Here is a 226,726-nt window from a genome sequence, read left to right as displayed (position 1 = left end):
GAGGCCTGCGCGTCATAGCCCAGGTCGATCAGCGTGCCGCGCAGGCTGACCGTGGCGAGCGTCGCGGCATCATCGCCGTCGACCACCATCGCGGCCCCGCGCGCGCGGATCGTCTCGCCCACCAGACGACGGAACAGGCGCGCGGGCTTTTCGACCCAGAAGGCCTCTTGCAGATAGGCGAGTTCCGTGTCGCTCACCGCCACCGGCACGCGCAGCACATCGAGCTTGGCCGGGGTGTCGATCCCCAGCACCGCGATCACCGGGCGGTCGGCCCCGCTCACGCCCGGCCCTGCAGGGGCGCGCGTTTCGGGGCTCAGGGTGAGCAGGCTTTCAGGCGGTTCGCCGCCGAGGCTGATGCAGCCCGCCAGCGCGAGCAGCAGCGGGGCGACGAGGATCGGCCGGTATTTCAGTGTCATGCGATCCGTCCCCTATTCAGGCTTGTAATCGGGCAGCGACTTGCCGCCAACGAGCGCGCCCGCGCCTTCGCTTTCGAGCTTTTCGGTGACCGCACGCAGCGCGCGGCTGGTGGCGCGCAGGTCTTCGAGCGTCGCCTCGGCGGCGGGCAGCGTGGTGGTGCGCAGCTGGCGCGCGGCGGGCCGCGTGTCCTCGAGCGTCGCCGAAAGCGAGGCGAGCGCGGCATTGGCGCTTTCGAGCGTCCCGCGCAGCTCCTTCGCCAGCGGCTCGCCTTCCTTGTTCAGCAGGCCTTCGGTGGTAGCGGCGAGCTTTTCATAGGCATTGAGCGCCTTGTTGAATTCCTGCATCGTGGTGCGGAATTCCTTGAGATTGGCGGTCAGTTCGGGCGTTGCATCCGCCAGCCCGTCGGTCAGGCGGTTGGAGTTGCGCAGGATCCCTGCCAGCTCTTCCTGATTGTCCGGGCCGAGGATGATGTTCAGCTGTTCGGTCAGGGTCGCAAGCCGTTCCAGCAGCAGCGGCGCGTTGGCGACGATCTCGCCAAAGCCGCCGCGCCCCGGAGGGATCACCGGGCGCCCTTCGGGGCAGGCGGTGGTCTCGCAGGTGATCGGCGGCGCATCCTTGCGCGCGCCGTCGAGCAGGATGGTCGAAACCCCCGTAAAGCTCGCCTGAATGGTCGCCTGGGTGCCGACGAGGATCGGCACGTCGCTCTTCACCTTGATCCGCACGCGGACGAATTCCGGGTTGCCATCGGCGAGGTCGATCTCGGTCACCTGCCCCACCGGCACCCCGGCGAAACTCACCTGACTGCCATTGGCAAGGCCCGAGACGGACTGGCCGTAGAAGATGTCATACTCGTCTTGCGCGCCTTCGCCCAGCCGGGCGATCCAGACGATGAAGGCCGCGAGCGCCGCCAGTAGCACCAGCGTGACCGCGCCGACCCACAGATGATTGGCTCTGGTTTCCATATGCCTGTCCCTATGAAGCCAGCCGGGCGGGTGTGTCCAACATAATCCCGCTCATTCCTTGCCCCTGAGGTGCGAAGCCTCGGCCGCGCGCCCGCGGGGGCCGTTGAAATATTCCTCGATCCACGGGTGGCCGGTGGCGATCAGTTCAGGGATCGTGCCGACCGCGATGACCTTCTGGTCGGCCAGCACGGCCACGCGGTCGCAAATCTCGTAAAGCGTATCGAGATCGTGGGTGATCAGGAACACGGTCAGCCCCAGCGTTTCCTTCAGCTCGCGGGTCAGCCGGTCGAAATTGGCCGCGCCGATCGGGTCGAGCCCGGCGGTGGGTTCATCGAGAAACAGCAGTTCGGGATCAAGCGCCAGCGCGCGCGCTAGCCCGGCGCGCTTCTTCATCCCGCCCGAGAGTTCGGAGGGGAATTTCGCCACAGCGTCTTCCGGCAGGCCGGTCAGGATCACCTTGTAGCGAGCAATCTCGGCGCGCAGTTCGGGACGCAGGTCGGGGTAATACTTGCGCAGCGGCACCTCGACATTCTCGCCCACCGTCAGGGTCGAAAACAGCGCCCCGCCCTGAAACAGCACCCCCCAGCGGCGACGCACGCCGATGCCCTGATCGAGATCGGCTTCGGTGATGCAGCGCCCCAGCACGTCGATCCGCCCCGCGTCGGGCCGCTGGAGGCCGATGATCGAGCGCATCAGCACCGATTTACCGGTGCCCGATCCGCCGACCACGCCGAGGATCTCGCCGCGCCGCACCGTGAGGTCGAGCCCGTCGTGGACCGCGACATCGCCGAAGCGGTTGACCAGCCCCTCGATCACGATCGGGGGCGCGTCGTCGCCTTCATGCCGGTTGATCCGCATCGCTCAGCCCCACCCGATCTCGGTAAAGAACACCGCGAAGAAGGCGTCGAGCACGATCACCGCAAAGATCGCCGAGACCACGGCCATGGTGGTGCGCCGCCCGACCTCTTCCGAATTGCCGCGCACTTGCAGCCCGTGATAGCAACCCGCCAGCGCCACGATCAGCCCGAACACCGGAGCCTTGATCAGGCCGACCCACAGGTCATGTTCGGGCACGACTTCCTGAATGCGCGCAAGGAAGGTCCAGAACGGGATGCCCAGCGTGAGGTCGCCCACCACAGCCCCGCCGATGATCGCCATCAGCGATGCGTAAAAGCCCAGCAGCACCATCATGAAGGTCGCCGCGACAATGCGCGGGATCACCAGCACTTCGACCGGCGAAATGCCGATGGTGCGCATCGCGTCGATCTCCTCGGTCAGCCGCATCGTGCCCAGCTGCGCGGCAAAGGCGCTGCCTGATCGGCCCGCGACCATGATCGCGGTCATCAGCACGCCCAACTCGCGCAGAGTGATGCGCCCGACGAGGTTAACGGTGAGCGATTCCGCCCCGAATTGCTCCAGCTGCACCGAGCCCTGCTGGGCGATGACGATCCCGATCAGGAAGCTCATCAGCCCGATGATCGGCAGCGCGGTGACGCCGACCAGCTCCATCTGGTGCACCAGCGCCTTGATCGGGAAGCGTCGCGGGTGCCGGATCAGGCTGCCTGCGCCAATCAGGATCTGCCCGAAGAAGGCGACCACCCCATAAATGCCCGAGCGGGCGCCGAAGACCTTGTCGCCCACCGCCAGCGGCACACGCTCCCACACCGGCGGGCGCGGCGGGCGCATCGGGCCATCGACATCAATGTCCTGCACTGAGGCGAGAAGGCGCAAGGCTTCGGGACTGGCGCCGGTGATCTCGCTCGAAAGCCGGTGCGCGGCGCGGCACACCACCCATGCGCCGACGGTGTCGATTTCCTCGACCCCGGCCAGATCGATGGCGTGGATCGGGCCGTCGATGGCCTTCACCGCGCGGTCGAAGGGGCCGATGCTGGCCAGCGTCAGGTGCCCCGACAGCACCAGCCGGGTGCCGTCCGCGCCGTGATCGTCCAGCGAATATTCCGCGCCCTGCTGCATCGGGATGAGGCTATGGGGAGATTTTCCGCCACGGGCAAGGCTCTCGCGGCAGGTCGCAGGCGTCTGGTGCATTGCATCGCAGCATCGCTGCTGGCATGGCGCGGGGCATCATGCCAAACCCGACCGACACCACCTTGCCCACCACTTTCGACCCCGCCGATATCGAGGCGCGCTGGTATTCCCACTGGGAAGCGAACGGGTTGTTCCGCCCGGAACGGCCCGATGCGGAGGCCTTCACCATCGTCAATCCGCCGCCGAATGTGACGGGGAGCCTCCACATCGGCCACGCGCTCGACAACACCTTGCAGGACGTGGTGACGCGCTATGAGCGGCTGCGCGGCAAGGACGCCTTGTGGGTGGTCGGCATGGATCACGCCGGGATCGCCACGCAGATGGTGGTCGAGCGCCAGATGGAGGCGCGGCAGGACAAGCGCACCAACTACTCGCGCGAGGCCTTCGTCGAGAAGGTGTGGGAGTGGAAGGCGGAAAGCGGCGGCAGCATTGTCGGCCAGCTGCGCCGTCTCGGCTGCTCGATGGACTGGAGCCGCGAGCAGTTCACGATGGACCCGCACTTCACCCGCGCGGTGATCAAGACCTTCGTAGACCTCTACAACGACGGGCTGATCTACCGCGACAAGCGGCTGGTGAACTGGGACCCGAAGCTCAAGACCGCGATCAGCGATCTTGAGGTGGAGACCCAGACCATCGCGGGCAGTTTCTGGCACTTCAAATATCCGCTCGCCGACGGCGCGACCCTGCCCGATGGCCGCGACTATCTCGAAGTCGCCACCACCCGTCCCGAGACGATGCTCGCCGACATGGCGGTGGCGGTGAACCCAGCGGACGAACGCTATGCCAGTGTCGTCGGCAAACACGTGATCCTGCCGCTGACCGGTCGCCGCATCCCGGTGATCGCGGACGAACACGCCGACCCCGAGCTGGGGAGCGGCTGCGTGAAGATCACGCCCGGCCACGATTTCAACGACTTCGAGGTCGGCAAGCGCGCCGGGTTCGCGGCGTCCGAGATGCTCAACATGCTCGATGCCGAGGCCAACGTCTGCCAGACCGCCGACGGGCTGGTGCCGGAGGAATTCCTCGGCCTCCACCGCTTCAAGCGCGACGGTGTCGATGGCGCGCGCGAGCTGGTCGTCGCGCGCATGAAGGAGCAGGGCTACCTCATCCCGCACATCACCAGGAACAAGGACGGCGAGGACGTGGCGCACGACGCCGAACCGCGCCAGATCGCGACGCCCTTCGGCGACCGCGGCGGCGTGGTGATCGAGCCGTGGCTGACCGACCAATGGTATGTGAACGCGGCGGAACTCGCCAGGAAGCCGATCGCGGCGGTGAAGTCCGGCGAGATCCAGATCGTGCCCAAGACGTGGGAGAAGACCTTCTTCAACTGGATGGAGAACATCCAGCCGTGGTGCGTCTCGCGCCAGCTGTGGTGGGGGCACCGGATCCCGGCGTGGTTCGCCGATGATGGCCGCTGCTTCGTCGCCGAAGACGAGGCCGCCGCGCAGGCGCTCGCGGGTGATGGCGTGGCGCTGACGCAGGATGAGGACGTGCTCGACACGTGGTTCTCCTCGGCGCTGTGGCCCTTCGCCACGCTCGGCTGGCCCGAGAGTGACAGCCCGCTCGTCCAGAAGCACTTCCCCAACAGCCTCCTCATCTCGGGCTTCGACATCCTGTTCTTCTGGGATGCGCGGATGATGATGATGGGCTTTTACAACATGCGGCAGAAGCCCTGGGACACGCTTTACCTCCACGGCCTCGTGCGCGCGGCGGACGGCGCGAAGATGTCGAAGTCCAAGGGCAATGTCGTCGATCCGCTCGGCCTTATCGACCAGTATGGCGCGGACGCGCTGCGCTTCTTCATGGCGGCGATGGAAAGCCAGGGCCGCGACATCAAGATGGATGAAAAGCGGGTCGAGGGGTATCGCAACTTCGCCACCAAGCTGTGGAACGCGGCGCGCTTCTGCCAGTCCAATGGCATCGGCGCCTCGGACACGATCAAGGCCCCGCCCGCGCGCCTCGCCGCCAACCAATGGATCATCGGCGAGGTGCAGGCCTGCGTCGGCGAAATCGAGCGCGCGATGGCCGACCTGCGCTTCGACGCGGCGGCTAATGCGATCTACCAGTTCACGTGGAGCAAGTTCTGCGACTGGTATCTCGAGCTGATCAAGCCGGTCTTCGCCGGCGATGCCGACAGCCCGCCCGCGGTCGAAACCCGCGCGGTCGCCGGGTGGGCGCTCGACCAGATCCTCGTCATGCTGCACCCCTTCATGCCCTTCATCACCGAAGAGCTGTGGCACAAGCTGGGCGAGCGGCCTTACGAGCTGATCGTTGCGCAGTGGCCCAAGCCGGAAGCCGAGGTGAGCAAGGAAGCGACCGACGCGATCGACTGGGTGATCGACCTCACCACCAGCACCCGCTCCGCCAAGAACGAGCTCGGCATCGCCCCCGGCGCCAAGCTGGCGGCGTGGCTGGCGGCGCCCTCGGACGTGGCGGCGCGCACCATCGAGCGTTCCTCTGCCGCGATCGAACGCCTTGCGCGCCTTACCCCTGTGACCATCGGCGAGCCCCCCGCAGGCCCCGCGATGCAGGTGACTGCGGGCGAGGACGTGTTCGTCATCCCGCTCGAAGGCATCGTCGACATCGCGGCGGAAAAGGCGCGGCTCGAAAAGGCGCTGGCGGCTTCGGAGAAGGAAGCAAAGTCGCTCGGCGGCCGCCTCTCGAACCCCGCTTTCGCCGAGAAAGCCAAGCCCGAAGCCGTCGAAAAGGCCCGCGCCGATCTTGCCCACCACACAGGCGAGGTGGAACGGCTGACGGCGGCGCTGGCGCGGCTGGGTTAGGTTTACACCGCTCCGCTAACTCGCCTTGCGCAATGTCCGCTTTCGGGCCACGCCGGGCGACTGCGCGATGACTGCTTGTGGGTGGGGAGCTGCCAAACCAAGACTCGTCGCCCCGTGCCTGACACGGGGCTTGGCTTTTCTTTCTTCTGCCTTGGCGCGATACCTGACGCATGGAGAAGGGTGGCTGGGTCTACATAATGGCGAACCGCTATCGCGGCGGGATGTATGTCGGCGTGACCGCGGATGCGCTCGCTCGCGTTTATCGGCACCGCGAGGGCACGGGTTCGCGTCATGTCGCTGATTTCGCAAAGACGCGGCTTGTTTATGTTGAACGCCACGACACCATCGAAGGCGCTATCGCCCGCGAAAAGCTCGTCAAGAAATGGCTGCGCGAATGGAAGTTCGCGCTGATCGAGGCAAGCAATCCCGATTGGGACGATCTGTGGGAGCAATGGTTCGCACCCGAGGCTGGACAGAAGTAGCCAAGCCCCGTGTCAAGCACGGGGCGACGAACTTGGGAACGTCCGCAAAGGGGTCGATAGCCGAACGGCAGCTTTTTCCGCCAGACCCACGAAAGCTGCCATTGCCGGGCGAGGCGCAAGGGAAATTTCCTACTCCTGCAAATCGTGGCATAGGCCAGACATGTCCTGTCGCCCCGCCCTCGATTTCGCGCGCGAAACCCCTGTCCGTCCGCGTGATGTGTTTGCCATCAAGCCATTGATTATGAGAGGTTTTTTGAAATGTTGGGAAAGTGACACGGTGTCACCTTTGTCACCTTCCCAACAGGCTGGCCAATGAACCTCACTCTCGCCACCGACGACACCGGCGGGCCGGAGATTTTCGCCTCGTTGCAGGGCGAAGGGCCGAGCATGGGCGTGCCGGTCGCCTTCGTGCGGCTCAGCCGCTGCAACCTTGCCTGCACGTGGTGCGACACGGCCTATACGTGGCACTTCGAGGGCGACAACCGCCCGCACCGCGACGGCGTGGCCTATGACCGCAAGGCCAATCAGGTGACGCTCTCGCCTGCCGAAACGGCTGAGCGGATCGCGGCGCTGGGCCAGAAACGCCTCGTCATCACCGGGGGCGAACCACTGTTGCAAGCCTCCGCGCTGGCGGAGATGCTCGCGCACCTGCCGGACATCACGGTGGAGATCGAGACCAACGGCACCGTCGCCCCGCCCGCAAGGCTCGATGTTCGGGTCGATCAATACAATGTCAGCCCCAAGCTGTCTCACAGCGGCAATCCGGCGGAGCTGGCGCTGCTCCCCGAACGCCTCGACGCCTGGGCGAGCGAGCCGCGCGCCTTCCTCAAGTTCGTGGTCGCTTCACCCGCGGATGTCGACGAGGTGCTCGCGCTGCAAGAGCGCTACCGCTTCCGCCCCGAGCGCGTGTTCCTGATGGCCGAGGGCACCGACAGCGCGACCCTGCGCGCGCGGCAGGCGTGGCTGAGCGATCTCTGCCTTCAACACGGCTTCCGAATGAGCGACCGGATGCATATTCACCTCTATGGGGATACGCGCGGGACGTAGCTTGGTTGCGACCCCGCCTCCGCGGGGTCATCCTCGGTGCGTTTCAAGCCTTGCAGGCTTGAGCACCTGCGGGCGGCCGGTCGGCCTTCCGAACCCTGCGGGTCCGGAACCAGAGTTGGAAGGAGACATCGAAATGCGGCCATTCGTGATCCTCGGCGCAGTCGTCACGCTGCTGACCGGCGCGCCCGCCGCCGCCCAATCGCGCCCGCCGCCGCCCAATCGCCCCCGCCGCTCCCGCCCAGCGACGCTACGGACGTGGTGGTCGACGCACGGCTCTTCGTCGAGCGGCTCTACGCGGTCTATGCCACCGACGACGTGCCCGATCTGTTCGGCAAGCCCGATCAGACCTTCGACCCCGATCTCGCCGCGGCGATCACCACTCTGGCAAAGCGGATGGAACAGGGCGGTGACATGCCCGCAAGCTTCGGGGCCGATCCGGTGTGCAATTGCCAAGATTATGGCGATGTCAGCTTCCGGATCGATTACGTCGGCCTGATGGGCGAGCGGGCAACGGCGAGGGTGTCCTTCTCGAACTTCGGCGCAGTCGACACGCGCCGCGTCGATCTGGTCATGACGCCGCAGGGATGGCGCGTGTTCGATATCGACGGGACGTTCCGCAGCAGCGTGATGGCCGATCTGGCGGCGCTTCAACCTTAACCCTGCGATCTCCAGCGCATCACCACGCGTTCGACCAGCTCTTCCTCGCCGCCGTCCTGGCTCCACAGGTCGACGAAGCTCGGGTCTTCGGAGGCCGGGCGCTTGTGTTCCTCGAGGTTGTCGAAGGCAACGCGGATCGGGATTGCGACACCCTCGCCGCAGATGATGCATTCGCGGTTGCGCAGGGCGGGGATCGAATCGAGGAACCCGCGCGCACCTTCGGGCATCGCCGCGCGCACGAAGGCCTGGTCGCGGTCGTTGTTGAGGCGCATCGAGATGATCGTGCCGCACTGCGACAGCACGCCTTCGGCAAGGTCGGAGGGGCGCTGGGTGATGAGACCCAGCGAAATCCCGTATTTGCGCCCTTCCTTGGCGATCCGGCTGAGGATCTTGCCGACCGACGAGCCATCGGCGTTCTTCTCGTTGGGGACGTAACGGTGCGCTTCCTCGCACACCAGCAGCACGGGCCGGGTCTTTTCCTCGCGGCCCCAGATCGCGAAATCGAAGACAAGGCGGCTGAGCACCGCGACCACGGTCGAGGTGATGTCGGACGGCACGCCCGACACGTCGATGATCGAGATCGGCTTGCCGCCGCCGGGCATGCGGAAAATCTTGCCGATGAACTCGACCATCGTGTCGCCCACCAGCATGCCGGAGAACATGAACTGGTAGCGCGGATCGGCCTTGAGCTCGTCCAGCTTGGTCTTGATCCGCATGTAGGGCGCGGTCGAGGTCGCCTTGTCGAGGCGGCCCATCTCGTCCTGCAGGATGTTGCCGAAATCGGACAGCAGATAGGGGATCGGCGAATCCACCGTGATCTTGCCCATGGTCTGCGCCAGCCGGTTCTTCGACCGCGCGGCGAGCAGCACCTTGCCGAGAATGTCGGCGTCCATCTGCCTTTCGTTGCCGCTGCTGGAGAGCAGAACTTCGGCGTGCTCTTCGAAATTCATCAGCCAGTAGGGCATCTGCAGGTTCGACACGTCGAGGATCTGGCCGATCTGGCGGAACGCGGCTGAATATTCGCCATGCGGGTCGATCATGACGATGTGACCCTTGGGCGCGGCTTCGCAGATGCGGTGCAGGATCAGCGCAGCGCTGGTCGACTTGCCGGTGCCGGTCGAGCCGAGCAGCGCGAAGTGCTTGCCCAGCATCGCATCGACATAGAGCCCGGCGCGGATATCCTTTGTGGGGAAGACCTTGCCGATGGTGATGCTGGCGCGGCCATCGCTGGCGTAAATCTGTTCGAGATCCTTGGTGGTGCAGGGATAGATCATCGCACCGGGAATCGGATAGCGGGTGACCCCGCGCCGGAAACCGTGGATGCGCCCGGTCAGCTTTTCCTCGCCGCCTTCGCCGAGGAAGTCGATATTGGCGATGATCCCGCCATCGGTGCGGCGGTCCTTGCGCTGGTCGCGCACGTTGGCGAGCAGCCAGCTGTCGCCGACGCGGATCTTGATCTGGCTGCCGACCTGCCCGGCCATCGCGATCGAGGCATCGGCATCGCCCATGCATTCGTTGATGCGCTGCAGATCAAGCGCGATCTGCGAGCCCGAGCCCGAAATCTCCAGCACCACTCCGATCGGCAGGCGCGCGTTGTCGGGCCCCTGCGCCGGCGCGGCGGCATGGGCGGCGGCCCGCTCTTCCTCGCCCGCCGGATTGGGGCCGGTGAAGCGTTCAAAATCCTGCCTGCCGTGATCGGTCATTGGCGCCTTTTCCCTGCGCGGTGTTGCCATCCGCGAGCGAGGAATAGGGTGGGCAGGGTTAAAATCGCGTCAACAAAGCGCCTTGGCAGCGCGCGGCGCCAAGCGGGGGCGACGGACGCTTAGCCGCGCGCGAACAGGCGCCCGGCGATCCAGCCCATCATCAGCGACAGCCCGATCGCGCCCAGCCCGTAGAGGAACGACCAGCGCTGCGCGGCGGTGACGACCTGCCCTTCCAGTCCCGCCTTGACCACCTCGATCCGCGCGGTCGCGCTCGCCAGCACGCGGCCGCGCGCGATGGCGAAGGTTTCGGCGGTGTAGCGTCCGGTGGTCACGTTGGAGGGCAGGTTGATGCGCGCCTGATAGAGCACCTTTTCGGCGATGCGCACCCCGCCGGGGTCTTCCTGATACAGCCCCTGGCGTTGGCGCAGCTCGACCAGGCCCTTGGCAAAGCGGGCCTGTTCCTCGGGGTCGATCTCGCCGCTCGGGCTGAGCTGGATGAACTCGGTGCCGAGTTCGTAGATCGCGGCGGTGCGTTCATCGACGATCTCGCTGACGGGCCGCGAGGATGCGACTGCGAAGAACGCCGGGGCCGAGCGGAAATCGCTCGATTCGGCATTGGCCCAGATCCCGGCGATACGTTCCTTCTCGCGGATGCGCACTGCTTCGGACGGGCCCTTGAGCACGACGACGATGTCGTAATCCTCGCCCCGGCTGCCTGCGCCCGCCGGATCGATCACCGCGCCATAGAGCAGCAGCCGCGCGCCAGTGAAGCCCTGACGCACCTCGATCCGCGACTGGCTGACGGCGGGCACCAGCACCGGCTCGCGCTGGGCGAGCGCGGGGGTTGCGGTCAGGCCTTCCCAGACAAGCACGGCGAGGATCAGGCGCGCCGGCCACCTCACGGCCACCCCCTCAAAGCGGCACCACGGTGTAGATCTCGTCAGGCTGCACGCCGAGGCCGTAGAGCATCCGCAGGGCGATCAGCAGCACCAGCGCCGCGAGCGCGAGGCGCAGATATTCGGGCTTGGCCTTCAGCGCGATCTGCGTGCCGAACTGCGCGCCCAGCACCGATCCCAGCAGCAGCAGCGCGGCCAGCACCAGATCGACCGCCTTGGTCGTCAGCGCATGGGTCATGGTGGTGACCATCGTCACGAACAGGATCTGGAACAGCGAGGTGCCGACCACGACATTGCCGCTCATGCCGAGGATGTAGAGCATTGCCGGCACCAGCAGGAACCCGCCGCCCACGCCCATCAGCATGGTCAGGATCCCGACCAGCATCCCGAGGATCGCCGGAGCCAGCGGCGAGATATACAGGCCCGAGGCATAGAACCGCCAGCGATAGGGCAGACTGGCGACCAGCGGGTGGTGGCGGCGTTTCTTCACCTGCGCCCCGCCCTTGCCGAGCATCCCGGGGCGGATCGCGCTCACCGCCTCGCGCAGCATCAGCGTCCCGATCGAACCGAGCATCAGCACGTAGAGAATGCTGATCACAACGTCGATCTGGCCGAGCGATTGCAGCGCGCTGAACAGCACCGCCCCGATCAGCGCGCCGATGATCCCCCCGCCGACCATCACCCCGCCCATCCGGTAATCCACCCCCTTGCGGCGCGAATGGGCGAGCACGCCCGAGACGCTCGCGCCGGTCACCTGCGTCGCTGCCGACGCCGCCGCGACCGTGGGGGGGATGCCGTAGAAGATCAGCAGCGGGGTCGTCAGAAACCCGCCGCCCACGCCGAACAGGCCCGACAGGATGCCCGTCAGCCCGCCCAGCAGGACGATATAGAGCCCGTTGACCGAGAGATTCGCGATGGGCAGGTAAACGTCCATGCCGCTGACGCTAGCCGAGGCGGCGGGGGGTTGGAAGGCGTGGCGCGCACTTGTTCTACGATCGCGCTGACGCGCGATGCAGACCTCCCGCCCCGCGTTCTTGTTCTTTGGCCCAACCCGGCCGCCGATAGTACCACCAGGTCACGGTGGCCGGGTGGGGCGGCGGGGCGGCCAAAGAACGAGAGCGTCTGCGCCACCGAAAGGTGGCCCAAAAGCCAAAAACCGTCAAAACCCCGTCGCCAGCGTCACCGCCATGCCCGATCGCGGCGCGGCGTCGCCCGCAACCTGCTCGCGCCAGTCGACCGAAATGCGCGCGGGCACCTCACCGATCCGCAGGTCGAACCGCAGCGTCGGGCCGATATCGAGGCGCTGCGCATCCTCCTGCGCCCCGCCCCACGCCGCCGCACCGAGGCTGAGACGCAGGCGATCGCCCGAAAGGCGTGCAAGCGCGGGCAGCTCGCGCGTGAGGCTCGCCTGCCCGTCGGCAAAGGGGGTCGGCTGCGGCCCGCCGACCCAGCCAGCCTGTCCATAGGCTTCCAGCCGGGTCCCGAGCGGCAGGTGCAGCGGCGGAATCTCGGTGACGGCATAGGCCGCCGGGCGCCAGCTGTTGCTGAAGGCGGCATCGGTGTAGCGCACCTCGCCCGCCACGCGCAGCGGCACACGGGGGAGCGGGCGGGCCGAAGCGCCCAGCGCCAGCTCGCTCTCCCCCCGCCGCACCAGCGCGCGGTAGGCGCGGGCATAGAGCCGCGGGTCATGCGGCGAGGACGGGGCGAGGCGATATTGCAGCACCGCGCCCGCCTGACTCGCGCCATAGACCGGCACCCGCCCCTGGCTGACCGGCGCGGCGCTCGACCCCTGCCGCCAGAAGGCCCAGCCATCGAGAGACCAGCGCTTCGGCTGCGCGCGGTCGGGGGCAAATGCGGGCGCAGGCAGGAACGGGGCGAAGGGCGGCGCTTGCGGCTCAACAGGCGCGGCGGAAGGAGCAGCGCGCGGCGCGGGACTGATAATGGTGCGCGGATCGCTCCCGCCGGGTGGACGGGCCACCGGGCTCGCACCCGCGGCTAGGCGCATAGCGGGGAGAACGGGGCGGCGTCGCTTGGGCAGCCACCCCGGCGCGGCGAGCAGTAGTGCGTCGGTCGCGCGTTCCGTCGCCGCGAAAGCGGCAGGCGGCGAGGGCTTTGTCGGAACGCCAGCCGTGGCAAACGGCCCCGCGTCAGCCTCTGCAACGGCGGACGCGAAAGGATCGTCCCACCACACCGTGCGCGCCGTCGCCCAGCCTGCCAGCACCAGCGCCAGCATCACCAGCGGACCTCCCCGCAGCCTCGCGCCCGCAGCCGCATGGGCTGACCCGCCTGTCACGCGGGCCCGGCCTTGATCGCGTCGCCGGACGCCGGGTGCGTGTCATGCTCGGTCTTGTCCCACACCACCGCCCGCCCGCCGAGATTGCGGGCATAGGCGAACACCGCACGCCGCCCCGCAATGATCGCGACGACATTGGCGAGCGGCAGGCGCAGCACCGCCCACAGGCCTTCGCGCAGGCCATATTCGCGGGCGGTGAAGGCAAAGCGCATGACGATCCGCCAGGCAAAGGCGAGCGCGTTGGCGATCAGCACCGCCGCCAGCAGCGGGGTGAGCGGCGCAGGCTCGGCCACGCCCGCCACCACCGCCGCGCCCAGCAGCCCGGTCAGCAGCACCAGCGCATAGCCTGCCAGCAGCACCAGCGCGGTGAGCGGCCCGCGCCGGTCGCGCGCACGCATCCAGAACTCCGATGCGCCCCCGGCCCAGCCGACCCGGTCCCAGCCCTGCAAGGCGATGCCCAGCACCCAGCGGCTCTTCTGGCGGATCACCGTGTCGAAGCGGTGCGGAAAGAAGGCGCGGGTGGCGATCAGCCGCCCGTCCCCGCCGCGCGCCCGGACAAAGCGGCAGCGCCCGCCCGCCGCGGCGATGGCGAGGCCGAGCTCGTAATCCTCGGTCAGCGAATCGCTGGCGAAGGGCAGGCCGCCGCCGCCCTGTGCCTGATGCCGCGCGATCAGCCGGTCGATCGCCCGGCGCGAGGCGGCACAGCCCACGCCCGCCCCCGGCAGGCCCGCCCCAAGCGCATCGCGCACCACCATCGCCTTGCCATGTGCCTCGGCAAATTCCTCGCAATAATGGCTGCCGATCTGCCGCGCGAGCCAGCCGCGATGGCGCACCACCAGCGGCTCAACCGGAAGCTGCACGAAATCCGCCCCTTGCGCGATGGCTTCGTCCAGCAGGCCAAGCGCGGCGGGATCGACCATGTCCTCGGCATCGTGGAAGAGGATCGCGGTAAAGCGCCGCCCGGCGCGTTCCTCGTCGAGCAGCAGCGCGGCGAATAGGCGGTTGAGGCAATCGGCCTTGGTGGTCGGCCCCTCGCGGTCGTGGATCACCAGCCGCAGCCGCGTATCACCCGCCGCCGCGGCTATCCCCGCGCCGAGCGTCGCCGGATCGTTGCGATAGCAGCCGACATAGAGCCGGAGCTCGGCCTGCGGCCAGCTGGCGAGCAGGTGGCGGATGGTCTGGCCGATCACCGCGGCTTCCTGCCAGGCCGGGATCAGCACCGCGACCGGCCCGGACAGCTTCCGCCCGCGCAGCGCCAGCCGGCTGCGCCGCTGCGTCACCGCGCGCCCCGTGGCCTTGAGCCACAGCCACAGCGCATCGACCGCAAGATCGTCGAGCGCGCCAATCAGGAAGAACACACCGGCAAACAGCAGCAATTCACGCTGTAGCAGGGCAAGCCACTGCCACAGGTCGGGCTCCGTAATGGACAAGGCGACCCCCCTCCCCAAGCAAGTCGTCAAATTACATGACTTGCGGGGGCCGCGCAACCATCCCTGATTTTTTAATGGTTTACACCGGGTATATTGCCCCGAGCACGCAGAACAAGCGGATTACCAGCTGCCAGTATTGGGCATGCTGACCCACGGTTCGGCCGGTTCGAGATGGCCTTCCTGCAACAACTCGACCGAGATCCCATCGGGGGATTTGACGAAGGCCATGTGCCCGTCGCGCGGGGGGCGGTGGATGATGTGGCCTGCATCGGCAAGGCGCTGACACGTCTCGTAGACATCCTCCACCCGGTAGGCGAGGTGCCCGAAATTGCGTCCGCCACTATAGTCCTCTGCGGGGCTGCCGTCTTCGGGAGGCCAGTTATAGGTCAGTTCGACCTCGGCCAGCCCCTCCTGCCCCGGCGCGGCGAGGAAGATCAATGTGAAGCGCCCGGCCTCGCTGTCGAACCGGCGCACTTCCTTCAGGCCGATCAGTTCGAAGAAGGCGACCGTCGCATCGGGGTCGGTGACGCGGATCATCGAGTGGAGATATTTCACCATGGCGCAATTCCATTCAAAAACGGTTCATCGACGCTGATGCACAACTCGTCGCATCAACTCTTTCAGGAGGAACATGGTATGAGCGGCGATGATGTGCAACCGGCGAATGCGACGAAGGGTGGCCTGAGTGAGCCTGCGAGCCTGCGTTGGTTCGGCACGGCGGCGATCCTCGCGGTCGGGATGGTTGCGGGCGGATACCTGCTCGGCGACGGTCTGCTGCGCGCCAAGGATGCCGAACGATCGGTCACCGTGCGCGGGCTGGCCGAACGCGAGGTGATGGCCGATCTCGCGACATGGACGATCTCCTATTCGGCGACCTCCGGCAGCCTCGCCGAGGCGCAGGACAAGGTGCGGCGCGACACGGCCAGCATCGAGAGCTTCTTCAAGGAGCTCGGCTTTCCCGCCGATGCGCTCCAGCCGACCGGCGCCAACGTGTCGAGCAACACCGATTACAACCGCGTCACCACCTACACCGTGCGCCAGCGCCTCGCGCTGCGCACCACCGACATCGCCCGCGCGCAGAAGGCGGTGGCGCGGCAGTTCGATCTGGTCGGGCGCGGGGTGTTTCTCGAGGAAGGCTCGGGCATGGCCTACACCTTCACCAAGCTGAACGATATCAAGCCCGAAATGGTCGCCGAGGCCACCAAGGACGCACGCGCCGCGGCCCAGCAATTCGCCGAGGATTCCAATTCCGGCGTCGGCAAGATCAGGGACGCGACACAGGGCTATTTCGAAATCGAGGCGCGCGATGGCCACGCAGGCGGCTGGGGATCGGCGGACAGCCCGTTCAAGAAAGTGCGGGTGGTGACCACGGTCAGCTTCACGCTCGATTAATCGCGAACGGCCAAGGATTTTTACGTGGCCGCCGGGCGACATTTTCGCACCACTGGTCGCTAGCGGCGAAGGGTGTGTTGCAGGCAGGCGTTGAGGGGCGTATGCGCCCGTCCCTGCTGGCAAAAGACAAGGCCACAAGCCCCTGCCACGCAGCCCTTCAACGGGTCGCCCAACCGGATCGTTGTTCACCTATGCTTCAGCAATTGCGCGACTTTTTCCGCCCCCCGCCGCCGCCCAAACTCGCGGCGGTTCCGGATGGCACGCGCTATTACGCGATCGGCGACATCCACGGCAGGCTCGATCTCTACAAGGCGCTGATCGACGCGATCGAAGGCGAAATCGCGGCGGCCCCGACACTGGATCACCGCATCATCGTGCTCGGCGATCTGGTCGATCGGGGGCCCGACAGCGCCGGCGTGGTCGAGCGCACGCGGGCATGGCAGCAGACCCGCAATGTGCGAGTGCTGGCGGGCAATCACGAGGAGATGTTCCTAGCCGCCTTCGAAAAGCCCGATGCGCTGCGCCACTTCCTCAAGCACGGCGGGCGCGAGACCGTGATGAGCTATGGCCTGTCCTCCCGCCAGCTGAGCGAGATGAGCCTGGAGGAAATCTTCGCAATCCTCCCGCAGATCGTATCGCAGGACACCCGCGACTATATCGCCGGGTTCGATACCATGATCCGCGCGGGCGACTATGTCTTCGTTCATGCCGGGGTCGATCCCTCCCGCCCGCTGGGCGAACAGAGGCGCAGCGACCTGCTGTGGATCCGCGACCGGTTTTTGAGCCACGAAGGCCCGCTCGAAAAGGTGGTGGTGCACGGGCATACCATCTTCGAACACGTGATGGATTGCGGCAACCGCATCGGCATTGACACTGGCGCTTTCCGTTCGGGTGTGCTTACAGCGCTCGTGCTCGAGGGCGACCAGCGGCGCATCCTCCAGGCCCGCGTCAGCGATGCTGGCCATGTCGAGGTGTTCCAGGGCGACCGGGCGCGATAGGTTTGCGCCGCGCCGGGCAGGCGCCGGGTTTTCGCGTAAAGGCAGGTCTTGCATGAAGATTGCGATGGTGGGTTCGGGCTATGTCGGGCTCGTGTCGGGGGCGTGCTTTGCCGATTTCGGGCATGACGTGGTCTGCATCGACAAGGATCAGGGCAAGATCGACCGGCTCCATGCCGGGGTGATGCCGATCTACGAGCCGGGGCTCGATGCGCTGGTCGAAACCAATGTGAAGGCCGGCCGCCTCAGCTTCACCACTGATCTGGGCGAAGGCATCGCGGGTGCGGCGGCGATCTTCATCGCGGTCGGCACCCCTTCGCGGCGCGGGGATGGCCATGCGGATCTCACCTTCGTCTACGAAGTCGCACGCGAAGTCGGCGAAAAGCTGAGCGGCGCGGCGGTGGTGGTCACCAAGTCGACCGTCCCCGTCGGCACCGGCGACGAGGTCGAGCGCATCATCCGCGAGACCGGCACGACACACCAGTTCGCGGTCGTCTCCAACCCCGAATTCCTGCGCGAAGGCGCGGCGATCGGCGATTTCAAGCGCCCCGACCGTATCGTCATCGGCGCCGAGGACGAATTCGGGCGCGAGGTGATGCGCGAGGTCTACCGCCCGCTGTTCCTCAATGAATCGCCAATCCTGTTCACCAGCCGCCGCACCAGCGAGCTGATCAAGTATGCGGCGAACGCCTTCCTCGCGACCAAGATCACCTTCATCAACGAGATGGCGGACCTGTGCGAAAAGGTCGGCGCGAATGTGCAGGACGTGAGCCGCGGGATCGGGATGGACAACCGGATCGGGTCGAAGTTCCTGCACGCGGGCCCCGGCTATGGCGGGAGCTGCTTCCCCAAGGACACGCTGGCGCTGCTCAAGACCGCAGAGGATTACGACAGCCCGACCCGGATCGTCGAAGCGGTGGTCAAGACCAACGACAGCCGCAAGCGCGCGATGGGCCGCAAGGTGGTCGATGCGCTCGGCGGACCGGAAGCCGCACGCGGCAAGAAGGCGGCGCTGCTCGGCCTCACCTTCAAGCCCAATACCGACGACATGCGCGACAGCCCGGCGATCGCCGTGGCGCAGACGCTGATGGATGCGGGCGTGGCCGTGGCCGCCTACGACCCTGAAGGCATGGAGCAGGCAAGGCCGCTGCTTCCGCAAGTCACCATGTGCGACAACGCCTACGAGGCGATCGAGGGCGCCGACGTGGTGGTGATCGTGACCGAATGGGACGCGTTCCGCGCCCTCGACCTGAAGCGGGTCAAGGAACTGGCGAACGCGCCGGTGATGGTCGACCTCAGGAACATCTACAACCCTGAGGATATGCGCGCGGCGGGCTTCGAATATGTGAGCGTGGGGCGGGCGTGAACCCTTCCCCGCCCCGGACTTGATCCGGGGCCCCGCTGTCTTGGTTTGCGAACGCGCCTCCGCGCGTTCGTCCTCGGTGCTGCTCCTTCGCTTCGCTACGGGCACCTGCGGCTCGCGCGCGTGCGCTCGCGGCCCGTCCGTTGGCGGGCCGAGCCAGCACTCCGACGCCAGATCCGGTCAGCGCGGCGTCAGGTCAATGCCGCTGTCAAACCCTGCTCGCGCGCCGCAACTTATGACATCGCTGGCCTCCACGGGCGTGTCGCCGAGGTTGCCGCTGTAGCGGAAGTGAATACGCCGCCCGTCGACCCGGAACAGCGGAATCACGGCCCCATCAATCTCGCTGACCGCGGTCCACCAGCCGGTCTTCGGATCGAACTTCGCCGCCGCCGCATTCAGATTGCACAAATGCGCATTGCCACCCACCGCATCGCCTTCGGCCGCGATGCTGCCGTCGGCATTGCCGGTCAGCGTAACGCGCTGGTAGCTCATGTCGATCAGCACCGGGAGGATGCGCTTATACAGCGCCCCGCTGCGCATCGCCTCGGGCAGCGGCATCAGGTCGCTGTGGTAGGTCACGCTCTCGCCCGGCGCGAGCGTGATCCCGGGGCCGAGCTTCCCGTAAAGGAACGCGATGCGCGCTTCGTAGCGGTCTCCGAGGCAGGTCTGATCCTCGCCGCATTCGCTGCGCGCGCGCAGCCAGCGGCGCTGATCGGCCAGATCGCCCTTCCCCGCCGCGCGCAGCCTGCCCCACACCTCGGCAAGCTCGCGGTCGAGGCGGCGCAGACCGGAGGCGTATTCGCCGCAGATTATGGTTTCGACCGGGCTTGCGGCCTTGGCGCAATCGAAGGACGCGCGGTCGTCCTTAGCGCTGGCAGCCAGCGTGCCATCGATCAGAGCGCGCGCTGCCTCAGCGCTGACCATGACGCTGACCGGTGCCGTTTCCGGATCCGGATAGGTCGGCGTGAAGTAGGTCGCCAGCCGCAACGGGCCAGTGATGCGCGCCGCGCCGAGGTTCACGAGCGAGCGCGGCGAGACGGTGGTGTTGCCCAGCACCGCACCCGTGTTCATGCTCTCGTCCCATAGCCCGAGCCCGCTGACATCCGCCCCGGTCAGATCGGCTCCGGTGAGATCGGGGCCAGCGTTGATGCACCATTCATTGACCGTGATCCCGCAGGCAAAGCTGGCACCGCTCAGCTTGGCCCCGCGAAAGCTGACGTCGCCAAAGCTCGCGCCTTGATAGGCCGAGACGAAGCGCATGTCGGTGAGGCTTGCACCGCTGAAATCGGTGCCTTCGAAGTTGGTCCCGTAGGTCGACAGCCCCGGCCACACCACCCGCGCCGCCTTTGCCTCGCGCAGTGACACGCGCACAAGCCGGAGTTGCGGGATCGCGGTGTCTTCCCAATTGCTGCCGTCGAGAATGGTGTCGACCAGGCAGGCCCCCGCCAGTTGCGGGGCCAGCGCACGCATGTCGCCCCCGCGGAATTCGCCGCGATAGATGACCGTGCGCTGGCTTGCCGGGATGCCACGCAGTTGCGCGGCCAAGGCCTCTGGCCGGGTCATCCCGCGCGCATCGATGATCGCCCATCCGGCGCGCTCGGTGAGGAAGCTATTGCGGGTCGCGGCACAATCGACGAGAACCTCGATCTCCTCATCGCCCATTGTCGGTGCAGGCGGCGGCTCGACCGGCTGGCGCGCGGCGAGGCCGAGGGTGAGGGCAACAAGTTCGGCAAGTGACACAAGCATCGGCAGCCTCCTGCCATCGGGTATCACATATCAGGGGGCCATCATAAGCCGGGTTCTGTCTCCTCAGGCTGTATCCTTGCGGACGTGCCTGCGGTGGCAGCCATTCATCTGCTCGCCGGATTGCTCCGGCGCTCTAGCAGCCAACCCGGGTCTCTCGGCGCGAAACACGCCTGCCTCTCTTGCGAGAGGCGCGAGACCCCTATTCGGCCTTGCTCCGGGTGGGGTTTGCCATGCGGTTGCCGTTGCCGGCCCCCCGGTGCGCTCTTACCGCACCCTTTCACCCTTGCCTGTGCGCCCTTTCGGGCAGCCATCGGCGGTTTGCTCTCTGTGGCACTTTCCCTTGCGCCCCCGAAGGGACGCCGGCGGGCGTTACCCGCCACCCTCGTTTCGTGGAGCCCGGACTTTCCTCGCACACGGCGCGGCTGCCTCAGGCCCCCTGACGCGGGCGGCTATAGGCGCGAGGGGGTTGCTAGGAAAGCCTTTCCCGCTAGCGCGTCCGCCCCTGATCGCGGTCGAGCAGCAATTGCCACAATATCGCGGCGATTTCGCCATCGGGCACGCCGGTGATGCGCTCGGGCCGCCAGCGGCGCTCGAAGGCCTCGACCGCCTTGGCCTGATCGGTGATGTCGTAGCCGAAGCGTTCCAGCGCGAGGAAGAACGAGCCGTCGTTGTGGAACGGATTGCCCGCTGCAAGGCAGGCCGGGCGCGGCAGGCACAGCTTGTATTCGGCGAGGCGATCCCACGGAAACAGCTCGCCCGGATCAAGCTTGCGCAACGGCGCGACGTCGGAATGGCCCACCACATTGGCGCGCGGGATATCATACTGCTTCACGATCCGCGCGAGCAGCGGAATCAGCGCTTCGATCTGCGCCTCGGCAAAGCCGCGATAGCCGAGCCCGTGGCCGGGGTGGTCGAGCTCGATCCCGATGCTCGCCGAGTTCACATCGCGCACCCCGCGCCAGTAGCTCGTCCCCGCGTGCCAGGCGCGGCGATCCTCGGGCACCAGCCGGATCACGCCGCCTTCCTCGGTGATGAGGTAATGCGCGCTGACCTTGGCTTCCGGATCGGTCAGCCGGTCCAGCGCGCTGCCGACCGGCTGCATCTCGGTATAGTGCAGCACCGCCATGGTGACGGGCAGGCTGCGGTCGTCGAAATTGGGTGAGAGGCGCTCCTCGTGAACCAGTTCGTCCTCCCCCTCCATCACCGCGTCCTCAGCCGATCATACCTTCAGGCTCGGGCAGCACCGCGCCCAGCACCAGCGCGCCATCGCCGAGCTTGTACTGCAAGCCGCCGTCCATCTCTTCGGCCAGCACGCTGATCATATGCGCGGCGGCGGTGCGGCTGGTTATCTCGGCTTCGGCGAGGTCGCCTTGCAACGCCCGCCCGATGGTCTCGTCGAAGGCGATCCGGTCGCCCCGCGCGCGGGCGACGATCTCGACTGCCCCGTCGCGCCGCTCTGCCCCGATGTCGAGCGTGCCGCCCCGCACCAGCGCATCCAGCGCGATCTGCGCAAGGTTGAGCAGCACCTTGACCGCGGGCTTGGGCAGACTGGGTTCTACGATCGCCCAGTTGACCTCGACCCGCTTGGCATCGGAGGCGAGCGCGTCGATCACGCTCTTGGCTTCCTCGATCGGGATCGCCTCGCCGAAGCCCCCGGCGGCACCAAAGGCGAGGCGGAAGAACTTGAGCTTGTCTGTGCTGATCTTGGCCGATTGCTCGAGCAACTCCATGCAGCGCGCGCGCATCTGCGGGTCCTGCTCGTCGGCGAGCAGCTCCAGCCCGTTGGCGAGCGCGCCGACCGGCGAGAGCATGTCGTGGCACAGGCGCGAACACAGCATTGCGGCAAGGTCGGTTTGCGAGATCATGACGTGGTTAAGGTTCCGCCGTGTTGGAGACACATGAGACACTGTCTAAGAGTAAAAATCCCGCCTTGCCAACCGGTGCCGGCCCCTGTCCGGGCAAATGGATGCAAAAAGGCGGCAAAACCGGTCATCACCTGCGCATTCTTACGGATCGCAGGCGCTGTACGAAAGCGGGACAAAGCCCTCGGGGTCGTCCCGCCACAGACGCACCTCGGTGCCCGCGACGATCGCCCAGACCTTGCCATCGCCTGCCGCACAGGCGCGGTCGGTGGCGGAAGGTTCCGGCGGGCCGGAGGGATGCGAGTGGAAATAGCCCAGCACCTGCGCCCCCCCGCCCCGCGCCTGCCGGTGCGCGTCGATCAGCGCCTGCGGGTCGATCTCGAAATGGGTCTGCGGCGAGGCATGGACATTGGCAGCCTCGCGTGCCGCAGTGATGCGGGTGCCGGTGCCCAGCAGGATTCCGCAAGCCTCACGCGGATGCGCAGCGGCGGCGGCGGCGCGTATCTGGCCGAGGGCTTGGCTTGTCACTTCATGCCTCATCGCGCATGGCCATATCATGTCTGCAAGCGAAATCATCACCGGCACCATTGAAAGCCCCGCCCGGCTCGACAAGGCGCTGGCCGAGGCCACCGGGCTCAGCCGCGCGCGGGTGCAGGGGTTGATCGACGAGGGCCGGGTCGATGTCGCGGGCAAGACTGCCGCCAGCGCGTCCGCCAAGGTCGCCGCCGGGATGCCGTTTCGCATCATCCTTGCCGCCGCCATGCCCGCCGCCGCGCAAGCAGAGGACATCGCGCTCACCATCGCTTACGAGGACGCACACCTGGTCGTCGTCGACAAGCCTGCGGGCATGGTCGTCCATCCGGCGGTGGGGAACATCACCGGCACGCTGGTCAACGCCCTGCTGCACCACTGCCGTGGCAACCTGTCGGGCATCAACGGCGTGGCGCGGCCGGGCATCGTCCACCGGATCGACAAGGACACCTCGGGGCTCCTTGTGGTCGCCAAGTCCGATGCCGCACATGAGGGCCTCGCCGTGCAGTTCGCCGCGCATACCGTCCACCGCCGCTATATTGCGGTCTGCGCCGGGCACCCTTCCCCGGCAGAGGGCACCATCAATGCCCGCGTCGGGCGTTCGGACGCTGACCGAAAGAAAATGACGGTGCTGCCTAACAATTCCTCGCGAGGGAAATCGGCGATTACCCATTACAAGGTCATCGAACGGCTGGATGACGCTGCCGTGATCGAATGCCGGCTGGAGACCGGGCGCACCCACCAGGTGCGCGTTCACTGTGCGTCAATCGGCCATCCGCTATTGGGAGACCCTGCCTATGGCCGTACCCCCAAATCCCTTCGCCCGGTTCTGGAGCGACTCGGCTTCGCCCGGCAGGCCCTCCACGCCGCCGAGCTTGGCTTTGTCCATCCCGTGAACGGCGAAAACATCCGTTTCCGCAGCGATCTGCCCGCCGACATGCAGGAACTGATCGACCAACTGCGGCATTGTGATCGATGAAACGCGCATACATCTGACAGATTTTCGCGTATACCCGTAACCCGTGGCCCAGTTCGCGGGATGCCCATCAGGGGTCCTGTGCAGGCGGTCGACACAGAAAGGTTAGGCAATCAATGGTGACCAAGTCCAAGACTACGGCGGTCCCGGCGCTGAGCGGTGAGCAGAGCCTCAATCGCTACCTGTCGGAAATCCGCAAGTTTCCCGTGCTGACGGCAGAGCAGGAATACATGCTCGCCAAGCGCTATCAGGAACATGAAGACCCCGAAGCTGCCGCGCAGCTTGTTTCCAGTCACCTGCGGCTCGTCGCGAAGATCGCGATGGGATACCGCGGCTATGGCCTGCCCGTTGCCGACCTGATTTCCGAAGGGAATGTCGGGCTGATGCAGGGCGTCAAGAAGTTCGAACCCGATCGCGGCTTCCGCCTCGCGACCTACGCAATGTGGTGGATCAAGGCCTCGATGCAGGAGTTCATCCTGCGCTCGTGGAGCCTCGTGAAGATGGGCACCACCGCGGCGCAGAAGAAGCTGTTCTTCAACCTTCGCCGGATGAAGAAGCAGCTCGAAGCCTATGAGGACACCGACCTCAGCCCCGAAGACGTGACCAAGATCGCGACCGACCTCGGCGTGCCCGAGCAGGAAGTGATCAACATGAACCGGCGGATGATGATGGGCGGCGACGGCTCGCTCAACACGCCGATGCGCGGGGGCGAGGAAGGCTCGGGCGAATGGCAGGACTGGCTGACAGACGATCGTCCCTTGCAGGACGAAACCGTTGCCGAGGCCGAGGAAAGCCAGATGCGGATGGAAATGCTCGCCGAGGCGATGAACAGCCTCAACGAGCGTGAACGCCACATCCTGACCGAGCGCCGGTTGACCGAAAAGCCGCAGACGCTCGAAGAGCTGTCGCAGGCCTATGACGTCAGCCGTGAACGCATCCGCCAGATTGAAGTGCGGGCGTTCGAGAAGCTGCAGAAGGCGATGCAGCGCATCGCGGGTGAGCGGCTGCTGCCGGGGATGGCTTAAACGCCGCGCGCTGCGGGGTCGTCGCGTGGTGGTTGTATATTCATTGCGCCGGCATCGCATCGGCCGGGTGCCTTTGCGAGATGGCATTGAAGGGGCGTTGCCAGCGATGGCAGCGCCCTTTTGCCGTCTGGCTCCGGCCAATGTTTCACGTGAAACATTTAGGGAACATCTAATCTTCCGACGGTTCGGAACCGGGCACAGGTTCAACCGCCCGGACGAATGTGCCCGCAAAGGGCTTCCTCAGCATCATGCGGGCGAGCGCCAACAGCTCGTCGCGGCTCTCGATCAGACAATAGCCGGTCGACCAGACATCCATGTCCTTGGCCTTGCGCATCCGCCCGGGCGGGCATTCGCGTTGCAGTACGTCGAAGCGGGCGATGGTCCCTTCCTCCTGTACCGAGGGATCGCGGGCGAGCAGGACGTAGCTGCTGCCGGGGATGAAGCCCTGCTGCAGCACCCACAGCTCGTAAGTTTTGCCCTGCGCTGATCGCCCCTCTCCGATCCGCGCGAACAGCCCGCGCGAGAATTCACCTTGTTCAAGCTCTTCGCGTTCGTCGGCCTCGTAGAGATTGGCGGCGCAATGGAACACGCCGTAGTTCTCGATCCGCGTCCAACCCTCCAGCCCGCTGTAATCGGACTGATCGGAAACGAACTGCCAGTCACCGAAAGCGACCCGGCTCGCGCAGCCGAACGACTTGTCCGGCCCGTCATCGGTGAAGCTGCGCGGCCAAAGGTCCGGCCAGGCGAAGGTATAAAGCGGGAGCGGCGCGTGGAGCAGGTCGAGCGCAATTTCGGTGTCGTCGTCCTCGCCCTCATCAGCTGCGAGCGCCGGGGCTCCGGCCAGCGCGGCCGCAAGCGCGAGCGACGCGACCAGCGCGCGCATGGCTACTTCGTCCCGGCCAGATCCAGCACCGCCGCCACCATCGCGCGGGTGCCGGTGATCACGCTCTCCCTCGGGGCGATCTGGAACAGGGGGGAGTGGTGCCCGGCAATCGGCGGCCCTCCCGCCTTGGCGGCGGCAATCCGTTCCGGCGTGGTGCCGCCAACCGCGAAATAGTAACCCGGCACGCCGGTGTCCTGCGACACGAAATAGGTGAAGTCCTCCGCGCCCATGTTCTGCTGGACGAAGGGCTCGAACGCCGCCGCGCCCAGCTCGCGCGCCATCACCGCGTTGAGGCGGCGGGCGAGTTCGGGATCGTTGTTGGTCACCGGCGTTCCCTCCAGCACCTTGACCACGACCGGCAGATTGTCGGGCAGGCCATTGGCCTTGCCGATATTGACCGCGATCCGCTCGATCGCGGCGATCACCTGCGCGCGGGTCTCCTCGTCATTGGCGCGCACGGTGACCTGCAGCTTGGCCTCGTCGGAGATGATGTTGTGCTTCGACCCGGCATGGAAGCTGCCGACGGTCACCACCACCGGCTTCAATGGAGAAACCTCGCGGCTGTCGATCGATTGCAGCGCGGTCACGATCTGCGCCGCGATATAGACCGGGTCCTTGCCCAGATGCGGCGCGGCGCCGTGGGTGCCGACGCCGGGCACGATGATGTCGATTGAATCCGAGGAGGAATACTGGATCCCCTCCGCAGCCGAGACCTTGCCCGTCTCCAGATCCGCGGCGACGTGGAAGGCCAGCGCATAGTCGGGCTTGCCGAAGCGGTCGTAGAGCCCGTCGGCCATCATCGCCTTGGCCCCGCCGACGCGTTCCTCGGCCGGCTGGACGATGAACATCAGCGTGCCTTTCCACTGGTCCTTCATCGCCGCCAGCCGCCGCGCGGTCGCCACCATCGACGTGATGTGCACATCATGCCCGCAGGCGTGCATCACGGGGTATTCCTTGCCGTCCTGCCCGGTCTGCATCGCCTTGGAGGCGTAATCGAGCCCGGTCTTCTCCTCGACCGGCAGCCCGTCCATATCGGCGCGCAGCAGGATCAGCGGGCCTTCGCCGTTCTTGAGGATGCCGACGACACCGGTGCCGCCGACGCTCTCGGTCACGGTTAGCCCCGCCGCGCGCAGCTCGGTCGCCATCTTCGCGGCGGTGCGGTTTTCGAGGTAGGAAAGCTCGGGGTTCTGGTGGAAATCGAGGAACAGCGGTTCGAGATAATTGTCATACTCCGCCTCGATCGCGGCGCGGGTGGCCGGGTCTTCGGCCAGCGCAGGCTGCGCGGCGGCAGCGGCAAGCGCGAGCGTGCTGGCGGCAAGGTGGAACAGGCGCATGATGGTATCTCCCCGTTGGATTCCCCGTCACGGTAGCCGCGCCGCGGCCCATCCTGCAAGCGCGCGCGCAGCTGCCCGCATATTTGCGCTTGCGCTGGCGCGGGGCTCGTCCATGCTGGCGCTGCGATCAACCTTCTGACCAAAGAGCGCTTCATGACTGTCAAATCGCTGCTGACCGGGCTTGCGGCCCTGCTGTGCGCGCTTGTCGCCGGCCCTGCCATGGCGCAAACGCAGTTCAACCCGCCCGCCGGGCCGTGGCTGCACGAAGCCTCAGGCGCACAATTCCCGGACAGCGTGCTCGGCTTCGAACGCGACGATGTCACCGAGTTCGATGATACGGGCGCCAATGTCGGCGTGTCCTACACGGCGCAGCGCGGCCCGCACAAACTGCTGGTCGATGTGTTCGTCTATCCGCAATATCCCGAAACCAGCTGCGCCGAGGAATTCGCAGGGGTCGAGCAGGCGATCCGGCGCTACAAGGGGCTGCAGACGCTTTCGAAAGGCATGACGCTGGCCCCCAACGGCACAGGCGATCTGACCGCACACCGCGCGCGCTATCTGATCCCCGCAGGCGCGATGCGCGAAGGCATCCCCGCGCTGGTGTCGGAAGCCTATCTGCATTGCACCGCCGACGGGGCGTGGCTGGTCAAGTATCGCGCCAGCTGGAACGGCCCGGCGGAAGACTTCCCCGACCTCGCCCCCTTCCTCAAGGCGCTGGCCCTCAGCCCGGCGCTGGGCGGGCCGAACTGACCCTTGCTGAAAATCGTCCACCCATGATCCTCAAAATCGTCCGCTTCCTCGCCAAGGCCTTTGCCGGCTTCTTCGTGCTCACGCTGGTGCTGGTGTTCGCCTTCAAGTGGCTGCCCGTGCCTGTCACTGCGACCATGCTGATGGACGGCGAAGGCATCACCAAGGACTGGGAAAGCCTCGACAATATCGACCGCAATCTGGTGAGCGCGGTGATCGCGGCGGAGGATTCGCGCTTCTGCGAGCATTACGGCTTCGATGCCGAGGCGATCGAGCAGGCGATGCGCGAAAACATGGAAGGCGGCCGGATCAGGGGCGGATCGACCATCAGCCAGCAGACCGCCAAGAACGTCTTTCTGTGGCAGGGCGGCGGCTATGTCCGAAAAGGTCTGGAGGCGTGGTTCACGCTGTGGATCGAGACCGTATGGGGCAAGCGGCGGATCATGGAGGTCTATCTCAACGTCGCCGAAACCGGGATCGGCACCTACGGCGCCGAGGCCGGGTCGCAGCGCTATTTCGGCCATTCCGCTGCGCGTCTTTCGCCCGACGAGGCCAGCCGCATGGCTGCCGCGCTGCCGAGCCCCAAGAAACGCTCGGTCAAGAACCCCGGCGGGTGGCTGGCGCGCCACGGTAACCGGATCGAACGCCGGATCGGCATCGTCAGGAGTGACGGGCTCGATGCTTGCGTCTACAACTGACGCGCGATGCACGCCAAGGCCCATCCTCATCATGATCATGACCATGCACACGGGCATGGTGGGCACGCGCATGGCCATTCGCACGGCCATTCGCACGGGCATCACCACCACGCGCCGGCCGACTTCGGCCGGGCCTTCGTTATCGGGATCGCCCTCAACTCCGGCTTCGTGCTGATCGAGGCAGCGGCGGGGCTCTGGTACGGGTCGATGGCGCTGCTGGCGGACGCGGGCCACAACCTGTCCGATGTGCTGGCGCTGGTGCTCGCCTGGGTCGCCAGCATCGCCGCCAAGCGCCCGGCGCAGGGGCGCTTCACCTATGGCTACAAGAGCTCGACCATCCTCGCAGCCCTCGCCAATGCGCTGCTGCTGGCGGTGGCGATCGGGGCGATCCTGTTCGAGACCGTGCACCGGCTGATGACCCCGCAAGCCCCGCAGGCCATTGCGATGATCGTCGTCGCCGGGATCGGGATCGCGATCAACGCGTTGACGGCCATGCTGTTCGTGAAGGGGCAAGAGGATATCAATATTCGCGGCGCCTATCTGCACATGGTGGCCGATGCGCTGGTGTCGCTGGGCGTGGTGGTGGCGGGGGTCGCGATCCTTGTCACGAGCCTCGCCTGGATCGACCCGGTGGTGAGCCTTGTGATCGTCGCGGTCATTGCGGTCGGCACATGGGGCCTTGCGCGCGACAGCCTCACCATGGGCCTGCTCGCCGCGCCCGAGGGGATCGACCCCGAGGCAGTCAGGCAGCACCTTGCCAGCTTTGATGGAGTGAGCGCGGTCCACGATCTGCACGTCTGGCCGATGTCCACCACCGAAGTCGCACTGACCGCGCATCTGGTGATGCCGGGCCGCCCCGCGCCCGACTCTTTCCTGCGCGAAGTCGCCGCCTCGCTCGAAGCGCGTTTCGGGGTGGGCCATGCGACATTGCAGGTCGAAAGCGGCGAAAACCCGTGCGGACTGGGGTGCCCCTGATGGCCGCGCGCCCCCGCCCCTCCTCCGACGAAGCGCGCGAGGCGCTGCGCGATGCGATGGCGCGGCTGGCTGCCGGCGACCAGTCCGCGCTGGAAGAAATCTATCGTGCGACGCGGGTGAAACTCTTCGGGATCACCCTGCGTATCTTGGGCGATCGAAAGGAAGCCGAGGACGCCTTGCAGGACGTCTATGTCAATCTCTGGCAGCGGGCAGACCGCTATGACCCGACCCGCGCGAGCCCGATCGCGTGGCTTTCGGCGTTTGCGCGCAACCGCGCGATCGATCGGCTGCGCACCGGCAAGGTGCGCGGCGGGGCGGTGCCGGTCGAAGAGGCCGCGCCCCTGCCCGACGAGCGCCCGCTTGCCGATGCGCTGCTGATCGACGCGCAGCAGGCCGCACAGATCCACAAGTGCCTCGGCGCGCTGGATACGCGCACGCAGGGCCACATCCGCGCCGCCTTTTTCGAGGGCAAGACCTATGCTCAGCTGGCCGAAAGCGCCGATGTCCCCTTGGGCACCATGAAAAGCTGGATCCGCCGGGGCCTGCAACGCCTGCGCGCCTGTCTCGAAGCGAGCGAGGCGTCATGAGCGGGCCCGAGAACACTCCCGATGACGGCGTGAAGCGCGACGATCCGATGATCGCCGCCGAATGGGCGCTGGGCCTGCTCGAAGGCGAGGAGCTGCTCGCCGCGCGCGGCAAGGCCGCGACCGATCCCGATTTCGCGTGGCGCAAGCAATGGTGGGACGACTGGTTCGCCCCGCTCACCGACGCGATCCCCGGCGCAGAGCCCAGCGACCACGTGTGGCAGGGCATCGCCGCGCGGGTAGCAACGCAGGCCGCAGCGCAAACCTCCGCCGCGCCCCATGCGCCTGCACCCAATGTCGTCGCCCTCAAGGCCGAGGTGCGGCGCTGGCGCTGGGTGGCGGGCCTGACCTCCGCCGCGGCCGCCGTGGCGCTGGCGCTGTTCTTCTCCGCACCGGGCCGCTCGCCCGGCGAAGCGCCCCCCGCACAGCTCGCCGCTGCCGCGCCGATGGTGGCGACCGTGCCCGTGGGCGAAAGCGGGCTCAGGCTCGACGTGACCTATATCCCGGAATCGCAGCGCATGGTGGTGGGCGCGATCGGCCTCACCGCCGACGGCGTGCACGATCACGAATTGTGGCTCGTGCCCGCAGATGGCACGCCGCTGCAATCGCTGGGCGTGGTGGCGCCGGGCGAAGTGCGCAGCATGGAACTGCCGCAGACGGTCACCGCCAAGCTTGGCGAGGGGGCCAGTCTGGTGCTCACCCGCGAGCCGATCGGCGGCAAGCCCGAAGGCAAGGATGCCGGGCCCGTGGTCGCCAAGGGCGCCTTCACGCGGATCTGAGCGAGAGGCTCGGCTCGCCGCATCACAGCGGCGATTCATCCGCATTAGCAGGCACATCCGGGTCCAAAATCCCTTCTTATGCGTAGATGCCTATGCAGGCAGGTGTCGTCTCCCCCCGTGACGCCTGCATAAGAAGGAGAACCGAAATGACCAATAAGAACACCCTCACCGCCGCCCTTGCCGCAGCGCTGGTCGCCACCACCGGCCTCGTCGCCGCGCCCGCGCTGGCCGACCATCACATGGAAAAGGCGGCTGAAGCCGACATCGTCGCCACCGCCGAAAGCACCGGCATGCACAACACGCTGGTCAGCGCGGTCAAGGCCGCCGGCCTTGCCGACACGCTGACCGCGCCGGGCCCCTTCACCGTCTTCGCGCCGACCGATGCGGCCTTCCTCGAACTGCCGGAAGGCACGCTCCAGTCGCTCGCCCAGCCCAAGAACAAGGAAAAGCTGACGAGCGTCCTCACCTATCACGCCGTGACCGGCAAGGTGACCGCCGACAGTCTGACCAAGATGATCGCCGACAATGGCGGCAAGGCCACCATCACCACCGTTCAGGGCGGCACGCTGACCGCCATGATCGAAGACGGCAACGTCGTGATCATGGATGCCAAGGGCGGCAAGGCGACCGTGACCAAGGCCGACGTCATGACCTCGAACGGCGTGATTCACGTTACCGACGGCGTGTTCATGCCCGCCTGATCCGGGTTACCCGGCTCGCGCTGCCCCTCGCATCCCCCACCCCCTCCACCTGGGGGGCAGCGCTTTTCCCAACCCCGTCCGGCCATCCCCATGGCCGGGCGGGGTTTTTGCATGGCGCTGCAAAGACTTAGATTTTTCAATTATTTATTTTTGCATCCTTGCGGTTCCAGCCGCCGTAGCTTTGCGGCAAGCGGGAGGGCTTGCAGTCCCGATAACCATTACAAGGAGCACTCTGTCATGACCCTCAAGACCACGCTTACCGCTGTCGCCGCCGCACTCGCTGTGACCACCGGCCTTGCCGCTGTCCCGGCGCTGGCCGATCACCACATGGAAAAGAAGGCCGAAGCGAACATCGTCCAGACCGCCATGAGCACCGGCGTCCACAACACGCTGGTCGCCGCGGTCAAGGCCGCTGGCCTCGTCGACACCCTGTCGAGCCCCGGCCCCTTCACCGTCTTCGCCCCCACCGACACCGCCTTCGCCAAGCTGCCCGCCGGCACGGTCGGCACGCTGGTGAAGCCTGAAAACAAGGGCACGCTGACCACCATCCTCACCTACCATGCAGTAGCCGGTAAGGTGACCGCCGCCGATCTGGTGGCGCTGATCAAGAAGCATGGCGGCAGCGCCACGCTCACCACCGTATCGGGCGGCAAGCTGACCGCGCGCCTTTCGGGCGAAACCATCATCATCACCGATGCCAAGGGCGGCGCGACTGCCGTCACGCAGGCCGACGTGATGACCTCGAACGGCGTGGTGCACGTGACCGACGGCGTGTTCCTCCCCGCCTGATTTCGCTGACAAGCTGGCGTCGTCCCTGCTTCTCCATCCCCTTTGCGGGACGGCGCTTCTCCGGCCCCGTCCGGTCTTCTTGCAAGACCGGGCGGGGTTTTTGGTTTTGGGTTCAGCCGGTTCATGTTAATCTGCTTGCCCAGTCTATGGGGGGAAGACGACATGATCCAAGGAGCAAGGGGTAGGCGCTTATCCAGTACACTAGCCGCGCTAATTGCGGCCGTGTTGCTGACGACATCCGGCCACGCGCAGACCGCAGGTCAAGGCTGGCAGGTCTCCCAAGCCGATCCCCGTCAGCCGCCGGTCGCCATCGTGCCGGGCAGCGGCTCGATCGTCGCGATGGGGCTGGCGTGCGACGGCCCGCAGGCTTTCATCCTCGTTGACCTGGTCCGTCCGCTTGGCACCGGTAGGGCGAATGGTGCGCTCACGGTTGATGGCCGCAGCTTCCCGCTCGCTTTCAACGTCACCGCCCAGCCCGCACGGTTGTTCGGCCCGGTCACCGATCCGGCGCTGATCGCCGCGCTTGCGGGTGGACGGACAGTGGCGGTCTCGGTCGGGGATCGGGCGATCGGAGCGCTGACGCTGGCCGGATCATCTCAGGCGCTGTCGAAGGCGCTGGCGGGCTGCTGGCAAAACTCCGTCACTGCCTTCCCCAAAGCCGAGGCGGACCCGGCACAGCGCCTCCCGCTCGGCGAAGGTCCAAGCCCTGTCGTGCCAGTTGCCGATCGCGCCGCGATCATGCGCGCGGCGGGTTTCACCTTGCGCAAGGGCAAGTGGGCGACCTGCGAAGGCGAAGAAACCGGCGAGATCGTCGCCTTCGAGGACATCGACGGCGACGGGACCAAGGAGGCCTTGATCGCTAGTTTCGGCACTGCCTGTCATGGCTTCGGCGGCAGTGGCTACACCCTGCTGACCCGCATCAACGGTGCGTGGTCGATCCTGATTCAGGGATCGGGAATGCCGAGCTTCTATCGCCGCGGGGACGGCGGCTGGCCAGATATCGAAATCGGCGGGCCGGGTTCGAACTGCTTCCCGCTGCTGCGCTGGGACGGCACCAAATACGTCCGCGCGGGCACTTCGCTGGAAGGCCGCGTCTGCACACTTGATCCGCCTTTTGACCGGGCACCGGCAGCAATGCCGGTCGTATCGGCCGCCGCGGCCACGGCACCGAGCGCGCAGGACGGCATCCTCGGCCGGATTCCGGTGCGGCTGGGTTATTATGTCGAGAAAAGCAGAACAACCTGCGCCGCGCCCACCTACCTCTACAAGTTTGAGCGCAACCGCCACCTCGAGATCGCCTCGGCCGGGGCGCGCGTCGAAGTGCTGCGCTACGATTATGGGAGGGTGATCGGCCAGGAAGACGGGTTCTACCGTGTCTCGCTGGCCGACCCCGGTCCGGAAGACCTTCCCGACATCGGCATCAGACCGACAGCGGCGGGCGGGATTGATCTCCTGTCTCAAGGGATCGTGTCGCTCATCCCTTGCCCGGAAGGCCAGATCCCGGCGCGCATGAAACGCTGAAGCACCTCTCCGCGCTCCGCAAGCGCAACCTACGCCGCCTCTTCCTTCTTCTTTTCCAGGCCGATCACGCGGATCGGTTCCTTCTTGCCGCCCACCACATCGGCGTCGATCACGATTTCGGTCACGCCTTCCATGTCGGGCAGGTCGAACATCGTGTCGAGCAGCAGGCCTTCGACGATGGAACGAAGCCCGCGTGCGCCGGTCTTGCGCTTGATGGCACGCTCGGCGATTGCCTGAAGCGCGTCGTCGGTGAAGGTGAGTTCAACATCTTCAAGCTCGAACAGCTTGCGATACTGCTTCACCAGCGCATTCTTGGGCTCGTTGAGGATGGTCACCAGCGCGGGCACGTCAAGATCGTGCAGCGTGGCGATCACCGGCAGACGGCCGACGAATTCGGGGATCAGGCCGAACTTGAGGAGATCCTCAGGCTCGCTCTTCTCCAGCAGCTCGCCCACGCGGCGCTTGTCCGGATCGGCGACATGCGCGCCAAAGCCAATGCTACGCTTCTGCAACCGGTCGGCGATGATCTTATCAAGACCTGCGAACGCCCCGCCGCAGATGAACAGGATGTTGGTGGTGTCGACCTGAAGGAATTCCTGTTGCGGATGCTTGCGACCGCCCTGCGGCGGCACGGAGGCGGTGGTGCCTTCCATCAGCTTGAGCAACGCCTGCTGCACGCCCTCCCCCGACACGTCGCGGGTGATCGAGGGGTTTTCGGCCTTGCGGGTGATCTTGTCGATCTCGTCGATATAGACGATCCCGTGCTGCGCCTTCTCGACATTGTAATCCGAGGCCTGGAGCAGCTTGAGGATAATGTTCTCCACGTCCTCGCCCACGTAGCCCGCTTCGGTCAGCGTGGTTGCATCGGCCATGGTGAAGGGCACATCGAAGGTGCGCGCAAGCGTCTGCGCCAGCAGCGTCTTGCCCGAACCGGTGGGGCCGACCAGCAGAATGTTCGACTTGGCGAGTTCGACTTCGCCCGATTTCCCGCTGTGCTTCAAACGCTTGTAGTGGTTGTGCACCGCGACCGAGAGAACGCGCTTCGCCCGGTCCTGACCGATCACGTAATCGTTCAGGGTGGTGAAGATGTCCATCGGCGTGGGGATCTCGCCGTCTTTCTTACCGGCGATCCCTGCCTTGGTTTCCTCGCGGATGATGTCGTTGCACAGCTCGACGCATTCATCGCAGATGAACACCGTGGGGCCGGCGATAAGCTTGCGCACCTCGTGCTGCGACTTCCCGCAGAAGCTGCAATAGAGGGTGCTCTTGCTGTCGGATCCGCTCAATTTGGTCATTCCTGTGTCCTCGAATCCGCAAGTGAGAGCGCCGGAACACCCCGGGCGGATTCGTCAAGTGTATCGCGCGTGCCAGATGAATCAACACATGGCGCGCGATTTGGTGATGTTACCATGCTGCCGCGATCGGCGAAGTGGCGGAAAAGACAGGCCGCGATGCCGCCTGTCCCACCACGGTGCACCCGCGCCGGCGAGGCTTACTCCGGCGCGCCGCCCGAGCCATCCTCGCCCCCGGTTTCCTCGTTATCGGGCCGGGTTTCGAACACCTTGTCGACGAGGCCGAAGTTCTTGGCTTCCTCGGCTTCGAGGAAGGTATCGCGGTCCATCGCCTTTTCGATTTCCTCAAGGCTGCGGCCCGTGAACTTGACGTAGAGATCGTTCATGCGGCTGCGGATGCGCAGGATTTCGCGCGCCTGAATTTCGATATCCGAGGCCATCCCGCGCGCGCCGCCCGAAGGCTGGTGGATCATGATCCGCGCATTGGGAAGTGCGATGCGCATCCCCGGCTCACCCGCCGCGAGCAGGAAGCTGCCCATGCTGGCGGCCTGCCCCATGCACACGGTCGACACGCGCGGCTTGATGTATTGCATGGTGTCGAAAATCGCGAGGCCCGCCGTCACCACGCCGCCGGGCGAGTTGATGTACATGGAGATCGGCTTCGACGGATTCTCGGATTCGAGGAACAGCAGCTGCGCAGTGATGAGCGAGGCCATGCCGTCTTCCACCTGCCCGGTGACGAAGACGATTCGTTCGCGCAGCAGGCGGCTGAAGATGTCGAAGCTGCGTTCGCCCCGGCTCGTCTGCTCGACCACCACGGGCACCAGCGCGCCGGTAAGCGGATCGCGGGTGAACTGACCTTGGGTGCCGTAGGTTTCGTGCGCGTTGCCGAACAGATCGATCATGGGGTTGCGTTGTCCTTCATGGGTTTCAAGTTGGCTATGTCGTCAGGCGCGGGGCAATTTCAAGGGCGTTTACCTTGTCCCTGTGAATTGCCGGCTGACGGCCTACTGCGTTTTGCCCCTTGAGCCTTGGCGGAACCGCGCGCAAACCAGTGCGCATGAACCATCGCTCCTTCGCCCGCCCCGCGCTCGGTCTGCTGCTTGCGACCTGCGCCGTTCCCGCCCTTTCCCAGAACGCCAGCCCGCCGCCCGAAGCCGGCGCGGCCGACCGCGCTGCGATGGCCGAGCTGCTGGCGACGGATGAGTATATCCTGCGCATTCAGGCGCTCGATGATAATGGCCCGCGGCTCAATGCCGTGATCGATTATGATCCCGCCGCCCCGGTCAAGGCGCGCCAGCTGCTCGGCACGGGCGTGCTGCGCGGGCGCACGGTGCTGGTGAAGGACAATGTCGAGACCGCCGAATGGCCCACCACCGCAGGCAGTCTCGCGCTGAAGGACAATGCCACGGGCCGCGACGCGCCGCTGATCGCGCTGATGCGCAAGAATGGCGGGGTGGTGCTGGGCAAGACCAATCTTTCCGAATGGGCCAATATCCGCTCCGACAATTCGACCAGCGGGTGGAGCGCGGTGGGCGGGCTCACGCGCAATCCCTTTGCGATTGACCGCAACACCTGCGGCTCGTCCTCGGGCAGCGGGGCGGCAATTGCAGCAGGCTTCGCCTGGGCCGCGATCGGGACGGAGACCAACGGGTCGATCACCTGTCCGGCGAGCATCAATGGCCTCGTAGGCTTCAAGCCCAGCGTCGGGATCGTCAGCCGCACCCATGTGGTGCCGATTTCCTCCACGCAGGACACCGCCGGGCCGATGGCGAAGACGGTCTATGACGCCGCGCTGCTGCTCACGGCGATCGCTGGTGAGGACGCCGCCGATCCGGTCACGCGGGAGGCCAAGCGGGTGAAGGACTACACCGAGGGGCTGGAAACCGCATCATTGAAGGGCGTGCGAATCGGTGTGCTGCGGTCCGCGGTCGGAAGCCGCCCTGACGTGAAGGCGCTGTTCGAGGCGGCGCTCGCCGATCTCACCCGCGCGGGCGCGGTGCTGGTCGATGTCGAATATGCCCCGCCGAGCGAGATGTGGGGCGCCTCGCTCCCCGTGCTGCTCTACGAGCTGCGGGTGGAGATGGACAAGTATCTCGCCGGCCGCCCGGTCAGCACCGGGCCGCGCAGCCTTGCTGAAGTGGTCGCCTTCAACAGCGCCAACGCGCGCGAGGAGCTGCGCTGGTTCGGGCAGGAGCTGTTCGAACAGGCGCTCGAGACCAACGATGCCGAGGCTTACGAAAAGAACCTCGCCACCCTGCGCCGCCTGACGCGGGCCGAGGGGATCGACAAGCTGCTGGCCGACAACAAGGTCGCCTTCCTTGTCGCGCCCACGACCGGCCCGGCGTGGACCACCGATCTCGTCAACGGCGACAATTTCGGCGGGCGAATCGGTGCAGGCTATCTGGCGGCGATTGCGGGCTATCCGCACATCACCGTGCCGATGGGCGCGGTCGAGGGGCTGCCGGTGGGGTTCAGCATCATGGGCGGCCAGTGGCAGGACCATGACGTGCTGAAGGCCGGTGCAGCCTACGAAAAGGCGCGGACAGCCGTGCTGCCCGCGCCCCGATTCCGTCCGTGGCGTCCGGCGGGGGAGTAAGCCCCCCGCCTTTTCCTGGTGCACCCCCGCGCAGGCGGGGGTCTCCCGCAGCAAAGCGCCTTCCAGCCTGAGGCCCCCGCCTGCGCGGGGGCTCACACAGATTTACTTCTTCGCAGCCGCTTTCTTGGCCGGGGCCTTCTTGGCAGCCGGCTTTTCTTCGGCAGCAACCTCGGCCTTGCTTGCGGCAGGCTTCTTGGCGGGCGCCTTCTTGGCAGCGGGCTTGGCCTCTTCCTTGGCGTCGTCGGCCTTGGCGGCAGCCTTCTTAGCCGGCGCCTTCTTGGCGGGCTTTTCTGCGGCAGCCGGGGCTTCCTCGGTCTTGGCTTCGGCCTTCTTGGCCGGGGCCTTCTTCTTGGCAGCGGCCTTCTTCGGAGCAGGCGCGGCTTCGGCGGTATCTTCCACTTCGATCGCTGCCTGCAGTTCCTCGACGGTCACTTCGCGCTCGGTGACTTCGGCCTTGTCGAACAGGAAGTCGACGACCTTGTCCTCATACAGCGGCGCGCGCAGCTGAGCGGCGGCCATCGGCTCGGACTGGATGTACTGCACGAAGCGCTCACGATCCTCGTTGCGATACTGCATCGCGGCCTGCTGGATCAGCATGCCCATTTCCTGCTGGGTCACTTCCACGCCATTGGCCTGGCCGATTTCCGAGAGCAGCAGGCCCAGACGCACGCGGCGCTCGGCGATCGAACGGTATTCGTCCTTCTCGTCTTCGATCTGCTTCAGCGCGTCAGCCGGGTTCTCGTCGTTGGCGGCTTCCTGCTGGAGCTGCGCCCAGATCTGCTGGAACTCCGCCTCGACCATCGTGCCGGGGACTTCGAAGCTGTGACCGGCAGCCAGCTGATCGAGCAACGCGCGCTTCATCTGGGTGCGGGTGAGGCCAGCGGTCTGCTGCTCAAGCTGCGCCTTCATGATTTCGCGCAGCTTCTCGAGGCTGTCGAGCCCGAGGCTCTTGGCGAAATCCTCGTCGATCTGGGTCTCGGTCTCGACCTTCACCGCCTTCACGGTGACGTCGAAAGTGGCTTCCTTGCCCGCCAGATGCTCGGCCTGATAATCGGCCGGGAAGGTGACGGTGATGGTCTTTTCCTGACCGGTCTTCACGCCCACCAGCTGGTCTTCGAAACCGGGGATGAAGGTGCCCGAACCCAGCACAAGCGCCGCATCTTCGGCCTTGCCGCCATCGAACTCGACGCCGTCGAGCTTGCCGACGAAATCGATGATCAGCTGATCGCCGTCAGCCGCCTTCTTGGTCTTGGCGGCGTCCTTGTAGCTCTTGTTCTGGCCAGCGATGTTGCCCAGCGCCTCGTCGACCTGCGCGTCGGTGACCGGAACAACCAGCTTTTCGAGCTTCAGCCCATCGATGCTCGGCGCGTCGATCGTGGGCAGCACTTCGAGGCTGACCATGATTTTCGCGTCCTTGCCCTCTTCGTAATCCTCGTTGAGGCCGATTTCGGGCTGCATCGCCGGGCGCAGCGCTTCGTCGCGCATCAGCTTGTCGACCGATTCGCGAATCGTGTCGTTGACGACCTGACCGTGCAGGGCTTCGCCATGCATCTTCTTGACGAGATTGGCGGGGACCTTGCCCGGGCGGAAGCCGGGCATCCGCACCTGCGGGGCCACCTTCTTGATCTCGGCATCGATCTTCGCCGAAAGCTCGGCGGCCGGGATCGTGATCAGATAGGCGCGCTTGAGCCCTTCGTTGACGGTCTGCTTGGTCTGCATGGTGACTGGTCTGAAGCCTTCTTGCAAAAAATTCCGAGGGTACGGGCAGGTCCGATGCGAAATATGGTGCGGGCGAAGGGACTCGAACCCCCACATCTTGCGATGCCAGAACCTAAATCTGGTGCGTCTACCAATTTCGCCACGCCCGCATGCCCGAACGAAGCCGCGCGGGGAACCGGTGAAGGCACCCCGCGCGTATCAGCCGCCGCCCTTATCCCCCTCAGCCCAAAAGGGCAAGCGCAACACGCTTGAAGCCGCGAGGATTGGCGGATAAGGGCGCGCTCATGACCGAAGAAACCCCCGAAACCGCGCCCGTCACCGCTGGCGCAGACGTTCCGCCCGATCACCTGTCGGTCAATCCGCGCAGCCCGTTCTTCGATGGCGAGAAGCTGCAGCGCGGGGTCGGCATCCGGTTCAAGGACCGCGTGCGCACCGATATCGAGGAGTATTCGATCTCCGAAGGCTGGGTGCGGGTGCAGGCGGGCAAGGCGTTGGACCGCAAGGGTCAGCCGCTGACGATCAAGCTGACCGGCCCGGTCGAAGCCTGGTACGAAGACCTCGGCGAGAACCCGCCGATCGCCAAAAAGGGCTGATACCGGCCCCGGACAAGCGGCGCGCTTGCCAAAATCGGCATTTGCGCCCACTTGGCGCGGGTTATGTCCCCCGTCAAAAAACCCGAAGTCGTCATCATCGGCCGACCCAATGTCGGCAAGTCCACGCTGTTCAACCGGCTGGTGGGCAAGAAACTCGCGCTCGTCGATGACCAGCCGGGGGTGACACGCGACCGGCGGATGGGCGATGCCAATATCGCCGGGCTGCACTTCACCATCGTCGACACCGCCGGGTGGGAGGACGAGAACGAACTCAGCCTCCCCGGCCGGATGCGAAAGCAGACCGAGGCGAGCCTTGCGGGTGCGGATGCGGCGGTGTTCGTGATCGACGCGCGCGCCGGGCTGACCCCGCTCGACGAGGAAATCGCCCGCTACCTGCGCGAACAAGAAGTCCCCGTAGTGGTCGTCGCCAACAAGGCCGAAGGCAAGGGCGGCGAGGCAGGCGCCATGGAAGCCTATGCGCTGGGCCTCGGCGAACCGCTCGCGATGTCGGCCGAGCATGGCGAGGGCATTGCCGACCTGTTCGGCGGCCTGTGGCCGATCATCGGCGCCAAGGCCGAGGAATGGGAAGAGGCCAACGACGTCGAACGCGCAGAATATGCCGCGATGGACGAGGAAGACCGCCCCTCCGGCCCCTTGAAGCTCGCCATCGTCGGGCGACCCAATGCGGGCAAGTCCACGCTGATCAACCGCCTGCTCGGCGAAGACCGCCTGCTGACCGGCCCGGAGGCCGGGATCACCCGCGATTCGATTGCGATCGACTGGGACTGGACCGATCCGAAGTCCGGCGAGACCCGCGAGATTCGCCTCATCGACACCGCGGGCATGCGCAAGAAGAAGAACGTGACCGAGAAGCTCGAAAAGCTCTCGGTCGCCGATGCGCGCCGGGCGGTGGACTTCGCCGAAGTCGTGGTGCTGCTGCTCGATGCGACGCAGGGCCTTGAGCATCAGGATCTCAAGATCGCCAGCCTCGTCCTCGAAGAAGGCCGCGCGCTGATGATCGCGATCAACAAGTGGGACGTGGCCGAGGACGCGAGCAAGCTGTTCAACGGCATTCGCGGTGCGCTCGACGACGGGCTGGCGCAGGTGCGCGGGCTGCCGCTGTTCGCCGTCAGCGCCAAGACTGGCAAGGGGCTCGACCAGATGCTCGCCGGGGCCTTCGAGATCCGCGACGCCTGGTCGAAGCGCGTCTCGACCGCCGCGCTCAACCGCTGGTTCGATGACGCGATGGAGGCCAACCCCCCGCCGGCGCCCGGCGGCAAGCGGATCAAGCTGCGCTACATCACGCAGGCCGGCACCCGTCCGCCGCGGTTCGTGATCTTCGGCAGCCGCCTCGATCTGCTCCCCACCAGTTACGAGCGCTATCTGGTGAACGGCATCCGCGCCAAGCTGGGCTTTGACGCAGTGCCGGTGCGGGTGACGCTCAAGACGAACAAGAACCCTTACGCCAAGGGCTAGCCCGCGATGCTGCTCGATATCCTCGCCGCCGCTTCCCACACCCCCTTCGCGCTCGAAATCCTCGAGCGCACCGCCTCCACCCCGCGTGTGCAGCAGGTGGTGCAACTGAGCCTTGCCCCGGCCTTCCTGCTCTCCGGCATCGGGGCGATCATGAACGTGATCATGAGCCGCATGATCTGGATCGCCAAGCGGGTCGAGACCATCGAGGACAAGATGGAAGACCACCGCACGCCCAAACAGGCGCGGGAGCTTGGCTGGCTGATGCGGCGGCGGCGGCTGATGCAGGGCGCGATCATGTTCTCGACCGCTTCCGCGGTGATGATCAGCGCCGTCATCATGCTGCTGTTCGTCTCGGCCTACATCACCGCGCAGATCGGCACCCTGATCGCGGCCATGTGGGTGCTGACGATGCTGCTGCTGGTGACGGGGCTGGGGTTCTTCCTGCTGGAAACGCGGCTCGCGGCGATCGGGGCGCAGCCGCTGAAAGAATGAGGGTTGATGATGAAATGGACATGGCTGGGCGCGCTAGGGCTGGTGGCGGTGGCGGTTCCCTTACAGGCAGCGGCGCAGGCTCCCGCTGCAATCAGCGACGAGCCTTCGGCCAGCGAGGCGGCAGCGACTGGCCCTGACCGCCCGCTTGCCGGCATGGATGAAGCGCAGATCGTCGCCTTTTTCGATCTCATGAGCGCCACCGACGAGTTAGAGGCGCTTCTGGCCCCGGCGATCGCGACGATGCTGGAACCGGGCGAAGCGGTGCCCGGCTGGCGTGAGAGCGGGGTGGATATCCTTGCGGAACTTGGTGCGCGTGATGGTGGTGTAGCGGGCAATCTGCTGCGAGATGACGACACTGCAGTGCTGTCGGTCACCGATTTTTCGGGCAATGCCGCCCCCGACTTGCCGGGATTTACCAGCGTGCGCCTGCGCGCTGCCCCGCCGGGTGGCGCAAGCCAAACCGTCTACGCCTCGTTCGAGTCCGGTGTCTGGATGGTGCTGGAAATGCAGCCCATCCGGCGCGGCAATGCCTTTTGCTACACGGGACTGAACGGCGTGACGCTCTATAGCAGGGAGCCGCTGTCCGCATGGGACGAGGGGACGACCTACCTGATGGCAGCCATGGTCGCGACATTCGACCGTGTCGCCGACCGCGAAGTATGCGTCGTCTATCAGCGCGAAGGCAATGCGTTTGCCTCACGATCATACCTGCCCGATGGCCGCAGCTTGCCTTACCTAGATGCCGAATCGACATTAGTGCGGGTCATGCCTGCAGCCGGGCTGTCAGCCTTCATTCGCGATGCCGTGCCCGCCCTGCCCACCCCGCCTGTCGAATAGGGCAGAACTCAAGCAAAAAGGGCGGCAGCCGCTGTCCGGCCCCGCCCCTCTTTTTTCAGTCAGCCTTGCGGCCAGCCGCTTACTTGTCGCCCGCGGGCTTGCTTTGCAGCTGGCAGTAATTGTGCAGCCCCATGCGCTCGATCATCTCGAACTGGGTTTCGAGGAAGTCGACGTGCTCTTCCTCGTTCTTGAGGATGTAATCGAACAGGTCGCGGCTGACATAGTCGCGCACGCTTTCGGCATATTCGATCGCGTCGCGCAGCAGCGGGATCGCCTCTTCCTCAAGCGCCAGATCGGCCTTGAGGATTTCCTCGACCGTCTCGCCGACCTTCAGCTTGTGGATCGCCTGGAAGTTGGGCAGCCCGTCAAGGAACAGGATACGCTCGGCCAGCTTGTCGGCGTGCTCCATTTCCTCGATCGATTCGTGCCGCTCGTAAGCGGCCAGCTTGGTGATGCCCCAGTGGTCGAGCACGCGGTAATGCAGCCAGTACTGGTTGATCGCGGTCAGCTCATTGGTGAGGCACTGGTTGAGATAGTCGATGATCTTGGGATCGCCCTTCATGGGAATGTCCTTTGCGAAATGTCAAAGCCGGGTTGCGGCATTGCGTGCAATCTACACGCTGCCGGGGCTTGTCCGCAAGGGGCGGGCGAGAAATATCTTTGCGAATCAGTCGCTTGCGAGACGTTCGCAATCGCGGGTCAGGCGTGTTCTACTGCGAGGAAATCGCAACGCGCGCCCGCGCGTTCGGCGTCGATGATTTCTTGCGCTTCATCAAGGCACTGGCCGCAATTGGGCCGCTTGCCGAGGCAGGCATAGGCCGCTTCTGCGTCCCCTTCGCAAGTCAGCGCGGCCTTGCGCAAATCAGTCTCACGAATGGCATTGCAGATGCAGATGTACATGAGCGTCCGAATCTTTCCTGCGAAGCGTTTGCAGGAGCGAGTATATGCGACTTAGTCTCAATAACAAGGGGTGTTGGTGGGCCGGGCGGAATTATTCTGCTTGCCCGGCAAGCGCCGCAAACTGAGCATGGGCCGGGGCGCATCCGGCGAGTGCGGCTTCGGCCCATGCTCTCACATGCTGCTCGTGCTCCGCCTCCGGCGCGGCGAGCACATCCGCATGGGTGAAAGCGAAACCGACCGGAGGCGGCGGCGCGGGGAAATCGCCTTGCGCAAGCCTCTTAAGCGCTGCCGTCGCCTCGGCATGGGCGCGGCCGAGGCGCAGCACCGTCCATAGCGAGGCGCCGTGGATCCAGAAGGATTGCCGGGCACGCCGCTCGCCCGGATCGCCGGGATGCTGCACCGCATAGGCGTCAACGGTCAAACGATGGCATCTGCCGAACAGCAGCGGGTCCTGATATTCGCGGGCGAGAACCGCCGTGTAGGCCTCCCAGCACCCGGGGCTCGATGCCATGTAGGCATGCGTCGCTGCGCCCGGGCAAGCGACGAAGGCGCCGCCGCAGGAGCCACAAATCTCCCTCATTTGCGCAGCGGAAACACCGTCCGGTAGGTCAGGCAGCGCCACAGCCATTCGAGCGGGCCGTAGCGGTAGCGGTCGAGCCAGGGCTTGCTCCATGCCAGCATCAGCACCCACGCCAGCACAACCACGATGTAAAGCTGCGGGCGGTTCAATTGGCCGAACAGCCCCAGCGCCCAGCCGTGGAAGACCAGCATCATCACCACCGAGGTGCCAAGATAATTGGTGAAGGCCGCGCGGCCCGCCGCTCGCACCCGCTCGCCCAGCCAGCCGGTCGCGGAGGGGGCATAGGCGATCAGCACCGCGGCCAGCCCCAGCACCATCCACAGGCGCGGCAGCGGGCTCATGCCGACGAAACCGGCGAGCGTGCCGTAATAGCTGAACCCGCTTGCCTTCACGACGAGCCCTATGCCGAAATGCGCCAGCCCGCCCGCGATGAGCCCGATCCAGCCCCAGCGCAGCAGCTTGCCCCGGTCGAACCCACCGCTGAAGAACCCCATGCGGTAGAGCGCCACCCCGATCAGCATCAGCGGCAGCGTCTCGAAGCCGAACAGCAGCGCATTGAGCAGCGGCTCATTCCACTGCTCGGTGATGCGGTGCGTGACCAGCGTGGCATAATCGCCCGAGGCAATCGCGGCATTGGGCACTTCGCTGTGCGCGAGCGTCTTGTCGATCTCGGCGACCATGTCTGTGCGCAGCTCGCGCAGTTCGGGCGAGCTTTCGCCGAACGGCGTGTCGACGATCAGCCAGGGCACCAGCAGCCCAAGATTGAGCAACACGCCCAGCATATAGCCGCCCAGCCCGACCCACAGCTGCGCCTTGATGCTCCAGCGCAGGCAGGCGAGCGCGACGAAACCGAACAACGCGTAGTAGAACAGGATGTCGCCGGTCCAGATGAAGAAGAAATGGACCATCCCGAACAGCATCAGGATCGTCAGCCGCCATGCCTGAAGCCGCCGGCTTGCGCCGCGCGCCCAGGCTTTTTCCATGAAGAGATACATCCCCGCGCCGAACAGCAGGGTGAAGAGCCCGCGCATCTTGCCGTCGATGAGGATGAACTGCGCAATCCACATCCACCCGCCGGGATCGGCCGGATCGGTCTGGAAGGCGGCCGGATACATATAGGCGTCCATCGGCTGACCGAAGGCGACGATATTGGCCGCGAGGATGCCCATCACCGCAAGGCCGCGGATGAAATCGAGCGTGTCGATCCGCTGCGCCGCCGCGACCGGCGCGATGGTTTGCGGCGTGTCGCCGAACACGTCTTCGGCGGCTTGCGGCGAAAGCGTTGCAGTCATGATGGCTGATCCCCCGGCCTGATGATGACCGGGGAGAGTAACGATTCGTGCGCGCTTGGGAAGGCCCGCCGGTCGATCCCGGTCAGGCCTCCGTCCGTCCTATCCTTGCCCGGCGACCACGCAGGCCTTGCCGTCGCGCTTGAGCGCCGAGCAGGCGCGCGTGGCTTCGGCCTCGCTGGCAAAGCCAGTCGCCATCAGGCGAGTGAGCTTGCCGGTCGGTATCAGCGCCTTGCGGGTGCCAGACAGCGCGGCATGGCCGCCGAGCTGGCTCCAGAGCTTGTCGGCATTGGAAGCCACCCCGAACGCGCCGAGCTGCACGCGCCAGCGGCCCTGCTGCGGGCGCTGGGCGGCAGGCACGGGGACGACCGTTGCGGGCCGCGGGGCCGGAGCCGCTGCGACCATCACCGGCGTTGCTGGCTTGGGCACAGCGGTGACGACCGGCACCGGAGCAGGAGCGGGATTCGGGGCCGCAGCGGCAGGACGCATTGCCAGTTCCACCGAAGCCATCTCGGCCGAGCGCTGAGCGCGGGCGGCCTCTTCCAGCTGGCGTGCGAGGGTCTGGGCCTGCGCGCGCTGGGCCTGCGGGACATATTGGTCCATTTGCGCCAGCGCATCGCCCGCCTGGGGCAGTCCGGCGCTGTTCGCCAGCGTCATCAGCGCATAGGCGCGCACCCAGTCGCGCGGGGCGTAATCGGCGTTGAAGTGCGACAGGCCCAGCACATATTGCGCGCGCGGATCGCCGCGATCGGCGGCAGCGCGGATCATCGGCATGGCGCGTTCCTGCTCGCCTTCCTGAAACAGCATCAGCCCGTAATTGTCGGCGGCCTTCACATGGCCGAGGCTCGCCGCCTCTTCATAGAGCTTGCGCGCACGGGCATTGTCGACATCGACCCCGCGCCCAAGGCGATAGGCCTGCGCGAGGTTGAACAGCGCATCGGGATCGCCGGCTGCTGCCGGGCCCTGCCATTCGACCACCGCGCGGTTGAAGTCGCCCGCGCTCCACGCATCGACCCCGGCCTTCACATCGGCCATCGCCGGTGCCGCCAGCAGCGCCAGCAGCGCCGCCGCTGCGCCTGCGGCTGCACCAGCCGCTCTGTTCGTCACCATGATTCGTGCCATCGCCTGTGCCTCGTCAAAAGCGGGAGAGAGACGCTGGCTTTACCGCAAACACGGTTAGCAAATCGTTGCCACACGCCCCGGCGCGCGCCGCAGCCCCCCAAGTGCCTGATGCGCCTCACCGCCCGCTTCAACGAAGGTGCGTGCCGTTAACTCTAAATTAGGGGTATCCTGCGATCCCCATGGCAGACCAGCCGTTGACAGGCGCTGCAATAGGGCAGCGACGCAGCGGTTCAATCCAGGGGGACCCAGGCGTTGCGTGTACTCGCTTTGGCATCGCAGAAAGGTGGATCGGGCAAGACCACCCTGTCCGGACATCTCGCCGTCCAGGCTCAGCGCGCAGGCGCTGGCCCGGTCGTGCTGATCGACATCGACCCGCAGGGGTCACTTGCGGACTGGTGGAACGAGCGCGAGGCGGAATATCCCGCCTTCGCCCAGACCACCGTCGCGCGTCTGGCGAACGACCTTGCCGTTCTGCGCCAGCAGGGCTTCAAGCTGGCGGTGATCGACACCCCGCCCGCGATCACCATGGCGATCCAGTCGGTGATCTCGGTCGCGGAACTGATCGTCGTGCCGACTCGCCCCTCCCCGCACGATCTGCGCGCCGTGGGCGCCACGGTCGATCTGTGCGAGCGTGCGGGCAAGCCGCTGGTGTTCGTCGTCAACGCGGCGACCCCCAAGGCCAAGATCACATCGGAAGCTGCTGTCGCGCTGTCGCAGCACGGCACCGTCGCCCCGATCACGCTTCACCACCGCACCGATTTCGCCGCTTCGATGATCGACGGGCGCACGGTGATGGAAGTCGATCCCGAAAGCCGCTCGGCCGCCGAGATCACCGCCCTGTGGCGCTATATCGCCGACCGTCTGGAAAAGAACTTCCGCCGCACCGTGTTTGCCGCAGCCCCCAATGGCGCGGGCCAGCAGATGGGCGGCGTGCCGCGTCCGGCCGGAGGCTTCGGCCGCCGCGTGGCGCAGTAAGCGGAACAAGGGGCAGGCCACGCCATGTCGGATTCCAGCTTCGCCTCGCTTGGCCCTTCGCTGCTCGCCCGCAAGGGCGGCGCGAAGCCCGCGATGCGCCCGCAGGTGGCGCCGCTGGTCGTCGACCAGGCGGCGGTGCCTGAAGAGGCGCTGGAGGATCTCGGCTGGAACGACATGGGCGATTCGGACCACGACACCGCGCTGGCCGATGGCGGCGAGGTCGTGCCGATCAACGGCGATGTGAGCGCCGACGGCCTCGGTGCCGGTATCAGTCCGGTGGTTCGCCGCCAGCAACGCCGGCTCGAAGAGCGTGTGCTTGCCGATGCCGCGATGACCGGTCCGGAAGACCTCGATTCGGAATATGACGAGCTCGGGAACGACGAGGGCGAAGACTACGAGTCAGAGGATTACGGGGCCGAAGATTACGAATCGGAAGATTACGACAACGGCCCGATCTACGGCGAAAGCTACCTCGATTCGGACGAAGACGAGGGTGAAGAGGGCATCAGCGACGCCGCTTTTGCCTCGCTCGCGCCCACGCAGGCTCCGCTTGCGGCGCCCGTCATCGTTCCCGCGCCCGCGCCGCGTCCGGCCCGCAAGCCTGCCGCCCAGTCCGGCCGCCGGGCTGCCTTCACACTCCGGCTCGATGCCGAGCGCCACCTCAAGCTGCGGCTTGCTGCCACCATGCAGCAGGTCAGCGCGCAGGCGCTCGTGACCGAGGCGCTCGACCGCCTGCTCGCCGAATATGACGATCTGGACGTGATCGCCAAGCATTTGAAACGCCACTGATTCGCAACCGACCAACCGACCACCACGTGAACCACCACGACCTACGGGGGAAATGACCATGGACCGCAGCATCAAAACCGGCAGCCGCATCGCGCCGCGCTTTGCGCTTGTCGTCACCACGGCGATTGCCGGGCTGGCGATGGCCAGCATCAGCGCTGAGGCCGCACCGCGCGCAGACAAGTCCTTCGCCGAAGCGCAGAGCGCGCTTGCCAAGGGGCAGGTCGACAAGGCGATTGCCTATGCCGAAGAGGCCGTTGCGGCCGATCCGCGCAATCCGGGGTACCGCGCGCTGCTGGGAGCTGCCTATCTCGAAGCGGGCCGTTTCCAGTCCGCCGCGACCAGCTTTAACGACGCGATGGAACTGGGCGACAGCAACCCGCGCACCGTTCTGAGCTTTGCGCTCGCCAGCATCGCGATGGGCGACAGCCGCGCTGCGGTGAATGTGCTCGATGATAACGCGCAGGCGATCGATCAGGCCGACATGGGCCTTGCCCTTGCGCTGGCCGGTCAGCCGGAACGCGGCGTGCATGTGCTCGTGAATGCCGTGCGCGGTGCCGACGAAGTCACTCCCAAGCTGCGCCAGAACCTCGCCTATGCCTATGCGCTGGCGGGCAACTGGCGCGCGGCGCGGGTGATGGCGGCAGAAGACGTGCCTGCCGATCAGCTTGAAGCGCGCATGGCGTCGTGGGCTTCGATGGCCGCGCCCGAGCTTTACCAGCAGCGCATCGCCAGCCTTCTGGGCGTGCGTGCGCGCGCCGATGGCGGCCAGCCGCAGAACTTGGCGCTGGGCAATTTCCCTGCTGCCGACACGATGATGGCCGCTGCCGAGGCTCCGATGGACGAAGCGCCGGTCGAACTCGCCGCTGCCCCGGCTCCGGCACCCGTGGCCGTTCCGGCCCCGGTCCGCGCGCCGACCTCCACCTTCGCGCAGGCTTTCGAAGCGCCCGAGACGAGCGCCCCGATGGCCCCGGTCGCTGCCCCGGTCAGCACCGGCGGCATCCGCTACGTCTCGAACCCGGTGGTGCAGGAACTGCCCGCCAGCGCCGTGTCTCGCGCGCCGACCCGTGTCGCCGCCGCCGCGCCTTCGGCGTCGGCCAAGGCCTCGCCCAAGAGCTCGCAGCGCCGCATGGTGACGGCGGTCGACATGAGCGACAAGTCGGCTAACACCCACCTGATCCAGCTCGGCTCCTACGACAGCAAGGTCGAGGCCGAGCGCGGCTGGACCGTGCTCAGGGGCAAGTTCCCGCAGCTGAAGGATCACAAGCCGGTCATCACCCAGGCGGTGGTGAACGGGCGCACCTTCTGGCGCGTGGCTGCCGACGGCTTCGGCCCCAAGAGCGCGCGGTCGATGTGCGGCGCGGTCAAGTCGGCCGGTCGCGGCTGCTTTGCCTATGCCGCCACCACGCCGCCTGCCGGCGCGGTGAAGCGCGACGTGCAGGTCGCCTCGCGCGGCCGCTGAATTATTCCGCCCTTAGCGGGCATGAGCAAACCTCGCTCCCGGACAGCCTGCGCTGTCCGGGAGTTGTTTTTATGTCATTGAGGGAATTCGCGGCCGCGCCCGTCAGAGCGCGAGCCGTACCCCGCCCTTCCACAGCCCCAGCACCCGGCCCTGCGTGCCCTGCCGGTCGAAGGGGGTGTTGTCGGCGGTCGCCTCCATCTTGCGGCGGTCGATGATCCACGGCGCGTCCGGGTCGATCAACGCGATGTCGGCCTCCAGTCCTGTCGCCAGTTCGCCTGCCGCAACGCCCAGCAGACGGGCGGGGTTTCGGGCGAGAAGGTCGAAGGCGCGGGGCGTGTCGATCACCCCGTCGCGCACCAGCCCCAGCGTCATGGCGAGCAGCGTCTCGGCCCCTGCCATCCCCGGCGCGGCATCGGCGAAGGGCAGGCGCTTGTCCTCCGGCCCGCGCGGATCGTGACCGCTGGCGATCACGTCCACCGTGCCATCGCCGATCGCGACGAGCGCCGCCTGCCGGTCGGCCTCGCAGCGCAGGGGGGGCGAGAGGCGCATGAAGGTGCGGAAATCGGCGGTGGCGAGGTCGGAGAGCATGAAGTGCGCAGGCGTGATCCCGCAGGTCACCGGCAAACCGCGCGCCTTGGCTTCGCGCACCAGATCGAAGCCGCGCGCGGTCGTCACCTGCCGGATATGCAGCCGCGCGCCTGCAAGCTCCGCCAGCGCGGTGTCACGCGCGATGGCGAGCGCCTCGGCCTCGGCGGGTGCGGCAGGCAAGCCCAGCCTTGTCGCGATTTCGCCCGCTGTCGCCGATGCCTCGCCCACCAGCCCGCCGTCTTCGGCGTGGGTGACGACCACCAGATCGAGCATCGCGGCATATTGCAGCAGCCGCAGCATCACGCCGCTGTCGGCGATCCAGCGCCGCCCGGTGGCGACCGCCTTTGCACCCGCATCGCGCATCAGCGCCAGTTCAGCCAACTCCTGCCCCTCAAGCCCGCGCGTTGCGGCGGCGAGCGGATGCACCCACAGATCGGGCTTGCCGCTCTTGGCGATGAAGCCCACCCGGCTCGGCAGATCGAGCGGCGGGGATTGATCCGGCATCAGCGCCGCACGGGTGATCCCGCCGAAATGAAACGCGGGCTTGTCGACCGCGAAGACGCCGAGATCGACCAGACCCGGCGCGATCAGCTTTCCCTTGGCGGAGAGGCGCTCGTCGCCATCCTCGGCGGCAACATCCGGCCCCAGCGCGGCGATCAGGCCGTCCACGCAGCGCAAGGCCCCCGCGATCACGCCCTCAGGCGTCACCAGCTGCGCATCGGTGATGGTGAGCGGCCGCGCCTGCTTCATGCCCAGCCCTCCACCCCGCGCGCGCCGCGCGTCAGGATTTCGAGGCAGGCCATGCGGATCGCGACACCCATCTCGACCTGCCGGGTGATCAGCGAGCGATCCGCCAGATCGGCAATCTCGCTGTCGATCTCCACGCCGCGGTTCATCGGGCCGGGGTGCATCACCAGCGCGTGCGGAGCCGCCAGCGCCAGCCGCTTCGCCGTCAGCCCGTAGAGATGGCGATATTCGCGCGGGCTAGGGATGAACTGCCCGCTCATCCGTTCGGATTGCAGGCGCAGCATCATCACCACTTCCGCCCCGGCGAGCGCGGCGTCGAAGTTGTGGAACACCTCTACCCCCATCGCCTCGACCCCTGCGGGCATCAGCGCCGGGGGCGCGCAGACGCGCACCTTCGCGCCGAGCGCGGTCAGGCACAGGATGTTCGAGCGCGCCACGCGGCTGTGCAGGATATCGCCGCAGATCGTGACAGTGAGTCCGGTAAAGTCCTCCGCCCCCTCGCCCCGCTCGGCGAGCGCATGGCGCAAGGTCAGGGCATCGAGCAGGCCTTGGGTGGGGTGTTCGTGCTGCCCGTCGCCGGCGTTCAATACCGGGCAATCGACCTTGTCCGCGATCAGCCCGGTCGCGCCCGAAGAGCCGTGCCGGATCACGATCGCATCGGCGCGCATCGCATTGAGCGTGATCGCAGTGTCGATCAGCGTCTCGCCCTTCTTCACGCTTGAGGTGGCGGCGTGCATGTTGACCACATCCGCCCCAAGCCGCTTGCCCGCGATCTCGAAGCTCAGCAGCGTGCGGGTGGAGTTCTCGAAGAAGGCGTTGATGATGGTAAGGCCCGCCAGCAGATCGGAATGCTTGGTGCGCTGGCGGTTGAGCGCGACCCATTGCTCGGCCTGGTCGAGCAGGTAGAGAATCTCGTGCCGCTCGAGCTGGCCGATGCCGGTGAGGTCGCGGTGCGGAAACGCCAGCCGTCCGCTGGGAAAGCGGCCCGATCCGGGGGAGGCGGCATCAGCTGTCATCAAGCCAAGGCCCCTAGCCCGCCCGCATCTGCCGCTCAAGCCCGCCCGTAAGGTTTCCGATAGAAGTTGCGCGGCAAAGACCCTAGACCGGCAGCGACAGCGCAAAAGGATGATCGAATGAGTTTCGCAGGCAAGGTTTGGAAGATCCTCGTGGGGATCAAGGACGGGCTTGTGCTGCTATTCATGCTGCTGTTCTTCATCGGCCTGTTCGCGATCCTCTCGGCCCGCCCCAACCCCGGGCAGGTGCGCGACGGCGCGTTGCTGATCGACCTTGCCGGGGTGGTGGTTGAAGAGAAATCCGCCGCCGATCCGATTGCCGCGCTGATCTCCGGCAGCGCCCCGGTCGCCGAATACCGCGCTCGCGACATCGTCCGCGCGCTCGATGCTGCGGCTACCGATACGCGGATCAAGGCGGTGGTGATCGATATGACCACCTTCCTCGGCGGCGGTCAGGTGCACCTCACCGAAATCGGCGAAGCGATGGAGCGGGTGCGCAAGGCCAAGAAGCCGGTGCTCACCTATGCCATGGGCTATGCCGATGATCACATGCTGCTGGCGGCCCATGCCAGCGAAGTGTGGCTTGACCCGCAAGGCGTGGCGGTGATTGCCGGGCCGGGTGGCAACCGCCTTTATTATGCCGGGCTGCTCGAAAAGCTCAGCGTCAATGCGCGGGTGTACCGGGTCGGCGAATTCAAATCGGCGGTCGAACCCTTTACCCGCTCGGACATGTCTGAGGAGGCACGCGCCAATCTCGGCGGGCTCTATGGCGCGCTGTGGGAAGAATGGCAGGCGCATGTCACCAAGGCGCGGCCCAAGCTGGCGCTGGCGCGGGTGACGGGCGATCCGGTCGCCTGGATCGAAAGCTCGGGCGGCGACATGGCGCAGGCAGCGGTCGCGGCAGGGCTGGTCGACAAGCTGGGCGACCGGGCGCAGTTCGGCGCGCGCGTGGCCGAATTGGCGGGCGCGGACCCGTGGAGCAAGGCCCCCGGCGCCTTCGCCTCGAGCGAGCTTTCGGCCTATCTCGCCGATCAGGGCACACGCAAATCGGGCAAGACGATCGGGGTGGTCACGATCGCGGGCGAAATCGTCGACGGTGATGCCGGACCGGGCGTGGCGGGCAGCAGCCGCATCGCCGGGCTGCTCGACGAAGCGCTCGACGATGATCTGGCGGGCCTTGTGGTGCGCATCGATTCGCCCGGCGGATCGGTCACCGCTTCGGAGGAAATCCGCCGCGCAATCCAGCGTTTCCGCGACCGCAAGATCCCCGTCGCGGTGTCCTTCGCCAATGTCGCGGCGAGCGGCGGCTACTGGGTGGCGATGTCAGGCGAGCGAATCTTCGCGCAGCCCGAAACGATCACCGGATCGATCGGCGTCTATGCCGTGGTGCCGACCTTCGAGGCCGCCGCAGCAAGGCTCGGGGTGACCGCCGATGGCTATCGCACCACGCCCTTGTCGGGACAGCCCGATTTTGTCGGCGGCTTCACCCCGGCGATGGAGAGCCTGCTCCAGACCTCGATCAGCGGCACCTACAAGGACTTCACCACGCTGGTCAGCACAACGCGCAAGATCCCGACCGACAAGCTCGATGCAATCGCGCAAGGGCGGGTGTGGGACGGCGGCACCGCGCGCCAGCTCGGGCTGGTCGACGAATTCGGCGGAATGGCAGAGGCGCTTGCCTGGGTCGCGGGCAAGGCCGGGGCCAAGCAGGGCGAATGGCACGCGGTCTATCTCGGCGAGAGCGCGGAGCGTTATGATTCGCTGATCCGCCAGCTGGTGTCATCGCGCACCCCGGCAGCGGCGCATAGCGGCGATCTGTTCGCTCTTGCCGCCAATCGCAGCGCCGACCTGGGCGCGCGGATCGCCGGCGATGCGGAGCGATTGCTGGGAACGCGCGGCATTCAGGCCTTCTGCCTCGAATGCCCTGCCCTACCCGCACCTGCGCCCAAGGCTCGGCCGCAGGTTGCGCGCCAGCCCGAGGGCATGCTCGCGCTACTGGGGTGGCTCGCCGGCCCGTGAGGCCTGCGCATACAAAATCGCGCCCGATCGTGCCGCAGCGCTTGCCAAGCGGGCGCACCCCCATTAAAGGCGCGCCCCTGTCCGGGCCAGATGGCCCAAGGGACGGGCGCGTAGCTCAGCGGTAGAGCACACCCTTCACACGGGTGGGGTCACAGGTTCAATCCCTGTCGCGCCCACCATCTTTTCAATGATTTGGGAAAGATGGTGCCAGTTTCCATGAAAAGACATGAAAAACGCGGTGTGAGCTAGAGACTCAAATTTCCGCTTCGGTTGCTGTCGAATGTCTCAATCAGGCTCAGCATCACCTGATTGTGCTTTTCCAACTGCCGCTTCAGATTGGCGATCAGCTCGTTGCTGCTGGAGAACGAGACGCGCGTATAGCCCAGCCCAGTCAGCCGCTGGACGAGGCCTTCTTCAAGCTGCGCTTCTGATTGGCTCATACGCTAGAACCGCAATTCGAAGACGGCTTCTTCGCCAGACTGGCGTTTGACGTAATCGATCGTCTCGCCATTCCAGTGATAGGCGTAGTGATCCCCTTGGACCGGGATTTTCACCACATCTGGCCAGAATGCTGCGAAGCATTCACCCCCAGCGCGCCTAACCGACGGGTAGACAATTCCATTACGCCCTGACTCTCTTTCCGCTCTCGCGAAGCTCTGAGGTTCAACATAGCTGTCTGGATTGAGCAGAGCGAAATTGTCGCCAGTACGTATGTCGGTGAGCTGGCGATCAATCGCTCCAACCAGCTCGCGCACCTGACTGATCCAGCCGGGTTCTTCTGGAGTGCGAGCATAATGCCTCGCCATATGGAAGGCGTGCTCGTGGATGGCCGTTTCCACGCTCTCGGCGGCATAATAAGCACCATAGGTGCCATCGGAGAAGCGCGACGGACGATCAGTCGTCACATGCGTGAACGAGGCCATGACGCAGCTTGCCCCCGGCCCACCCACCCGCCGTTCGACAGGCACGAGAGCGAGATTGCCGATCTCTTCGTAAATCCGGGGATTGGTCACCGCCTCGGCCTCGGCCAGCAGCTCCCAATCCCTCGGATCTGCAATGTCTTCGAACAGCGATATTGGCGGATATTGAGACAGGATCAAACGGTGCGTCCTCTCCCACTGGAGCTGGACCAGGGGGAATGTCACCAGCCGCCCCGCACCGAATCCAGATAGGTCCTGATCCGGCGAATATCCTCGATCCCGCCGCGCATCATGATGTCGAGCGCGCTCTGACCATCGAACAGATCATTGGGCGCACTGATCCAGCGATAACCGCGTACCGCATCGCTGTAGATGATGCGCAGTGCCTTGTGGATACCCAGCAGCAACGACATGCGGTCCGCCAGATCGCGGCCAGGGTTGCCATATTGGCCGCCCTTCCAGCGCCGGAAAGTCTTGGTGGAGATGCCGCCCATCAGGATTGCAGCCTGGGCATCAGACACGCCCCAGCGATCGAACAGCTGGATAATGGCGCGCTGCATCGCCTCCACTTGCGGCGGGGAATAGCCGCCATTTGGCGGGGCAGCGACATTCGGGCGTTCAACAAGGGTCAGCATTGGCTTTCTCCTGTCGCCACCCCTAGGACAAAAAGAGACAATTGTCTATCAATTTTGAATTCAGGGACATTTGACAGTGAACCAAGGAGCGCTCTTAACTCAATCCGGTCAGGCATTGGATGGGGCTCTCTCTTCGATTTCAGCCTCCGATTGGCTCAATCAGCTGTCCGTTTGGCGCGTTCTGGAGCTTCATATGACAATACGCAGCCGTCTGGAAATTGCCGGTAATGGGGCGGTTCCTCCGAAAGTTTGCGGGGGACTCCCCCCGCTGCCCAAGCTGACACACGTGCAAGATGCTGTCGGCAAAGGAAACCGATCCCGCAGATAATTCCCCCTCTCCATCCGATGATTTCTACTGCTTATGCAATCAATATTGAATAACAAAGGGCAAACTCGGATAAGTCTAGCGCAACATAATACATTTAATACTCCAAAAATATTGATGTGATTACGGCCATAAAGACTTAAGACTGCGCCAGTCCATTGGCGCTGATCGTCAAAATCCTCGTTATCTTTCGTTGATAATGAATTCGTTCGTTGGATAAAGATCAGTTTCTGACCAGCATAACCCGCCGGTTCTGCGCGCGGCCGGCTTCGGTGGCGTTGCTGGCGATCGGCTGGTTGCTGCCCATCCCGATCGCGCTCAAGCGCGAGCCATCCACGCCGCGCTCGATCAAGGCGTCGACGACGGCATTGGCGCGCTGGGCGGACAGGGTAAGATTGCCCGAGACGCTGCCGGTGCTGTCGGTATGGCCGACAACCTGCATGGTCAGCTGCGGCTGCGCGACCATCAGCGCGACAACCACATCCAGCTCGGCGTCTGATTCAGGGCGCAGGGTGTAGCGGCCCGTGTCGAAGAACACGCCCTTGAGGTTGACCTCGCCAGTGCGGTCGAGTTCAGCCGCCATCGCCGAGGGGTCGACGCCGACCATGTCGGCATCCATCTCTTTGGTCTGCAGCACATGGATGTTGGTTCGTCCGAAGCCGTTGCCCTCGCGGTAGACCAGGATCGAGACGTAGGCCGTCCCTTCCTGATACCGCAGCCGTCCAGTGAAATAACGCACGTCGGTGCCGTAGACCGTCATCCCGTTGGTATCGCGCACGTTGAGGATCCACTCGCGCGCGTTCGCGATCTCGTAATCGACCTGAAAGCCGCGCGCTTCGAGCGCCGAGCGATAATTGCGGATCAGTTCGAGCGTCGACCGACCCTTGGGATTATCATAGAGCAGCTTGGTCAGCGCGCCTTCAAGAACCTGGACCTCTGCCCTGCGACTGCGGTTCATGCCGATGATCCGGTTGTATTCGGTGTAGTCCTCGTAATCGCGGGTATTGAGGGTGGAACCGGGATAGGGTTCGATCAGGGTCGACGGCCCGCCCGGCGCGGCTGCTTCGCTCCCGGCCGCTTTTGCGGCAACCTGTGCCTTGCGCTCCGCACGGATGCAGCGTTTGTCGCCAAGCGCGCAACGGGTCGTGGAGCGGACTTCTTCTTCGACCTTGTCTTCCACCTCGGATGTGACTGCCCTTTCCACGCCCCGCTTGATGCGACCCAGCAGGCCTTGGGCCGACGCCTCGGTCGCGGCAGGTCCCGCCGTCAGGGTCGCTATGAGCGCCGCGGCTGCGAGCGCGCGTCGCATGGGTGACTTCCAGATCATATATGCCTCCTCTGCACCGACAGCCCCGCCGGCTCCTCTGCGAAGGCAAACGCGAATTCCGCGGAAATCCCGCCAAGACGATTACGTGGCGGAAAGCCGAGGCGAATTGCGTTGTGGGAATATGCAGCCGCAATTCGGGGGGTGAAGATGCAGCAAAGGCAAACCGGGAATCTCGCGATCATAATGGCTTGTCTCGCAGCATCAGCGGCCTGCCCGGCACTGGCGCAGGACATTCCCGATGGGGAGATGACCGATCTGGGAACTCCGGGAGAGGGCGAATTCGGCGCTGGGACTGGCGTCGCCGTTCAGGTGAGCGATGATGGAAGCACCGTCATGGGCTTCATTCGGCAGCCGGGCGGATCGGTGCGGCTGGTAATCTGGCGCAACGGCGTTCTGACGGACATCACCCCGGCGGATGGGTTCCTCAAAGATTTCTTGGTCACGAGCCCCTCGGTTCAGGGCCTGCCCATATTCCTGAGCGGCGATGGTTCGACCGTTTTGGGTGCCATGGATCGCACCGATGGCAACCTTGGTGTCCCGTTCCGGTTCCGAGACGGAACGACCATCAATATCGATCAGGCGATCATTCCTCGCGGCTTGAGCGCGGACGGCAATGTCGTGGTCGGCTCCACCTCGCTCGATATCCCGGATATGCAGGCCCGCTTTCTGGCTCGGGCCTTCCGGCTGGATGCCAACGGTTTGCAGATTCTCGATCCTCTATCGGGAGATACGTCCTCGGGCGGCTCTGCAATCAGCGCCGATGGACGGGTCACCGTCGGATTTTCTGCCACCGACAGCTCCGTCTCCGCTGTCCGGTGGGTGGGGACAAGTGTCGAAGACCTCGGGTCCGTCGGAAACCATGACCTTTCCGAAGCATTTCTGGTCAGCGCCGATGGCAGCGTGATTGCCGGGCGACTCTATTCCTTCAATCTGCCGCTTCCCAATCGCGGCTTTGTCTGGCGCGACGGGATAATGACCGATCTCGGCACGCTCGGCGGTGCGCAGACCTTCGTCGAGGCGATCAGCGCCGATGGTTCGACGATCATCGGCCGCAGCGAGCACACCAATCCCGCCGTTGATACGCCGGCACAGGGCTTTGTCTGGCGCGACGGGGTGATGCAGGAAATCGGTTACCTGCCCACGGATAACGCGCGCGGCGCCTATACCATTCCCCGCGCGGTCAGTGGCGACGGGCGCGTGATCGTCGGTGTCGCCAGAGCTCCCGTGACGCTCGAAGGCAACTTCAACGGTGTCGCCTTCCGCTGGGAGGACGGGGTGATCGAAAACCTCGGCACGCTGGGAGGCCACTCATCCTACGCGACCGACGTCAGCACCGATGGCACCACGATCGTCGGCTGGGCCGAAAACGCCGTCTTCGAGCGGCGCCCGTTCATCTATCGCACGCAGATGCAGGATTTCAGCAATCTGATTGCGTCCTTCGCGCGGCAGGCGGACGAGGCGGAGATCGTGGCGGAGCAACAGCAACTGCTGACCCGCCAGATCGGCGCGCGCACCTGCACCCCGGGCGAGGCCGGGTTCTGTCTGACGGCACGGGGCTTTGGCCTGCGGACTGCCGCCGATCAAGGCACCGGCATCGGACGCCGTTCCGCCGGTGCGATCAGCCTGCACGGCGCGGTACGCCTGTTCGAGGGTCTGGCGCTTGGCGCAGCTTGGGGCGAGGCGGACTCCGGCGTGCGCGGCGACCGGCAATCGGAGCGCACGCAGCGCGCCTGGTCGGTCTCGGCGGATCTCGGCGCAGCATCGCGCTGGGAGTCCGGGATCGGCGGCAGGCTCTGGTTTGCCCGTTCGACCAACCGGCTGGAGCTGACCCGCGGCGCGGGCTTCGAGAATGTCCAACCGCTGACTGGCACGGCGCGCCAGACCGGCAAAGCCTATGGCGCGGAAGCCCGGCTGGGGTTCGAAGCGTTCGGCGAAACGCCGCTGACGGCCCGGATCGCCGTCGCCCGCGCAACCACCAAACGCCGCGCCTATGCCGAAACCGGCGGCGATTACCCTGCCAGCTACGATGCGCTGTCGATCGATCGCACCATTGCTCAGGCGACCTTCGGCGCGGCGCAACCGCTCGGCCAGGGCACGCTGTGGTTCGAGCTGGGCGGCGAGACCGATCTGGAAAGCGATCCGGTGGTCGTCTCCGGGGCGTCAGAGATTCCGGGAATGGAGCGTTTCGCCATGCCGTCCGGTCTTGAGCGGCACAAGCTGCGCGGCACGATGATCGCAGGCTACGCGCTTCCGCTGGGGGCGCTCGATCTGGGGCTGGAGGTGTCGGCGGTCACGCCTGCCTATGGTGGCCGCTGGCAGACGGGCGTGTCGATCACCGTGGGGGCTGCGCTGTGAAGGCGGCGCGCAGATCAAGCGGGGCCGCGCGCCGCAGCGCCGTCCTCTCCTTCCGCCACGTCGGGCTCGCGCTCGGCCTGACCGCCTTGCTGTCCGGCATGGCAGCCAGCGCCGAGATTCCCGACAGCCGCGAAACTGTGCCGGTCGAACGGATCGACTGCGAGCCGCAGGAATTTGCCGAGATCACGCTCGCAGACCGGAAAATGACCATCCCCCGCGAGGCCGTCCCCGAAGGCATCGGTCGCGGGGCACCCGATGCGCCCGATTCCGATGTCGTGATCGCTTCGATGGTCGTCCCCGGCAAGGCGAAGGACGTGTCCACCCTCTACCGGTGTCTGCTGCAACAGAGCGGCTATGGCCTGGCCGCCGGCGAAAGGGGCGATACCGCGACGGTCTATTTCAACGACGGCATGGCGCTGTCCGGCCAGATCTTCGTCGGCCAGATTCTCGATGCGGCGGAAGACCTCACGCGCATCGTGATCGTGGCAAGAATCGAGCCCACAACAGGAAAGTGATCGGTCCGAAACTGCCAAGCATTGCCAATCCTTCGCGCCTCCATAAAGATGGGCGGGCAAGGATGGGGGTTTCGGATGGACAGCGAACACGATCGGGCGGAAGCCAGACCGCGCGATCTTGAACTCGATCGGGAGTTGCTGGCCGAAACCTACGATACGCTGCGGCGGATCGCATCGCGGCAGCTGGCACGCCGCGGGCCTGCGCCCTCGCTGAACACGACGCTGATCGTGCACGAAGCCTGGCTGAAACTGTCCACCGCCAGCACGCAGGGCTTTGCCGACCGGGATCACTATCTCGCCACCGCAGCGCGCGCGATGCGCCAGATCATCGTCGATCATGCACGGCGCAAGCTAGCCGACAAGCGCGGTTCAGGGGCTGTGCACATCCAGCTGGAAGATCACCTCAGGATTCCCAGCCAGCCCGACGTTGCCGTGCTCGAGGTGGAAGACGCGCTTGAAGCCCTCTCGGTGCTTGCACCCGATCTGGAAGCGGTGGTCGAATGCCGCTTCTTTGCCGGACTGACGGTGGATGAAACGGCACAGGCGCTGGGCCGTTCGGTGCGAACAGTCGAACGCCAGTGGACGCGCGCCAAAGCCTATCTGGCCGACCACTTCGCGGCCAGTTGACCGCTCGGGCCGAACTTCTGGCGGACATCGCCGCGCAAACGCGTTATTGTCCTGTGGCTCGCCGCGGGCCTGACGATGTCCCTGAAAATGCAAGTCGCGGCCTCTATGCGCGTCGCGGAGGAACGGTCTTTCCGCCATGATCCCGATCCTGAAACCCGGCAAGAATGTCACTGCGCAGCAGCTTGACCGGGCGTTCGACCGGATGCTGGACATCGCCGAGAACGAACGCGAGGCCTGGCTTGCGGACATTGCGCGCGAGCAGCCCGAACTGGCCGAGCGGCTGACCGTGTTGGCGACGCGGGAGCGCAGCAGCGCCGACCTGTTTGCGCGCCTTGGCGGCCAGCGGCTCGACATTCTCGATCAACTGGTGCCGGAAACCGGCGATATCACGCCCGATCCGCGCATAGGCAGCCGCTATGGCCCGTGGCTGGTCGAGCAGCATATCGGATCTGGCGGTCTGGCCGAGGTCTACCGCGTCGCGCGTGCCGATGGCCGTTATGAACAGCAAGCCGCGATGAAGATCCTGCGCAGCGGCCTGCTGGGAGGTCATGCGCGTGCCCTTTTCGCGCGGGAACGTCGGTTGCTCGCCAATCTCGATCATCCTGGTATCGTCCGGATCATCGATGGCGGCGAAACCGCCAGCGGCGCGCCGTGGCTGGTGATGGAACTGGCCCAAGGCGTTCCTATCGACCGCTATTGCGAGGAGTGCCGGCTGCCGCTGTCCGACCGGCTTGCACTGATGGTGCAGGCCGCCGAGGCAGTGCAGGCGGCCCACGGACGGCTGGTGCTGCACGGCGACATCAAACCTGATCACATCATCGTGCAGGGCGACGGCACCGTGCGGCTGCTCGATTTCGGTATCGCGCAGGCCCTCGACGAGAACGGCATTGGCCGTCCGGGAGATGGTTTCACGCCGCGCAGCGCCTCGCCCGAACAGCAACAGGCCGCACAGCTCACCGTGGCGAGCGATGTGTTCCAGCTCGGCATGGTGCTGAAGGACCTGTCCCTTTTGGCCCACGGCGGGCGAGGCCTTGCACCCGAGCTTTCGGCAGTGATCGCTGCCGCCACTGCGCCCGATCCCGCGGCGAGATATGCCACGGCAGGAGCCTTGGCGAATGATCTGCGCGCCGTGATCGCGGACCGGGCACCAATGGTGCGTCCGGATGCCCCGATCCCCGCGCTCCTGCGTATGGCGCGTCATCACAAACTGGTCGCGGCGCTGGCCCTCATGGTCGTGACGGGGGCCGCAGGCTGGGGGATCACCGCGTCGCTTTCTGCCGCCGCAATCGACCGGCAGCGCAGTCTGGCGGTGGCCGCAGCCGACCGGGAAAAGCGTGGCAAGGACGCGCTGCTGACCCTGTTTCGTCGGGCCGATCTGCTTGAGGCAGATAGCCTTGGCATCAAGCCCGAAGCCAGCATGGCAATGCTCGACAGCGCCCTCGCCGATGCCCGTGCGCGGCTTGGCGACGATCCGGCGATGCTCGCTGAACTTACAGGCTGGGCGGCACGCGGGCACGAACGCGCAGGCGATCTGCCCGGCGCGCTGAAACTGGCGCGGGAAGCCGAACGGCTGGCGGCCGGCGTTGCACGAAAAAGCCGGCCCGGCGGGCTCGATCATGCGGCGGCGCGCGCCTACCTTGGCCATATGCTCGCCAACTCCGGCCAAGCGAAGGCCGGTGCCGATTTGGTCGCCCGCAGCTTGGCCGATGCCAAAACCGCAGCCCCTGATGATCCGCTGCTGCTGGATCTGCTGTTATCGGCGGCATGGACCCACGAGGGCGAGTGGCAGGTGCAGCTACCGCTGTTCCGGCGTGCGCTTGAAGCCGCCGTGGCGCAGCGCAATGTCGCGGGCGAGATCGAAGCCCGTTCCGGTCTTGGCCGCGCGCTGTCGAACTTGGGCCAGGTTGAAGAGGCCCGCCGCGAACTCGTTGCCGGTCTTGATCTGACGCGCAAGCGGTTCGGCCCCGGTCATCCGCGGCTGGCACTGCCACTGTCCGACCTTGGCCGGATGGAAACGCTCGCCGGCAACCCGGCCAAGGCGGTCGACTGGCACCGGCAGGCGCTGGCGCTCAGCGAGAAGGCGCTGGGGCGCGATCATGCATCGACCCGCGCACATCGTAACAATCTCGCGATTGCGCTGGAGGCCTCGGGCGACCGCGCCGGGGCTAGCGCGGAACTTGCCAGGCTGCTGTCGGCCATTCCGGACAATCCCGAAAACGCCCTGAGCCGTGCGGAAGTCGCCCAGAACCTCGCCGCCTTGCTGGTCAAGCAGGGGCGTTATCGCGATGCCGAGGCGCCGCTCGCGCTCGCGCAGCGGACTTTTGCGGACCTGCTTCCGGCACAAAACCCGCGCCGGGCGTTTCCCTCGCTCACCCGCGCGCAGATGCGATTGGCGCAGTCGCGCTGGCAGGACGCCGCGGCCGACGCCAAGGGTGCGCTGGCCCACCTCTCGGCGACCTTGCCCAAAGGCCACTTTGCGATCGAAACGGCCCGGTGCCGCCTTGGGATGGCGCTGATCGGACAGGGGCGGCACGCTGAAGGCGGGCCGCTGGTGCGCGATGCGCTCGCCACGATGCGGGCCGCGCAAAGCCCGGTGCCGGCCGAATACCTCGCCCCCTGCGCCAAGGCCGCCACACGTCTCTGAAAGCGGCGTGGGACAGGGCCGCAATGAAAATGGCGGGTTTTCAGCCCGGTTTGCGTCTCCGGAAGTGAGCAGCGGAGCCCGTTCGGCTCGCGTTGCCAATCGAGGAGATTCGCATGGCCTTTGCAATTCAAGATGCCACATCCGCCCGTGGACTGATGATCCTGCTTGCGCCTGCCTTGTTGCTGGCGGGCTGCGACAGCGGCAGCGCATCCGCCGATGCGGGCGCATCGGGCAGTCCCGTCACAGCCAGCAAGTCTGGTGACGCGCTTGGGTCGGTCAATCTGCCGCGCCCCGATTGGCTGCCTGCGGATTTCCCATTGCCGGCGGATGCACACATCACCATCGTGTCCACCAACACCAACACGACGCCCAAAATGTTCCAGTTGCAGGCGCGCACGATGGCGGAAAAGGACGTATTCATGGCCGATGCCATGCGCTGGGCCGAAGCCCGCGGCCTGCACCCGGTCGACGAAGGCAGCAACGTCAAACTCGATAGTGCGTTCAGTATCATGTCGTTCGACGGCGTGCAGTTCAGCCCCAGCAACATGCAGGTGACCGACGAAGGCGGGAAATACCGCCGGATCATCCTCTCCGTCGTCGGGCCTCCGTGGGAATAGCCGGGGCACTTCACTGCATCCGCTCCTTTCAGAACCCTCACCGGTTGAAGGATGTGAGTCACTTCACAATTTGATCGTCGCCATTTCATCGCCGTTGCCGCCATTGCGTCCCCGGCACTGGCGCAGCGTTCGCGGCGAGATACAGCGTCCCCCTCGGTTACCCTGCGGCTCGGCTCGCCCGAGCGCCTGATCGGCCAGTATCCGCGGCAGATGCGACGCTTATTGCTGGCGGGCCCGACAGTCGGCGTGACCATTCCGGACGCTGCACATAGCATGGCGAGCGCCAAGATCGTGCTGCATGCCGTCCCGATCGAGCGGGGAGGGGTTGCGGACAGCTGTGCCTCAAGCCCCATCGCCGTTTCGGGCGGTCAGGCGCGCTTGGCAGGCGATACATTTCAGCCCCGAGGGAGTTAGATTTCGCGAGAGAATGACACGGGCCAATTCCAGCCAAATGGCGATGCTCGCCAGCGCCTTCTCGGTATCTTCGCGTACAAGGTGCCCGGTAGCTGCGCCACCTCGAGGATGGGCAGGCGGGCGCGGATCAGATCCGTGATTACGCTATGGTGCAGGGTTTAGCCTGCGCCTTCGATTGTCGCCTTAACCCGCGCCCGAACGTCACCGTCTCTGTGATCCTTCATCCCGACATAAGGACGCGCAACTGCGCGCCGCGGCGTGAGCCGGTTTGCATAGCGAGAATCCATCGCGCAGGCGGTGTTTCAACCTTCGACGAAGCGCCAGCGCCACTCCCCGCGTGACATCCGCGAAAGACGGTGCAATCTTCTGAATATGAGGGGGAAAAGCTCGCATATTCTGGCGGCGGTTGCGTTCATCGTCTTCGTTGACATGCTGGGCATCGGGCTGATCCTGCCCGTCATGCCGCGGCTGATCGGCGAGATCGCGCAGACCAGCCTTGATCGCTCCGCCGAGATCGGCGGATTGCTCACCTTTGCCTATGCCGGAATGCAGTTCCTGTGCGCGCCTTTCATCGGCGGGCTGAGCGACCGGTTCGGGCGGCGGCCGGTGCTGCTGACGACGCTGTTCCTGCTCGCGCTCGACTATGCGGTCATGGCCTGGGCGCCGACGCTGGCATGGCTGGTGGCGGGGCGGATGCTGTCAGGGATCATGGGGGCAAGCTGGGCCGCGGCCAATTCCTGCATCGCCGATTGCATCCCGGCGGAAAAGCGCGGCGGGGCCTTCGGGATGCTGGGCGGCGCGGGCGCGGCGGGCTTCGTGCTCGGCCCGGCGCTGGGCGGGATCGCGGGCGAGGTGGGCACGCGCGCGCCCTTTGTGATCGCGGCGAGCCTTGCAGCGCTCGGCGTTGTCGGGGGCCTCGTGTTCCTGCGCGAGACCCTACCGCCCGAGCGCCGCCGCGCCTTCGACCCGGCCCGCGCCAACCCGCTGGGCGCACTGATCCAGATGGCGCGCACGCCTTTCGTGCTCTCGTGCCTCGTGGTCGCCTTCTTCATGCAGATGGCAGCGCAGGCGCAGATGTCGATCTGGGCCTATTGGGGTGAGCTCGAATTCGGCTGGACGCCCACGATCAGCGGGCTGACGGTATCGCTTTACGGCGTGCTGATCGGCACGGCGCAGGCTGTGCTGACGGGCAAGAGCATCGCCCGCTTCGGCGCGGCGAACACCGCGCGCTACAGCCTGCTATTCGGCATCCCCTCCTATCTGCTTTTGGCCTTTGCCACCGGCACGCCGATGGTGATCGCCGCGATCATGGTGGGCGCGCTGACCGGCATGACCTTCCCCGCGATGCAGAGCCTCATGACGATGCGCGTGAGCGAGGACGCGCAGGGCGAATTGCAGGGCGCGATCGCGAGCACGATCAGCCTCACCTCGATCATCGGCCCGGTGATGATGACGCAGATCTTCGGCCATTTCGCCGACGACAAGGGGCTGTTCTTCCCCGGCGCGCCCTACCTCGTTTCGCTTGCGCTGCTGACGGTGGCGATCGGGCTGCTGTGGCGCTCGATGAGCGGTATCGGACAGGTGCCAGCCGCTACGGGCGTAACGGGCTGACGCCCGGGCCCCACCCCGATTATTCGTGCCGCAGCGCGTCGATCGGGTCGAGTTTCGAGGCGCGGCTCGCCGGATAGTATCCGAAAACGATCCCCATGCTCGCCGCGAACATGAAGCTGACGATGTTGATTACCGGATCGAACACGAAGGGCACGTCGATCGCCGAGGCCAGCCCGAACGAGGCGACGAAGGCGAGTGCGATCCCCGCCAGACCTCCCAGCGCGCAGAGCACTACGGCCTCGGTCAGGAATTGCAGCCGCACCTCGCGCGCGAGGGCACCGATGGCGAGGCGGATGCCGATTTCGCGGGTGCGCTCGGTGACACTGACCAGCATGATGTTCATGATCCCGATCCCGCCCACCAGCAGGCTGATCGAAGCGATAACCGCCACCATCGCGGTCAGCGCCCCGGTCGCCGCGCCCAGCGCCTGATTGACCTGCGCGGTGTCGATCACGTTGAAATCATTCGGCTCCTCGCCCTGCAACAGCCTCCGTTCGCGCAGCAGGCCGACAAGCGAATCCTGAATCACCGGGGCGGCATAGGCCGCGTCATACTTGACCACGAAGTAATCGAGATTGTCGTTGCCGCGGAAGCGGCGCTGCACGGTCTTCAATGGCATATAGACCGTATCGTCATCATCCGACCCGCCGCCGCCCTGACCGCGTTCCTCGACCAGACCGATCACCTGACACGACACATCGCCCAGCCGCATCTGCGATCCGACCGGGCTGACGGTGGGGAGGAAAATCGCCTCGCGCACCTTAGTGCCGAGCAGGCAGACATTCTTGCCCCCCGCCTCTTCGTCGGTGGAGAAGGCGCGGCCATCCTCGATGTCGATCGACTGGGCCTCGAAGAAGGCATTGTTGACGCCCTGCACCCGCGTGTCCCAGTCCTGCCCGTTGTTGAAGGCGGTGGTGCTCGCCCCGACACTGCCCGCCGCCAGCTTGACCCCGGCGATCTGCTGTTCGACCGCGCGCACATCGTCCTCGTCGAAGGGGCGGATCGTGCCGCGCGTGGTGCGCACCGGGAAAACGATGAAATTGCTCGCGCCGAGCGAGGAGATTTCCTCCTGCACCGAAGCGGTCACGCCGTTGCCCAGCGTCACCATCGTCACCACGGCGGCGACACCGATGATGATGCCGAGCGTCGTCAGGATCGAGCGCAGGATGTGCCGCCGGATTTCGCGCAGCGCGAGGAGGATCGTCGTGCCGAGCATCAGGCGAGGCTTTCCGCGGTGGCAAGCGTGCCGCGCTCGATCCGCTCGACCAGCCCGTCGCGGAAGCGCACGATGGTGCCGGCATAGGCCGCCATGTCTTCCTCGTGCGTGACCATCAGGATCGTGATCCCTTCCGCGTTGAGCTGCCGCAACAAGAGCATGATCTCGACCGAACGTTCGGAATCGAGGTTGCCGGTGGGCTCGTCGGCGAGCAGCACGTCGGGCTCTGTCACCAGCGCGCGGGCGATGGCGACGCGCTGCTGCTGGCCGCCCGAAAGTTCGGCGGGGGTGTGATCGGCCCAGGGCCCCAGCCCCACCTGATCCAGCGCCCGCATCGCCGCCTTGCGCCGCGCCGCCTTGGCCTCACCGCGATAGACCAGCGGCAATTCGACATTCTCCAGCGCGGTGGTGCGCGCCAGCAGGTTGAAGCCCTGAAACACGAAGCCGAGATAGCGCCGCCTGAGCAGGCTCCTTTGATCGCGGTCGAGCTTCTGCACCTCCACCCCGCGGAACCGGAACACGCCGCCGGTCGGCACGTCGAGGCAGCCGAGGATGTTCATCGTCGTCGACTTGCCCGATCCCGATGGCCCCATCACCGCCACGAACTCGCCGCGCGAGATGGTGAGATCGACGCCCTTCAGCGCCTGAAACGCCGCCGCCCCGGTGCCGAAGGTCTTGGTGATTCCTTCCAGCTGGATCAGCGGCCCGCCCGTCATTGCGCCCCCTTTCACTGGCTAGGCGCCTTGACCCCGGTGACGACCTTCATGCCGGGCTTCAACTCCTTCGATCGCACCACAGTGAGCCGTCCGTCGCTGCGGCCGGTGGTGACTTCGATCACCTTCAGCGTGCCGTCCGCCTGCAACACCTGCACCTGCTGACGGCTGCCTTCGCCGATGGTGGCCTGCTGCTTGCCGTCTTCCAGTCCGATCTGCGGATTGAACACCCCGCCGCCTTCCTCGGCCTTTTCGTCCGGGCGGAAGCGAAGGGCCGCGTTGGGCACCAGCAACGCGGTGCCGGTGTTCTGCGTCTCGATGGTCGCGGTCGCGGTCATGCCGGGGCGCAGCAGGCCCTCAGGGTTGCGGACATCGAGCCGCGCTTCGTAGCTGACCACCGAACTGCCCGCTGCCGCCGCGCCGGTCGCAGATCCTTCGACCGTGCCTTTGGAAGCCAGATCGACCCGTTGCAGCGTCGCCGGGAAGCGGCGGCCGGGATAGGCATCGACGGTGAAGGTCGCATCCTGCCCCGGCTTGACCTGCCCGACATCCGCCTCGTCGATCGCGACGCGCAGCTGCATTTCCGACAGGTCCTCGGCGATCACGAACAGGGTGACGGTGTTGAAGCTAGCGACCACGGTCTGCCCCGGCTCGACCCGGCGGGCCAGCACCACGCCGGTGACAGGCGCGCGGATCACCGCACGGCTGCGGGTGGTGAGATTGGCCTTGAGCGAGGCTTCGGCGGCCTCGATATTGGCGCGCGCCGAGGCGAGCGACGCGCGGTCGCGCTGCACGGCGGCTTCGGCCTGTTCCAGCTCGATCTGCGAGGGCACCCGCCCGCCGGACAGCCGCCGCACTTCCTCGAGCCGTTTCAGCTGCACCGTGTCGATATCGAAGGTCGCCTTCGCCTGACCCAGCGCGGCCCGCGCCGCATTCACGTTGGCGCGCGACTGGGCGATCTGCTGGTCGATGATCTCGGTGTTGATGACCGCGATCACCTGTCCCTTGGTCACGCGGTCGTTCACGTCGACCAGCACGGAATCGAGCGGCCCGGTCACTTCTGCGCCCACTTCGACCTGATTGGTCGGGCGCAGGTTGCCCGTCGCCGTCACCGACAGCGCGAGCGAGGCCTGAGTCACGGGTTCGGTGATGTAATCGGGCCCCGGCGGATCGGCGGTGCAGCGCGAAATGAGCAGCACCAGCACGATCAGGATCAGCGCGGGCAGCCAGTATTTCATCCACCGCCGCCAGCGCGGGCGCGGCTTGGTGCCGAGGAATTCGTCCATTTCCGGTGCCTCGTCCGGTTTGCTCATGTCGATCAAGTGCCGGGCTCCCCTGCGGATGAATTGATGGCTGCGCCCTCGGGCACGGACCAGCCGCCGCCCATGGCCCGGGCGAGCGCGATGAAAGCCTGCGCGCGTGAACCTTGCGCGCTCACCAGCGCGGTGCGTGTGTTGAGCAGCTGGCTTTCGGCGACGAGTAGCGTCTGGAAGTCGATCAGCCCCGCCTGATACTGGCTGCGCGCCAGGATCGCGGCGTTCTGCGCGCCGTCACTCGCCTCGATCAGCGCGGCAACGCGGGTGTCGCTGGCGTCGAGATCGACCGCGGCGCTTTCGACCTCCTGAAGCGCGGTGAGAATGCTCTGCCGCCAGAAGGCGAGCGAGCCGTCGGCATTGGCGCGCGCGGCGTCGATCTGCCCGCGGGCGCGGCCACCGTCGAAAATCAGCTGCGAGAGACTGGCAAAGACATTGCCGGTGACGATGTCGAACAGATCGCCCACATTCGTGCCGCCGGTGCCGATCGTGCCGGTCAGCCGCGCGAAGGGCAGCAGCTGCGCGCGTGCGACACCGACGCGGGCGAGATCGGCGGCAAGCCGCGCCTCGGCCGCGCTCACATCCGGGCGGCGGCGCAGCGTATCGGCGGGCGCGGCGATGGTGACGCGCGCAGGCGGCACGGGAACGGCGAGGGGGTTCTCGGTCAGCGCGGCATAGACCCGGCCCGGCGGCTCGCCGATCAGGGTAGAGATCGCATTGGCGACCGCGACGAGATTGCTTTCGAGCTGCGGGATCGAGGCGGCGGTCTGCGCGCGCTGGGTGCGCGCCTGCTCGACATCGAAGCTCGCCACCAGCCCCGCCTGATTGCGCCAGCGCGCGATCTGGAGATTGTCGTCCTGCACCGCCAGCGCCTCGCGCGCGATGGCAAGCTGTTCGGCCAGCGCTCGGGCCGAGACCGTCTGGCTCGCCACCTGCGCGGTGATCACCCGTTCGAGATCGCCGAGCGAATAGCCCGCCGCTTGCAAGTCGCTGCGCGCGGCATCGCGCGTCGCGTCGATGCGGCCGAACAGATCGGCTTCCCACTGCACATCGGCGCCGAGCGAAAGCTGCACGCCGTCGCGCGCCAGATCACCGACATCGCGCTGCGCGCCGCCGCTCGCCGTGACTGAGGGGAGGAAGCCCGCCTCGGCCTGCCGCAGCCCGGCGCGCGCAGCCCTGAGCCGTGCAGCGGCCTGCGCAAGATCGAGGTTCTCGGCCTGCGCGCGTTCCACAAACTGAGCGATCAGCGGATCATCGAGCATCGCCCAATAGCGGTCGAGCGCAACCGTGGCCTCGCCCGGCGGCGCGAGCACCCACCGCTCAGGGATCGGTTGAACGCTGGCCATCGCAGGCGGCTCGGCGCGGGAGATGGCGCAGCCGCCAAGCGCAGGTGTCAGCGCAGCCAGCAGCACCGCAGCATAGAACGCTCGCGTGTTCAGCCTGCCCGATGCTCCATCCCGATGACGGTCACGATCCAAATTGCGCCCCCTTCTGTCGTCGAAGGCCGGCCCGTGCGATGCGATCCACACCCGGTCGGAACTGCGACAGCTGCCTATTGGGTAGCGGCTACCGCTCGCCCGCACAACGCGCATTCGTCGAGACAGCTTGTGCCACCGTCGATGAAGAGACTGAAATAAACGGAATGTCTGCGGGTTGATCAGGGGTCTGGCGAGGACCGCATTGCGGCCAATCGGTTGAAGCAGGCGGCACGAGACGGCTTCGCCCGCTCCGCGCGTTCAGCCTGCGCTGCTCTACTCTCCAGACGTGGAAGGATAGTGCAGCCGCGCCACCAATCCGCCTGCGCCATTGGCGAGGGTGAGCTCGGCCCCCATCGCGTCGCACAGATCGCGGGCGATCGCGAGACCCAGTCCCGACCCTGCGACCTCGGGATCGAACCGGGTGCCGACGGCAAAGGCCTGCGGGATCTGCGCTTCGGGAATGCCCGGCCCGTCATCGGCGATGGCGACCGTGCAGCCACCGGCATGGGGCTGGTCGATGCTGATCGTGACCTCGCTGCGGGCCCACTTGCCGGCATTGTCGAGCAGGATCGAAAGCACCTCGGTATAGTCGACCGGGTCGAGCGGCAGCACCGCGCGCTGATCGCTGCCCGATACGAGGGTGAAGCGCTTGCCCGGATGCAGTCGCTCCATCGCCCGCAGGATCGGCAGCACGACATCGGGCAACACCACCCCGCGCCCCGAGGGCTTCCTGCCCGCGCCCGACCGCGCACGGGCGAGCTGATATTCGATCTGCTGTTCCATCGCGCCCGCCTGATCGAGCAGCACCGCGCCTGCCGCCCGGCTGTCATCGTGCTGGGCCAGCCGCTCGGCCTCGTCAGTGATGATCGCGAGCGGGGTGCGCAGGCAATGGGCGAGATTGCCCGCCTGCACCCGCGCGCGCGCAATCATCGCCTCGTTCTGGCGGATATAGGCGTTGAGATCGGCGGCAAGCGGCGCGATTTCGGCCGGATAGCGCCCCTCCAGTTCTTCCGTCTCGCCATGGCGCAGCCGCGCAAAGGCGCGCGCGAGCCGGTCGAGCGGCCTCAGGCCGAAGGAGATGATCGCAAAGCCGGTCGCCAGCAGCAGCGCGGCGAGTGCCGCCAGCCACGCGGTCAGATCGCGGGTGAAGCTGTTGATCAGCCGGTCAAGCTCGCTCTGGTCGGTGGAGATGACGAAGTGGATGTCCTCCCCCGCCGGGCCCTTGCGGGTATAGCCATAGGTGATCGCCGGGCCGGTCGGGCCGCTGTTCAGCCGGTGCAGGATTTCGGGCGAATGGGCGATGCTCTCATCGAGCCTGCCGCGCGTCATCGATGCCGAACGCAGCGGCGCGCGCCCCTCTGCCGTGACCTGCCAGTAGAAGCCCGAAAGCGGCTCGGCATAGCGCGGATCGGACAGCGGGCGCGATAGCACGATCCTGCCGTCCGGGGCGATTTCCGTGAGGCCGCCAAGCTCGCGCACGTGGACTTCCAGTTCCTCGTGATAGGATTGCTCGACGTGATGGCTGAAGATCCTCACCGCGGAAAACCAGATCGCGCCGATGCCGAGCAGCACCCACAGGCTGACCGCCAGCAGGAACCGCAGCCTGAGACTGCCGGGGACAGGCCAGCGCATCACTTGTCGAACCTGTAGCCGTGACCGCGCAAGGTGGTGATGCGCGTCCGCCCGATCTTGCGGCGCAACCGGCCGACAAGGACTTCGACCGTATTGGGCTCGCGCTCGTCATCCAGCGCATAGAGATCATCAAGGATATCGGTCTGCGACAGCACCTGCCCCGCGCGGCGCAGGAACAGGTGCAGCAGGCGGAATTCCTGCCGGCTGAGCGCCAGCGGCGCGCCCGCCAGCGTGGCGGTGCGCGCGACCGGATCGAGCGCCAGGTCGCCCGCCGCGATGGTGGTGGCACGGGTGCCCTGCTGGCGCCGGAACAGCGCGTTGAGGCGCGCGAGCAATTCCTCGAAGCGCACCGGCTTGACCACGAAATCATCCGCGCCCGCGTTCAGCCCTTCGACCTTGTCCTGCCAGCTGCCGCGCGCGGTGAGGATCAGGATCGGGGTTTCTAGCCTTCGGTCGCGCCAGTGGCGCAGCAGATCGAGCCCGCTGCCATCGGGCAGGCCGAGGTCGAGGATCACCGCCCCCATGCGCCCGACATCGGGCCAGTCCTCGGCCTCGGACCGGCTGGTCGCCAGCTCCACGGCAAAGTCGGCAGCGCGCAGCCGCTCGGTCAGGCGGCGGCCGAGTTCGGGATCATCTTCGACAACGAGAAGGCGCATGGCGTGCCGGCCCCTTTCCGCCGCCGCTGATGGGCCATCAAACTGACAACAAGCTGCCAGACTGGCAAGTTCCTGTCAGCTTGGCGCGGCAAAGCGGGCGGCATGACACCGCACCTCATCACCCGCCTAGCCCCGCTTGCCATGCTGACTGCTTTGCCCGCCTGTTCCTCCCCCCCTGCGGAACAGGCCGGTGATCAGAAGGCTCAGGCCGACGCGGGCGCCGGGCTGGCGATCGAGTCCGTGGCCGCAAGGGAGGTCGATAACGTCCCCCTTGGCAGCGTTCCCGGCACCATCAGCCTCCCCCCCGAGGCCCGGGTTGCGGTCACTGCGCCTTTCGCGGGCGCGGTGGTGCGGGTCTATGTGATCGAAGGCCAACCGGTCGCGCGCGGTCAGGCGCTGGGGCTGGTGCGGGCGGCAGAGCCGGTCGCCATCGGCGGCGACCTCGCCCGCGCCCGCAGCGCCGCAGCGCTCGCCGAAGCACGCTCCAAGCGGCTGACGCAGCTGGCTGACGAGGGCGTTATCGCCGAGGCCCGCGCCGACGAAGCGAAAGCCGAGCTTGAACAGGCCCGCGCCAGCGTGGCGCAATTCGCGCGGATGGCCTCGCTCGGCGGGGTCGGCGCGGACGGCTCCATGACCTTGCGCGCGCCGATTGCCGGGCGGATTGCCCATGTCGGAGTGGAAACCGGCGGCGGGGTCGATACCGTCACCGCGCCCTTCGTTATCGAGGCTGCGGGAGCCTACCAGATCGAACTGCAATTGCCCGAACGCTTCGCGCAAGCGGTGCGCCCCGGCATGGCGGTGGAGATCGCACTGGGCGAAGGCGGCGCAAAGCCGGGCGGCGGCAAGATTATCGCGGTGTCCCCCTCGCTCGATCCCGCCACCCGGTCGGTCATGGCACGGGCCAGCATCGGCGCGGCGCCGGGCGTGATCGCAGGGCGCAATGTCACCGTCACCATCCTCGGCGAGGGGCGCGGGATCGCCGTGCCGGACCGCGCCGTCACCCGCATCGGCGACACGGATCATGTCTTCGTCCGCAAGGGCGAGCTTTGGGAGAAACGCGCGGTCACGGTCGCTTCGCGCGGCGGGGGGTTGGCGGTGCTGTCCAGCGGGATCGGTGCAGGAGAGGTGGTCGCCGCCAGCAGCGTCGCCGAACTCAAAGCCATGAACGCGGAATAGGCGCAAACCCATGCTCAACACACTCGTCGAACGCGCGCTCGCCTCGCGCCTTGCCGTCATCGGCCTTGCCGCATTGCTGGCGGGGCTGGGCGCATGGTCGTTCCTGAACCTGCCGATCGATGCCTTTCCGGATATCAGCACTACGCAGGTCAAGATTATCCTCAAGGCTCCCGGCATGACCCCGGAAGAGGTCGAAAGCCGGGTCGTCACCCCGATCGAGATGGAAATGCTCGGCATACCCGATCAGACCGTGCTGCGATCGGTCGCCAAATATGCGATCGCCGATATCACCATCGACTTCACTGACAGCACCGACATCTACTGGGCGCGCCAGCAGGTGGGTGAGCGGCTGAATGCGGTCATGGCCGATCTGCCGCCTGGGGTGGAAGGGGGCCTTGCGCCGATTTCGACCCCGCTGTCCGAGATGTTCATGTTCACGCTCGAAGGGCCGCAGAGCCTCGCCGAAAAGCGCCGGGTGCTCGACTGGACGATCCGCCCTGCCCTGCGCACCGTGCCGGGGGTGGCGGATGTCAATTCGCTCGGCGGCTTTGCCGAAACCTTCGAGGTCGCGCCCGACAGCGCTGCGCTGGCCGCCGCCGGGCTCAGCACTGCCGATCTGGCCGCCGCGATCGAAGCCAGCAATCGCAATGACGGCGCGGGCCGCCTGCGCAGCGGCGAGGAAGCGCTGATCGTCCGCGCGACGGGCGCGATCCGCAATCTCGATGATCTCGCCGCGGTGGTCGTGCGCAGCGCCAATAGCGCGGTGGTGCGCGTGGGCGACGTGGCGCAGGTGCGCACCGGCAGCCTCACCCGCTACGGCGCGGTCAGCAAGAACGGCACGGGTGAGGCGGTGCAGGGCCTCGTCATAGCCTTGCGCGGCGCCGACGCGGCCAAGGTGGTCGCGGGCGTCAAGACGCGGCTGGACGAGATCAAGCCCAGCCTGCCGCCCGGCATGAGCATTGCCGTGTTCTATGACCGTTCGGACCTCATCACCCGCGCGGTCGGCACGGTGGAGGATGCACTGCTCGAGGCGACCGTGCTGGTAGTGATCCTGCTGCTGCTGTTCCTCGGCGATGTGCGCGCGTCGTTGATCGTCGCGCTGGCACTGCCGATGGCGGTGCTGCTGACCTTCATCTTCATGCGCGCCATCGGCCTTACCGCCAACCTCATGAGCCTCGGCGGGCTGGCCATTGCGGTCGGCATACTGGTGGATGGCGCGGTGGTGGTGGTCGAGAATGTGGTCGAACGCCTGTCCGATCCCAAACACGCCTCCTCCGGCAAGCTCCACAATGTCTTCATGGCCGCAGCCGAGGTCGCCAAGCCGGTTGCCTCGGGTCTTGCGATCATTGCGATCGTGTTCCTGCCGCTGCTCACGCTCGAAGGGCTGGAGGGCAAGCTGTTTGGCCCGGTGGCGCTGACTATCGTGCTCTCGCTCGCCTCGGCGCTGGTGCTGTCGCTGACGCTGGTGCCGGTGCTGGCGTTCTACCTCCTCAAGGTGAAGGTGGACGCAGACGGGCACCATCACGAACCCTGGCTGATGCGGCAGCTATCCCCGCGATACCATGCGCTGCTGGAAGCGGCCTTTGCGCACAAGCGCCGGGTGTTTGCCGTGGCGGGTATCGGTCTTGCGCTCGCCGGGGTGGCCTACACCATGACCGGCAAGACCTTTCTGCCGGTGATGGATGAAGGCTCGGTGATCGTGCAGCTTACCAAGCTGCCCTCGATCGCGCTTGATCATTCGGTCGAAGGCGACCTCAAGGTGCAGCGCGCAATCCTTGGCCAGGTGCCCGAGGTCGAGGCGGTGATCGCCCGCGTAGGATCGGACGAACTGGGCCTCGATCCGATGAGCCCGAACGAGACCGACAGCTTCCTCAAGCTGCGCCCGCGCGAGGAATGGCGGGTGGCCGACAAGGAATGGCTGATCGGCGAGCTGCGCACGGTGATGGCACACTTCCCCGGCATCGAGCCGACGTTCACCCAGCCGATCGAAATGCGCACCTCGGAAATGCTGACCGGCGCGCGCGGCGACCTCGCGATCAAGCTGTTCGGCCCCGACACGGCCGAGCTTGCGCGGCTGGCGGGCGCGATCCAGACCCGACTGGAAGGGATCGCAGGCACCAGCGAGGCGATGACAGTCGCCAATGACCGGGTCGATTATCTGCTGGTCGATATCGACCGGGTCGCGGCAGGCCGGGTCGGCATGCCCGTATCGGACTTGCAGGACATGATGCGCGCGCAGGTCGAAGGGGTGCGCGCGGGCATGGTTGCAGACGGCGTGCGGCGGGTACCGATCGTGCTGAAAGGCGATGGCAGCGGCGCGCTCGACACGCAGCAATTTGCCGACCTCGTCTACCGCTCGCCCACCGGCCAGTTGGTGCGTGCCAGCGATGTCGCCACAGTGATGCGCTCGGAAGGGCCGGTGAAGCTCGAACACGAAAACGGATCGCGCTTTGCGATGGTGCAGGCCTTCGTCACCGGGCGCGATATCGTCTCTTACGTGGATGACGCCAAGGCCGACATCGCAGCCAACGTGCCGCTGCCGCAGGGCTACCGGCTGGAATGGGGCGGGCAGTTCGAAAACCAGCAGCGCGCCTCGGCCCGGTTGCTGGTAGTGCTGCCGGTGGCGATCGCGCTGATTTTTGCGGTGCTCTATCTCAGCCTCGGATCGGTGCGCGCGTCCTTGCTGATCCTCACCAACATCCCCTTTGCCGCGGTGGGCGGGATGATCGCGCTGGCGCTGTCGGGGGAATATCTCTCGGTCCCCGCATCGGTCGGCTTTATCGCCCTGCTGGGTATCGCGGTGCTCAACGGCCTCGTCATGGTGACCTATTTCCGCCAGCTGCGTGAAGGTGGGATGCCGCTTGCCGAGGCCGTTCGGCGCGGGGCGGAGCGGCGTCTGCGTCCCGTGCTGATGACTGCCAGCATCGCCGCCTTCGGCCTCGTCCCGCTGCTGTTCGCCACCGGGCCGGGATCGGAAATCCAGAAGCCGCTCGCCATCGTGGTGATCGGCGGGCTGGTGACCGCGACCCTGCTGACGCTGGTGCTGCTGCCGATCCTCTATGAACGCTTCGGCGAAGGACCCGCCGATCATGCCGACGAATTGCCGGAGGCCGCCGCATGATCCGCCGTCTCGCCAGCATGGCACTGACAGCCAGCGTGCTCGCCGCGCCGCTCGCCGCCGAACCGGGCCTGCCGCCCGAGGAGGCCGTCGCCGCCGCGCTGCTGGATCACCCCAGCGTCATCGCCGCCCATGCCCGGCTCGAAGCCGCCCGTGCCCGCGCCGAAGCGACCGGAAAGGGTTCTCATGAATTCACCGTGCAAGGCAGCTACACCCGGCGCGACGTGAACGGCGGGGCGGCATTCGATGAATATGACGCGCAATTGAGCCGCCCGATCCGCCTGCCGGGCAAGGCGCGGCTCGACCGCGAAATCGGCACGCAGAGCACTGCCGTCGCTGAAAATGTGGCTGAAGATGCCCGCCACGAGGCCGCGCTGCTGCTCGCCGCCCATTGGTTCGACTGGCTCTCCGCCTCGGCACAGGCCGAGGTCGACCGGGCGGCGGTGGCCAATTACGAAGCCGCACTGGCGGCGATCCAGCGGCGGCGCGACCTGCGCGATGCTGCGCAGCTTGACGTCGATCAGGCCGAAGCGGCACTGGCCGAGGCGCGCCGAGCGCTGGAGCAATCGTCCGGCCTCGCGGCATTGGCCCGCACCCGGCTGGCCGCGCAGTTCCCCGGCCTCGCCCTGCCGCAGCAGGCCCCCGAGGTGCCGCTCCCGGCGATGGCCGATGCGCGGCTGTCGCAGCTGGGCGATGAGGTGGTCGTGAACAGCCACATGATTGCCGCAGCCGAGGCTGAGAGTGCCCGCATGGCCGCCGTCGCCGACCGCGCGAAGGCCGACCGGACGGCTGACCCCACCATCGGCCTCAGGTTGTTCTCCGAGTTCGGCGGCCTGGAGCGCGGCGCGGGCGTGATCGTCAGCATGCCACTGGGCGGAGGGCACCGCCGTGCCGTTGCGGCCGAAGCGAGCGCCGGTGCCGCCGCCGCGCAGGCCGACGAACAGCTCGCCCGCTTCGATGTCGCCGAAACCGCCACCGCCGACGTAACCGAGGCGCGCTTTCGCATCGCCAGCTGGCAGCGCGCGCGCGAGGCCGTGTCCGGGCAGATGGCCGCGCTCGAAAAGCTGCGGCGCGGGAACCAGCTGGGCGAAATCGACCTCGCCGACCTGCTGCTGGGCGAGCGGATGGTCCATGATGCCTTCCGCCGCGAGGCCGAAGCGCGGGCCGAGGCGATGCGGGCGATCACCAAGCTGCGGATCGACGCGCATGACCTGTGGCTGGGGGACTGACGCCGCGCCGGTTGCAATTGGCCCGCGACAGGTGAAAGCCTGTTTCCGCAAATCCGAGGAACACCGCCATGACCACACCCGACAGCGCTCATCCGGATGATCCCCACTATGTCCACCGCACCGGCTGGCTGCGGGCGGCGGTGCTGGGGGCGAATGACGGGATCATCTCGGTCGCCTCGCTGATCATCGGGGTGGCGGCGGCGACGCCCGAGGCCGGACCGGTGCTGGTCGCCGGGGTGGCGGCGCTGATGGCGGGCGCGATGTCGATGGCGGCGGGCGAGTATATCTCGGTCTCAAGCCAGGCCGATTCCGAACAGGCCGATATCCGCCGCGAGGCCGAGGCACTCGAAGCCACCCCCGCCGACGAGGAGGCCGAGCTGGCCGCAATCTATCAGGCGCGCGGGCTCAGCCCCGCAACCGCGGCGGCGGTGGCTCGCGAGCTGACTGCGCTTGATCCGCTCGCGGCGCATGTGCGCGACGAACTCGGCCTCAGCGATCATCTCGCCGCGCGGCCTTTGCAGGCAGCGCTCGCCTCCGGCGTGACCTTCAGCGCCGCAGCCGCGGTGCCGCTGGTGGCGGCGTGGCTGGCCCCGGCGGGCGCGATCATGGTGACGGTGGTGGCGGTGTCGATCATCGCCCTCGCGGTGCTCGGCGCGCTGGGGGCCAAGGCCGGGGCGGCGCCGCTGGTGCCGGCGACGCTGCGAGTGGTCGGCTGGGGCGTGTTCGCGATGGCGACGACCGCAGCCGTAGGCCGCCTGTTCGGCGTGAGCGTCTGACCTTCGTGGCGCGATCAGCCCCGGTGGGCTGACAGCGCTTCGAACACCCGCGCCAGCGCCTGCCCGGCGGGATCCTCCTCGCGCATCAGGGCATAGCTGCCCGACAGCCATAGTGCGCAATGCCCGTGCACCGTCGCGATCAGCGAGCGCACCAGCCGGCGGGTCGCGTCGGCATCGGCGGCATCGCCGCGCCCGAGCCAGCGGGTGACTTCGCGGTCGACGATCCCGGTCAGCGCCTCGCGCGCCGCCTCGTCCTGTTTGGCAATGGCCTGCGAACGGTCGATGCGGTGATCGTAGATCGCCATCCACGCGTTGCGATTGGCTTCGGCAAAGGCGAAATAGGCGCGCACCAGGGCGATGATCCGCGCGTCATCGTCACCTGTCGAGCCAGCCAGCGCGGCTTCCAGCCCTTCGCTCCAAGCACGAAACGTCTGGCTGTTGATCGCGATCAGATAGGCATCGAGCCCGCCGAAGACGTTGTAGATCGTCCCCACCGAATAGCCCGCCCGCCGCGCCGCCTCGCGCGCGGAGAACTTCGCGAAACCGCGCTCGGCCATCAGCGCATGACCGCAGGCAATCAGCAGATCGCGAAGCTCATCAGGCGTATGATCGGATCGGCGTCCCATAATTCGGTTGATAACCGCAAAATTGAACGTTGTCTATTTTTTAATTGAACACTGTTTAGTTGTGTGGGACTGTATGATCGAATCGCCGAAGGAGTGATGCCATGTTGAGCAACTTCACCATTGCCGGTTGGGGTGCCTATCGTCCGCGCGAGGTCGTCGCTTCGGCGGCGCTGGATCGGCGCCATGGCCACGCGAAAGGCTGGACCGAGGCCGAGTTCGGCATCACCGCGCGGCATATCGCCGCCCCTGACGAGACCACCTCGATGATGGCCGCCGCCGCCGCGCGCGCCGCGCTGGGCCGCGCCGGTTGGGGCGATACCCCGCCAGACGTGATCATCGGCGGCTGCGGCGTGATGGAGCAGCCGATCCCCTCCACCGCGGTGTTGGTGCAGGACCGGCTCGGCTTCGGGCAGGCGGGCGTGCCGAGTTTCGACGTCAACCAGACCTGCCTGTCCTTCGTCGCCGCGCTCGATGTCGCCGCGATGGGGATCGCTGCGGGGCGCTGGCGGCGTGCGCTGGTGTTCGCCAGCGACATTGCCTCGGCGGGGCTCGATCCAGCGGTCGCCAAGACGCGCTCGATTTTCGGAGACGGCGCGGCTGCGCTCGCGATCGAAGCGCGCGATGACGGCACGCGCGGGCTGATCGGCCAAGCCAGCGTGACCCACGGGATGCACCACACCCTCGCCCAGCTGCGCGCGGGCGGGACGCGGCTGCGGGTGGAGGAAGGCTACGACGCGCTGGTCGCCGGGTCGTTCTTCGAGATGAACCCTTTCGCCATCTTCAAGGCGGCGGCCAAGGCCCTGCCCGGCGTGATCGAGCGAGCGCTGGCGCAGGCGGGGGTGACGCCCGACGAACTCGCCTGCATCGTCTGCCACCAAGCGAGCGCGCCGGGCGTCGCCCACATCAAGCGCCTGTTCGCTCCTGCCAGCGAGCGCGTGATCGACCTATTCCCGACCCACGGCAACCAGATCGCCGCCTCGATCCCGACCGTGCTTGCCCATGCGCTCGAGACGGGGCGCGCGAGGCCGGGCGATGCGATCCTGCTGCTGGGCACGGCGGCAGGGATCAGCGCAACGGCGATGGTGATTCGGCTGTGAGCGGCAGGCGCATCCTGATTACGGGGGCGACAGGAGGTCTTGGCCGTGCGCTGGTGCGCGAGGCACTTGCCCGCGGCGCGCAAGTCCGCGCCACCGGCCGTGATCGCGAGGCGGGCGCGACGCTGGCGAAGGTTGGATCCGAATTCGTCCCCTGCGATCTCGCGCAGCCCGATGCCCCTTTTGCCGCGCTGCTGGCCGGATGCGACAGCGTGATCCACGCCGCGGCCCTCTCCGCCAGCTGGGGCCGCGACGCGGACTTCGAAACCGCCAATGTCACCGCCACCCGGCATCTGCTCGACGCGGCGCGCGCAGCCCGAATAGGGCACTTTGTCTTCGTCTCCTCGCCCTCGATCTATGCGCGTCTCGCCGATCAAACCGACATCGGCCCGGACGCTCCGCCCGCGCCGTCGCCCCTCAACGCCTATGCCCGCACCAAGCTCGCCGCCGAGCGCATGGTGCTGGCGGCTTCTGACGCAGGGCTGGCGACCTGCGCGATCCGTCCCCGCGCGCTGGTGGGAGATGGCGACCGGGTGATCCTCCCGCGCCTCGCCGCGCTGGCCCGAAGGGCGCGGATGCCTCTGCCGCGCGGCGGTCGTGCGCTGATCGAGCTTACCGACCTGCGCGACGCCGCATGGGCGATTTGCGAGGCCGAGGCCCGCGCGCCCGCGATTGCGGGCCAAGCGATCAACATCTCCGGCGGCCAGCCCATCACCGTGCGCGATCTGGCGCTGCGTCTGGCCGAGGCACTGGGCGAGCAACCGCAGCTGGTCAGCCTCCCGCTCGCCGTAGCGCGCCCGCTCGCGACAATTGCGGATACGCTCGCCCGCCTCACCGGATCGCAGCGGGAGCCCGTGCTAACCCGCTACACGCTGGCGACTCTCGCCTTTTCGCAGACCTTCGACCTTGCGCCTGCGCGTGCATTGCTTGGATACGCGCCGCGCCACGACGCTGTCGAAACCTTTCTCGAAGAGGCGCGCCGCCTCGCCGCCACAGGAGCGCTCGCATGATCCGCACCCACCTTCGCTGGCTCGAACGCGGATCGTGCAGCCACCCCCAGGCGATGACGATCGGCGGCGGGAGCCTGTGCCCGGTCAGCTTCCCCGCGATGGTCGGGGTGATCCGGCACCCTTCGCGCGGGGTGTTCCTGTTCGACACCGGCTATGACCCCGCCTTCATCGCCGCCACCCGCCCCTTCCCCGAGCGGTTCTATCGCTGGACCACGCCGGTGAGCATCGGCCCGCGCGAGGAATGGCGCGCCTGGCTTGCCGCGCATGACATTGCCGAGAGCGAAATCGCGGGCACCATCCTGTCGCATTTCCACGGCGATCACGTCGCGGGGATGGCGCATCTCGCCGACCGCCCGGTCTATTGCGCGCGCGCCGGATTGCAGCAGCTGCGCCGTCCGGGGCGGATTGCGCGGGTGCGGCAGGGGCTGCTCGCGGCGCTGGTGCCCGAAGCGGTGGACGCGCAGGCGCGGTTCTTCGAGGATGCCCCGGCGCGCGCGCTGCCGTCTGCCTTCGCGCCCTTTGCCGAGGGGCGCGACATTCTGGGGGACGGCTCGCTGCTCGCGGTCGAGCTGCCGGGACACTGTGCGGGCCACTGGGGCCTCGCGCTGACGACCGAGAGCGGGCAGCCGGTGCTGCTCGCCGCCGATGCGGTCTGGTCGGGCCGCTCGATCGCCGAGCGCCGCCCACCGCCGCGCATCACCACCGCCTTGCTGGGGGACACGCGGCGCTATCGCCGGACCCTCGATCTGCTGAGCACGGCGGCGACGAATAATCGCGAACTGGCGATCCTGCCGTCGCATTGCGCCCACAGCGCGAGAGCCTTTCGCGATGGTGACGATGGCGCAGACTAAGCGCATCATCGCCGCATGGCTGCGCACGAAGGTCGCCATGCGCCGCTCTCCCGCCGCCCTTGCAAGAGGCCGCGCGCGGGCCTGGGCGCGGTTGCAGCCGGCGCTCGCCCGCTGTCCGGCGCTGTCGGAGCACGCCGGACGTCCGCTTGAAGCCTTCCCGATCACCGACATCGCCGATCTGCGCCGGGATTACGGCGCATGGAACAGCCTCGGGCTCGCGGACAGCGCCCTGCGCGCCATGGCGGACGCGGCAGAAGCGGGAGAGGTTGCGCCGCCGGACGCGCTCTCGGCCGGGTGGTCGACCGGCAGCGGGGGCGGGGCGCGCGGGTTGTTTCTGGCGAGCCCGGAGGAGCGCGCCGAATATGTCGGCCAGAGCCTCGCCCGCCTGCTCCCCGCCAGCGCGCTGCTGCGCCGCCAGCGGATCGCGCTGCATCTGCGGGCAGGCAATGCGCTCTATAGCGACGCCGGGCGCGGGCGGATCGCCTTTAGCCATGTGCCGCTGTCCGCGTCGCTGGTCGAGACCATCGCCACGCTCGAAGCCTTTGCCCCCACCATCCTCATCGCCCCGCCCTTCCGCCTGCTGGCGCTTGCCGAAGCGGGTCTGAGCCTGCCGAGCCTCCGCCACCTGTTCTGCGGCAGCGAGCCGATCAGCGCTGCCGAACGCACGCTGATTGCCGCGCGGCTTGGGCAGGCCCCGCACGCGATCTGGCAGGCGACCGAGGGCTTTCTCGGGGCCGAATGCGCCGTGGGGCGGCTGCATCTCAACGATCACGTGCTGGCCGTGGAGCTCGAGCCCGTGCCGCACACCCCGGGTTTTCGTCCGATCATCACCGACCTCATGCGTCGCAGCCAGCCGATCGTACGGCTGCGCGGCGACGACTATCTGGAGCTCGACCCGCGGCCCTGCCCCTGCGGCTTTGCCGGGCGAGTGATCCGTCCGATCGAGGGGCGCGTCACCGACCTCTGGCCGGGCGCACTCGGAACCGTCACCCCGCCGCAGATCGTCGCTGCGGTGGAGGCGGTGCTGGGGGCGGACTGGCGCTGGCAGGCGGTGGGCGAGACGACCCGCGCGACGCTGCGGGTGGCGCCTGACTGCCCTGCCGCGCTGGCCCAGCACGCCGCATCCGCTCTTGCGGCCGCCGCTGCCCGCCCCGTCACGACCCTCCATGACCTGCCCGAATGGGCCGGGCCCAAGCGCCGGAAGGTCGTGTGGCACCATGGCTAGATCCGTCCTGATCACGGGCGCGCGGGCGGTGGCGGCGCTCGATCTGGCGCGCGATTTCGCTGCGGCGGGCTGGCAGGTGCATCTCGCCGACAGCCGCCACCTGCGCATGGCGCGCTGGTCGCGGTTGGCGGTATCGCACCACCTTTACCCCCCGCCCCGGCAGGAGGGCGAAGCCTTCCGCCACCGGGTCGCGGCGCTGGTGGAGGAGCAGAACATCGACTTCGTCGTGCCCACCTGCGAGGAGGTATTCCACCTCGCCGCGCCATCGCTGCGACGCGATCTCGGCGCGCGGCTGTTTGCGCCCGATCTGGCGATGCTGCGCCAGTTACACGATAAATTCGCCTTCGTCCGCGTCTGCGAGAGCTGGGGCCTGCCCGCGCCCGAGAGCCACAGGCTCGAAAGCCGTGCCGACGTGGCGCGCTTCGCCGGAGAAGCGAGCGAATGGGTATTCAAGCCGTGCTTCACCCGCTTCGGCGATGCCGCGCTGGTTGGCCCTGCCCCAGAGACGCTGGAGCGGATCACCCCCTCGCCAGCGGCACTCTGGCTCGCCCAGCGCCGCATCCACGGGCGCGAGGCCGCGTTCTACGCCGTCGCCCATCATGGCAAGCTCGTCGCCTTTGCCGCCTATGCTTCCGATTGGCGGCTCGGCGGCGCGGCGAGCTATGCCTTCGAACCGCTGGGCGATGGAGACCAAGCGATGCTGCACGATCTGGCGGCGCGCCTCGCCGCAAGCGCCAGCCTTCACGGGCAATTCGCCTGCGATGTGATGATCGACGCGCAAGGGCGCCCGTTCCTGATCGAGTGCAACCCGCGCGCCACCAGCGGCGTCCATCTGCTGACCGGCGCGGGCACGCTCGCCCGCGCCATCGGCGAGGGTGTTCCCATGACCGCGCCGAGCCGCGCCCCGGCCTATCTCGGCCCGGCGATGCTGGTCTACGGCCTGCCGCAAGCCTTGCGCGAGGGGCGGCTGCGGCCATGGTGGCAACTGTTCGCCACCGGCCGCGAGGCGATCTCGCGCCCCGGCGACCGCTGGCCGCTGGCAGGCGCGCTCGCCGATGCGGCGGGCTTCTTTCTTGAGGGCCGCCGCCACTCTATCACCACCACCGCGGCCACCACCCGCGACATTGCCTGGAACGGCGAGGAACTGGACCGATGAGCTTTCCCCAAGCGGTGCGCGACGCATGGCACATGGTCGCCCTGTCGCGCGATCTGCGCCCCGGCGGCGTGCGCAAGGTGATGCTGTGCGATACGCCCATCGCGCTGTTCCGGAACGACGCGGCGCTGGGCGCGCTGGTCGATCGCTGCCCGCACCGCAACTACCCCCTCTCCGAGGGCCGCGTGCATCGCGGCGGGCTCGAATGCCCCTATCACGGCTGGCGCTTCGCCCCCGACGGGGCCTGCATCGCGGTGCCCGGCTGCCCCACCGCTGCCGATGCGCGCCTCGGTGCCGCAGCCCTGCGCGTCGCGGAGCGGCATGGCGCAATCTTCGTCGCCCTGTCGGACAGCGCCCCTGCCGAACCCGACCTGCCGCCCGATTTCGGCAATCCCGAACTCGATCACTTCTGGTGGCAGCAGGGCACATGGCAGGGCCGCGCTTTCGATGCGGTCGAGAACGTGATGGACCCCTTCCACACCGGCCACCTGCATCACGGGTTCATCCGTCGCCGCGACAAGCGCCTGCCGGTCGATCTGGTGGTGACCAGTCATGGTGACGGGATCGACATGGCAATCGAGCAGACACAGCCCGATCTCGGCCTGATGTCGCGTTTTCTCGAGCGCGACCGGCAGCGCAGCGTCTCGCGCTACTATCCGCCCACCATCGTGCAGGCGCGGTGGGAGGGGGAGAGGCGGCTGACCCTGTGCGTCACCGCGGTCTTCACGCCTGCGACCGAGGGCACTTTCACGCCCTTTGCGCGGTTCTCGACCCCCAAAGGCCTTGCACCCGGCTGGCTCAAGCAAGCCGCGATCCGGCTGTTCCTTGCCCCGGTGGTGGCGCAGGACCGCAAGGCGCTCGCCCGCCAGCATGCGGTCATGACCCACTTCGGCCACCCGCAATTCACCTCCGGCCCCGGCGATATCCTCGGCAACCGGCTGCACCGCCTGTGGCGCGGCGAGACGCTCGAACCCGGGCAGGATGCCCCGGTGGCGGCGGAACTCTAGCGGTGAGGGGTAGCCAAATGTCGGCGCCATGAGAGCGTTTCGTGATCTCCCTATTCACCGATGGTTCAATCCGATATCGCCAGCAGTGCGGGACAACGCCAGAGAGTCACAGGGGTATCAGAGCATGAATCGCCTTCGCATTGATGGTATCGCTCTCGGCATTACAGCGATTGCCACGGCCCTCGCGCTGAGCAGCCCGGCGTTTGCAGCGCCCGATCCCGGCAAGAAAGCCTGCGTGCAAGAAGCGCGCAAGCTTTGCCCCGCCGAGATGAAGTCGTTGAGCCGCAAGAAGGTCGAGGCGTGCATGATCCGGAATATCGAAAAGACATCACCGACCTGCAAATCGGCGATGCTCAAGATCAAGGCCGAGCGCGAAGCGCTGGCCCGGCGCCAGTCGCAAGGTCAGGCCGCGACCTCGGAATAGGCGGCGTTCTCGGCCCGGATGCGCACCCACAGCATCGCCGCGTTGAGCACGGAATAAAGCACCGCGACCCAGACGAGGCCGAACATCAGCGGCACGACCGCGATTTCGCAGATCACGACGAAATAGTTCGGGTGACGCATGATGCGGAAAGGGCCCCCGGTGATCGGCGCCTCGTCCCTCGGGACGATGATGCGCGTGGTCCAGCGACGGCCCAGCGTCGCCAGCACCCACACCCGCATGGCCTGAAGTACCGCAAAGACGGCGAGCAGCGGCAGATACACTGGCGCGCCGCCGACGGTCGCCCACAGCACCGCCAGCCACGATGCGTGCATCAGCACCATCACCGGATAATGCGATCGCCCGTATTCGATCGCCCCGCGCGCCATCATCGCCTTGGTGTTGCTGCGGGCGATGAACAGCTCGGCGATACGCTGCAAGGTGACGAACAGCATGATCGCATAGGGCAGGGTCATGCGGCGCTCCGCAAAGTGACCGTGCTGGCGGTAAAGCCTGGGCCAAGCGCCGCCATCACCGACAAGGGCGGCAGCCCTTCCTTGCGCACGCGGTCGAGCACGAAGAGGGCGGTCGGCGCGGACATGTTGCCGTGCCGCCGCAAGACCTCGCGCTCCTCGTTGAGACTGCCCTGCGGCAGCGTGAGCGCGGCCTCGATCGCATCGACGACCTTGGCGCCGCCGGGGTGGCAGACGAAGCGGTCAACGTCGTCGATCCGCAGGTTCTGCGGCGCAAGCATTTCCTCCATCGCGCCGCGAAATTCCTTGCGGGCGAAAGCGGGAATGGCGCGGTTGAGCACCACGCCAAGGCCGGCGGGTTCCATCTGCCAGCCCATGATATCGAGCGTATCGGCCCAGGTCTTCTCCGCGCTTCCCGCAATCTGCGTGAAGCCTTCGTCGCCGGCCCGGATGACGCAGGCCGCCGCGCCGTCACCGAACAACGCGGTCGAGACGATGTCTGCCTTGCCGACATTCTCGGTCCTCAACGCGAGGCTGCATAGCTCCACGGTGACGAACAGGACGGTGGCACCCTGACCGACCCGGGCGAGCTTCGCCGCAAGGCCAAGCCCCGAAACGCCGCCGGCACAGCCGAGGCCGAACACCGGCACCCGCGAGACATCGCTGCGGAACCCCATCCGGCCCATGGCCCGCGCCTCAAGGCTCGGCGTGGCGATGCCGGTGGACGACACGGTGACGATGACGTCCACCTCGTCCGCGGCAATGCCCGCCTCTGCGAGTGCCTTTTCGGACGCTTCAATGAACAGATCGAGCGCGACTTCGAGATAAACTGCGGTCCGCTCGACGATGCTGCGCGGCTCGGTGTACCAGTCGACCGGGCGGGCCAGCTGGCGATATTCGATCCCGGCATTGCCATAAATCGCGCGCAGTCGCGCGAAATCCTCGAATGCCCCGCCAAGCAGCTGTTCCGCGACCTGCGCACCGGTTGTTTGATCGAGAACGTGCAGCGGTGTCGCGGTCGCGAGCGAGTGGATACTTACCGGTAGCGTCAAGGAAGCCTCACATCGGTCGCTCGACCGGCAATTGGGATTGATCATTCACGGGAACCGCACCGTAGAGGCATTGTTCCGGGAAGTTATACGATGCTGGCCCGAATGCGGACGCCAGTTTCCTTTAGTCACCGCCACCCTCTTCGGCTACCGGACATCCGATGAACACAACCGAAACACCCGAGGCAACCCTGCGGACATGGGCCGGCTTCCTGTTCATGTGCATCGGCATGTTCATGGCGATCCTCGACATCCAGATCGTCGCAACATCGCTGCCGACGATCCAGAACGCCTTGGCTATCGACACCGACCAGATGATCTGGATCCAGACCGCCTACCTCACCGCCGAGATCGTGGCGATTCCCCTCACCGGGTTTCTGACCGCAAAGCTGGGCATGCGCTGGCTGTTCGTTTCGGCAGTCACGGTTTTCACCATTGCATCGATCGGCTGCTCCGAAAGCCAGACTTTCACGTCGCTGATCATCTGGCGGATCATTCAGGGCTTTGCCGGGGGCACCCTGATCCCGGCGGTTTTCTCTGCCGTGTTCCTGCTGTTTCCGGTGCGCTCGCAAGGCATTGCGACGACCATCGCGGGAGTTGCCGCCGTCTTTGCGCCAACCGTGGGCCCGATCGTCGGTGGCTGGATTACCGAGACCTATTCCTGGCACTGGCTGTTTCGCATCAACATCCTGCCGGGCATTTTGGCCGCGGTCGGGGCTGCTGTTACCCTTCGCTCTGCGGCCAGCAATACGCGCTTCGCACGGTCAGTCGATATGGCCGCGTTGGCCCTTCTGGCGGTGGGTCTGACCGCCTTGCAGATCGGACTGAAGGATGCCCCGACCGACGGCTGGCTGTCTCCGGGCGTGGCTGCGCTGCTTGCGGGTTTCGCCTTGTGCGCGGCGTGGTTCGTCTGGCGCACGGTGCGTGCGTCGGAACCGCTTGTCGAATTGCGATGCTTCAGGGATCGCAACTTCGCGATCGGTTGCGCCTTGAGCTTCATCCTCGGGATGGGATTGTTCGGGTCGACCTATCTCATGCCCTTCTTTCTGGGCCTCGTGCGCGAACATGACGCGCTCCGAATTGGCGAGATCATGCTCGTCACCGGCATCGCTCAGCTCATAACGGCCCCTGTCGCAGTGTATCTGGAGCAGCGGGTCGGTGCGCGCACGCTGACCGTGTTCGGCTTCGTGCTGTTCGCGGTCGGCCTGCTGATGAGCACCACGCAGACGGCCCAAACCGACTATGCCGAAATGTTCTGGCCGCAGGTTGTGCGCGGCGTGGCGACCATGTTCTGCCTGCTGCCCCCCACGCGAATGGCCTTGGGCAGGCTATCACCCGAACTGGTGGCGGACGGCAGCGGTCTGTTCAATCTGATGCGCAATCTTGGCGGGGCTATCGGGCTGGCATTGATAGACACCACGATTTTCAGCCGCGCCGCGACCTACGGGGCGAAAATCGTCGACGAGTTGGTGGCCGGGAATATCGAAACCGCAGTGAGGATCGGGATACCCCGCGACGCTTTCATCGAACAGATCGGCACACCGCCCGACGAGTTCACCGAGGAATTGATCCGTCCCCTGGTGGAAAGACAAGCCCTGGTCGACGCCGTCAACGATGCGTGGATGTTGATCGGCGTGCTGACAGCCTTTGCCGTGGTACTGGTCTTTTTTGTCCGGCGCGTTCCTCTCGACAAGCCGGACGAAAGCGCGGCCGAGGGCTCTTCATCTTCGTAAAATTTTTGCGCTGGTCGCGGGAATAACCGATTAGGGAATTTACGGGTTAACTGACCACGCGGCCCCGTCGGCTCGGCGGTGAGCGTTTCGATCACAGTGGAGGCTTCGAAATCACTTGCCGACGGGGAAATTCCTGTTGTTCAGTGCTTTATCCATATACAGCCATCAGCGGGGCGAAGCCTATTCTCGAATGCGATGTGTCGATTTCAGGCGAAATTGGACATTCGTCCTGAGGATCGTGAAGGACCGAAGCTGGGTCGGGAGCTGCCACCGGCATGCTCTGGCCGTGAATGGCGGCTTCGGGCCGCTTCGGTAAAATTCTTGGCGTTCAGGAAGCGGCCGGATTGCAGACCTTAGCTGGCCAGCGGCGTGATCAGCACTTTGGCGCCCGATCGTGCTGCCCGGCTAACGGTTTCCATGAAGTCAGGGCCACGCCCTTCACCAACAGGTTCAATCTCGTGCCAATCATCGTCTATGATCGCCGCTCGATAATGGCCGGTGAGGTGCGGGGCGATGGCGACAAAGCTAGTCGCGGGGCCGGAGCCACATGCCTTACAGGTCAAGACATAGCTTCCGTGTCGCACGACCATCTGTAGGTTGCTCGCACCGCATATCTCACAAACTGCGTCGCCTGACATGGCGGGCTTTCTACCGACGTCCATGTCCGATTTCCACCCAGCTCCGGTCACAAGTGGGGCCGATGCGCGGTTCTGGAAGCTGTGTGGCGGCTTCTCGCAGTATCGGCCGTTCAATCTGGCTCTCGTGAACGACTGCGTCTGGGTCGGCAGCCGCCAATGACCTCCTCAGGCTATGAATGGCGGCTATTCGAGGTTCGTTTCCCAAAACCCGACATTCGGGAAGCGACCGCATTGCGGACACTAGCTTGCGCAGCAAAACAGCCATCGATGTCTGGTTTCCGCGCCGACAGGTTGGCCGTGAAAATTCTCCAATTGAGGTAGGGCAATGGCATCGCTCAGACCAAAATCCCCGCCCGACCAGACAATCAGGGCCGCCCACTTGGCTACGCTCTAACAAAGGGCGCGATATCCGATTTCACCACTGAAGAGACCCCGCCGCACAGCACCGTCGCCACGTCAGAGGCACAGTTGGTAGCTGAGGCTATGACAGCGATCGTTTACGAAAAAGCCGACAGATTTGGCACTTAGTGTCAATCTTTCCGAATATTGCCGCCAGAGGAATCGCAATCTCAACGAGCGCATTTTGAGGAAGCTCAAGAATCAGAGCCGAATCTATGGTTGAAGTCTTTTGTCAAAACGGCCTACGCTCGTCCCTACCAGGTGCGTGATGATATTGTCTTGGGCGTTAGAGGCAAGAATAGCCAGATCGGAGCGATATGACCGACTTCCGCTACAGGGGCTTCATCAGTTACAGCTGGGCCGATGCCGCCTGGGGTAACTGGTTGCACAATGCGCTGGAGACTTACCGCACGCCCAAGGCCTTGGTTGGAACAGACGGTGCGTATGGACCGGTCGCAGCGCGGCTCAATCCGCTCTTCAAGGACCGAGAAGAAGAAGCAGCCGGGGCGAGCATAAACGCTGCGGTTGAAGCAGCGCTTGCAAGTTCCGAGTTCCTGATCGTGGTCTGCTCGCCGCGCTCTGCGCAGTCACGGTGGGTCAATCACGAAATCGCCTGGTTCAAGACGCACCGCGATCCCACTCGCATCATCGCGCTTATCGTCGATGGCGAACCGGGCAGTGCTGAAGCTGAGTGTTTCCCCGCTGCCTTGACACACAAGGTCCTGGCGGACCTCTCCATCTCTGACGAGCTCGAGGATAATCCGCTCGCAGCCGATGCACGTGACAGCGGCGATGGCAAACGCCGCGCCAAGCTGAAGTTGGCAGCAGCGATGCTCGGCGTCGGACTGGACCAACTGGCCAGGCGCGATGAACGCCGCCGGACCATCCAAACCCGTATCGTCGTCGGGGCATCGCTCTCGCTGACGGCCGTGATGAGCGGGCTGACATGGTTCGCAATCGAGGCGCGGAACGAGGCGCAGATCCAGCGTGGACAGGCCGAAGGTTTGGTCGAATTCATGATTGATGACTTGCGCACGAACCTCCAGCCGAAGGTCCAGATCGAGGTCCTGGGCAGCATCGCCGATCGGGCTACCGCTTTTTATGCCGTGCAAGGCAAATATGCGATGGATGATGAGGCGCTGGCGCGCCGTTCTCGCGTGCTCAAGCTGTTGGCGGACATCGAAGCAGACCGCGGCCGTTCAAGCCAGTCGCTCGAACTGCTTCGTCAGTCGATCGCGGCGTCGGGCGAATTGCTGAAGCGTGATCCCGACAATCCCGATCGCATTCTCGAACAGGCATTCGCGCTCCAAGGCCTGGGCAACGTATCGTTCCAGCGGGGCCGGTTGCAGATCGCCGAAGATATGATGCAGCAGGCCGTTGATCTGACCACTCATTTGGTGACCGATGTGGGCCAGAACGATGAATGGATGGCCGAACACGGCACAGCGCTGGGCAATCTGGGCGTGGTTCAGTTGCAGAAAAATCAAGTCGCGCAAGCAAGGGTGAATTTCGACAAGGCAATTGCGATCAAGCGGAAGACGATCCGCATGGATGATCGCACGCACGTCGGTTGGATGGATTTTGCAATTACCCTGGCCTGGGCGGCGCAGGCTGCTGAGCGGCTCGGCAAATTTGCTGACGCCAAGCAGCTGCGCAGCGAGGAGCAGCGCGTCTATGGCCGGATGCTGGATGACGATGACGGCGATCAGGTCGCGGCGTCGGCAATGACCGTAAGCAAGATTAAGGCGGCTGAGGCGTTGTTGCTTCAGAACAATGTGGGGGCTGCACTTGCGGTTGCCCGCGATGCCTCGGCACAGGCGGAGAAATCGCTGGCCGCCGATCCCGGAAATTTCGTCATGGTCGAAGATGCGGCAGGCGCAGCCCTGACACTCGCGCTGGCAGAGCTGCAAAGCAAAAATGCTGAAGCGTCGGAAGATGCGGCCAATCGAGCGATGCGATTGGCAGAGAAACTTGTGGCCGATGAACCATCGGTCATCAATTGGAACGGGAATCTGCTCGGTAACGCGCGGCTAACAAGCTACGCCGCACGGGCGCGAGCTTTGACCGGCGCAGCTTGCCAGTCCGCGTTGGAGCCGGTTGCGGCGGAAGCGCGGCGGCTCGAAAAATTGCGGACTGCCTATCCGGATGACCGAAAGCTTGCCCTCGCGACTAGCCGTAGCCAGTTGATGCGCGGCGATGCCGGCGCACTTGCCGGAGATATGGCTGCCGCCAAAGCGAGCTGGGGCGCCGCGGCTGCGACACTCGCATCGCTGTATGGGGCGATTGACAAGATAGTGGACCCGGCTGGACGACTGCTTGTCGACCAACTGCGATTGCGGTCAGAACAACCCCGCACACCGTTGGCGCGCGGGGTTGTCTGCGCATAGAGCAATCAAATCCAACCCTGCTTCATAATGAAGAAGGACGGATCATTATGCTGGTGTGGTTCCTCGGCGAAAGATGGCCATGGCTATCGTTGAAGTAGATCACCTGGGTTTCGCTCCTCGCCACGCCATCAGCACCATTGTAGTATTCGAGCACCAACCCGACCGTGTTGGAAGGCGCTTGGCCACTGGAGTCCATCAACACCCGATAGATCTGGTGATGCCCTTCTGCCAAAGGCGGAACAGCGAAGTGCGCAATCGGAGCGCCGAAAACGATTGAAACCGGGACGCCGACAGGTGCCGCCTGCGGAATCTGGATGATGGCCGGGTCGTTCCCGGAAACAATCCCGGCAGTGCTGACAGATTGTCCCTGAATGTAACAGGCCGTGCAAGATAGCACATCAGAATTGGCATCAATCACAATGATGCAGCCTGACTGGCCAAATGCAGTCTGCACCAGACTTGCGTTGTCTACCGCAACGGGCAGAAGGTATTCATTGAAGGTTGGCACGTTGCTATTCGTGGTATTGGATGTGGCACCGGATATCTGAAGGCCCCACGGGGAATCTCCCGGACCGTCCATTCGGCCGGCTGCGGAAACATAGCTTCCGTCAGCGTTCGGTTGATTCCCCGAGACTCTGAAGACCGAATATAAACGGTTGGAAATTGAGTAGGATGCGACCCAGCTCCCCGTTACGTTGTATTGAGTGCCAGCAACAGTCATCGTGCCCGACACGCCACCGTTGCCATCTGCATCAAAACTGATGGCGACCTGACCATCGAGACTGCTCAAAATCCATGTCATGTTGATTCCCCCCCCCCAAAAGCAATTTTGCCTTGCTGGAATTGAAACCAAACAATGGCTCCCTCACCAGCCTTGATTACCATATAGCAAATCCATCAATAATCGGAGTCGGTTTTTTGTGGTTCATCTGCCGTCGCGCTGCAGCACCGGCCCTGACGATTATTGCTGGCGTAAAATTGTCCAACCCCATTAATTCAATGGATTGGCTGTTTTACCGATCAGATTTCGACAAATAGATTTTGTCAGTTTCGTCGCATTTTGGATTCGATTGCCGGAGTTGTGCTCCTTCCGGTCTCATGGCCCCCACAGAGGGGGCCGCGCGGTCATTCCCGCTTGTCCCGATCCCCCGGAATGGCTGCCGGCAACGCCGGATGCAGCGGGATGAAGAGGGACAATCCCGGACGACCGAGAGCCTAAATCCCTCAGATTTCCAAGGGTTTTATAGATTTTCGGGAGCTGTTCGGGAAGGCGGCGCTGGAGCGGGTGAAGGGAATCGAACCCTCGTCGTAAGCTTGGGAAGCTTCTGCTCTACCATTGAGCTACACCCGCATCATCGCGATGGCCTTGGCCATGCTGTCTGACGCGGCGCGGCGCTTGCCACGATTCCTTGGGGCTGGTCAATATGCGATTGCGCGGCGGCGGTCAGTCGTCGAGCCAGTGCCGCCAGGCGAACCACGCCATCACCGCGAGGCCGGTCGCGATGCAGAAGGCGATTACGCCCCAGAAAGCCCAGGGGCTGCGCGCAAAGGGGATGCCTTCGACATTCATGCCGAGCAGGCCGGTCACGAAGGTCAGCGGCAGAAAGATGAAGGCTGTCACCGCGATGGCGAGGCTGCGCTGGTCGATCATCTCGGCGCGCAGATCGGTCAGCTGTTCGTGCAGCAGCGCCGCGCGCTCGCGCACCGCCTCCAGTTCCTCGGCCATGCGCGCGAAGCGGTCCGCCGCCTCGCGCAGATGCATCCGGTCTTCCCGGCTGATCCAGTCGAATTCGAGCTGCGCCATCGCGGTCAGCGCATCGCGATCGGGCGCGACGAAGCGCCGCAGCACGATCGCCTGCGAGCGGATCGCGGCAATCTCGCGCCGCAGCTTGTAGATGTCGCCGCCGTCGAGCATCCCCTCGCAATCGTCGAGCGTGTCGCCCAGCGCGGCGACCTCCGGATCGAGCTGCACCGAGATCGCCTGCGCCAGCGTGGCCACGAAATCGCCGCCATCAGTGATCCTGCCTGCGCGCATCGCGCTTTCGACCTTGGAGAGCGCGGCGAGGCGGTGGCGGCTCACCGAGGTCACCCTGTGCCCTTCGACCCAGACGCGGATCGAGACGAGGCCGTCCGAATCCTGCATCGTATCGAAGGCCGTGCCGCGCAGGTTGATCAGCGCGCCATCATCGACATCGTCGCAGCGCGGGCGGGTCTCGCTCGCCATCAGCGCGTTGGCGGCCATGGGCGGGACGTAGCCGGGCAGGTCCATGCTGTCGCCGTGGCCGACGCCTTCGGCGTGGAGCCAGACGAAGCCGGGGCCTGCGAAGGTCGCGACCTCGCCCGGCCCGATTTCACTGACTGTGCCGTCCTGCACCAGCAGGGCCTGCACGGCGATCGGGCGGGGTGTTGCGTCCATCGCCGCCCCGTCTAGCGCCCCTGCCCCGCCTGCGGCAAGCGGAGAGGCCGGGTACGGCGCGTCAGAAATACTTGGCGCTGGCGATCTCCGCCCCTTCGGCAAGCGCGGCGAGCTTGGCCCAGACGATCTCGGGATCAAGTGCATTGCTGCCCGCATGGACCGAGAAGCCGCAATCGACGCCTGCCATCACGCGGCCAGGCCCAAGCAGATCGGCATAGCGGCCGATGCGCTGGGCGATCAGCTCGGGATGCTCGATATAGGGCGACTGCGGCTCGACCATGCCGGGACAGAGGATTTTGCCCTCGGGCAGCGGGTGCTTTTCGAAAAAGGCGAATTCATGCGCGTGGCGCGGGTTTGCGCCTTCGAGCAGCACGGTCTGCGGCTTGGCGCTCCAGACGATGTCGGCGATTTCATCGAGCGCCACGTCGCAATGGTGCGGCCCCGGATAGTTCCCCCAGCACAGGTGCATCCGCAGCTGCTCGGCGGGAATATTCTGCACCGCGTGATTGAGCGCGGCGATGTTCATGCCGATGCGCTTGCGGAATTCTTCGGTCGAAAGGTGGGTGAACTGCACATGGCGGCCCATCGCGAGGTCGGGGCAATCGACCTGCAAGGTGATCCCGGCGGCCGCGATGGTTTCGTATTCGTGGCGCAGGCCTTCGGCGAGGGCGAAGACATATTCCTCGTCGCTCGCATAATACTGGTTGGGGAAGAACAGCGCGGTGACGCCGGGCGAGGCGGCGGACATGAAGGTGGCGTGGCCATTGGCGAGGCGCTTCAGTCGCTCCGCATCGATGCGGGGCGCTTCCATGTCGATCACCTCGATCGCGGCGATGCAGGCCGGGGCCGAGCGCTTGGCGCGGCCCTTGTTGCCGAACACCTGCGCCTTGGCACCGGGAAAGGCTTCGAGGTCGGCGAATTCATACTCCCCCGCCTTGCCGCCGAAGCCCGACAGGCGGTGCTTGATATAGGTGGCGTAGGAGGGCTTGGACTGCTCGCCATCGTTGACGATGCTCACCCCCGCTTTGATCTGGCGGCGGATGACATGGGCGGTCGCCTCTTCCACCGCGGCATCGAAATCGGCTTCGGAGACGATCTCCCCACTTTCGCGCGCGAAGACGAGGTCGAGCAACGCCTCGGGGCGCGGCAGACTGCCGACGTGAGTGGTGAGAAAACGCTTGTCGGTCATGGGGCAGGCCTTGGCTGGAGCGATGTGCAGGAATGGAGGAAGCGGGCGACTTCGGCGTTGAAGGCGGCCGGGTTGTCGGCATTGGCGAGATGGCCCGCTGCGGGGATTTCGATAGCCCGGGCGCGCGGTGCGACCTCGGCGAGCGCGCGCGCGCAGGCCCGCCGCCAAGGGGTGTCATGCTCCCCGGTCATGCTGAGGACCGGCATGGGAAGCAGCCGCAAACTTTCGTGCGGCAAGCCGGGGGCCTCGCCCGGAGCGGCCAGATCGCGCGCGTCGTAATCGGCGAGAATCTCGCGCATCAGCGCGCGGGCGGAGGGCGTGTGGGTCTGCATTAGCGGATGGCGCGACCATTCAGCACGCAGCCGCTCCAGATCGCCTGCCGCCGCGAGCGCCCGGAAGCGCTCCAGATCGATCACCTCGTCGCGCGGCACCAGCACGGGCAAGGGCGCGCCCGAGACGATGAGAGCGGTCAGGCGCGATCCGTAGCGCCGCGCCACATCCAGCGCGACGGTCGCCCCGCGCGACAGGCCGAGCAGCGCGAACCGCTCGAACCCCAAGGCATCGGCAATGGCGATGACGTCAGCAGCCTCCTCGGCCAGATCGGGCGGCGCGGTGGCGCGCCCGCAACCGCGCCGGTCAGGGGCGACGCAGAGGAAATCGCCCGCGAGGCCCTCGAACTGCGGGGCCCACATGCGGTGATCAAGCGTCCAGCCGTGAAGCAGGATCAGCGGCGCCCCCTCCCCCGCCACGGCAATCGGCAGGCGGCCGCCATCGACGGCGACCTCACCATAGCAAACCGCGTCGCCAGCAGAGGGGGCAGTCATCAACGCATGCGCCCCCATCGCCGGCAATCAGGCAGCTTCTTCGGCGCGGAACGGGTTGTTGTTGCGGTGATCCCCCGCCAGCCAGCGCTTGAGCTCGGCATGGGCGGCAGCGCGACGCTCGGCATCCAGCGGCGCGGCGCGTTCATCATCATGGGTGAATTCGAGGATCATGCCGTTGGGATCGGTGACATAGAGCGACTTGCAGTAGCCATGTTCGAGCACATAGGTCTGCGGCTCCACGATCCCGGCGGCAGCGATGCGGCGCTCAAGCTCGGCCTGCCCGTCGCGGTCGACATGGAGCGCGATGTGGATGAAGGGGCTGGAGGGGATGTCGGGCCCGAATTCGGCCTGATCCTCGGGATCGGCGAACTGGAAAAAGGCCAGTGCGCTGCCGTCGGCGAGTTCGAAGAACACGTGGCAATAGGTGCGCTCCTTGCCGAACAGTTCGTCCTTCTCGCAATAGGTCGCCATCAGAGGGAAGCCGAGCACGTCCTCGTAGAAGGCGCGGGTGGCTTCGAGGTCCTTGGTGACGTAGGCGGTGTGGTGGAGGCGGTTGGCGAGAATTTTCTGGGTCATCGTGCTCTCTCCGTCAGTCCAGTCGAAACTCAGGCGGCCAGCTTGGCAGCGAGTTTGGCGACGTGCGCGCCCTGAAAGCGCGCGCCGGCCAACTCGTTGTCGCTCGGCATCCGGCTGCCGTCATTACCCGCAAGCGTGCTCGCGCCATAGGGGGTGCCGCCGCTGATCTCGCCCATCTCGGCATTGCCTTCAAAGGTATAGGGCAGGCCGACGATCACCATGCCGTGATGCAGCAGCGTGGTGTGGAACGAGGTGATCGTGGTCTCCTGCCCGCCGTGCTGGCTGGCGGTGGAGACGAACACGCTCCCAACCTTCCCCACCAGCTTCTTCTGGAACCACAAGGGCCCGGTCTGGTCGAGGAAGTTGCGCATCTGCGCCGCCATGTTGCCGAAGCGCGTGGGTGTGCCGAAGATGATGGCGTCGTAATCCGCCAGCTCGTCCGGGGTCGCAATCGGAGCGCGCTGGTCGGTCTTCATTCCTGAAGCCGCCGCCACCGCCTCCGGCACCAGTTCGGGGACGCGCTTGAGACTGACCTCGGTGCCGGGGACGCTGGCCGCGCCCTCGGCCACCGCATCGGCCATCGCCTCGATATGACCATAGCTCGAATAGTAGAGCACCAGCACCTTGGTCATCGCATCAACCCTCAGAATTTGTAGCCGAATTCGATCCCGTACCGCGCCGGCCGCGCCCGGAACACGAAGCCGCCGGGGGAGAATTCGGCGTTGTAGGTTTCGTCGAACAGGTTCTGCGCGAAGGCGGTGACCGACATGCCGTTGTCGAACTTCAGCCCCGCGCGCGCGTCGACCAGATCGACGGGCTGGCGGACGGTGGTGTTGAACGGCTCCCACCAGGTCTTGCCGATCCGGCGGTAATCGACCCGCAGCAACGCATCGACGCCGTCGCTCACATTGCCCGCATATTGCGCGCCGAGGTTGATGGTATAGCGGCTGATCTGCGGAGCCTCATTGCCGATCACGCTTGCATCGGGGAAGGCCTTGATCTCGCTGTCGGTGAAGCCGATCGCGGCGTTGATATCGAAATCGGGCAGGATTTCCGCGCTCCCCTCAAGCTCGAAGCCGTTGATCCGGGTCTCGGGGATATTGCCGAGGTTCTGGGTGGACGAGGCAGCGAGGAAGACGAAGAAATAGGAATTCTCCGACTTGGTCGTATAGGCCGCGCCCGCCAGCCGCACCGGGCCGAGCTGGGCCTTGGCGCCAATCTCGAAGGTGTCGGCGGTTTCGGCCTGGAAGATGTCGCCCACGCCGACGATGCCGTTGTTCACCGCCTCCGCGCCGACGCCGGTCTGGTTGAAGCCGCCCGAGCGGAAACCGCGGGAATAGCCGCCATAGATGGTGAGGTCGGGGCTCGGCTCCCAGGTCAGGGTCAGCTTGGGCTGCCAGTCGTCGAACACCGCGGTGCGCACCTCGCCGCTTTGCGCCTGCGGCACGCCGGGCACCACCGGCAGGAAGGCCTGCGGGGTCAGCGTGGTCTGGCGGCGGCGGTCACGGTCGTAGCGCAGCGAAGCATCGACCCGGAATTCGGGCGACAGCTCATAACCTGCGTTGAGGAACACCGCCCAGGCGAAGTTGTCCTGCCCGTCGGACAGGAAGCTGAACTGCGGGTTCTGCGGGTTGGTCGAAGGGCTGCGGAACACCGGGAACACGCCGTTGCCGGTGTCGATCATGTTGCCGGTCGAGATGAAGCGATCGGTATCGATCAGGTAGGCGCCGACCATCCAGTTGAACGGGCTGCCATTCTCGGGCGAGGCAAGGCGCACTTCCTGACTGAAGGCCTTCACATTGAGATACTGGCTCTGGTTGAGGTCGAAGCCGTTGCCGGGGCCGAAGATGCTCTCGAACAGGTTGAAGAAGAAGCTTTCGGGGATCGGCTTGAAGTCGAAGGCGTCGCCGGTCAGCACTTCCTTGAGCGTGTCGTAGGACGACACCGAGGTGAAGGTCGCATTGTCGCCTTCGAACTCGACCTTCAGCGCGACATTGTAGATGTCGCGGTCGTTCTGGCCGGGATTGTTGACCTCGACATCGGCGATGTCGTTCACGTCGGCGACGATGTTGTAATAGAGCCCCTGCGTGCGCAGCTGGTTGACACTGGCGCGCAGGTCGAAGGTCAGCTGGTCGCTCGCCTCGATCAGAAGGTTGCCGCGCAAGCTGAAGTCCTGCACCGGGTCGGCATCTTCGCCGAGGAACGTATTGGGGATGAAGCCGTCGGTGTCATACCACGATCCGGCGACGCGAAACTTCACGCCCTCGGCCAGCGGCCCGCTGATCCCGCCGCGCAGGAAGTAGCCGAAGCCATTGTCGATCCCGGCGGTGATATTGCCGGAGAATTCGTCGGTCGGCTGCTTGGTGTTGATGATGATCGCGCCGCCGATGGCGTTGCGTCCATAGAGGCCGCCCTGGGGACCTTTCAGCACTTCGATCTGGTCGATGTCGAACAGATCCTGATTGAACTGCGCGGGGTTCACCTGCTGCACCCCGTCGACGATCACCGCGACGCTGGGCTCGGAATTGCGGTTCTGGGTGATGCCGCGGATGATGACGAAGGCATTGCCCGCGTTCTGGGTCTCGACGAGGTTCACGTTGGGCGTCAGCGCGATGAAATCCGCCGGACGCTCGATCCCCGCGTTCTCGATCGCCTGCGAATCGAAGGCTGTGACGGCGACGGGGGTGTCCTGCAACGTCTCGCTGCGGCGCAGGCCGGTGACGACGATGCCTTCATCGATGGCAGCTTCTTCCGCCGGAGCCTCCTGCGCCGCGAGCGGCGTGGCGGCAAGGGTGGCGGCGGCCAGCGCGCCGGTGCTGACGACGGTGCTGACGATGGGGCGCGCGGCGCGGCTCATGCCCGAAAACTTCATACATCTCTCCCCTGTGGGCGCGCGTTCACGCGTCGCTCTTGTGGCGATCCCTCCCGACAGCGGGTTAGGAAATTCGCAATGCGAAGTCAACTTCGATATGCGAAAATCCGTTTGTGTGGCGCGAAGGCAACGCCGGGGCGATACGAGGCAGGGCACAGGCATGGCTTTGGCCGTGCCGGATAGGCTTGGGGGCGGACTTGTGGTGGGTTAGGTCGCCCTGTCGGGGACGTCCTGCAATGGCAGAGCCGCGGTCTAGACCCGCAATCTGGGCGAACGCGGCAGCCAGTCCGGCTCGGCACGGCGGCGCTCTGCAAAGCCGAGCGCGGCGATGATATGGTCGGCCATGATGTAGGGCACGAACCCCAGACGGTCGCCTTGCGCAAAGGCCTGCCTGTAGGTTTCGAGCACTTCGAGATTGCCCGTCACCGCCAGCGCCGCAAGATGCCGCGCGGGCATGTCGCCCCGGCCATTGGCGTCCTTGTCCAGCAGCGCAGCAATCCCTGCGTCCAGATCAACCTCACGCGCCCAGTCCATCCATGTCGCACAGACGCCATCAATATCCTCATCAGAGGCAACCGGACGATTGATCTCAATGTACGGCGAACTGACGAGAGGCGTGGATTCCGCCCGGCGCTTTCGGGGATGAAGCATGACAGTATAGGCAATGCTCAACGCGTCGGTCGTGATCCATCCGGCGGTGTAGAACGGCGAATTGGGAGAGCGCTTGGTCAGGAGCGACACCAGCACCCGGTCCCCCAGCCGCAGTTCGGCTGACGGCTGGCTGGTTTCATCATAGGAAATCCGCCAGCCACGGGCCGCGAAGGCCTGCACGAGATCTTTCTGAGTGACCACTTCCATTGCGGCCAGAGCGATATCACAGGCGGACGCAATCTGGCAAAAGCTTTGGCCAAATCAGAATGTTCAGCCGATCGCCAGCCAGCCTGACCGATATCAGGGCCGCAAGCTCGCCTCCAGCGCAGGCCAGCGTTTCAGCGATGCCTCGATCTCGCCCGCCGCCTGGCGCAGCAGCGGCAGGCGGGTGCGCACCAGCTCGTCCTGCGAGATGCGGGTGGTGGAGGTTGAGCAGTTGATGCTCGCGATCACCCGCCCGCCGCGTCCGAAGATCGGCACCGCGACCGAGACGATGCCGTAATCGAGCTCGTCGAGCGCGGAATCGTAGCCACGCTCGGCGATCAGGCCCAGCCGCTCGGCCAGCGCCGCGCCTTCGGTAACGGTGCGTTCGGTGAAGCGCTGGAACGGCGCGGCTGCCACCAGCGCGGCGCGCTCGTCCTCCGGCAGAAAGGCCGCCAGTGCCTTGCCCAGCGAGGTGGCGTGGAAGGGAAAGCGCGTGCCTACCCCCGCGGCCACCCGAAACCGCCGGTCGGTCGAGACGTGGGCGACATAGAGGATTTCCGCCCCCGACAGCACCGCCAGGCTGGCGCTGTCGCCGGTCTGGTCGCGCAACGCCTGCAAGGGCGGCAGCACGACCTGTTCGATCTGCATCGAGGCGAGGAAGGCCGATCCGATCGTCAGCACCGCCGGACGCAGCAGGAACTTGCGCTCGTGCTGGCCGACATAGCCCAGCTCCACCAGCGTGATCAGGCACCGCCGCGCCACCGCCGGGGGCAGGCTGGTCTTGGCCGCCACTTCGGAGAGGGTCATCTCGGGATGATCCTCGTCGAAGGCCTTGAGGACACGCAGGCCCCGTTCGAGTGTGGACAGGAACTCGGGGTCTTTCCCCGCCTCCCTGATCGTGGCTTCAGCCCCTGCGGATCCCATGCACCGGCCTTTCGATGGAGCGGCGGATCGCCGCATCGTCTGCCCCCAATAGGGGCGGCGCGGTGACGCTGTCCATCCGTTCGCCATCGAAGGTGAGCGGGAAGCGGATGGTGCGGAACGGGCCCTTGGGGCCTTCCGGGTCGGTGACTTCGATGCCGAGCACCTTGGCCTGCTCGGTCTCGAGCACTTCGGTGGTGTCGTAGACCGGCGAATTGGGGACTTCTAGCCGGGTCAGGGTCTCAGTCCAGTCGGCGCGGGTCTTTGTGGCGAAGATCGGGGCGAGGAAGGCGACGACATCCTCGTAATGCGCGATCCGCGCCTCGCGGCTGGCGAATTCGGGGCGCTCCAGCATGTCGGGCACGCCCACCGCCGTGGCGAGGTTTTCCCAGAACTTGGGCGGCGAGGACATGTGCAGCGCGAGCCACTTGCCGTCCGCGCACTGGAACACGTAGCTCTGGCTGACGTGGGGGCGCGAGTAAGGCCCCATCACCTGATCGGCGGAAAGCAGGTGGGTGAAATCGTCGAGATTGAAGTGGCACATCGCCTCGAACATCGAGGTTTCGACCACCCGGCCCTTGTCCGTCACGTGGCGTTCGTTGAGCGCGGCGAGGATGCCCAGCGCGGTGTAGAAGCCGGTCATGGCATCGGCGATGGCGGGGCCGACGACGCGGGGGTGCTCGGGATTGACCAGCAGCCGCAGGAAGCCGCTGGCGGCCTGTGCGACGGTGTCGAAAGCGGGGCGGTCACGCTCCGGGCCTTCCGCGCCGAAGCCCGAGATTGAGGCATAGACGAGGCGCGGGTTGATGCTCTGGAGGCGCGCCGCATTGACCTTCAGCCGGTCCGCCACGCCGGGGCGGAAGTTCTGGATGAAGACATCGGCGGTTTCGACCAGCTGGTCCAGCACGGCCAGATCATCGGGGTTCTTGGGGTCGATCGTGATCGAGCGCTTGTTGCGGTTATAGGTCTGGAAGTGCGGCGAGTAGAGTTCGCCCTTGAAGCTGCGGAAGGGATCGCCCGTGCCCGGCTGCTCGACCTTGATGACATCCGCGCCCATGTCGGCCAGCAGCATCCCGGCGGCGGGCCCGGTGATGAAGGTGCCCATTTCGAGCACGGTAACGCCTGCGAGGGGCTTTGCTGTCATCGCTCTGATCCCGTCTGCTTGCCCAATCGGCTTGCCACATATGAGCTCCAACGCTACATTCTTCGCATACCGAAATCAACTTCGATTATCGAAAGGGAATGACCGTGCGCATCGGCAAGCAAGACAACGCAACCACTGCGATATGCACCTCCGACGCCACGACCATAACCGTGCGCGGGCTTGACCTGTGTAGCGAGGTGATCGGCCATGTCGACTTCACCTCCTATTTCTGGCTGCTGGTGACCGGCACGATGCCCAGCCCGCCGCAAAAGGCGCTGGCCGACGCCGTGCTCTGCGCGATTGCCGAGCATGGGCTGGTGCCGAGCGTGGTCGCCACTCGCATGACCTATGCCGCCGCGCCCGAGGCGTTTCATGGTGCAGTCGCCGCCGGATTGCTCGGCTGCGGTTCTGTGGTGCTGGGCAGCGCCGAGGTGGCGGGCAAGTTCTACGCGCAGGTCGTCGCCGATGCCGAGGGCGGTGATGCCTCCGCCACCGCGATCACTGCGATCAAGGCGCTGCGGGCCGAGAAGAAGGCGATCCCCGGCTTCGGCCACCCGCAGCACTCGGGCGGCGATCCGCGCGCGCACCGCCTGCTGGCGCTCGCCAAGCAGCATGGAATGGAAGGCAAGCACATCACCATGCTGCGCACCATCGAGGCCGTCCTGCCCGAAGCCATCGGCCGCGCGCTCCCGATCAATGTCAACGGCGCGATCCCTGCGGTGATGCTCGACGCGGGCTTCCCACTAGCGGCGCTCAAGGGCATTTCGCTGCTCGCCCGCACCGCCAGCCTTATCGCCCATCTTCAGGAAGAGACCGAACGCCCGATCGGCTTCATCATGTCGGGCGCGGCGGCGGAGCGGATCGGGTTCGACGACGGAAGCGAATAAGCCCGCTTGATCCCGCGAGCCTGCCGCGCCACTGTCTGTGCACAACGGACAGGGGATCAACATGACCGCGCGGCATTTCCTTTCGCTGGCAGCCTTGCTGGCGGCCACTCCGGCCCTCGCCGATGCGCCTCTGACGCTGAGCGAGACCGAGGTCGCCGCCCCCGCCCTGCCCGCAATCCTCGCCCCGCGCGAACGCGCCGAGCTCGAAAACCGCATTTTGCGGGAGCGGCTCGACACCATCATCCCGCAGATCATGCGCGCCGAGGGCGTGGACCTGTGGCTGCTGATGGCGCGCGAATATTTCGAGGAACCGGTGGTCGCCACCATGCTCGATGCCGAGAACATGCACGCGCGGCGGCGGACGATCCTGATCTTCCACGATCCGGGCGAAGGCAAGCCGATCGAGCGGCTGACGGTCAGCCGCTATGGTCTCGGCGGGCTGTTCGAACCGGCCTGGAACCCCGATGCGCAGCCCGACCAATGGCAGGCGGTGGCCGATCTGATCGCGGCGCGCGATCCGGCCAGGATCGCGATTAACTCCAGCGATCTCTACCAGTTCGCGGACGGGATGACGCTGAGCCAATATGATCGCTTCATGACCGCGCTGCCGCCCACGATGCACGAGCGCGTCACCAGCGGCGAGGGGCTGGCGATCCGCTGGCTCGAAACGCGTCTGCCGTCCGAGATGGAGCTTTATCCCACCATCGTGCGCATCGCCCATTCGGTGATCGGCGAGGCCTTTTCGAGGAAGGTGATCACCCCCGGCGTGACCACCGCCGAAGAGGTGCAATGGTGGTATCGCGACCGTCTGATGCAGCTTGGCCTCACCCCTTGGTTCCACCCCTCGGTCGCAATCCAGCGGCATGGGGTGAAAGGCATGATCGAGGGTGACGAGGTGATCCAGCCGGGCGATCTGCTGTGGACCGACTTCGGGATCACCTATCTGCGGCTCAACACCGACACCCAGCACCTCGCCTATGTGCTGAAGCCTGGCGAGACCGAGGCCCCGGCGGGCCTGCGCGCGGGGCTTGCGAATTCGAACAGAGTGCAGGATTTCCTCACCCGCGCCTTCAAGATCGGCATCAGCGGCAACGACGCGCTGGCCAAGGCGCGCGCCGATAGTATGGCTGTGGGGCTCGATCCCTCAATCTACACCCACCCCATCGGCCACCACGGCCACGGCGCGGGGCCCGCCATCGGCTTCTGGGACAACCAGAACGCCGATCCGCGCGGGAGCGGCCCGATCCGGGCGAACACCGCTTGGTCGATCGAGCTCACCTCTTACGCCAACGTGCCCGAATGGGGCGGCCAGCGGGTCGATTTCCGCACCGAGGAAGATGCGTTCTTCGACGGCGAGACCGTGCGCTTCATCGACGGGCGGCAGACCGCAATCACGCTGATCCCGTCGGATTAGCGGCTCGAAGATCCCGTGCCCTGCGCGCGGGTCTTCACCCGATACACGTCGGTCAGCGCGGTGATGTAAAGCTCCGACAAGTCCGCTCCGCCCCAGGCGAGGTTGGTCGCGCGCTTGGGGGTGGCCAGCCGCTCGATCACCTCGCGCCGCGCAGGATCGACCACGCAGATGCCGCCCGGGCAGGTGATATAGACGCGGCCTTCAGTATCGACGCGCACCCCGTCGACCCGCCCCGGCGTGCTCTCGTCGGTCACATCGACCACCAACCGCTTGCCCGAAACCGTGCCGTCGGCGGCGAGATCATAGGCCCACAGCGTCTGCGTGGCGGTGTCACCGACATAGAGCACGCTCTCGTCGGGCGAGAGCGCGAGGCCGTTGGGACGGCTCAACTGGTCGTCGATCAGCACCATCCGGCCCGTCACCTCATCGAGCGCGAAAACGCCCGAAAAGCCCACCTCGCTTGTCCTTTCGCCGAGGCCGTAGGGCGGGTCGGTGAAAAGGATCAGCCCGTCGCTGCGCACCACAACGTCATTGGGGCTGTTGAGGCGCTTGCCCTCGAAGGCCGCAACGATCACCTGCCGACCGCCCTCGGCCGTCCACCGGGTCACCGCGCCGCTGCCGTGTTCGGCATTGATGAGGCGGTCTTGAAGGTCGAAAGTGTGGCCGTTGGCATTCGCGGACGGGCGGTAGAGCACCTGCGCCGCGCCCTCTCCGGGCGTCAGCACATGCACCGCATCGCCCGGAATGTCGCTGAAGATCAGCTGGGCCCCGTCCCACGCCGGGCCCTCGGTAAAGGTGTAGCCGGTGGCCGCAAGTTCCAGGCTTTCTGCGATCAGGATTCCCGCATCGTCCTGCGCCGCCGCGCCGCTTGCCATCCACGCTGCCGCAAGCATCGCCAGCCCTGCCTGAACCCTGCCCATCATCCATCCCTCTCTCGTCTCGTCGCACACACACCGTGCCCTGCCGCGCGCTCCTGTGCCAGCACTTTTGAGGGGAGCCGCAAGGCTTGCATGGGCCGCGCGCGGGGGGCATTGGGGCGGCAGAGACAGGAGAGACCCGCCCAATGACTCAGGCAATGCGTCAGATCGACCATTTCATCGTCGGCGACAGCCCCCCGCCCACGCGCAAGCATGCCATCTGGAACCCCTCGACCGGCGAAGTGCAGGCTGAAGTCGCGCTCGGCGATGCCGCGCTGCTCGCCCGCGCGGTCGAGACCGCCAAGAAGGTGCAGCCCGGCTGGGCCGCCACCAACCCGCAGCGCCGCGCGCGGGTGATGTTCGCCTTCAAGGAACTGGTCGAGGCGAACATGCAGTCGCTGGCCGAAATGCTTTCATCCGAGCATGGCAAGACCGTCCCCGATGCGCGCGGGGACGTGCAGCGGGGCCTCGAGGTGATCGAATATGCCTGCGGCCTCCCGCAGATCATGAAGGGCGAATACACCCACGGCGCCGGGCCGGGTATCGATGTCTATTCGATGCGCCAGCCGCTCGGGATCGGCGCGGGGATCACCCCGTTCAACTTCCCGGCGATGATCCCGATGTGGATGTTCGGCATGGCCTGCGCGGCGGGGAACGCCTTCATTCTCAAGCCCTCGGAGCGCGATCCGAGCGTGCCGGTGCGTCTGGCCGAACTGTTCCTCGAAGCGGGCGCACCTGAAGGCCTCTTGCAGGTGGTGCACGGCGACAAGGAGATGGTCGACGCGATCATCGACCACCCCGATATCGCCGCGATCAGCTTCGTCGGCTCTTCCGATATTGCCCAATATATCTATGCGCGTGGCTCGGCCAACAACAAGCGCGTGCAGGCCTTCGGAGGCGCGAAGAACCACGGGATCGTGCTGCCCGATGCCGACCTCGATCAGGTCGTCACCGACTTGACCGGCGCAGCCTTCGGCTCGGCAGGTGAGCGGTGCATGGCGCTGCCGGTGGTAGTGCCGGTGGGTGAGGAAACGGCCGAACGCCTCAAGGAAAAGCTGCTCAAGTCGATTGCTGCCTTACGCATCGGCGTCTCCAACGACCCCGAAGCGGACTACGGCCCGGTCGTCACGCCCGAGCACAAGGCGCGGATCGAGCAGTGGATCACCACCGCGGAAGAAGAAGGCGCGGAGATCGTCGTCGACGGGCGCGGCTTCACCCTGCAAGGGCACGAGAAGGGCTTCTTCGTCGGCCCGACGCTGATCGACCACGTGACCCCGCAGATGAAGTCCTATCAGGAGGAGATCTTCGGCCCGGTGCTCCAGATCGTGCGCGCAAAGGATTTTGAGGAGGCGGTGCGCCTGCCCAGCGAGCACCAGTATGGCAACGGCGTCGCGATCTTCACCCGCAACGGCCACGCCGCGCGCGAATTCGCCGCGCGGGTGAATGTCGGCATGGTCGGAATCAACGTGCCGATCCCGGTGCCGGTCGCGTACCACAGCTTCGGCGGGTGGAAGCGTTCGGGCTTTGGCGACATCGACCAGTACGGGACCGAAGGCCTCAGGTTCTGGACCAAGAACAAGAAGATCACCCAGCGCTGGCCCGATGGCGGCGGCGACGGGTCGAACGCTTTCGTCATCCCGACGATGGGGTGAGGGGTTTGCGACGGCTCCTCGCGGCCTTTTGGCTGGCAATCCTCGCGCTGACCACCCCAGCGGCGGCGCAGGACAAGCGCATCGCGCTGACTTTCGACGATGTGCCGCGTCAGGCGGGAGCGTTCTTTACGCCTGACGAGCGCACGCAGCGGCTGATCGCGGCGCTGCGCGAGGCGGGGGTGGAGCAGGCGGCATTTTTCGTCACCACCGGGCGGCTCGACAACCCCGACGGCGCGGGCGGCGAGGCGCGGATCGCCGCCTATGTCGCCGCCGGGCACGTGATCGCCAATCACAGCCACGACCATACCCGCCTTAGCCAGACCGAAGCCGACGCCTATCTCGCCGACATCGACCGCGCTGGGGCGTGGCTGGCAGGTCGCCCCGGCTACCGCCCATGGTTCCGCTTCCCCTATCTCGACGAAGGCGGGCGCGATCTTGCCCGGCGCGACGCGCTGCGTGAGGGTCTGGCGGCGCGCGGGTTGCGAAATGGCTATGTCACCGCCGACGGATCGGACTGGCATCTCGAACAGCTGACCATTGATGCCAAGCGCGACGGTAGGCAAATGGACATGAAGGCGCTGCGCAAGCTCTACCTGCAATCGCAGATGAGCGGCATCGCCTATCACGAAGCGCTCGCGCGGCGCACCCTGGGCCGCCTTCCGCCGCAGGTGATGCTGCTCCACGAAACCGATCTCGCCGCGCTCTTCATCGCGGACCTCATCGCCGAACTGCGCAAGGATGGCTGGACGATCATCACTGCCGACGAGGCCTATGCCGATGCAGAGCTTGCCGCCGCGACGCCGATCGTGCCGCACACCTCGGGGACGCTGACGGGCATGATGGCGTGGGAGCGCGACATCCAGCCGCCGCTCGCCCCCCTGTGGATGGGCACCGAGATGATGAGCTGGCTGTTCGAGCGGCGGGTGCTAACGGAGGCCACCGAGCCTGCCGGAACCAAATAGCGTGAGACCAGACAGTTGCTGCATGGCTGCTCGGCCCGGCGCATTTGTTGCATTCCGTGCGCCATCCGCGCTTGGCGGGATGCACCATTTGCGGCTAAGCGTCGCCGCGACATGGTAAACCCGCCCCTGCCCTCCCCGGCTGAATGCTAGAGCCTGCCCCGGACAAACGATGAAGCGGGTTTTCGCCAATATGGGCTGGCTGCTCGGCGGGCGCGGGTTCAACGCCGTGCTCAGCCTCGTCTATCTCGCCATCGCCGCGCGCACGCTGGGCACTGACGGGTTCGGCTATTTCGCGCTGATCATCGCACTGGGGCAGGCGGTGACGGGCTTTTCGAGCTTCCAGACCTGGCAGTTCATCGTGCGCTGGGGGGCCGATCCCGACAATCCCGGCGTCGACATCGCCCGTGCGCGGGAGGCGACGGGCTTTGCGGTGGCGCTCGATTTCCTGTCGATGGCGGTCGGCACGCTGGCGTCAGCCGTGCTGGTGCTGACCGCGCCGCTATGGCTCGACGTGCCGCCCGATCTGATGTGGCTGACCTTCTGGTATTGCGTGATCTCGCTGCTGACGATCCGCACCACGCCGACGGGAATGCTGCGCCTCCATTCGGAATATGGCCGCGCGACCTGGGCCGAGGCGGTGCAGCCGATCATCCGCGCAACCGGGGCCGGGCTGGCGTGGCTCTACATGCCCAACGTCACCGGCTTCATCCTCGCCTTCGCGGCCTCGGAAGTGGGCACGGCGATTGCGCTGTGGATCGTCGCTTTGCGGGTGCAACCGGTCACCCTCGCCTCGATCAGCCTGCGCACAATCCCGGCGCGGCATAAGGATGCCTGGCGCTTCGTGCTTTCGACCAACATGTCTGGCAGCCTTGCGGTGGCGGGCAAGCAGGTGATGATCCTGCTGGTCGGCACCTTTGGCGGGGCTTACCTCGCGGGTGGTTTCCGCATCGCCAACCAGCTCGGCGTGGCGCTGATCGCACTGGCGCAGACGATCTCCAAGGCGATCCTGCCCGAACTGGTGCAATCGCGCGACGGCGCCGTGGAGATCGCGCGGCGCATGGCAAACATCGCCGCGATTGCCGGGGTGACCGCGGTGGTGACCGCGATCCTGTTCGGCGAACAGGGGCTGGCGCTGATCGCGGGCGAAAAGTTCACCGGGTTCTACTGGGCGATGATCATCCTCAGCATCGCGGGCGCAGTCGAGCTGGTGGGGGCGAGCCTCGAATCGCTGCTGATCTCGGCGGGCAAGGCCCATGTCGCCTTCCTCGTCCGGCTGTTCCCGACGATCCTTGCACTGGTGATGCTGCAACTCGCGATCGACTGGAAGGGCGCGCAGGGGGCCGGCTTTGCGGTGCTGGGATCGAGCGTGCTGACCGTGGTGGGCTTCTACCTCGCGATCGTGAACCTCAAGCAATTCCGGCTGGTGGTCGCGCCGGAGGACGAAGGGGCGGACAAAACGCCCGCCCCTCCCAAAACATAGATCATCTCGGTGTAAACGAGAGGGGCTGGCCTAGCCCTCGTAAGCCAGCTTGGGCTTCCGCGCCGCGGCGGTCTCGTCGAGGCGGCGGCGGGGGGCGTAGTAGGGGGCCTGCTTCAGCGCCTCGTCCCCTTCCAGCGCGCGGGTGACGACACTGCGGAAGGCGGTGATGAACTGATCGATCGCCGCCTTGCTTTCGGTCTCGGTCGGCTCGACCAGCATTGCGCCGTGGACCACCAACGGGAAATAGACTGTCATCGGATGATAGCCCTCGTCGATCAGCCCCTTGGCGACATCGAGCGTCGACAGGCCTTCGGTGAAGTCCTTGTCGCCGAACAGCGCCTCATGCATGCACGGGCCGGAGCTTGCGAAGGGCGCGTGGAGGATGTCCTCCATCGAACGCAGGATGTAATTGGCGTTGAGCACCGCATCCTCGGCGACCTGCTTCAGACCGTCCGCGCCGTGGCTGAGCATGTAGGTGAGCGCGCGGGTGAACATGCCCATCTGGCCGTGGAAGGCGGTCATGCGGCCGAAGCTCGGCCCGCGCTCCTCGCGGTTCTCTTCCTCGACGAGGTAGAATTCCCCGCCCTCATTCTGGCGGATGAAGGGCAGCGGGGCGTAGGGCGCCAGCGCTTCGGACAGCACCACCGGCCCCGAGCCCGGCCCGCCGCCGCCATGCGGGGTGGAGAAGGTCTTGTGCAGGTTGATGTGCATCGCATCGACGCCAAGGTCGCCGGGGCGCACCTTGCCGACGATGGCGTTGAAGTTCGCCCCGTCGCAATAGACGTAGCCGCCCGCCGCGTGGACCGCATCGGCGATCTCGCGGAAGTCCTTTTCGAACAATCCGCAGGTGTTGGGGTTGGTGATCATCACCGCCGCCACGTCAGGGCCGAGGCGGGCCTTCAGCGCCGCCACATCGACCCGGCCTTCTGGCGTCGCGGGGATATCCTCGACGCGGTAGTTGGCGAAGGCAGCGGTGGCGGGGTTGGTGCCGTGGGCGCTTTCGGGCACCAGCACCACTTCGCGCGCGTCCCCGCGCGCTTCATGCGCGGCGCGGATCGCGAGGATGCCGCACAGCTCGCCATGCGCGCCGGCCTTGGGGCTCATGGCGACAGCGGGCATCCCGGTCAGCGTGCAGAGCCAGCCGCCGAGCTGATGGACCACCTCCAGCGCGCCCTGCACCGCATTCTGCGGCGCAAGCGGGTGGATATCGGCAAAGCCGGGGAGCCGCGCCATTTTCTCGTTGAGACGCGGGTTGTGCTTCATGGTGCAGCTACCGAGCGGGAAGAAGCCGAGGTCGATCCCGTAGTTCTGGCGGCTGAGGCGGGTGTAGTGACGCACCGTCTCGGGCTCGGTCAGACCGACGAGGCCGATGGCGTCGGCACGCTCCAGCCCGCCGAGCCGGGTCGCGGCGCTGGCGTCCACTTCGGGCAGATCGACGCCGGTCACCTCGGCACGGCCGATTTCGAACAGCAGTGGCTCTTCCAGCATCAGCGCGCGGTTGCCGGTGGTGGTGACGGGGCCGCCGAGGAACCCGTCTTCGGCGACCTGCATTTCGGGCTTCCATCCGCTCTTGTTGGGGGCGTTCATCACACGGTCTCCTTGATGCTGGCTTCCAGCTCATGCGCCAGGCGCTCGATATCCTCTTCGGTGGTGGTCTCGGTCACGGCGACCAGCAGCGCGTGCTCCAGCGCCGCGACGCCGGGATAGAGCCGCCCGAGCGACACCCCGCCCAGGACGCCCCGGTCGGCCAGATCGCGGATGATCTCGCGCGCGGGCTTGCCGCCGAGCATCAGGGTGAACTCGTTGAAGAAGGCGTTATTGAGCACCTTCACGCCGGGCACCTTGGCCAGCCGGTCAGCGGCGAGGCAGGCGAGACGGTGGTTCTCGGCGGCAAGCTGGCGCAGGCCCTTCTCGCCAAGCAGCGTCATGTGCGCGGTGAAGGCCAGCGCGCACAGGCCGGAATTGGTGCAGATGTTGCTCGTCGCCTTCTCGCGGCGGATGTGCTGCTCGCGGGTGGAGAGCGTCAGCACGAAGCCGCGCTTGCCCTCGGCATCGGTGGTCTCGCCGCACAGCCGGCCGGGCATCTGGCGCACGTGCTTGGGATCGCGCACCGCGAAGAGGCCGAGGTAAGGTCCGCCGAATTGCAGGCCGACGCCGAGCGACTGGCCTTCGCCCACCACGATGTCCGCGCCCATCTCGCCGGGCGACTTGATCGCGCCGAGCGCGACAGGCTCGGTGTTCACCACCACCAGCAGCGCGCCTTTGGCGTGGGCGGCTTCGGCAATTGGGGTGAGGTCGGCGATGCGGCCGAGAATGTCGGGATATTGCACCACGACACAGGCGGTGTCCTCGTCAATCCGGCCGATCAGGCCTGACAGCTCGGGGTCCGGGGTGATCGCGGGCAGCGCGTCGGCGATGGTGTCGCCGGTGAAGTGCGCCATGGTCTTGACCACCTGCGCATAGTGCGGGTGGAGCGCGCCCGAAAGCACCGCGCGGCTGCGGCGGGTGATGCGGGTCGCCATCGCCACCGCCTCCCAGCATGCGGTCGAGCCGTCGTAGAGCGAGGCATTGGCCACCGCGCAGCCATAGAGCCGGGCGACCTGCGTCTGGAACTCGAACAGCACCTGCAAGGTGCCTTGCGCGATTTCCGGCTGATAGGGCGTGTAGGCGGTCAGGAACTCGCCGCGCTGGATGATCGTATCGACGCTCGCCGGGACGTGGTGGCGGTATGCGCCTGCGCCGAGGAAGAACGGCACTTCGCCTGCCACCAGATTCTTCGCCGCCAGCGCCTTCATGTGGCGTTCCACCGCCATTTCGCTGGCGTGCATCGGCAGACCGTGGATCGGGCCGTCGAGCCGCGCCACCTCGGGCACATCGACGAACAGGTCATCGACGCTGGCAGCGCCGATTGTCGCCAGCATCGCTTGCCGGTCGGTATCGGTAAGGGGAAGGTAGCGCATGGGAGAGGTATCCGTGGCTGGTGGTGAACAGGTCAGGCGGGAGAGGGCACGGCGTTGAGCTGCGCCAGATCGGCAAGCGTCCCGGCGAAACGGGCGGGGCCGGTGTGGGTGGTACGCATCCAGGGCGCGATCCAGATGCGGAAACCCGCATCGCGCACCCGGTGGCAGAAGGCGAAATCGTCGGACAGGTGATGCCCGCTGCCCGGGTCGATCATCGGCTGGAACAGGGCGGTGATGTGCTCCCCCGTCAGCCCGCTCTCGCGGTCGAGCGCGTCTGGCGTGTAGCGCAGTTCCGGGTGACGCTGGCTGAGCGCTTCGATCACGTCGCGGCGCACCACCATCAGCCCGGTGCCGACGCGGCGCACTTCGATCGGCTGGTCGAGCCGGTACTGGCCCGAAGGATCGAGCGGATCGAGCGCGAAGACACCCGAAAAACGCTCGAGCATCACCGGATTGCCCTGCGCCAGCCCTCTGGCGGCAGCGGCGGCGACCAGCGGCCAGTTGGTCATCCGCTTCGGGCACGGCGCACCGACCACGGCGAGCTCCGGATCGGCCTGCATCCGCGCAACCAGATCGAGCAACTCGTCCGGCACGAAGCCGATGTCCCCGTCGATAAACACAAGGTGCGTCGCATCCGATTGCTGGAAGGCCGCCGCCAGCGCGTTGCGCGCCCGGTCGATCGCGGCATTGTTGCTGAGCCAGGCGAAGGTGCACGCCGCGCCCGCCTTCTGCGCCGCGCCCGTCAGGCCCACCACGGCGCGCAGATAATCGCTCTGCGCGCCGTCATAGAGCGGGGTGGCGACCAGCAGCCGCCGAGCCCCCGCGCCTGTGCCGATCGGCGTGATCGTGACGGGCGGGACGGTGGTCACAGGCCCTCGACGAAGGCCTTGTAAGCGTCTTCATCCATCAGCGCGTCGAGTTCGGCCTCGGCGGCGATGGTCATCTTGAAGAACCAGCCGTCTTCCTCGGGCGAGGAATTGACCAGCGCGGGATCATCTTCCAGCGCCGGGTTCACCTCGGTGACTTCGCCGGTGATCGGGGCATAGACGTCGGAGGCGGCCTTGACCGATTCCACAACGGCAGCGTCCTTGCCCTGCTCGATCATCGCGCCGACTTCGGGCAGTTCGACGAAGACGATGTCGCCAAGCTGGCCCTGTGCGTAGTCGGTGATGCCGACCGTCGCGACGTCATCTTCGACATCAATCCATTCGTGTTCGTCGGTGTAGTAACGCGGCATCGTTCAGCTCCCTCTGAAATAGCGGTGGGGGACAAAAGGCGTGGGGCTCACGGTGGCGGCGAGACGCTTGCCCCGCACCTCCACTTCGAGCGGGGTGCCGGGTGCGGCATGAGCGCTGGCGACATAGGCCATGGCGATGGGCGCGCCGAGCGTGGGCGAGAAGCCGCCGCTGGTGACGGTGCCGATCTTGTCAGCGCCTGCGAAGACTTCCGCGCCTTCGCGTGCGGGCAGGCGGCCTTCAAGCTTCAAGCCGACCCACTTGCGCGCCGTGCCCTCGACCAGCTCACGGATAATGCGGTCAGCGCCGGGGAAGCCGCCTTCGGTGCGGCGGCGCTTGTTGATGCCGAAGATGAGGCCCGCTTCGATCGGCGAAGTCTCGGGCGTCATGTCGTGGCCGTAGAGCGGCAGCCCCGCCTCGAGCCGCAGCGAATCCCGCGCGCCGAGACCGATGGGTTTGACTTCCGGTTCGGCGCAGATGAGGTCGGCGATTTCGGCGACGACATCGGCGGGAACCGAAATCTCGAACCCGTCCTCACCGGTATACCCCGAGCGGCTGATCCACACATCGCCTGCGATTGATCCGGTGAAGGTGAAGGTCGCCCCCTTCATGAAAGTCAGTGCGCCCAGCGGCGTGTCGCCGATCACGTGCCGTTCAAGCGCGGCAAACGCCTTGGGCCCTTGCAGGGCGAGCAAGGCGTGCTCGTCCATGTGGCTGATGTTCACCTCGTCGGGCAGATGTTCGCGCAGGTGAGCGATGTCGTCCCACTTTGTCGCGCCGTTGACGACGAGATAGAAACCGTCGTTCCAGCGCGTGACCATCAGATCGTCTAGCACGCCGCCGTTCTCGTCGAGCAGCAGCGAATAGCGCGGGTTGCCGTGCTTGAGGGTGGAAAGGTCGATCGGCAGCACGGCTTCGAGCGCCGCCTCGACACCCTCGCCGGTAAGGTGAAGCTGGCCCATGTGCGACACATCGAAAAGCCCCGCGTTCTCGCGCGTCCAACTGTGCTCGGCGACGATGCCCTCATACTGGATCGGCATTTCGTAGCCCGCGAACGGCACCATCCGCGCGCCCTTCGCCCGGTGCCACGCATCGAGCGGCAGGGCCTTGAGCGGGATGTCTTCGACGAAATCTTCGGTGTCGTGGTCGCTCATCAGGGCCTTCCCGGCAGAATACGGCAGTCCAGCAGCGCAAGCGCGCTGCCCTTCAACTGCCCCCTCTGTCGGGTGACCTGAGAGCTTCGGCGGGCCGCGGGCGGCCAGCCTCCCCTTCGGTGGCCCCGGACATGATCCGGGACGCTTTCCAGAGTGTCACGCAGCCGAGCGGTCCGGTGGCCTGAGAGTTTCCGGGGCGGTTGCTCCTTCGGCGCCTTTGCCTCCTTGCGAAGGCATCGGGCTCTCCCGCTCGCCTGCCCGTCACAGAATCGCTCCTGCGCCGGAAGACCCGCCCGCGATGCGCGAATTGCTGCACCGCGTCAATCGGGCGTTTGACCCTAGCGCCAGTTAAGCCACAGCAAGTAGAGCGCCGAGAGCACGATCCAGCTGCCGTCGAGCGTCTTCAGGCGCTTTGCCCCCAGCCACAGCGCGATCGGACGGGCGAGAAAGCCCCCGAGTGCCGCCGCCGGACCGGCCAGCAGAACCACCTCCCACTGAATGGTGCCGGCCTCGATATGCCAGACCACCCCAGACAGCACGCTGACCGCTGAGATCACGCATGCCGCGCCGGTGCACAGCAACACCGGATAGTGGCGGATGAACAGATAGAGCGCGACCAGCTCGCCCATCCCGACCGAGAACAGCGCGGTGATCATCCCGCCGGGGATCGCCAGCGCGAGCAACACGGCAAGGTCGATCCGCTCCAGCCGGTCGCGCTCAGGGCGGGCGGCGTTGAAAGTCCAGGTCGCCACAATCAGCGCGGTGCCGAGCAGGATCGAGAAGCCCTTGTAGGCGTAGAGCACGCTTTGCTGATCGAAGGCGGTCAGCCGCTGCGTCGCGAGCATCGCGGGGAGCGAGAGCGCCAGCACGCCGAGCACCACAACGGCGAAGTCCTTGAGCCGCACTTGCGCCTCCAGCGGGCCGGGCGCGGGCTGGTGCAGCAGCCGGTCGGTCCAGCGCAGGCTCCCCATCGTCATGCCGAAACTCTGGATGCCCATCGACACGCCCACCACGGCGAGCGGCGAGAGACTCATGACGCCCAGTTCGCGCAGGGCGTTGAAGACGGGGACGAAGACCACGCCCCCGCCAGTGCCCGAGGTGTTGGCGATGATCGCGCCGATGACGCCAACGCCGGGCAGGAACCACAGCTGCGCGAGCAAGGCGGGATCGGCAGGCACCAGCGCCCACAGCAGCGCATAGGCGACAAGCAGCACCAACCCGCCCAGCAGCACGATGCGTCCGGGCGGCAGGGCGGTGCTGCGGCGGTTTCCAGCGAGAGCGTTCACGGTCTAATTGCGGCCCGCCTGTTCGAACGCGCGCTTGATCAACCCCTTCTCGCGATCCGTAAAACCGCCGGTGTCCTCGCCGCCGGCCGGGGGCGGAACCTCAGTGGTAAAATAGACCAGCCCGGATTCTCCGCCTGCCAGAAGCCAGAGCCCCGATTGCAACCCGTAAGCTTCGCCCGAATGGCCGACCGCATCCAATTCGGGGTAGTCCGTCGAGTCGAACAGCCCGTCCTTGCAGCGCCCCGGGAACCGATTGATGTATTGGAAGCCCAACCAGTAGTGGCAAAAGAATTCCTGCCCCTCGGTCTCGCCTTCAAAAGAGACGCGGTTCAGTACGTCCGATGAACGGTCCGAGAGGAACGCGTCATTAAAGAGGATGCCCTGCCCGATCTTCGCCAGATCGACCATCCCGATCCGCACCCCGCCCTGAGGCGAGAAGATCGAGGCATTGGTGCCCGGCACATAGGCGTCGAGATCGCAGGCGACGCCTTCTGCCACCGGGATCGTGCAGGCGGGCTGCAGCTCGGCCGGGGCATCCTTCGCCACCTCGCCCGTATCGCGGTAGAGCGTCACCGCGCGCGCCTCCATGTCCGGGCCGCACCCGATCCAGTTGAGGCAGGCCTTGACCCCCAGCGGCTTGAACACCAGCCGCTCGACCAGCCGGTCATACCGCTCTCCCGAGGCCTTCTCGAGCACCGTCGCCACCAGCGGCGAGCCGAGATTGGCATATTCGAACGCCGCCGCGCCCGGAGGGCCGACATCGCGCCAAGCCGCCGGATCGGCGAACTTGGCCTCAAGGCTCTCGCCCAGCGGGACGATGTAGCCGCCCGCGTCCGACAGCCCCGCCCGATGCGAAAGCAGGTGGGCGAGCGTCACCGGCGCGTCCGGGTGGTAGGGCGAGCGCACCGGCCACCCGAGATAGTTCGACACATCGCGGTCGAGATCGAGCTTGCGCTCGTCCACCAGCCGCAGCGCGGTGAGCGCCATGATCAGCTTGGAGATGCTCGCGATCCGCACCGGATCATTGGCCTCGACAGCGCGGCCCGTGTCCTTGTTCGCAAGCCCCTCGACGATCAGCGGGGTGATCGTCTCGCGGTCGAAGGCGACCACGACGCTGGCCGGCGGCGGCGTGTCCTGCGCGGCGGCCAGCGACGGGGCCACGCCCAGCGCGCAGCTTAGCATCAGCGCCGCAGCGCGCATCCACGTCATCCTCGCCGTATCGCCCCGCATCCCTGAACCTCTCCGGCCCTGCGCCCCCGGCTAAAGCCCGATACGCGCGCGCATCGCCGGGCCAAGGAACACCATGTTGATCCGCTCGCCGCGCGTGTCGCGTAGCCTTCCGCCTGCATAGGCATAGGCCCTCATCCCGCAATCGGCAAAGAGATCGATCACCGCTGGCGACGGCGCCTCGACGATGGTGAGCGGCTGATGCGCGCGGAAGGTTTCAAGCCCGCCTTCGACCACCGCCTGCTCCATCTTCTGCACGTCGATCTTCACCACATCGGGCGCGAAGCCGAAGGAATCGAGCGTCCGCACCGTCACGGCTTGCGCGCTGATCGTGAGCTTGCGCGGGTCAAAATTCCAGAAGTGGTAGGGGTTGGCGAGCCAATTGACGATCGCCTCGCGGTCGAGCGAGGCCAGCGCATCGAGCACCGCGTGATCATAGCGCGGCACGTGCAGCGTCAGCTCCCCGGCGCTTTCGGCCAGAGCGCAGTCTTGAATTTCCACCCCCGGATCGCCCGCGAATTCCTGCCTGAGACGCGCGGCCAGCGCGGCAATCGGCTCGAAACTGACGATCCTTGCAGGGCGCGCGCAGCGCCGGATCGCATGAATGCTCTGCCCGTAATTGGCGCCGATATCGACCACCAGTCCGATCGGCCCCATCCGCGACAGCAACCGGAATTCGTCCTCCATCATCAGGCCGAAATTGCGGGTCAGGCGGTTGTAGAGGCGATGCTTGGCCTCCCACAAACCGGGAATGCGGGTCTGGAGCGACCGGATCACGCTCTTGGGAGGAACCTGCAAACTCACGCTCCTTCAACCCCGGCCCGGCGCGCAGGCCTAGCCCGCGCGGCGGCGCGCCTCAATCGAGATTGGGCCGCAGCCAGCGTTCCGCCGTCGCCAGATCGATCCCGCGCCGCGCGGCGTAGTCTTCCAGCTGATCGCGGCCCACCCGGGCGACGCCGAAATACTGGCTTTCGGGATGGCCGAAATAGAAGCCGCTCACCGCCGCCGTCGGCCACATGGCGAAGCTTTCGGTGAGCGTCAGTCCCGCGTTGGCGGGCGCGTCCAGAAGGTCGAACAAGATCGGCTTCAAGGAGTGATCGGGGCAAGCAGGGTAGCCGGGCGCGGGGCGGATGCCGCGATATTCTTCCTTGATCAGCGCCTCGCAGGTCAGCTGCTCGCCCGGCGCGTAGCCCCACAGCGTGGTGCGCACGTGCTGGTGCAGCGCCTCGGCAAAGGCCTCGGCGAAGCGATCGGCGAGTGCCTTCAGCAGGATGTCCGAATAATCGTCCTTGTCGGCTTGGAACCGCGCCGAGTGCGGGTCGATCCCGTGGATCCCGACCGCAAAGCCGCCGATCCAGTCGCCATTGGGGTCGATAAAGTCGGCAAGGCACATGTTGGCGCGGTCGCGGCTCTTCTTGACCTGCTGGCGCAGGAAGGGGAGCCGCACATGCTCCTCGGTCTCGGGGAGGTGGATGGTGACATCGTCCCCGTCCCGCGCGCAGGGCCACAGGCCGGCAACGCCGCGTGCGGTGAGCCATTTCTCCGCGATGATCTGGTCGAGCATCGCATTGGCATCGGCAAACAATTGCGTCGCGGTCTCGCCCACCACCTCGTCCTTGAGGATTGCGGGATAGTTGCCGTGGAGTTCCCACGCGCGGAAGAAGGGCGTCCAGTCGATGAAGCCGCGCAGATGTTCAAGGCTCCAGTCGGGGAAGACGTGCACCCCCGGCTGCTCCGGCGGAGCGGGCTTGTCCGAGAGGAAGGCGTCGTAGAAATTCGCGCGCGCATCATCGAGGCTGAGCAGCACGCTCTGCGACTTGCCCGCGCGGGCATCGCGGACGTGGATGTATTCATCCTCGACCTGCGCGACATATTCATCGCGCTGGGTGTCGGACAGCAGCTTGGAGGCAACGCCGACCGCGCGGCTCGCGTCGAGCACGTGGATCACCGGGCCTTCGTATGCCGGATCGATCTTCAAAGCGGTGTGGACCTTCGAGGTCGTCGCCCCGCCGATCAGCAGCGGCATGGTCATGCCGGCGCGCTGCATTTCCTCGGCGACGGTGACCATCTCGTCCAGAGAAGGCGTGATCAGGCCCGACAGCCCGATCATGTCGGCCTTGTTGTCATTGGCGGCGGCAAGGATCGTCGGCCAGGGCACCATCACGCCGAGGTCGATCACATCGTAACCGTTGCACTGGAGCACCACGCCGACGATGTTCTTGCCGATGTCGTGCACATCGCCCTTCACCGTCGCCATGATGATCTTGCCCTTGGCCTTGCGCTCCTCTTCGGGGAGCAGGTCCTTCTCGGCCTCGATGAAGGGGATGAGGTGGGCGACCGCCTTCTTCATGACGCGGGCGGACTTCACCACCTGCGGCAGGAACATCTTGCCGCTGCCGAACAGATCGCCGACCACGTTCATGCCGTCCATCAGCGGACCTTCGATCACTTCGATCGGGCGCCCCCCCTTGGCGGCGATGGCGGCGCGCATCTGTTCGGTGTCATCGACGATATGCGCGTCGATACCCTTCACTAGCGCATGTTCGAGCCGCTTTTCGACCGCCCAGCCGCGCCATTCCTCGGCGGCCTTTTCGTCGGCAACCGATTTGCCCTTGAAGCTCTCAGCGAGGGTGATGAGGCGTTCCGTAGCGTCGGGATCGCGGTTGAGGATCACGTCCTCGCAGGCGTCGCGCAGCGCAGGGTCGATCTGGTCGTAGACGTCGAGCTGACCCGCGTTGACGATCGCCATGTCGAGCCCGGCAGGGATCGCGTGGTAGAGGAATACCGAATGCATCGCGCGGCGCACCGGCTCGTTGCCGCGGAAGGAGAAGCTGAGGTTGGAGAGGCCGCCCGAGTAATGCGCGTGGGGGCACAATTCGCGCAGTTCCTTAACCGCTTCGATGAAGTCGACGCCGTAGTTGTTGTGCTCCTCGATCCCCGTCGCCACCGCGAAGATGTTGGGATCGAAGATGATGTCTTCAGGGGGAAAGCCCTCGGCCACCAGCAGATCATAGGCGCGCTTGCAGATCTCGACCTTGCGCTGCTTTGTGTCGGCCTGGCCGGTCTCGTCGAAGGCCATCACCACCACCGCCGCGCCGTAATCCATGCAGATGCGGGCGTGCTCGAGGAACGCTTCCTCGCCCTCCTTCATGCTGATCGAGTTCACGATCGGCTTGCCGCTGACGCACTTCAGCCCCGCCTCGATCACGTGGAACTTTGAGCTGTCGATCATCACTGGCACGCGCGCGATGTCCGGCTCGGCCGCGATCAGCTTGAGGAAGGTGGTCATCGCGTGGACCGCGTCGAGCAGACCCTCGTCCATGTTGACGTCGATCACCTGCGCGCCGTTCTCGACCTGCTGGCGCGCCACTTCGACCGCGGCGGGGTAATCGCCCGCCATGATCAGCTTCTTGAACGCCGCGCTGCCGGTGACGTTGGTGCGCTCGCCGATATTGATGAAGCGGGAGGAGGAAGAGGGTTGGTTCATTTTCTCAGGTTCTCAGTTCCGTTCGCCTCGAGCGAAGTCGAGAGGCTGGTGCGGGGTGTCTCGACTTCGCTCGACACGAACGGGGGTGGGTTTGATTAGGCCGCTACGAAGGCCTCAAGTCCCGCCAGCCGCATCTGCGGTTCGGGCGAAGGCACCTTGCGCGGCTCGCTCTTGGCGACAGCCTTGGCAATCGCGGCGATATGCGCGGGGCTCGATCCGCAGCAGCCGCCGAGGATGTTGACCTGACCGTGATCGGCCCAGTCCTTGACCAACCCCGCCGTGGTTTCCGGCATCTCGTCATATTCGCCGAGTTCATTGGGCAGGCCCGCGTTGGGGTAGATCATCAGCAGCGTATCGGCGATCTGCGAGAGCACCTTCACATGCGGGCGCAACTGCTCGGCACCAAAGCTGCAGTTGAGGCCGATGGTGACGGGCTTGGCATGGCGCACCGCATACCAGAACGCCTCGACCGTGTGGCCCGAGAGATTGCGGCCCGACAGGTCGGTCAGCGTCATCGAGATCATCAGCGGCACTTCGCGGCCCAAATCGCGCTCCAGCTGCTTGACCGCCATGATCCCGGCCTTGGCGTTGAGCGTGTCGAACACCGTCTCGATCAGGATGAAGTCGCAGCCGCCTTCGACCAGCGCGGCGGCTTGCTCCTTGTAGACCGCGACCAGCTCGTCGAAGTCGATCTCGCGGAAGCCCGGGTCTTCGACATCGGGGCTCAAGGAGAGCGTCTTGTTGGTCGGCCCGATCGCACCCGCGACGAAGCGGGGCTTGCCGTCCTTCGCCGCGTATTCATCGGCGAGGCTGCGCGCGATCTGGCCGCTGGCGAGGTTGATTTCGCGCACCAGACCCTCGGCGGCGTAATCGGCCTGAGAGATGCGGTTGGCCGAGAAGGTGTTGGTCGAGACCACGTCCGATCCCGCATCCAGATAGGCGCGGGTGATGTCGCCGATCACATCCGGGCGGGTCAGCGCGAGGATGTCGTTGTTGCCCTTCTGGTCAGCGGGCAGGCCGAGATCCCCCGCATAATCCGCCTCGGACAGCTTGCGGTTCTGGATCTGCGTCCCGAACGCGCCGTCGAAGATCAGCACGCGATCCTTCGCGGCGTCGAGGAGTTGTGCGCGGGCGCTCATGCGGCTTCTCCGACAGGACGCTTCCCGAGCAGGTGGCAGATCGCATAGGCCAGATCGGGGCGGTTGAGGGTGTAGAAGTGGAAATCGCGCACGCCCCCTGCGTAGAGGCGGCGGCACAGCTCGGCGGCGACCGTCGCGGCGACCAGCTGGCGCGCAGCGGGCTTCTCGTCGAGCCCTTCGAAGAGGCCATCCATCCATGCCGGGATCGCTGCCCCGCAGGCACCGGCGAATTTCCGCGCCTGCGCGACATTGGTGACGGGCAGGATGCCCGGCAGGATCGGCGCGTCGATCCCTGCCGCAGCGCACTTGTCGCGGAAGGCGAAGAAGGTTTCGGCCGAAAAGAAGAACTGACTGATCGCGCGGGTCGCCCCGGCGTCGATCTTGCGCTTCAGATTGTCGATATCCGCCTGCGGGCAATCCGCATCGGGGTGCGTTTCGGGATAGGCGGCTACGCTGATCTCGAAGGGGGCGATCTCCTTTAGGCCCGCGACCAAGTCGGCGGCGCTGGCATAGCCTTCGGGGTGCGGGGTGAAGGGCGCGCCGGGCTCGCCTGCGTCACCGCGCAGCGCGACGATGTGGCGCACGCCCGCTTCCCAATATTGCTCGGCCACCTCGCGGATTTCCGCCTTGCTCGCCGCAACGCAGGTGAGGTGCGCGGCAGCGGGCAGCTTGGCCTCGGCGATGATCCGCGCGACCGTGGCGTGGGTGCGCTCGCGGGTCGATCCGCCCGCGCCATAGGTGACCGAGACGAAGCTCGGCCCCAGCGGCTTCAGCTGCGTCACCGCGTCCCACAGCTGCTCTTCCATTTTTGCGCTCTTGGGCGGGAAGAATTCGAAACTCACCGCGACATCGCCCGGCAGGCCGCTGAACAGCGGCGTATCGGTGGCGGTGCGGTATTCGTGGAGTTGGTCGAGCGTTGGGGTCATTTGGCAGTTTCCAGAGCAGCAGGCTTGGGAGAGGAAGCGTTTGCGCGGCGCTTGGCGGTCCAGATCTTGACGACCAGCGGCCCGCCTTCGAGGGCCTGAGGCGCAGCGGGCACAAAGCCGGCGGCGCGCAGCAGCTCGGCCATCTGACGATCGGAAAAGCCGAGCCGCGTGTGCTGATGGCGGGTGCGCAATTCTTCGTGATCGTGGCTGGCGAAGTCGACGATCGCAATTCGCCCGCCGGGGCGCAGAACGCGCGCGGCCTCGGCCAGCGCAGGCGCGGGATCGGTGGCGAAGTGCAGCACCTGATGCAGCACCACCGTATCGAAACTGGCATCGGCCAGCGGCAGCTCGGCAAAATCGCCCTGCACCAGCTCGATCTGCGCGGCGGGCAGATGTTGCAGCTTGGCGCGGGCGACGCGCAGCATCTCGAGGTTTTTGTCGAGCGCGACGATGCGTTCAGCGTGAGGCGCGAACAGCTCGGCCATGCGGCCGGTGCCGGTGCCGATGTCGAGCAGGTGGCCCAGCGGCGCATCCGCCAGCGCCTCGGCCAGCCGCCGTTCGACCTCGGCATCGGCGCTGTGCAGCGCGCGCAGCTCGTCCCACTCTCCGGCGTGACGGGCGAAATAATGTTCGGCGGCGCTTTCGCGCGCATCGCGAATCGCGGCGAGTTTCTTGCGATCAGCCTCGCACAGGGCGGCGAAGGCGGGCTCTTCCGCCTCGGCGACGGCGAGCAGGCGCTGCACCGCTTCGACCAGCGGTCCGCGCGCTTCGACCTGGCGCAGGAACACCCAGCTGCCTTCGCGGCGACGCTCGGCAAGGCCCGCATCGCACAGGATCCCGACATGGCGCGACACGCGCGGCTGGCTCTGGCCGAGCACCTGCGCCAGTTCGCCCACGGCCAGCTCCATCGCGCCGAGCAGCCGGGCGATGCGCAGCCGGGTCGGATCGCCCAGCGCCTTGAAGATGTCCTCGATAATCATTGCGCGAGGATCATATAAAGATATTTTTATATCTGTAAATCACCTCTGAGCGCGCGATGCGCGATCATTCGAGCTCGATTGGGGCCGCCCCGGCTGAGGGCTGGAACCGCTCGGCGCGGGCAGGCAGGCCGGTGGCGGCGCGGTTGTAGCGGGCTAGCGCCTCGTCAATGGCGCCGGTCGCAATCGCGCTGCTGATCGCGACCAGACACCCGCCGAGCCCGGCGCCCGACAGCCGCACACCGCCCGCATCGCCTAGCGCATCGGCGACCAGCTCGGCCAGCTGATCGATCTGCGGCAGCGAGGCCGCGAAATCCTGCGACAGCGAAAGGTGCGCCTCGCGCATCACTTCGGCGAGCAGCGCGGTATCGCCCCGCACCAGCCCCTCGCCGATCCATTCGATCCGTGCAGCCTCGCCCACGACATGGCGGGTGCGTGCCAGCAGCACCGGATCGAGGCTGGTCTGGGCATCGAGCAGCATCGCCGCATCGACATCGCGCAGCGCCTTGACCGCGAAATGCTCCGCCGCCGCCGCACATTCAGCGCGGCGCGCTGCAACGATGTCGATGGCGGGATCGCGCCGGACTCCGGTATCGATCGCGGTGATCGCAAGATCCGGATGGATCGGTATCGCCATGTGATCGAGGCTGCGGCAATCGACCAGCAGGCCATGCCCCGCAGTACTCGCAGCCGAGGCCAGCTGCGCCGTGATCCCTCCGGCATGACCGGTAAAATCCTGCTCCGCCAGCTGCGCGGCCTTGGCCAGCAGGTCGGTGGAGAGGCCTAGCCCGCAATAGTCCGAACAGGCCAGCGCCACCGCCACGCCGAAGGCGGCCGAGGATGACAGCCCCGTCCCGATCGGCACATCGCCAGCGATCGCGATCCGCATCGGCCGGACCCGCTGGCCATAGCGCCCCAGCGCCTGCACCACGCCGCGCACGTGGTTCTGCCAGTTGTTCTCACCCGGACGGATCGGCGCGAGCAGATCGAACCGGTCGCGCGCGCTGGCCATGTCGCCCATGTCGAGCGCGACCGCCTCGAACAGCTTTTCCCGCGTGGTCGGTGCGGGCGGGCCGACCGCAACGATCGTCTCGCGGTCGATGGCGCACAGCAACTCATAGCCATCTGTGTAATCGGCGTGCTCGCCGATCAGATTGATCCGGCCGGGCGCGGCAACGAAGCGGCTCGGCTCGACCCCATAGGCAAGCCGGTAGCCCTGCCTGGCGCGGGCAATCAGTCTGTCACGGCGATCCAACAGGGGCGCGTCCCTCCCAACCTGTTTGCCACATGCAACAAGGCGCTGACACAACGCAACATCTTTGCAACATTCTGGCGGGCGCGGCAGCGGCCGGAGCAGCAGCGCTCAGCCCGGCGCGCGCCTCGGCAGCGCGACCGGGGCGAACGTCGCCCGCCCGCCCAGCACCAGCCGGTTGAAGGCGAGCGCAGCGATCACGCTTGTCACCAGTGTCACCACCATGAAGTGGATGTAATGCAGGGTGATGATCCCGGCGGGCGAGAGGTGGAAGGTGAACAGGCCATAGAGCGCCACGCCCCACACCACCCCGGCAATCGCCGCCGAAGCCGCGACACCGCGGAACAACAACCCGGCGACAAACGCGCTCAGGATCGGCATCGACAGGAGGCCGTTCAACTGCTGGAGCAGATTGATGATGCTCGTGGCGTTCTGATACATCGGCACCAGCAGCACCGCAATGGCAGTGAGCCCTACGCACACCACCGCCGACAGCTTCCAGTGATCCTTCACCTCGCCGATGAACTGTTCGTGGAAATCGACCGCATAAAGCGCGACGGACGAATTCAGCACCGCGCTGAAGGTGGTGATGACCGCGGCGGCGACCATCGCCGCAAAGGCTCCCGAGAGCCACGGCGGCAGGATCTCGGCGACCAGCATCCCGTAGGCCTTGTCTCCCACCACCCCGAACAGCTTGAAGGCGACGATACCGGGGATCACCACGATCGGCGGGACGATCAGGATGCGGATCAGCGCGGCGACCATCACCCCCTTCTGCGCCTCGCGCACGCTGGGGGCGGCCATCGCCTTTTGCGTGAGGTTCTGGTTGGTCGACCAGTAGAAGATCTGGATGAAGATCATCCCCGTCAGCAAGGTCGGCCAGGGGATCGGGCTGTCCGGCCCGCCCACCATGGTGATCCGCTCGGCCGGGACGCCGCTGACGATGTCCCAATCCACCGCCGCCATTCCCAGCACCACGATCAGCATGGCAAGGCCGAGGATTCCGATCCCCGACCAGGTGTCCATCACCGCCACAGCCCTCAGCCCCCCGAGAATGGCATAGGCCGCGGCAATCACCGCAAGGATCGCGGCGAAGGCCAGCAGCGGCACGCCCTCGCCGAACAGCGATTGCATGAACAGGCTGCCCGAATAGAGCGCCGCCGGAAGGTAGATCAGCACGTTCCCCGCCAGAAACAGCCCGGCGATCAGCGTGCGGATGCTGCGCCCGCCATAGCGCTGTTCGAGCAGTTCGGTCACGGTGGTGCAGCCCGCGCGATAATAGATCGGCACGAACACGAAGGCGAGGATCGCGAGGCCCACAAACCCGGCGATTTCCCACCAGGCCAGCAGCAGCATCTGGTTGCCGTTCATCCCTACCAGCTGATCGGTCGAGAGGTTGGTGAGCGTGATCGACCCCGCCACGAACAGCCAGCTGAGCTTGCCGCCCGCCAGATAGACATCGCGGCGCGACCCGTCATGCTTGTCGCGGCGGATGGTGAGCCAGGTGGCGAGGCCGATAGCCGCGGTCAGGCCGATGCAGACCGCGATCTGGATCATGCTGCCGCTTGGCATGGTTTCGAACATTTGCGCGCTTTCCCCTCTCCGCAGGGGCGGTTACAGCGCATCGGCGAGGAACCGGCAAGCCTGCGGGCAATGTTCATCACCGGTGCCGGGGAGAGAGGCCTGCTTGGAACACGTGCGGCTGGATGGCGAGGCGCTGACGCTGGTCTTCGCGCTGGAAGCGGGCGGGACGGCCGACCTCGTGTATCTCGGCGCGCGCCTGCCCGAAGGCGAGGATCTCGCCGCCCTCGTTGCGGCAACCGCGCGCGGGCGGCATGAAAGCCAGCCCGATGTTCCGCCGGTGCCGGGTCTGCTCCCCGAGCGCAAGCTTGGGTGGAGCGGGACGCCCGCGATCCAACTGCGGCGCGGCGGCGAGACTATCGAAACCGATTTCCGTTTGCGCGACTGGCAGGCCGCCCCGGACAATCTGGAACTCACCTTTGGCGACGCGGCGCTCGCGATCAGCCTTTCGCTCGGGTGGCGCATCGCCGCAGCAGGCGTGATCGAGGCCTATGCCGTGCTGGTCAATCATGACGAGCCCGATCTGGAACTCAAGCGCCTCGCCGCGCCCGCACTGCCGGTGCCCTGCCGCTTCGCCGACCTCACGACCTTCAGCGGGCGCTGGGCGGGCGAGATGCGCGAGCACCGCCGCCCGCTCGCCCCCGATGGCTTTGCACGGACCTCGGCGCGCGGCAAGCCGGGGTTCGGCGGGGGCAACTGGCTGATCCTGCACGACCGCGAGAGCGAGGGTGTGCTCGCGGCCCACCTCGCCTTCAGCGGCGATTGCGACACGCGGATCGAGTGCGACAACGAGGGCAGCGCCGATGGCCGCGCCGTGCTGCAAATGGCCGCCGCGCAGCCTCATGTCGAAACCGGTTTTCCGGCAGGATCGGTGGCAGCGACGCCGCGGGCGGTATTCGCCCTTGCCGCCAACCGCTCCACGCTGGCGCAGCGCCTCCACGCCTACCTGCGCGCCGAGGTGCTCCCCGGCCGCAAGGACTGGGGCCCGCGCAAGGTTCACCTCAATTCGTGGGAGGCGCTGGGCTTCGACCTGTCCGAACCCGCGTTGATCCGCCTTGCCGATGACGCGGCAGCGCTGGGCATTGAGCGCTTCGTGCTCGACGACGGGTGGTTCGGCGGCAGGAGGGACGACACCAGCAGCCTCGGCGACTGGGTCGTTTCGCCCGATGTTTTTCCCAACGGCCTCGGCCCGCTGATCGACCATGTCCACGCGCGCGGTATGAATTTCGGTCTGTGGGTGGAGCCGGAAATGGTATCGCCCGACAGTGATCTTTACCGCGCACACCCGGACTGGTGCCTGCATTTCGAAGGCCGCGACAGGCCCACGATGCGCGGCCAGCTGGCGCTTGATCTGTCGCGCGCCGAAGTGCGCGAATATCTGATCGAGCGGCTCGATGCGCTGCTGCGCGAGAATGCGATCGCCTACCTCAAGTGGGATCACAACCGCGACCTCTTCCCCACCGCGGGCAAGGCGCTGTGGCAGTCGCTGGGGTTCAACCATGTGCTGGATCGCCTTCGCGCCGCCCATCCCCACGTCGAGATCGAAAGCTGTGCAAGTGGCGGGGGCCGGATCGACTTCGGCGTGCTGTCGCGCGTTCACCGTGTCTGGCCATCCGACAACAACGACGCGATCGAGCGGCTGCGGATCATGCGCGCGTGGAGCCAGTTCATGCCATTGGAAGTGCTCGGCAGCCATGTCGGCCCCTCGCCCAATCCGATCACCGGACGGCGGCTCGACATGGACTTCCGCGCCAAGGTTGCGCTGTTTGGGCACATGGGCGTGGAGGCCGATCCGGCCCGGATGAGCGACGCGGAGCGCGAATGCCTCGCTGCCCATATCGCGCTCTACAAGGCGTGGCGCGGCGTGCTGCATGAAGGCACGCTGTGGCGGCTTGCGCATCCCGATCCGAACGTCTCCGGCATGATGGTGACGCACGGACACAAGGCTTTGGCGGTGGCGGCGCAGACCGCCTTTTCGCCGGTGTTCGACGCCGCGCCGGTGCGGCTCGCCGGGTTGGAGCCCGAGGCGCGCTACCGCGTCACCCTGCCCGAGCCCTGGCCCGGCAAGGCGCGGCGCTACCTCGCAAACGCCGACCAATGGCGCGAAGGCCTGACGCTGAGCGGCACAACGCTGATGACGCAAGGCCTCGCGCTCCCCCTCACCCACCCCGAAACGGCGTGGCTGATCGCGCTGGAGAAGCTCTCGTGAAACTCGGCTGCTGCTATTATCCCGAGCACTGGCCGGAGGCGATGTGGGCCGAGGATGCGCGGCGGATGGCCGACATGGGCCTCTCGCTGGTCAGGATCGGCGAATTCGCATGGAGCCGGATCGAGCCCGAGCCGGGACGTTACGACTGGGGCTGGCTCGACCGGACGATCGACACGCTGGCGGCGGCGGGTCTAAAGGTGATCCTCGGCACACCGACGGCGACCCCGCCCAAGTGGCTGGTCGACCGGATGCCCGACATGGTCGCCATCGACGAGCAGGGCCGCCCAAGGGGTTTCGGCTCGCGGCGGCATTACTGCTTCAGCCACGAAGGCTACCGCGCCGAGTGCCGCCGGATCGTCACCGCGCTCGCCGAGCGATACGGCAAGCACCCCGCCATCGTCATGTGGCAGACCGACAACGAATATGGCTGCCACGACACGGTGCTGAGTTTCTCCAAGGCCGCTGCCTCGGCGTTCCGGGGCTGGCTCGCTGCACGTTACGAGACCCCGCAGGCGCTCAACGAAGCGTGGGGCAACGTCTTCTGGAGCATGGAATATCGGACCTTCGCCGAAGTCGATCCGCCGCATCTGACCGTCACCGAGGCAAACCCCGCGCATTGGCTCGACTATCGCCGCTTCGCTTCCGATCAGGTCGCCAGCTTCAACCGCGAACAGGTCGATATCCTCCGCGCCCATTCCCCCGGCATCGACATTACCCACAACTTCATGGGCTTCTTCACCGAGTTCGATCACCACGCCGTAGGGCGCGATATCGACGTGGCGACGTGGGATTCCTATCCGCTCGGGTTCCTCGAACAGTTCTGGTTCTCCGCCGAGGGGAAAGCCGCCTATCTCAGGCAAGGCCACCCCGATATCGCCGCCTTTCACCACGATCTCTACCGGGGGTGCTCGCAGGGTCGCTGGGGGGTGATGGAGCAGCAGCCGGGGCCGGTGAACTGGGCGCGCTTCAACCCCGCGCCGCTGCCGGGGATGGTCGCCCTGTGGACGCTCGAGGCCTGCGCCCACGGGGCCGAACTCACCAGCTATTTCCGCTGGCGGCAGGCGCCCTTCGCGCAGGAACAGATGCACGCGGGGCTGCTGCGTCCCGATAGCAGCGAGGTCGAGGCCGCGCCCGAGGTCCGCGCCTCCGCCGAGGTGCTTGCCGCGATCGGCCCGCAAGCCGCGACAAGGGCCCCGGTCGCACTGGTGTTTTCCTATGAGGCGGCGTGGGTGATCGGCATCCAGCCGCAGGGGGCGAGCTTCCGCTATCTCGAACTGGTGTTCGAATGCTATTCGGCGCTGCGGGCCAAGGGGCTGGATGTCGACATTGTCGCGCCCAAAGCCGACCTCACCGGCTATCGCATGGTGCTGGTGCCGACGCTTCCCATCGTGCCTGAAGGCTTTGCCGAGACGCTGGCAGGCCTCAGCTGCCCGGTGCTGCTGGGGCCGCGCTCCGGCAGCAAGACGCGCAGCTTCTGCATCCCCGATGGCCTTGCGCCGGGCGACCTCAAACCGGCGATCCCGCTCACCGTCACCCGCGTCGAATCCCTGCGCGACGGCGTGGCCGAACGGGCGGAGGGCTTTGCCGTCACCCGCTGGCGCGAGGATGTGGCGAGCGACCTCGCCCCCGAACTGACCGACGCGCAAGGCCGGGGCGTGGTCTGGCGGCACGGCGCGGTCCGCTATTGCGCGATCTGGCCCGACGCCAAGCTGCTGGCGCTGCTGGTAGAGCGGATGGCCGAAGAGGCGGGCGTCCCGCTCACCCCCCTGCCCGAAGGCATCCGGGTGCGGCGCACGCAGAGCCACGCCTTCACCTTCAACTATGCCGCGCAGCCGGTCTTCGTCCCCCATCTCGGCGCGACGCTGGGCCCAGCGGGGTGGCGGGTCGATCCGCTCTAATCCGCCGCCAGCAAGCGCCGGTAGTGATCGGCGAGCGTCTCGGTGCCGAACTCGGGGGTCAGGTCGGCCGAGTACTCCCCCGTCGCCGGGTCGAGCACCAGCATCGATTCGGTCGCGTAGTAATGGGCGATGCGGGTATATTCGGCCTTCTCCGCCAGCCAGCCCGAAAGCCCCGCGCCAAGCCCCATTACGCGCGCGGCATAGGTGAACATTTTCGGCGAAACCGATGTGAAGCGCGGCGGCTTGCCGGCAGCTGCGAACAGCATCGTGCCCGCATCGCGCAGGCTCACCGCCGGGCCGGGCCCTCCGATGGGAAGGATGCGCCCGAGCGCTTCGGGATCGTCGATGCACCCGGTGATGAACCGCGCCAGATCGCCGTCGCTGATCGGTTTGCAGCGCGTGAGGTTCCCGTCGCCGAAAATCAGGAAGGGCTTGCCCGCCTTCACCCGCCCCACCTGCCCCGAGAGCGATTTGAAGAACGCCGTGGGCCGGATGATGGTGTAGCCGATCCCGCTCGCCGCCAGCTCTGCTTCGAACCGCAATTTGGCGTGCTGAAAAGCGAGGCGCGGCTTCTGCACGCAGATCGCCGAAAGCAGGATGAACTGCCGCGCTCCCGCCCCCTGCGCCGCCGCCAGCAGCGCGGCATTGGCGCGGTGATCGACCGCCTCGGCATCCCTGGGCGCGCCCGAGCGTGAGGCGATACAGGAGATCACGACCTCGGCCCGCGCGTCGGCAAGCGCTGCCGCCAGCGCGCGCGGGTCTGCCAGCAGCGTGCGGCCCTGCGCCGCCACCTCATGGCCCTCTGCCGCCAGCCGCGCCGCGACCGCCTGCCCGATCGTGCCGCTCGCCCCGGCAAGGGCGACACGGACGGGACGGGCGGTGCCTTGGCTCATGGGCCTACCCTAGCCCCGCCGCCGCTTCGGTAAAAGTGGCACTTGCCGCCCATCCCCCCCTCGCGCATCATCGGGGACGAGAGAGGACGGAAAAGACAATGGCCGATTACGACTGGGTGATCCGCGGCGGCACCATCGCCGATGGCACGGGCGGCGAGCTGATCGAGGGCGATGTCGCCATCACTGGCGAGCGCATCGCCGCCATCGGCAAGGGCCTCGGGCGCGGGGCGGAGGAGATCGACGCACGCGGCAGGATCGTCACACCCGGTTTCATCGACGTCCACACCCATTACGACGGCCAGTGCATCTGGGCCGAGGAACTCTCCCCCTCCTCCGCCCACGGCGTTACCACCGCGGTGATGGGCAATTGCGGCGTCGGCTTCGCGCCCTGCCGCAAGAGCGATCACGCGATGCTCATCAACGTCATGGAGGGCGTGGAGGACATCCCCGGCGTGGTGATGACCGAGGGGCTGGACTGGGACTGGGAGACCTTCCCCGAATATCTCGACACGGTCGCCGCCGGAAAGCGCGACATCGATGTTGCGGCTTACCTGCCCCACTCCCCCTTGCGGGTCTATGCGATGGGCGAACGCGGCGCGGCGCGCGAGGTGGCCACCGACAACGACCTTGCGATGATGCGACAACTGACCGCCGATGCCATGCGCGCGGGCGCCATCGGTTTCGCCACCTCAAGGCTCAGCATCCACAAGACCGCCAGCGGCGATGCGATCCCGACCTTCGACACTGACCTCGCCGAGCTCGAAGCGATCGGGCGCGGGATGGCCGATGCCGGGGCGGGCACGTTCCAGGTCGTGCTCGATGCCTTCGTCGGATGGGACAAGGAATATCCCGTGATCGAGCGGATGATCGCGGCGAGCGGCCGTCCGGCGACCTTCACGCTCGCCTCGGGCAATGAAGGCCCGCCGCGCTGGCGCCGGGTGCTGGAGATGCTGGAGGCAACCAATGCGGCGGGCGGCGTCGCCAACGCGCAGGTGATGCCGCGCCCGATCGGCCTCATCGCCGGGCTGGAACTGACGGTGCACCCCTTCGTGCTGTGCCCCTCGTGGAGCAAGATCGCGCATCTTCCGATCCCCGAACAGGTCGCCGCGATGCGCGATCCTGCTTTGCGCGCCGCGTTGCTCACCGAGGATTTCACCCTGGGCCACCCCTTCAACGAGCTGGCGCGCAACTGGCGCTGGCTGTTCCCGCTCGACAATCCGCCCGACTATGCCCCGCCTGCGCACATGAGCATGGCGGGCCAGGCCGAGGCGCGCGGCTGCACACCGCAGGAGGTCGCCTATGACCGGCTGCTCGACACCGAGGGGCGCGGGCTGTTCCTCGCCGCGCTGGGCAATTACGAGAAGGCCAGCCTCGACAGCGCGCACGAAATGCTGCGCCACCCGCATTGCGTCCCCGGCCTTGGCGATGGCGGCGCGCATTATGGCGCGATCTGCGATGCCAGCTATTCGACCTATCTGCTGACCCAGTTCGTTACCGGCAACGGCCCGCTCAAACTGGGGCTGGGAGAAGCGGTGCACATGCTGGGACAGAAGGCCGCGCGCGCGGTGGGGCTGCATGACCGGGGGGTGCTGCGGGTAGGCGGCAGGGCCGATTGCAACGTGATCGACCTCGACCGCCTCAGCCTGCATCTGCCCGAAGTCGTGCGCGATCTGCCCGCAGGCGGACGGCGGCTTCACCAGCGCGCGACGGGCTACGAAGCAACCATGGTGGCAGGCGAGGTCATCCGCCGTTTCGACCAGTCCACCGGCGCGCGGCCCGGGCGTCTGGTGCGCGGCAGTGCCTATTCCCCCGCAGCGGGCGCAACTGTGTAGAGCAGGCCCTTGCCCGCAAAGGGCACGCGCGTCAGTCGGTCAGACACGACGACAGGCTCGGCGTAATTGCCGACGATCCAGACATGGGTGAAGGCATCGAGCGGCAGCCGCCCCAGCGCCTGGCTCAGCTTCCAGCGGCCCGGGTAGTTGCAATCCTCCCCCTGCACCAGATGCGAAGGATCACGCACGAAGGGCTCGGCGGCGGGGTAATGCACCGTCATCGGATTGACGCCGGGCTGCTGCCACTGGTCGTTGACGAAGGCATTGCGCCGCGCAATCGCCGCGCCGCCGACGTGATCGAGCACCGGGCTCGCCCAGCGCGCGCCGCAGGGCTTGACCATCAGGAAAGCGATCCGCGCGCCGTCGGGCACCTTGTCCAGCGCGGCCAGCGCGGCTTGCACCTTGCGGTCCTGCTCGAGATAGGCGGCGCTGGTGATCGCCATGCGCCCGGCGAAGAACACCACCGCCAGCACCGTCACCACCCGCAGCATCGCCGGGCCGAGCCGCGCGGGCGCAATCGTGACCAGCGCGAGCGCAAAGGCGTAGGGCAGCAGCCGCATGTCGGCAAAGGCCGATCCGAACACCCGGAACGGCAGGACGAGGAACACCGCAAAGCACAGCAGCGCCGCGATCCCGACCCGCGGATCGAACCGGAACGCGCGGCCGCACACCAGTGCCGCCAGCACCGCGCCTGCAATGATCACCAGCGATGCGATATCGAGCGTCGACCACTCGGTGCGCAGCGTCGAGAGCAGCCATTGCGGCTTGAAGTCCATCGACCATTCCGACACCGCCACCCCGGTCGCATCGGCGCGCCAGATCACCATCGGGATCACCGGCAGCAGCAGCGGCCAGCACATCCCCACGATCCGCACCACCGCCCCCACCGGGCGCTTGAGAAGGGTCGGCGCGGCCTCGGCCAGCATCGCCGATCCGGCCAGCAGGCCGAGAAACGCCCAGCCATAGGTGTGCGCGACCCAGATTGCCGCGCCCGCCACACCCAGCCACAGGCGCGCCGCCCCATTGCGCTCGGCCCGGTGCAGCCGCAGCCACATCACAAAGGCCAGCATCGCCAGCGCCATGCTCAGCGCGTAGTTGAGAAAGCCGTAGTTGAAGGGATAGCCATAGAGCAGCGGGATCGCCATGACCGAAAAGGGCGACACGCGGCCATGCACTTCGCGGCTGATCAGGAGCAGACCCGCAGCGCCCAGAAGCTGGGTGAGGATCACCACGACGCGCACCGATGGTTCCAGCCCCAGAAAGGGGTGCAGCACCTCGATCAGGATGTCCGCGCCGAGGTTGCCGATCAGCCGCCATTCGTAGGAATAGAAGGGCTGCAAGGCGGGCCGCGTGTCGAGCTCGGTCTGCACCGCATAGCGTCCGAGATGGCCGTAGAGATCGACCAGCGGCGGGAAATCCACCAGCATCAGCGGGAGAATGGTGACAAGGCCGATTCCCAGCCACACCGCCCAGCGATCAAGCAGGCCATGGGGCGGCTGCGCGCCGCCGAAGGGCACGCTGGCAAGAGGTGTTCCAAGGTTCATTCGGAAGAGGCCGGCCTGAAGACGAAGAATTGCGAAAGCACGAAGAAGATCACGATATAGGCCGCCAGCGCGGGCAGCTGCGCCAAGGGGCTGTCCGCCCCCAGCGCGCCCTGCGCGGCCACCAGCACGGCGACATTGGCGCCATAGGCGATGGCAAAGGCGGCGAGGAAGCGGATCACCTCGCGCGCGCTGATCCTGCCACCGACTCCGAAGACGAACCGCCGGTTGAGCGTGAAGGACAGCACCAGCCCCACGGTATAGCCCGCCGCATTGGCCGCCAGCCCGCTCAGCCCGGCCCACAACCCGCCGAAGATCACCGCCCAGCCGACCGCCGAATTGGCCACGCCGGTCAGCGCGAAACGGAACACCCGCGCCAGCATCGCCTCACCGCGCGACGAGGCAATATTGCGCGCCCAGCGGCAGCCAGCCGAGCCCGCGCTCAAGCGGGCGCAGCGGGGCGAGCATCGCCGGGAAGAACAGCGTGTAGCGCAGGCTGACGTCCTCGAAGCCCGCCGCCCGGAACCGCCGCCGCATCTCGGGCGCGCTGATCAGCACCGCGTTCACATCGAAAGGGCAGGTCGCCACGGCATGGCGGGTGAGCGGGTTCCAGGGGTTGTGCTCAAACAGCACGAAACGACCCTGCGGCGTCAGCGCGCGGCGGATCTCGCGCAGCAGGCGGATGTGGTCTTCGGCCGGGATGTGATGGAACACGCAGGCGGTGAAGATGAGATCGAAGCTGCCATCCGCGAAGGGCAGGGTCTGCCCGTCGTAGCACACCGTCTCCAGCGGCCGGACGGCGCGCGCGGCGCAATGGGTGAGCGAGCGCGCCGACACGTCGAGCGCGGTCAGCGCCGCATCGGGGAAGGCGTTTTGCAGGTGGGCGATGCAATTGCCCCTCCCCGCGCCGAAATCCATCATCCGGCGCGGTGCAAGCTCGGCTGCGGCGGCAACCCGCGCGGCTTCCTTCGCCTTGTATTCGGCGAAGAAATCGGGATCCTCGCCGCTCAGCCTGACCGACTGGGCGTGCTGCGCGTCATATTCGTCGACATAGGCGTCGAACTCAGCCTGCGACACGGATAGCCTCTGCGGTCTGCGCGGGAGCGTCACGATCGGCCTCGGTCTCTGCGCGGGCAGCCACCGCAACGGGATGGCGCCGCACCTCGGCAATGATGAACAGCGGGCGGTGCTTGGCTTCCATGTACATCCGGCCCAGATACTCGCCGAACACGCCCAGTACCAGCAGCTGCACCGATCCCATGATGAGGATCAGCGCGGCAAGGCTCGCCCAGCCCTGCACCGTTCCGCCCTGCAGCCACACCCACACGATCCCGACCAGCGACAGCAGCCCCGCTACGCCGAACAGCATCCCCAGATGCGAGGCGAAGCGTAGCGGAACGGTCGAGAAACTGGTGACCGCATCCACCGCCAGCGCGACCATCTTGGAGAGGGGATAATGCGTCTCCCCGGCAAAGCGCGCGTCGCGTTCATAGGGGAAGGCGATCTGGTTGAAGCCGACATAGCTCACCAGCCCGCGGATGAAGCGATAGCGTTCCGGCATGGCGTTGAGCTGATCGACCACGCGGCGCGTCATCAGCCGGAAATCGCCAGTGTCGCGCGGGATATGGGTATCGACCAGCGCGCCGAGCATCCGGTAGAACAGCGAGGCCGTGCCGCGCTTGAAGGCGGTCTCGCCGTGGCGTTTCACCCGCTGGCCATAGACCACGTCATAGCCTTCGCGCACTTTGGCGAGCATCGGGCCGAGCAGTTCGGGCGGGTCTTGCAGATCGGCATCAAGCACGAACACCAGCTCGCCCCGGACATGGTTCAGCCCGGCGGTCAGCGCCAACTGGTGGCCGTGATTGCGCGCCAGATCGATCGCCACGATGCGCGGATCGGCGTCGGCATGACGGCAGATCGCCCCCCAGCTGCCGTCCTTCGATCCGTCGTTGACCAGCACCAGCTCGAAATCGTCGGCAAAGATCGCCTCGGCCGCCGCGGTCACCCGGGCGACGAGCGCATCGAGCCCCGCTTCCTCGTTATAGACCGGAATGACGACGGAAAGCGCGCAGGAACCGGTGATGGTGTGCAAAGCCTGCAAGTGTCACGACCTCCTGATGCGCCGGGCAAAGCTAGCGGAAAATGGTCAACAGCGCCTTAAGCCCACCCGTCCGCCAGCCCCCCCGCACGCACAGGTGGTGCGCTTACGGGAACCGCAAAAACGGCTTAAGCATTTGAAAAATAGCCTTATATTCTCAGACTAAAATTCAAAGGCCCCCGAATAGGCCCCTTACCATGCAAGTCACTCACGGTGCCGACCAGTGACCCGCAATTGTGACTCGCACGCCACTAGCCTTTGTTTGCTGGATCAGTCTAGGCAATTTCGCGCCCATATCGCTGAAGAGCACCGCCGCCGAGTGCCATGAGGATCAGCCGTAAGGCGTGCCCCATTGGCTCCGATACGCCTCTCGCGAAGTGGCGACGGTTCGCACCATGTCCCGCACGCCCTGCGCCTTCAGATCAAGAACGAGCACACTGCCATCCACTTCGGCCACGGCTTCGATTCGCCCAAAGTTTGCCCCGTGCTTTTCGGCATAGTCGGCAAGCCCGCGCAGCTTCGAAGCGCCGTCCGCAAGGAAGTCCCCGTGCGGATCGACAATGTCCGCAATAACTGCGCCGGACGCATCCACGCTAAAAAAGAGGAAGTCCGGTCGTAGGAGCAGGGTGTCCCCTGCATAGTCATAGACAATGCCAAGCGAGTCCTGACTTGTGCGCGATGGATTGCGATACCAGCCAATGCGCCCTTCCCGCTGCATCTCGACCTCCTGCACCTTCGTCTCCAGCCCGTTCAATTCGTCTGGGAACTGACCTTCACCATCGCAAAGCAAATGCTCGGTGAAGCACGGCAAGAGGGTTTCCGTCCCGGCTTCAAGCGCCTTGGTCGGCTGGAGCCGTGAACTCGGCTTCGCCAGCCGCACATCGAAGGGGGTTGCGCTCAGCTCGCTAATCTCCCGATAGGCATCGCGGCGCTTATCGGAGAGTAGCGCAATTGCCGTCTGGTATTCTGCCAGCCATTCATTGGCCAAGGCTTCCGCCGCTTTCTCCAGCTGGACTTTGACCGCATCGATCAGCCCCAATGCGGCAATATCGGTGTGAGCATCGATCAGCGAATCTTCGAAGTCGTCCGCATCCTCATTCTGCGCCGCCAGATAGTCAGCATAGCTCGTGGCCAGATCGGGGCTGATAATCCGCCCCGCCCGCCGATAGGCATCTTCGATCACGGCATAGTCAGCCGCTTCCACAAACGCATCAAAGCTCGTGCCGCCAGTTGCAATGTCAGCGACCAGTGTTTGGCCTTCAACCGTGAGCACGTCCGCCCGCGCCTTGGCAATGTCGCCCGCCAGATCGGCACGTATCCCGTCCAACACCTTGTGCATCGCTGCGTGAGCCTTCTTGCCCGCATTCGGCAAAAGCCCATCCTGTGCCAACTCGTGCGCTAGAGCGGTAAGCCGCTTCACCGGGCGCGCAGTCTTCTTGGGCAGGGATTGGGAAGGCAGAGAAACGAACTTGTCCCACAGCGCATCTGGCATGGCAGGATTGGGAAACAGCTCGACCGGCTGGATCAGCACGCGGCGCAGCGGCACGTCTTCGCCCGCGTCGCCGCCTGTCATAAGCGCATTGGCAACGGCTTTGACCGCTTCCTTGTCGAACTTAGGCAAGAAGCAATCGACCGCGTTCAACTGATCATTGCCAGGAATGCGCCGCGCCAAGGGTGAACGCACCATCCGCCCCAAAAGCTGCGTGATATGCGTCCGGTCGCTCGCCGCCCTGAAGGACACCATGACTTCAGCGCGCGGGCAATCCCAGCCGGTGCTAATCGCATCCTTGGCAATCAGAATGCGCACTTCATCGCGTTCCTGCACCCGTTCCGGCTCGACATAGGGGACCGCATGGCTCCCGAACTGCTCAGTCCGGTGTTCGCCCAGCACATTGGCGATGCAATCTTGCGGCAATTCAGGCCAAGTCTCGACAATGGTATCGATCCAGCGCCCAATCTCGTTTGGATCGGGATTGTTCGGCACCTGTAGCACCATGAGCGGCTGGACGGTTTCGCCTTGGCCCTGATCAGCGCCGTATTCCGCCCACGCCTTGGTAATGTCGCGCAGTCGCTCCGTCCCCCGGCGCAAGAACACGGTTGCCATGTCGCCAGTTTCGTCGGGCACGTCGAGCTTGATCGTATCCTTGATCAAGCCGCTGTCCTGCACCTTCTTGGAATCCACCACGACATTGGGAAGCGTGCTGCGCCCCGTCATGCCTGCCATCGCATCATTGAACCGCTGCACGGTCGCGGATATGCCCCAGACGATGGGAATGCCGGGAACGGAGCCGGTGCCATTGATGAGCTGCTTCACAATGGTGGGCCTGCCACGCTCGCCTGTGTTACCCCCATCGCGCATCCCCCTGTGCGCCTCATCGAGCACCAGATAGAGCGTCAAATCCGGGTCTTCGATGGTGTTCTGGATCGTCTGCCAGATGGTGTGAGCGCGCAGATCAGGCATCAGCGTTTCGCCCGTGGCGGTCTTTTCCAGTCCCTCATCATCGGGATCGTGCCCGCGCACCAGCAGGCTCTTCTTGCCCAACTTTTGCGTGTTGAGGAAATACACCTTCCCCGGCTCGAATCTCTCCCGGCTGAAGGTGTTTTCGACCGTCACCAGATCGGAGACGGTGAGCTTGTCCGCCGCCTGAAAGAGCCGCCACTTGGATTGCTCGTTCAATGACGGATCATCACTGAACCAGATCACGACCGCGCCGGGATCGGCTTCGAACTCGTGATCGTCATTGCCATAGAACAAGGCTTCGAAGACCGCCGCCGCCATGACAGTCTTGCCCGCGCCGGTTGTGGCGGTCAGCGAAAAGGCGTGCGAATCCTTGTCTTCGTGCCAGCGTTTGCGCGCTTTCTTCAGCCGGTCGAGCACGTCGGCAACGGCTTCGTCCTGATAATCCTTCAGCGTGAACTTCATGGCTCAGCGCCCCATCGAAAAGCGGAAATTGGTGAGATAGGATTCATACAGCCGCACCGGCTCGACCGTGTCGGGCAATTGCCGCACAACCGATTGGAAGCGCCGCTCGTCATCGGTGACGATGTAGGCAATGCGGATGCTGCCCTTGCCGTGGATCGCATCGACAAAAGGTGCCGCCTGATCCAGATCGGTCAGCAGGCCATAGCAATCAGCCACGCCCCAGCCGCCTTCCGGCAAAGTGTCGATCCGGCTTCCCTCGCTCCCGGCGCGCATCCACAGCAACGGGGCGATGCGCTCGAAGGCGCGATTATGGCTGACCGCAACCGGGGTTTCATAGGTGAGCGTGAAGAACTCGGCGTTTTCCGCAAAGCCATCGGCCATCGGGAACTCGTCCGTGAATTTATAATCGCCCTTGATCGGCTGGCCTTCCGGGGTTTGGCCTGTGATTGCAGCCTTGATCCGGGGTTTCGTGATGTAGTCGCAAATGCCCCATTGCTCCCAGTCGGGATCGGCTGGACGCAGTCCATCCTTGCGCAGCTTGGCCTGTTCGTCTGCACCAACTTCATTGTTAGTCACAGAAATGCACTGGCGACGCCCGCCGTCCTGCCGGTTCAGGCGCATTACCGCATGCGCAGTCGTGCCAGAACCCGCAAAGAAGTCTAGAATGACTGCATCTGATTTCGTGCTGACAAACAGGCGCAAACAATCTTCGACTGCAAACAGGGACTTTGGGAATGGAAACGAACGTCCCGGCAAACACTGCGTAAGGAGTTTCGATCCATGCCAACCGGCGTTGTGTGAAATCTTATTCCAAATCGTTTTCGGCATACGTTGTTCGTTGCCCGTCATCTCCTTTAGAATAGCGCCCCCGGAAACCGAGTATCCTTCAATCACAATCTCACCGGTCACAATTCGCTTTTCGGTTCCAGCGTTGACCGACATTATTGACCAACCTGAACTTTTCTTTGTAGTCTTCCCAGCTCTGAGGAGCCCCTTCTCTGCTCGCTGCCTTGCGGTATCAGCGGCTGTGCGCCACCTTCCCTCTTGTCCGCTTGCGGTCAATGGCCAAATGGCAACTAAACCTGTGGGACATTTGATTGAGCTTTTATCGACACCTAGATCAATTGGTTCACCTACTCCCTCAATGGCACCGGTTTTTTCGTTGACGAAAATAGGATAAAACATTCCTTTTCGGTCTGCCCGAAGGTTTTCATTTCCAGTTCTCACGAATTGAAACCAAAGTTGGGATTTTGTGGATGAAAGCCCCTCATTTAGCATGTCATCGCCCGATTTGCCCGGAACGGCTGCGCCAAACATTACAAAATATATGAACTCATTGCACCGCGAAAATTGACCGGCCCGAACGCTAGCTTGACTGCTAATTACGCTGGAAATCATTTGAATTTGCGCTTCGGGGAAAACCTGCTCAAGTAACAAACCCAGCCGAAGAAATTCCTTCTCATCGATGGTGACGATCAGCACGGCGCTCTTTGGATTGAGCAATTCGCGTGCCACCAAAAGCCGCCGCTCCATCATCGCTAGCCATTTAGAGTGGCGATACTGATCGTCACCCTCGACATAGTCGTTGTTGTATTTCCAGTCCCGCGCCCCGGTGTTGTATGGCGGATCGATATAGATCGCATCCACCCTGCCGCGATGGGTGAAGGTCAGCGCCTCCAGCGCATGGAAATTCTCGCCATTGATCACGGTGTGAAAAGGCTTGTCGCCGCCGCGCTCGACCTTCCCGGTGCTGACAAGGCCGGGATAGATGTAGTCCCGAAACTCGGCCACCACGCACAGATCGGCAACCGGCGCTTCGGCCCGTTCCGGCTCATCGGTGTAAAGCAGGGACAGGCTGGCCACGCGCTCGGCACCCCTGCCCGCAAGGCTCATCACCTTCCAAAGCCGCTGATCGCCCTTCTTGGTCGACCCGCGTTCAGGCAGGATTCGCACCTTGTCGCCCTTGCGGATCGGGCGACCGGGTAGCTCGACATTCTCAGGCCGGTGCCGCTCGAAGTTGAGGCCAAACGCGCGGCGCGACGACAGCGCCCGAAACTCACGCTCCAGCTCCCGCCCCAGATCGGCATCCTTGGCCTTGGCCTTGGCAATCAGATCAGTCAGGCGCGACATGGCACCCCGCCCGCTCGAATATGGAATTGGCGCGCAAACGGCATTTCAGGCACTTGGACAGCTCCCCTGCTAGGCCGCGCACCTAACAGGAAAACCGGCGCGGCTGGAAGGCCTTATGGCGCCCCTTTATTCAGCAGCAGGATCTTCTTCCATAGCCGCATTGCTCTCAGCCCCTGCATCGTCAGCCGCTGCTTCGTAAGAATAATCTTCGAGTTCGTCGGCACTTCGTGACTTTTCCTGCTCTAAATCTTGCATTTTTCGACGCCCGTCTCGGCCAACGAAATTGCTTTCCTGCCCCACCTCATGAATAAGGAACAAATAATTGCCCAATGCAGTCATGGTCTGCATCTCAGATTCGGTCAGAAGTTCTTTTGAACGGCCATCTTTCTGGCTGAAATCAACAAACTTCCCGCCCCAGTATCGAAGCCGACCCTGATACAGACTGGCAATTTTTGAGCTACTGACATCGTCATTCAAGTCCAATGTAGCCAAGTGCCTAAAATGTCTGTAAATTTTAAGGAAATCGTCGAATTCCCCACCCCTTTTTTCAGCAAAAGAGCTAGCGGACCGGGTTTCCAATGTCATCGCTTCATACTGCGAATATAACGCCACCGCTTGCCTGTTGCGGTCCGCCTCAACCTGTTCGGCTGTGGCCATACTCTGACCAATGAGGCCAAAAGCAAAGCCAAAAACAGCAGCGCAAAGCGCACCAATCGCCGCCATTGCACAGTCACGCGCCCATCCAGACCAAAGGCGAGGCGACGATCCAGCATTATCAGGAGGGGGTGTCTCTGACATTAGTCAACCTTGCGCAGGGAGAGAATCTCAGCGGTATGCAGGGAAGCTAATGCGAGACCTGCATTGAGAAAAGGTCTTTTTTGTGCCTGTGAACTATCGGACGGCGTATCACGACAGGATAGAGCCACCCCCATTCAAATCGGAAAAAGTTTAGATGGACGGACAGGGCTCAATCAAAATGCGTTGCAAGCATTCGTTTCATCATTGCCTCTACAATCGCCTCAATCCGCTCTTGTTCGCTAACAATCCGGCCGTCACTCAGCCCGCGGATCAGCTCGGCTTGCCGTGCGGCTGGCACTTTGCCGTAGCTTGTTAGGGTGGTGAGCACCCGCTCGTGTCCGATATTCTGCGACCATGCCTTGAACTCTTCAGGGGTGGTGCAAATGCGCTCGCCAAGCTGCACCAGTGCGTCCCTGAAGCAATGGGGATTGAAATAGGGCAGATCAGCCGCCGCAAAGGCATCGCGGTAGATCGCACGGATCGGCCCGGTGCCGCTCCAGTGCTCCCGCATCAGGCCAATTGCCGTAAAGCCGCCGTGCTCGCCCAGCCCCATCTGCGTCTTCGGGAACAGCGGGTCTTCATCACCCCAAAGCAAGGTGCCGCGCAGATGCTCGCACCAGTCTTCGGCAATCTGGCGCGCGTCACCGCCCACCGGGCAGAACCACGTGGTGAAGGTCTTGCTGCCCTTCGTGCGCACGTCCCGCGCATCCTGAAAGACGCACCCTTGCTTCAAATCCACGTGCTTGAGCTTCAGGCTAGCCAGCGCCGCGCCGCGCGCACCCGTGAGCAAGGCGAAGGCAATCAGCGCCCGGTTGCGTTTTTCAATGTCCGTCCCGGCTGGCATCGATGCGAGCACATGGTGCACCTGATCGAGCGAAGGCACAGGCTTTTCCCGGCTGGCCTTGGCAATCCGCACGTCCTTTTCGGACAGGTTGAAATAGTCGGCATCGCTATAGGCAATCCGCCGCTTGTAACCCGGTTGCCCCGCCAGCCAGACGAAGAAGGCGCGCAAGGCTGACAAGGTCGAATGCACCGTGGCGCGGGCGAGCGGCTTGCCGGTCCGGACGTTGCGCTCCCCATCCAGCCGGGTCTTGAAGGCAACCGCCTGCTCCCGGTGAAACTTGGCGAAGTCCTTGTGCCCGGTCGCCTCTTCGAAGCGTGCAATGGCCTTCGCCACCTGATCGATCGATTGCTCATCCCGGCGCTGCGCGTGCTTCAGATAGTGGAAGTATTCGCGCTTGATCCGGGTATTTGCGGCATTGTGTCTTGCCATTGCTCAAGCTCCCTTCGGATTGTCACAGTTTGGGGAAGGATGCGCCCGCGCATCTATGCTTGAAGGTGCCTGCGTGATTTGCACTGCCAGTCCGGGCATTCTGGCGGCAATGTCAGCCTGCCGGGTGTTCCGGTGCATCATTGTGCCGCACGTCTCACACAGGGCTTTCAGATTGCCCGTGACGGCATTGGCAGGGGTGTATTCGACCATGCCCAGCGCAGGCGCTTTCGGCTCCCGGCACTTGAAGCAATACATCAGCCCCGGCTGGCACGGGCGCTTCCTGGCCTTGGCGCGTTTCGCCCACCATGTCTGAAATTCGCTGCCAATGATCAGGATGGGTTTCGCTCCGTCCAGCACCGGCAAGCCTTCCCTGATCCATTGGCGCACAGAATTGCGATGCACGCCCAACAGATCGGCCAGCTCGAAGACGCTGAAAGAGCGGTGCCGCTTGGCAAGGCGCGGATTGATCCGGCCCATAGCTTCGCCCCTCAGTCCTGCTTTTCGACCAGCCGCCGGAGCGATTCCGCCGTGATCAAGCGCCGCCGCCCCATCTTGCGGGTGTCGAGCTGGCCAGAGCGCATCAATTCATAGACGGTGGTGCGCCCGACGCTGAGCGCCGTGGCGGCATCGGGTATCGAGACGAGCAACTTTTCCATGGTGGTGCTTCCTTGTGCAGCGCCAGCGGGTGCCAGCGGATGCAAGGAATGATCCACGGATTGGGGGTTTGGGGCGCGCGGAAAGGTTCGGAAAGGTTCGCTAACTGTCTGCGTCTTGCATTGCCTGCCAGAGCTGGCGGGCGCGCTGCGTCACAGCTGTGTCGCCGATTTCGATCTCGGCTTCATTGAACCAATTGATCATAGCCTTCTTCACGTCAGCCTGCGACTTCGGCTGCAACTCGCCAGACCATAGTTTGACCGCGATTGCAGCCCACATTGCATCCCAATGGGCTGCAAGCGGTTTACCGCCGGGGTTGCGCTTTTCAACAACTGGCGGGCTAATCGCCGCCAAAGTTGCAAGGCCAATCCCCTTTGCGGCAAGGTCGCCCTTACTCGGCTTTGTAAATGAAAAGCGGTGTATCTCTAGCTGCTTGAACACGCGGCTGCGCATTTCTGCAAACAGCTTGTCGCCCGCACCGGCCACGCTTTGCGACCGTTCGCTGTCTCGGATCGTGGCAAGCCGAATCGCGTTATGCAGGTGGGGCTCAAAACCCCGGAACATAGCTGTCAGACTGGCGGCAATTACGTTGAACGCGTCCAAATCCTGAGCAACGGCTGCGGTCTGATCCACGGCCTGCTCCACGAATTTCGCGGCGTGCTCTTCGACAATATCGACCGCGCGCCGAACGGTATTGCCGGATTGTAGCACCTTCTTTGCCGAATGCTCGGCGTGCATCGCTTTCTGGGCATCGGACGTTTTGCGCCGTGTCTCAGAGCTGAGATGCTCAAGAATCAGCCTGACTTGATTGCGCTCCAGCGTATCCACCAGCTTGAGACTATGGCGCTTTTCCTAAAAGTCTAGCGGGACGCGCGTATCGTGCGTCAACCCGTGAGCGGTCATTTCATCCTTGCCGAAGCCCAGCCGCCGCAGTGCCGCATTGATGGTGTTTTCGGACATGGGATTGCGAGGTGAGCGGATCGAAGGGAACACAAACTGGCCATCGCCGGTCAAATCTCGTGCTTCGAGCAAGATCGCGAGGGACTGGCGGGCGAGCGGAACCGCGTGCTCTTGCCGCCCCTTCATCTTTGCCGCCGGGATGCGCCACACCGCGCCTTCCAGATCAATCTCGGACCATTCGGCCCGACGAAGCTCGCCGGGGCGCACGAAAACGTAGGGCGAGAGACGCAAGGCAAACTGTGTGATCGGCTGGCCTTCATAGCCTTCGATAGCGCGCAAAAGCTCGCCCACCTTCAAAGGCTCAAGAATGGCGGCATGATGCTTCGGCTTCCGGCTGGACAGCGCCCCTCTCAGATCGCGTGTCGGATCGGACTTCGCAATCTGGTTGGCAACGGCATAACGGAAAACCTGCCCAATAAATTGCAGGGTCCGGTGGGCCTTTTCGTCATTCTTTGACGCTTCGAAGGGGCGCACAGCGTCCAGAATTTCGTAAGGCTCAATCTCGGCGATAGGGCGCGCGCCCAGCGGCTTGCGCACGATGTCCAGAAACCATTCGCGCTTGCGCACCGTCGCTTCGGCCAATCCATCCCGCCTGTTCTTGGCGATATAGGCCTTGGCAACGGCTTCGAAAGAATTGGCTGCGCTGATCAATGCCGCCCGCTTGTCTCGCTGCTTCTGCTCGGCGGGATCGACACCCTTCGCCAGATTGCTGCGCGCCGCGTCGCGCAGCTCGCGTGCTTCCTTGAGCGATATTTCGGGATAGGCCCCCAGCGAAAGCTTCTTTTCGGCCCCTACCTTGTTGCGAAACTTCAGCTTCCAGAGCTTGCCACCAGCCGGGGTCACTTGGACATAAAGCCCCTTTTCATCGGTGACCTTGTAGGCCTTGGCGCGCGGCTTAAGCGCCTTCAGTGCAGAGTCCGTGAGTGCCATTTGGGGGCCTCTTGATTTGCGCGGTTCCAATAGGCCCCCACACAGGCCCCCAATTCGCTCCGATTTTCGGCGGACACTGGCGGGCGCTGGCGGTTAAGCCAGCCTCATTTTTGTCAGATTTCCGGGGTTTTCGCAACCTTTCGCGGACATTCGCGAACAAGGGAATGGTGCCGCTTACGTGACTCGAACACGTGACCCCATCATTACGAATGATGTGCTCTACCGACTGAGCTAAAGCGGCATTCCTGCTCGCGGCCCTAATCTGGTGGGCGCGCGGGCGCAATGCAAAGGTGGAGGCCCGAGCCGGAATCGAACCGGCGTGCAAGGATTTGCAGTCCTCTGCGTAACCACTCCGCCATCGGGCCGAGCCTTTACGGAGCCTTCGCTCCGATCGGAAGCGGCGCACTAGCGATTCGGTGGGGCAAAGGCAATCCATGATTGCGGAGCGCCCCCGCACGCGGCAAAGCCCTGCGCCATGACCATTGCCAGCCTGCTCGAACCCGTGACCGGCCAGCCCGGCCCGGCCCACCTTGCCCATGCCGCCGACTGGATGCAGGGGCGCACGCTTTACGGCGGGGCCTCGGCGCTGGTGGCCTATACCATGGCGACCCGCGCCTTTCCCGATCTGCCGCCGCTGCGGGCCGGGCAGGTCGCCTTCGTGGCGCCGGTGGGCGAGCAGATCGACTTGCACGCCGAGATCGTCCGCCAGGGCCGCAACGTCACCCAGGTGCGCAGCGAGATCCTGTACGAGGGCCGGGTCGCGCTCTCCGCCTTCTGGCTGTTCGGCGAGGGGCGCGAGGCCAATGCCGTCCACCCGGCGGCGCGCCCGGATGACTGGCCCGGCCCGCCCGAGGACAATGCCGATGTCAGCCACGGCTTCGCGCCTGCCTTCGTCGCGAAGAACTTCGAGCTGCGCCACGGCCAGCCCAAGGGCACCGAGCGCGGCGCGACGGTGCGGCGCTGGGCGCGGCTGATCGAGGATCACAGCCTCGATCCGGTATCGAAGCTGGTGCTGATGGGCGACGTCATGCCGCCCGGCGCGATGCGGGCGATGCAGCGCGTCGGCCCGATCAGCTCGATCAACTGGTCGTTCAACGTGCTCGACCCGGAGAGCCGGTCGCGCGGCGGCTGGTATCTCGCCGAGAACGCCAGCCAGCACGCCGACAGGGGCTATTCCTCCGAGCGCCTGCGGATGTGGGACGCCGAGGGGCGGCAGGTGCTCGACGGGCTGCAATGCGTGGCCGTTTTCGGCTGAACTGACCAGCCGGGGCGATGTTCGGTTAAGCGTTACAAAGCGGACACCGTGTCCGCTTAATGCTACATCGTTTTCTTACATAATTTCATATGTTTGGTGCAGAAAGCGCCAAGCGGACGGACAGGGAAAGCGCGGCCTTTTCGCGCGCGCCGTGCGGGTGCAGCGGGATTGCGGGGGTGCGGACGATAGCAAAGAGCCGCGTCCGATTTACGCGTCAGGCGGCATGTAGGAAATGTCGGCAATGACGGGCTAACCGCCAAGAGCTGACGTTTTTTTATCGACGCCGTTGCGGACGTTGGCGAGCACGAACGATCGTCATCCCAGCGAAAGCTGGGATCGCTCTCGCTCTCATGCTAGCTCACGGCAACAGGCGGCTGGGTCTACATCATGACCAGCAAGCGCGGCGGCGTACTGTATATCGGCGTCACTGCCGACCTGCCCGCACGGATCATGCAACACAAGCACGGCAAGGGTTCCACCTTCTGTCGTCGTTACGGCCTTGACCGGCTCGTCTATGCGGAGCCTCACGCCGAGATCGCCGACGCCATCGCCAGAGAAAAAGCGATGAAGGCATGGAAGCGTGCGTGGAAGATCGAATTGATCGAAAAAACCAACCCTGAATGGGGTGACCTTTTCGAGCAGATCCACTGACCGACAGCGATCCCAGCTTTCGCTGGGATGACGAAGAGACAAAGCGTCGCCTAACCACCCACTTCCGGTCAAAAGCGAAACTGCGGCGTGATCCCGAAAGCTGCCTTACGGGTCTGGCCCCTTGCCGGAAAAATCCCGCCATTCTGAAAGCGACCCCAAAGTGGCCATTGACGAAAGCTATTTCGGTATTTAGCTAAATAACGATGAATGAGATATTCGACGCTCTCGCCCACCCAATCCGCCGTGAGGTGCTTGAGATGCTCAAGCGCGGGGGCATGACTGCAGGCGAGATTGCGGACCAATTCCCGGTGTCAAAACCCACGATGTCAGGCCACTTTGCCAAATTGAAGGCAGCCGGACTGATCCGGGGTGAAAATCGAAGCGGGTCCATCATCTACACGCTCAATCTCTCCACGCTGGAAGAGGCGCTGCTCGGGTTCATGGGGCGCGTCGGGATTGGCAGTAGCGAGGCTGACCTCCACAACAAGGCGGGAGACACGGCATGAAGGTGCGGGGTCTGTTCTTCGCCAACCTCGGTATCGCAGCGGCGATGGCCGGGTTTGGGTTGTGGGTGGCCGCGGGCCTTGAACCGGGGGCCGAACTGCCGATCCACTGGAATTTGGCGGGTGAAGCGGATGGCTATGCGCCGGCAGCCACGGCCTTGTTGTGGCCAGCAGGCGTGTCCGTCCTGATCGGCGCGCTGTTTGCAGCGATACCCCGGATGGAACCTTTGCAGGAGCGGCTCGAAGCTTCTGCGCCGCTGCTGCGGTCGGTGTGGATCGGGACCATGCTGCTGATGGTCTATCTGCAAATCATGATCGCCGCACCGGCTTTGGGCTGGAAGCTTGGCCCCGATCTGCTTCAGGTCGGACTGGGCGCACTGCTGGTGGTGATCGGCAACAGCCTGCCCAAATCGAGGCCGAGCTTCTTCGTCGGTATCCGGACGCCCTGGACCCTTGCCGATACCGACAACTGGATTGCCACTCACCGTCTTGGGGGCAAGGTGATGATGGGTGCTGGATGCCTGATCGTGGCGGCAGGCCTGTCGCCGCTGCCGACCAGCTGGCGCGCCTCCGCCTTCATGGCACTGCTTGGCGTCGCGGTGGTGGTCCCTGTGTTCTACAGTTGGTGGTTATGGCGCCGAAGGAGCCAGACATGATCAAACATGCCGTGACCATGGCCTGCGCTGCGGCGCTGGGCGCTCCCCTCCAGGCCGAGTCCGGCCCGGCAGAGGTGCCGATCGAGGCAGCAGGGCCGCAAGGCCCGTTGGCGGGCACGATGCTGCGTGGTTCGGATGCGCAAGGACCGGTCGCCTTGATCATTCCGGGTTCAGGGCCCACCGACAGGGACGGGAACAGTCCGCTCGGCGTGCGCGCCGCCAGCTATCGCCTGCTCGCTCAGGGACTGGCCGCAGAGGGCATCACCACCTTGCGCATCGACAAGCGCGGAATGTTCGGCAGTGCTGGCGCTGTCCCCGATGCCAACGCTGTCACGGTGGCGGACTATGTTATCGACACCGCCGCTTGGGTGAAAGCCGTCCGCATGGAGACAGGAGCGCCCTGCGTCTGGCTGATGGGCCACAGCGAGGGAGGCCTTGTCGCGCTAGCCGCGGCACAGGAGGTCGAAAATCTCTGCGGGGTGGTTCTGATCGCAGCTGCAGGCAGGCCCCTGGGTGAGGTGATCAAGTCACAGCTTCGCGCCAATCCCGCCAATGCGCCGTTGATCGAGGCAGCCGATGCCGCGATCGACGCGCTTGCGGCAGGCCGACGCGTGGACGTGACCGCCCTGCCGCAACCGCTTGCGCCGCTGTTCAATCCTGCCGTGCAGGGTTTCCTCATCAGCACCTTTGCGCTCGATCCGGCAGATCTGGCAGCAAAGGCAGCCCTGCCCATGCTGATCGTGCAAGGCGGCAAGGACATTCAGGTCGCGCTTGCAGATGCGGAGCGTCTGAAGGCGGCGAATCCGGGGGCGATGCTGATCATCCTGCCTGATGCCAATCACGTGCTGAAGGATGTTGCGGGGGACAGTCCTGCTGACAACCTGGCCGCCTATCAAGCTCCTGACTTGCCATTATCCGAGGGGCTGGTTGCGGGGATCGCCGCCTTCGTTCGAGACTGAGAGCCACGGTTCCCAAATCCACCCACTCCCCGGCAATCGGGCTATCCGATCGCGCTCGCGACAGCCGCCGCGGCGCAGCGCTTCACACGTCCTCGAAGTTCGGCTTGCGGCGCTCCATTTCGGCCATCACCGCTTCCACCTGGTTGCGGCTGCGCATGATGCCGTGCTGTTCGATGCTTTCCTCCATCAGGATCGCATTGGTGCCGTGCTCCCACATCCCGGCCTGAAGCCGCTTGGCGGCGCGGATCGCGTGGGGGTTCTTGAGCGCGATCTGGCGGGCGATATCCATCGCGCGCTCGTGCGGGTTCTCGTCGAGATAGGTCGCAAGGCCCAGCCCCAGCGCCTCGGTGCCGGAGAATTCGCGGTTGGTGTAGATCAGCTCACGCAGCACATCGTCGCGCACCAGCCCGCGCCACAGGACATAGCCGCCCATGTCGGGGACAAGGCCCCACTTCATCTCCATGATCGCCATGCGGGTGGTGGGGTGGCAGATGCGGATATCGGCGCCGCTGGCGATCTGGAGGCCCCCGCCGAAGCACACGCCGTGGATCGCCGCGATCACCGGGACGGGCAGCTTCCTCCACTGCATCGCCACCTGCTGCGGGCGGTTGGCGTTGCCATAGGTGCGCTCGGTCAGGCTCGGCTCGTCCTCGGCCGGTTTGCGGGCGAAGTTCGACAGGTCGAGCCCGGCGCAGAACGCCCGCCCCTCGCCCGAGAGCACCACCGCGCGCAGGCCCTTCATGCGTTGCAGCGTGTGGCCGGCCTCGATGATGCGTTCGAACATCTCGTGGTCGAGCGCGTTCATCTTGTCGCCGCGGGTGAAGCGGACATCGGCCACGCCATCCTCGCCCAGCGTGATGGCGATCCGGTCATTGGCGAGCGTGGTGGCGGTGGCGGACATGGCAGGCTGATCCCTCGGCAGGCGTGAACTGTATGGGATCAAGATTGACCGATCCGCAGCGTCCTGTCCAGCGGTCCGCACGGGGGCAGATCGAGGGTGTAGCCGCCATCGGGGTGGGCCGCGATCAGACCCGCGAGGCCGAATGGCTCCAGCTTGGCGCAAAGGCCCGCGGCATGATCGGCGAGGCTGCCGGGGGTTTCGGCACGGGCAGGAACGGCCACTCGCCGGGGGCCGGGTGGCCGCCGGTCACGCGGGTGCCGGGCGCTTCGGCCAGCTGCCACAGCAGCGCGAACTCGCCCTCGCTGAGCGCCAGCCAGCAGTCCACCACCCGGGCATCGCGGTGCACCAGGTCGAGCGTCACGTCCCCCGCCTCGCGAAACCGCAGGGCGGGAAAGTCGAGACCGGGGAACTGGCCGAACGGCGGCGGGGCGTTCACAGCATCCCCCCGGCGCGCATCGAATAGACCGCATCAGTGGTGAAGATCAGATGGTCGATCAGCGCGATCTCGAGCGTGCAGGCGATATCGGACAGGCGGCGGGTGGCGGCGATGTCGCAGCCGCTTGGGCGGCAGTGGCCCGAGGGGTGGCTGTGCGCCAGAATGAGGCCGCGCGCATCGACCCGCAGCGCCTCGCCCAGCAGCGCCCGCAGGCTGACCGTCAGCGTGCTCATGCTGCCGATCCCGCACGGCGCATCGCCGATCCACACGCTGTTGGCGTCGACGAACACCGCATGGCCGCGCTCGTGGCTCGCCGGGTGGGCGAGCACCAGGCTGCGCAGATAGGCGATCATGGCGGCCACGCGCTGATCGGGGGTCGGGGGCGTATAACAGGCCGCAGGCCGGGTGTGCGGCGGCACAGCAAGGGTCTTCGCCCGGGTCAGCACGGCGGGATGACGCATCACCAATGTCTCCGCAAGGCTATTGCCGGGGCCAGCTCAGGCTCGGCGGGTTGAGGCGCCATTCGCGATAGGCCCCGAACCGCCGCTGGCGCAGGCGATGGCGCACGAAGCCGCCCGCCAGCACCAGCAGAATGGCATAGGACGGCCCGATGATGAGGATCGCCGCGGCCAACGGCGACACTGCATCGACCATCGCCTGAACGACGAAGGCCACCAGCGCGACGACCTGAAATCCGGCGATCCACAGCGGGTAATTGCGATTGGCGTTGATCGCGACGAGGATGAACAGCCCGGCCGCAATCACGTCGATCACGAACCACAGCTGCAACAGCAGATCCTGATCCATCGTCGCCGCGTTCACCCACACCAACGGGTAGACCGGCAGCACCATCGTGCCGACGAAAATGCCGATCAGCCACCGCTCCGGGCCGCCGCCCCAGCGCCAGATTGCCGCGGCAAGCAGCAAGGCGGCGATGTGCTGGGCGACAACCCGGTACGCGTTGAACAGTTCGAGCAGTTCGCCCATCCCGTCAGGCCTGAACCCTCTCCCGCCCGGCGGAGGCCGATTCCACCACTTCAGGCGGCACCGTGGTCGGGATGCCCACGTCACCCGAGGCGTGGACCTTGGCGACCTTGCTGAGCTCGTCATGCACCCTCAGCAGGTTGGTCGACATTGCCAGTGCCTGGCTTTCGGCCTCGGTCAGGCGAACCAGCGCGCGCTGGCCGGTGTGGACTTCGACCAGCGGGTTCTGGCGAGCGGCCAGCATGGCCTGCTTGAGACGGGCCATGGCGATGATCGATTCATCGGCCAGAGCCTCCGCCTCGCGGATCAGCTTCTTGAGATTGTGCGCATCAGTGAGGATCCGAGTTTCCATCAGTATTCTCCAGCGCGACCGGTGCTCCCCCGGTCACGACCCCTGTCTCCGCGGAGTAGGCGGCCTTGCCTTCCGTTGCCTGGCTGAGGGTCATCGCCGCCGTGACGGCAAGGATCACCGAAGCCAGAATGCCCGAAGCGATCCCAATGATCGCCCCAAGCCGCATCAGAACAGCATGCTCGCCATCGAGCACTCCGGGGACCACCCTGGGCTCACCCGGCCGCAGCCAGGGTGCCTGTTCGATCAGAGGCGTTGCATCGCTGAGCACCAGCTGCCCCGGGTCGTCCCGGAGGTCGAAATCAGCCAGATCAGTTGACGGGTTAATCTGATTATTTGTGTATGCAGCTTCGCTGAAGGCCTTCAGCGAATCTGTATCCGCAGCAACACCGATATCATTTTCTGATGAAACTTCAGTATCTTCTGGAGTAAGCGTGGCGCGGTAATTGTCCACCAGATCGCCAAGGCTGCCCGCTTCGTAGAAGTCCTTAAGCGCGCGGATATGCTGATTGATGCGGGTTTCGGACACGCCGAGTTCCTGCGCGATCACCTTGATCGGGACGCGCCTGTCGATGCGCTCCATAACGGCGCGCTGCCTGTCGGTAAGCCGGCGAGCGGCTTGGGACGCCATCTGCCTCTCCAAAAAGGGTTGCCCCGGTTTAGACGCGAATTAGCCTGAATCGGGCAAGGATTCTTCCGATTTGGAGCAAAAAGGCAAATTCCTTCTATCCGCCGGACGTATTGACCCCCACCGATTGGAGATAGCGCTTGATGTTCCGGGCGGCCTGACGAAGGCGTTGTTCGTTCTCGACCATCGCAATCCGGACATAGCCTTCGCCGTTTTCGCCATAGCCCACGCCCGGCGCAACCGCGACCTGCGCCTGCGTCAGCAGCTGTTTGGAAAATTCGAGACTTCCCATCGATTTCAGCGCCGGGGGCAGCGGCGCCCAGGCGAACATCGAGGCAGGCGGCGGGGGAATGTCCCATCCGGCGCGGCCAAAGGCCTCGACCATCACGTCGCGGCGCTTGTGATAAAGCTGGCGGTTGCTTTCGATAATGTCCTGCGGCCCGTTCAGCGCCGCGCAGGCGGCCGCCTGAATCGGGGTGAATGCGCCATAATCGAGGTAGGACTTCACCCGCGTCAGCGCCGCGATCAGCTGCTTGTTGCCGACCGCAAAGCCCATCCGCCAGCCCGCCATCGAATAGGTCTTGGACATCGAGGTGAATTCGATCGCGATATCCTTCGCGCCGGGCACTTCCATGATCGAGCGGGTGGGCTTGCCGTCGTAATACAGCTCGGAATAGGCCAGATCGGAGACAATCCAGACCTGATTCTCCTTCGCCCAGGCCACCAGCCGCTCATAGAACGGCAGTTCCACCGTCTCGGCTGTGGGGTTGGAAGGATAGCTCACCACCAGCACCGAGGGACGCGGGACGGTGTAGTTCATCGCCCGGTCGAGCGATTCCCAGTAATGATCGCCGGGCGTGGTCGGCACCGAACGGATCGTCGCGCCTGCAATGATGAAGCCGAAGGTGTGGATCGGGTAGCTGGGATTGGGCGCCAGCACCACGTCGCCCGGCGCGATGATCGCGGTGGCAAGGCTGGAGAGCCCCTCCTTCGATCCCATCGTCACCACCACTTCGTTTTCGGGATCCAGCTCCACCCCGAAGCGGCGGGCGTAGTAGCCTGCCTGCGCGCGGCGCAGACCGGGGATGCCCTTGGACTGCGAATAGCCGTGCGCATCGGGCTTGCCCGCGACTTCGCACAGCTTGTCGATCACGTGCTGCGGGGGCGGCTGATCGGGGTTGCCCATGCCGAGGTCGATGATGTCCTGCCCGGCCAGACGGGCTGCATGGCGCATGGCGTTGACCTCCGCGATCACATACGGGGGCATCCGCTTCATGCGATAGAACTGGTCATTCATGGGACGTCATCACCTTGTCTTGCACGGGTATGATGGAACCGGCATTGTCTCCCTAGGCGAAACCCTCCGCAGGTGTGAAGGCGTTTTCGCTTGGTTGCGGCCAGCCCCGATTGGCGGCACTAGGGAACCGCGCACACGGACAAGGGACGGTTTCAGGCTATGGCACAGGACAACGATCTCATGGCGGCAGCCGGGGACAGCCTCAAGGGCTTCTTCGATATGCAGAGCGAAGCCTTGCGCGCGATGACGGGCGGCAAGGGGGCCGAATCGCTGCCTGAAGCGCTGATGGCCAAGGGGATCGACCCCGCCGAAATGACCGAATGGGCGGCCACCGCAGCGCAGCTTCAGCAGCTGTGGCTCGATTTCGCCACGCATCAGGCGCAGGCCGCCGCCGAAAAGGCCAGTCAGGGCGGCATGGCGGGCGCGAACCTGCTCGACCCGGCGCAGTGGCTGGTGATCTCGCAGAGCATGTTGGGCCACATGCCCAAGGGGCTATTCGAAGCCTCGGCCAAGCTGGCGCAGGACCAGATGCAGCTGTGGACCGGGATGATGCAGAGTTTCGCCTCGGGCGTGACAGGCGGACAGGCGAGCGCAGCGCCAGAGGCGGCGGCCCTGCCCAAGTCCGACCGCCGCTTCGCCGATCCGGCGTGGCGCGAGCACCCGGCCTTCCTGCTGCTGCACCAGACCTATCTGATGCTCGCCGACTATTTCCGGAAGGCGGTGAAGGGCATGGACGGCCTCGACAAGACCAAGCGCCAGCAGCTCGACTTCGCGGTGACGGCGCTGGCCGAGGCGATGAGCCCGGACAATTTCCTCGCATTGAATCCCGTGGTGCTGAAGCGCACGATGGAGACCAAGGGCGCCAATCTGGTGCGCGGGATGCAGCACCTCATCAACGACATGAAGCGCGGGCAGCTGACCCACACCGACCCCGACGCCTTCCGATTGGGCGAAAACCTTGCGGCCAGCCCCGGCAAGGTGGTGCACGAGACGCCGCTCTATCAGCTGATCCAGTATTCTCCCTCGACCGAGGAGGTGCTGGAAGTGCCGCTGGTGATCTTCCCGCCGTGGATCAACCGCTTCTACATCCTCGACCTGACGCCCAAGAAGAGCTTCATCAAGTGGGCGGTCGATCAGGGCATCTCGGTCTTCGTGGTCAGCTGGAAGAGCGCCGACGAAAGCATGGCCGAGGTCGTGTGGGACGATTACATCCGCGCCCAGATCGAAGCGATCGACCATGTGCGCGCGCGGCTCGATGTCCCCGCCGTCCACACCATCGGCTATTGCGTGGCCGGCACGACGCTCGCCGCGACGCTGGCGGTGCTGCACCGGCGGGGCGAGGCGGACAAGGTCAAGTCGGCCACCTTCTTCACCGCGCAGGTCGATTTCGAGAAGAGCGGCGACCTCAAGCATTTCATTGACGAGGGCCAGCTCGAGATGATCGGAAAGCTGTCCTCGGGGCAGGGCTATCTCGACGGGCGCTATCTCGCGGCGACCTTCAACGCGCTGCGCGGGCGTGACCTGATCTGGAACTACGTGGTCAACAACTACCTGCTGGGCGAGGACTACCCGGCCTTCGACCTGCTGCACTGGAACGGCGACGTCACCAACCTGCCGGCCAAGTGGCACCAGGCCTACCTGCGCGACCTCTACCGCGACAACAAGCTGGTGGTGCCCGATGCGCTGGAGGCGGACGGCACACCGATCGACCTGACCCGCGTCGCAACCCCCAGCTTCGTTCAGGCGGGCCGCGAGGATCACATCGCGCCGGCCGAAAGCGTGTGGCGGATCACGCAGCATTTCAGCGGGCCGATCGAGTTCCTGCTGGCAGGCTCCGGGCATATTGCAGGCGTGGTCAATCCGCCCTCGGCAGGCAAATATCAGTATTGGGTCGGCGACAGCACCGCGCCATCGCTCAAGGCCTTTGTCGAAAGCGCGACCGAGCATCCGGGCAGCTGGTGGCCGCACTGGCTGGAATGGCTGCACAAGCAGTCCGACACGCGGGTTGCGGCCACGGGCAAGCGCGCGCCCGGCGGCAAGGGCGACACAGTGATCGAGGATGCGCCGGGCCGCTATGTGAAGGCGCGATAATCCGCGCCACGCATCACGGGGGTGAGGCAAAGCCCCGCGGCAAATATCTGTATCCAAGGGATTTTGCAGGTTTTTGTGCACTGCACAAAAACACTTGACTTCGCAGCTGCACTCGCTATTTTGTGCAGTGCAACATGAAGCGAGGTCGTCATGTCCGAAGTTGAACAGAATGCCGAAGTGAAAGCCCCGGTCTCCAAGATCGATGCCGCTGCCGAAAAGGCTTACGCCGCAGCGTCCACCAAGGCCGCCGAAGCGCCGAAGGTCGATGTGACCGCCGTCGCCGAAGCCGTTGCCGCTCCCAAGAAGGCTCCGGCCGCCCGCAAGGCGACCCCGGCCAAGAAGGCTGCGGCCAAGACCGTCAAGAAGACGGCGACCAAAACCGCCAAGTCCCCGGTCAAGAAGCCGGCGCTGGTCAAGAAGGCTGCCACCAAGGTGAGCAAGCCCGCCGCCAAGAAGCCCACGGCGAAGACCAGCGCGCCGAAGACCAATCCCGTCATCAAGCTCAAGGATACCATCATGGCCACTGCCAAGAACACCGACATCACCGCCACCGCCAAGGAAGTCCTCACCGACGTCCAGACCCGCGCCAAGACCGCCTACGCCAAGAGCACCGTGCTCGCCAGCGAAGCGACCGAGTTCACCAAGGCGAACGTCGAAGCCGTCGTCGAAAGCGGCAAGATCTTCTTCACCGGCGCGCAGGACCTGCTCAAGGACAACGTCGAAACCGGCAAGACCGTGCTCGAAACCGTCACCGAAGATGCCAAGAAGGTCGCTTCCGTCAAGTCGCCGACCGAGCTGTTCCAGCTGCAGGGCGAAATCGCCCGTCGCAACTTCGATGCGATGGTCTCCTACGGCTCGAAGCGCACCGAAGCCTGGGTGAAGCTCTACAACGAAGCCTTCGCCCCGATCTCGAACCGCGTCAGCGTCGCTGTCGAGAAGGTCAAGAAGGCGGCCTAAGCCTCACAAGTTCCTGAACCGGGCCTCTCTCCTCTCTCCCAACCCGGTTCACGAGAGCGCGCCGCAAGGCGCCGGCCCGAGCAAGCACGGCTTGCTCGGGCCTTTTGCTTTGGCAGCACGGCCCTGCCGCCATGCAAAATGAATCCAAGCAACCGCTTGCACCTCGGCCAGCGAATCCCATAATGGAGGCTCATGCCAACCCGCGCCTTTCCCGCCCTCGCCGATCAGGCCGAGCCGCTGCTGCCGCTCGGCATGGCCGTGCGCGCGGAGGATGACGACAAGGATAAGGACGCAGGCGGCGGCAGTCAGGTCGGCATCGCCACCAAGACCCGCGCCAAGCCCAAGAAGCCGAGCCAGTACAAGGTGCTGATGCTCAACGACGATTACACCCCGATGGAATTCGTGGTGCTGGTGCTGAAGCGCTTCTTCTCGATGGATCTGGAACAGGCCACCCGCGTGATGCTCCACGTCCACCAGCGCGGTGTCGGCGTGTGCGGGATCTTCACCTACGAAGTGGCCGAAACCAAGGTCAATCAGGTGATGGACTTCGCCCGCCAGAACCAGCACCCGCTGCAATGCACGCTGGAAAAGGCATGAGCGCGCGGGCGTGAGGCAGGCCCACCACCCCGATCCCGATCCCGTGCTGCCCGGACAGGAAAGCGTCTGGGACTACCCCCGCCCCGCGATTGCCGAGCCGACCGCCCGCCACATTCGGATCGTCCACAAGGGCGTGGTGCTGGCGGATACCCGTGCTGCGTGGCGCACGCTCGAAACCTCGCATCCGCCGACCTACTACCTCCCGCAAGCCGACATCGCGATGGCGCACCTTGCCCCCAACCCCGCGCGCTCGCTGTGCGAGTGGAAGGGGCAGGCGGCCTATTGGGACGTGACCATCGGCGGCGACCGCTTCGTGCAGGCCGGCTGGAGCTACCCTTCCCCCACCGCGCCCTTTGCGGGGATTGCGGGCCATATCGCCTTCTACGCCGCGCCTTTCGACGAAGTGACGGTGGACGGCGAGCAGGTGACGCCGCAGCCCGGCGGCTTCTACGGCGGCTGGATCACCTCGGCCGAAGCCGGGCCGTTCAAGGGCATTCCCGGCAGCCGCTTCTGGTAAATCCGCCTCGCACGGCCGCGCGCGCGCGAAATGGGGGCATGACGGCGCCGCGCTCCCTCGCTATGGCCGTGTGACAATCGACGGAACCTCACGTGCCCCACCTTTTCCCCAGCATCGACCGCTATATCCTGCGGCTGACGATCGTGCCGATGCTGGGCGTGTTCGCGCTCGCCGCCAGCCTGCTCACGCTCGACAAGATGCTGCGCCTGTTCGATTTCGTCGCGGTCGAGGGCGGGCCCGTGGGCGTTGTGTTCAAGATGCTGGGCGCGCTGATTCCCGAATATGCCAGCCTCGCGATCCCCTTGGGGCTGCTGCTCGGCGTGCTGCTGGCCTTCCGCAAGCTGGCGACCTCCTCCGAACTCGATACGATGCGCGCGGTCGGGCTGTCCTATAACCGGCTGCTGAGGATGCCCTATCTGATCACGCTGGTGATGGTCGCGCTCAACATCATGCTGGTGTTCTACATCCAGCCGATCAGCCGCTATTATTACGAGCAGATGGAATACGAGCTGCGCTCGGGCGCGCTCGGGGCCTCGATCAAGGTGGGCGAATTCACCACCATTGCCGACCGCATGGCGCTCCGGATCGAGGAGAGCGAGGACGACGGGCGCAAGCTCATCGGCATCTTCGCCCGCGTCGCCAACGCCAAGGGGCAGGTGCTGAGCATCTCCGCGCGCGAGGGGGCCTTCCTCGCCACCCGCGACAATCCCGACACCATCATCCTGCGCCTGACCGAGGGCACGATCATTCAGGATACGGGCATGAAGGGCCAGACGCCGCGGGTGCTGAGCTTCAGCCGCCACGATCTGCCGATCGATCTGCCTGCGATCGAGGCCTTCCGCGCCCGCGGCGATGCGACGCGCGAATATATCCTGCCCGAACTGCTGAGGATCGGCTGGAGCGACGAAAGCCCCGCGCAGGCACGCGATGCGAGCCTTGCCAGCTTCAACTTCCGGCTGGTCGAGATCGTGATGATGTTCCTGATGCCGCTGCTGGCGGTGGCGCTGGCGATTCCGCCCAAGCGATCGACCAGCGCGCTGGGGGTGTTCGTGTCGATCGTGATGGTGGTCGCCTATCACAAGATCAACCAGTACGGCGAAGACATCGCCTCGCTAGGGCGGCTCGATCCGATCCTGGCCTTCTGGGTGCCCTTTGCGGTGTTTGCCGGGCTGATTCTGTGGATGTATTACCGCGTCGCCTATGTGCCGGGCGGGCAGGCGATCGGAGCGCTGGAGACCGCCTTCGCCAAACTGTCGAAGCAGGTGGGCAAGCTGTTCAGGCGCCGCCGCCCGGGTGGCTCGACCACGGCAACGGCCCCGGCGGAGTAGGCGCGCCATGCAGCTCGATTTCTTCCCCTCGCGCACGCTGACGCTCTATCTCGCCAAGCTGTTCGTGGTGCGCATCCTTGCCGTGCTGGTGATGCTGGTGCTGGTGCTGCTGGCGCTCGATCTCTTGTCGGCGACGGGCAAGATCCTCGCCGCGCCGGGCAACGGACAGGCGGAGATCCTGCAATATGCCTCGCTGCGCCTGCCGCAGCTGGTCAGCCGCTTCCTGCCCTATTCGGTGCTGCTGGCGACGCTGATCACGCTGGTGACGCTCAACCAGAACTCCGAAGTGGTGGCGATGAAGGCCGCGGGCCTCAGCGCACATCAGGTGCTCGCCCCGCTGCTGCTGACGGCGGCGGTGGTCTCGATCGTGAGCTTCGGCTTCAACGAGCGGATCGTCACCCGCGCCAATGCAACGCTGAAGGCGTGGGAGGCGGCGGAATATGGCCCGATCCCCGAAGCCACCGGCGGGGGCGGGGTGCGCGCGAACGTCTATTTCACCGATGGCGAGAACATCCTCACCGCCGCAACGCTTTCAGATGGTGGCGAGAATATCGTGCTCACCGGCGTCACCTGGTATGCCCGCGCGCCGGGCGGGATCATCCGCCAGCAAGTGAGAGCCCCGCGCGCCACCTACGCTGCCCCCGGCTGGCGGCTGGAACAGCCGGTGCGCTTCGATGTCGCGGGCGCACTGACCGAGCCTTTGCCCGAGCTGGTGGTGGGCGAGGAACTCAGCCCTGAGCGGATCATGCTGCAATCGATCGACCCCGACGCGCAAAGCTTCTGGGAATTGAGCCAGAGCATCGATGCCTATGACGCCGCCGGGCGCAACACCGACGAGATGCGCGCCAAGTGGTGGCACCGGTTGTCGGGGCCATTGTCGGCACTGCTGATGCCGCTGCTGGGCTCGATCGCCGCCTTCGGCCTCGCGCGTTCGGGCCAGCTGTTCGTGCGCGCGATCATCGGGATGGCGCTGGGCTTTGCCTATTTCGTGGTCGACAACGCCGCGCTGGCGATGGGCAGCTTTGGCGGCTACCCCCCGCTGCTCGCGGCATGGGCGCCGTTTTTCCTGTTCCTGCTGCTCGGCGAGACGGTGCTGGTGCGGACCGAGGAGTGAGCTGGTCGCTGCGCCTTGCGCGGGCAGACGATGCTGCGGCCATGCCGGCAATCGAGCGCGCGGCGGCGGTGGCCTTTGCCGGCGAACCCGCAATCGACCCTGCCCGCACCCGTTCCGAGGCGGACTATGCCCGCCTGATCCGCCGCGGCCATTCGCTGGTGGCCCATGTGGGCGAGACGATGGTGGGGTTCCTTGTCGCTCAGCCCTTCAGCCGCGAATTGCACATCTGGGAAATGGACGTCGCCCCCGCCTATCAGCGACGCAGGATCGGGGCCGGGCTGGTGCGCGCCGCGATGATCGACGCGCGCAACACCGGCTTCAAGGCGCTCACCCTCACTACCTTCCGCGATCTGGCGTGGAACGGTCCCTTCTATGCGCGGCTGGGCTTCGAGGAAGTCACCGCGCTCGACGCGCATCCGCGGCTGGCGGGCGAGCTGGCGAACGAAGTGGAAGACGGCCTCCCCGCCGATCGCCGCTGCGCGATGATCTGTTTTCTGGATTGAGGGCCGCAAGTCCCTCCCTGTCCCGCAGGGATGGGGAGGTGGCCGCGCGTCAGCGCGGTCGGAGGGGCAATGCGGTTGGGTCATCCCCCTCCGTCACGCGCCTGCGGCGCGCGCCACCTCCCCATTGCTTCGCAACGGGGAGGGACTTGGCAACTACGCCCGCGTCCCCATCGTGCTCTTCGCGATCCGGCCCACAAGCACCAGCATCCCGGGATGGTTCGCCCCTTCGTAGGTCGAGCCCGTGCCGAGTTCGCGCGCCAGACGACGGTGCGCTTCGGGCAGGTCGTGATAGGGCATTGATGGCATCAGGTGGTGCAGCGCGTGATAGCGCAGGCCGACCGGCGCCCAGATTTCCGCAGCCAGTCCCGGCGGCGGGACATTGACCGAATCGAGGAACTGCGCGGTCACCGTCATCGCCTCGCCCTCGTTCTCCCACAGGTGGGCGACGAGCGTGCGCAGCTGGTTGAGCAGCGCGGTCAGCGAGAGGATCGCCAGCGCGGTGGCGAGCGGCTGCCAGCCGATCACGAAGGAGCTGCCGATCAGCGCCCACGACCACACGAACACCCCGGCCTCCTGCCAGCGCACGCGGCCGATGAAGTCGCCCTCGGGCGGGCGGCGGCGGAATTCGGGGTTGATCGACAGCGCCGAGAATCGCTCCCACGTGAAGGTCCGCACCGCCGGGATCAGCGCCCCCAGCGGCACAAGCACCGCCGCGCGCACGATCAGCGCCACTGGCGCGAGGATCGCGACAGCCACGAACAGCGGCAGGCTCCACGGCTTCATCAGCGCCAGCGGCAAATATTCGGGATCTTCCACCGTGCCATATTGCGTGCGCTTGTGGTGGATAGTGTGAACGCCTTCATACATGAAGCTCGGCGTCAGCAAGGGCACGCCGACCAGCAGATTCCAGCCCGTGCGGAAGCCCGGCAGCGCATCGCGGTGGATATGGGTCAGCTCGTGAATGAACATCAGCGCGCGGTAGAGCGCCAGCGCCGCGACCAGCCCCGCCACGATCTGCACGGCAACGTTGGCGCTCAGGATCGCGACCGCAATTCCGGCATAGCCCACGCCTGCCGAGATCAGCATGTCGGGCCAGTAAATGCCGGGCTTGGCCTCGCCCAGCCCCTTGGTCAGATCGCGCACGGCGCGCAGCATCGCCTTGTCGTCCTCAGCCATGAACTGGGCGCGGGTGGCCTTTTGCGGCGGAGCGGGGATGGTCTGATGCATGGTCATCGGCATGAATTCCTGAGGCTCGCCCTAGCCGAAAACAGGGGCCAGGCCAAACGCGGGTTGTTGGTGACAGTGATCGACAGCCTTGCGCGAATGGCGCGGTGGCGACACAGACACCTTGATCAAGCGCAAATACGAGGATGGCGGCGTGACGGATGTGCTGGCCCGTGAGGCAGAAATAAGGATCGAACCGGTCAACGACAAGCGCCAGCGCGCCGCTTTCGTCGACCTGGGGCGGGCCTTTTCCGATCGCCTTGAGCATTTCGTGCCGCAGATCCGTTCCGAACAGCTCGAACTGGTCGATCCCGCGAAGAACCCCTTCTTCGGCCATGCGCGGGTGCAATTGTTCATGGCGATGCGCGCAGGCAAGCCGGTCGGGCGGATTTCGGCCCATATCGACGAACTGGCGCTGGCCATGCCTGCCGAACAGGGCTTCGGCCCCGGCACCGGCTTTTTCGGCTATTTCGATGCCGAGGATGAAGACGTCGCCCGCGCACTGTTGGCAGCCGCCGAGGCCTGGCTGGCGGGCGAGGGAATGACGCGGGTGATCGGCCCGATCTCGCTGTCGATCTGGGAGGAACCCGGCCTGCTGGTGAAGGGGCAGGAGCACCCGCCGATGATGATGATGGGCCACCACCCCGCGCATTATGCCGGCTGGATCGAGGCGGCGGGCTTCACGCGCGTCAAGACGCTCTACACCTACGATCTCAATATCACTCACGGGTTCGGCCCGCTCGTCCAACGCTTGGTCCAGTCGGGGCAACGCAATGAGCGGATCAATGTCCGCCGGGTCGATAAAAGCCGCTGGGACGAAGAAGTCGCGACGATCCTGGCGATCCTCAATGATGCATGGTCGGATAATTGGGGCTTTGTGCCCTTCACCCCCGCCGAAGTCGCCTATGCCGGCAAGAAGCTGCGGGCTATCATCCACGAAGAGCTGAACATGATCGCGGAAGTCGATGGCCGCCCGGTGGCTTTCATGCTGACGTGGCCAGATGCGAACAGCGCTTTGGCCAAGATCAAGGGCAAGCTGTTCCCGTTCGGCTGGTTCCACATGCTGCGCTGGTTGCGCCATCCCAAGGGCGCAGGGATGCGGGTGCCGCTGATGGGGGTGCTGAAAGAACTCCACAACACCCGCATGGCCGGAACGCTCGCCTTCATGATGATCGAGGCGATCCGGCTCGAGGCGACGACCAAGTTCCAATCGACCCACGGCGAGCTGGGCTGGGTGCTGGAAGACAACCAGGGCATGGTCGCGATCGCCGACACGATCCAGAGCAAGATCAACCGCGAATATGCGATCTACGGGCGCAAGCTTGGTTGATTGAGCCACCTTCGGTGGCGCAGACCTCCCGCCCCTCCTCCCCACCCGGCCACCAATGATACCATCATGCTATGGTGGCCGGGTGGGGAGGAGGGGCGGGAGGTCTGCATCGCGCGCAAGCGCGATGTGCAGAAAAAAGGCCTCCGCTGCTAAGCAGCGGAGGCCTTTCGGGATCGTATCACCAGCCGCTTGGACGGGAGGGGGGTCTCGGCGGTGACAAAAGCTAAATGCGCCAGTGAAATCGCGGTTCCCGTAGCGGCAAGAATTTTTTTCATGCCTCTGCATTTTTGCAAGAACCTGCGGGAATCGAACATCTTACGAGATAACCGCGACGGCGCAGCGGGGAACCGCTATGGCCGTGATTCGGTTGTCGGAGCAGTGCCGAACGGGCCGCTCGGAACGAATTGAGGAGAGACCGATGTCGCTTGGAAGCCAGATTGCCGCAAACCTGCCGTTCCTGCGCCGCTATGCCCGCGCGCTGACCGGGTCGCAGGCAAGCGGCGATGCCTTCGTGCGCGAGATGCTTGAAGCGGTGCTGGCGGATGACGCATTGCGCGCCAGCCTCGCGGGTGGTCGGGTGCCGCTCTACCGCGCCTTCAGCAAGGTCTGGGCGAGCGCCTCGGGCCCGCTGGCGACGGGCGAGACCACCAGCGAGCACGAGGCCGGGGCGCAGGCGCGGCTCGGCACGATCACGCCGCCCGCGCGTCAGGCGCTGCTGCTGACCACGCTGGAAGACTTCACCACCGCCGAAGCCGCCGCCATCCTCGAGCGCACGCCGGACGAGATCAAGGACATGGTCGCCGAAGCCATCGCCGACATCGAGCGTGAACAGGCAACCAGTGTGCTGATCATCGAGGACGAACCGCTGATCGCGATGCAGCTGGAAGACCTCGTCACCAGCATCGGCCACACGGTCAGCGGCACTGCCGCAACCCGCACCCAGGCCCGCGCGGCGGTGGCCGAGGCGATGCCGGGGCTGGTGCTGGCCGACATCCAGCTGGCCGACGGATCATCGGGACTGGACGCGGTGGACGATATCCTCGCCGTCGGATCGATGCCGGTGATCTTCATCACCGCCTATCCCGAACGCCTGCTGACCGGCGACCGGCCCGAGCCGACCTATCTGGTCACCAAGCCGTTTCAGGAAGCCACCGTGCGCGCGGCGATCAGCCAGGCATTGTTCTTCGGAAGCACAAGGCCTCTATAATTTAGCCACCTCCGGTGGCGCAGACCACCCGCCCCGCCTCCCCACCCGGCCACCAATGATACCATCATGCTATGGTGGCCGGGTGGGGAGGCGGGGCGGGTGGTCTGCATCGCGCGCTAGCGCGATCGTGAGAGCTAAGGCTTCACCACGTGCCGGTCGCCGTCCTTCTCGCGGATGCGGAAGTCGGTGGGGCGCCGCACCGGCACGCGCAACACGCAGCGCACGCCGCTGAGGGCGAAATCGAGCGTGACCGGCTGCCGCAATTCGTGCGCCACCACCTTCTCGATCAGCTCGGTGCCGAAGCCCCGGCGGCGCTCCTGCGCGACGAGAGGCCCGCCGGTTTCCTGCCATTCGACCTCGGCCCATCCGGTCTCGGTCGCGCAATCATCCCCGCGGCTCCAGCGGATCGTCACCTGTCCACCGGGCACGCTGAGCGCGCCGTACTTCGCCGCATTGGTCGCCAGTTCGTGCACCGCAAGGCCGAACGACAGCGCATCATTAGGGGCCAGTTCCAGATCGGGCCCTTCAAGCAGGATCGAATCCCCCAGCGCCTCGCGGAAATGCTGCAACTCCGCCTCGATCACCGCGCGGATCGGGGTGGTGCCCCAATCGGTCACGGTGAGCAGATCATGCGTCGCCGACAGCGCCCGGATGCGCCCTTCGAGACTGTCGGCGAAATCGTCGAGCCCGCTCGCCCGGCGGCGGGTCAGCGACAGGATCGACAGCACGTTGGCGAGCGTGTTCTTGACCCGGTGGTTGAGCTCCCGCGTCAGCGAATTGCGGATCGAGTGCTGTTCCTCGAAAAAGGCCAGCCGCGCCTGATCCTCGAACGCCTGCTGGGTCAGCAGCCGCGCCAGCAGCATCAGCAGGCTCGCCAGCGCGAGGCCGAACATCAGCGTCACCATCGACAGCGGCGAGAGCACCTGATGATCGGCATGCTCGATCACCAGCATCAGCTTGCGGTCGGCGATGGTGACTTCCTGCTCGACCGTCTCGCGCGCCGCATCGCTGATCGAATGGGCAACCAGCAGGTGCCCGGTCGAAACCTCGCCGTCATACAGCCGCACCCCGAACCCCCCGGCCCCTTCGCGGTCGATCGCGGCATCGAGAAACTCGCGCGCGCGGAACGGGGTATAGACGAAGCCAGACAGCCCGCGATCCTCGCTGCCCGAAAGGCGAAACACCGGCATGTAGATCGCGAAGGCGGGTGCAGCGGGGCTATTGTCGCGGCGCAGCATGATCCGCCCCGATGCGGCGGGGCGCAAAGTCACCTCGGCCTCGGCCATGGCGGCGGCGCGGGCGGGGTCGGAATACATGTCGTAGCCCAGCGCGCGCCGGTTGAGCGGGGTGTCGGGGGCGAACATCGCCACCGGCGCGATGCGACCGGTGTTGCTCGCAGGGACCGGGGTAATCGCCGGATAATCGGGCTGGCGCGCGCGGGTGCGGGCGAGGAAGCCGGGGAGATCGCGCGCCTCCAGCACCGGGATCCAGCCGATCCCTTCGGCCCCCGTATCGTCGGCATTGAGCTTGAGCGCGCGCACGAAGCTGTCGAAGGTCTCCGGGCTGACCTCGTCGACGCTCGCAAACAGTGCCGCGCCGGCACGCAGGTAGGAGGTGAAGCCGCTGCCCGACCGGTCGAGCGCGGCGGCGAGGCCTTGCGCATATTCGCGCATTTGCGCGTGTTCGCGGGCGCGGGCGTTGCTTTCGATCGCGAACACGCTGAGCGCGGTGATCGCGGCCAGCGCGATGAAGATCACCAGCGGGATCGCGCGCGGATACATCACCAGCCAGCGCCGCGCCCGGCGCGATGCGGGCGGCGGCGCGGCGGCCGGATCGGCATCGTGGCGGAGAGCAAGCGGTTCGATGGCGTTCATTTCCTGTCCGGGCGGGAGGCCCAAGCGTGGCAACAACTGGTGCGAATGGGCCGCTGGCGGAACCAAACTGGTAGCGCATCGTTCCCGAATCGTCCAAACTCGGCTCCTGCGGGTCTCGGCCGAAGGCATCCGGTCCGGCCCCGGCAGGCGAAGTGGCTCCCACTTTCGGGGCCCGGACTATGGGATCAGGGACGAAATCAGACCATCATGGCCGCACAACACAATCAGGGTGGAGCACATGGCGGGGGCGACGACGGCGCCCCGCGTCGCCCGCCCGAATGGGCTGATGGGCTCAAGCAGCTTTACGATTCGGTGGTCGAGGAAGCCCTGCCCGATAACTTCAAGGATCTGCTCGACCGGCTCGACAGCATCCCGCCCGCGCCATCCTCCGATGGCCCGGACAGCCGCGGATGAGCGAAGCGGACGCCACGGGCGAGAGGCGATCGGCCTCGGAAAAATCCGATTTCAAGCGTGAGCTGACCGAGGTGGTGCCGCATCTGCGCGCCTTTGCGCGGGGCCTGTGCGGCCGGCCCGACGTGGCCGACGATCTGGTGCAGGAAACGCTGCTCAAGGCCTGGGCGGCGCAGGAACGGTTCGAACCCGGCACCTCGATGCGCGCCTGGACCTTCGTGATCCTGCGCAATGCCTACCTCACCGACATGCGCCGCAACCGGTTTCGCGGCGAGTATGACGAAGGCGTCGCCGAACGCATCCTGACCGCGCCTGCCGGGCAGGAGGAGCCGATCCACCTGTCCGATCTCCACCGCGCCTTGCTGACCCTGCCCGCCGAACGGCGCGAGGCGCTGCTGCTGGTGGGCGCGGGCGGGTTTTCCTATGAAGAGGCCGCGGCGATCTGCGGCTGCGCTGTCGGCACGATCAAGAGCCGCGTCGGCCGCGCCCGCGCTGCGCTCAGCGAGATGCTGTCGAGCGGCGCGATTCCCCGCCGCTCCAGCGATGACGATGTCGCCCACCGCGCGATCCTTGAAGAGCTGGATACCGTGGCCTCGGGCAATGGGGTCAGTTCGCGGGGGTAGCAAATCCTACCGCCCCGCCCCGGACTTGATCCGGGGCCCAGCTTTTTCTTCCTTCGTCGTGAGTCAAAGGCAGCGGGGTCCCGGGTCAAGCCCGGGACGGGGAGACAGAAACAAGGCCCGGAAGCGTCTCCGCCCCGGGCCTTCGTCATTCCAATCCCGAAAAAATCAGGCGCCCGAAAAAATCAGGCGTAGGTCCATACCGTGCCGCGCGCGAGGTTTTCGCTGGCGAAGGCCCAGTTCAGCTTGTTCTCGACCACCGCGTCCAGATAGCTCGGGCGCTTGTTCTGGTGATCGAGGTAATAGGCGTGCTCCCACACGTCGAGCACCAGCAACGGATTGAAATCGCTGTCGGCGAGCGTGTCGGCATCGTGGGTTTCCTCGATCGAGAGCTTGCCGCCCTTTTCCGCCAGCCACACCCAGCCGCTGGCGAAGTGGCCCGCGCCGCGATCCTTGAGCTTCGCCTTGAGGTCGTCGACCGAACCGAAGGCATCGTTGATCTTGGCGACCAGTTCGTCCGAAGGCTCAGTCGTCGCCGGGGCCATCGAGTGCCAGTAGAAGGCGTGGTTCCAGGTCTGCGCCGAGTTGTTGAACAGCCCCTGGTTGCTGCCGCGCGATGCAGCAACGATCTCTTCCAGCGACTTGTCAGCGTGGGCGGTGCCTTCGATCGCGGCATTGGTCTTGTCGACATAGGCCTGATGGTGCTTGCCGTGGTGGAACGACAGGGTCTCGGCCGAAATCGCCGGGTCGAGCGCGGTGTCGGGATAGGGGAGCGGGGAAAGTTCGAAAGCCATGATGTCCTCCAGAGGCAGTGGTTGCGGGTTATGGTATGGTAACGCAGATCAGCGCGAATTGTTCATTCTTCAAGTCGGCTCTTGCGCACCGTCTGCCGCACGGTCAACCGCGCTGGTGACGGCGACATTCATGGTGACATTGCCGAGCGTGCGCATCAGATCGGGCAGCATCTCCACCGCGACCAGCAGCGCCAGCGGCTCGACCGGAACGCCCATCGCGAGCGCGATCGGCCCGATCGAGACGACGAAGCTGATCGATCCGGGCAGGCTCACCGCGCTGAGGCTGATGATGCTGGCGATCAGAATCCCGGCCACCGCGATGGCGGGCGAAATCTCGACCCCTGCGAGCGCGGCGATGTAATAGACCACCGCAAGGTTCATCGACGCGCTGGTGGCGCGGAAGATCACCACCGCCAGCGGCAGCACGAATTCGGACGTCGAGGGCCTGAGGCCCAGCCGTCCCGCGCTGTCCAGCATCGCGGGAAGGCTGGCGAGCGAGGACTGCGTCGACAGCGCCACCGCCTGCGCGGGCAGCACGGCGGTCGCAAAGCGCGGGCCAGTGCGACCGAGCGCGATGGCGATGACATAGGCCAGCAGCAGAACGAAGGTGCCCATCATCGTCACCGTAAGAACATAATGCCCCAGCGCGGCAAAGGCCCCGCCGCCGCTCTGCACGCCCACGCCATAGGCCAGCGCGAACACGCCGACCGGCGCGATGGCGAGCACCCAGCCGATGATCATCAGCATGACATTGCCCAGCGCATGGAAGAACCCCAGCAGCCGCTCGCTCTGATCTTCCGGCAGGCGGGTGATGGCGACCGCGAACATCACGAAGAACAGCGTCAGCGGCAGCATCGCGGTCTCGGCAGCGGCGGCGATGACGTTGGGCGACACCAGCGAGGCCATGAAGTCGAGCACGCCCGGCACCTCGCCCACATCCTGCGGACTGTCGGCCAGAAAGGCGCTCGCGCCCTGGGGCACGGGAAAGGCCTTGAGCAGCGCGGGCATGAACAGCGCGGTAAAGGCCCCGCCCGCCAGCTGCACCGCAACCATCACCGCCAGCATCCGCCGCGCCGCCGTGCCGACGCGCGCGGCGAAGATCATCTGGACGAGGCCCAGCACCAGCAGCGCCGCAACCAGCGGGATGATCGTCATCTGCAATGCGCGCAGCCACAGCCCGCCGACAAGCCCGGCGATCTCGGTGACGATGGCGGGCGCGCCGCTCGCCGCGCCGATGATCCCGGCCAGCAAACCGCCGACCAGCGCGGCGAAGGTCAACGCGACCGGCAGGCGGATCGATACCAGCGCAAACTTGCCCTGCCCGCCCCCGTCGGCTGCGGGTTGTGTGCTTTCACTTTCCAGCAATGGCCTATCCTTAAACGGGCTGCGCGCCCTTCCCTTCGGGCGATAACCGCGCCAGAAGCGGGAGACAATCGTGAGGGCGGGATAAGGTCTAAGATTGATGACACGCAAGCTGTTCGGCACCGACGGGATCAGGGGCCGCACCAATGCCGGCGCGATGACTGCGGCCATGGCAATGAAGGTCGGGCAGGCCGCGGGCCGCCATTTCGTGCGCGGCGGGCACCGGCACCGCGTGGTGATCGGCAAGGATACGCGCCTGTCGGGCTACATGATGGAAAGCGCGCTGGTGGCGGGCTTCACCAGCGTCGGGATCGACGTGATCATGACCGGGCCGCTCCCCACGCCCGCCATCGCGCTGTTGACCCGCGAGATGCGCGCCGACCTCGGCGTGATGATCTCGGCCAGCCATAACCTCTTTGCCGATAACGGGATCAAGCTGTTCGGCCCCGACGGGTTCAAGCTTTCCGACGAAGCCGAGATCGAGATCGAGCGGCTGATCGACACCGACATCCCGCTCGCCCCTGCCGAGCTGATCGGCCGCGCGCGCCGGATCGAGGATGCGCGTGGGCGCTATATCCACGCGGTCAAGCAATCGGTCGCAGCCGAACTCCGGTTCGATGGCCTCAAGGTGGTGGTCGATTGCGCCAATGGCGCGGCCTATCAGGTGGCACCCTCTGCCATCTGGGAATTGGGAGCCGATGTCGTGGCGCTTGGCGTCACGCCCAACGGCACCAACATCAACGACGGCGTCGGCTCCACCGCGATCGCCGCATTGCAGGCCAAGGTGGTCGAGGAAGGCGCGGATATCGGCATTGCGCTGGATGGCGATGCCGACCGGCTGATCGTGGTCGACGAGAAAGGCCGCGCGGTCGATGGCGACCAGATCATGGCTTTGATCGCGGGGCGAATGCAGGATCGCGGCAGCCTCACCGGCGGCGGGATCGTGGCGACGGTGATGAGCAACCTCGGGCTTGAACGCTATCTGGGTGGCCGCGGGCTCGATCTGGTGCGCGCCAAGGTGGGCGACCGCTATGTGCTCGAGGCGATGAAGGCGGGCGGCTACAACGTCGGCGGCGAGCAGTCGGGCCACATGATCCTGCTCGATTACGCCACCACCGGCGACGGCACCGTGGCCGCGTTGCGGGTGCTCGCGAGCCTGGTGCGCAGCGGCAAGCCCGCGAGCGAACTGCTCCACGTCTTCGACCCCGTGCCGCAGCTGCTCAAGAACGTGCGCTACGAAGGCGGCAAGCCGCTCGAAAACGCGCAGGTGCAGGCGGTAATCGCCGAGGCCGAGGCGAGCCTTGCGGGCAAGGGCCGCCTCGTCATCCGCCCCTCGGGCACCGAGCCGGTGATCCGCGTGATGGCCGAGGGCGACGATCAGGGCCAGGTCGAACAGGTGGTCGACGCCATCTGCGAAGCCGTGCGCGCGGCGGTCTGAGGAGGCTTAACGATGCTCGAAATGCGCCCCGATTGCGAAATGTGCGGCGCGGGCCTGCCGGCCGAGGCACCCGGTGCCTTCATCTGCTCGTTCGAATGCACCTTCTGCGCCGAATGCGCCGAGGATCTGGACGACCGCTGCCCCAATTGCGGCGGCGAACTGATGGACCGCCCGACGCGCGCTAAGACGCTCCACGCGAAATATCCGCCGAGCACGGAGCGCAAATACAAGGGCTAAGCCACAGCAGCGCGCCTCTTAGGAAATACGTGTCCAGCCCCCGCGTAGTCCACGAATTTTCAACGATTTTTCAGCAAAACCAACATGCAAGCCATGGGGGTCGCACTTTATATTGTTGATCGACGAAATCGCGGGACAAGACGCAAGACACGTGGGCCGCGCGCCGGCGAGCAAGCTGACGATCACGGTGCGCGAGCTGCTGCACATGCGGGTCGAGCTCGGATGGCGCGCGCATATCGAGCCGGTCGCCGACTTGCTGGCCAGTGGCCGCGCGGCTCCTGATTCGCATGAAGCGCGGCTCAATCGCGGGACTGAAAACGGCGTGCGCGGCTTCTTCTCCGCCGAGACCTGCGCGGTGCCCGAGCGCCGCCTCGAGACCATGTGCGCCGCCGCCGAACAGGCGTTTCTCGACCAGCGCATCTTCGTTCTGCTCGATGACCGGCAGGCCGAAAGCCTCGACCAAGTGATCGAGGTCGAACGCACCGGCGCTGCAACCTTCCTGCTTCTCACCCCGCTTCAGGGAGGCTGATGTGAACGTGTTCGGCAAGATTTTCGGCAAAGCCCAGCCCACGTCTTCGGCCCCGCGCGAATTCGTCGATATGCTGGGACGCTTCGCCCGCACGGTGGAGGAAGCGGCGCAGGGGCGTGAAAGCGATGCCGGCTCGCTCGCCCGAGAGGTGCGGGCTGAACTGGTGAGGCTGGGCGTGGACGTGCATGGGCTGAACAATGCGCGTCGCACCATTGCGGCGCGGATCGGCATAGGGCGTCATCCGGCAGAGGTCGCTGCCGAGCTTTACACCGGCTTCGTGCTCTTCGATGCGCGCCTCTTCGGCTATAGCCAGAACCCGGCCACTACCTACAAGTTCATCTATGATGATTTTGCGGGCCAGGTGCTGCGCGGTGATGACAACTGGGCGCTGGCCCCGGCGCTTTGCGCCCGCGCGCTGCGCACCGCGCTGCGCTTGGCCGCAGAGGTGGAATTGCACCGCTTCGGTTCGGGCCAGATCGTCACCCCGATCATCAGCCGCGCCATCGCCAGCGGCGATCCCATGCTGCGCGATCTGGTGCGCGATCTGATCGAGGCGGTCGTTTCGAGCGAGCCCAACCGTATCCCCTATGTGCTGGACGAGGCCGACAAGTGGCGCGATATCGCCGGTTTCGCGCGCAGCGAAATCCCGACGCTGGCAGCGCAGGATGCCAAGGCGCCCGACCTTGAATCGATGCGCGAAGCTCTGTTCAGAGAGGCTGGCGAACCCCTCGCGACGCTCCTCCGCTTTGCGCTCAATGGCGAATTGTCGATTTACGGGTCGATCAAGGGCGGTGCCTGGGATGAGTTGATGGCGCAGGACAAGGCGGCGCGCGGGCGCGCGCTGGCGGTGCTGCTGGACCGGATCATGCCCGGAGATACCTATCAGCCCCATGCGAAGCTGACCCGCCATCGCGGGCGCTGGGCGCATGAATATGGCAAGAACGCGCAGCCCGGCGCGGCGCCGCTCGATCGGCTCGCTCTTGAGATCGCCAAGCGCGCGCACGATTTGCCCGATCCCGACAAGACCCATGCACAGCTGGCAAGCCTGATGGCGCAGCGCAGCAAATATCTGCGCGAAACCAATCGCAATCTCCTGAAGACGCTGCTCAAGACCGCGGTCGCTCACCCCCGCGGCAAGACCGCGGCCGCGCTTGAAAGGCTGGCGAACACCGGGGTCACGATCCAGTGGAAGCCCGAGGTCGAAAAGGCGCTGCGCGAGGCGCGACGTCAGGCCGAGGGCGGCCCCCAGCCTGCGGCCGAAAGCATCCGCCCGCTGCCTGATATCGTGATCGGCGATTACCGCCATATCGACAAGTTCCGGGCCTATTGCGGCGATCTGTTCGACCCGCGGCTTTATGACGAGCCGCATGATTCCTACCTCCGCGCCATCGCCAGCTTCGGCAACATGGTCGCCGAGGCGCAGGCCGCAGGCGAGCCAAATGCGGGGATCGGCCCAGCGGTCATGGCCGCCATGCGCGCCGAGGGCTTTGCCGTGACCGTGCCGCAAGGCGCGCGGCCAGAGCATTTCATCATCCATGCCCATGAATTCTTCGCCGCTGCGCTCGACGCGTATGAACTGCGTGAAACCCTGAAGGCCGCCATGCGCAACGATCCCGATCTGCTGCACGAACTCGCGGTGTTGGTGGGCCAGGTGGCGGGCAAGGCGGCACCGGGGCCCAAATGGATCGCCCAGGCCCGCGCGCTGGTGGCCAAGCTTCCCACCGAAGTGTGGATCGACCGCCTGCGTCAGGCGACCGCCAACGAGCTGCGCGGCCGGGGCGGCAGCAGCTCTGAAAACTACATCCGCACCCTGATCTATGGCGCGGCCTTCCTCCCGCCCGAAGACGTCGGCCCGCTGCTGGTGCAATACGCGCTTAAGAAGTGCTACGTGACCGAGCCCGGCATCGGCATCCGCAGCGAAAAGCTCGGGAATGCCTGCGTCTGGGCGCTTGCGAACCTGCCCGACGGGGCGGGCGTGCCCTATCTGGCGCGGATTCTGGCGCGGACGAAATATCCCAAGATCCGCAAGAAGATCGACGAGCAGCTCAACGCCGCCGCTTCTGCCGCAGGCGTCTCGCGCGCCGATCTCGATGAAGTGATGGTGCCGACGCACGATCTCGATGCCGAGGGTCGCCGCGTAGTCGCTTTCGAGAACGGCACCGCCACGCTCATCGCTGAAGGCAGCAGCGCCCGGATCGACTGGGCCAATGCCGAGGGCAAGCCGGTCAAGGCCGCCACCACCGCGATGAAGGCCGAAAAGGCGCTGATGAAGGCGCTTCAGGCCGATCTCAAGGAGCTGCAGGCCGACCTTGCGATCCAGCCGCAGCGCCTCCAGCGGCTCTATCTTCAGGACCGCAGCTGGCCTGCCGAGGTGTGGCGCGAGCGCTATCTGGAACAGCCCCTGATGCGCGGCTTCGCGCGGCGGCTGGTGTGGCAGATCGAGCGCGAGGGCCATGCCCCCCTCACCGCGCTGCCCGATGCGGCAGGCGCGGGCCTGTGGGATTGCGCCGGCGCGCCCGCGGCGCTGGACAGCGCGACCATCCGCCTGTGGCACCCGATGATGAGCCCGGTCGAAGAGGTCGAGGCGTGGCGCCTGCGGCTCGAGGAACTGCGCGTCACTCAGCCCTTCGCGCAGGCCTGGCGCGAGGTTTACGCCCTCACCGATGCCGAGCGCGCCACCGCGACCTATTCGAACCGCTGGGCCGCGCATATCCTCAAGCAGCAGCAGGCGATGAACCTGGCCCGGATCAACGGCTGGACCGTCACCGGCCGGGTGTGGTTCGACACGGCCAATGACCAGCCGTGGCACCTCCACATGCCCGAACACGGGCTGGTCGCCGAATATTGGGTCGAAGGCGCGGGCGGGGACGATCCCGAGACCACCGACAGCGGCGCCTATGCCTATGTGAACACCGACCGCGTGACCTTCTTCCGGGCGACACCCGGTGCTGCCGACAGCGCGCGCGGGCCGAGCACGGGCGACCCGCTGCCGCTGGCGGGCATTCCGCCGGTGGTGTTCTCCGAGGTGATGCGCGCCTGCGACCTGTTCACCGCAGTCGCCTCGATCGCCGCCGATCCGACCTGGCTCGACCGCGGGCAGGAGGCGCAGCATCCGAGCCAATGGGGGCAGACGACCGATGCCTATTGGCGCAACGTCAACACCGGCGATCTGGTCGAATCCGGCAAGCGCCGCCACGCGATGCTAGCGCGGATCGTCCCGCGGCTGGCGATTGCCGACAAGCTCTCGCTCAGCGACAAGGCGCTGGTGGTCAAGGGCACCCGCCACACCTACGAGATCCATCTCGGATCGGGCGCAGCCTCGCGGAGCGGACGGCACATCTGCATCGTGCCGAAGAACACCGCTCCGGCCGACAAGGTGTGGCTGCCCTTCGAAGGCGACCGGACGCTGTCGATCATCATCTCCAAAGCGGTGCTGCTGGCGGCGGACGACACAATCACCGACCCGGTCATCATCGCGCAGATCTGACAAGTGCCGCGATCAGCCCGGGTGCGCAGATTAGCCGCAGGCCGCTCCGCGCTGCGATCCCGCGAGCCTTCATGTGGTCGGATAGCAGCGAAACGGGTGCCGTGTGCCGCCCGGGCTTGCTATGGCGCATGGCATGACCACGTCCCAGCCATCCGCCCCTCCGCCTCGCATCCTCTCCATCGCCGGGTCCGATAGCTCGGGCGGTGCGGGGATTCAGGCCGATATCAAGACCGTCACCATGCTCGGCGGCTATGCCATGACCGCTGTCACCGCGATCACCGCGCAGAACACGGTCGGAGTGCAGGGCATCACCGCCGTCGCGCCCGCCATGGTCGCGCAGCAAATCGCTTCGTGCATCGAGGATATCGGGGTGGACGCGATCAAGATCGGGATGCTCGCCGATCCGCAGGTGATCGCTGCCGTGGCCGATGCGCTGGAGGGGGTCGCGGCGCCGATCGTGCTCGACCCGGTGATGATCGCCACCAGCGGCGCGGAGCTGGTCGGGCCCGACGCGGTGGCGGCGCTGCGCGAGCGCCTGTTTCCGCGCGCGGCGCTGATCACCCCCAATCTGCCCGAACTGGCACATCTCGCAGGCCGCCCGCTCCCCAGACACGAAGCGATGATCGCAGCCGCCGAGGAACTGGCCGAGGCAAGCGGCACGGCGGTGCTGGCGAAGGGCGGCCACGCCGGGGGGGAGCGCATTTCCGACGTGCTCTACCTGCCCGCCACCGAGCAGAGCGGTGCCCGCATCGTTTCTTTCGACCACGCCCGCATCGACACCCGCCATACCCATGGCACGGGCTGCACGCTGTCATCGGCGATTGCGACGCTTCTGGGCCATGGCCTGCCGCTGGAACACGCGGTCAGGCTTGCGCGGCAATTCGTGCTCCGCGCGATCGAAGCGGCCCCGGGGTTCGGCGCGGGCCATGGCCCGCTGGGGCATCAGTCAGTGAGGTCGGTGGACTCGCGGATTTCGTAGAATTCGCAGATGCAGGCCCAGGCCTCCTCGGCGGTCTCGCACCACGTGAACAGGTCGAGATCGCTCTTCGAGATCGTGCCTTCCTCGGCCAGCGCCTCGAAATCGATCACGCGGGTCCAGAAATCCTTGCCGAACAGGATGATCGGGATCGGCTTCATCTTGCCGGTCTGGATCAGGGTGACGAGCTCGAAAAACTCGTCGAAGGTCCCGAACCCGCCGGGGAACACCGCCACCGCGCGGGCGCGCAGCAGGAAGTGCATCTTGCGCAGCGCGAAATAGTGGAACTGGAAGCTCAGATAAGGCGTCACATAGGGATTGGGCGCCTGTTCGTGCGGCAGCACGATGTTGAGCCCGATCGATTCGCTCCCCGCGTCCGACGCGCCGCGGTTGCCCGCCTCCATGATCGACGGCCCGCCGCCGGTCGTGACGACGAACTGGCGCTCACCATTCTCGATGATGCCCTTCTCGCTGACCAGCCGCGCGAGGCGATAGGCCTCCTCGTAATACTTGGCCTTTTCGGCGAGGCGTGCGGCGACCTTCTGGTCGTATTCGCTGCCGTCCTTTGCCGCTTCGACGCGCGCCTCGGCCTGCGCCGGGCTGGGGATGCGGGCCGAGCCGTACATCACCAGCGTCGATCCGACGCGCGCTTCGTCGAGCAGCATTTCGGGCTTCAGCAATTCCAGCTGGAAGCGCACCGGGCGCAGCTCGTCGCGCAGCAGGAAGTCGGTGTCGCGGAAAGCGAGCTTGTAGGCGGGGTGCGCGGTCTGCGGGGTGCGCTCGGGCGCGCCCTCGGCAAAGCGGGTTTCTTCGCCCGCGCGGTAAAACTTGCGGTCTGTCAGGTCTTTTTCGGTCATGCTCTGCCCCCTAATCGGGGCCGGTGAGCGCCGCAACCGATTTGGCCGCAAGGGCAGCGCGGGATCAATCGGCCAGTGCGGGCGAACGCAGGGCAGGCGCGGTGGTGGGCACTCGCAGAGGCTCAGCCGCCAGCAGATCGCCGAAGGTCAGCGGCTGCGCGGTCAGGGTCGGGTGCGGCGAATAGCCATCGTGCCAGTATTTGTGCTCGATCACGTCGCGCGCGATGCTCATCCCGAAGAACCGCCGGGGCTGGAGGGAGCGGTTGTCGGGCCCGGCGTGGAGCAGATCGCTGCGATAGAGAATAACCGAGCCCTTGCGCGGCGCGGTCTGCACCAGCGGGAACCGCTCATCGAGCAACCGGCGCTGACGCAGCAATCGCCATAGGGTGCGCGGGCCGAGATGGCGCAGGCTGAACTGCGCGTTCTTGCCGGTGAGGTAGCGCAGCAGATTGGGCTGATGCTGATCCCACTGCGCCGAGAACACCCGGTCCCGGAACTCCCCCGGTGCGAGCGGGGTCGCGGCGTCCTTTCGCATCCCCCAGACTTTTGCGAGATTGTGGCGGAAGATGCGCGCGTTCCAGCGGGTGCGCAGCAGCTCCATCTGGCCATAGGCCCCGCCGCCGTGGCGGTTGTCCGCGCCGCCATACATATGCGTGCCCGGCACGAACACCGTGCCGCCCTGCTCCGCCGACACATCCTCGACCGCGGCGAACAGGCTGATGACGCCCATCGGGTCGCGGTGGATATATTGGTGCGAGGAGCCGCGATAGCTGGTGAAGGTCGCCACCTCGAGGAGCGGGCGGGTGCGGCCGCAATATTCGCCCAGCACCCCTTCGAGCCGCTGAGCGAGCATCGCCGCAAAGCCGATCACCTCTGGGCTGGAGGGCAGCGAACAGAAATCGCGGCGCAGGTAGCGGTTGTCGGTCTCGCTGGCGAAGGCGCTGTGGCTGCGATCGGGATCAGTGATGGTCCGGCGCATCAGATCGAGCCCGGTCGCAGCTTCGGAATTGGATAGCAGGCCAGTGAGGATCACCAGCCCGTGGCGGTCCATCATCGCTAGGGCCGAATTGACGCAAGCCGGTGCCAGCCGCCCGGACTCGTCGAGCACGGCGGGCACCTCGAGCGCGGATGTGTCACTGGAAACCTTAAGCGCTTTCATCCCACCTTGCCTCGTTGCCCCCGCATGCATGGGGCGATCCTTCGCGCGCTGGAGCATGGCACGGGATGTTCTCAATCGGGTTAATGGGCCGATTTTGGCGGGGGCGCAGGCCACGCAAATGGCTCTCCGCAAAGACCTAACAGCACTTGTAACTTCACCTGATGACGCCGCCGCCCGATAGTCGCGCGCACCGCAGACACGCGTCAGGGGAGTGCCGCCAATGCCGATCAAACCTCCGTTTCCGCTTCTGGCAGGCTGCACGCTGGCGATCCTGCCAGTGCCGCTGGCCGCCCAGCAGGACAGCGGCCCGCCGACCCGCGCCGAGCTCGATCGCCAGTCCGCAGAGGCGATGGCCAAGTCCGAAGCCAAGGTGAAGGCCTGGTTTGCCGACAGCAATGTGCAGGCGCTGAAAGCCCGGGCCGACGCCGGGGATGCGCGTGCGCAGGTCCAATTTGCGGACAGGATCCGCGCCGACATCTTCGGCCAGATCTGGTCGCGCGACAATATCAACCAGAGCATGCTGCGCTACTACGCGATGGCGATGGCGCAGAACCATGGCCCGGCCTTTGCGCGGGTCGGTTCGCTGGCGGAATCGCCCGATGACAGCTACACCCTGAAAGGCGGCGCGCGCGAGTTGGGCGAGGCTTTCGGCTATTACGAAAAGGGCGCCGAACTGGGCGACCGGGATGCCATCGCGGGCTATGTCCGCATCGCGCTCAACCCCAATTTCTGCACCTTCTGCGAGGACAAGGGCAGCCTGACCTTCGACAGGGAGAAGGTGCTGGCGGCGGGCCTGATGACGATGTCGGACACAGTCGGGCTCTACGGTCCGCAGCGGACCGCAGCCTACCGCGCCGAAAAACGCAGCGCGGCTGACAAGGCGCGCAAGTTCGCCTCGGCGGGGCGGCTCGATCCCGGCGACAAGGCTAGCCACCAGATGGCCGCCGCGCTGCTGGAAGGGGTGCCTGTGCCCGACAGGGCGCGCGAGACAATCTATCTTGAAGGCAAGGCCGTGGCCGGATTGCGGCCGACCGACAAGTCCGTCCAATGGCTGCTTACACCCGATCTGCCCGAGGCCGAGCGCATCCTGCTGGAACTGTCGATGCGCGGCGATGTGCTGGCGACCCGCAAGCTGGCGGAGCTTTATCTCAAGGGCCGCAATGCATTGCCCTCGGTCGCGATCCCGAAAGACCCGGCCAAATATCTCTACCACATGAAGCGTGCGGTCGATCAGGGCAGCATGATCGCGGCCTATTCCGCCGGGATCGAGCTGCTGCGCGGGAACAATATTCCGGTGGACCTCAAGCTCGGCGCGGACTTCATCTCGACCGCCGCCGCCGCCGGGTTCGGCCCGGCCGAGGAAATGGCGGGCTATGTCTTCCGGGACGGCGTGGGCACCGAGAAGAACCCCGAGGTCGCCCTGATCCTGTTCGAACGCGCGGCCAACAACGGCCAGCTCAAGGCCGCCGAGGAGGCCGAGGCGCTCTACCGCGCCGGCTATGGTTCGGATCAGCCCGGCGTGCGCTCGGCAGGGGCCCTTGCGATGGCGGCCAAGGCCAAGTCGATCCGGGAGCTTTCCCCGCTGATGGCCGACGCAGTGCGCCGCGCGCATTGGGACAAGTTCAAGTAGCGCGGGCTAGCCTTCGATCAGCACGAAGGGCGCCCACACCGCCGGGTCGCTTTCGCCCGCGATCCCGCTCTGCCCGCGCACCATCGCCAGCTGGGCGGCGCGCAAGGCCTCGGCCCGGTCTGCGCCCGCTTCTGTGCGGCGCAGCGTTTCGACCGAGAGGAACGCGGCGGCATCATCGCGCACCGGCCAGTGCGACAGCAGCAGCGACCGCGCGCCCGCCAGCTGAAAAGCCCGCGCCAGCCCGCCATAGGTCGCGCTGCCGCGGCCATTGCCCGCCGCGGTGTTGCAGGCCGACAGGATCACCCAATCGGCATTGAGGTCCAGCGCCGCGATTTCCGAAGCGGTGAGCAGGCCGTCATTGCCGGAAGCCGCCGCATCGGGCGGGGTCAGCACCAGCGCCGGTTCGCTCAGCTGCGCGATCTGTCCGCCCACCAGCCCGTGGGTCGAGAAAGCCAGCACGCGGTAATCGCCCAGCGGCGCCGCGCGCACCTGCGGCTCGGTCGCCTGCGCGCCGGTGAGCAGCAGCGAAGGCTCCCCGGCGAAGGCGGCCTGCATCGCGGTCAGCTCCGCGAGCGAACCCGGCAGGGATGGCAGCGCGCGCAGATCGGCCGGATCGATGGCAAGGCCGCGCAGCGAGGTCGCCGCGCCGTTGGTCCGGGCAAGAGCAGGCGCGCCGATCCCGGCAAAGCCCCGCCCCGGCGCACTGGCCGCCGCCCGCGTAATCGGGCGCAGGCTGGAGCGCACGGCAATCGCGAAATCCTCGATCAGGTAGCGTCCCGGCGTGTCCCCTGCGGCAGGCGCCGACATCAGCACCGCTGGCGGAATCTGCGCCAGCGGCCCGCCCGACGGGAAGATCAGCCGTGTCTTGCCAGCCAGCGCTTTTGCGGCTTCGGGCGGGAAGAACCGCCGGTAAATCTCATGCGCGGCCTCTGCGTCGAAGGCGCCATCTGCAATGCTGCTTTCCTGCAAGGAATCGCGCAGCTTCGCGATAAGCGCAGGGGTCGAGTTATAGGCCGATACCGTTTCGCTCCACGCAGCGTTGTCACGCGTCACGATAATCGCGGCGTTGCGGTCTTCGATCACCATCGGGATCACGATGGCTTCATCGGCCTCCAATCCGGCCTGCGCTTCGGCCAGCGTGGTAGGTTTGGGGCGGAGGAATTCGGCATGGTCGGGATAGCGCGCTTCAAGATCACGTTCGGCCGCCTCGCGCCGAGTAATTGCATTGCTGAGGTCCTCTGCGGTCACTGTGCCGGCCGCCAGCTGATCGCGTATTGCGGCTTCCTCGCCACGTGCCGCACGCACGGTATCCAGCGCTGCACCAAAACCGGCCGCATCCTTGGGATAGGATATTTGCGCCGAGGAAAGGGCCATCTCGCTAAGGGTTGCCAATTGAGCGGCGCGCCAGGCCTCCTCCATGCGACCGTTTTTCAATGCTACCCAGGCAAAATCGCGGAACAGCGTGTTGTTGCCCGCCGCAATCGTCCGAAGGTCCTGTGCGCGGGCATAGGTGTCGAGCAACTTGGCCTCGTTGGCGGCAACGCTCGCTTCCAGCAAAGCAAAGCCGCGATCGGGGGCGCCGGCGCGAGCCTGCGTTTTGGCGATCATCAATTCCCCGGTAATCCGCGCCGGATGGGTCGGCGGAAGTTTGGCTGCGAAGGCCGGGGCTGCAAGCTCGGCCATTTTCAGGGCTTCGGCATTATTGCCCAGAAAGCTCTCCGCACGTGCGAGCCGTGACTCGATAAATCCCCAGCGCAGGTCCGAAGGATCGGTGCCCTTAAGCAACGCCAGGCCCTCGCGGTAGGACGCTGCAGCCCCGGCAATGTCGCCTTCGCCCAAGAGCAGTCCGCCGATCAGTTCGCGGTGCATTGCCCGGTCACCTGCCGATTTGTCCCGTTCGACCGCAATCGCTGCACGTGCGATTTCCAGCGCTTCGCTGCGCCGTGCCAGTCCCGACAGGGCAACCGCGCGGTATTGCAAAATCGGATACAGCCGCGTGTCGTCCTCACCCCATTCCCGCACGGCAAGATCCGTGATCCGGGCAAAAAGCGTGGCCGCCTCGTCAAACCGGCCCGCGCTTTGCGCGCGATCGGCCATGTTGTACCACACGTCGATCCAGTAGGGGTGGCCTTCGGGCAGAATTTCAAGCGCAAGCCGCTCGCTGCGTTCGGCAGCCTCGCGCCCGGCCAGGCGGTCGGCATATTGCAGATGGGTGGCATGTTGGACCGCGAACCGAACCTGAAACGGATCGTCCGCAGGCAGATCACGACGGGCCAATTCCATCGCAGCCGCAAAGAACGCAACGGCGCCCGGCAGGTCGTCGCGTAGCATGGCGTCAGCACCCAGAGCCGACTGCGACAGCGCAGGGGCCAGCGGGGCGCTCCGCGTCGCGCTCGCTCCGATCGTCTTCAGTTCGCTGCGCGCCTGCTCCTTCAGCGCAGCATCGGCTCCACTTTGCAAGGTTGACCCAAGCCCGGCGACCCGGGTCACCGGATCAAGCTCTGCGTCGCGAAATTGCGCGTAAAGCGCAGAAGCTTCTGCATGTCGTTCCGAAAAATATGCAGCGGTGATTGCTTCGGAAGCAGTGCGGATGCGCTCCTGCGGGGTCAGCGGTTCGCTCGTATCCGCAAGCCTGGCAGAAGCCGCTTCGTAGCGGGCAACGCTGTCGATGATCGGAATATCGGCCGCGAATTCCTGAGCTTCGAGCGTGGCCGAGCCCGCCAGCAGCGCCAGCGCGGCAAGGGCGTTAATCGATGACCAGAAAATATGTCGCACGCTTTTGCCCCCCATTGGCGATTTCGATCGCGTAGCGCTGCGAGAACAACGGGGTGAAGCGGCAGCTGCGCCCCAGACCGGGATCATGTTCGCACACGACACGGTTCTTGGCATCCAGCAAGGTCAGGCGCAAGCGGGAGCCGGTATCGCCCGACAGCGCGATTTCGGCCGGTTTCCCGGCAAAAAACAATTGCTCGATGCCGCGCTCTTCGCCCGGTGCGAGCGTGCCGCGCTGGAATCCGGGGCCGAGCGCCCGGCCGCGAAGAGGGGCAGGGTCAACGCCCGCCGCCGCGCTCCACTGCGCCAGGCTGGCCTCGGCCTCCGGGCCCTGCGGCTGCACGCCGCGATTGCGCAGCCGGGTGACGGCAGCAGTGAGCGCAGGCGCATCAGCATCGACCTCCGCCTGCGCCGCCGCGGCCAGATCGGCAGCAACGCGCAAGGCCTGCGAGGTAGCGGCGGGCGGCGGTGCGGCTGCATCGGTAGGCGGTGGCGGCGAGGCTCCGGCGCATCCGCACAGCCCCACGGCCAGAGCCAGCATCGACAGAGCCCGCATCACCCCTCCTCCGGTGCCAGCATGAAATGCGCGCCGGGCTCGCTCGGCATGACGCGCAGGGTCAACCCGTGGCGCTCGGCGATCGCCCGTGCGAGCGCCAGCCCCAGCCCGGCCCCGGCCTGATCGCCCGCCTGCGCCGAAGGGCCGCGCCAGAACCGTTCGAACACCCGTTCGCGCTCGCTGGCGGCGATGCCAGGGCCGTTGTCGGCAACGCTCAGTCGCGACCCCGGCGCCAGCACGACCCGGATCGCGCCGCCCGGCCGATTGTACTTGAAGGCATTGTCGAGCAGGTTGGTCAAAATCCGTCCAAGCTGCGCCTCGTCACCCATCAGGCTGACATCGGGCGCGATGTCCCAGCTGAGGGCATATCCGGCGTCCTCGGCGCTGTCTTCGTACAATTCGCAGATCCGCGCGGTCATGGCGCTGAGGTCGACCAGCGCCATCCCCTGTCGCTGGCCCTGCTTCGCCTTGCTGGCAGCGATGTCGAGCAGCGCTTCCAGCGTGCCGACCAGCTGGCGAATCTCGCCGCGCGCGGCCACCAGATGGGCAGCGGTGGCAGGCGCGGGATCATCGGCCAGCGCCTTCGCCAGCCGCGCATCGAGATGCGACAGCGGCGTGCGGATTTCATGCGCGACCTGTTCGGAAGTCTCGCGATAGGCAGCCATCAGCTGGCGGTCGCGCTGAAGCGCGCGCGCGGCCTGCCGGGCGATATCGTCGATCTCGTCGGCACTGTCGGTCGCGGCGAGCGCCGAGAGCGCCTGATCGTCACCGCTGCGGAAGGCGGCATTGACCCCGGCAACCCGCTGCCGCACCCGCCCGCCAGCGGCCTGCGCAAACAGCGCGATGCAGGCGACGAACACCGCCCCGCCCAGCCCGAACACCAGCGCAACCCGCGACAGGATCGGCGCGCGTTCGGGCGCTTCGTGGGCGACCAGCAGGCGCAGATTGCCGGGCAACAGCGTGGCGCGGGCGTGCGCCTCGGTCTGGCGGCCGATCCGCACCGGGCCGCTTTCGGACACCGCCGGATCGAGCCCGGGCCACTCGGCCAGATCGCCTGCCACCCGCGCGCCCGTGGCATCGGCGAGCAGGTAATGCGCCCGCGCCCCGTCACTCGGCACCAGCGCCAGCCGGTCGGCAATCCGTCGGCTGAGTTCCTCGCGCCCGCCGCTGGCGTGAATATCGACCAGACCGGCGAGATCGACATCCACCCCTTCGCGCAGGGAAGCGGCGATGGTCTCGTTGATCGTCCGGTCGGTCACCCACCACAGCCCGCACAGGAGCACCGCCGAAAGCGCGGCGGACAGCAGCGTGATGCGGGCGAAGATCGAATGGCGCACGGTCAGATCGGCGTCCCGTCGAGCAGGCGATAGCCGGTGCCCCATACGGTCTCGAGCGCCGGACCGTCAAAGCCGTGCTCAAGCTTGCGCCTGAGGCGGCCGATATTGACATCGACGACGTTGGTCTGCGGATCGAAGCTCATGTTCCAGACATCGCGCAGCAGCATCTCGCGGGTCACGACTTCGCCGGCGTTCTCCATGAAATAGCGGAACAGCTCGAACTCGCGCGGGGAGAGCGAGAGGTGCTGGTTGCTGCGAAAGGCGGTGCGCGCCTTCACGTGGCATTCGAACGCGCCGTAGAGGATCACCGCGCTGTGTTCACGGCCCGAGGCGCGGCGGTGCAACGCGCGGATCCGGGCGAACAGCTCCAGCGCCTCGAACGGCTTGGCGAGATAATCGTCCGCGCCTGCTTCCAGCCCCTCGGCCCGGTCGCCGGTGCGGCCCAGCGCGCTCAGCATCAGCACCGGCGTGCTCACCCCGCTGTCGCGCAGCCGGGCGACCAGCGAAAGGCCATCGGCATCGCCCAGCATCCGGTCCATGATGATGACATCGAAGGCCTCCATCCCCGCCCGGCGCAGACCGGCAAGCCCGTCGCTCTCGACCTCGATGGTATCGCCCTGCTCCCAGCCCAGCGCACGCATGTCCGCTGCGGCGCGGGCATCATCCTCGATATACAGAACTTTCATCGCGGGTTCGTCCGATGCCTTTGAAGCGGTGGGGCTTGCGACATGGTCTGGCGGCACAGCGCGCGCGCCGCAAGCCCGGGCCGCCCGTCATGACAGGCATTGTCATCTTTATGTCAGCGCTTGTCGCTGGAGCGCTGCGCGAGCGCGGGCCATCGCACGACGTCTGACTGCACCGGCCCGGACGGGCGGTCAGGCGGCTGGCGTGGTGTGGGAAGATTGGATGCCCCGCAAGGATTCGAACCTTGATTGACGGAGTCAGAGTCCGCTCTCTTACCATTAGAGGACGGGGCATTGGCCTTGCCCCCGGCAAGATCCGGTCGGCGCAGCGAGAGCGCTCCCTAGTTTCGCGCGCGCGGGAGGTCAAGCGCTGACGTTGCGGGTGATTGCTTGCCCTTGGCAGAGGCTTGGGGTAACTTCCCCTCAGGTGCCATGCGCATGAGAGGCGTGCATGGTGATGTGAAAGTAATGTGATCATGGCGGAAACACTCCCGCCGGACAGGAATAACAGTGCTGGGAAAAACCGGGGCGGCAAGTCCGGCAAGGTAGCCGATTTCCGCTACAAGAAGCGCCCCCCTCAGCCCGAAGCCCGCAAGCCAGACCGTGCCGGTCGGCCCAAGGCTGCCAGCAACGATGCCCGCCGCGTGGTGCGCCCCTCTGCCGGAAATGGCAGCAACGGCAAGGTTGGCAATGGCAAGGACAGCAATGGCGCTGGCCCGCCGCGCCCCGATCTTGCCGAGATCGGCCCGCTGCGGCCCACCGGGCATGGCGAGGCCTATGCCGCGCTCGACCTTGGCACCAACAATTGCCGCTTGCTGATCGCTCGCCCCTCGGGCCGCGATTTCACCGTGATCGACGCCTTCAGCCGCGTGGTGAAGCTGGGTGAGGGCCTCGCCACCAGCGGACGGCTGAGCGATGCGGCGATGGACCGCACGCTGGCTGCGTTGATGATCTGCGCCGACAAGCTGCAACGCCGCAATGTCCGCCTCGCCCGCTCGGTCGCGACCGAGGCGTGCCGCCGCGCCGCCAACGGCCCCGAATTCATTGAGCGCGTGCGCCACGAAACCGGCATCGCGCTCGACATCATCAGCGCCGAGGAAGAGGCGCGGCTCGCGGTGCTGGGGTGCCACATTCTGCTCGAATCGGGGGATGGCCCGGCGGTGATCTTCGACATCGGCGGCGGATCGACCGAACTGGTGCTGGTCGAAGCCGGAGACGGCACATCGCGGGTGCCGCGCATTCTCGACTGGCACAGCGTTCCCTGGGGCGTGGTCTCGCTGACCGACACGGTCGGCCGGGCCGAGGACAGCGAGGCCGCGCGCATCGCCCGCTTTGCGCGGATGCGGGAACTGGTGACCGGCAGCTTCGCCCCCTTCGCCGCCCGGGTCGCCAAGGCTGCGCGGCATGAGGATATCCGCCTGCTGGGCACCAGCGGCACGGTGACGACGCTCGCCAGTCTCTACCTCGAGCTGCCGTCCTATGATCGCAAGGCAGTCGATGGCTTGATCGTGCCCGCCAGCGAGATGCGCGGGATCAGCGCGCGGCTTTCGGCGATGGCACCCTATGAACGCTCGACCCTGCCGTGCATCGGGCAGGACCGGGCCGAGCTGGTGGTGGCAGGCTGCGCCATTCTCGAGGCGATTCTAGACCTGTGGCCCGCGCGGCGGCTGGGGGTGGCGGACCGCGGCATCCGCGAAGGTATCCTGCGCTCGATCATGGCGGCCGAGCGCCAGTCGGAACGCACGCTCAAGGCCCTGCACCAGCAGCGCGGCAATGGCGCGGCCAGCGGGCGACCCCGCGCGTGACCCGCGGTGCCAAGACGCCGGGCAAGCGCGTCAAGACCGCCAAGGGCCGCACCGCGAGCCAGGTGCGCTGGCTCGAACGCCAGCTCAACGATCCTTACGTCCGCCAAGCCAAGGCCGACGGCTATCGCAGCCGCGCGGCCTACAAGCTGATCGAGCTGGACGAGCGATTCGGGCTGCTCAAGAACGCGAGCCGGGTGGTCGATCTGGGCATTGCGCCGGGCGGCTGGACGCAGGTGGTGCGCGCCAAGAAGCCCAAGGCCGAGGTGGTGGGGATCGACCTGCTGCCGGTCGAGCCGATCGAGGGCGTGACGATCTTCCAGATGGATTTCATGGACGACAAGGCCCCCGCGCTGCTTGCCGAGGCGCTCGGCGGGCCGCCCGATCTTGTCCTGTCCGACATGGCGGCCAACACCGTCGGCCACAAGCAGACCGATCACCTGCGCACCATGGGGCTGGTCGAGGCCGGGGCGTGGTTCGCGGTCGAGAATCTCGAACCGGGCGGAGCCTTTGTCGCCAAAGTGCTGGCAGGCGGCACCGACACCGATCTGCTGGCGCTGCTCAAGAAGCACTTTACCGCCGTCAAGCACGCCAAGCCCCCGGCGAGCCGCAAGGGCTCGTCGGAGTGGTATGTGATTGCTCAGGGATTCAAGGGCTGAGGCGCGCGAGGGAGCGAGCGAAAGCCCGCCTCCCCGCAACCACTAAGTTCTTAGCGGCCGGCGCCCGGGTTCGAAGCGACCGGCTGATCGGCGCTGTTGCCACCCGCGGCTTCGGCTGCGGTCGGGTTCTCGCCTTCGACCGGCGCCGCAGCGTCAGACGGATCGGGAGCGCCTTCCACACCAGCTTCGGCAGGCGCAGGAGCGGCGGGAAGCGGGATGTTGGCACCCTTCGAATTGAGATAGGCGGCAATCGCTGCGCGATCTTCAACCTTGGAGAGGCCCGCGAAGCTCATCTTGGTGCCAGAGACGTATCCCTTGGGGTTCTTGAGCCAAAGGTTCATCTTGTCCCAGTCCCAGGTGCCGCCCAGCGCCTTCAGCTCGGCGCTGTAGGCAAAGCCGCCCTTGGCCGCGACCGGGCCGCCCATGACACCATTGAGGTTCGGGCCAATGCCGTTGGCGCCGCCCGCGTCGATGGTGTGGCAGCTCTGGCACTTGGAATAGGCCTTTTCGCCCGCCGCGATCAGTTCGGCCGCCGGCATCGCGTTCAGCGCTTCGGCGATCGTCACTTCCGCCGGGCCGGCGCTTTCGTCGACCACGCCTTCGATCACGTAGCCGAGCTTTTCCGGGCGCTCGGGCTTGTCAGCTTCGAAGTAGTGCTTCGAAATCTGCGCCAGGCCGAGGCCGACGACGCCGGCAAACAGCACCCAGCCCGCGGCCGTGTTGAACAGATCGCCGCCACCATTCTGGCCTGCGGCTTTATCCTGCGAAGAATTGTCCTGTGTCATCCCGCGCGGCTCTTAATGTTGCGCAGCCGCGTGCGCAAGACCGATCGTGGCACGAATTCTTGCACCTTTTGCAAGCGGGCCAGTGCGGGGCTTGTGCGCCTGCCTTCTGGGTTCTAGGCGACGGTCATAATGCGATCCTTCCCCGGCCCCGCCCTTGAACTCGTCGACCGGATGCGCGCCGCTGCCGCCGCCGATCCGGCGCGCGCGATAGCCTTTCAGGGATCGCCGGGGGCCAATTCGCACCGCGCCGCGACCGAAGCCCGGCCCGACCGCGCCCCGCTGCCGTGCTTCAGCTTCGAAGACGCGCTCGAAGCGGTGAAGGACGGGCGCGCGGGCGAAGCGATCATCCCGATCGAGAATTCGCAGCATGGCCGCGTGGCCGACATCCACTTCCTGCTGCCCGAAAGCGGGCTGCACATCATCGGCGAATATTTCATGCCGATCCACCATGCGCTGATGGCACTGGGAAGCGGGCCGTTCGAAGCCGCCTACAGCCATCCGCAGGCGCTCGGCCAGTCGCGGCACTATCTGCGGACGCGGGGGATCGTGCCGCTCAGCCATGCCGACACCGCAGGCGCGGCGGCCTATGTGGCCGAGCGCGGCGACCCCACCGTAGCGGCAATCGCCCCGGCGCTGGCGGCAGAGCTCTATGGCCTCACCATCATCGAGCACAATGTCGAGGACAGCCCCGACAACATGACCCGCTTCGTCCTGCTGGCCAAACAGCCGCTCGCACCCGCAGCGCTGGCGGGCAAGCCGGTGATGACGACCTTCATCTTCGAGGTGAAGAACATCCCCGCCGCGCTCTACAAGGCGTTGGGCGGCTTCGCCACCAACGGCGTCAACATGACCAAGCTGGAAAGCTACCAGCAGGGCACCAGCTTTGCCGCGACGACCTTTTACGCCGACATCATCGGCGCGCCGGGCGATCCGGCGGTCGACCGGGCGCTGGAGGAATGCGCGTTCCATTCCAAGGAATTGCGCATTCTGGGCAGTTACGAACAGGCCCGCGCGCGGGGGTAGAGCGGCTTGGCCGGGGGCAGCGCGCGGTTTACCGTTGCGCAAGCCCCGGCGCCATGCCACCACCCTACATGGGATGACCGCTGCGGCCGCACAAACTCTGCCTGTTCCATCAGCCACTTCGGGTGCATCGCCTCCTGCCGGGTGGGAGGCCCTGCGCGCGGACGATGCTATCCAGTTCGCGCCGGTCGATATCCCCGAGATTCCCCCGCGCGAGCCTTCGTGGTTCGAAAAGATGCTGGCCGACTTCTTCGAATGGCTCGCCGATCTGTTCTCGCCCTTGGGCGGGGCGCTGGGCGGATCGTGGAGCTGGCTGCAATGGGTGGTGCTGGGCGTGGTGGTGCTGTTTGCCGCGGTGCTGCTGTTCCGGCTGTTCGGCGACGGCTTCGGCTGGCGCAGCAAGCCCACAGCCGAAGCGGCGGGGACAGAGGAGTGGCGCCCCGATGCCGCGGCCAGCCTCGCCCTGCTTGAAGATGCCGACCGGCTGGCCGCGCAGGGCCGCTTCGACGAGGCCACCCACCTGCTGCTGCAACGCTCGGTACATCATATCGCCGCCGCCCGGCCTGACTGGGTCGAACCGTCCAGCACCGCGCGCGAGCTGGCCGCTCTGCCGGCCCTGCCCAGCCAGGCCCGCGCCGCTTTCCGGGTGATGGCCGAAAGGGTGGAGCGCTCGCTCTTCGCGCTGCGGGCGCTCGAGCGCGCCGATTGGGAAGCCGCGCGCGCGGCCTATGCCGAATTCGCGCTCGCCCGGATCGATGGCACGCGGGAGCTGGCCGCATGACCACCGCCGCCACCAGCCGCGCCACCGGAGCAAACGGCCCCGCCTTCACCCGGTTCGGCGCCTTTGTGCTCATCAGCGCCGGCTTTGCCCTGTTTCTCGCGATGCTTTACCTGATCGGAGCGGGCGAGGATTTCGGCGGAGACGAAGGCGGCAGTCAGGCCCACTCGGCCAGCAATGGGCTCAACGGCTATTCCGGTCTCTTCCGCCTGGTCGAGGCCGAAGGCTTCGATGCCGAGCGGTCGCGCAGCCCCGGCGGGCTGGAGACGGACGGCCTGCTGGTGCTCACCCCCAGCCCCTATACCGAGGCCGAGGAGATCGCCGAGATCATCAAGGACCGCACCTATCGCGGGCCGACGCTGGTGATTGTCCCCAAGTGGCGCGCGATCGCGCCGATGCAGTTCCTGCCGCCCGAAGCGCGCGAGAAGTTCAAGCGCGGCTGGGTGATGCTGCTTGGCGCACAACCTGCGAACTGGCCAGAGGAATTGCCCGCGCCCTACAAATTCCGGCACGAGGCCACTGGCGAGCAGGTGCCGGAGACGCCCCCACCCGCAAAGAAGCCGCCGCCCGCCAAGCCGGGCACATGGCGCGGGTTTGGTGTGTCGGGCAGCCTGCCCGCCGCGCCGACGCTCTATGCCGAGCCGCTCTCCCCGCACGACGTGCTGATGACTGACGGCGATGGGCGCAAGCTCGCCTTCGCGGTGAACTTCGCGCGGGCGACCAATGCCGGGGCTGAGGCCAATGAACCCATCGTCGCCTACAATGCCCAGCCGGTGGTGTTTCTCGTCGAGCCTGACATCGCCAACAATTACGGCCTCGCCGACAAGACCCGCGCCGCCGCCGCGATGGCGCTGGTGACGCAGCTGGCCGATGAGGCCGATACTGACAGCGTCACCTTCGACATGACGCTCAATGGCTTCGGCGCGAGCGAGAACCTGCTGACGCTGGCCTTCCGCCCGCCCTTCCTTGCCGCGACCCTGTGCCTGATCGCGGCGCTGCTGATCGTCGGCTGGCGCGCGTTCCAGCGGTTCGGCCCGGCGGCGGCGAGCGGCGGCCCGGACATCGCTTTTGGCAAGCGCCAGCTGATCACCAACGGCGCAGGCCTGATCCTGCGCGCGCGCCGCTTCCGCCTGCTGGCCAAGCCCTATGCTTTGCTCTCGGCGCGGCGGCTGGCCGAACGCATGGGGCTGGCGCGGCCCGACCCCGAGGCGATCGACACCGCGCTCGCCCGCCGCCTGCCCGACGAAGAACCCTACACCCGCCGCGCCGCCCGGCTCGAAGCGGCGAGCAAGCCCGCCGACATCCTCGCCGCCGCCAAGGCGCTCGACGACCTCAACCGCAAGCTTTCCTGAGGAATGACCCGCAGATGACCATGACTCTCGACCAAGTCCGCAGCCTCGCCGATGCGATCCGCGCCGAAATCGCCAAGGCGATCGTCGGGCAGGAACCGATGGTGGACATGCTGCTGACCGCGCTGCTGGCGGAAGGCCACGTGCTGCTCGAAGGCCCGCCGGGCACCGCCAAGACCCTGCTCGCCAATGCCTTTGCGACCTCGCTCGGCCTCGATTTCGGGCGCATCCAGTTCACCCCCGATCTGCTGCCGGGCGACATTCTGGGTTCGAACCTGTTCAACTTCCAGACCAGCCAGTTCACCCTGACCCGCGGCCCGATCTTCTGCGACCTGCTGCTGGCGGACGAGATCAACCGCACCCCGCCCAAGACGCAGGCTGCGCTGCTCGAAGCGATGCAGGAACGCCGCGTGACGCTGGATGGGGAGACCTATTCGCTGCCCGCCAGCTTCATGGTGGTCGCAACGCAGAACCCGATCGAGAATCAGGGCGTCTATCCCCTGCCCGAAGCGCAGCTCGACCGCTTCCTGTTCAAGCTGCTGGTGCCCTATCCCGCCGAAGAGGAGGAGGCGCGGATTGTCACCACCTATGGCCAGCGCTCCGGCCCCCAGCGGCCCGCCGATCTGGGCGTGGTTGCGGTTACCGATGCCGCCGGGATCAGCGCGGCGAGCGCGGCGCTGGGGCAGGTCACCGTGGCCGAGGACATCACCCGCTATGTCGTGCGCCTGATCCGCGCGACGCGCGACCATGCCGAGCTCACTGTCGGCGCCAGCCCGCGTGCAGCGGTGCTGCTGGCCGGAGCCGCCCGCGCGCGCGCCGCGCTGGAGGGGCGCAGCTACGTGATCCCCGATGACGTCAAGGCGCTCGCCGTGCCGGTGCTGCGCCACCGCCTGACGCTGTCCCCCGCCGCCGAGATCGAGGGCCGCAATATGGAGGCGCTGGTCGCCGATCTGGTCGAAGCGACCGAGGCCCCACGCTAAGGTGCTGCGCGTCCTGCGCCTTGTCCTCGGGTTTCTGCTGCGTCCCCTGCGGCCGCTGCTGATCGTCGCGCCGACCGAGCGGGCGGCGTGGATGGCGGCAGCGCTCGCCCCGATGGCCTTGCTGCTGGCGACGACACAACCCGGAGCCTGGATCGTCGCGCCGGCGATGGTGGCGGCGCTGCTGGGGCTGATCGTGGTCGACGCCCTGCTCGCCGGACGGCTCGAGGCGTGGGAGCTGCGCACCGCCGAGGACGTCGAGGTCGGCCAGCCCAGCGACCTCACCGTCACCGCGCGCTTCGCCAAACGCCGCCCCTCGCGCGTCGAGGCTGCACTCTCCTGTGACCCGCGCCTCGCGCCCGAGGGCCGGATCGTGGTCAGCCTCGCCCCCGGGGCGGATGGCACGCAGTGGCAAGGCACCACCACGCTCACCCCCCTGCGGCGCGGCACGGCCGCGGTCGAGCGCGCATGGATGCGCTGGCAGGGGCCGTGGCATCTCGGCGCGCGGCAGGTCGATTATCCGCTGGACCGCGAGGTGCGCATCTGGCCCGATCTGTCGCCGGTGCGCTCGCCCGACCTGCAGACCTTCCTCAGGAACGCCCAGATCGGCCTCATCAACCGCCGCATCCGGGGCGAGGGCACGCAGTTCGAGGCCCTGTCCGAGTACGAACCCGGCATGGACCGCCGCCGCATCGACTGGAAGGCCAGCGCGCGCCACACCCGCCTTTACGCCCGCGAGAACGAGAGCGAGCGCAACAACCAGATCGTCTTCGCCTTCGATTGCGGGCAGGCGATGTGCGAGCCGGTCGACGGGTTGCCGCGCATCGATCGCGCGGTTTCGGCGGCGCTGACCTGCGGCTATGTTGCACTGAAGGGCGGGGACAAGGTCGCGCTGTTCGGCTTTGCCCGGCGGCCGCAGATCATCACCCCATTCATCGGCGATGCGCGCAGCTTTCACCGGCTGCAATCGGCGGCGGCGGGGCTCGATTACGAGCCGGTCGAGCCCAATTTCACCCTCGCGCTCGCCACCCTGACCGCGCGGCTCAAGCGCCGGTCGCTGGTGGTGGTGTTCTCCGACTTCACCGATCCCACCGCCGCCGAACTGATGGTCGAAAGCCTCGGGCGGCTGGTGAAGAAGCATCTGGTGCTGTTCGTCACCATGGCCGACAGCGAGGTCGAGGAACTGATCGCCGCGCCGCCGGGAGACATCGCAACCCTCGCCCGCTCGGTCACCGCCGATAGCCTCGCCCAGCAGAGGAAACTGGTGCTGACCCGGTTGCGGCGGCTGGGGATCGACGTGCTTGAAGCCCCGTGGGACAAGATCGGCCCGCGCCTGATCGACCGCTATCTCGCGATCCGCAACAGCGAGGCGATAGGATGAAAGCGCCGATCATCTCTTCATGGTTCGGGCGCGGCACGGTTGCCGCGCCGCCCGATATCGAAAGCGCGGCGCTGCGCTCCGACCGCTTCCGGCTAGAGCGTGAGGGCGAGTGGCGGCGGCTGGAGGATATCATCGCGCGCATGGAACGCGGCGGCATGCGGCGCATTGCGGACGAGGATCTGATGGCGCTCCCCGCGCTGTATCGCACCGCCACCTCTTCGCTTTCGGTCGCGCGCGAGACCAGCCTCGACGCGGCCACCCTCTCCTATCTCGAAGCGCTGGTGCAGCGCGCGTGGTTTCAGGTCTATGGCCCGCGCATGGGCTTCGTGCGCTGGCTGCGCGGGTTCCTGCTGGGCGGCTGGAGCCGCGCGGTGCGCGCGCTGTGGCTCGACATCTGCATCGCGCTGTTCGTGATGGTGGCGGGCACCATCGTGGGCTGGCTGCTCGTGGCGCAGGACGAGGCGTGGTATTACCGCCTCTTCCCCGCCAGCCCGGGCGAGGCCCGCGTGCCGGGCGCGAGCCGCGAACAATTGCTTGAAGTGCTGGCGACCGAGGAGAACGCCTCGGGTCTGTCGGCCTTTGCCGCGCAGCTGTTCAGCAACAATTCCGCCGTGTGCATCCTCGCCTTTGCGCTGGGCTTTGCCTTTGGCATCCCATCGCTGCTGCTGCTGGTGCACAACATGGCGCTGCTGGGCGCGCTCTTGTGGCTGTATGACGGGCAGGGAATCATGGTCGAACTGGCCGCGTGGCTCAGCGTCCACGGCACGACCGAGCTGTTCGGCATCCTCCTTTCAGGCGCGGCGGGGCTGCATATCGGGCGGGCGATGGCCTTCCCCGGCAAGCTGCCGGTGCTCGATGCCGCCGGAGCCGCCGGGCGGCGCGCGGCGGTGGTGATGGTGGGCGTGGTGATCATGATGATTGTCGCCGCAGTGCTCGAAGCCTTCCCGCGCCAGCTGGTCGAAGGCACGCAGAACCGCTTCATGATCGGCGGCACGATGCTGCTTTTCTGGCTCAGCTACTTCTTCCTCTATCGTCCGGCCCCTCCGGCCGAGAGCGGGGCCGCATGAGCAGGAAACCCGCCGCCCCTCCCGCAGATCGCCGTGCGCGCATAATGATCACGCCCGAAGGCCTTGCCCTGCCCGTCACCATCGCGCCCCGCGCCAGCCGGGCGGGCGCGCTGATCATCGACGTGATGATCATCGTCACCGGGCTGATCATCTTTCAGATGGTGATGCAGTGGATCGCGGGCGGCCTGCTGGACAGCACCGGCTTCGACCTCGAAGGCGGCGAGACCGGGGCCTTCGAATTCCTCATCATCCTGTTCGCCCTGGTCGTGTTCGTCACCTGGTATGGCTATTTCCTGGTGCAGGAACTGGGCCCGCGCGGGGCGACTTTGGGCAAGCGCATCGTCGGCATCCGCGTCGCCGCGCGCGGCGGAGCGCGGCTCACGCCCGAAGCGGTGATCGCGCGCAACCTGCTGCGCGATATAGAGATTTTCTATCCGCTCATCACGCTGGTCGTGCTGCTGGTGATGGCCAACACCGGGCAGGACATCGGCATCCTCGGCTGGGTGGCGGCGGGCTGGTTCGCGCTGTTCCTGCTGTTCCCGTTCTTCAACCACGACTCCTTGCGCGCAGGCGACATCGTCGCGGGCACCTGGGTGGTCGATCGCCCGCGCACCAAGCTGGCCGAGGTGCTCAGCACGCAGGGCGCCGCCACCGCCAACGGGGCGAGCGAGGTCACCGGCGCGCGCTACGACTTCGGCGAGGCCGAGCTGTCGGTCTACGGCGAGAAAGAGCTGCAAACGCTCGAACGGATGCTGCGCGATGCCCAGCCCGATGCGCTGAAGGCGGTTCATGCCGCGATCTGCCGCAAGATCGGCTGGGATCCCGGCGCGGGCGACGAGCGGGCTTTTCTCGAAGCTTTCTATGCGCAGTTGCGCGCCAAGCTCGAAGGCGACATGCGGTTCGGCAAACGCAAGGCGGACAAGCACTCATGAACATCGATCGACGCTTCTTCATCGGCGGTTCGCTGGCTCTCGGCGCCTCGGCCTGCATCCCGCCCGACCAGAGCCCGCTCGGGCGGCTGGCGGCGGAATTGCGGATCATCGAGGCCGCGGGCAATGGCACGCTGGGGGTGGAGCTCTACAACACCGCCACGGGCCAGTCGGTCGGGCTCAACAGCGACCGGCGCTTCGGCCATGCCTCCTCGTTCAAGTTCAGCCTCGCCGCGCTGCTGCTCCAGCGCCATGCGGCCGGGCTGATCGATGCCGACAGGCGGGTGACGTGGAGCGAGGCCGACATGCTCGAATACGCACCTTTTACCCGCGAGCGGATCGCCACCGGCGCAACCTTGCGCGAACTGGCGCGGGCGACGCAGATCACCTCGGACAATCCGGCGGCGAACATCCTGCTGCGCGAGCTTGGCGGGCCGGCGGGGCTGACGGCATTCTGGCGCAGCATCGGGGACGAGGTCAGCCGGGTCGACCGCTACGAGCCCGAGATGAACCTCGTGCCCAGCACCGAGTTCCGCGACACCACCACGCCCGCGGCCATGGCGCGCAACGTGGCGAAGATCATCTATGGCGACGTGCTGCCGGACGCCGAGCGGGCGGAATTGAAGCAGTGGATGGTCGAGACCGAAACCGGCCTCAACCGTGTCCGCGCCGGGCTGCCCGAAGGCTGGGTCGCGGGCGACAAGACCGGCACCAGCGGGCTGATCGGCGGCACCGAATATAATTATATCGACATCGGTTTTGCCGAAGGGCCCAAGGGCCAGCCCCCGATCACCTTCGCCTGCTATTTCCGCGCGCGCCAGACCGTGCCCGGAATGCAGCCCATCGGCGAACTGACGCTGTCGCGCATCGGCCGCATAATCAAGGAATTCGCCGAGCCGGAGCGCGGGCTGCCGTTGGTGGGGAAGATTTACTAATTCCCCCTCCCTTGAGGGAAGGGGTTAGGGGGTGGGGGCTCGACATAAGCGGGCATCGCACACCCATCCCCAACCCCTTCCCTCAAGGGAAGGGGAATTAGTGATCCGGCGTATCCGACGCGCGCTCCTCGCCGCCGAAGATCGCCACTTCGTTCAGCCCTGCGCTGGTCGCGCGGCCGCGATACATGCCGGTGGTGTTGAAACTGAAGATCGCATGGCCTTCGGGGGTGACGAGGATTACTCCACCATCGCCGCCGAGGTCTGCAACCTCGGCCATGACGGCATCGGCAGCTTCTTGCACGGTCGCTGCTATTTCCTCCGCGTCGGGGGCATTAGCCTCGCCAGGGCTGTCGAACGAAAGCCAATTGGTCGCTTGGAGAAATCTCAATCGCGCACAAATCTCATGCGCCACGCCGACCCGCAGGAAATACTCGCCCCACCCCGTCGCCGACACCGCACAGGCGCTGTTATCCGCATAGGTGCCCGCCCCGATCACCGGCGCATCGCCGATCCGGCCCCAGCGCTTGCCGGTCATCCCGCCCGTGGACGTCCCCGCCGCCAGATTGCCCTTCATGTCGAGCGCCACCGCGCCCACCGTGCCGAACTTGTGATCGACATCCAGCGACGAGAGCTTCTCGGCCTTCATGCGTTCCAGCGCCTCGCGCCGCGCCTCGGTAGCGAAATATTCGGGCGGGGTGACGGCAAAGCCTTTCTCGACAGCAAAGGCCTCCGCGCCTGCGCCCATCAGCATCACGTGCTCGCTTTGCGTGCGCACCGTGTCGGCGAGGAGGATCGGGTTCCTGACCGTCTTCACCCCCGCAATCGCACCCGCGCTGCGATCGCGCCCGTCCATGATCGAGGCGTCGAGCTCATTCGTCCCGTCCCAGGTGAACACCGCACCCTTGCCGGCGTTGAACAGCGGCGAGTCCTCCATGATGATGATTGCCGCCTTGATCGCGTCCATCGCATCGCCGCCCTCGCTGAGGATCTTCGAACCCGCATCCAGCGCCCGCTGCAAATCCGCCTCGTAAGCCGCGCGTTTCTCCGGCGTCATCGCATTGGGATCGAGCGTCCCCGCCCCGCCATGGATCGCCAGCGACCAGCGCGCCTGTTCGGGGGCAGCCTCCTCGGCAAGCGCAGGTTGAGACAGGAGGGCGAGCGCGACAGCGGCGATGAGCTTCTTCATGGCGCGCAGGTGTAACGCGCCGCTCGCCGTTTCGCCAGCTTAACAGCGCGCCCGCCCCACGCTACGGCAAGCGCCATGATCTACCGCCCCGCCACCCTCGACGATGCCCCCGCGCTGGCCGCGCTCGGCGCCGAGACCTTCATCGCCGCCTTCGGCCATCTCTACACGCCCGAAGACCTCGCCGCCTTCCTCGCCGAGGTGCACAGCCCCGGCCCCGTCGCTCAGGAAATCGCGGGAACGGAGTGCGCCCATTGCCTCGTCGAAGATCAGGGCAAACTCGTCGCCTATTGCAAGCTGCGCCATCCCAGCCACTACGCCTCCTACTCCGACGCGCGCGATCCGCTCGAACTCGGCCAGCTCTATTGCCTGCCGACCCACACCGGCCACGGCATCGGCGCGCGGCTGATGGACTGGGCGCTCAACCAGGCGCGCGCGGGCGGGCACGATGCGGTTCTGCTCAGCGTCTATTCGGAAAACTTCGGCGCACAGCGCTTCTACCAGCGCTATGGCTTTGCCAAGATCGCCGACATCACCTTTCGTGTGGGCGAACAGCTCGATGCGGAGTATCTCTACGAATTGAAACTGTAACCCACGAGGGAGAGCGACATGAGCGAATTCGGCTTCAGCAGCACCACAGACGAGGTGCTGGCGGGCATCGATCTGTCGGGGCGGACGGTCTTCGTCACGGGCGCGAATTCGGGGCTGGGGCAGGAAACCTCGCGCGCGATGGCCGCTCGCGGCGCGCATGTCATCATGGCGGGACGCGATCAGGCCAAGCTGGACGAGGCCGTGGCGGCGATCATCGCCGAACACCCCAAGGCGCAGCTCGATACGCTGACAGTCGATCTCGGCAGCCTCGAAAGCATCCGCGCCGCCACCTCGCGCGCGCGGCAACGCTTTGCGAAGATCGACATCCTCATCAACAATGCGGGCGTGATGGCGACCCCGTTCCTGCACACGGCCGACGGGTTCGAGATGCAGCTGGGCACCAACCACTTCGGCCATTTCGCGCTGACCGGCGAGCTCTTCCCGCTGATCGAGCGCGGACATCTGAAGCGCATCGTCAACCTCTCGAGCCGCGGGCACCATTTCAGCGCGGTCGATTTCGACGACCCGCATTTCGAGCGCCGCGCCTATGATCCTTGGATCAGCTACGGCCAGTCGAAGACCGCCAACGTGCTGTTCACCGTGGGGCTGGAGGAGCGTTTCGCGGTGCTCGGCATCCATGCCTATGCGGTGCACCCGGGCGGGATCCAGACCAATCTCGGCCGCCACATGACCCCCGAAATGACCGAGGCGCTGATGGCGCGGATTTCCTCGGCTGACACGGGCTTTGCGTGGAAGACCATCCCGCAAGGTGCCGCGACCAGCTGCTGGGCCGCAACTGCGCCGGAACTGGAAGGCAAGGGCGGGGTCTATTGCGAGGACTGCCATGTCGCCGCCGTCGACGACGAATCGCCGACCGACGGTGTGCGCTCCTATGCGGTCAACACCAGCTATGCCGAACGCCTCTGGGCGATGAGCGAGGATGCGACAGGGGTGCAATACCCCAGCTAACCCGCGACGAATTCCGCCAGCAGCGCGAGCGCATCCTTCGCCTCGCGGGTGGGGAGGATCGCCATGAAGACGTGCGGCGCGCCCTCGTATTCGTAGAGCTTCGCATCGACTCCGGCGGCGCGCAGCTTGCCGAGGAATGTGCGCGAATCGACGATGAAGATGTCGTGCCGCCCGGTCCAGACCCGGGTCGGCGGGAGTGCCGCGAGCGCCTCGGCTGAGGCGTAGAGCGGGCTCACGGCAGGATCGTCTATCGCCCGCCCCTCCGCCACCAGCCCGCCGCAGGCGCACAGCGTGCCGATCTTGAGCATCACGTCATTCGGCTCGACCGCGGCAATGGCAGGATCGGCAAGGCCCAGATCGAGCCACGGAGCGAACAGCGCGAGCTTGCCCGGCAGCGCGCCGCCCGCCGCGACCAGCCGCAGCGCGAGCGCCAGCGCCATGTGTCCGCCGGCAGAATCGCCGTTCAGGATGATGCGAGAAGGATCGTGCCTTGCGGACAGATCGGCCCACACCGCATCGGCCAGCGCGTCCTGCGCGGCGTAGCTCGCTTCGGGCACCACGGGGTAGAGCGGCACGGTGACGCTCACCCCGCACCGCTTCACCATTTCGGCGACCAGCGGCCAGTGCACCTTGAACATCGGCCGCACGAAGCCGCCGCCGTGGAAATAGATCATGTGCCATGGGGCGGGGCCACCCTTGGGGTGCAGCGTCACCACCTTGTGACCGAGCACCTCACGCTCCTCGACCACGAATTTCTTGCGGAACCCCTCGGGCATCAGCGCATCGCGCGGCAGGGTGCGGCCCTGCATCGCCTGATGGAAACCCGCCGCGTCGAGCGGGAAGACCGGCTCCTGCTTGCTCACCAGCCACTTGATGACGCGCATCAGCAGGCTCGGCGTGGGCGAGCGCAGTTCGGTGGCAGTGTCGGTCAGCATGGTCTCTCCCCTTGGCCCCATGCAGAGTGCCGCGCGCCGGGGCCAAGTCAAGCGCGCGGGTCATTGCCCCGTCACCAATGCGCGACTATATGCAGCGCCATGTCTTCCATTCGGCCCTGGCGCACAATCGAACGGCGCAAATCGCGCCAGATCATGGTGGGGAATGTCCCCGTTGGTGGGGACGCGCCCATCACTGTGCAGACCATGACCAACACCCCGACCGAGGATGTTAAGGCGACGATCGACCAGATCCGCCGCTGCGAGGAAGTGGGCGCGGATATCATCCGCGTCTCCTGCCCGACCGAGGAATCGACGCGCGATTTCAAGAAGATCACGCAGGCGTCGCGCATCCCGATCGTGGCCGACATCCACTTCCACTACAAGCGCGCGCTGGAAGCGGCGGACGCTGGCGCGGCCTGCCTGCGCATCAACCCGGGCAATATCGGCTCGGCGCAGCGCGTCGCCGAAGTGGTGCGCGCCGCCAAGGCCAATGGCTGCGCGATCCGCATCGGCGTGAACGCGGGAAGCCTCGAGAAGGACTTGCTCGAGAAGTATGGCGAGCCCTGCCCCGAAGCGCTGATCGAAAGCGCGCTCGATCACATCAAGCTGTTGCAGGACCACGATTTCCACGAATACAAGGTGGCGGTGAAGGCCTCCGACGTGTTCCTCGCGGTCGCGGCCTATCATGGCCTCGCCGAAACGGTCGATTGCCCGCTGCACCTCGGCATCACCGAGGCAGGCGGGTTGATCGGCGGTACGGTGAAGTCGAGCATCGGCATCGGCAGCCTGCTGTGGGCCGGGATCGGCGACACCATCCGCGTCAGCCTCTCGGCCGAGCCGGAGCAGGAGATCAAGGTCGGCTTCGAAATGCTCAAGGCGCTCGGCCTGCGCACCCGCGGCGTGCGCGTCGTGTCGTGCCCTTCGTGCTCGCGGCAGGGCTTCGACGTGATCCGCACGGTCGAGGCGCTCGAAAAGCGGCTCGAACACATCAAGACCCCGATGAGCCTCTCGGTGCTCGGCTGCGTGGTCAACGGCCCCGGCGAAGCGCGCGAGACCGATATCGGCCTGACCGGCGGCGGCAATGGCAAGCACATGGTCTACCTGTCGGGTCTGAAGGCCCACGCGATCGACGACGAGGCGATGCTCGACCACATCGTCAAGCTGGTCGAGGAAAAGGCCGCTGCGATCGAAGCGGGCGAGGCGACTGCCTTCGATCCCCACGCCGCGCCGCAGCAAGCTGTCGAAGCCGCAGAGTGATCCGGCCTGCGATTGCCGGACTGCTCGCGCTGGCGCTTGCCGCCTGTGCCACCGTGCCCGCCGCCCCCGCTCACCCCGAAGCGCGGCTTTACGTGCCTGAAGCCGACGCGGCGAGCGATGTCGACGCCGCGCTCGCCCGCGCTGCCGCCAGTGGCAAACGCGTACTGCTGGTGATGGGCGGCAACTGGTGCCACGATAGCCGCGCGCTCGCCGGGTGGCTCGAAACCCCGCGCTTCGCCGCGCTGATCGCCGAACGCTACGAGGTCGTCTATGTGGATGTCGGCGTGCCGCAGACCGGCGAGGGCCGCAATCTCGATATCGCACAGCGCTTCGGCCTCGACGAATTCCCTGGCACCCCCGCTCTGCTGGTGCTGACCGCCAAGGGCGAGCTGCTTAACCGCGACACTGCCGCCAGCTGGCGCAACGCCGCGAGCCGCAGCGAGGATGCGATTTTTGACGAGCTGGTGGCACTCGCCGAGGCACAACCGACCGCCGGATGATTGCCAGTGGTAGCAAATAGTGCTACCGCATCGGTCATGGGCAAGATCGAAAAAATCTCGGTGTCGCTGACCGAGGAACTGCTAGCCGAGGTCCAGAACGCCATCGAGTCAGGGGACTACGCGTCAACAAGCGAAGTCGTGCGCGAGGCCCTGCGCGAATGGCGCGACCAGCGCACCCTCAAGGAAGCGGCCATCGCCGAACTCAAGCAATTGATCGCCGAGGCCGAGGCCAGCGGCTATGTGGACGGCCCGATCGATTTTGATGCCATCAAGGCCGAAGGCCGTGCGCGCCTCGGCTTGATGCGCGAATGACGGCAGCAACACGTTACTCCCAAGCCGCGCGCGGCGATCTTCTCGACATCTGGCTGCACATCGCTGCGGACGACGTGACCGCGGCGGATAACCAACTTGGCAGGCTGGAGGCAGCAGTGACTCGCCTGCGCGATTTTCCCGATATCGGGCACCATCGCGAGGATGCGGGGCGCAGTCTCCGGGTGCTGTTGCAGGACAGCTTTCTGATCATCTATCGGCACGAGCCGGACGCGGGCGTTGTAACCATCGAGCGCATCGTCCACGGCAGCCGCAATCTCACAGCGATTTTCGATGCTTGAAGCCCTCCTCCTCGCCCTCGCCCTCGCCATGGACGCCTTTGCCGTGGCCCTCACCCAAGGTGCGCGGTTCCGGCCGCGGGTTGCGGGCGGGCTGACGATTGCGCTGACTTTCGGAGTGTTTCAGGTGGTGATGCCGCTGATCGGCTGGGGAATCGGCGCCTTCGCGCTCGGCTATATCGAATCCGTCGACCACTGGATCGCCTTCGGCCTGCTCGCCTTTCTCGGGGTGCGGATGCTCGGCGGCCATGTCGGCGAGGAAGAGGCCGCGCACAGGCTCACCGGCACGGCGCTGCTGGTGGCGGGGGTTGCGACCAGTATCGACGCGCTCGCAGCGGGGATCACGCTGCCCACCCTCGGCGTTAAGCCACTGGTGGCGGTGGGTCTGATCGGGCTGGTCACCTTCGCCCTGAGCGGCGCGGGTGTGGTGCTCGGCCGCCGCGCGGGCGACCACGGCGGCACCTGGGCCGAGCGCGCGGGAGGCGTGATCCTGATCGGGCTGGGCGTGAAAATCCTCGCCGAACATTCGGGCTCGCTGTGACGGCATGCTGCATGTCGTTCACCACGCCGATTACATGGCCCCGCGCCCCGATCGCGGCACATTCCGCTTCGACAAGTACTACCTCGTGATGGAGGAACTTCGCGCGAGCGGCGCGCCGATCACCGAACACGCGCCCGATCCGATGCCGCGCGCATGGCTCGAAGCGGTCCACTGCCCCGACTATGTCGACGAGGTGTTCCGCGGCGAAGTCCCCCGCGACAAGGAACGGCGCATCGGCTTTCCCGTCACCCCCGCAATCCGCGACCGGGTGCGCCACACCAATGGCGGCACATGGCTTGCCGCACAGCTGGCGATGGAGCACGGCTACGCCGCCAACTCCGCCGCGGGGAGCCACCATGCGCTGCACGATACCGGGGCGGGTTACTGCGTGTTCAACGACCTCGCCGTGACCGCCAATCGCCTGATCGCGGAAAGGCACGCCGCGCGCGTACTGATCGTCGATTGCGATGTGCATCAGGGCGACGGCACTGCCAGCCTGACAGCGGGGCGCGAGGACATCTTCACCCTGTCGCTCCATGCCGAAAAGAACTTCCCCGTCAGAAAGGCGCGCTCGAGCCGCGATGTTGGCCTGCCCGATGGCCTCGACGATGATGGCTACATGGAGGTGCTGACCCGCCACCTGCCCGAGGTCTTCGCCGACTTCGCGCCCGATTTCGTGCTCTATCAGGCCGGGGTCGATCCGCACGCGGAGGACAAGCTCGGCCGCCTCGCTTTGAGCGATGCGGGACTGGCGGCACGTGACCGCTTCGTTGTCGCTTCGTGCAGGGGTCGTCGCCTGCCCGTCGCCAGCGCATTGGGGGGCGGTTACGGCGACGATCCGCGCATCGTCGCCGCACGCCACGCCGCCTCGATGCTGGCGATGGCCGGCGAGAACGCAGGCTTTGCCCCGCCGGGACCCACGAAATGACGCAGAACTGCGACGAACCGTGCGGCGGCGCGATTTGCGTTATTGGGAACGCAAGGCTGCGGGTTTACGTTATCTGGCAATGAAGCGGCGCGACATTCTGAAGGGCACTCTGGCAGTCGGGGCGGCGCTTGCCCTGCCCGCGCGCGCCTTCGCCTCGGTCGCCGCCGGTACCCCGCGCGATCGCATCCTGTTTCAGATCGCCCAGCGCGAGCTGGCGCGGGCGGGCAATGCGATCTGGAAATCGGACATCGTCGGCATCGCCGATTACGGGCTGCATTCGGCCAAGCCGCGGTTCCACTTCGTCAATCTCGAACGCGGCGAAGTGCGCTCCTATCATGTCAGCCACGGCATGGGGTCGGACCCGCAGCACGACGGCTGGCTCAAGCAATTCAGCAACACCGAAGGCTCGAACGCCACCAGCCGCGGGGCCTATGTCACGTGGGAATGGTACAAGGGCCGCTACGGCACCTCGGTGCGCCTCGGCGGGCTCGACGCCAGCAATGACGCGGCGCTGCAACGCTACATCGTGATGCACCGCGCCGACTATGCCGAGCCTGCGCACCTCGCAAAGTGGGGCCGTCTCGGCCGCTCCAACGGGTGCTTTGCGATGGGCAGCGAGGAATTCCGCGAGGCGCTGCTGCACCTGTCGGGCGGGCGGTTGCTGTTTGCGGATTCGCTGGGGCTTGGAGAGGACGGCAGCATCCAGCCGGTGCCCGAACTCGCGATGATCGAGCGCACCCCGCTCGACCTGTCGGCGCGCCCCTCGATCAGCGGTTACTGAGGCGTGGCCTACCGGGGCGGCTTCGGCAGACCGGCATCGCTACTGGGCGCGACGGCAGGCGCGATCGTTCCGGCCAGCATCATTTCGGGCCTGCTCGGCACGGCGTTCGTGACGATGTTCTTCATGGCGGCGGCGGCGTTCTCGGGCGAATTTCAGTCCGCATCGCTCGAGACGCTGATTTCCATACTGGTGTTCACCGGAGCCATGATCGCGATGGGGTCGATCGGCGGAACCTTCGTGGTTGCCTTCTATCTGGTAATCTTCGGCCTGCCGGTGGCGCTGCTGCTGGGCGAGCGGATCCGTTCGCTGGCCGGATTGATCGTCTCCGTGGCGACGGCGGTGGCGGCGGGCATGATCGCCATCCGCTGGATGTGGGGTTTCACCCTCGCGTCGGACGAGCCGCTGTGGCAGCAAGAGGCGCTGATCGTGTTCGTCTTCGTCCTGCCCGCCGCGTGGTTCTACCGGCGGCAGGTGATCGCCATGCGCGACGAACTGCCCACCGCGGCCTAGCTGTCGCGCAGGTCGTCCTCGATAACGATCACCTCGTCGGTCGGCACATAGGTGCGTTCGCGCACCCGCGGCTTGTCGAGGCTGGCGAGCACCTTGGTGTCGCGGCCGTAGATGTCCTTGAAGGTCGCCATCTCGCCGTTGATGTCGGTCGCCATGGTGAAATAGGTGATGTAGGCCGGGAAGTGCTTTTCGAGCATCACCTTCTTGTATTTGCCCGAATCCGCGATCGCGACCGCCTCTTCCTTGGTCGCGCCCTTGCCGAGGATCGCCATCGTCATCGCCAGCTCCAGCGCGCGCTCGGTGCGCACGCAGCCGTGCGAGAGCGCGCGGAAATCATTGGCGAACAGGTGCCGCGAAGGCGTGTCGTGGAAGAAGATCGCGTGCTCGTTGGGCATTTCGAGCTTCATCCGGCCGAGCGAATTGCCCGGTCCCGGCTGCTGCACCACGGTGATGTAGCCATTCGCGCCCTTGGTCGCGACATAGCCATTGCGCTTGCCCCAGGCAGGGTTGGCGAGCACGCGCGCGCCCAGCCCTTCGCCCTTGACGATCGACTGCGGCACCGTCCAGGTCGGGTTGAAGACGACGCCTTCGACCATCTCGGCCAGCTGCGGAGTGGCGGTGCGCCCCGGCTTGCCGACGATGGTGCGATAGGTGCGGATGATCTTGTCCTTCACCGTCAGCCGCAGCTGGAATTCGGGCACGTTGGTGATGAGATACTGCGTGCCCAGATCGCGCTGGAGCCAGCGCCAGCGGTCCATGTTGGCGCGGATCAGCTTGCGGCGCGCGGTCTGCCCGTCCGACGTCGCCGCCAGTTCCGCCTTAAGCCGCGCATAATCGGGGTGGGTGGGGTTGAGCTTCATCAGCGCGCCCGCGATGTCATTGCTCGCCAGCGCTTCGGCCATGACTGTGCCGGCCGGGAACAGGTCGCGATCGGGGTCGATCACGAACCACTGCTCGCGCGCCTCCATCGGGGTGCGCCCGTCGCGCAGGTCCTCGACCAGCCAGACGAAGCTTTGCGAGGCGAGTTCGTTCAGCTCCTTCGACGGGCCGGAGGCGAGCGCGACCTTGAGCGGCTCGAGATCGTAATCCTTTGGGTCGAGCCCTTCCGCCCCGATCCCCTCGATGACCGCAATCAGCCGCGCGGCCTGCCCCACGGTCCAGTTCTGGACGAGCGGCGCCATCGTCTCCGCGCCCTGCACGACCGGCTCGGACACGGTCTGGCCGAACACATCGGCGACGGTTTCACGCTTGGGTGTCTCGCTGGGCGGCGGCAGCTTCACCCGGGCCGGGCCACCCTGCAAGGCTTCTTCGGGATTGGCGCGCACCGACTGGGCGGGCGCAGCGGTTTCCTGCGCCAGCGCCGCGCTTGCCACCAGCGCTGCCACCGCAATCCCGCCTGCCAACTTGCCCGCAAATCTCATCGTCAATTTCGCCTTTTCGCCCTGCACCGCGTGGAATTGCGGTCGCTTACCTTTGGCTGAGCACCATACAGGCAGCCGGTCGCCCCTATCAACCACCTTCGCTTTCGCAGCGATTAATATGCCCGGGCGTGACCTTGCGCGCACAGCCGCCTATGGGGCCGGTCATGTCGCCGCGCCATCACCCCCTGCTGCCCTTTGCCGTGGCGTTGACCGGTGTCGGGTTCCTGTCGCTGATGGACGCCTTCATGAAGGAGGCCGCGCTGATGACCGGGGCATATACCGCCACGGTGCTGCGCGCGTTCATCGGCGCGGCCATCATCGCGCCAATCTGGCTGGCCCGCGCGCCGGCCATGCCGAGCCGTGCGGTGCTGAAGCTGCATCTGGAGCGCGGGCTGGTCTCGGCCTTCATGGCGCTGAGCTTCTTCTATGCGCTCACCAAGCTGCCGCTGGCCGAGGCGATTGCCCTGTCTTTCATCGCCCCGCTGATCGCGCTCTATCTCGCGCGCGTCCTGCTGGGCGAGGCGATCAGCCGCAACGCGATCCTTGCCAGCCTGCTGGGCTTTGCCGGCACGCTGGTGATCGTCGGCGGGCGGATCGGCACAGGCCGCTTCGATGACGAGACCCTGCTGGGCGTCGCGGCGCTGTTCGTTTCGGCGGTGCTCTATGCCTACAACTTCATCGTCATCCGGCGGCAGGCGCAGGTGGCCGGCCCGCTGGAGATCGCGACCTTCCATTCGGGCGTCGGCGGGTTGGTGCTGCTGACGCTCGCCCCGTTCCTGTGGGAGGCACCGGGCGCGGCGGCGCTGCTGCCGCTGGTGATCGCGGGGGCGCTGACCGTGGCCGGATCGCTGGCGATCGCCTTTGCCTACGCCCGTGCGCCTGCCAGCGTGCTGGTGCCGACAGAATATTCGGGATTCGTCTGGGCCGCGGGTTTCGGCTGGCTGTTCTTCCGCGAGCCGGTGACGTGGCCGACACTGGCCGGGACCGTGCTGATCGTGACCGGCTGCTGGCTCGCCACGCGCCCCGCCAGACCTGAGCGGGTGGCTGCAATCTAAGACTATTGACGCAAGGGAAGCCCCCTTGACCTCGCGCGCGCAGCAGCGCAGGAGCGCGGGCATATACCGCGCCCTTGGTGGATCGGGGGCGGGCCAATCGAAAGGACGCACACCCCCATGACCGCAATCGGCCAGGATTCGCTCGGCACCCGCCAGATGCTTGACGTTAACGGCAAGCAGTACGCCTATTACTCGCTGGCGAAGGCCGCGCAGCAGCTGGGCGACATCAGCAAGCTGCCGATTTCGATGAAGGTGCTGCTCGAAAACCTGCTGCGCTTCGAAGACGGCGGCTTCACCGTCGATCGCAAGCACATTCAGGCGGTGGTTGACTGGCAGAAGGACCCCTCCACCGGCGAGGAAATCCAGTACCGCCCGGCGCGCGTGCTGCTGCAGGACTTCACCGGCGTGCCCTGCGTGGTCGACCTCGCCGCGATGCGCGATGCGATCAAGACACTCGGCGGCGACACCGCCAAGATCAACCCGCTGGTGCCGGTCAACCTCGTCATCGACCACTCGGTGATGGTCGACGAATTCGGCCACCCCAAGGCGATGGAAGCCAACATGGCGCTCGAATATGAGCGCAATGCCGAGCGTTACGACTTCCTCAAGTGGGGCTCGAAGAGCTTCAAGAACTTCACCGCCGTGCCCCCGGGCACCGGGATCTGCCACCAGGTCAACCTTGAGCATCTGGCACAGGCGATCTGGTCGTCGGAAGGCCCGGACGGCGTGATGGTCGCCTATCCCGACACCTGCGTCGGCACCGACAGCCACACCACCATGATCAACGGCCTCGGCGTGCTGGGCTGGGGTGTCGGCGGGATCGAGGCCGAGGCCGCGATGCTCGGCCAGCCGGTGTCGATGCTGATCCCCGAAGTGGTCGGATTCTATCTCGAAGGCCGCATGGCCGAAGGCGTGACCGCAACCGACCTTGTGCTGACCTGCGTGCAGATGTTGCGCGAAGTCGGCGTGGTGGGCCGCTTCGTCGAGTTCTACGGCCCGGGCGTTGCCAACCTCACCCTCGCCGACCGCGCGACCATCGCCAACATGGCCCCCGAATATGGCGCGACCTGCGGCTTCTTCGGCATCGACGACAAGACCATCGAATACCTTCGCCTCACCGGCCGCAGCGAGGAAAACATCGCGCTGGTCGAAGCCTATGCACGCGCGCAGGGCATGTGGTTCGATCCGGCCAATGTGCCGGTCTTCACCAAGACGCTGAGCCTCGACATGGCCGCCGTCGTCCCCAGCCTCGCCGGGCCCAAGCGCCCGCAGGACAAGGTGATCCTTCAGGAGGTGGACGAGCTGTTCAACGGCGACCTCAGCAAGGTCTATGGTAAGAGCGGGCCGGCGCGCGTCGCCGTCGAAGGCAAGAGCCACGACATCGGTGACGGCGACGTTGTCATCGCCGCGATTACCTCCTGCACCAACACCTCCAACCCCGATGTGCTGATCGCCGCCGGTCTCGTTGCCAAGAAGGCCAACGAGAAGGGCCTGAAGCCCAAGCCGTGGGTCAAGACCAGCCTCGCACCGGGATCGCAGGTGGTCACCGATTACCTCGTGAAGTCGGGCCTTCAGGAGCATCTCGACGCGGTCGGCTTCGACCTTGTCGGCTATGGCTGCACCACCTGCATCGGCAACTCGGGCCCGCTCGCTCCGCCGATCTCGGCTGCGATCAACGGCAATGACATTGTCGCTGCCTCGGTGCTTTCGGGCAATCGCAACTTCGAAGGCCGCGTGTCGCCCGATGTGCGCGCCAATTTCCTCGCCTCGCCGCCGCTGGTGGTGGCCTATGCGCTGAAGGGCACCGTCACCGAGGACATCACCACCACCCCCATCGGCCACGACCAGAACGGCGATCCGGTGATGCTGGCCGATCTGTGGCCGACCAATGCCGAAATCGCCGAAAACCGCGCCGCCAACATCGACCGCTCGATGTTCGTCAGCCGCTACGCCAATGTCTATGACGGCGACGAGCACTGGCAGGCGATCACGGTCGAGCCTTCGGACACCTACCAGTGGCGCGCCGGGTCGACCTATGTCGCCAACCCGCCCTATTTCGAGGGCATGACCATGACCCCGGCGCCGATCATGGACATCGTCGATGCCAAGCCGCTGGCGATCCTTGGCGATTCGGTCACCACCGACCACATCTCGCCGGCCGGCTCGATCAAGGAAGACAGCCCGGCAGGCAGCTATCTGAAGTCGAACCAGGTCGCGAAGAAGGACTTCAACTCCTATGGCTCGCGCCGCGGCAACCACGACGTGATGATGCGCGGCACCTTCGCCAACATCCGCATCAAGAACGAGATGGTTCCGGGCGTTGAAGGCGGCTTCTCGACCTACGCGGGCGAGACCATGCCGATCTACGACGCCGCCATGAAGCACAAGGAAGACGGCACCCCGCTGGTCGTCATCGGCGGCAAGGAATACGGCACCGGCTCCAGCCGCGACTGGGCGGCCAAGGGCACGATCCTGCTGGGCGTGCGGATGGTGATCGTCGAGAGCTTCGAGCGTATCCACCGCTCCAACCTTGTCGGCATGGGCGTGCTGCCCTTGCAGTTCAAGGCGGGCGACACGCGCGAGACGCTGGGCCTCACCGCGGATGACACCTTCTCGATCCGGGGTCTGGCTGACCTCGTGCCGGGGCAGGACGTCACCGTCGAAGTCACCCGCGCCGACGGCACGCAGTTCAGCTTCACCGCGCTGTGCCGCATCGATACCGCCAACGAGATGGAATATTACCGCCACGGCGGGATTCTCCATTACGTTCTCCGCAAGCTTGCGGCATAACAGAGCGCATGATCGGCCCCCGCCTCGCCCTTCCGTGCCTGTCCGCCGCGCTGCTGGCGCTGGCGGCCTGCGGGGGTGAGACGGGGCGAGGCCCCAGCGGCGACGCCCCGCCGCTCGGGTTCGAGCTGGCGGTGGCGGGCACGGGCGACACGGCCGCCGAAGCCGCGCCCGCGACGCTCATCACGCTTTCGCCCGAAGAACTCGCGGCCAAGCTCGCAGAGGGCAATGTCCGCCTAATCGACGTGCGCACCGACGAAGAGGTGGCCGAAGGAATCATCCCCGGCGCCGAGCACATCCCGCTCGACCGCTTCGATCCGGCAGCGCTTGGCCCGGCTGATGGACGGGAAGTGGTGCTCTATTGCCGCTCCGACCGGCGCTCGGGCATCGCCGCAGAGAAGCTGGCCGAGGCGGCGGGCGCACCGGCCACCCATCTCAAAGGCGGGATCCTCGCCTGGGAAGCCGCGGGCCAGCCGGTCGAAAAGCAGCCCTGAGGCCCAGTAAATGCACATGAAAAAGGGGCGGCCCGATCATCGGGCCGCCCCTTTTTCGTTGCGCGATGGCGCGGCGTGTCAGCCGAGGAACTTGCGGCGCCCCATGATCGCAGCGGCGGCGAGGCCGAACAGCACGGTCATGGGCGGCGCGGGCACATCATGACCGCCCGACGTCGAGGAGCTGCCGCTGCTGCTCGAGGACGAGGATGAGGAGGACGACGAAGAGGACGACGAGCTGCTGCCCGATGAGGAGCTCGACCCCGAAGAGCCGCTGCTGCCCGACGAACCCGACGAACCGCTGCTCGACGAGGACGACGAGGATGACGAGGACGATGAGCTGCTGGTGCTGCTGGTCATGTCGCCCGAGCTGCCGCCGCTCGTCGCTCCGCCCGAGGAGGACGAGGAGGAACTGCCGCTGCTCGACGAGGAGGAAGAGCCCGAGGAACCCGACGAACCAGAGCTGCCTGGCTTGCCGCTGCTCCCGCCCGAAGAGGACGACGAAGAAGAGGACGAAGACGAGGAACTCGAAGACGAAGACGAAGAGGACGACGAGGACGAGGACACCGCGCCGGTCGACGAGCTGACATTGCCCGAGGAACTGGAGACGTTGCCGGAAGAACTCGAAACATTCCCCGAGGAGCTGGAAACATTGCCCGACGAGCTCGACACGCTGCCGGTGCTCGACGAGACCGCACCGGTCGAGGAGGACACGTTGCCCGAGCTCGACACCGCACCGGTCGAAGACGACACGTTGCCCGAACTCGACACCGCACCGGTGGACGAGGAGACATTGCCCGACGTGCTGGTGCTCGACACTGCGCCGGTGCTGCTCGACACCTGCCCGGTCGAGGTCGAGGTCGAGACCTGACCGGTCGACGAACTGATCTGGCCCGAGGACGAAGTGGTCGAGGTGGAGTTGTCGATGTCGATATCGATCACCACGCCGCTGCTGCCGCTGGTGCTGGTCGTGCCCGGATCGCCGCCGCCCGAGGTGGTGGTGCTGATCACCGAGACATCGCCCGAGGACGAGCCGCCGCCGCCGAAGAAGCCGCCGAAGAAGCCGCCGCCGAAGCCACCGCCAAAGCCGCCGCCGCCGAAGCCGCCACCCCAACCGCCGCCGGGGCCACCGCCGCCCGAAATCGGCGGCAGGGGCGGAAGCGGCGCGGGCATGTAGGCGACCTGCGCGATCGGCGGACACTCATTGGCGTCGTAATAGGCTTCGACTGCCCCGGCAGGACGGCTCGGCGCACCGGCCGCGATCGCGCCCGCCGGGCCGACCGGCTGGCACTCGACCGTGCGCTCGACGATCCTGCGGCGGCGCTGTTCGGGCGGAGTCGGGATCACCCGGTCGCGCGTCTTGATGTAGCGCGCGCCCGAGACCGGATCGACCTTCACCAGCTTTCCGTCGATATTGGTCGAATAGTCCGGCGCGTCGGTGTTCATCGGCTCGGCCACGCGCACGGCGCCGCCTTGCAACAATGCGACACCCGCAGCAGCGGCGGAAAGCTTCGCGATGGCCAGTTTGAGCGACATGGTCGTTTACCCTGTTTGCCTGTGGCAGCGCGTGCGGACAGCCCGAACCTTCTGCCAAGTCCAGCGTTCTTCTGATGGCAGAAGGCGCAGAGGGGCAATCCGCTTAACCATGCACTGTGCCGGGAAGACGCGGAAATCGCCCCGGAATCGGCGGATTTCAGCCGCCCTGTCCCGAACTGGCACCGAAAAAGGGGGTCGCGTTAGTCGAAAGGTTAACGCGCGCGGCCAGTCTCAGTCTTCGAACAGTCCGGCCTGGGGTGGGGGTGATTCTCTGGGCGGGGTCAGCTCCAGATGCGCCCATCCGGCATCGTTGAGCATGCGCCCCCGCGCGGTGCGGGCCACCAGGCCGAGCTGGATGAGGTAGGGTTCGACCACCTCCTCCACCGTATCGCGCGGCTCGGCAAGGCCCGCCGCGAGCGTCTCGATCCCGACGGGGCCGCCCTTGTAGGTGGTGGCGATCATGGTGAGGTAGCGCCGGTCCATCAGATCGAGCCCGAGGCGGTCGATCTCCAGCCGGGTGAGCGCCTCGTCCGCCACGTGCCGGGTGACACTGGCGCTGCCCGCGACATCGGCAAAGTCGCGCACGCGGCGCAGCAGGCGACCGGCCACGCGGGGCGTCCCGCGCGAACGGCGGGCGATTTCGTGCGCCCCGTCGGGCTGAATCGCGAGGCCCATGAGGCCCGCCGCGCGGGTTACGACGCGCTCCAGCTCCTCGTGCGTGTAGAAATTGAGTCGCACCGGAATGCCGAAGCGATCGCGCAGCGGCGTGGTCAGCAGGCCCTGCCGGGTGGTCGCGCCGATCAGGGTGAAGGGCGGCAGATCGATCCGCACCGAGCGCGCCGAGGGCCCCTCGCCGATGATGAGATCGAGCGCGCGGTCCTCCATGGCCGGGTAGAGCACCTCTTCGACCACGGGCGAGAGGCGGTGGATCTCGTCGATGAACAGCACATCATGCGGTTCGAGATTGGTGAGCAGCGCGGCCAGATCGCCCGCCTTGGCAATGACGGGGCCGCTGGTCGCGCGGAAGCCGACACCGAGCTCGCCCGCGATGATCTGCGCCAGCGTGGTCTTGCCGAGGCCGGGTGGGCCAAAGAACAAGGTATGATCCATCGCCTCCCCCCGCGCGCGCGCAGCGGCGATGAAGACGGCAAGGTTCCCCTTGGCCGCCTCCTGTCCGACGAACTCGGCAAGGCGGCGCGGGCGCAGGGCCGCGTCCGGGTCGCCGGGCTGGCGGGTGGGGGAGTGGAGGGGGGTGTCAGGGGTGGTCATCTCAGCCCCTCGTTACCGACCGCTCCGAAGAATTCCCCATCCCGATACAGTTGCCAAGTTTCGTAGCCTGAGGACCACGTCAGGATCTCAAGGCACAGAGTGTCTGCAAATCGCAACGCGCAGTCTCCGGTTCGCGCATCCATTTCTACCGCAGCAATCCTGCTGCCTGCCAAGGCTTCGTTGGCCTTCGCTTCAGCATCAACCGGCGAAGGCAGGCCGAACTGATGCCCATCATCTTCACTGGTGACGATAATGCTCTTGGCACCGATCAAGCGCCAGCCAGAGGTCGCGAGGACAAATGAGGTGCCTATTGAGATCGACCATTGGCCCTCGCACTGCCTCATCATGACCGGCTGACCGACCAAAAGACCGGCCAACTCCTTGGCAAAGGCCTCGGATTGCGATTGCTTGCCGAAGATCTTCATCCGATCCGACCCTTGCGGATGGAACCTGAATCGAGTTCAGGGTGACGGAGAGGAGCGTAATCCATCACCCCGCCGCCTTCTTCAGCGCAACCCGGATAAGATCGCCCTCACTCGCGCCCTCGCCCAACTCCTCAAGCGCCCGCGCCACGGCCTGCGCTGCAACCGCAGGCTTGAAGCCGAGGTTCTCCAACGCGCTCGCCGCATCCGCGCCTCTGCTGCCCGCCGGTGCCGCCGCAACACCAACTGAGAACCCGCCCGAACCGCCCGGCATCGCGCCCGCCTTGTCCTTCAGCTCGTTGACGATCCGGCCCGCCAGTTTCGGCCCCACGCCCTGCGCGCGCGCCACCATCGCCGCGTCGCCCTTGCCGCAAGCGTCGCGCAGTTCTCCGGTCGAGAGCGCGGAGAGGATTGCGAGGCCAACCTTGCTGCCCACGCCCTGCACGCCCGTCAGCAACCGGAACCAGTCGCGCTCGGATGCTTCCGCGAACCCGAGGAGGCGCATGTCGTTCTCGCTCACCTGCAATTCGGTGTGGACGGTGCAGGCCTCTCCCACCTCGCCCAGCGCGGCGAGTGTGCGGCTGGAGCAATGCACGAGATAGCCCACCCCGCCGACGTCGACGATCGCCCAGTCCTCGCCGGTCGCATCGAGCCTGCCTGAGAGTTTGGCGATCATGGTTTGTTCCTGCCCCAAGCCGCAAACGGCGTCCAGCCTTTATGGACAGATGCCCACACTTGCGCCAGATGGCACTCCCATGAGCTGGAACACCTTCGGGCGCGTGCTGCGCTTTACCACTTGGGGAGAGAGCCACGGGCCTGCATTGGGCGCGGTCGTCGACGGGTGCCCGCCGGGGCTCGCGATCAGCGAGGAGTTCATCCAGCCCTTCATGGACGCGCGCAAGCCGGGCACCAGCCGCTTCACCACCCAGCGGCGCGAGGACGACATTGTGCGCATCCTCTCGGGCACCTTCGAGGGCAAAACCACCGGCACGCCGATCAGCCTGATGATCGAGAACACCGATCAGCGCTCAAAGGACTATTCCGAGATCGCCCAGCGCTATCGTCCGGGCCATGCCGACTACGCCTATGACGCCAAATACGGCATCCGCGACTATCGCGGCGGCGGGCGCTCCTCGGCGCGCGAGACGGCGGCGCGGGTCGCAGCGGGCGCGGTGGCGCGGTTGGTGATCCCCGAGGTCACCATCACCGCCTATGTGTGCGAGCTGGGCGGCGACCGGATCGACCCTGCCAACATCGACTACGCCGAGATCGCCAAGAACCCCTTCTTCTGCCCCGATGCGGCTGCGGCGGCGCGCTGGGAAGAGAAAGTCGACGCCGCACGCAAGGCCGGCTCCTCCCTCGGCGCGATTGTCGAGTGCGTGGCGGAGGGCGTCCCCGCAGGCTGGGGCGCGCCGATCTATGCCAAGCTCGACAGCGATCTGGCCGCCGCGATGATGAGCATCAATGCGGTCAAGGGCGTCGAGATCGGCGACGGCTTTGAGGCAGCGCGCCTTTCTGGCGAGGAAAACGCCGACCGGATGCGTCCGGGGCCGGATGGCAAGCCCATCTACCTCGCCAACCACGCGGGCGGCACCGCGGGCGGCATCTCGACCGGGCAGCCGGTGGTGTGCCGGGTGGCGTTCAAGCCGACATCCTCAATCCTGACCCCGGTAGAATCGATCAATTCTGCCGGTGAGGCGGTGGAGGTGGTCACCAAGGGCCGCCACGATCCCTGCGTCGGCATCCGCGGCACCCCGGTGGTGGAGGCGATGATGGCGCTGGTGCTGGCGGATCACAAGCTGCTGCACCGCGCTCAAGTAGCGTAGCGGTAGCGCGACAGGAACGCGGGCAGTTAGGGTAAGGGGTAACGCGAATATTCAGGCGAGCAGGTCAGTTAGCGGCATGGCGGCTTTGCCTCGCTGCTGGAAAATTCCTGCCACTCGGGAATCGACCCCGTTCCCGCCACTGCAGACAGCCAAATCGATTGACTGGTTGCAGGCAGAGCAGCGTGGCATTCAATGGTCCCGGCCAAAGCGGGCAATGCAATGCCACACCCATTTCGCGGTCTGATAATCCAGAGGATTGTCACGCGCCTTGCCAAGGTCCGCCGGCGTACTGATGTTAAGTTCCGTAATAGCGTCGATCGCGGGCTTGGGCCGGAATCCATCGTGGGCAAACAACCGATCAAGCTGTAGCCTGAAGCCGTCATGCCATTCGACATCACAGGTTAGCCGCATTGCCCACTCATCGACCGCGGTGTTGCGATAGCTCGGATCAAGCACCAGCGCTTCGACGTCCTCGTTAATGCTCAGCGGTCCGTGCACGTGGGCTTCGATGTAATTGTCGAGGACAGGATCGAGCGCGAGAGCGTTTTCTTCGGCAAGATCAGTCAGCGCGAAACGATCCACCACTCCAAATGTCTCTGGGGTTAAATGGCTGTCGGGATAGCAGAATGTCGTGCGCGCCAGGACGTGCGGGCGCAATCGCAAGTGGCAAGACCCAAATCGTGGCGACCCTCCGATCACGTCGTGCCGAAAGTTGAGAGCCCCGTATTTGGGGCGCAACGCAGGATCGGCCTCATCATAAGCGCCGCCAAAGATATCGCTTTCCCACGCCCAACGGTCCCCGCCAAGGTTTGCTGTAAGGCCGCCGTTGCTGGTCCCAGTTTCAAACTGCGATCTGTAAAAGCCATCGTGGACAATGCGTTGAATGGTGAGTTCGTGTTGGATCCATGTGTCTGGATGGAAGTTCAAGGTCACTGGCAAAACATCTGACAGGGGCGGGCCGGACGCACGAGAGCGGACATGCTCGATAGCTAGCTCAACAGGCGACAACATGAAGCCTGATTAATCCAATTCGTCGTGCCTGTTAATTGCCGAGCTCAATAGAAGCGGCCATTCAGGAATCCACCCACCTGCGGCCATAGCGAAAGCAGTCGCCAGCCCCCAAAAGCAGACCAAGCGCGGTGTGAGCCCGAACGCCAAACCCGATTGGTTCCCGCCCCGCTGATTGAAAAAAGCGATCTTCGCAATCGCAACAATCAACTTTTGTGCAGCGCAAAAATTCCTATTTGGGCTGCATCAGTTTCCACCCTCTCTCTCCACCCAATACAAGGACAAACTCCCATGGGTATCATCGGTTCGACTCTCCAGCCGTTCAAGGCGACCGCGTTTCAGGCGGGCAAGGACTTCTTCGACGTCACTGACGCCGATCTCGCCGGCAAGTGGTCGGTGTTCTTCTTCTACCCGGCCGACTTCACCTTCGTGTGCCCGACCGAGCTTGAAGACATGGGCGAGAAGTATGCCGTGCTTCAGGCGATGGGCGTGGAAGTCTACGCCGTGTCGACCGACACGCACTTCAGTCACAAGGCTTGGCACGACACTTCGGACAAGATCGGCAAGCTGACCTTCCCGTTCCTGGGCGACCAGAACCACGTGCTGTCGAACAACTTCGGCGTGCTGCGTGAAGGCGTTGGCCTTGCCGACCGTGCGACCTTCGTGGTCGATCCGGACGGCGTGATCCAGATCATGGAAATCACCTGCGAAGGCGTGGGCCGCAATGCCAACGAACTGACCCGCAAGATCAAGGCCGCCCAGTATGTGCGCGCCAACCCCGGTCAGGTCTGCCCGGCGGCGTGGGAAGAAGGCAGCGACACGCTGGCCCCCTCGCTCGATCTTGTCGGCAAGATCTAAGCCGAACAGAACCGGCAGGGCGCGCCGCCTCCCCCCTCCCTTGGCGCGCCCCGCCGCATAATCCCGAGGTTCTCCAATCCCTCGGGTCGTAGACGGGACCGGATGTTTCGCCTGCCCCGCCCCTCCCCCCCCTTTGATGGGCCGGGCGGCGGGCATCCGGTTCCGCACTACCCTTCACGGATCGCATCCCACAGACCCGCGCGGGAGAGCCGCGCCCGGAGGACACCCATGCTCGATGCTGCCATGCAGGCCCAGCTCACCACCTATCTCGGCAATCTGCGCGAAGGCGTGGAACTCGTCGCCTCGCTCGATGACAGCGAGAAGTCGCGCCAGACGCGTGCGCTGATCGAACAGATCGCGTCGCTGCACGACCTCGTCACCGCGCGTTTCGACGGGACCGATGATCGCAAGCCCAGCTTCATCATCCGCCGCGCGAGCGATGCGGAAAAGTGGGTGCGCTTTGCCGGTCTGCCGATGGGGCATGAATTCACCAGCCTCGTGCTCGCGCTGCTGTGGGCGGGCGGCCATCCGCCCAAGGTTGACGCCGATCTGATCGAGCAGATCCGCGCGCTTGAAGGCGACTACAATTTCGAGATGTTCTTCTCGCTGTCGTGCCACAACTGCCCCGACGTGGTGCAGGCGCTGACGCTGATGGCGCTGGAAAACCCGCGCATTACCGCGACCCTGATTGAAGGCGGCACCTTCCAGGACGAAGTCGAGCGCCGCGACATCATGGCCGTGCCTGCGACTTTCCTCAACGGCGAGAGCTTCTACAACGGCAAGATGGAGTTGGCCGAGATCCTGTCGAAGCTCGACAAGAATGCCGATGCCAAGCAGGCCGAGAAGCTGGCCGCGAAAGCGCCCTTCGAGGTGCTGGTGGTCGGCGGCGGTCCGGCGGGTGCGGCAGCGGCGGTCTACACCGCGCGCAAGGGCTTCAGCACCGGCATCGCGGCGGAGCGCTTCGGCGGGCAGCTGATGGATACGCTCGGGATCGAGAACCTCCCCGGCACCCCCTACACCGAGGGTCCGAAGCTGACCGACAGCCTCAAGAGCCACGTCGGAGAATATGAGATCGATCTGATGGACTTGGCCCGCGCGGTGGAACTGCGCGCGGCGAAGGACGTGGGAGGCTATCACGAAGTGGTAATGGCCAACGGCGCGACCCTCAAGGCGCGTTCACTGATCCTCTCCACCGGCGCGCGCTGGCGCAACCTCGGCGTGCCGGGCGAGACCGAGTATCGCAACAAGGGCGTGGCCTATTGCCCGCACTGCGACGGCCCGCTGTTCAAGGGCAAGCGCATCGCGGTGATCGGCGGCGGCAACTCGGGCGTCGAAGCGGCGATCGACCTTGCCGGGATCGTCGGCCACGTGACGCTGATCGAATTCGACACCAAGCTGCGCGCCGACGAAGTGCTCCAGCGCAAGCTGCGCTCGATGCCCAATGTCGAGATCATCACCAACGGCCAGACCACCGAGGTGCTGGGCGACGGCACCCGCGTCAACGGCCTCGTGGTCAAGAACCGCGCCAATGGCGAGGAGCGCCGCATCGCGCTCGAAGGCGTGTTCGTGCAGATCGGCCTTGTGCCGAATACCGAATGGCTGCGCGAGACGGGTCTGGAGCTGTCGAAGTTCGGCGAGATCGTGATCGACGATCACGGCGCGACCAATATCCCCGGCATCTACGCTGCGGGCGATTGCACCACCGTTCCGCACAAGCAGATCGTCGTGGCCATGGGCGAAGGCGCGAAGGCAGGTCTGGGGGCGTTCGACTTCCTTATCCGCAATGAGCCGGTCGCCGAGGTGGCGCAGGCGGCTTAGACGTCTTCCGCCCTCCTCTTTAGAGGAGGGCCGCGAGACTTGCGAGCTTGCTCGCTAGTCGCAGCGGGGTGGTGCCAGCGGCACACGCCACCACCCCCAGCCCCCTCCTCTGAAGAGGAGGGGGCTTTTTCATGCCCGCTGACCGCCCCCCTTAATCGCCCCACTCAATCAATAGGCGCGTATTAATCGATTGGACGCGCCATCCTGAAAGCGTCATCCTCTCTCCATAGACTACGCCGAATGCCGCGAGTCTGATCTGTTCACAGCTGAGAGGAGACACCATCATGGACGCCAAAACCGGAGATATCAGCGGGGGTTGCCCATTCCACGGCTCCAGCCAGATGCGCAACCTGCTGGGCCGCACCAACCGTGACTGGTGGCCGCAGGCGCTGCAGCTCGACATCCTGACCGAGCAGGGCCGGTCCGCCAATCCCTATGGCGAGGACTTCGACTATGCCGAAGCGTTCAACGCGCTCGATTACAAGGCCTTGAAGGCCGATCTCACCGCGCTGATGACCGACAGCCAGCCGTGGTGGCCGGCGGATTACGGGCACTATGGCCCGTTCTTCATCCGCATGGCCTGGCACGCGGCCGGCACCTATCGCACCGGCGATGGGCGCGGCGGATCGAACAGCGGCCAGCAGCGCTTTGCCCCGCTCAATTCCTGGCCCGATAACGGCAACCTCGACAAGGCGCGCCGCCTGCTGTGGCCGATCAAGCAGAAATACGGGAAGAACATCAGCTGGGCCGATCTGTTCATCCTCACCGGCAATGTCGCGATCGAAAGCATGGGCGGCCCGGTGTTCGGCTTCGGCGGCGGCCGCGCGGATGTCTATGAGCCGGAGAGCGTCTACTGGGGCACCGAGGAGCAGTGGGTCAACGAAGGCGTGCCGACCCGCATTCACCCCAAAGAAGGCCGCGCGCTCGAAAACCCGCTTGCGGCGATCCAGATGGGCCTGATCTACGTCAACCCCGAAGGGCCGCAGGGCAACCCGCATGATCCCGAGGGCATGGCCCGCGACATGCGCGAAACCTTCGCCCGCATGGCGATGAACGACGAGGAAACCGTCGCGCTGACCGCAGGCGGCCACGCCTTCGGCAAGGCCCACGGTGCGCATCCCGCCGACACCTTCGGCGGCGCGCCGGAGAGCGAGGACCTGCACCTGCAGGGCTTCGGATGGCTCAACGACGAGGAGGAGATCGCGCGCGGCAACATCACCACCTCGGGCATCGAAGGCGCGTGGACGCCCAACCCGACCCAGTGGGGCGGCGACTACTTCCGGCTGCTGTTCAAGTATGACTTCGAGCTGGTGAAGTCGCCCGCCGGTGCTCACCAGTGGCAGCCGATCAACCCCGATCCCGAAGACATGGCCCCTGACGCGCGCGACCCGTCGAAGAAGGTGCCGACGATGATGACCACCGCCGACATGGCGCTCAAGAACGATCCGGAATATCGCAAGATTTCCGAGCGGTTCCTGAACGATCAGGCGGCGCTCGACGATGCCTTCGCGCGCGCGTGGTTCAAGCTGTGCCACCGCGACATGGGGCCCAAGGTCAAGTATCTCGGGCCGGAAGTGCCGTCCGAAGACCTGATCTGGCAGGACCCGGTTCCGGCGGGCACCACGCCGCCCGATGCCGATATCGCTGCCTTCAAGAGCGCGATCCTCGGCAGCGGCCTGACGGTGAGCGAGCTGGTCAAGGCGGCCTGGGCCTCGGCTTCGACCTACCGCAATTCGGACCATCGCGGCGGCGCCAATGGCGCGCGGGTGCGGCTGGCTCCGCAGAACGGCTGGGCGGCGAACGATCCGGAGGAGCTTGCCAAGGTGCTCTCGACCATCGACGCGCATCGCGGCAATCTCTCCATGGCTGATGCGATCGTGCTGGCGGGCAGCGCCGCGGTAGAGAAGGCGGCGAAGGATGCCGGCTTCGACGTGACCGTGCCGTTCCTCGGCGGGCGCGGCGATGCCGGTGACGAGCACACGGACGCCGAGAGCTTCGAGCCGCTTGAGCCCTTCGCCGATGGCTTCCGCAACTACCTCAAGACCAAGGCGGATGTCCGCACCGAGGAAATGCTGATCGACAAGGCACACCTGCTCGGCCTGTCGATCCCCGAGATGGCCGTGCTGGTCGCCGGGATGCGGGTGCTCGGCGCGAACAGCGGGAACCGCAAGCACGGGGTGCTCACCGACCGCGTCGGTGTGCTGACGCCGGACTTCTTCCGCAACCTGCTCGACATGGGCACCAGGTGGACCCCGGTCGATGACAGCGGCGACGAGGAATATGTCGGCACCGACCGCGCCACCGGCACGGAAAAGTATCGCGCCACCCGCGCCGATCTGGTGTTCGGCTCCAACTCGATGCTGCGCGCGCAGGCCGAGGTCTATGCCGAAGCCGGGAACGAGGGCAAGTTCGTGTGCGACTTCATCTCGGCCTGGACCAAGGTGATGAACGCGGACCGCTTCGATGTGACCTGGGCCAAATACCACTGAGCCAATGGCGCGCCCGGCAGCGCGCAACAGCTTGCCCTGATCACCCCCCGATCAGGGTCGCAAGGGGCCCCCGGCAGCGATGCCGGGGGCCTTATTTCATGGGCAGATCAG

General features: G+C 66.0%; 207 protein-coding genes, 6 tRNA genes, 1 other RNA gene and 2 riboswitches (2 of these 216 only partly in view). Of the genes, 104 read left to right on the top strand and 110 right to left on the bottom strand.

The annotated features are described in order from the left end of the window. The 4 genes in view from BZF59_RS13215 to BZF59_RS13200 are tightly spaced (at most 51 nt apart) and all read right to left on the bottom strand, a layout consistent with a single transcriptional unit that may run on beyond the window. Positions 1–416, bottom strand: the 5' portion of a protein-coding gene (locus BZF59_RS13215) for an ABC-type transport auxiliary lipoprotein family protein (RefSeq protein WP_086608719.1). Its footprint begins 178 nt before the window's first position; the window shows 416 of its 594 coding nt (coding positions 1–416); its start codon is at positions 414–416; the stop codon falls past the left edge of the window. A gap of 12 nt (positions 417–428) precedes the next feature. Then, positions 429–1,379: an MlaD family protein gene (locus BZF59_RS13210; RefSeq protein ID WP_086608718.1), complete on the bottom strand. Its 951-nt coding sequence runs from the start codon at positions 1,377–1,379 to the stop codon at positions 429–431. Positions 1,380–1,430: 51 nt separating this feature from the next. Then, the gene (locus tag BZF59_RS13205; RefSeq protein WP_086608717.1) at positions 1,431–2,237 is read right to left on the bottom strand and encodes an ABC transporter ATP-binding protein; all 807 of its coding nucleotides are present in this window, start codon (positions 2,235–2,237) and stop codon (positions 1,431–1,433) included. Between the two features lie 3 nt (positions 2,238–2,240). Further along, on the bottom strand, positions 2,241–3,353 hold the full coding sequence (locus BZF59_RS13200) for an ABC transporter permease (RefSeq protein ID WP_086608716.1): 1,113 nt from the start codon (positions 3,351–3,353) through the stop codon (positions 2,241–2,243). Between the two features lie 110 nt (positions 3,354–3,463). On the opposite strand from BZF59_RS13200, the gene BZF59_RS13195 reads away from it, so the two are divergent. From BZF59_RS13195 to BZF59_RS13180, 4 genes are all read left to right on the top strand, one after another. Then, positions 3,464–6,208, top strand: coding sequence for a valine--tRNA ligase (locus tag BZF59_RS13195; protein WP_086609208.1), 2,745 nt, complete (start codon positions 3,464–3,466; stop codon positions 6,206–6,208). 170 nt (positions 6,209–6,378) lie between these two features. Further along, positions 6,379–6,690 (top strand): GIY-YIG nuclease family protein, encoded by a 312-nt coding sequence (locus tag BZF59_RS13190; RefSeq protein WP_086608715.1) that lies wholly within the window; start codon positions 6,379–6,381, stop codon positions 6,688–6,690. A 312-nt stretch (positions 6,691–7,002) separates the two neighbouring features. Continuing rightward, the gene (locus BZF59_RS13185) at positions 7,003–7,737 is read left to right on the top strand and encodes a 7-carboxy-7-deazaguanine synthase QueE (RefSeq protein ID WP_086608714.1); all 735 of its coding nucleotides are present in this window, start codon (positions 7,003–7,005) and stop codon (positions 7,735–7,737) included. Positions 7,738–7,992: 255 nt separating this feature from the next. Next, complete coding sequence (locus tag BZF59_RS13180; RefSeq protein ID WP_086608713.1) at positions 7,993–8,394, top strand: hypothetical protein; 402 nt, start codon at positions 7,993–7,995, stop codon at positions 8,392–8,394. Here BZF59_RS13180 and BZF59_RS13175 read toward each other — a convergent pair. The 6 genes from BZF59_RS13175 to BZF59_RS13150 all read right to left on the bottom strand — a co-directional run bounded on the left by BZF59_RS13175 (position 8,391) and on the right by BZF59_RS13150 (position 15,274). Continuing rightward, positions 8,391–10,097: an ATP-binding protein gene (locus tag BZF59_RS13175; RefSeq protein ID WP_086608712.1), complete on the bottom strand. Its 1,707-nt coding sequence runs from the start codon at positions 10,095–10,097 to the stop codon at positions 8,391–8,393. The two genes, BZF59_RS13180 and BZF59_RS13175, sit on opposite strands and share 4 nt — an antisense overlap. 119 nt (positions 10,098–10,216) lie before the next feature. Further along, positions 10,217–10,969 (bottom strand): TIGR02186 family protein, encoded by a 753-nt coding sequence (locus BZF59_RS13170; protein ID WP_211277416.1) that lies wholly within the window; start codon positions 10,967–10,969, stop codon positions 10,217–10,219. Positions 10,970–11,009: 40 nt separating this feature from the next. Beyond that, entirely contained in the window at positions 11,010–11,927 is a 918-nt protein-coding gene (locus BZF59_RS13165; protein ID WP_086608711.1) for a sulfite exporter TauE/SafE family protein, read from the bottom strand. Positions 11,928–12,152: 225 nt separating this feature from the next. Further along, complete coding sequence (locus BZF59_RS13160; RefSeq protein WP_143738173.1) at positions 12,153–13,286, bottom strand: hypothetical protein; 1,134 nt, start codon at positions 13,284–13,286, stop codon at positions 12,153–12,155. Further along, positions 13,283–14,716: a glycosyl transferase family protein gene (locus BZF59_RS13155; RefSeq protein ID WP_086608709.1), complete on the bottom strand. Its 1,434-nt coding sequence runs from the start codon at positions 14,714–14,716 to the stop codon at positions 13,283–13,285. Before BZF59_RS13155 ends, BZF59_RS13160 begins: the two co-directional genes overlap by 4 nt. 120 nt (positions 14,717–14,836) lie before the next feature. Beyond that, on the bottom strand, positions 14,837–15,274 hold the full coding sequence (locus tag BZF59_RS13150; RefSeq protein ID WP_086608708.1) for a VOC family protein: 438 nt from the start codon (positions 15,272–15,274) through the stop codon (positions 14,837–14,839). A gap of 78 nt (positions 15,275–15,352) precedes the next feature. Between BZF59_RS13150 and BZF59_RS13145 the strand changes: the two genes are divergently transcribed. The 3 genes from BZF59_RS13145 to BZF59_RS13135 all read left to right on the top strand — a co-directional run bounded on the left by BZF59_RS13145 (position 15,353) and on the right by BZF59_RS13135 (position 18,469). Further along, positions 15,353–16,108 carry an SIMPL domain-containing protein gene (locus tag BZF59_RS13145; RefSeq protein ID WP_086608707.1) on the top strand — a complete coding sequence of 252 codons (756 nt, stop codon included), beginning with the start codon at positions 15,353–15,355 and terminating at the stop codon, positions 16,106–16,108. Between the two features lie 191 nt (positions 16,109–16,299). Next, the gene (locus BZF59_RS13140; RefSeq protein WP_086608706.1) at positions 16,300–17,106 is read left to right on the top strand and encodes a metallophosphoesterase; all 807 of its coding nucleotides are present in this window, start codon (positions 16,300–16,302) and stop codon (positions 17,104–17,106) included. A gap of 52 nt (positions 17,107–17,158) precedes the next feature. Further along, a complete protein-coding gene (locus BZF59_RS13135) occupies positions 17,159–18,469 on the top strand; it encodes a UDP-glucose dehydrogenase family protein (RefSeq protein ID WP_086608705.1) in 1,311 nt (436 codons plus the stop codon). Positions 18,470–18,646: 177 nt separating this feature from the next. On the opposite strand, the gene BZF59_RS13130 is transcribed toward BZF59_RS13135, so the two are convergent. From BZF59_RS13130 to BZF59_RS13110, 5 genes are all read right to left on the bottom strand, one after another. Further along, positions 18,647–20,212: a pentapeptide repeat-containing protein gene (locus tag BZF59_RS13130; protein WP_086608704.1), complete on the bottom strand. Its 1,566-nt coding sequence runs from the start codon at positions 20,210–20,212 to the stop codon at positions 18,647–18,649. A 28-nt stretch (positions 20,213–20,240) separates the two neighbouring features. Beyond that, positions 20,241–20,650: RNase P RNA component class A (rnpB, locus tag BZF59_RS13125), an RNA gene on the bottom strand. A 49-nt stretch (positions 20,651–20,699) separates the two neighbouring features. Then, positions 20,700–21,413 carry an N-acetylmuramoyl-L-alanine amidase gene (locus BZF59_RS13120; protein WP_086608703.1) on the bottom strand — a complete coding sequence of 238 codons (714 nt, stop codon included), beginning with the start codon at positions 21,411–21,413 and terminating at the stop codon, positions 20,700–20,702. Between the two features lie 10 nt (positions 21,414–21,423). Beyond that, positions 21,424–22,077, bottom strand: coding sequence for a histidine phosphotransferase family protein (locus tag BZF59_RS13115; RefSeq protein WP_086608702.1), 654 nt, complete (start codon positions 22,075–22,077; stop codon positions 21,424–21,426). Between the two features lie 141 nt (positions 22,078–22,218). Further along, the gene (locus BZF59_RS13110) at positions 22,219–22,602 is read right to left on the bottom strand and encodes a M67 family metallopeptidase (protein ID WP_425429579.1); all 384 of its coding nucleotides are present in this window, start codon (positions 22,600–22,602) and stop codon (positions 22,219–22,221) included. Between the two features lie 28 nt (positions 22,603–22,630). Here BZF59_RS13110 and BZF59_RS13105 point away from each other — a divergent pair, with 28 nt between their 5' ends. Then, positions 22,631–23,584, top strand: a complete 954-nt coding sequence (locus BZF59_RS13105; RefSeq protein ID WP_086608700.1) for an RluA family pseudouridine synthase — start codon at positions 22,631–22,633, stop codon at positions 23,582–23,584. A 113-nt stretch (positions 23,585–23,697) separates the two neighbouring features. Next, entirely contained in the window at positions 23,698–24,606 is a 909-nt protein-coding gene (gene rpoH / locus BZF59_RS13100) for an RNA polymerase sigma factor RpoH (RefSeq protein ID WP_086608699.1), read from the top strand. Between the two features lie 169 nt (positions 24,607–24,775). On the opposite strand, the gene BZF59_RS13095 is transcribed toward rpoH, so the two are convergent. Both BZF59_RS13095 and BZF59_RS13090 read right to left on the bottom strand, forming a co-directional pair. Further along, positions 24,776–25,489: a hypothetical protein gene (locus tag BZF59_RS13095; RefSeq protein WP_086608698.1), complete on the bottom strand. Its 714-nt coding sequence runs from the start codon at positions 25,487–25,489 to the stop codon at positions 24,776–24,778. Positions 25,490–25,491: 2 nt separating this feature from the next. After that, on the bottom strand, positions 25,492–26,823 hold the full coding sequence (locus tag BZF59_RS13090) for an amidohydrolase (RefSeq protein WP_086608697.1): 1,332 nt from the start codon (positions 26,821–26,823) through the stop codon (positions 25,492–25,494). A 153-nt stretch (positions 26,824–26,976) separates the two neighbouring features. On the opposite strand from BZF59_RS13090, the gene BZF59_RS13085 reads away from it, so the two are divergent. The 8 genes from BZF59_RS13085 (at position 26,977) to BZF59_RS13050 (ending at position 33,617) form a co-directional block, all read left to right on the top strand. Next, a complete protein-coding gene (locus tag BZF59_RS13085) occupies positions 26,977–27,573 on the top strand; it encodes a hypothetical protein (RefSeq protein WP_086608696.1) in 597 nt (198 codons plus the stop codon). A 23-nt stretch (positions 27,574–27,596) separates the two neighbouring features. After that, positions 27,597–28,268, top strand: coding sequence for a monofunctional biosynthetic peptidoglycan transglycosylase (gene mtgA / locus BZF59_RS13080; RefSeq protein WP_086608695.1), 672 nt, complete (start codon positions 27,597–27,599; stop codon positions 28,266–28,268). Positions 28,269–28,274: 6 nt separating this feature from the next. Then, the gene (locus BZF59_RS13075; RefSeq protein ID WP_086608694.1) at positions 28,275–29,243 is read left to right on the top strand and encodes a cation diffusion facilitator family transporter; all 969 of its coding nucleotides are present in this window, start codon (positions 28,275–28,277) and stop codon (positions 29,241–29,243) included. Further along, positions 29,243–29,830 (top strand): sigma-70 family RNA polymerase sigma factor, encoded by a 588-nt coding sequence (locus BZF59_RS13070; RefSeq protein ID WP_086609206.1) that lies wholly within the window; start codon positions 29,243–29,245, stop codon positions 29,828–29,830. The genes BZF59_RS13075 and BZF59_RS13070 overlap by 1 nt, the downstream gene beginning before the upstream one ends. Next, entirely contained in the window at positions 29,827–30,606 is a 780-nt protein-coding gene (locus BZF59_RS13065; RefSeq protein ID WP_086608693.1) for an anti-sigma factor, read from the top strand. Before BZF59_RS13070 ends, BZF59_RS13065 begins: the two co-directional genes overlap by 4 nt. Before the next feature lie 146 nt (positions 30,607–30,752). Next, positions 30,753–31,307 carry a fasciclin domain-containing protein gene (locus BZF59_RS13060; protein WP_086608692.1) on the top strand — a complete coding sequence of 185 codons (555 nt, stop codon included), beginning with the start codon at positions 30,753–30,755 and terminating at the stop codon, positions 31,305–31,307. Positions 31,308–31,544: 237 nt separating this feature from the next. Beyond that, positions 31,545–32,096 (top strand): fasciclin domain-containing protein, encoded by a 552-nt coding sequence (locus tag BZF59_RS13055; protein ID WP_086608691.1) that lies wholly within the window; start codon positions 31,545–31,547, stop codon positions 32,094–32,096. A gap of 225 nt (positions 32,097–32,321) precedes the next feature. Further along, positions 32,322–33,617, top strand: coding sequence for a hypothetical protein (locus BZF59_RS13050; RefSeq protein ID WP_143738172.1), 1,296 nt, complete (start codon positions 32,322–32,324; stop codon positions 33,615–33,617). Between the two features lie 29 nt (positions 33,618–33,646). Here the strand turns inward: BZF59_RS13050 and clpX are convergent, their stop codons facing one another. Beyond that, positions 33,647–34,912: an ATP-dependent Clp protease ATP-binding subunit ClpX gene (gene clpX, locus BZF59_RS13045; protein WP_086608689.1), complete on the bottom strand. Its 1,266-nt coding sequence runs from the start codon at positions 34,910–34,912 to the stop codon at positions 33,647–33,649. A gap of 197 nt (positions 34,913–35,109) precedes the next feature. Next, positions 35,110–35,814, bottom strand: a complete 705-nt coding sequence (locus BZF59_RS13040; protein WP_086608688.1) for an ATP-dependent Clp protease proteolytic subunit — start codon at positions 35,812–35,814, stop codon at positions 35,110–35,112. Positions 35,815–35,969: 155 nt separating this feature from the next. On the opposite strand from BZF59_RS13040, the gene BZF59_RS13035 reads away from it, so the two are divergent. Further along, complete coding sequence (locus BZF59_RS13035) at positions 35,970–37,508, top strand: amidase (protein ID WP_086608687.1); 1,539 nt, start codon at positions 35,970–35,972, stop codon at positions 37,506–37,508. A gap of 102 nt (positions 37,509–37,610) precedes the next feature. Here BZF59_RS13035 and tig read toward each other — a convergent pair whose 3' ends face one another. After that, the gene (tig, locus tag BZF59_RS13030; RefSeq protein ID WP_086608686.1) at positions 37,611–39,227 is read right to left on the bottom strand and encodes a trigger factor; all 1,617 of its coding nucleotides are present in this window, start codon (positions 39,225–39,227) and stop codon (positions 37,611–37,613) included. A gap of 64 nt (positions 39,228–39,291) precedes the next feature. After that, positions 39,292–39,376 (bottom strand) — tRNA-Leu (locus tag BZF59_RS13025). Between the two features lie 135 nt (positions 39,377–39,511). On the opposite strand from BZF59_RS13025, the gene BZF59_RS13020 reads away from it, so the two are divergent. The 4 genes from BZF59_RS13020 (at position 39,512) to BZF59_RS13005 (ending at position 42,625) form a co-directional block, all read left to right on the top strand. Continuing rightward, positions 39,512–39,820 carry a DUF3297 family protein gene (locus tag BZF59_RS13020; protein WP_086608685.1) on the top strand — a complete coding sequence of 103 codons (309 nt, stop codon included), beginning with the start codon at positions 39,512–39,514 and terminating at the stop codon, positions 39,818–39,820. 63 nt (positions 39,821–39,883) lie between these two features. Then, a complete protein-coding gene (gene der, locus BZF59_RS13015) occupies positions 39,884–41,296 on the top strand; it encodes a ribosome biogenesis GTPase Der (RefSeq protein ID WP_086608684.1) in 1,413 nt (470 codons plus the stop codon). A 6-nt stretch (positions 41,297–41,302) separates the two neighbouring features. Continuing rightward, positions 41,303–41,788, top strand: coding sequence for a DUF2721 domain-containing protein (locus tag BZF59_RS13010; RefSeq protein WP_086608683.1), 486 nt, complete (start codon positions 41,303–41,305; stop codon positions 41,786–41,788). A gap of 6 nt (positions 41,789–41,794) precedes the next feature. After that, positions 41,795–42,625, top strand: a complete 831-nt coding sequence (locus tag BZF59_RS13005; RefSeq protein WP_086608682.1) for a hypothetical protein — start codon at positions 41,795–41,797, stop codon at positions 42,623–42,625. Positions 42,626–42,704: 79 nt separating this feature from the next. Here the strand turns inward: BZF59_RS13005 and bfr are convergent, their stop codons facing one another. The 5 genes from bfr to BZF59_RS12980 all read right to left on the bottom strand — a co-directional run bounded on the left by bfr (position 42,705) and on the right by BZF59_RS12980 (position 46,504). Further along, positions 42,705–43,187: a bacterioferritin gene (gene bfr, locus BZF59_RS13000; protein WP_086608681.1), complete on the bottom strand. Its 483-nt coding sequence runs from the start codon at positions 43,185–43,187 to the stop codon at positions 42,705–42,707. Positions 43,188–43,324: 137 nt separating this feature from the next. Beyond that, on the bottom strand, positions 43,325–43,525 hold the full coding sequence (locus BZF59_RS12995; RefSeq protein ID WP_086608680.1) for a (2Fe-2S)-binding protein: 201 nt from the start codon (positions 43,523–43,525) through the stop codon (positions 43,325–43,327). A gap of 91 nt (positions 43,526–43,616) precedes the next feature. Beyond that, positions 43,617–44,105, bottom strand: a complete 489-nt coding sequence (locus tag BZF59_RS12990) for a DUF5946 family protein (protein WP_281251690.1) — start codon at positions 44,103–44,105, stop codon at positions 43,617–43,619. Further along, complete coding sequence (locus tag BZF59_RS12985) at positions 44,102–45,397, bottom strand: DUF418 domain-containing protein (RefSeq protein WP_086608678.1); 1,296 nt, start codon at positions 45,395–45,397, stop codon at positions 44,102–44,104. The genes BZF59_RS12990 and BZF59_RS12985 overlap by 4 nt, the downstream gene beginning before the upstream one ends. Positions 45,398–45,496: 99 nt before the next feature. Further along, a complete protein-coding gene (locus tag BZF59_RS12980; protein ID WP_086608677.1) occupies positions 45,497–46,504 on the bottom strand; it encodes an SPOR domain-containing protein in 1,008 nt (335 codons plus the stop codon). A gap of 264 nt (positions 46,505–46,768) precedes the next feature. On the opposite strand from BZF59_RS12980, the gene BZF59_RS12975 reads away from it, so the two are divergent. Genes BZF59_RS12975 through BZF59_RS12965 form a run of 3 tightly spaced genes read left to right on the top strand, consistent with a single transcriptional unit; the run spans position 46,769 to position 49,739 of the window. Next, positions 46,769–47,491 (top strand): ParA family protein, encoded by a 723-nt coding sequence (locus tag BZF59_RS12975; protein WP_086608676.1) that lies wholly within the window; start codon positions 46,769–46,771, stop codon positions 47,489–47,491. A gap of 24 nt (positions 47,492–47,515) precedes the next feature. Then, positions 47,516–48,280, top strand: coding sequence for a hypothetical protein (locus BZF59_RS12970; RefSeq protein WP_086608675.1), 765 nt, complete (start codon positions 47,516–47,518; stop codon positions 48,278–48,280). A 58-nt stretch (positions 48,281–48,338) separates the two neighbouring features. Beyond that, positions 48,339–49,739 carry a tetratricopeptide repeat protein gene (locus tag BZF59_RS12965; RefSeq protein WP_158094325.1) on the top strand — a complete coding sequence of 467 codons (1,401 nt, stop codon included), beginning with the start codon at positions 48,339–48,341 and terminating at the stop codon, positions 49,737–49,739. Positions 49,740–49,841: 102 nt separating this feature from the next. Here BZF59_RS12965 and BZF59_RS12960 read toward each other — a convergent pair whose 3' ends face one another. Beyond that, positions 49,842–51,077: a dihydroorotase gene (locus BZF59_RS12960; RefSeq protein ID WP_086608673.1), complete on the bottom strand. Its 1,236-nt coding sequence runs from the start codon at positions 51,075–51,077 to the stop codon at positions 49,842–49,844. Further along, entirely contained in the window at positions 51,074–52,090 is a 1,017-nt protein-coding gene (locus BZF59_RS12955; RefSeq protein ID WP_211277399.1) for an aspartate carbamoyltransferase catalytic subunit, read from the bottom strand. Before BZF59_RS12955 ends, BZF59_RS12960 begins: the two co-directional genes overlap by 4 nt. Positions 52,091–52,207: 117 nt before the next feature. Between BZF59_RS12955 and sppA the strand changes: the two genes are divergently transcribed. Next, on the top strand, positions 52,208–54,106 hold the full coding sequence (gene sppA, locus BZF59_RS12950; RefSeq protein ID WP_086608671.1) for a signal peptide peptidase SppA: 1,899 nt from the start codon (positions 52,208–52,210) through the stop codon (positions 54,104–54,106). A gap of 104 nt (positions 54,107–54,210) precedes the next feature. Then, positions 54,211–54,285 (top strand) — tRNA-Val (locus BZF59_RS12945). Between the two features lie 66 nt (positions 54,286–54,351). Here BZF59_RS12945 and BZF59_RS12940 read toward each other — a convergent pair. The 4 genes from BZF59_RS12940 to BZF59_RS12925 form a co-directional block, all read right to left on the bottom strand. Beyond that, positions 54,352–54,546 (bottom strand): hypothetical protein, encoded by a 195-nt coding sequence (locus BZF59_RS12940; RefSeq protein WP_086608670.1) that lies wholly within the window; start codon positions 54,544–54,546, stop codon positions 54,352–54,354. 3 nt (positions 54,547–54,549) lie between these two features. Further along, on the bottom strand, positions 54,550–55,251 hold the full coding sequence (locus BZF59_RS12935) for an RES family NAD+ phosphorylase (RefSeq protein WP_086608669.1): 702 nt from the start codon (positions 55,249–55,251) through the stop codon (positions 54,550–54,552). Next, positions 55,248–55,661: an MbcA/ParS/Xre antitoxin family protein gene (locus tag BZF59_RS12930; protein WP_245806153.1), complete on the bottom strand. Its 414-nt coding sequence runs from the start codon at positions 55,659–55,661 to the stop codon at positions 55,248–55,250. Before BZF59_RS12930 ends, BZF59_RS12935 begins: the two co-directional genes overlap by 4 nt. Positions 55,662–56,209: 548 nt before the next feature. Beyond that, positions 56,210–57,313 (bottom strand): OmpA family protein, encoded by a 1,104-nt coding sequence (locus BZF59_RS12925; RefSeq protein ID WP_086608668.1) that lies wholly within the window; start codon positions 57,311–57,313, stop codon positions 56,210–56,212. 183 nt (positions 57,314–57,496) lie between these two features. Between BZF59_RS12925 and BZF59_RS12920 the strand changes: the two genes are divergently transcribed. The 6 genes from BZF59_RS12920 (at position 57,497) to BZF59_RS12895 (ending at position 66,096) form a co-directional block, all read left to right on the top strand. After that, entirely contained in the window at positions 57,497–59,668 is a 2,172-nt protein-coding gene (locus BZF59_RS12920) for a hypothetical protein (RefSeq protein ID WP_158094324.1), read from the top strand. Beyond that, on the top strand, positions 59,665–60,183 hold the full coding sequence (locus tag BZF59_RS12915) for a hypothetical protein (protein ID WP_086608666.1): 519 nt from the start codon (positions 59,665–59,667) through the stop codon (positions 60,181–60,183). Before BZF59_RS12920 ends, BZF59_RS12915 begins: the two co-directional genes overlap by 4 nt. 75 nt (positions 60,184–60,258) lie before the next feature. Further along, complete coding sequence (locus BZF59_RS12910) at positions 60,259–60,810, top strand: ECF-type sigma factor (protein WP_158094323.1); 552 nt, start codon at positions 60,259–60,261, stop codon at positions 60,808–60,810. 136 nt (positions 60,811–60,946) lie between these two features. Further along, positions 60,947–63,454, top strand: a complete 2,508-nt coding sequence (locus tag BZF59_RS12905; protein ID WP_086608664.1) for a serine/threonine-protein kinase — start codon at positions 60,947–60,949, stop codon at positions 63,452–63,454. A gap of 155 nt (positions 63,455–63,609) precedes the next feature. Then, on the top strand, positions 63,610–64,071 hold the full coding sequence (locus BZF59_RS12900) for a hypothetical protein (RefSeq protein ID WP_086608663.1): 462 nt from the start codon (positions 63,610–63,612) through the stop codon (positions 64,069–64,071). A gap of 786 nt (positions 64,072–64,857) precedes the next feature. Further along, positions 64,858–66,096 carry an MFS transporter gene (locus tag BZF59_RS12895; protein ID WP_086608662.1) on the top strand — a complete coding sequence of 413 codons (1,239 nt, stop codon included), beginning with the start codon at positions 64,858–64,860 and terminating at the stop codon, positions 66,094–66,096. A 19-nt stretch (positions 66,097–66,115) separates the two neighbouring features. Here BZF59_RS12895 and BZF59_RS12890 read toward each other — a convergent pair whose 3' ends face one another. The 6 genes from BZF59_RS12890 to BZF59_RS12865 form a co-directional block, all read right to left on the bottom strand. Beyond that, positions 66,116–67,312 (bottom strand): ABC transporter permease, encoded by a 1,197-nt coding sequence (locus BZF59_RS12890; protein WP_086608661.1) that lies wholly within the window; start codon positions 67,310–67,312, stop codon positions 66,116–66,118. Further along, positions 67,312–68,028 carry an ABC transporter ATP-binding protein gene (locus BZF59_RS12885; protein ID WP_086608660.1) on the bottom strand — a complete coding sequence of 239 codons (717 nt, stop codon included), beginning with the start codon at positions 68,026–68,028 and terminating at the stop codon, positions 67,312–67,314. The genes BZF59_RS12890 and BZF59_RS12885 overlap by 1 nt, the downstream gene beginning before the upstream one ends. Before the next feature lie 11 nt (positions 68,029–68,039). Beyond that, positions 68,040–69,338, bottom strand: a complete 1,299-nt coding sequence (locus BZF59_RS12880; RefSeq protein WP_086609204.1) for an efflux RND transporter periplasmic adaptor subunit — start codon at positions 69,336–69,338, stop codon at positions 68,040–68,042. 5 nt (positions 69,339–69,343) lie between these two features. Then, complete coding sequence (locus BZF59_RS12875; protein ID WP_245806152.1) at positions 69,344–70,816, bottom strand: efflux transporter outer membrane subunit; 1,473 nt, start codon at positions 70,814–70,816, stop codon at positions 69,344–69,346. Between the two features lie 273 nt (positions 70,817–71,089). Further along, entirely contained in the window at positions 71,090–72,448 is a 1,359-nt protein-coding gene (locus tag BZF59_RS12870; RefSeq protein ID WP_086608658.1) for a sensor histidine kinase, read from the bottom strand. Beyond that, positions 72,448–73,104, bottom strand: coding sequence for a response regulator transcription factor (locus BZF59_RS12865; protein WP_086608657.1), 657 nt, complete (start codon positions 73,102–73,104; stop codon positions 72,448–72,450). Before BZF59_RS12865 ends, BZF59_RS12870 begins: the two co-directional genes overlap by 1 nt. 102 nt (positions 73,105–73,206) lie before the next feature. Here BZF59_RS12865 and BZF59_RS12860 point away from each other — a divergent pair, with 102 nt between their 5' ends. The 4 genes from BZF59_RS12860 (at position 73,207) to BZF59_RS12845 (ending at position 79,403) form a co-directional block, all read left to right on the top strand. Beyond that, positions 73,207–74,280 carry an efflux RND transporter periplasmic adaptor subunit gene (locus BZF59_RS12860; RefSeq protein WP_086608656.1) on the top strand — a complete coding sequence of 358 codons (1,074 nt, stop codon included), beginning with the start codon at positions 73,207–73,209 and terminating at the stop codon, positions 74,278–74,280. A gap of 10 nt (positions 74,281–74,290) precedes the next feature. Beyond that, complete coding sequence (locus tag BZF59_RS12855; protein ID WP_086608655.1) at positions 74,291–77,401, top strand: efflux RND transporter permease subunit; 3,111 nt, start codon at positions 74,291–74,293, stop codon at positions 77,399–77,401. Then, the gene (locus BZF59_RS12850; protein WP_245806151.1) at positions 77,398–78,627 is read left to right on the top strand and encodes a TolC family protein; all 1,230 of its coding nucleotides are present in this window, start codon (positions 77,398–77,400) and stop codon (positions 78,625–78,627) included. The genes BZF59_RS12855 and BZF59_RS12850 overlap by 4 nt, the downstream gene beginning before the upstream one ends. A gap of 68 nt (positions 78,628–78,695) precedes the next feature. Then, positions 78,696–79,403 carry a VIT1/CCC1 transporter family protein gene (locus BZF59_RS12845; RefSeq protein WP_086608654.1) on the top strand — a complete coding sequence of 236 codons (708 nt, stop codon included), beginning with the start codon at positions 78,696–78,698 and terminating at the stop codon, positions 79,401–79,403. A 14-nt stretch (positions 79,404–79,417) separates the two neighbouring features. On the opposite strand, the gene BZF59_RS12840 is transcribed toward BZF59_RS12845, so the two are convergent. Next, the gene (locus tag BZF59_RS12840; protein ID WP_086608653.1) at positions 79,418–80,029 is read right to left on the bottom strand and encodes a TetR/AcrR family transcriptional regulator; all 612 of its coding nucleotides are present in this window, start codon (positions 80,027–80,029) and stop codon (positions 79,418–79,420) included. A 101-nt stretch (positions 80,030–80,130) separates the two neighbouring features. On the opposite strand from BZF59_RS12840, the gene BZF59_RS12835 reads away from it, so the two are divergent. Genes BZF59_RS12835 through BZF59_RS12805 form a run of 7 tightly spaced genes read left to right on the top strand, consistent with a single transcriptional unit; the run spans position 80,131 to position 86,793 of the window. Next, positions 80,131–81,126, top strand: coding sequence for a 3-oxoacyl-[acyl-carrier-protein] synthase III C-terminal domain-containing protein (locus BZF59_RS12835; RefSeq protein WP_086608652.1), 996 nt, complete (start codon positions 80,131–80,133; stop codon positions 81,124–81,126). Next, positions 81,123–82,133: an NAD-dependent epimerase/dehydratase family protein gene (locus BZF59_RS12830; protein WP_086608651.1), complete on the top strand. Its 1,011-nt coding sequence runs from the start codon at positions 81,123–81,125 to the stop codon at positions 82,131–82,133. The genes BZF59_RS12835 and BZF59_RS12830 overlap by 4 nt, the downstream gene beginning before the upstream one ends. Next, positions 82,130–82,984: an MBL fold metallo-hydrolase gene (locus BZF59_RS12825; protein WP_086608650.1), complete on the top strand. Its 855-nt coding sequence runs from the start codon at positions 82,130–82,132 to the stop codon at positions 82,982–82,984. The genes BZF59_RS12830 and BZF59_RS12825 overlap by 4 nt, the downstream gene beginning before the upstream one ends. Further along, positions 82,971–84,209: a hypothetical protein gene (locus tag BZF59_RS12820; RefSeq protein WP_086608649.1), complete on the top strand. Its 1,239-nt coding sequence runs from the start codon at positions 82,971–82,973 to the stop codon at positions 84,207–84,209. The genes BZF59_RS12825 and BZF59_RS12820 overlap by 14 nt, the downstream gene beginning before the upstream one ends. Continuing rightward, positions 84,202–85,365, top strand: a complete 1,164-nt coding sequence (locus tag BZF59_RS12815; protein ID WP_158094322.1) for an ATP-grasp domain-containing protein — start codon at positions 84,202–84,204, stop codon at positions 85,363–85,365. Before BZF59_RS12820 ends, BZF59_RS12815 begins: the two co-directional genes overlap by 8 nt. Next, positions 85,362–86,369, top strand: a complete 1,008-nt coding sequence (locus tag BZF59_RS12810; RefSeq protein ID WP_086608647.1) for an aromatic ring-hydroxylating oxygenase subunit alpha — start codon at positions 85,362–85,364, stop codon at positions 86,367–86,369. The genes BZF59_RS12815 and BZF59_RS12810 overlap by 4 nt, the downstream gene beginning before the upstream one ends. A gap of 28 nt (positions 86,370–86,397) precedes the next feature. Beyond that, positions 86,398–86,793 carry a RuvC family protein gene (locus tag BZF59_RS12805; RefSeq protein ID WP_245806150.1) on the top strand — a complete coding sequence of 132 codons (396 nt, stop codon included), beginning with the start codon at positions 86,398–86,400 and terminating at the stop codon, positions 86,791–86,793. Here the strand turns inward: BZF59_RS12805 and BZF59_RS12800 are convergent. Both BZF59_RS12800 and BZF59_RS12795 read right to left on the bottom strand, forming a co-directional pair. Further along, the gene (locus BZF59_RS12800) at positions 86,772–87,266 is read right to left on the bottom strand and encodes an isoprenylcysteine carboxyl methyltransferase family protein (RefSeq protein ID WP_086608646.1); all 495 of its coding nucleotides are present in this window, start codon (positions 87,264–87,266) and stop codon (positions 86,772–86,774) included. The genes BZF59_RS12805 and BZF59_RS12800 overlap by 22 nt on opposite strands. Further along, on the bottom strand, positions 87,263–88,360 hold the full coding sequence (locus BZF59_RS12795) for a type III polyketide synthase (RefSeq protein WP_245806149.1): 1,098 nt from the start codon (positions 88,358–88,360) through the stop codon (positions 87,263–87,265). Before BZF59_RS12795 ends, BZF59_RS12800 begins: the two co-directional genes overlap by 4 nt. A 113-nt stretch (positions 88,361–88,473) precedes the next feature. Here BZF59_RS12795 and BZF59_RS12790 point away from each other — a divergent pair, with 113 nt between their 5' ends. The 3 genes from BZF59_RS12790 (at position 88,474) to BZF59_RS12785 (ending at position 93,469) form a co-directional block, all read left to right on the top strand. After that, positions 88,474–90,045 (top strand): DHA2 family efflux MFS transporter permease subunit, encoded by a 1,572-nt coding sequence (locus BZF59_RS12790; RefSeq protein ID WP_086608644.1) that lies wholly within the window; start codon positions 88,474–88,476, stop codon positions 90,043–90,045. A 660-nt stretch (positions 90,046–90,705) separates the two neighbouring features. Further along, a complete protein-coding gene (locus tag BZF59_RS16255) occupies positions 90,706–90,843 on the top strand; it encodes a hypothetical protein (RefSeq protein WP_158094321.1) in 138 nt (45 codons plus the stop codon). Positions 90,844–91,399: 556 nt separating this feature from the next. Beyond that, positions 91,400–93,469, top strand: coding sequence for a toll/interleukin-1 receptor domain-containing protein (locus BZF59_RS12785; protein WP_086608643.1), 2,070 nt, complete (start codon positions 91,400–91,402; stop codon positions 93,467–93,469). 22 nt (positions 93,470–93,491) lie between these two features. Here BZF59_RS12785 and BZF59_RS16100 read toward each other — a convergent pair whose 3' ends face one another. From BZF59_RS16100 to BZF59_RS12735, 11 genes are all read right to left on the bottom strand, one after another. Next, a complete protein-coding gene (locus BZF59_RS16100; RefSeq protein ID WP_143738169.1) occupies positions 93,492–94,271 on the bottom strand; it encodes a hypothetical protein in 780 nt (259 codons plus the stop codon). Positions 94,272–94,746: 475 nt separating this feature from the next. Next, positions 94,747–94,820, bottom strand: a tRNA-Gly gene (locus tag BZF59_RS12780). Positions 94,821–94,913: 93 nt separating this feature from the next. After that, a complete protein-coding gene (locus BZF59_RS12775; RefSeq protein ID WP_211277398.1) occupies positions 94,914–95,885 on the bottom strand; it encodes a zinc transporter ZntB in 972 nt (323 codons plus the stop codon). Positions 95,886–95,946: 61 nt separating this feature from the next. Continuing rightward, positions 95,947–97,074 carry a cobalamin-independent methionine synthase II family protein gene (locus BZF59_RS12770; RefSeq protein WP_086608642.1) on the bottom strand — a complete coding sequence of 376 codons (1,128 nt, stop codon included), beginning with the start codon at positions 97,072–97,074 and terminating at the stop codon, positions 95,947–95,949. Continuing rightward, entirely contained in the window at positions 97,071–97,898 is an 828-nt protein-coding gene (locus tag BZF59_RS12765; protein WP_158094320.1) for an alpha/beta fold hydrolase, read from the bottom strand. Before BZF59_RS12765 ends, BZF59_RS12770 begins: the two co-directional genes overlap by 4 nt. Before the next feature lie 27 nt (positions 97,899–97,925). Further along, positions 97,926–98,474 (bottom strand): VOC family protein, encoded by a 549-nt coding sequence (locus tag BZF59_RS12760; RefSeq protein WP_086608640.1) that lies wholly within the window; start codon positions 98,472–98,474, stop codon positions 97,926–97,928. A gap of 29 nt (positions 98,475–98,503) precedes the next feature. After that, positions 98,504–99,106, bottom strand: coding sequence for an NAD(P)H:quinone oxidoreductase (gene wrbA, locus BZF59_RS12755; protein ID WP_086608639.1), 603 nt, complete (start codon positions 99,104–99,106; stop codon positions 98,504–98,506). A gap of 11 nt (positions 99,107–99,117) precedes the next feature. After that, positions 99,118–101,346: a TonB-dependent receptor gene (locus tag BZF59_RS12750; protein WP_245806148.1), complete on the bottom strand. Its 2,229-nt coding sequence runs from the start codon at positions 101,344–101,346 to the stop codon at positions 99,118–99,120. Between the two features lie 252 nt (positions 101,347–101,598). Beyond that, positions 101,599–102,204 (bottom strand): DUF6990 domain-containing protein, encoded by a 606-nt coding sequence (locus BZF59_RS12745; protein ID WP_086608638.1) that lies wholly within the window; start codon positions 102,202–102,204, stop codon positions 101,599–101,601. Between the two features lie 93 nt (positions 102,205–102,297). Then, positions 102,298–103,125 (bottom strand): IclR family transcriptional regulator domain-containing protein, encoded by an 828-nt coding sequence (locus tag BZF59_RS12740; RefSeq protein ID WP_086608637.1) that lies wholly within the window; start codon positions 103,123–103,125, stop codon positions 102,298–102,300. Continuing rightward, on the bottom strand, positions 103,106–104,266 hold the full coding sequence (locus BZF59_RS12735) for a CaiB/BaiF CoA transferase family protein (protein WP_086608636.1): 1,161 nt from the start codon (positions 104,264–104,266) through the stop codon (positions 103,106–103,108). The genes BZF59_RS12740 and BZF59_RS12735 overlap by 20 nt, the downstream gene beginning before the upstream one ends. A 98-nt stretch (positions 104,267–104,364) precedes the next feature. Here BZF59_RS12735 and BZF59_RS12730 point away from each other — a divergent pair, with 98 nt between their 5' ends. Then, on the top strand, positions 104,365–105,153 hold the full coding sequence (locus tag BZF59_RS12730; protein ID WP_245806147.1) for a citryl-CoA lyase: 789 nt from the start codon (positions 104,365–104,367) through the stop codon (positions 105,151–105,153). A 61-nt stretch (positions 105,154–105,214) separates the two neighbouring features. Continuing rightward, positions 105,215–106,567, top strand: coding sequence for a M24 family metallopeptidase (locus tag BZF59_RS12725; RefSeq protein ID WP_086609198.1), 1,353 nt, complete (start codon positions 105,215–105,217; stop codon positions 106,565–106,567). Here the strand turns inward: BZF59_RS12725 and BZF59_RS12720 are convergent. After that, positions 106,564–107,490, bottom strand: coding sequence for an SMP-30/gluconolactonase/LRE family protein (locus BZF59_RS12720; protein ID WP_086608635.1), 927 nt, complete (start codon positions 107,488–107,490; stop codon positions 106,564–106,566). The genes BZF59_RS12725 and BZF59_RS12720 overlap by 4 nt on opposite strands. A gap of 152 nt (positions 107,491–107,642) precedes the next feature. Here BZF59_RS12720 and BZF59_RS12715 point away from each other — a divergent pair, with 152 nt between their 5' ends. From BZF59_RS12715 to BZF59_RS12705, 3 genes are all read left to right on the top strand, one after another. Beyond that, complete coding sequence (locus BZF59_RS12715; protein WP_086609197.1) at positions 107,643–109,136, top strand: CoA-acylating methylmalonate-semialdehyde dehydrogenase; 1,494 nt, start codon at positions 107,643–107,645, stop codon at positions 109,134–109,136. A gap of 5 nt (positions 109,137–109,141) precedes the next feature. Further along, complete coding sequence (locus BZF59_RS12710; protein WP_086608634.1) at positions 109,142–110,098, top strand: polysaccharide deacetylase family protein; 957 nt, start codon at positions 109,142–109,144, stop codon at positions 110,096–110,098. A gap of 169 nt (positions 110,099–110,267) precedes the next feature. After that, positions 110,268–111,578 (top strand): lipopolysaccharide biosynthesis protein, encoded by a 1,311-nt coding sequence (locus tag BZF59_RS12705; RefSeq protein ID WP_086608633.1) that lies wholly within the window; start codon positions 110,268–110,270, stop codon positions 111,576–111,578. A 30-nt stretch (positions 111,579–111,608) separates the two neighbouring features. Here the strand turns inward: BZF59_RS12705 and gcvPB are convergent, their stop codons facing one another. The 14 genes from gcvPB to BZF59_RS12635 all read right to left on the bottom strand — a co-directional run bounded on the left by gcvPB (position 111,609) and on the right by BZF59_RS12635 (position 128,805). Next, entirely contained in the window at positions 111,609–113,165 is a 1,557-nt protein-coding gene (gene gcvPB / locus BZF59_RS12700; RefSeq protein ID WP_086608632.1) for an aminomethyl-transferring glycine dehydrogenase subunit GcvPB, read from the bottom strand. Further along, complete coding sequence (gene gcvPA / locus BZF59_RS12695; protein WP_086608631.1) at positions 113,165–114,538, bottom strand: aminomethyl-transferring glycine dehydrogenase subunit GcvPA; 1,374 nt, start codon at positions 114,536–114,538, stop codon at positions 113,165–113,167. Before gcvPA ends, gcvPB begins: the two co-directional genes overlap by 1 nt. A 32-nt stretch (positions 114,539–114,570) precedes the next feature. Next, positions 114,571–115,407, bottom strand: coding sequence for a glycosyltransferase family 2 protein (locus BZF59_RS12690; protein ID WP_245806146.1), 837 nt, complete (start codon positions 115,405–115,407; stop codon positions 114,571–114,573). Beyond that, positions 115,404–115,775 carry a glycine cleavage system protein GcvH gene (gene gcvH / locus BZF59_RS12685; protein ID WP_086608630.1) on the bottom strand — a complete coding sequence of 124 codons (372 nt, stop codon included), beginning with the start codon at positions 115,773–115,775 and terminating at the stop codon, positions 115,404–115,406. Before gcvH ends, BZF59_RS12690 begins: the two co-directional genes overlap by 4 nt. 3 nt (positions 115,776–115,778) lie before the next feature. Further along, positions 115,779–116,927, bottom strand: a complete 1,149-nt coding sequence (gcvT, locus tag BZF59_RS12680) for a glycine cleavage system aminomethyltransferase GcvT (RefSeq protein WP_086608629.1) — start codon at positions 116,925–116,927, stop codon at positions 115,779–115,781. A 55-nt stretch (positions 116,928–116,982) separates the two neighbouring features. Continuing rightward, positions 116,983–117,086, bottom strand: a riboswitch (glycine riboswitch). Then, positions 117,087–117,186: riboswitch (glycine riboswitch) on the bottom strand. Between the two features lie 79 nt (positions 117,187–117,265). Further along, positions 117,266–118,213 (bottom strand): sulfite exporter TauE/SafE family protein, encoded by a 948-nt coding sequence (locus BZF59_RS12675; protein ID WP_086608628.1) that lies wholly within the window; start codon positions 118,211–118,213, stop codon positions 117,266–117,268. A gap of 3 nt (positions 118,214–118,216) precedes the next feature. After that, positions 118,217–119,443, bottom strand: coding sequence for a serine hydrolase domain-containing protein (locus tag BZF59_RS12670; protein ID WP_086608627.1), 1,227 nt, complete (start codon positions 119,441–119,443; stop codon positions 118,217–118,219). 30 nt (positions 119,444–119,473) lie between these two features. Continuing rightward, the gene (locus BZF59_RS12665; protein WP_143738168.1) at positions 119,474–120,238 is read right to left on the bottom strand and encodes an FkbM family methyltransferase; all 765 of its coding nucleotides are present in this window, start codon (positions 120,236–120,238) and stop codon (positions 119,474–119,476) included. A gap of 58 nt (positions 120,239–120,296) precedes the next feature. Further along, positions 120,297–122,927, bottom strand: coding sequence for a methionine synthase (metH, locus tag BZF59_RS12660; protein WP_086608625.1), 2,631 nt, complete (start codon positions 122,925–122,927; stop codon positions 120,297–120,299). 95 nt (positions 122,928–123,022) lie between these two features. Continuing rightward, a complete protein-coding gene (locus tag BZF59_RS12655; RefSeq protein WP_086608624.1) occupies positions 123,023–124,066 on the bottom strand; it encodes a homocysteine S-methyltransferase family protein in 1,044 nt (347 codons plus the stop codon). Next, a complete protein-coding gene (gene metF, locus BZF59_RS12650; protein ID WP_086608623.1) occupies positions 124,063–124,992 on the bottom strand; it encodes a methylenetetrahydrofolate reductase [NAD(P)H] in 930 nt (309 codons plus the stop codon). The genes BZF59_RS12655 and metF overlap by 4 nt, the downstream gene beginning before the upstream one ends. Then, on the bottom strand, positions 124,989–125,972 hold the full coding sequence (locus tag BZF59_RS12645; RefSeq protein WP_086608622.1) for an ArsR/SmtB family transcription factor: 984 nt from the start codon (positions 125,970–125,972) through the stop codon (positions 124,989–124,991). Before BZF59_RS12645 ends, metF begins: the two co-directional genes overlap by 4 nt. A gap of 64 nt (positions 125,973–126,036) precedes the next feature. Continuing rightward, the gene (locus tag BZF59_RS12640; protein ID WP_143738167.1) at positions 126,037–127,224 is read right to left on the bottom strand and encodes a galactokinase; all 1,188 of its coding nucleotides are present in this window, start codon (positions 127,222–127,224) and stop codon (positions 126,037–126,039) included. A 108-nt stretch (positions 127,225–127,332) separates the two neighbouring features. After that, complete coding sequence (locus BZF59_RS12635) at positions 127,333–128,805, bottom strand: sodium:solute symporter family transporter (RefSeq protein ID WP_245806145.1); 1,473 nt, start codon at positions 128,803–128,805, stop codon at positions 127,333–127,335. Positions 128,806–128,917: 112 nt separating this feature from the next. Between BZF59_RS12635 and BZF59_RS16095 the strand changes: the two genes are divergently transcribed. Together BZF59_RS16095 and BZF59_RS12620 are read left to right on the top strand one after the other, a co-directional pair. Further along, complete coding sequence (locus BZF59_RS16095; protein WP_245806187.1) at positions 128,918–131,011, top strand: alpha-galactosidase; 2,094 nt, start codon at positions 128,918–128,920, stop codon at positions 131,009–131,011. Continuing rightward, the gene (locus tag BZF59_RS12620) at positions 131,008–132,909 is read left to right on the top strand and encodes a beta-galactosidase (RefSeq protein WP_086608620.1); all 1,902 of its coding nucleotides are present in this window, start codon (positions 131,008–131,010) and stop codon (positions 132,907–132,909) included. Before BZF59_RS16095 ends, BZF59_RS12620 begins: the two co-directional genes overlap by 4 nt. Here the strand turns inward: BZF59_RS12620 and BZF59_RS12615 are convergent. Then, the gene (locus BZF59_RS12615) at positions 132,906–133,802 is read right to left on the bottom strand and encodes an NAD(P)H-binding protein (RefSeq protein WP_086608619.1); all 897 of its coding nucleotides are present in this window, start codon (positions 133,800–133,802) and stop codon (positions 132,906–132,908) included. The genes BZF59_RS12620 and BZF59_RS12615 overlap by 4 nt on opposite strands. 98 nt (positions 133,803–133,900) lie before the next feature. Here BZF59_RS12615 and BZF59_RS12610 point away from each other — a divergent pair, with 98 nt between their 5' ends. Then, the gene (locus BZF59_RS12610; protein WP_086608618.1) at positions 133,901–135,634 is read left to right on the top strand and encodes an N-acyl-D-amino-acid deacylase family protein; all 1,734 of its coding nucleotides are present in this window, start codon (positions 133,901–133,903) and stop codon (positions 135,632–135,634) included. On the opposite strand, the gene BZF59_RS12605 is transcribed toward BZF59_RS12610, so the two are convergent. From BZF59_RS12605 to BZF59_RS12540, 14 genes are all read right to left on the bottom strand, one after another. Continuing rightward, positions 135,604–137,178 (bottom strand): hypothetical protein, encoded by a 1,575-nt coding sequence (locus BZF59_RS12605; protein ID WP_086608617.1) that lies wholly within the window; start codon positions 137,176–137,178, stop codon positions 135,604–135,606. The genes BZF59_RS12610 and BZF59_RS12605 overlap by 31 nt on opposite strands. Then, positions 137,175–137,546 carry a GtrA family protein gene (locus tag BZF59_RS12600; RefSeq protein WP_158094318.1) on the bottom strand — a complete coding sequence of 124 codons (372 nt, stop codon included), beginning with the start codon at positions 137,544–137,546 and terminating at the stop codon, positions 137,175–137,177. Before BZF59_RS12600 ends, BZF59_RS12605 begins: the two co-directional genes overlap by 4 nt. A gap of 16 nt (positions 137,547–137,562) precedes the next feature. Next, positions 137,563–138,252, bottom strand: coding sequence for a class I SAM-dependent methyltransferase (locus BZF59_RS12595; RefSeq protein WP_086608615.1), 690 nt, complete (start codon positions 138,250–138,252; stop codon positions 137,563–137,565). Then, positions 138,239–139,267 (bottom strand): glycosyltransferase family 2 protein, encoded by a 1,029-nt coding sequence (locus tag BZF59_RS12590; protein ID WP_245806144.1) that lies wholly within the window; start codon positions 139,265–139,267, stop codon positions 138,239–138,241. Before BZF59_RS12590 ends, BZF59_RS12595 begins: the two co-directional genes overlap by 14 nt. Positions 139,268–139,604: 337 nt before the next feature. Continuing rightward, a complete protein-coding gene (locus BZF59_RS12585) occupies positions 139,605–142,196 on the bottom strand; it encodes a DEAD/DEAH box helicase (RefSeq protein WP_086608613.1) in 2,592 nt (863 codons plus the stop codon). A gap of 3 nt (positions 142,197–142,199) precedes the next feature. Beyond that, positions 142,200–144,326, bottom strand: a complete 2,127-nt coding sequence (locus tag BZF59_RS12580) for a site-specific DNA-methyltransferase (protein WP_086608612.1) — start codon at positions 144,324–144,326, stop codon at positions 142,200–142,202. Positions 144,327–144,452: 126 nt separating this feature from the next. After that, on the bottom strand, positions 144,453–145,049 hold the full coding sequence (locus BZF59_RS12575; protein WP_086608611.1) for a hypothetical protein: 597 nt from the start codon (positions 145,047–145,049) through the stop codon (positions 144,453–144,455). 244 nt (positions 145,050–145,293) lie between these two features. Next, positions 145,294–146,397 carry a tyrosine-type recombinase/integrase gene (locus BZF59_RS12570; protein ID WP_086608610.1) on the bottom strand — a complete coding sequence of 368 codons (1,104 nt, stop codon included), beginning with the start codon at positions 146,395–146,397 and terminating at the stop codon, positions 145,294–145,296. A gap of 3 nt (positions 146,398–146,400) precedes the next feature. Beyond that, on the bottom strand, positions 146,401–146,874 hold the full coding sequence (locus BZF59_RS12565) for a helix-turn-helix domain-containing protein (RefSeq protein WP_086608609.1): 474 nt from the start codon (positions 146,872–146,874) through the stop codon (positions 146,401–146,403). An 11-nt stretch (positions 146,875–146,885) separates the two neighbouring features. Next, a complete protein-coding gene (locus BZF59_RS12560; RefSeq protein ID WP_086609194.1) occupies positions 146,886–147,053 on the bottom strand; it encodes a helix-turn-helix domain-containing protein in 168 nt (55 codons plus the stop codon). Between the two features lie 100 nt (positions 147,054–147,153). Continuing rightward, positions 147,154–147,879 (bottom strand): hypothetical protein, encoded by a 726-nt coding sequence (locus BZF59_RS12555; protein ID WP_086608608.1) that lies wholly within the window; start codon positions 147,877–147,879, stop codon positions 147,154–147,156. A gap of 24 nt (positions 147,880–147,903) precedes the next feature. Next, entirely contained in the window at positions 147,904–148,941 is a 1,038-nt protein-coding gene (locus BZF59_RS12550) for a tyrosine-type recombinase/integrase (RefSeq protein WP_086608607.1), read from the bottom strand. 165 nt (positions 148,942–149,106) lie between these two features. Beyond that, positions 149,107–149,182, bottom strand: a tRNA-Thr gene (locus BZF59_RS12545). 50 nt (positions 149,183–149,232) lie between these two features. Then, a tRNA-Cys gene (locus BZF59_RS12540) sits at positions 149,233–149,306 on the bottom strand. A gap of 110 nt (positions 149,307–149,416) precedes the next feature. Here BZF59_RS12540 and BZF59_RS12535 point away from each other — a divergent pair. From BZF59_RS12535 to BZF59_RS12515, 5 genes are all read left to right on the top strand, one after another. Then, on the top strand, positions 149,417–150,196 hold the full coding sequence (locus tag BZF59_RS12535; protein ID WP_086608606.1) for an acyl-CoA thioesterase: 780 nt from the start codon (positions 149,417–149,419) through the stop codon (positions 150,194–150,196). A gap of 384 nt (positions 150,197–150,580) precedes the next feature. Further along, entirely contained in the window at positions 150,581–150,847 is a 267-nt protein-coding gene (locus tag BZF59_RS12530) for a GIY-YIG nuclease family protein (RefSeq protein ID WP_281251688.1), read from the top strand. 203 nt (positions 150,848–151,050) lie between these two features. Then, positions 151,051–151,353, top strand: a complete 303-nt coding sequence (locus BZF59_RS12525) for a metalloregulator ArsR/SmtB family transcription factor (protein WP_086608604.1) — start codon at positions 151,051–151,053, stop codon at positions 151,351–151,353. Then, positions 151,350–152,006 (top strand): SdpI family protein, encoded by a 657-nt coding sequence (locus BZF59_RS12520; protein ID WP_086608603.1) that lies wholly within the window; start codon positions 151,350–151,352, stop codon positions 152,004–152,006. The genes BZF59_RS12525 and BZF59_RS12520 overlap by 4 nt, the downstream gene beginning before the upstream one ends. Further along, positions 152,003–152,965: an alpha/beta hydrolase gene (locus BZF59_RS12515; protein ID WP_245806143.1), complete on the top strand. Its 963-nt coding sequence runs from the start codon at positions 152,003–152,005 to the stop codon at positions 152,963–152,965. Before BZF59_RS12520 ends, BZF59_RS12515 begins: the two co-directional genes overlap by 4 nt. A gap of 82 nt (positions 152,966–153,047) precedes the next feature. Here the strand turns inward: BZF59_RS12515 and BZF59_RS12510 are convergent, their stop codons facing one another. From BZF59_RS12510 to BZF59_RS12480, 7 genes are all read right to left on the bottom strand, one after another. Then, positions 153,048–153,866 carry a crotonase/enoyl-CoA hydratase family protein gene (locus tag BZF59_RS12510; protein ID WP_086608601.1) on the bottom strand — a complete coding sequence of 273 codons (819 nt, stop codon included), beginning with the start codon at positions 153,864–153,866 and terminating at the stop codon, positions 153,048–153,050. 124 nt (positions 153,867–153,990) lie between these two features. Then, complete coding sequence (locus BZF59_RS12505; protein WP_086608600.1) at positions 153,991–154,302, bottom strand: response regulator transcription factor; 312 nt, start codon at positions 154,300–154,302, stop codon at positions 153,991–153,993. Next, positions 154,299–154,763, bottom strand: coding sequence for a JAB domain-containing protein (locus BZF59_RS12500; RefSeq protein ID WP_086608599.1), 465 nt, complete (start codon positions 154,761–154,763; stop codon positions 154,299–154,301). The genes BZF59_RS12505 and BZF59_RS12500 overlap by 4 nt, the downstream gene beginning before the upstream one ends. Before the next feature lie 19 nt (positions 154,764–154,782). Continuing rightward, complete coding sequence (locus BZF59_RS12495; protein ID WP_086608598.1) at positions 154,783–155,289, bottom strand: hypothetical protein; 507 nt, start codon at positions 155,287–155,289, stop codon at positions 154,783–154,785. A 4-nt stretch (positions 155,290–155,293) separates the two neighbouring features. Next, positions 155,294–155,638, bottom strand: coding sequence for a hypothetical protein (locus BZF59_RS12490; RefSeq protein WP_086608597.1), 345 nt, complete (start codon positions 155,636–155,638; stop codon positions 155,294–155,296). After that, positions 155,616–156,218 carry a hypothetical protein gene (locus tag BZF59_RS12485; RefSeq protein WP_245806142.1) on the bottom strand — a complete coding sequence of 201 codons (603 nt, stop codon included), beginning with the start codon at positions 156,216–156,218 and terminating at the stop codon, positions 155,616–155,618. The genes BZF59_RS12490 and BZF59_RS12485 overlap by 23 nt, the downstream gene beginning before the upstream one ends. Positions 156,219–156,360: 142 nt before the next feature. After that, on the bottom strand, positions 156,361–157,560 hold the full coding sequence (locus BZF59_RS12480; protein ID WP_086608596.1) for an LL-diaminopimelate aminotransferase: 1,200 nt from the start codon (positions 157,558–157,560) through the stop codon (positions 156,361–156,363). 159 nt (positions 157,561–157,719) lie between these two features. On the opposite strand from BZF59_RS12480, the gene BZF59_RS12475 reads away from it, so the two are divergent. The 7 genes from BZF59_RS12475 to BZF59_RS12445 all read left to right on the top strand — a co-directional run bounded on the left by BZF59_RS12475 (position 157,720) and on the right by BZF59_RS12445 (position 164,667). Continuing rightward, positions 157,720–159,651 (top strand): PHA/PHB synthase family protein, encoded by a 1,932-nt coding sequence (locus BZF59_RS12475; RefSeq protein WP_086608595.1) that lies wholly within the window; start codon positions 157,720–157,722, stop codon positions 159,649–159,651. 150 nt (positions 159,652–159,801) lie between these two features. After that, entirely contained in the window at positions 159,802–160,608 is an 807-nt protein-coding gene (locus BZF59_RS12470; protein ID WP_086608594.1) for a phasin family protein, read from the top strand. Positions 160,609–160,860: 252 nt separating this feature from the next. Next, entirely contained in the window at positions 160,861–161,205 is a 345-nt protein-coding gene (gene clpS, locus BZF59_RS12465; RefSeq protein ID WP_211277415.1) for an ATP-dependent Clp protease adapter ClpS, read from the top strand. Between the two features lie 10 nt (positions 161,206–161,215). After that, positions 161,216–161,722: a DUF427 domain-containing protein gene (locus tag BZF59_RS12460; RefSeq protein WP_245806141.1), complete on the top strand. Its 507-nt coding sequence runs from the start codon at positions 161,216–161,218 to the stop codon at positions 161,720–161,722. A 92-nt stretch (positions 161,723–161,814) separates the two neighbouring features. Continuing rightward, positions 161,815–163,050, top strand: coding sequence for an LptF/LptG family permease (locus BZF59_RS12455; RefSeq protein WP_086608593.1), 1,236 nt, complete (start codon positions 161,815–161,817; stop codon positions 163,048–163,050). Positions 163,051–163,057: 7 nt separating this feature from the next. Next, positions 163,058–164,164, top strand: coding sequence for an LPS export ABC transporter permease LptG (gene lptG / locus BZF59_RS12450; protein ID WP_086608592.1), 1,107 nt, complete (start codon positions 163,058–163,060; stop codon positions 164,162–164,164). Positions 164,165–164,205: 41 nt separating this feature from the next. Continuing rightward, a complete protein-coding gene (locus BZF59_RS12445) occupies positions 164,206–164,667 on the top strand; it encodes a GNAT family N-acetyltransferase (RefSeq protein ID WP_086609191.1) in 462 nt (153 codons plus the stop codon). A gap of 153 nt (positions 164,668–164,820) precedes the next feature. On the opposite strand, the gene BZF59_RS12440 is transcribed toward BZF59_RS12445, so the two are convergent. Next, positions 164,821–165,900 carry a fatty acid desaturase family protein gene (locus BZF59_RS12440; protein WP_086609190.1) on the bottom strand — a complete coding sequence of 360 codons (1,080 nt, stop codon included), beginning with the start codon at positions 165,898–165,900 and terminating at the stop codon, positions 164,821–164,823. A 115-nt stretch (positions 165,901–166,015) separates the two neighbouring features. On the opposite strand from BZF59_RS12440, the gene BZF59_RS12435 reads away from it, so the two are divergent. Together BZF59_RS12435 and BZF59_RS12430 are read left to right on the top strand one after the other, a co-directional pair. Next, the gene (locus BZF59_RS12435) at positions 166,016–167,221 is read left to right on the top strand and encodes an N-acetyltransferase (protein WP_086609189.1); all 1,206 of its coding nucleotides are present in this window, start codon (positions 166,016–166,018) and stop codon (positions 167,219–167,221) included. A 418-nt stretch (positions 167,222–167,639) separates the two neighbouring features. After that, on the top strand, positions 167,640–168,428 hold the full coding sequence (locus tag BZF59_RS12430; RefSeq protein ID WP_086608591.1) for a response regulator: 789 nt from the start codon (positions 167,640–167,642) through the stop codon (positions 168,426–168,428). Positions 168,429–168,562: 134 nt separating this feature from the next. Here the strand turns inward: BZF59_RS12430 and BZF59_RS12425 are convergent, their stop codons facing one another. After that, positions 168,563–170,302 (bottom strand): CHASE domain-containing protein, encoded by a 1,740-nt coding sequence (locus tag BZF59_RS12425; RefSeq protein WP_086608590.1) that lies wholly within the window; start codon positions 170,300–170,302, stop codon positions 168,563–168,565. A 207-nt stretch (positions 170,303–170,509) separates the two neighbouring features. Here BZF59_RS12425 and BZF59_RS12420 point away from each other — a divergent pair, with 207 nt between their 5' ends. Both BZF59_RS12420 and BZF59_RS12415 read left to right on the top strand, forming a co-directional pair. Next, positions 170,510–170,716 (top strand): NepR family anti-sigma factor, encoded by a 207-nt coding sequence (locus BZF59_RS12420; protein ID WP_086608589.1) that lies wholly within the window; start codon positions 170,510–170,512, stop codon positions 170,714–170,716. After that, a complete protein-coding gene (locus tag BZF59_RS12415) occupies positions 170,713–171,336 on the top strand; it encodes a sigma-70 family RNA polymerase sigma factor (protein ID WP_086608588.1) in 624 nt (207 codons plus the stop codon). Before BZF59_RS12420 ends, BZF59_RS12415 begins: the two co-directional genes overlap by 4 nt. A 182-nt stretch (positions 171,337–171,518) precedes the next feature. Here the strand turns inward: BZF59_RS12415 and BZF59_RS12410 are convergent, their stop codons facing one another. Then, positions 171,519–172,127 carry a superoxide dismutase gene (locus tag BZF59_RS12410; RefSeq protein ID WP_086608587.1) on the bottom strand — a complete coding sequence of 203 codons (609 nt, stop codon included), beginning with the start codon at positions 172,125–172,127 and terminating at the stop codon, positions 171,519–171,521. A gap of 69 nt (positions 172,128–172,196) precedes the next feature. Beyond that, complete coding sequence (locus tag BZF59_RS12405; RefSeq protein WP_086608586.1) at positions 172,197–173,492, bottom strand: dicarboxylate/amino acid:cation symporter; 1,296 nt, start codon at positions 173,490–173,492, stop codon at positions 172,197–172,199. A gap of 97 nt (positions 173,493–173,589) precedes the next feature. Between BZF59_RS12405 and glmM the strand changes: the two genes are divergently transcribed. The 5 genes from glmM (at position 173,590) to thiD (ending at position 180,159) form a co-directional block, all read left to right on the top strand. Beyond that, on the top strand, positions 173,590–174,927 hold the full coding sequence (gene glmM, locus BZF59_RS12400) for a phosphoglucosamine mutase (protein WP_086608585.1): 1,338 nt from the start codon (positions 173,590–173,592) through the stop codon (positions 174,925–174,927). A gap of 12 nt (positions 174,928–174,939) precedes the next feature. After that, positions 174,940–175,164 carry a DUF1272 domain-containing protein gene (locus BZF59_RS12395; RefSeq protein ID WP_086608584.1) on the top strand — a complete coding sequence of 75 codons (225 nt, stop codon included), beginning with the start codon at positions 174,940–174,942 and terminating at the stop codon, positions 175,162–175,164. Positions 175,165–175,315: 151 nt separating this feature from the next. Beyond that, a complete protein-coding gene (locus BZF59_RS12390; protein WP_143738165.1) occupies positions 175,316–175,693 on the top strand; it encodes a hypothetical protein in 378 nt (125 codons plus the stop codon). A 1-nt stretch (position 175,694) separates the two neighbouring features. After that, complete coding sequence (locus BZF59_RS12385) at positions 175,695–179,180, top strand: DUF4132 domain-containing protein (protein ID WP_086608582.1); 3,486 nt, start codon at positions 175,695–175,697, stop codon at positions 179,178–179,180. Between the two features lie 133 nt (positions 179,181–179,313). Further along, positions 179,314–180,159, top strand: a complete 846-nt coding sequence (thiD, locus tag BZF59_RS12380) for a bifunctional hydroxymethylpyrimidine kinase/phosphomethylpyrimidine kinase (protein ID WP_086609188.1) — start codon at positions 179,314–179,316, stop codon at positions 180,157–180,159. Here thiD and BZF59_RS12375 read toward each other — a convergent pair. Both BZF59_RS12375 and BZF59_RS16090 read right to left on the bottom strand, forming a co-directional pair. Then, entirely contained in the window at positions 180,123–181,013 is an 891-nt protein-coding gene (locus BZF59_RS12375; RefSeq protein WP_086608581.1) for an LOG family protein, read from the bottom strand. The two genes, thiD and BZF59_RS12375, sit on opposite strands and share 37 nt — an antisense overlap. A gap of 64 nt (positions 181,014–181,077) precedes the next feature. Then, the gene (locus BZF59_RS16090) at positions 181,078–182,172 is read right to left on the bottom strand and encodes a phytanoyl-CoA dioxygenase family protein (RefSeq protein WP_158094317.1); all 1,095 of its coding nucleotides are present in this window, start codon (positions 182,170–182,172) and stop codon (positions 181,078–181,080) included. Between the two features lie 220 nt (positions 182,173–182,392). On the opposite strand from BZF59_RS16090, the gene BZF59_RS12365 reads away from it, so the two are divergent. Then, positions 182,393–183,802: a tetratricopeptide repeat protein gene (locus BZF59_RS12365; protein WP_086608579.1), complete on the top strand. Its 1,410-nt coding sequence runs from the start codon at positions 182,393–182,395 to the stop codon at positions 183,800–183,802. A gap of 6 nt (positions 183,803–183,808) precedes the next feature. Here the strand turns inward: BZF59_RS12365 and BZF59_RS12360 are convergent, their stop codons facing one another. The 5 genes from BZF59_RS12360 to BZF59_RS12345 form a co-directional block, all read right to left on the bottom strand. Next, positions 183,809–186,577, bottom strand: coding sequence for a CHAT domain-containing protein (locus BZF59_RS12360; RefSeq protein ID WP_158094316.1), 2,769 nt, complete (start codon positions 186,575–186,577; stop codon positions 183,809–183,811). Next, positions 186,549–187,130 carry a hypothetical protein gene (locus tag BZF59_RS16250; RefSeq protein ID WP_158094315.1) on the bottom strand — a complete coding sequence of 194 codons (582 nt, stop codon included), beginning with the start codon at positions 187,128–187,130 and terminating at the stop codon, positions 186,549–186,551. The genes BZF59_RS12360 and BZF59_RS16250 overlap by 29 nt, the downstream gene beginning before the upstream one ends. Continuing rightward, a complete protein-coding gene (locus tag BZF59_RS12355; RefSeq protein WP_086608577.1) occupies positions 187,130–188,512 on the bottom strand; it encodes a sensor histidine kinase in 1,383 nt (460 codons plus the stop codon). Before BZF59_RS12355 ends, BZF59_RS16250 begins: the two co-directional genes overlap by 1 nt. Beyond that, on the bottom strand, positions 188,470–189,153 hold the full coding sequence (locus tag BZF59_RS12350; protein WP_086608576.1) for a response regulator transcription factor: 684 nt from the start codon (positions 189,151–189,153) through the stop codon (positions 188,470–188,472). The genes BZF59_RS12355 and BZF59_RS12350 overlap by 43 nt, the downstream gene beginning before the upstream one ends. A 217-nt stretch (positions 189,154–189,370) precedes the next feature. Next, positions 189,371–189,444: transfer RNA gene (locus BZF59_RS12345), tRNA-Gln, on the bottom strand. A 182-nt stretch (positions 189,445–189,626) separates the two neighbouring features. Between BZF59_RS12345 and BZF59_RS12340 the strand changes: the two genes are divergently transcribed. Together BZF59_RS12340 and BZF59_RS12335 are read left to right on the top strand one after the other, a co-directional pair. Then, positions 189,627–190,955, top strand: coding sequence for a Ppx/GppA phosphatase family protein (locus BZF59_RS12340; RefSeq protein ID WP_086609187.1), 1,329 nt, complete (start codon positions 189,627–189,629; stop codon positions 190,953–190,955). Further along, positions 190,952–191,611, top strand: coding sequence for an RlmE family RNA methyltransferase (locus BZF59_RS12335; protein WP_086608575.1), 660 nt, complete (start codon positions 190,952–190,954; stop codon positions 191,609–191,611). Before BZF59_RS12340 ends, BZF59_RS12335 begins: the two co-directional genes overlap by 4 nt. Before the next feature lie 50 nt (positions 191,612–191,661). Here the strand turns inward: BZF59_RS12335 and BZF59_RS12330 are convergent, their stop codons facing one another. Next, positions 191,662–192,396: a c-type cytochrome gene (locus BZF59_RS12330; protein WP_086608574.1), complete on the bottom strand. Its 735-nt coding sequence runs from the start codon at positions 192,394–192,396 to the stop codon at positions 191,662–191,664. A gap of 129 nt (positions 192,397–192,525) precedes the next feature. Between BZF59_RS12330 and BZF59_RS12325 the strand changes: the two genes are divergently transcribed. The 8 genes from BZF59_RS12325 (at position 192,526) to bla (ending at position 200,832) form a co-directional block, all read left to right on the top strand. Then, complete coding sequence (locus tag BZF59_RS12325) at positions 192,526–193,419, top strand: prephenate dehydratase (protein WP_086608573.1); 894 nt, start codon at positions 192,526–192,528, stop codon at positions 193,417–193,419. 73 nt (positions 193,420–193,492) lie between these two features. Beyond that, positions 193,493–194,197 (top strand): hypothetical protein, encoded by a 705-nt coding sequence (locus BZF59_RS12320; RefSeq protein ID WP_086608572.1) that lies wholly within the window; start codon positions 193,493–193,495, stop codon positions 194,195–194,197. Further along, positions 194,194–195,546: a DUF4350 domain-containing protein gene (locus BZF59_RS12315; protein WP_086608571.1), complete on the top strand. Its 1,353-nt coding sequence runs from the start codon at positions 194,194–194,196 to the stop codon at positions 195,544–195,546. The genes BZF59_RS12320 and BZF59_RS12315 overlap by 4 nt, the downstream gene beginning before the upstream one ends. Positions 195,547–195,560: 14 nt before the next feature. After that, the gene (locus tag BZF59_RS12310; protein ID WP_211277397.1) at positions 195,561–196,523 is read left to right on the top strand and encodes an AAA family ATPase; all 963 of its coding nucleotides are present in this window, start codon (positions 195,561–195,563) and stop codon (positions 196,521–196,523) included. A gap of 1 nt (position 196,524) precedes the next feature. Then, positions 196,525–197,901, top strand: coding sequence for a DUF58 domain-containing protein (locus BZF59_RS12305; RefSeq protein ID WP_245806140.1), 1,377 nt, complete (start codon positions 196,525–196,527; stop codon positions 197,899–197,901). Continuing rightward, a complete protein-coding gene (locus tag BZF59_RS12300) occupies positions 197,898–198,968 on the top strand; it encodes a stage II sporulation protein M (RefSeq protein WP_086608570.1) in 1,071 nt (356 codons plus the stop codon). The genes BZF59_RS12305 and BZF59_RS12300 overlap by 4 nt, the downstream gene beginning before the upstream one ends. 44 nt (positions 198,969–199,012) lie before the next feature. After that, positions 199,013–199,900, top strand: a complete 888-nt coding sequence (locus BZF59_RS12295) for an RDD family protein (protein ID WP_245806139.1) — start codon at positions 199,013–199,015, stop codon at positions 199,898–199,900. Continuing rightward, entirely contained in the window at positions 199,897–200,832 is a 936-nt protein-coding gene (bla, locus tag BZF59_RS12290; protein ID WP_086608568.1) for a class A beta-lactamase, read from the top strand. Before BZF59_RS12295 ends, bla begins: the two co-directional genes overlap by 4 nt. Before the next feature lie 97 nt (positions 200,833–200,929). Here the strand turns inward: bla and BZF59_RS12285 are convergent, their stop codons facing one another. After that, positions 200,930–202,018, bottom strand: coding sequence for an isoaspartyl peptidase/L-asparaginase family protein (locus BZF59_RS12285; RefSeq protein WP_086608567.1), 1,089 nt, complete (start codon positions 202,016–202,018; stop codon positions 200,930–200,932). A gap of 75 nt (positions 202,019–202,093) precedes the next feature. Here BZF59_RS12285 and BZF59_RS12280 point away from each other — a divergent pair, with 75 nt between their 5' ends. Together BZF59_RS12280 and BZF59_RS12275 are read left to right on the top strand one after the other, a co-directional pair. Next, positions 202,094–202,606, top strand: a complete 513-nt coding sequence (locus BZF59_RS12280; RefSeq protein WP_086608566.1) for a GNAT family N-acetyltransferase — start codon at positions 202,094–202,096, stop codon at positions 202,604–202,606. 18 nt (positions 202,607–202,624) lie between these two features. After that, complete coding sequence (locus BZF59_RS12275) at positions 202,625–203,575, top strand: SDR family NAD(P)-dependent oxidoreductase (RefSeq protein WP_086608565.1); 951 nt, start codon at positions 202,625–202,627, stop codon at positions 203,573–203,575. Here BZF59_RS12275 and BZF59_RS12270 read toward each other — a convergent pair. Next, positions 203,572–204,510 carry an alpha/beta hydrolase fold domain-containing protein gene (locus BZF59_RS12270; protein WP_086608564.1) on the bottom strand — a complete coding sequence of 313 codons (939 nt, stop codon included), beginning with the start codon at positions 204,508–204,510 and terminating at the stop codon, positions 203,572–203,574. The two genes, BZF59_RS12275 and BZF59_RS12270, sit on opposite strands and share 4 nt — an antisense overlap. Positions 204,511–204,609: 99 nt before the next feature. Here BZF59_RS12270 and ispG point away from each other — a divergent pair, with 99 nt between their 5' ends. The 8 genes from ispG (at position 204,610) to BZF59_RS12230 (ending at position 209,635) form a co-directional block, all read left to right on the top strand. Beyond that, positions 204,610–205,767 (top strand): flavodoxin-dependent (E)-4-hydroxy-3-methylbut-2-enyl-diphosphate synthase, encoded by a 1,158-nt coding sequence (gene ispG / locus BZF59_RS12265; protein ID WP_086608563.1) that lies wholly within the window; start codon positions 204,610–204,612, stop codon positions 205,765–205,767. Continuing rightward, the gene (locus tag BZF59_RS12260; protein WP_086608562.1) at positions 205,764–206,267 is read left to right on the top strand and encodes a thioredoxin family protein; all 504 of its coding nucleotides are present in this window, start codon (positions 205,764–205,766) and stop codon (positions 206,265–206,267) included. Before ispG ends, BZF59_RS12260 begins: the two co-directional genes overlap by 4 nt. Before the next feature lie 36 nt (positions 206,268–206,303). Further along, positions 206,304–206,579: a type II toxin-antitoxin system ParD family antitoxin gene (locus BZF59_RS12255; protein WP_086608561.1), complete on the top strand. Its 276-nt coding sequence runs from the start codon at positions 206,304–206,306 to the stop codon at positions 206,577–206,579. Beyond that, positions 206,576–206,878: a type II toxin-antitoxin system RelE/ParE family toxin gene (locus tag BZF59_RS12250; RefSeq protein WP_086608560.1), complete on the top strand. Its 303-nt coding sequence runs from the start codon at positions 206,576–206,578 to the stop codon at positions 206,876–206,878. Before BZF59_RS12255 ends, BZF59_RS12250 begins: the two co-directional genes overlap by 4 nt. Continuing rightward, entirely contained in the window at positions 206,871–207,416 is a 546-nt protein-coding gene (locus BZF59_RS12245) for a manganese efflux pump MntP (protein WP_086608559.1), read from the top strand. The genes BZF59_RS12250 and BZF59_RS12245 overlap by 8 nt, the downstream gene beginning before the upstream one ends. Positions 207,417–207,420: 4 nt before the next feature. After that, complete coding sequence (locus BZF59_RS12240; RefSeq protein ID WP_086608558.1) at positions 207,421–208,344, top strand: histone deacetylase family protein; 924 nt, start codon at positions 207,421–207,423, stop codon at positions 208,342–208,344. 79 nt (positions 208,345–208,423) lie between these two features. Then, the gene (locus tag BZF59_RS12235; protein ID WP_086608557.1) at positions 208,424–209,125 is read left to right on the top strand and encodes a murein L,D-transpeptidase catalytic domain-containing protein; all 702 of its coding nucleotides are present in this window, start codon (positions 208,424–208,426) and stop codon (positions 209,123–209,125) included. 3 nt (positions 209,126–209,128) lie between these two features. After that, positions 209,129–209,635 (top strand): hypothetical protein, encoded by a 507-nt coding sequence (locus BZF59_RS12230; RefSeq protein ID WP_086608556.1) that lies wholly within the window; start codon positions 209,129–209,131, stop codon positions 209,633–209,635. On the opposite strand, the gene BZF59_RS12225 is transcribed toward BZF59_RS12230, so the two are convergent. After that, on the bottom strand, positions 209,632–211,056 hold the full coding sequence (locus tag BZF59_RS12225; RefSeq protein ID WP_169712072.1) for a L,D-transpeptidase family protein: 1,425 nt from the start codon (positions 211,054–211,056) through the stop codon (positions 209,632–209,634). The two genes, BZF59_RS12230 and BZF59_RS12225, sit on opposite strands and share 4 nt — an antisense overlap. Positions 211,057–211,220: 164 nt before the next feature. Between BZF59_RS12225 and BZF59_RS12220 the strand changes: the two genes are divergently transcribed. From BZF59_RS12220 to BZF59_RS12210, 3 genes are all read left to right on the top strand, one after another. After that, positions 211,221–212,111, top strand: coding sequence for a DMT family transporter (locus BZF59_RS12220; RefSeq protein ID WP_169712071.1), 891 nt, complete (start codon positions 211,221–211,223; stop codon positions 212,109–212,111). Positions 212,112–212,228: 117 nt separating this feature from the next. Further along, the gene (acnA, locus tag BZF59_RS12215) at positions 212,229–214,901 is read left to right on the top strand and encodes an aconitate hydratase AcnA (RefSeq protein ID WP_086608554.1); all 2,673 of its coding nucleotides are present in this window, start codon (positions 212,229–212,231) and stop codon (positions 214,899–214,901) included. A gap of 8 nt (positions 214,902–214,909) precedes the next feature. After that, a complete protein-coding gene (locus tag BZF59_RS12210) occupies positions 214,910–215,392 on the top strand; it encodes a rhodanese-like domain-containing protein (RefSeq protein WP_086608553.1) in 483 nt (160 codons plus the stop codon). Between the two features lie 78 nt (positions 215,393–215,470). Here the strand turns inward: BZF59_RS12210 and BZF59_RS16245 are convergent, their stop codons facing one another. From BZF59_RS16245 to ruvA, 4 genes are all read right to left on the bottom strand, one after another. Continuing rightward, positions 215,471–216,925 carry a hypothetical protein gene (locus BZF59_RS16245; protein ID WP_158094314.1) on the bottom strand — a complete coding sequence of 485 codons (1,455 nt, stop codon included), beginning with the start codon at positions 216,923–216,925 and terminating at the stop codon, positions 215,471–215,473. Positions 216,926–217,156: 231 nt separating this feature from the next. After that, complete coding sequence (gene ruvB, locus BZF59_RS12195; RefSeq protein ID WP_086608550.1) at positions 217,157–218,194, bottom strand: Holliday junction branch migration DNA helicase RuvB; 1,038 nt, start codon at positions 218,192–218,194, stop codon at positions 217,157–217,159. Continuing rightward, positions 218,191–218,619, bottom strand: coding sequence for a hypothetical protein (locus BZF59_RS12190; RefSeq protein ID WP_086608549.1), 429 nt, complete (start codon positions 218,617–218,619; stop codon positions 218,191–218,193). Before BZF59_RS12190 ends, ruvB begins: the two co-directional genes overlap by 4 nt. A gap of 64 nt (positions 218,620–218,683) precedes the next feature. Continuing rightward, positions 218,684–219,292: a Holliday junction branch migration protein RuvA gene (gene ruvA / locus BZF59_RS12185; RefSeq protein WP_086608548.1), complete on the bottom strand. Its 609-nt coding sequence runs from the start codon at positions 219,290–219,292 to the stop codon at positions 218,684–218,686. 79 nt (positions 219,293–219,371) lie between these two features. Here ruvA and aroC point away from each other — a divergent pair, with 79 nt between their 5' ends. Further along, positions 219,372–220,442 carry a chorismate synthase gene (gene aroC / locus BZF59_RS12180; RefSeq protein WP_086608547.1) on the top strand — a complete coding sequence of 357 codons (1,071 nt, stop codon included), beginning with the start codon at positions 219,372–219,374 and terminating at the stop codon, positions 220,440–220,442. A gap of 189 nt (positions 220,443–220,631) precedes the next feature. Here aroC and BZF59_RS12175 read toward each other — a convergent pair whose 3' ends face one another. After that, positions 220,632–221,375 (bottom strand): DUF3626 domain-containing protein, encoded by a 744-nt coding sequence (locus BZF59_RS12175; RefSeq protein ID WP_211277396.1) that lies wholly within the window; start codon positions 221,373–221,375, stop codon positions 220,632–220,634. 366 nt (positions 221,376–221,741) lie between these two features. Between BZF59_RS12175 and ahpC the strand changes: the two genes are divergently transcribed. The 3 genes from ahpC to katG all read left to right on the top strand — a co-directional run bounded on the left by ahpC (position 221,742) and on the right by katG (position 226,615). Further along, entirely contained in the window at positions 221,742–222,308 is a 567-nt protein-coding gene (gene ahpC / locus BZF59_RS12170; RefSeq protein ID WP_086608545.1) for an alkyl hydroperoxide reductase subunit C, read from the top strand. A 228-nt stretch (positions 222,309–222,536) separates the two neighbouring features. Next, complete coding sequence (gene ahpF / locus BZF59_RS12165) at positions 222,537–224,126, top strand: alkyl hydroperoxide reductase subunit F (RefSeq protein WP_086608544.1); 1,590 nt, start codon at positions 222,537–222,539, stop codon at positions 224,124–224,126. 284 nt (positions 224,127–224,410) lie between these two features. Further along, positions 224,411–226,615, top strand: coding sequence for a catalase/peroxidase HPI (gene katG / locus BZF59_RS12160; protein WP_086608543.1), 2,205 nt, complete (start codon positions 224,411–224,413; stop codon positions 226,613–226,615). Positions 226,616–226,722: 107 nt separating this feature from the next. Here katG and BZF59_RS12155 read toward each other — a convergent pair whose 3' ends face one another. Further along, positions 226,723–226,726 carry the 3' end of a LytTR family DNA-binding domain-containing protein gene (locus BZF59_RS12155; protein WP_086608542.1) on the bottom strand. The gene runs 830 nt beyond the window's last position, so the window shows 4 of its 834 coding nt (coding positions 831–834); its start codon lies off the right edge, out of view; its stop codon occupies positions 226,723–226,725.

This window comes from Erythrobacter donghaensis, assembly GCF_002155425.1.
GTDB lineage: Bacteria > Pseudomonadota > Alphaproteobacteria > Sphingomonadales > Sphingomonadaceae > Erythrobacter > Erythrobacter donghaensis.
This window is presented reverse-complemented; position numbering and strand designations above follow the sequence as displayed.

What these genes read in the sequence shown, in the direction of transcription:
- BZF59_RS13210 (WP_086608718.1), bottom strand. Translation starts at nt 1,379, where the DNA reads ATGGAAACCAGAGCCAATCATCTGTGGGTCGGCGCGGTCACGCTGGTG.
- BZF59_RS13205 (WP_086608717.1), bottom strand. Translation starts at nt 2,237, where the DNA reads ATGCGGATCAACCGGCATGAAGGCGACGACGCGCCCCCGATCGTGATC.
- BZF59_RS13200 (WP_086608716.1), bottom strand. Translation starts at nt 3,353, where the DNA reads ATGCAGCAGGGCGCGGAATATTCGCTGGACGATCACGGCGCGGACGGC.
- BZF59_RS13195 (WP_086609208.1), top strand. Translation starts at nt 3,464, where the DNA reads ATGCCAAACCCGACCGACACCACCTTGCCCACCACTTTCGACCCCGCC.
- BZF59_RS13190 (WP_086608715.1), top strand. Translation starts at nt 6,379, where the DNA reads ATGGAGAAGGGTGGCTGGGTCTACATAATGGCGAACCGCTATCGCGGC.
- BZF59_RS13185 (WP_086608714.1), top strand. Translation starts at nt 7,003, where the DNA reads ATGAACCTCACTCTCGCCACCGACGACACCGGCGGGCCGGAGATTTTC.
- BZF59_RS13175 (WP_086608712.1), bottom strand. Translation starts at nt 10,097, where the DNA reads ATGACCGATCACGGCAGGCAGGATTTTGAACGCTTCACCGGCCCCAAT.
- BZF59_RS13165 (WP_086608711.1), bottom strand. Translation starts at nt 11,927, where the DNA reads ATGGACGTTTACCTGCCCATCGCGAATCTCTCGGTCAACGGGCTCTAT.
- BZF59_RS13150 (WP_086608708.1), bottom strand. Translation starts at nt 15,274, where the DNA reads ATGGTGAAATATCTCCACTCGATGATCCGCGTCACCGACCCCGATGCG.
- BZF59_RS13145 (WP_086608707.1), top strand. Translation starts at nt 15,353, where the DNA reads ATGAGCGGCGATGATGTGCAACCGGCGAATGCGACGAAGGGTGGCCTG.
- BZF59_RS13140 (WP_086608706.1), top strand. Translation starts at nt 16,300, where the DNA reads ATGCTTCAGCAATTGCGCGACTTTTTCCGCCCCCCGCCGCCGCCCAAA.
- BZF59_RS13135 (WP_086608705.1), top strand. Translation starts at nt 17,159, where the DNA reads ATGAAGATTGCGATGGTGGGTTCGGGCTATGTCGGGCTCGTGTCGGGG.
- BZF59_RS13130 (WP_086608704.1), bottom strand. Translation starts at nt 20,212, where the DNA reads ATGCTTGTGTCACTTGCCGAACTTGTTGCCCTCACCCTCGGCCTCGCC.
- BZF59_RS13120 (WP_086608703.1), bottom strand. Translation starts at nt 21,413, where the DNA reads ATGGAGGGGGAGGACGAACTGGTTCACGAGGAGCGCCTCTCACCCAAT.
- BZF59_RS13115 (WP_086608702.1), bottom strand. Translation starts at nt 22,077, where the DNA reads ATGATCTCGCAAACCGACCTTGCCGCAATGCTGTGTTCGCGCCTGTGC.
- BZF59_RS13105 (WP_086608700.1), top strand. Translation starts at nt 22,631, where the DNA reads ATGTCTGCAAGCGAAATCATCACCGGCACCATTGAAAGCCCCGCCCGG.
- rpoH (WP_086608699.1), top strand. Translation starts at nt 23,698, where the DNA reads ATGGTGACCAAGTCCAAGACTACGGCGGTCCCGGCGCTGAGCGGTGAG.
- BZF59_RS13095 (WP_086608698.1), bottom strand. Translation starts at nt 25,489, where the DNA reads ATGCGCGCGCTGGTCGCGTCGCTCGCGCTTGCGGCCGCGCTGGCCGGA.
- BZF59_RS13090 (WP_086608697.1), bottom strand. Translation starts at nt 26,823, where the DNA reads ATGCGCCTGTTCCACCTTGCCGCCAGCACGCTCGCGCTTGCCGCTGCC.
- BZF59_RS13085 (WP_086608696.1), top strand. Translation starts at nt 26,977, where the DNA reads ATGACTGTCAAATCGCTGCTGACCGGGCTTGCGGCCCTGCTGTGCGCG.
- mtgA (WP_086608695.1), top strand. Translation starts at nt 27,597, where the DNA reads ATGATCCTCAAAATCGTCCGCTTCCTCGCCAAGGCCTTTGCCGGCTTC.
- BZF59_RS13075 (WP_086608694.1), top strand. Translation starts at nt 28,275, where the DNA reads ATGCACGCCAAGGCCCATCCTCATCATGATCATGACCATGCACACGGG.
- BZF59_RS13070 (WP_086609206.1), top strand. Translation starts at nt 29,243, where the DNA reads ATGGCCGCGCGCCCCCGCCCCTCCTCCGACGAAGCGCGCGAGGCGCTG.
- BZF59_RS13065 (WP_086608693.1), top strand. Translation starts at nt 29,827, where the DNA reads ATGAGCGGGCCCGAGAACACTCCCGATGACGGCGTGAAGCGCGACGAT.
- BZF59_RS13060 (WP_086608692.1), top strand. Translation starts at nt 30,753, where the DNA reads ATGACCAATAAGAACACCCTCACCGCCGCCCTTGCCGCAGCGCTGGTC.
- BZF59_RS13055 (WP_086608691.1), top strand. Translation starts at nt 31,545, where the DNA reads ATGACCCTCAAGACCACGCTTACCGCTGTCGCCGCCGCACTCGCTGTG.
- clpX (WP_086608689.1), bottom strand. Translation starts at nt 34,912, where the DNA reads ATGACCAAATTGAGCGGATCCGACAGCAAGAGCACCCTCTATTGCAGC.
- BZF59_RS13040 (WP_086608688.1), bottom strand. Translation starts at nt 35,814, where the DNA reads ATGATCGATCTGTTCGGCAACGCGCACGAAACCTACGGCACCCAAGGT.
- BZF59_RS13035 (WP_086608687.1), top strand. Translation starts at nt 35,970, where the DNA reads ATGAACCATCGCTCCTTCGCCCGCCCCGCGCTCGGTCTGCTGCTTGCG.
- tig (WP_086608686.1), bottom strand. Translation starts at nt 39,227, where the DNA reads ATGCAGACCAAGCAGACCGTCAACGAAGGGCTCAAGCGCGCCTATCTG.
- BZF59_RS13020 (WP_086608685.1), top strand. Translation starts at nt 39,512, where the DNA reads ATGACCGAAGAAACCCCCGAAACCGCGCCCGTCACCGCTGGCGCAGAC.
- der (WP_086608684.1), top strand. Translation starts at nt 39,884, where the DNA reads ATGTCCCCCGTCAAAAAACCCGAAGTCGTCATCATCGGCCGACCCAAT.
- BZF59_RS13010 (WP_086608683.1), top strand. Translation starts at nt 41,303, where the DNA reads ATGCTGCTCGATATCCTCGCCGCCGCTTCCCACACCCCCTTCGCGCTC.
- BZF59_RS13005 (WP_086608682.1), top strand. Translation starts at nt 41,795, where the DNA reads ATGATGAAATGGACATGGCTGGGCGCGCTAGGGCTGGTGGCGGTGGCG.
- bfr (WP_086608681.1), bottom strand. Translation starts at nt 43,187, where the DNA reads ATGAAGGGCGATCCCAAGATCATCGACTATCTCAACCAGTGCCTCACC.
- BZF59_RS12995 (WP_086608680.1), bottom strand. Translation starts at nt 43,525, where the DNA reads ATGTACATCTGCATCTGCAATGCCATTCGTGAGACTGATTTGCGCAAG.
- BZF59_RS12990 (WP_281251690.1), bottom strand. Translation starts at nt 44,105, where the DNA reads ATGAGGGAGATTTGTGGCTCCTGCGGCGGCGCCTTCGTCGCTTGCCCG.
- BZF59_RS12985 (WP_086608678.1), bottom strand. Translation starts at nt 45,397, where the DNA reads ATGACTGCAACGCTTTCGCCGCAAGCCGCCGAAGACGTGTTCGGCGAC.
- BZF59_RS12980 (WP_086608677.1), bottom strand. Translation starts at nt 46,504, where the DNA reads ATGGTGACGAACAGAGCGGCTGGTGCAGCCGCAGGCGCAGCGGCGGCG.
- BZF59_RS12970 (WP_086608675.1), top strand. Translation starts at nt 47,516, where the DNA reads ATGTCGGATTCCAGCTTCGCCTCGCTTGGCCCTTCGCTGCTCGCCCGC.
- BZF59_RS12965 (WP_158094325.1), top strand. Translation starts at nt 48,339, where the DNA reads ATGGACCGCAGCATCAAAACCGGCAGCCGCATCGCGCCGCGCTTTGCG.
- BZF59_RS12960 (WP_086608673.1), bottom strand. Translation starts at nt 51,077, where the DNA reads ATGAAGCAGGCGCGGCCGCTCACCATCACCGATGCGCAGCTGGTGACG.
- BZF59_RS12955 (WP_211277399.1), bottom strand. Translation starts at nt 52,090, where the DNA reads ATGACAGCTGATGCCGCCTCCCCCGGATCGGGCCGCTTTCCCAGCGGA.
- sppA (WP_086608671.1), top strand. Translation starts at nt 52,208, where the DNA reads ATGAGTTTCGCAGGCAAGGTTTGGAAGATCCTCGTGGGGATCAAGGAC.
- BZF59_RS12940 (WP_086608670.1), bottom strand. Translation starts at nt 54,546, where the DNA reads ATGAGCCAATCAGAAGCGCAGCTTGAAGAAGGCCTCGTCCAGCGGCTG.
- BZF59_RS12930 (WP_245806153.1), bottom strand. Translation starts at nt 55,661, where the DNA reads ATGCTGACCCTTGTTGAACGCCCGAATGTCGCTGCCCCGCCAAATGGC.
- BZF59_RS12925 (WP_086608668.1), bottom strand. Translation starts at nt 57,313, where the DNA reads ATGATCTGGAAGTCACCCATGCGACGCGCGCTCGCAGCCGCGGCGCTC.
- BZF59_RS12920 (WP_158094324.1), top strand. Translation starts at nt 57,497, where the DNA reads ATGGCTTGTCTCGCAGCATCAGCGGCCTGCCCGGCACTGGCGCAGGAC.
- BZF59_RS12910 (WP_158094323.1), top strand. Translation starts at nt 60,259, where the DNA reads ATGGACAGCGAACACGATCGGGCGGAAGCCAGACCGCGCGATCTTGAA.
- BZF59_RS12905 (WP_086608664.1), top strand. Translation starts at nt 60,947, where the DNA reads ATGATCCCGATCCTGAAACCCGGCAAGAATGTCACTGCGCAGCAGCTT.
- BZF59_RS12900 (WP_086608663.1), top strand. Translation starts at nt 63,610, where the DNA reads ATGATCCTGCTTGCGCCTGCCTTGTTGCTGGCGGGCTGCGACAGCGGC.
- BZF59_RS12895 (WP_086608662.1), top strand. Translation starts at nt 64,858, where the DNA reads ATGAGGGGGAAAAGCTCGCATATTCTGGCGGCGGTTGCGTTCATCGTC.
- BZF59_RS12890 (WP_086608661.1), bottom strand. Translation starts at nt 67,312, where the DNA reads ATGCTCGGCACGACGATCCTCCTCGCGCTGCGCGAAATCCGGCGGCAC.
- BZF59_RS12885 (WP_086608660.1), bottom strand. Translation starts at nt 68,028, where the DNA reads ATGACGGGCGGGCCGCTGATCCAGCTGGAAGGAATCACCAAGACCTTC.
- BZF59_RS12880 (WP_086609204.1), bottom strand. Translation starts at nt 69,338, where the DNA reads ATGAGCAAACCGGACGAGGCACCGGAAATGGACGAATTCCTCGGCACC.
- BZF59_RS12870 (WP_086608658.1), bottom strand. Translation starts at nt 72,448, where the DNA reads ATGCGCTGGCCTGTCCCCGGCAGTCTCAGGCTGCGGTTCCTGCTGGCG.
- BZF59_RS12865 (WP_086608657.1), bottom strand. Translation starts at nt 73,104, where the DNA reads ATGCGCCTTCTCGTTGTCGAAGATGATCCCGAACTCGGCCGCCGCCTG.
- BZF59_RS12860 (WP_086608656.1), top strand. Translation starts at nt 73,207, where the DNA reads ATGACACCGCACCTCATCACCCGCCTAGCCCCGCTTGCCATGCTGACT.
- BZF59_RS12855 (WP_086608655.1), top strand. Translation starts at nt 74,291, where the DNA reads ATGCTCAACACACTCGTCGAACGCGCGCTCGCCTCGCGCCTTGCCGTC.
- BZF59_RS12850 (WP_245806151.1), top strand. Translation starts at nt 77,398, where the DNA reads ATGATCCGCCGTCTCGCCAGCATGGCACTGACAGCCAGCGTGCTCGCC.
- BZF59_RS12845 (WP_086608654.1), top strand. Translation starts at nt 78,696, where the DNA reads ATGACCACACCCGACAGCGCTCATCCGGATGATCCCCACTATGTCCAC.
- BZF59_RS12840 (WP_086608653.1), bottom strand. Translation starts at nt 80,029, where the DNA reads ATGGGACGCCGATCCGATCATACGCCTGATGAGCTTCGCGATCTGCTG.
- BZF59_RS12835 (WP_086608652.1), top strand. Translation starts at nt 80,131, where the DNA reads ATGTTGAGCAACTTCACCATTGCCGGTTGGGGTGCCTATCGTCCGCGC.
- BZF59_RS12825 (WP_086608650.1), top strand. Translation starts at nt 82,130, where the DNA reads ATGATCCGCACCCACCTTCGCTGGCTCGAACGCGGATCGTGCAGCCAC.
- BZF59_RS12820 (WP_086608649.1), top strand. Translation starts at nt 82,971, where the DNA reads ATGGCGCAGACTAAGCGCATCATCGCCGCATGGCTGCGCACGAAGGTC.
- BZF59_RS12815 (WP_158094322.1), top strand. Translation starts at nt 84,202, where the DNA reads ATGGCTAGATCCGTCCTGATCACGGGCGCGCGGGCGGTGGCGGCGCTC.
- BZF59_RS12810 (WP_086608647.1), top strand. Translation starts at nt 85,362, where the DNA reads ATGAGCTTTCCCCAAGCGGTGCGCGACGCATGGCACATGGTCGCCCTG.
- BZF59_RS12805 (WP_245806150.1), top strand. Translation starts at nt 86,398, where the DNA reads ATGAGAGCGTTTCGTGATCTCCCTATTCACCGATGGTTCAATCCGATA.
- BZF59_RS12800 (WP_086608646.1), bottom strand. Translation starts at nt 87,266, where the DNA reads ATGACCCTGCCCTATGCGATCATGCTGTTCGTCACCTTGCAGCGTATC.
- BZF59_RS12795 (WP_245806149.1), bottom strand. Translation starts at nt 88,360, where the DNA reads ATGATCAATCCCAATTGCCGGTCGAGCGACCGATGTGAGGCTTCCTTG.
- BZF59_RS12790 (WP_086608644.1), top strand. Translation starts at nt 88,474, where the DNA reads ATGAACACAACCGAAACACCCGAGGCAACCCTGCGGACATGGGCCGGC.
- BZF59_RS16255 (WP_158094321.1), top strand. Translation starts at nt 90,706, where the DNA reads ATGTCCGATTTCCACCCAGCTCCGGTCACAAGTGGGGCCGATGCGCGG.
- BZF59_RS12785 (WP_086608643.1), top strand. Translation starts at nt 91,400, where the DNA reads ATGACCGACTTCCGCTACAGGGGCTTCATCAGTTACAGCTGGGCCGAT.
- BZF59_RS16100 (WP_143738169.1), bottom strand. Translation starts at nt 94,271, where the DNA reads ATGACATGGATTTTGAGCAGTCTCGATGGTCAGGTCGCCATCAGTTTT.
- BZF59_RS12775 (WP_211277398.1), bottom strand. Translation starts at nt 95,885, where the DNA reads ATGGACGCAACACCCCGCCCGATCGCCGTGCAGGCCCTGCTGGTGCAG.
- BZF59_RS12770 (WP_086608642.1), bottom strand. Translation starts at nt 97,074, where the DNA reads ATGACCGACAAGCGTTTTCTCACCACTCACGTCGGCAGTCTGCCGCGC.
- BZF59_RS12765 (WP_158094320.1), bottom strand. Translation starts at nt 97,898, where the DNA reads ATGACTGCCCCCTCTGCTGGCGACGCGGTTTGCTATGGTGAGGTCGCC.
- BZF59_RS12760 (WP_086608640.1), bottom strand. Translation starts at nt 98,474, where the DNA reads ATGACCCAGAAAATTCTCGCCAACCGCCTCCACCACACCGCCTACGTC.
- wrbA (WP_086608639.1), bottom strand. Translation starts at nt 99,106, where the DNA reads ATGACCAAGGTGCTGGTGCTCTACTATTCGAGCTATGGTCATATCGAG.
- BZF59_RS12750 (WP_245806148.1), bottom strand. Translation starts at nt 101,346, where the DNA reads ATGAAGTTTTCGGGCATGAGCCGCGCCGCGCGCCCCATCGTCAGCACC.
- BZF59_RS12745 (WP_086608638.1), bottom strand. Translation starts at nt 102,204, where the DNA reads ATGGAAGTGGTCACTCAGAAAGATCTCGTGCAGGCCTTCGCGGCCCGT.
- BZF59_RS12740 (WP_086608637.1), bottom strand. Translation starts at nt 103,125, where the DNA reads ATGGGATCCGCAGGGGCTGAAGCCACGATCAGGGAGGCGGGGAAAGAC.
- BZF59_RS12735 (WP_086608636.1), bottom strand. Translation starts at nt 104,266, where the DNA reads ATGACAGCAAAGCCCCTCGCAGGCGTTACCGTGCTCGAAATGGGCACC.
- BZF59_RS12730 (WP_245806147.1), top strand. Translation starts at nt 104,365, where the DNA reads ATGACCGTGCGCATCGGCAAGCAAGACAACGCAACCACTGCGATATGC.
- BZF59_RS12725 (WP_086609198.1), top strand. Translation starts at nt 105,215, where the DNA reads ATGACCGCGCGGCATTTCCTTTCGCTGGCAGCCTTGCTGGCGGCCACT.
- BZF59_RS12720 (WP_086608635.1), bottom strand. Translation starts at nt 107,490, where the DNA reads ATGATGGGCAGGGTTCAGGCAGGGCTGGCGATGCTTGCGGCAGCGTGG.
- BZF59_RS12715 (WP_086609197.1), top strand. Translation starts at nt 107,643, where the DNA reads ATGCGTCAGATCGACCATTTCATCGTCGGCGACAGCCCCCCGCCCACG.
- BZF59_RS12705 (WP_086608633.1), top strand. Translation starts at nt 110,268, where the DNA reads ATGAAGCGGGTTTTCGCCAATATGGGCTGGCTGCTCGGCGGGCGCGGG.
- gcvPB (WP_086608632.1), bottom strand. Translation starts at nt 113,165, where the DNA reads ATGAACGCCCCCAACAAGAGCGGATGGAAGCCCGAAATGCAGGTCGCC.
- gcvPA (WP_086608631.1), bottom strand. Translation starts at nt 114,538, where the DNA reads ATGCGCTACCTTCCCCTTACCGATACCGACCGGCAAGCGATGCTGGCG.
- gcvH (WP_086608630.1), bottom strand. Translation starts at nt 115,775, where the DNA reads ATGCCGCGTTACTACACCGACGAACACGAATGGATTGATGTCGAAGAT.
- gcvT (WP_086608629.1), bottom strand. Translation starts at nt 116,927, where the DNA reads ATGAGCGACCACGACACCGAAGATTTCGTCGAAGACATCCCGCTCAAG.
- BZF59_RS12670 (WP_086608627.1), bottom strand. Translation starts at nt 119,443, where the DNA reads ATGCGGGGCGATACGGCGAGGATGACGTGGATGCGCGCTGCGGCGCTG.
- metH (WP_086608625.1), bottom strand. Translation starts at nt 122,927, where the DNA reads ATGAACCAACCCTCTTCCTCCTCCCGCTTCATCAATATCGGCGAGCGC.
- BZF59_RS12655 (WP_086608624.1), bottom strand. Translation starts at nt 124,066, where the DNA reads ATGAGCGCCCGCGCACAACTCCTCGACGCCGCGAAGGATCGCGTGCTG.
- metF (WP_086608623.1), bottom strand. Translation starts at nt 124,992, where the DNA reads ATGACCCCAACGCTCGACCAACTCCACGAATACCGCACCGCCACCGAT.
- BZF59_RS12645 (WP_086608622.1), bottom strand. Translation starts at nt 125,972, where the DNA reads ATGATTATCGAGGACATCTTCAAGGCGCTGGGCGATCCGACCCGGCTG.
- BZF59_RS12635 (WP_245806145.1), bottom strand. Translation starts at nt 128,805, where the DNA reads ATGTTCGAAACCATGCCAAGCGGCAGCATGATCCAGATCGCGGTCTGC.
- BZF59_RS12615 (WP_086608619.1), bottom strand. Translation starts at nt 133,802, where the DNA reads ATGAGCCAAGGCACCGCCCGTCCCGTCCGTGTCGCCCTTGCCGGGGCG.
- BZF59_RS12610 (WP_086608618.1), top strand. Translation starts at nt 133,901, where the DNA reads ATGGCCGATTACGACTGGGTGATCCGCGGCGGCACCATCGCCGATGGC.
- BZF59_RS12605 (WP_086608617.1), bottom strand. Translation starts at nt 137,178, where the DNA reads ATGAACCTTGGAACACCTCTTGCCAGCGTGCCCTTCGGCGGCGCGCAG.
- BZF59_RS12585 (WP_086608613.1), bottom strand. Translation starts at nt 142,196, where the DNA reads ATGAAGTTCACGCTGAAGGATTATCAGGACGAAGCCGTTGCCGACGTG.
- BZF59_RS12580 (WP_086608612.1), bottom strand. Translation starts at nt 144,326, where the DNA reads ATGTCGCGCCTGACTGATCTGATTGCCAAGGCCAAGGCCAAGGATGCC.
- BZF59_RS12575 (WP_086608611.1), bottom strand. Translation starts at nt 145,049, where the DNA reads ATGGCGGCGATTGGTGCGCTTTGCGCTGCTGTTTTTGGCTTTGCTTTT.
- BZF59_RS12570 (WP_086608610.1), bottom strand. Translation starts at nt 146,397, where the DNA reads ATGGCAAGACACAATGCCGCAAATACCCGGATCAAGCGCGAATACTTC.
- BZF59_RS12565 (WP_086608609.1), bottom strand. Translation starts at nt 146,874, where the DNA reads ATGGGCCGGATCAATCCGCGCCTTGCCAAGCGGCACCGCTCTTTCAGC.
- BZF59_RS12560 (WP_086609194.1), bottom strand. Translation starts at nt 147,053, where the DNA reads ATGGAAAAGTTGCTCGTCTCGATACCCGATGCCGCCACGGCGCTCAGC.
- BZF59_RS12550 (WP_086608607.1), bottom strand. Translation starts at nt 148,941, where the DNA reads ATGGCACTCACGGACTCTGCACTGAAGGCGCTTAAGCCGCGCGCCAAG.
- BZF59_RS12535 (WP_086608606.1), top strand. Translation starts at nt 149,417, where the DNA reads ATGACCATTGCCAGCCTGCTCGAACCCGTGACCGGCCAGCCCGGCCCG.
- BZF59_RS12525 (WP_086608604.1), top strand. Translation starts at nt 151,051, where the DNA reads ATGAATGAGATATTCGACGCTCTCGCCCACCCAATCCGCCGTGAGGTG.
- BZF59_RS12520 (WP_086608603.1), top strand. Translation starts at nt 151,350, where the DNA reads ATGAAGGTGCGGGGTCTGTTCTTCGCCAACCTCGGTATCGCAGCGGCG.
- BZF59_RS12515 (WP_245806143.1), top strand. Translation starts at nt 152,003, where the DNA reads ATGATCAAACATGCCGTGACCATGGCCTGCGCTGCGGCGCTGGGCGCT.
- BZF59_RS12510 (WP_086608601.1), bottom strand. Translation starts at nt 153,866, where the DNA reads ATGTCCGCCACCGCCACCACGCTCGCCAATGACCGGATCGCCATCACG.
- BZF59_RS12500 (WP_086608599.1), bottom strand. Translation starts at nt 154,763, where the DNA reads ATGCGTCATCCCGCCGTGCTGACCCGGGCGAAGACCCTTGCTGTGCCG.
- BZF59_RS12495 (WP_086608598.1), bottom strand. Translation starts at nt 155,289, where the DNA reads ATGGGCGAACTGCTCGAACTGTTCAACGCGTACCGGGTTGTCGCCCAG.
- BZF59_RS12490 (WP_086608597.1), bottom strand. Translation starts at nt 155,638, where the DNA reads ATGGAAACTCGGATCCTCACTGATGCGCACAATCTCAAGAAGCTGATC.
- BZF59_RS12485 (WP_245806142.1), bottom strand. Translation starts at nt 156,218, where the DNA reads ATGGAGCGCATCGACAGGCGCGTCCCGATCAAGGTGATCGCGCAGGAA.
- BZF59_RS12480 (WP_086608596.1), bottom strand. Translation starts at nt 157,560, where the DNA reads ATGAATGACCAGTTCTATCGCATGAAGCGGATGCCCCCGTATGTGATC.
- BZF59_RS12475 (WP_086608595.1), top strand. Translation starts at nt 157,720, where the DNA reads ATGGCACAGGACAACGATCTCATGGCGGCAGCCGGGGACAGCCTCAAG.
- BZF59_RS12470 (WP_086608594.1), top strand. Translation starts at nt 159,802, where the DNA reads ATGTCCGAAGTTGAACAGAATGCCGAAGTGAAAGCCCCGGTCTCCAAG.
- clpS (WP_211277415.1), top strand. Translation starts at nt 160,861, where the DNA reads ATGGCCGTGCGCGCGGAGGATGACGACAAGGATAAGGACGCAGGCGGC.
- lptG (WP_086608592.1), top strand. Translation starts at nt 163,058, where the DNA reads ATGCAGCTCGATTTCTTCCCCTCGCGCACGCTGACGCTCTATCTCGCC.
- BZF59_RS12445 (WP_086609191.1), top strand. Translation starts at nt 164,206, where the DNA reads ATGCCGGCAATCGAGCGCGCGGCGGCGGTGGCCTTTGCCGGCGAACCC.
- BZF59_RS12440 (WP_086609190.1), bottom strand. Translation starts at nt 165,900, where the DNA reads ATGACCATGCATCAGACCATCCCCGCTCCGCCGCAAAAGGCCACCCGC.
- BZF59_RS12430 (WP_086608591.1), top strand. Translation starts at nt 167,640, where the DNA reads ATGTCGCTTGGAAGCCAGATTGCCGCAAACCTGCCGTTCCTGCGCCGC.
- BZF59_RS12425 (WP_086608590.1), bottom strand. Translation starts at nt 170,302, where the DNA reads ATGAACGCCATCGAACCGCTTGCTCTCCGCCACGATGCCGATCCGGCC.
- BZF59_RS12420 (WP_086608589.1), top strand. Translation starts at nt 170,510, where the DNA reads ATGGCCGCACAACACAATCAGGGTGGAGCACATGGCGGGGGCGACGAC.
- BZF59_RS12415 (WP_086608588.1), top strand. Translation starts at nt 170,713, where the DNA reads ATGAGCGAAGCGGACGCCACGGGCGAGAGGCGATCGGCCTCGGAAAAA.
- BZF59_RS12410 (WP_086608587.1), bottom strand. Translation starts at nt 172,127, where the DNA reads ATGGCTTTCGAACTTTCCCCGCTCCCCTATCCCGACACCGCGCTCGAC.
- glmM (WP_086608585.1), top strand. Translation starts at nt 173,590, where the DNA reads ATGACACGCAAGCTGTTCGGCACCGACGGGATCAGGGGCCGCACCAAT.
- BZF59_RS12395 (WP_086608584.1), top strand. Translation starts at nt 174,940, where the DNA reads ATGCTCGAAATGCGCCCCGATTGCGAAATGTGCGGCGCGGGCCTGCCG.
- thiD (WP_086609188.1), top strand. Translation starts at nt 179,314, where the DNA reads ATGACCACGTCCCAGCCATCCGCCCCTCCGCCTCGCATCCTCTCCATC.
- BZF59_RS12375 (WP_086608581.1), bottom strand. Translation starts at nt 181,013, where the DNA reads ATGACCGAAAAAGACCTGACAGACCGCAAGTTTTACCGCGCGGGCGAA.
- BZF59_RS16090 (WP_158094317.1), bottom strand. Translation starts at nt 182,172, where the DNA reads ATGAAAGCGCTTAAGGTTTCCAGTGACACATCCGCGCTCGAGGTGCCC.
- BZF59_RS12365 (WP_086608579.1), top strand. Translation starts at nt 182,393, where the DNA reads ATGCCGATCAAACCTCCGTTTCCGCTTCTGGCAGGCTGCACGCTGGCG.
- BZF59_RS16250 (WP_158094315.1), bottom strand. Translation starts at nt 187,130, where the DNA reads ATGCGGGCTCTGTCGATGCTGGCTCTGGCCGTGGGGCTGTGCGGATGC.
- BZF59_RS12355 (WP_086608577.1), bottom strand. Translation starts at nt 188,512, where the DNA reads ATGGGGCACCGGCTATCGCCTGCTCGACGGGACGCCGATCTGACCGTG.
- BZF59_RS12350 (WP_086608576.1), bottom strand. Translation starts at nt 189,153, where the DNA reads ATGAAAGTTCTGTATATCGAGGATGATGCCCGCGCCGCAGCGGACATG.
- BZF59_RS12340 (WP_086609187.1), top strand. Translation starts at nt 189,627, where the DNA reads ATGGCGGAAACACTCCCGCCGGACAGGAATAACAGTGCTGGGAAAAAC.
- BZF59_RS12330 (WP_086608574.1), bottom strand. Translation starts at nt 192,396, where the DNA reads ATGACACAGGACAATTCTTCGCAGGATAAAGCCGCAGGCCAGAATGGT.
- BZF59_RS12325 (WP_086608573.1), top strand. Translation starts at nt 192,526, where the DNA reads ATGCGATCCTTCCCCGGCCCCGCCCTTGAACTCGTCGACCGGATGCGC.
- BZF59_RS12320 (WP_086608572.1), top strand. Translation starts at nt 193,493, where the DNA reads ATGACCGCTGCGGCCGCACAAACTCTGCCTGTTCCATCAGCCACTTCG.
- BZF59_RS12315 (WP_086608571.1), top strand. Translation starts at nt 194,194, where the DNA reads ATGACCACCGCCGCCACCAGCCGCGCCACCGGAGCAAACGGCCCCGCC.
- BZF59_RS12310 (WP_211277397.1), top strand. Translation starts at nt 195,561, where the DNA reads ATGACCATGACTCTCGACCAAGTCCGCAGCCTCGCCGATGCGATCCGC.
- BZF59_RS12300 (WP_086608570.1), top strand. Translation starts at nt 197,898, where the DNA reads ATGAAAGCGCCGATCATCTCTTCATGGTTCGGGCGCGGCACGGTTGCC.
- BZF59_RS12295 (WP_245806139.1), top strand. Translation starts at nt 199,013, where the DNA reads ATGATCACGCCCGAAGGCCTTGCCCTGCCCGTCACCATCGCGCCCCGC.
- bla (WP_086608568.1), top strand. Translation starts at nt 199,897, where the DNA reads ATGAACATCGATCGACGCTTCTTCATCGGCGGTTCGCTGGCTCTCGGC.
- BZF59_RS12285 (WP_086608567.1), bottom strand. Translation starts at nt 202,018, where the DNA reads ATGAAGAAGCTCATCGCCGCTGTCGCGCTCGCCCTCCTGTCTCAACCT.
- BZF59_RS12280 (WP_086608566.1), top strand. Translation starts at nt 202,094, where the DNA reads ATGATCTACCGCCCCGCCACCCTCGACGATGCCCCCGCGCTGGCCGCG.
- BZF59_RS12275 (WP_086608565.1), top strand. Translation starts at nt 202,625, where the DNA reads ATGAGCGAATTCGGCTTCAGCAGCACCACAGACGAGGTGCTGGCGGGC.
- BZF59_RS12270 (WP_086608564.1), bottom strand. Translation starts at nt 204,510, where the DNA reads ATGCTGACCGACACTGCCACCGAACTGCGCTCGCCCACGCCGAGCCTG.
- ispG (WP_086608563.1), top strand. Translation starts at nt 204,610, where the DNA reads ATGTCTTCCATTCGGCCCTGGCGCACAATCGAACGGCGCAAATCGCGC.
- BZF59_RS12255 (WP_086608561.1), top strand. Translation starts at nt 206,304, where the DNA reads ATGGGCAAGATCGAAAAAATCTCGGTGTCGCTGACCGAGGAACTGCTA.
- BZF59_RS12250 (WP_086608560.1), top strand. Translation starts at nt 206,576, where the DNA reads ATGACGGCAGCAACACGTTACTCCCAAGCCGCGCGCGGCGATCTTCTC.
- BZF59_RS12245 (WP_086608559.1), top strand. Translation starts at nt 206,871, where the DNA reads ATGCTTGAAGCCCTCCTCCTCGCCCTCGCCCTCGCCATGGACGCCTTT.
- BZF59_RS12240 (WP_086608558.1), top strand. Translation starts at nt 207,421, where the DNA reads ATGCTGCATGTCGTTCACCACGCCGATTACATGGCCCCGCGCCCCGAT.
- BZF59_RS12235 (WP_086608557.1), top strand. Translation starts at nt 208,424, where the DNA reads ATGAAGCGGCGCGACATTCTGAAGGGCACTCTGGCAGTCGGGGCGGCG.
- BZF59_RS12225 (WP_169712072.1), bottom strand. Translation starts at nt 211,056, where the DNA reads ATGAGATTTGCGGGCAAGTTGGCAGGCGGGATTGCGGTGGCAGCGCTG.
- BZF59_RS12220 (WP_169712071.1), top strand. Translation starts at nt 211,221, where the DNA reads ATGTCGCCGCGCCATCACCCCCTGCTGCCCTTTGCCGTGGCGTTGACC.
- acnA (WP_086608554.1), top strand. Translation starts at nt 212,229, where the DNA reads ATGACCGCAATCGGCCAGGATTCGCTCGGCACCCGCCAGATGCTTGAC.
- BZF59_RS12210 (WP_086608553.1), top strand. Translation starts at nt 214,910, where the DNA reads ATGATCGGCCCCCGCCTCGCCCTTCCGTGCCTGTCCGCCGCGCTGCTG.
- BZF59_RS16245 (WP_158094314.1), bottom strand. Translation starts at nt 216,925, where the DNA reads ATGTCGCTCAAACTGGCCATCGCGAAGCTTTCCGCCGCTGCTGCGGGT.
- ruvB (WP_086608550.1), bottom strand. Translation starts at nt 218,194, where the DNA reads ATGACCACCCCTGACACCCCCCTCCACTCCCCCACCCGCCAGCCCGGC.
- BZF59_RS12190 (WP_086608549.1), bottom strand. Translation starts at nt 218,619, where the DNA reads ATGAAGATCTTCGGCAAGCAATCGCAATCCGAGGCCTTTGCCAAGGAG.
- ruvA (WP_086608548.1), bottom strand. Translation starts at nt 219,292, where the DNA reads ATGATCGCCAAACTCTCAGGCAGGCTCGATGCGACCGGCGAGGACTGG.
- aroC (WP_086608547.1), top strand. Translation starts at nt 219,372, where the DNA reads ATGAGCTGGAACACCTTCGGGCGCGTGCTGCGCTTTACCACTTGGGGA.
- ahpC (WP_086608545.1), top strand. Translation starts at nt 221,742, where the DNA reads ATGGGTATCATCGGTTCGACTCTCCAGCCGTTCAAGGCGACCGCGTTT.
- ahpF (WP_086608544.1), top strand. Translation starts at nt 222,537, where the DNA reads ATGCTCGATGCTGCCATGCAGGCCCAGCTCACCACCTATCTCGGCAAT.
- katG (WP_086608543.1), top strand. Translation starts at nt 224,411, where the DNA reads ATGGACGCCAAAACCGGAGATATCAGCGGGGGTTGCCCATTCCACGGC.